Origin of the sequence: Pantoea sp. SS70 (genome assembly GCF_029866845.1) — a bacterium.
Taxonomy (GTDB): domain Bacteria; phylum Pseudomonadota; class Gammaproteobacteria; order Enterobacterales; family Enterobacteriaceae; genus Pantoea; species Pantoea leporis.
On sequence record NZ_CP117199.1, the window covers coordinates 2,474,513 to 2,705,198 of the forward strand.

Sequence of the window (230,686 nt, forward strand, 5' to 3'; positions counted from 1 at the left end):
ATGGACACACTTCAAAAACGTAACGACAGTTTAGCTTTTTTATCGTTTGACCGGAAAAGCGCAAATCCGGAAAGTGATATTTCGGTGGGTTCGCTTTATCTTTCCATTCCGGCATCATATCAGGAAGGCTATCGCATAGATGACCTATTTTTAGATAACGATATTCGTATCCTTCCACAACCGCTTTGGGTTTTACGGTTGAATCATCCTCAGCACGTCCAAAGGGACGCAATGCCCTTTTTTCCATCTCGTCTGCAAGCGACTTTGCTTCAATATGTAAAATCAGCTCTAGCGGATGTAAACCCTCGATTCGAATGATGCCACTGACGTCGCTTTTACCGATATATGAAGCGCACTGACTACGTGTAGCGGCATTTTCGGCCACATACGGCATATTAGGGATGGGTTCTTCACGTTCATCCAGAAGCTGAATCTCAACCCAGTATTTTTTTTGTTTACCTGTCCAGGCATCTGGATATTTGCATTCCAGAGACGTAGTTGCTGTGCTCATTATTTTTCTTCCTTGATATCGGTCATTTCTTCATCCGGGAACTCAATTTTCAATGCTGATGGCATAGCTGTGAATATCCGCATTGTTTTTCCATGTTCATCAGAAACGCCTTCATACACCTCACCTTCTCCGGTGGTGACCTTGTAAAATGTAAAGGGTTGGATTTCACCACTTTCTGAACCTTTTAATGTAAAACCTTCACCGTATCCTTTAGGGAAGGTATGTGGTGGAGAGTCTAGCGTGGCTGGTCCCATTTTCTGCGCATTGGCGCATTTCAAAAGAATATTTCCAGGCGCACCCATCTCAATATTGCCACCGCTGAGTTTTATATAGGCTCCGCCACAAGTGATAGTCAGTTCCTGACTAGCGCTTACAGTGACTTTCCCTTCAGCGCTGCTTATCGTGATGTCTTGTTGTGCTGCTGCGTTAAGCTCGCCTTTCTGAGCCTGGATATCCAATTTCCCTGCGCCAGCAATCAACTGCATTCCCTCTCCCTGCGCAAACACGCTGACAGTTTTGGTAGCCGCTAGCGTGATTGACTCTCCAGCACTGATGTCCGTATTTTTCCCCGACATCAGACCAACGCTTGCTCCACCTGAAGCCATACGTACTGATTTGGGGCTGACAATTCCAATGCCTTCAGGAGCATGAGCCAAAATCCCTGCTTGCTTCAAATCTTCCAGCGCATTATTAAGTTCTTCATGAGAATCTGAGTCGCCTTGGGTTGCTTCAGCTTTTTGAGCAATTTCGTTTAAGCTTTTTGCTAGCGATAGCGCGTTTTTAAGTTGCCGTATTGCCTCTTCCATATCCATCATGCGCCCTTGTGCACTTTGTTGTGCATCAGCCGAGATGAATACACCTTTGCCACCGCGAACGGCAACCCAGTCATCTGTTCGCAATTCCGCGCCTTCTCCCCGGAGCAGCCTGTCATCGTCGACGTTGTGGCCTAAATTAAGCTGCGTCTTGCCACCGTACTCCGTGCTGAGCTTGACGTGCTCTTCACCGCGCTTATCTTCCATGCGAAGCTTATTCAGCCCAGCGGTCCGAATGACGTTGCGGGTGCTGTTTTTCTCTGTGACGTGATCGACGTGTCGCGAGTCATGCAGCGCATGAGCAATATAGGGCTGGTCAGGATCACCCTCACGGAAGGCGATCGCCACCTCCGTGCCCTGTATCAGCGGGAAGTGGAAACCATACATATCACCGCCATAAGGTTTGGCGAGGCGCACCGGCATGCTTTCCTGGCCGCGATCTTTGCTCTCTTCATCTGCATCAAACACCACGCGGTACAGACCGGAGGCATCCTGCCAGGCATAGATATCATTGTCTTTTGCGCTAGTAACACGCGCTGTCATGGTGCCGCTGACTTTTGGGCGTGGTAACAACCTTGGACGCCAGCACAGCGTTTCGCTGTAAGGCACACCATTAAGGTTGATTTGTAACGCCGACTTGCGGCTGGCACTGAGGTTGATGCGGGTGACGACGACCGGACTCTGAAGCTGTTCCGGCAGCGTTGGCAAAAGACCATCTATAATGGTCAGCACCTGACCTGGAGCCAGCGATGCGTCATTGCTTATGCCAGTAATCAGCGTCTGGCCGCACAAAAAACGTTCGTGATCGAGGCGCGCGTAATAGTTCGCAGTCTCCGGCGCGGGCACATATTTATCACCGCCGTCAGGATGACGCGGACGATAGTGATAAACCTGCCCGTAGTTGATCTCATCACCATCGCCGCGCGACATATCCGCCTGAACCGAACGTAAAATACGTTGCGCTTCGCGATGGTTGTAATCTTTCGCGACTACCCCCGCTTCAACCACTTTGTGGGTGATATTCAGTCCCCAGATAGATTCCTGTCCGTTATCTTCCAGGCCGGAAGGACTGTTAAGTGGCAACGGCTTACCCTGAATAAGCGCAGACTGAGCATCACCAAACCGGACGACTTCAGTTTGGGTATCTGGCTGGAGCGTGAACATGTAAAAGATGCCAACTTCCGACAGCAAGCGGCGAATAAACTGAAGATCACTTTCCTGGTACTGGTTTATCTGCTCACGCTTGGGATATTCATGCTTCAGGCTGAATTCATATTCCCAGCCCTGAAAACCGTGTTCATCCAGTATCTGGCTCACCACCTCTGGAACTGATTTATTCACAAAGAAACGGTGCGAGCGATATTGCTTATCCAGCAATGCAAGGCGTGGCTCAATAACCACCAGATAAGTCACCTGATCGGCAGAACCCGTCAGACGGTGAAAATCAGTGATGTAACCATGCACCATCTTCTGTCCCGACAGCACCATCAACTCACCCGTGCCCATGGTCAGCGTTGCTGGTTTACGCAACATCTGTGCGGCCGTGATGTCTTTATCCGGGCTGGTGAACAGCACATCGTAGTGATAGTTCTCACTCAATGCTTCTGTGCCGTTAAAGTTCTCGACGTCAATACTGGACGAGCATGAGGGGATAGAAAGCTTGTAACGGTTCAACGTCCCGTTTATTAACGAGGGTGCACCTTGCAGTAAATCAGTTATGTTCATGTCATTCACTCCTTGATGACAGCCGGCCACAACGTCTCTATCACTGGTGGGGACGTTGACGACTTTCTCTGGGCTTTATTAATGTTCTCTGACAGCGGCTGGATAAATTGTTTTGATGCTATTACGAGACCGCATTACCACGAATAGTTACCATTAATTTAGAAATTGTTACCGAGGTAATGCGTAATTTCATTCTCCTGCAGTGGGATGTTTTTAACCTGAAGCCCATCAATTTGTATGGCATTTGAAAACACCCTTGTATTTTGACGCTTTTTAATTGGCTTCAAACTAAATCTAACCACATACTCTCCATCGCCAAACTCGTCAATTACTGATTCGGAAAGACAGATAAATCGCCCATCCTTTAAATTGGTATTGTTGGGCATTAAAGATTGTCTATCATCTTCATGCCCCCTTCTGAATATACTCATGGATTTTAGCGTGTAGTCGCTGGCTCCTTGCACTTCAAAGCATGCTGCATTTTCTCTTTGAGTAATATTCGCCGTTTCTGAAAACGTCACCTTATCGCCAAGGCAGCCAGTGAGAAAGACGGAACTCATTATTAGAGTGGAGTAAACACCTGCTTTATAAAACTGATAGCATCTCATTATGGTTTCTTTCAAATGAATACTTAAGAATAAAATAGATTTCAATCTGTAATTATAACACTAAAAATCATTTGGAATAAGGCTGGGAAGATAGTCTGCGTTATTCAATGGCAAAAATATTATCTGGCCTTTACTTATCTTAATGGATGCGACCTTTCTAAAAGATGGACGTATCTTTAAAGTAGACAGCAGAGTGTAATGAATAGTATAGGCATGATTTTCTGCAAGAAACCACTGTGATGGTGAAAGGCAACGTTTGCCGTTAACGTCTAACAATTCACTTCCCGCATACGTTTCCCTCAACCCTGAATCATCCTTATTTTTTATCGAAATGACGCTCAGATAATACGTTTTCTCTGGGGGCGTGCTGATACAAAGCATATCGTTAACCAGACTTACCCTGTTATCACGCTCAAATCCAACCTGCTCTTCTCCCAACGTACACCCGGTCACAAGTAAGCATATTAATGTGCTTATCATCGTCTTTCGAATATGCTTCAACATTTGAACCATTTATCTTGGTGGCCGTTTTAGGCGCTGACTACACACCCACTTACTTATTTATAGCCTCGCGATATTTCAGAATCCTGTAACTGATAGCTACCCAATTTTCCATTAACCACTTTAACAGCAACGACAAAGCTTCTTATTGAATCAATGCCCCCGCCGTTTTTAAGAATAAATTTAACTACATACTCTTTGCCTTCAACAGGCGTGAACTCATCCGGGGGAAGACATAGCATGCCATTTGAGATTACAACGTCACCAACAATCCTGTTTTTTTGCTCTGTTCGCGGGGTATCTCTTTGATTAATTGCCAGGTAAGTCGGGATATACCCTTGTGATTGTTTTATGGGAAAGCAAATCTCTTGCCCTTCTCGCACTGCTTCCGTTGTTTCATCATGCCACCCTCTGTCACCAACGCCCGGACAACCAGTGAGAAATGTCGAGCTTGCGAGTAAAGTGGAAATAGCTACAGTTTTTTTGAGGATAAAAAACTTCACCATGGAAATCCTCTGAGTGCATTTTTATAGCGTTGTTCTATGACAGGAAGACTTAATTCGCCATCAAGCGTCACGGATTCTCTACCATGCAACCATAAAAATGATTCATAACCCCATTCATGCAAAATAAAATTATCAGCGACGATTTGAGCTTGCTGCTCCATCGAATATTCACTCAGCAATCGCCCGTCCAGTATATAGCGATAAGATGCTATCCAGCTGACAAGACCTCGGCAGATAACACACATTCCCCTGTCTCGTTGCCAGACATGACAGAGTTCGTGAATGAATGTATGTTGTTCACCTGAAGAGGTTTTAGAATAATCATCTCTATAGAGATATGTGCGGTAATAGATTTCGCCCTGTGGTGTCATGGCCACACGCTCATGCTGGAGGCCAAATGGCAAATAACTGTCGTGATGAATCCAGACCTTACCGTAATTGATCTTTTCACCATAGACAGATTTTGCCAGCGCAATCTCACCTGAGGTTAATAAGCGCAGGCTCCCCTCTTTAATAGCCGCTTTTTTAGCTTTATCTGTCATGCTTACTCACCAAAAACCATTACAACGCCGTCATGGCGTCAACGTTCTCTCGCCACCGCGACGGCAGCGGGAGAGTTCGGGAATATCAGGCCTGAGGTTCGTGCGGGGTTTCATCAGCGCTGTCAGACACACTGTGCATGCTGTCGCGGGTGTTTTTCTGCACTGCCACCGCACCAAACAGCGCCATAAAGAACGACACGCCGTAAAAGCCTTTCTCGCTCGGCATTAATGTTGCGTTCCACAAACCGGCAAGCAACAGCACTACGGCAATGGTTAAGGCCAGCAGGCAAACCATGTGATACAGATGCGTGGTTGGGATGCCTTCAAGCCGGTCGCGTACGGTTTTCTGCAGCGAAACCGCCGCGAACAGTCCTAGGATCAGCACCGCGAAGTAGTAGCCTTTTTCATTCAGCTCCATATCTGCGCGCCACAGGCCCGCCAGATAAACCAATGTGCCACCGAGCATAGCAATCCATGAAATCGCGATAAACGCGGGTGAAACGGGGATATTTTGGGTTTTCATACACACTCCTTGTCATTAAAAAGAACGTCACGTGTTCAGAATATAAAACTCACTTCGCCTTCTTCATTGGTGTCCAGCGTCAGGATGTTGCTTAAGGTGCCGCTGGCGCGGTGCTGCAAAATCACCTGGCTCAGCACCGGCAGGATCTGCTGATTGAGCAGGCTGTCGACGTTGCGCGCGCCGGTGTCGGGAAGCAGACAGGCGTCGGTGAGCATTTCATACAAACCATCGCCGATAGTGGTGCGGATGCCGTAATGCCGTTGCAGCCGCTGGCTGACCTGGCTGAGCTTCATCTCCACGATGATCCGCATCGCCTCGCGCGCCAGCGGGCGGTAAATCACCGTCTGGAAGCGCGCCAGCAGCGCCGGCTGGAAGTGGTCGCGCAGGATCGGGCGCAGGCACTCCTGCAGGTCTGACTCGGTGGCCTCGGGCGTTTCTTCCAGCAGCTGCATCAGCGCGTCGCTGCCGAGGTTGGAGGTCATCAAAATCACCGTATTGCGAAAGTCGATTTCGCGCCCTTCGCCGTCGCGCATGAAGCCGCGATCAAACACCTGATAGAACAGGTTAATCACGTCGCGGTGCGCTTTTTCTACCTCGTCGAGCAGCACCACGCTGTACGGGCGCTTGCGCACCGCTTCGGTGAGGATGCCGCCCTGGCCGTAGCCGACGTAGCCCGGCGGCGAGCCTTTGAGCTGGGAAACGGTGTGTGCTTCCTGATATTCGCTGAGGTTGATGGTGATTAACGATTTCTCGCCGCCGTACAGCAAGTCGGCCAGCGCCAGCGCGGTTTCGGTTTTGCCGGTGCCGCTGGTGCCGACCAGCAGAAACACGCCCTGCGGGCCGTTTTCCGAGGTGAGTCCGGTTTTCGAGGCGCGCAGGCGCTGCGCGATGGCGTTCAGCGCCGCGTCCTGACCGACCACGCGGGTGGCGAGCTGGCTTTCCAGCGCCAGCAGTTCGGCCTGCTCGTTCTTCATTAATGAGGAGAGCGGCACGCCGGTCCAGTCGGCAATCACGCCCGCCACGATGCGCGCGTCAACGTCGGCGGTAAGCAACGGCTCGCCGGGCTGCAGCGCGTCAAGGTCGGTCTGGAGCTGTGCGATGTTGTGTTTCTGACTGGCGTCTTTGCGTCCTTCGAGCAACTGCTGCATGCGTTCTTGCACGTCAGCGTAGCGCTGCTCCAGCGCCTCCAGCTCTTCATCGGTTACCGCAATCAGGCCGGCGATTTCTGCCAATCGCTCCTGCGACACTGCGCCGCCCAGCGCTTCGTCGTCGAGGATGGCGCGCTGCTCAATGTTCAGCGCATCAAGCTTCGCTCTTAAGCGGGTTATCGCCTCCGGCGTGGTGTCCTGACTCATACGCACGCGCGCGGCGGCGGTGTCGAGCAGGTCAACCGCCTTGTCCGGCAGCTGGCGGCCTGTAAGGTAGCGGCGCGACAGCGTGACGGCGGCGCGCACCGCCGCGTCGGTGATGTGTACGCCGTGATGGTCGGCGTAGCGCGACTTGAGGCCGCGCAGCATCAGGCACGCGGTGTCGTCGTCCGGCTCGTCCACCTTCACCATCTGGAAGCGGCGCTCCAGCGCGGCGTCCTTCTCAAAGTACTGTTTGTATTCGCTCCACGTTGTCGCCGCGATGGTGCGCAGCTCGCCGCGCGCAAGCGCCGGTTTCAGCAGGTTAGCCGCGTCCGCGCCGCCCGCTGCGTTGCCCGCGCCGATGATGGTGTGCGCCTCGTCGATAAACAGCAACACCGGATTCGGCGCGGCCTGCACCTCGGTGATGATGTTCTTCAGGCGCTGCTCGAATTCACCCTTCACGCCCGCCCCCGCCTGCAGCATGCCGAGGTCCAGCGTATGCACGCTCACCGGCTTCAGGCTGTCCGGCACGTTGCCTTCGGCAATGCGCAGCGCCAGCCCTTCAACCAGCGCGGTTTTGCCCACGCCCGGCTCGCCTACCAGAATCGGGTTGTTCTTACGGCGGCGCGACAGGATATCCAGCATCTGGCGGATTTCGTTATCGCGGCCAAATACCGGGTCAATTTTGCCACTACGCGCGTCAGCGGTGACGTCGCGGGTGAAGCGGGCAAGCGCTTCGGTGGAGGGGGTTTTGGCTTCGCCTGCGGGAGATTGCTCGATAGTGCTGACCGGCATCTCCGGCTGTTCCGCTTCCGCACGCTCGTCGGACTGTGCTTCCAGCATCTGCTGCAGGCGCTCAAGCTGGCTCATGCGCAGGCTCAGCAACGGCCAGAGACCTTCGCACTGTGCAAGTTTTGGCTGCTCGGACAGCGCCATCAGCAGATGGATGCTGCGAATTTGCGGGGAATTATCAGATGCGGAGGCCATTAGCCACGCCTGCTTCAGCAGCGCTTCCAGCGAAGAGGAAAGCTGCGGACGTCCTCGCACCGCGCGCGGCTGGCGGTCGAGAAATGCCAGCAAATCCTGCCAGATGGCGTCCATATCCCACTCGTAGCGGCGCGCGATGACGGTGATGTCGCCCTCGCCCTGCTCCAGCAGCTTGAGCAGCCAGTGCTCCGGCTGGATTTCAGCGTGCGCGCGGGTCTGGCACAGCGACGCGGCGGATTCCAGCGCCTGCACGCAGAACGGGTTGAGGCGACGCAGTAAAGCGGCTGACTGACTGTCCATAGCAAAATTCTCCTGATTGGGGGCACGCTACCGCCCTTCGCCGTAAACCAAAGCGCATAAGGCAGCAGGAAAGATGGAAAATGACTTGTGATTTCACCCGCTTCGGATGGAATCACCAGGCATCTGGCCTGGTCGCATAGCGTCAGTTATTTTTGAAGGTCAACACCGCGCAATGAATTGCGCCGCTACAGAATGTGCGCCCTGTAATCCCTGTTGCCAGCATCCACCGGGCTGCAAAAAAACAGCCCGGTGGAGGGATTACGCTAAATAGTTCGTGTCGCAGGAAGGCGGCAAGCGAGTGCAGCCCCGGGAGCTTACATAAGTAAGTGACCGGGGTGCGCGAGCGCAGCCAACGCACCTGCGGCGCGAAATATGACGCGTAATCAGGCTGTGGCGCGTTCGTTCCACGAATCCGAGTGGATGATGTTGCCGTCTTTGTAGGTCCAAGTGATTTTTTCGTAGCGCAGCTCAATCTGCTCCAGATGGTTATGCTTCTCTTTCGACGGGTCCTTAACGTCGTGCATCACCGGATTGACCTTCACCACCTTCACGTTCTCCAGTTTGGTGTTGAAGTACTCCACTTCCTGGCCGGCGTCGCTAATGCGGTACCATTTGAACTCGGCAGACTTCAGCGTCTGGCCGGTAGTGACCGCTTTGTAGAGGTACGGGCTGGACGAGTCGATTTCCTTGGTGAACAGGAACGGCGTGTGAATGCGCGTGCCGGTCAGCTTGCCGGTGTTGTTGTCGGTCGGGATGTACAGGTTGTGTTGCTGTGCCACCACTTCGATGCTGCCTTCACGGTCCTGCACGTCCACCGAGCCCTTGATGTCCGCACCGCCGTCGTCCTTCAGCCACAGATAAACCGGAATTGCCATATTGTTACTCCTTTTCTTCATGATTGCCGTCACCATCCTGTGATGACGGAGGGATTGCGTCCGCTGCCTGGCAGGCGTCGGCCTGCGGCACCAGACTGATTTCAACGCGCCGGTTGGCCGCGCGGCCTTCGGCGGTGTCGTTGCTCGCCATCGGACGGCTCTGGCCGAAGCCCTGCACCGCAAAGCAGCTCTCATCCACGTCGCCGGTGTCGCGCATCCAGTCGCGCACGGCTTCGGCGCGCTTCAGCGACAGGCGCTGGTTCAGCGCCGGATTGCCGGTATCGTCTGTATAACCCGCCACCACAATCAGCCAGCCCGGCTTCGCCTTGATGCCGACCAGCGCGTTGACCAGCACTTTGGTTGAGCCGGTTTTCAGCTCGGATTTACCAGAGTCGAACAGCGACAGGCTGTCGAGGCGCACGGTCTTCGGCCCTTCAACAATCTGCTGGATAACCGGCGGCGGTGGCGGAGGAGGCGCCCAGCTGTTGATGGCGGCGTCGACCGGCGCGAACAGACGCATGCCCTGATACAGTCCGAGGCCGAGGCGCAGCGGTTCACCGCCGTGCTGCCAGTCATCAAGCAGTGTGCGATCGGCGATTAACTGCGCGCGCGCGTGAACCTTCGGCTCGGCCGGTTCCCCAGACAGCTGTGCCCACAGCGTCAGGTGGTCACCAATAGTGCGGATCAGCCGCTGGTTGTTGAGGAACGACGCCAGCAGCGCCAGCGCCAGAAATACCACCACAATCATGCCCGCCGCGCGCGCCAGCCTCAGGCATCGGCTGACGCCCTGCCTGCGCGGCAAGCCAGCCAGCAGCGCATCCGGCAATGGCAGCGCGACATCGGTGCCTGCGGGTGCATAAGGCAGCGTGGTCAGCCCAGTAAGATGCTGCGCCCACAGGTTGTCCGCAAGCGCCGTTACCGGCGTCAGGCAAATCCCGGCGCGGCATGGCTTCATCTGCGTCAGTGGCGTGATGTGCTTTTCCTGCCACATCAGCAGGCTGTCTAGCCACTGCATTTGCACCAGGCGTGGCGGCTGCTCCCGGAACCATTCAGCCAGCGGCATCATGTCGTTGCCGGCGATGCACGCCTGCAGCGCACTCTGGTCCGGTATGATGCTGAACCATTCAGCTTCGTGGTTCGGGTGTGATACCCAGCATGCAGTCCACAGCGGTGGCGCGCACTTCAGCACGCGGCGGCACTGCAGCAGCGCACGCTGCCAGCTGTGAAATTGGGAAGTGAAGTCTTCAGCAGACGTGTGCTGCTCCGGCACCACTGCCAGCAGCAGCGAGACCTGTGGCAGCAGTGCCGGACGCTGAGTGGTGATGTAGTCAGCCATCGCAGCGAGTTGCCCGGGTGCATCAACCGGCAGATACCAGCCCTGCGCGGTTTCACGCGGCTGATTGCCGGAGAACAGCGATGCACTGTCGCCACACACCAGCACTACCGCGCCGCGAAAATCTTCCGGCGGCAGACGATCATCGGCCACATCGATTTCCACATCACGCTGGCGTGACTGCCGCCACAGCATCAGCCCGGCGACCAGCAGCGCCAGCAGGCACAGTGCTGCTGCCGTGATACCTAACAGCGGCCAGAAGCCGAGGATCAGCCACAATGCAAGCACAAGGGCCAGCACGATCAGCGCATAATTACCGATGCCGCGTCTCACTTGCCCATCCCCGATATGCCGGACACCATCTGCGCCAGCCAGCCGTCGAGGACGAACCACAGGCCGCCAAGCAGCACGGCGGCGGCCACCCAGCTCATCCAGTAAAAACGGCGTCCGGTGCGCATGCCTGCCGGACGCACTACCAGCGGCGCATCCTGCGCCAGGGCAAACGGTGGCACGCGTGCGGCCAGTTCGCGCACCACGTCCTCGCGACGCTCGTCATCCTGCGCGCGGTAATGGCCAACAAAACCCAGTTGCAACGTGCGGTACAGGCAGGTCAGCACGGTCTCGTCCGCTGCGGGTTCGCGCAGCAGTTCGCGAATGCGCTCCCACAGTGCTTCGCCGCCGTTAAGCGAGTTAAAGAAACGCACCTGCAGCGGGTCTCGGCTCCAGCGCAGCCAGCCGTCGTCCTGCTGGCCACGGTTCAGTACCGCTTCGTCCAGCAGCACGCAAAAGGCGTAAAGCATGTGGTCGCGATTGGCTTCGCTAAAACCCGCCTCCGTCAGCGCCTGCCGGGCGTCGTTTACCCAGTCGGTAGCGCGGCGGTAGAGCGCATCGCCGTTGTCAATCTGCTGACCGCAGCGTAGCTGGCTGACCATCAGCCAGCCAGCGAAGAAAAGGCGTTCGGTCAGCGCATTATTGCTGTTCATGAGCGCAGTACCGCATAGAGTTCAAGTTTCAGTTCGCCCAGTGATTCCGGGGTGTAGAAGGTGCAGCCGCCGGAGTCGAGCATCGCGCGCGCAGCCCCCGTTGACAGGTCGAGCGCGAAATACTGGTTCTCCAGGCGCAGCGGGATGGCGGCAGGCACGTGCGGCAGCGGGCGGATGGTCATGCCACTAAGCGCGATGTTGACCACCTCCGACACGTCGTCGTGGCTGCCTGCCTTACACAGCAGCGGGAAGCGGCTCTGCAGCTCGTGATTCGGCAGCGAGGAGCGCACCGACAGATAGAAGTCTGCCCCTTCGCGCAGCCGCGCATCGTGGAATCGGCCCTTCCACAGCACGCCTTCACGACTGAGGTCGATGGCAACCACGCGTGACGGCAGGCTGGCTTCCAGCAGTGAATCCAGCAGCGCAAACAGCGGCGGGAACACCTGCTCCGGTGCGTCGTGGCGATAGGCCGGAATATCTCCGGCATCGTGTTCGAGTGAGAAGGTCAACAGACCGCCAGCAAGACGTGCCAGCTCGCGGTACAGCAGTTCAGGATGGCGGGTTGGCGACTGGAACAACTCCAGCAACACCGGCTCGGCGCTGTTCAGCGCGTTGAGCAGCCAGAACAGCGAGACGTCGGCGACAGCAAAATCGGCCATGCGCTCGTTGCTTTCGCGTCGCAGCGCCATTAGCCGCTGACGGCGCGCGCTAAGGCGATGCAGCAGATCGCCGAGTGCAGTCAGCACCGCCGGACTGGCCGACAGCGACAGCATCGGCGGAATGAATGACGCGTCGCGTGTCCACTGTCCCTGCGCGTTACGCACCAGGCGCGCCACCGGACAGGTGAGATACGCACCGTTTTCCTGATTAGAGAGACGCAGACGCAGAGCAAAACGCTGCACGGCAATGCCGGTGCGCTCCTGCCCCGCCAGCTCCTGCACCTCTTCACGACCGGCCACCCAGCGGCGCGGACGTTCGCTGTCGCTGCCGTCGTCGAGATTACCGCCATTGGCGCTCAGCAACGGCAAAGCCAGCACCACTTCAACCAGTTCCTGACCGGCTGCAACAGACAGGTCGCAGGCCGGTGGCAGGTTGTCGGAGAGCGCGGTGTCCGTCAGCGTCCCGTCGGGAAAGCGCACCGTCAAGCGGGTGGCGTTAAGACGAGACAGCGCCAGCGCGCCGTCGTCGAACTCCGCGTGTAATACGCCCCACGGATACGCCAGGCCCATGCGCGCCACGGTGTCGGCGACGTGGGCGTCCCACAGTGACTGCTGCTGAAACTGCTGCGGAGTCAGAAACGCCCCGTCTTCCCATAACGGTCGGTAGATTTTCATCGCGCCTCCTGCGCCTTACGCTTTAGCTTTCGGCATCTGAGAAACCAGCGACAGGTTCACGTCCATGCCTTCCACCTGGAAGTGCGGGATGGCGAACAGCTTAACGCGGAAGAAGCCCGGGTTGTCCTCGATATCTTCCACCAGCACTTTCGCATCGCGCAGCGGATGTGAAGACTGCAGCTCGTCGCCCGGATCGGTCATCTCGGTCACCAGCGTGCGCACCCAGGTGTTGAGCTCCAGCTCCAGCAGGCGGCGGTCTTTGGTGGTGCCGATGTTTTCGCGCTGAATAAGCTTCAGGTAGTGAGCGATGCGCGACAGCAGGAAGATGTAAGGCAGACGCGCGTTGATGCGGCTGTTGGCGGTGGCATCGGCGGTGTCATACAGCGCCGGTTTTTGCGTTGAGTTTGCCGAGAAGAAGCAGGCGTAATCGCGGTTCTTATAATAAGAGAGCGGGATAAAGCCGAGGTTAGCAAACTCGAATTCGCGGGTTTCCGGGATCATCACTTCGGACGGGATTTTCACCTGGTTGCCGGTGCCCAAATCGTACAGATGGATCGGCAGATCCTGCACCGCACCACCGGCCTGCGGGCCGCGAATTTGCACACACCAGCCGTTGCTTATAAAGCTCTGCACCATGTTGGCGGCGAAGGCGAACGAGGCATTGGTCCACAGGTATTTGTCGTGATCCGGACCTTTCACTTCTTCGATGTAGTTGAAGCTGCGCACCGGCACGGTGTCCGGGCCGTACGGCAGACGACCGAGTACGCGCGGCATGGTCAGGCCGATGTAGCGTGAGTCATCGGTGTCGCGGAATGACTTCCACTTGATGTACTCAGCGCGGTCAAAGTAGTTGCCGATGTCTTTGATCGCCGCCACTTCTTCCATCGACTCTTTGAGGAAAAACTGCGGGCCGACCGAACCGATAAACGGCATGTGTGCTGACGCCGCGACTTTCGACAGGTTGCGCAGCAGCGCCACATCCTGCGCCGAGGCATCAAACTCATAAGCAGAAATCACCGCGCCAATCGGCTCGCCGCCCGGCGTGTCGTATTCGGCGACGTAGGTTTGCAGATAGAGGCCGCTCTGGATGATTTCCGGCGCATCTTCGAAATCCTGACGCAGATCGTCTTTCGATACGTCGAGCACTTCAATTTTCACGTTCTGGCGGAAGTCAGTTTTATCCACCAGCGACTTCAGGCCGCGCCACGCCGACTCCACTTTCTGGAATTCGTCGTGGTGCATCACCGCGTCCAGCTGGCGGCTTATCTGGCGGTCCAGTTCGGCGATGTGGTGATCCAGCAGGTTTTTATCCAGCTTCTCCACTTTCGCACCACTGATTTTCAGGCGCGTCAGGAATACCTGCATCGCGGCGGTGACGCGCTCGTCGGCGGTGGCATCAGACATCGCCTGATTGTCCTGCCAGACGTTGAGATCACTCAGCTCTGACACCGGATTGAGGTTGATTTTTTCAAACAGCGACGCGTAGACGCCGCCCGCAGCCGGGCGATCCAGCACGGTGGTTGCACCATTGGCATGGGTTTCATTCTGAACTGACATCAGCATTCTCTCTCTATAGTCCGTTACGGGGATGATCAGGCTTGATCGGTGGCTAACGCAGACAGCTCGCTGCGCAGTTCGTCGCTGAGTGCCGGATCTTTCAGGATGGCTTCCAGCTCTTTGCGGAAAGTGACGTTATCCAGCAGGTTGGATTTAAGGTCGCGCAGCAGATTGCGCATCGCCAGCATGGCGCGCAGCTGAGGGATTTGGCGGGCAACCTGCTCCGGCTCGAAATCCTTCATGTCGCGGAAGTTAAGCTGAACGTTCTCTTCGCTGCCGTCACCGGCCAGGGTGTTCGGCACGGCAAATGACACCGCAGGCGCGATATCGGCCAGCACGCTGTTGAAGTTGTTTTTGTTGACGTTGATTTTTTCGCGTTCAGACAGCGGGCGGTCTTCCGCGCCGTTACTGAAATCGCCGGTCACCAGCAGCTTGAGAGGGAGCTCGGTTTTCTTCGCCGCTCCACCGGTGTGCAGGTCTAGCTTGAGGTTGATACGGGCTTTAGGGATTTCATTCTGGTAAGAGTTGCTCATGTTTACTCCTTGTAAAAATGGCGCGGAAAGCACGCGTAGGCACACTTTCCCTGTGTGTTACCGCGCGAATATATAGCTGGAATTTTAGGAAGGCAATAAAGCGAGATGATCTTTGCGGTCTGATTTATATAGGAAATTTCTTATGATTTGAGTTAAGCCCCTGATGAACCCTGATAAAGTGACTAGGATTGTTCTTAAAATTATTTTTGACCGGAAGTGCCATTTATCACCAAAAATACTTTTACAGGCATCAATAATACAATGGCGCTAATTGTTACCGCAGGGGGATGGTGTCGAGCCGAGGGGGGACACAATAAAAAAACCCGGCGCGCGCCGGGTTTTACTTAAGCTACATTCTCAATCAAACGGTTAACTGTAAGCGTGCAGCGTGCGTTGGCACAGCGCTGAACGGACGCAATCCTCTTTGCCGAAACGCACCACGCCGATCATTTCATCCTCTTCGAAGCGCGCTAACGCATCGGCAAGGCCAGACCTGGCGTGAGATGGCAGGTCGCACTGGGTAATATCGCCGTTGACGATAACCGTCACGTTTTCCCCCAGGCGAGTCAGGAACATCTTCATCTGTGCGGCGGTGACGTTTTGTGCCTCATCAAGGATCACCACCGCATTTTCAAAGGTACGTCCACGCATGTAGGCGAAGGGCGCGATCTCTACCTTGGCAATTTCGGGCCGCAGGCAGTATTGCATAAAGGAAGCGCCGAGACGTTTAACCAGAACGTCATAAACCGGTCGGAAATAAGGCGCGAATTTCTCGGAAATGTCTCCGGGGAGGAAACCGAGATCTTCATCCGCCTGCAGAACCGGGCGCGTTACGATAATCCTTTCGATATCCTTATTGATCAGGGCCTCAGCCGCTTTGGCTGCGCTAATCCAGGTTTTTCCGCAGCCGGCTTCACCAGTAGCGAAAATAAGCTGTTTCGTTTCTATGGCATGGAGATAGTGTGCCTGAGCTTCATTTCTGGCTTCAATCGGCCCGCGGTCACGTGCATCACGTGCCATACCAATCGAATCCAACCCACCCATTTGCACCAGCGAAGTGACCGATTCTTCTTCACGCTGACGGTGACTGCGAGAGTCGCTACGAATAACGCGTCTTGCTTCACGACGTGCTTTGATCACTGCTTTCTGTCTTCCCATAGTGGCACCTTACAGTTGGTTTCATTTATCGCGGCGGATCACCCGCGGCGATGACTTGAACGCTTTAGAGGTTTAGTTGGCTTCCTTGTAAGCCGTGTCGAGCCAGTGAGAATGGTGTGCATCAGCGCCGAGACGCAGGCGCGCACCGGTAAAGAAAATGAGATTGAACAAGAACGATGTTTGAAAAGTAGCGAGGTTACGTTGGAGGGAAGAAATCCCCCGCAGTGGACTGCGTGTGGTGAAACTATTTAACTGTCCCAAAGAGAGACGAATCATGCGCGAACTCCAGTGGCTTAGCCACACAACTGACAACGCTTATGAATAAAGTGCATCATATTTGCGGTGGTTTGCAACATTATTTTTACGTAGCAGTAAAGAAAAAAAGATAAGCGAAGCCTAAGGTGTTTTACCTTAAATTAAATTTCTCATATTTATCATATAGATGATTTATTAACGGGTAACATAACTTTTTAAGAACATTCGGAAGTGATTACTTCCAGCGAAAAGTTTAAGGAATACTTAACAAATGCGCCTGCGAAGAGGTGACCATCGCAGGCGCTGCACATTTATTAATCAGGCCTGCAATAAAGGTTGCCCGAGATAATGGTTTTTATCCGCCACGCCCGGCAGCGCGAAAAAGTATCCGCCGCCAATCGGGCGAATATATTCTTCCAGCGCTTCGCCATTGAGACGCTGCTGTACGGTAATAAAGCCCCTGGTTAAATCATGCTGGTAGCAAACAAACAATAAACCCATATCCAGCTGACCCGAGCCGGTAATACCGCTGGAATAGCTGTAACCGCGCCGCAGCATCAAGCTGCTGTCGGTTTCCGGCGTGCGTGGATTGGCGAGACGAATATGCGCATCCAGCGCAATCAAATCGCCATCGGGATCTTTGCTGTAATCCGGTACGTCATGCTCGTTTTTCATACCCAGCGGCGCGCCTGATAACTTCTCACGACCAAAGATGGTTTGCTGCTCGCCGAGCGGCGTACGGTCCCACATTTCTACGTGAAAACGGATGATACGCACCGCCTGATAGCTGCCGCCGTGCGTCCACGCCGGTTCCTGCTGTTCGTGCGTGACCCACAAGAGTTGATCCATCAATGCCGGATTATGCGTATCGGGATTAGCGGTACCATCTTTGAAGCCCAGCAGGTTGATCGGCGTTTCTTTGCCGTTGCTGCGCGCCGCGTGGTCGGCAATAAAACCGTCGCGACGCCAGCGCACCGCCAGCAGATCGGGTGTGCGTTTAATGATGTCGCGCAGCGCGTGAATCACCGTATCCTGGGTGTTAGCGCAAATCTGGAGCAGCAGGTCGCCATGGCACTGTTCCGCATCCAGCGAATCGTTGGGAAAACGCGTCATGGTTTGCAGCTGCGCAGGCTTGTGTTTGCTTAAGCCGAAGCGCTCATCAAACAGCGAGGTGCCAACCGATAACGTCATGGTGAGATTGTCGGGCGCGATATCGGCACCGAGAATTCCCGAATCCATCGGCGGCAGCTGCGGATTGGTGACCGCCGGCGCCGGTCCACCTTGCGTGAGAAAAGCGAAGCGATCGGTTAGCAAGCGGAACAGACGTTCAAGCTCGGCTTTGTCGCTCGCCAGCACATCAAACGCCACCAGCATCATGGATGCCTGCTGCGGCGTGACGATACCGGCCTGATGGGCGCCGTAAAAAGGTTGCGCCTGCTGGCGCGAGTTGGGTGCAACCGTGCCGGGAGAGAAGCTATCGGCGGCTGCGGTATGGAACGGACAACCGCCGCCGAGGGCGGCTGCGCCACCCAACATGCCTAATCCCTGCAATAATCGACGACGCGACGGCTGCGCCGCGTCATTTTTATCACTCATGATCAGTCGAGACCCAAGGTTCCACGCAGCAGTGAGAGATCTTCCGCCAGCGTGGTAATCGGGCCTTTCAGCGCGTTACGGTCAGCGGTAGTCAGTTTTTCGTACGATTCAAAGCCATCTTTGGTGCGATATTTGCTGAGAATGCCGTCGACTTTCCTGAAGTTAGCATCCACTTTCGCCAGCAGCTGCGGGTTGTTTCTCTGCAGCAGCGGACGTAGCAGATCAACGATTTTCTGCGCGCCATCGATGTTGGCCTGGAAGTCGGAGAGATCGGTACGGCTGTAACGATCCTCTTCACCAGAGATCTTGCTGGAGGCCACTTCTTCAATCAGACCGGCTGCGCCGCCAACCACCTTCGCCGGTGGAAACGCCAGTTCGCTGATGCGGGTTTGCAGATCGAGCACATCCTGATTTAGCTTGCTGGCGAACTCTTCGTCACCTTTGGTGGTGTTATCGGCGAACAGGCTTTTTTCCAGGCGGTGGAAACCGGTGAATTTCGGATCTTCATTTTTCTTCTCGAAGTCATCTTCACGCGCATCAATGCTGCCATCCAGATCGGAGAACAGCTCAGCAATAGGTTCAATACGCTCGTAATGCACGCGCGTAGGTGCGAATAGCGCTTTGGCTTTCTCGATGTCGCCGGCTTTCACCGCATCGGTAAACGCTTTGGTGCCCGCTACCAGCTCTTTCACTTCATTCATCACGTAGACTTTGTAGTCGGCGATCGGGCCAACCAGCTCCAGCACATCCGGTTTACCGTTTGCCGCTTTCTTCGCATCGCCGCTCACCACCAGCTTGCCTTTCGGGTTGCTGAGCAGGCCGCAGGTCATATCATATTCGCCCGCTTCCAGATTGGCGGTGAGTTTCTGGCTGAAGCCAGGCGCGATGTTTTCACGCTCTTCCACCACCATCACCCCTTTCAGGATTTCCCACTCCAGCGCTTTCTGGCTGTTGTTTTTGATGATGAACTGGGTTTTACCGGCCTGCACGTTGAGCGACATCGGCTCACATTGTTTGTCCGTCACGGTGACCGTGACTTGCGGGACGGCAGCAGTAGCCGCACCGGAAAGCGCCAGCATAGCAACCAACAGCGCCTTGCGGCGGAAGCGAATCGTCATAGTGATATCCCTGTTACATGGAAGAACAGGCGCGCAATTGCGCCTGATTAAATTTCAGCGTGTGGTACGTGCCGCGTTGACTGCAGGCCGGGCCGGGAAGAAAAACAGCAGCAGCGCCGGGATGAGATAGGCAAGCCACACCGCCACTTCGCTGACGCTTGGCGTTTCCTGGTAACCTAAAATCCCTTCCAAAAGCGTGCCGAACACCGAGTGCGTTGAGAGCGTGTTGCTCATATCAAACGCCACATCCTGGAAGTGATTCCACAAACCGGCCTCATGGAAGGCGCGAATGGCGCCGGCGGACAAACCCGCTGCGACAAACAGAATGAACAAACTGGTCCAGCGGAAAAAGTGCGCCAGGTTCAGGCGGATGCCGCCGTAATAGAGCAAAAAGCCCAGCGCCACGGCGGTTGCGAGGCCGAGCACCGCGCCGAGCGGCGGCGCATAACCCACATCTTGCGTGAACGCGGCCAGCAGGAAGAACACCGATTCCAGCCCTTCACGCGCTACCGCCAGAAACACCATCAGCACCAGCGGGAAGCCGCTGCTGCCCTGCTTCTGCAACGCCTGATCGACCGATTTTTCCAGCGTGGCTTTGATATTGCGTGAGACTTTGCGCATCCAGAACACCATCGACGTCAGGATCACCACGGCAATCACCGCGACAATGCCTTCGAACAGCTCCTGCTGTTTCTGAGGAAACTCACCGGTAGTTTCATTAATAAAGATGCCCAACGCTAAGCAGAGCGCGGCAGCGATAAATACGCCGGCCCACATGGCGGGAAACCATTGGGTGCGCTGGGTGCGTTTGAGATAGCTGGCAATCAGGCTGACGATGAGCGCTGCTTCCAGACCTTCGCGCAGCATAATGAGAAAGGGAACGAACATCACCAACCTCTTGAATTTTAAGAAGGGTAAACCTTAGGTAAAAAAACGTAAAGTGCGAACGATAGTGATTATCATTACTGAAGAGAGAAATACAAGTCACTGCAGGAAATTAATTTTGTTTTGCGGATGGGGGAGCGGGTTTTAGAGGGTGCGCACTCCTGCGCACCCGGGGGTTCATCAAACATGTCGCCATCAACGGCGATAGAGGTTACTTGCTGTGGTATTGGGCTTCGGCGGCAGCAAAGCGCTGCTGTGCCGCTTCTGATGGGCCGCGACCCAGCAAGCTAAATACCACAATCGCGATACTGGCGAACGCGAAGCCTGGGATGATTTCATACAGCTCTGCGTAGCCATAATCTTTCCACAGCAATACGGTCAGCGCGCCAATCACCATACCGGCCAACGCGCCGTTGCGCGTCATGCGTTTCCAGCACACGCCGAACAGCACCACCGGACCAAAGGCGGCACCGAAGCCAGCCCACGCATAGCTCACCAGACCTAACACGCGGTTTTCCGGGTTGGCAGCCAACGCGATAGCAATCAAGGCAATCAGCAGCACCATCAAGCGCCCTACCCACACCAGCTCTTTCTGGCTGGCGTTTTTACGCAGGAAGCCTTTATAGAGATCCTCGGTCAGGGCGCTGGAGCACACCAGCAGCTGGCAGCTTAAGGTCGACATCACCGCGGCGAGAATCGCTGAGAGCAAGATACCGGCAATCCACGGATTGAACAGAATACGCGCCAGTTCGATAAAGATACGCTCGCCGTTCTGGCTTACGCCCGCCGCCTGATCGGGATGGTTCTCGAAGTAGGCGATACCAAAGAAGCCTACCGCCACCGCGCCACCCAGGCACAGGATCATCCAAATCATACCGATACGACGCGCGCTGCGGATGGTGTGATGCGAATCGGCCGCCATAAAGCGCGCCAGAATATGCGGCTGCCCAAAGTAGCCAAGTCCCCAACCGAGCAGCGAAATCACCGCGACAAAGTTCAGCCCTTTCAGCATATCGAGGTTTTCGAGGCTCTTCGCCCTGATCACCGCCAGTGAATCATCGAGGCCGCCGACGGCAACAATCACGATAACTGGCGTGAGAATCAGCGCAAAAATCATCAGGCTGGCCTGCACGGTATCGGTCCAGCTCACCGCGAGGAAACCGCCCACCAGCGTGTAGAGAATGGTGGCAGCGGCACCGGCCCACAGCGCGGTCTGGTAATCCATACCAAAGGTACTTTCAAACAGACGCGCACCGGCAACCACGCCAGACGCACAATAGATAGTGAAGAAGATCAGAATCACCACCGCCGAGATAACGCGCAGCAGTTTGCTGTTATCTTCGAAACGGCTGGAGAAGAAGTCTGGCAGGGTTAACGCATTATCGTGATGCTCGGTCTGCACACGCAGACGGCCCGCCACAATGCGCCAGTTCAGCCAGGCACCGATGATCAGGCCGATGGCGATCCAACTTTCGGAGATCCCGGACAGGAAAATGGCGCCCGGCAGGCCCATCAATAACCAGCCGCTCATATCGGAAGCACCCGCAGAGAGCGCGGTCACGACGCTCCCTAAACTGCGCCCGCCGAGAATATAGTCATCGAAGCTTTTGGTTGATCGCCAGGCGATGAAACCTATCAGCACCATCCCAAGGATATACACTACAAAGGTCACCAACATCGGTGTACTTACACTCATGAGTCTCTCCACTTATTATTTGATCCATCAAGAGAAATCTTTTTGATCAGCGCTGTCGGAACGGGACAGCAGCCTGGTTTCACCGCATCCAGAGAAAGCGATTTCTCTTAAGGCGCGGTATCCTGCCGCAAAGGGTCGGCGCGCACAATGCATTTAACACAGCTGTTACACCGGTTTCACCTTCCTTCGCTTTTTTAATGCCAGCAGGTTGCGCCTGCTCACAGTTTGAGTTGCACCTCATCGGGTTCAGGAACCGTCTCGTTGCTAGCGGTTGCAACATTGGCGAGTTTCTTGCAGCAATTTTCATGCCGCATTTATCGATTTAACACTTTAGGCGGTTCAAAGCGTGCAACCGAGGTCACATTTAACCTGGTTGCACAAAGTTGCAACATAGGTGATATTGCTGCCACGCAAGCGTTGAATCACTACTTTTCGAGGACGAGGACATCATGGGAACGACTACCATGGGGGTGAAGCTGGATGAAGCCACCCGCGATCGCATTAAACTGGCGGCGCAGAAGCTTGACCGCACATCACACTGGCTGATCAAGCAGGCCATTTTTAACTATCTGGAGCAGCTGGAAGCCGGTGAATCCGTGCCGGAAATTCCGCAGTTGCTGATTGATGCCGCCGGTGATGAAAGCGTGCCCGACGAGGCGCTGCAGCCTTTCCTCGACTTCGCCGAACATATTTTACCGCAGTCAGTCAGCCGCTCAGCGATCACCGCTGCATGGCGTCGTCCGGAAACGGATGCGGTGCCAATGCTGCTGGAACAAGCGCGTCTCCCTGCCCCGCTGGCCGAGAAAACCCATCAGCTGGCTTACAGCCTTGCCGATAAATTGCGGCACCAGAAAGGTGCAACCGGCCGCGCCGGCATGGTGCAAAGCTTGCTGCAGGAGTTCTCGCTCTCCTCGCAGGAAGGCGTGGCGCTGATGTGTCTGGCGGAAGCGCTGCTGCGTATTCCGGATAAGCCGACGCGTGATGCGTTAATCCGCGACAAAATCAGCAATGGCAACTGGCAATCGCATCTTGGCCGCAGCCCGTCGATGTTTGTTAACGCCGCCACCTGGGGCTTGCTGTTTACCGGCCGTCTGGTCTCTACCCATAACGAGGCTAATCTGTCGCGCTCGCTCAATCGCATCATCGGTAAAAGCGGCGAACCGCTGATTCGTAAAGGCGTGGACATGGCGATGCGCCTGATGGGCGAGCAGTTTGTTACGGGTGAAACCATCGCCGAAGCGCTGGCCAATGCGCGCAAACTGGAAGAGAAAGGGTTCCGTTACTCATACGACATGCTGGGCGAAGCGGCGCTGACCGCCAGCGATGCCAAAGCCTATTTGATTTCCTATCAGCAGGCGATTCACGCCATCGGCAAGGCGTCGAACGGTCGCGGTATTTATGAAGGTCCGGGCATCTCCATCAAACTGTCAGCGCTGCATCCGCGCTACAGCCGCGCGCAGTATGAGCGCGTGATGGACGAACTCTACCCGATCCTCAAATCTCTGACGCTGCTGGCGCGCTCGTATGACATCGGTATTAACATCGATGCGGAAGAAGCCGATCGCCTTGAGCTGTCGCTCGATCTGCTGGAAAAACTTTGCTTTGAACCGGAGCTGGAAGGCTGGAACGGCATCGGCTTTGTGATTCAGGCGTATCAGAAGCGCTGTCCGTTCGTGATTGATTCGCTGATTGATTTGGCGCAGCGCAGCCGTCGCCGTCTGATGATCCGCCTGGTGAAAGGCGCGTATTGGGACAGCGAAATCAAACGCGCGCAGATTGAAGGTCTGGAAGGCTATCCGGTCTATACCCGCAAGGTGTACACCGACATCTCTTATCTGGCGTGCGCGCGCAAACTGCTCGCGGTGCCGAACCTGATCTATCCGCAGTTTGCTACCCACAACGCGCACACGCTGGCGGCGATCTACCAGCTGGCGGGCAATAACTATTATCCAGGCCAGTACGAATTCCAGTGCCTGCACGGCATGGGTGAACCGCTGTATGAGCAGGTTGTCGGTAAAGTGGCCGATGGCAAGCTGAACCGACCGTGTCGTATTTATGCGCCGGTCGGTACCCACGAAACGCTGCTGGCGTATCTGGTGCGTCGTCTGCTGGAGAACGGTGCCAATACCTCCTTCGTTAACCGCATCGCTGATAACACCTTGCCGCTGGATGAGCTGGTCGCCGATCCGGTGGCCGCCGTGGAGAAAATGGGCATTGCGGAAGGCGCGATTGGTTTACCGCATCCGAAAATCCCGCTGCCGCGCGATCTGTATGGCGCCAAGCGCGCTAACTCTGCCGGTCTGGATATGGCCAACGAACATCGTCTGGCGTCGCTCTCCAGTGCCCTGCTCAACAGCGCCAGCCAGCCGTGGATCGCCCAACCGCTGGTAGAAGGTGAATTGGGCGAAGGCGTCAGCCGCCCGGTGCTTAACCCTTCTGCACCAACAGATGTGGTGGGCAGCGTGCGTGAAGCTACCGAAGCCGAAGTCTCGGCTGCACTGGATGCGGCAGTCAATGCCGGTCCAATCTGGTTCGCGACGCCACCGCAGGAGCGTGCCGCGATTCTGGAGCGTGCCGCCGAAGCAATGGAAGGCCAGATGCAGCAGCTGATTGGCCTGCTGGTGCGTGAAGCCGGTAAAACCTACAACAACGCCATCGCCGAAGTGCGTGAAGCGGTTGATTTCCTCTACTACTACGCGGGCATGGTGCGCGACGATTTCGATAACGAAACCCATCGTCCGCTTGGTCCGGTGGTGTGCATTAGCCCGTGGAATTTCCCGCTGGCGATCTTTACCGGACAAGTTGCCGCAGCGCTGGCGGCGGGTAACAGCGTGCTGGCCAAACCGGCGGAGCAAACGCCGCTGATTGCCGCGCAGGCGGTGCACATCCTGCTGGATGCCGGCGTACCGGCTGGCGTGTTGCAACTGCTGCCGGGTCAGGGCGAAACCGTGGGTGCGCAACTGACCGGCGACGAGCGCGTGCGCGGTGTGATGTTCACCGGTTCAACCGCGGTGGCGACATTGCTGCAGCGTAATCTGGCCGGTCGTCTCGATCCTCAGGGTCGTCCGACGCCGCTGATTGCCGAAACCGGCGGCATGAACGCGATGATCGTGGATTCCTCAGCGCTCACCGAACAGGTGGTGGTGGATATCGTGGCTTCGGCCTTTGATAGTGCCGGTCAACGCTGCTCGGCGCTGCGTCTGCTGTGCGTGCAGGACGATGTGGCCGATCACACGCTGAAAATGCTGCGTGGTGCAATGGCCGAGTGCCGCATGGGCAACCCGGAACGTCTCTCGACCGACATTGGTCCGGTAATCGATGCCGAAGCGAAAGCCAACATCGAACGTCACATTCAGGCGCTGCGCAATAAGGGCTTCACCGTCTATCAGGCGGCGCAGGAGAATCCGCAGGACAGCAAAGAGTGGAACAGCGGCACCTTTATCAAGCCGACGCTGATCGAGCTGGATCAGGTGAGCGATCTGGATAAAGAGGTGTTTGGTCCGGTGCTGCACGTGGTGCGTTTCTCGCGCAATAACTTGCCGCAGCTGGTGGAGCAGATTAACGCGTCGGGTTACGGCCTGACGCTCGGTGTGCATACCCGCATCGATGAAACCATCGCGCAGGTTACGGCGAGCGCTAAAGTCGGCAACCTGTATGTAAACCGCAATATGGTGGGCGCGGTCGTTGGCGTGCAGCCGTTCGGCGGCGAAGGCTTGTCGGGCACCGGTCCAAAAGCCGGCGGTCCGCTCTATCTCTATCGCCTGCTGGCCAACCGTCCAGATGGCGCGCTGCGTATCACCTTTGATCGTCAGGATGCCGAGCGCCCGGTGGATAGCACAGTGCGTGCCGAGCTGATGCGTGCGCATCAGGCATTGCAGCAGTGGGCGCAGGATAAGCCTGAGCTGCTGGCGCTGTGTCAGCGTTACGACGAGCTGGCGCAGGCCGGTACGGTGCGTCTGCTTCCGGGCCCAACCGGCGAGCGCAATACCTTCACCCTGCTGCCGCGCGAACATGTGCTGTGCATCGCCGATAACGCGGAAGACGCGCTGACGCAACTGGCGGCGGTGACCAGCGTCGGCAGTCAGGCCATCTGGCAGGATGATGAGCTGCATCGTGCGCTGCGTACGTCTTTGCCTGCTGCAGTGCAAGCGCACGTCAAGCTGGTGAAGGATGCGCTGGCGGCGGAGTTTGATGCGGTGATTTATCACGGTGATGCCGATCAGCTGCGCAGCCTGTGTGAGCAGGTCGCGGCACGCGATGGCGCGATTGTCTCGGTGCAGGGCTTCGCGCGCGGCGAAACCAATCTGCTGCTGGAGCGTTTGCTCATTGAGCGTTCACTCAGCGTCAATACCGCCGCTGCGGGCGGTAATGCGAGTTTGATGACCATCGGTTAAGACGCGCAATAAAGTGCGCCGCTACAGTCAGTGCATGACTTCGTAGCGGCGCGATTCATCGCGTGAATTTTCAGGCCGCAGACTTATTCCGCTTCAACCCGATCAGCGTTGGAAACACAAACAGCGACTGCCCCAATCCACGATTAGTCACCTGCCACACCGCCACCGAACACAGCGAACAGATGCCAACAATCGCCAGCGGATAGAAACAGGCCCACAGAATGGAGAACCATGCTTGCTCAAACAGGTGATGGCGCTGGGCGAACAGAATCGCCGACATACCGAAGAACTCAATGAAGATGCGGTGAATCACGTAAATTTGCAGCGTGTTGCGCCCAACCCAATTCAAATAACTCATCTTGAAACGCGCGTTCAGCCAGCGACACGCCGCCACGCTACCCAGCACCGCAAGGATGCACAGGAACAGGCTCTTATCCAGACCAAAGATGATATGCAGGCCCGAGACCGCCGCCAATATCGCCCACGGCACAATGTTGTCACGACGCCATTCACTGAGACGCAGCATCATCGGGCTCCAGAACGCCCCCAGCAGGAAGAACAGGAAATACTGCGCTACGCTTTGTGGTCCCCAGTACGGAATAATCTTCTCCACCGCCAGATAGTTGAGCGCAATCGCCACCACCAGCAACGCCACTTTCTGCTGTTTAAAGATCTTGGCGCACAGGAAATAGAGCGCCAGGCCGTAGAGATACCACGAAGTGCTCATGGCGAGGAATGTCAGCTTTAAGAACTCCAGCAGCGAACCGGCATACGCCGCGTTGAGGTTCTGTGAAATACGCTGCCCGGTGATCTCGGTTGAGATGCCAACAATCGACCACCACTGAATAAAGCCCCACAAAATATAGAGATAAAACAGGTTGGTGATGCGACTGGTAAACACCTGTTTCCACGGCCGATTTAAAATACCGTTAGTGGCTAATAAGCCCGAAACAAAGAAAAACGCCGGCATACGCAGCGGCGATAATACGGTATTAAACTGCACCCATATTTCTGCCGGGATCCAACCTGCCGTCAATAATTTCACCGTGCCTTCGAATCCAGGTAATACGGTGTGATACAACACCACCAGTAATATGCAGGCTCCCTTAAGGGTATTTATCCATGCGATATCTTCTTTCCTGGCGTTATTCATATGATGACTCCCGCTGCTGTTGCTGTGTAGGTCTTAAAGAAGAAGGATGAGGAAATAAGCGTTGTAGCATTTATGATTATTAAACGATTATTCAACAGGCAGGGCGGGCATGATGTAGCGAAAGTCCTAAATGTTTTTTTGTGGTCCTGATATAACAATACTTTACACATCCAGACAAAAATAGAACCCTGAGCAGGCTAAGGAAATTTGTCTTAATTTGAGTCACTAAAAGAGGATTAAGTAAAATAAGTGTGATCGGTGTCGCGCAGGTAAATTAAGAACAATCCCCCCTTTCTTATGCCAGATTAAATTCAAATTCTAAATGTAGATTTATTTAATGTGGCAAATGGATAAGCAGCGATATTAGCGTTGTGCTAAGCGATTTATTACCGCGCATTCCGTAGCGGCGTGATTTATCGCGCAATGAATTGCGCCGCTACGGAATGTGCGGCGCGTGATCAACAAAGTTATTGCAGCGGTGCGCTTTTGCTTTCGAGCGCAGGTTTGCGCAGCAGGCGCGGATAGAGAAACAGCATGCGGCCCGGACCACGATTGAGCAGCGTCCACACCAGCAGCGAAATACTGGTACACAACGCAACGCCGATAATTGGCATCAGTAGCGCCCATGCCCAGCTAAAGACGGTATGGTCAAACCAGCCATAATGCACCGCCAGCACAATCGCACTCAGCCCCAGCAGCTCAATAAAGATACGGTGCAGCACGTAGATTTGCAGCGTGTTACGGCCAATCCAGTTAAGCCACGCCATATTGAAATGTTCATTGAGCAAGCGGCACAGCACAATGCCAAACACGATGGTCAGCAAGCTGTAGAACGGATTCTTATAGATGCCGCCGACATGGTGCAGCAGGCCAATCAGCGCAATGCCGCCCAGCATCAACCAGTGCTGACGCTTCAGTTCGCTCAACTCGATCAACGCCTGGCTGAAGAACACGCCGAGCAGGAAATAGAGATAGTTCTGCGCCACGCTGGCGGGTCCCCAGCCGGGAATCAGGCTAAACTGCGCGGCGTAAGTCGCGACGATCGCCAGCGCCATCAAGGCCATCTTCTGTTTGTGGAACAGCTTGGTGAACAGGAAGAATCCGGCCAGCGCGTAGAGATACCAGAGGCTCGTCATTGAGGTCATCAGCAGCTTAACGAACTCAAACGGCGTGTCCGCATAGGCGGCGTTTTTAGTGCTGGAGAGCCGTTCCCCGAGATGGGTGGAGATGTAGTGAATGCTCAGCCACTGAATGACGCCCCACAGCAGGTAGAGATAGACGATGTTGCTGAACTTCTTGGTGAACACCTCTTTCCAGCTCTTTTTGGTGATTGAACTGGCAGCCAGCAAACCGGAGACAAAAAAGAAGGCCGGCATGCGCAGCGGCGACAGATAGGTGTTAAACGCCACCCACCAGTGCGCTGGCAGCAGCCCAACAGTGAGATGATGCAGCGAAGGCGCGAACGTGGTGATGATGGAGTGGTGTAATACCACCATCAAAATGCAGCCCCCTTTGAGCGTGTTGATCCAGAGGACCTCTTTCCTGGCAGTTGTCATTGCTATGTCCTAATTGCGCCATGAATTTGTAAAGAATTATTTATATTTACAAAGATGTCTCAATCGGGACTTTCCTAATAAGAAATCACCCTAGTTCGCGCAGGATACTGGTGAAATTTAAACGTTAAAATTCAGAAGGTTATTAAAGCCAGGCGAATTGACTTTAGGAAAATACTGAGAAGAAAAATACCGGGAGAGATAAGAAAAGCGTCGCCCTTATCAGGCGACGCTTGGGATTATTGGTTAAGAAACTTGTCGAGAAATTGCCGGGTACGCGCCTGTTGAGGATTGCTGAACAGCGCTTTTGCTGCGCCCTGCTCCACGATGCGTCCCTGATCCATAAAGATGGCGCGATCCGCGACATCGCGCGCAAAGCTCATCTCATGGGTGACGATCACCATGGTGCGTTTCTCCTGCGCCAGCGCGCGAATGGTGTTGAGCACCTCGCCCACCAGCTCAGGATCAAGCGCCGAGGTCGGCTCATCAAACAGAATCACTTCCGGACGCATCGCCAGCGCGCGAGCAATCGCCACACGCTGCTGCTGTCCGCCGGAGAGACGACGCGGAAAACTCTCTTCCTTGCCGTGCAATCCCACTTTTTCCAGCAGACTGCGCGCACGTGCGATGGCTTCCGCCTTCGGCTCGCCCTTGACGATCACCGGTCCTTCAATGATGTTCTCCAGCACCGAGCGGTGCGGGAACAGATTGAAGTTCTGGAACACAAAGCCAACCTGCTGACGCAACTGGCGCACCAACTGCTTCTGCTTGTTGAGGCCGAGCGCCGCATCAATGGCAATATCGCCAACTTTGATACGTCCGCTTTCCGGCACTTCCAGCAAATTGATACTGCGCAGCAGCGTGGTTTTACCGGAGCCGCTTGGCCCGATAATGGCCACCACTTCGCCTGGTGCCACGTCGAGATCGATGCCGTGCAGCACCGTCTGGCCGTGAAACTGCTTCACCAGCTGACGGACTTCAATTGCACTCATTTGCCCTCCCGATCCTGTCGATTCACATGCGCTTCCAGGCGATTTTGCAACGCCGACAGCACGGTCGCCATCACCCAGTAAATCAGCGAGGCCGCCAGATACATGGTGAACACTTCCAGCGTCCGTGAGGTGATCAGCTGCGCCTGACGGAACAGCTCCGGCACCTGAATGGTGGCGGCCAGCGAGGTATCTTTCACCAGGCTGATAAAGCTGTTGCCCAGTGGCGGCAACGCGGTGCGCGCGGCCTGCGGCAGGATCACGCGACGCAGCGTTTGCCACGGCGTCATGCCGATGCTGGCAGCGGCTTCCCACTGCCCGCGCTCAATCGCGGCAATCGCACCACGCAGTGATTCAGAGGCGTAAGCAGCGGTATTCAGCGACAGACCAATCATCGCCGAGGGAATCGGATCCAGCTCGATACCAAACTGCGGCAGACCGTAATAGATCATAAACAGTTGGGCGATGAGCGGCGTGCCACGGAAAATCGACACGTAGATGCGTGCCAGCCAGTTGATCGGCCAGAAGTGTGACAGGCGCATCAGCGCCAGCACGAAGCCGAGTATCAGGCCGAAGAACATCCCGCCGATACTCAACTGCAGCGTGAAGAGCGCACCTTTCAGTAAAAATGGTGCTGAATCCAGCACCAGTTGTAAGCTTTCCTGCATTATTTAGTGACGTCCGCGCCGAACCATTTTTCAGACAGTTTGCTCAGCGAGCCATCTTTCTGCATGTCCGCGATGGCGGAGTCGATCGCTTTCAGCAGATCGTCGTTGCCTTTACGCAGCGCCACGCCCGATTCCAGACGGGAGAAGGCCGGGCCCGCTACCGCCATGGTGTCGCCGGTTTTCTTCACCAGATCCAGCGCCGCCAGGCGGTCAACCAGAATGGCGTCTAAACGGCCTGAACGCAGGTCCTGATATTTGGTTGGGTCATCATCATAGGTACGCACATCGGCTTTCGGCACATTATCCTTCAGCCACTGTTCGTAGTTGGAACCGAGACCGACGCCGACTTTCTTGCCGGCCAGATCGTCTGGCTTGGTGACGGTCGCTGCGTTTTTCTTCAGCGTCAGCGCCTGCACGCCAGAAATGGTGTACGGCGTAGAGAAGTCATACTTTTTCTTGCGCTCAGGGGAAATGGTGACCTGATTGATCACTACGTCGATGCGTTTGGAATCCAGCGACGCCAGCATGCCGTCCCATTTGGTCGGACGCAGATCGGCTTTCACGCCAAGGTGTTGAGCCAGCGCCTGCGCGAACTCCACTTCGAAGCCGGTCAACTGGCCTTTTTCATCCTGGAAGCTGAACGGCGGATAAGTGCCTTCCAGACCGACGCGCAGCTCGCCTTTACTCTTTACTTTTGCCAGCAAATCTTCAGCGGCAAAGGATTTAACGTTAACGCCCGCGACCAGCGCGACCGCCATCATGCCCATCACCATTTGGCGACGAATTGGAGAGAAAGTCATGTTTACCCCATTTATTGTGATGTGTTGTTGTGTGCTTATTTTGAGTGCGCATAGCATAAATGCGCACCTTACGACTACCTTGATACAATCCTCGCACATTGTGTAGCGGCGCGATTTATCGCGCAATAAATTGCGCCGCTACGGTGGGTGCGGATTGCAATAACCGCCGGATTATAAACCGTTTTTACGTTCTGTCTCAGACCGAAGGGTGATAAGCAAATAACGCCGGCGATCCCCCGGTATGCACGAACAGCAATGGACCTTCACGACGGAAGCGATTTTGCGCAATGCCATCAATTAATCCCGCCATCGCTTTGCCGGTGTAGACCGGATCGAGCATGATGCCTTCCAGCCGTGCCAGCAGCTTCACCGCCGCCATGCCCTCATCGTTCGGCTCGCCGTAACGCGGCGCGAAGTAATCATCCCACAAGGTGATCGGCGCTTTGGCCTGCACTTCCAGCTGCTCAGCCAGCGCGCTGCGAATGCGCTCCACCACCGGCAACTGCGCCTCAACTTTGCGCGACACGGTAACGCCGACCAATTCGGTTTCGGGCAGCAGCTGTTCCAGACCCACCGCCAGGCCCGCGTGCGTGCCGGCGCTGCCGGAAGCGACCACCACCGCGGCAAAATCCACCACGCCTTCGCTTTGATGCGCAATCTCCTGCGCGCACTCAACGTAGCCGAGCGCACCGAGCGCATTGGAACCGCCGACCGGCACAATATACGGGCGGAATCCCTGCGCTTCGAGGTGTTCGGCCTGAGCGGCCAGCTGTTCAGTGGGATTGTGCAGCGCATCAACCATGACGATTTCCACATCCATCAAATCAAGCATCAGGCGATTGCCGTTGCTGAGGTAGTTTTCTGACGTGGTGCCAATCGGGTTTTCCAGCAGCGCCACGCACTTCAGGCCGAGCTTCGCCGCCACGGCGGCGGTTTGACGCACATGGTTAGACTGAATGGCGCCCGCCGTCAGCAGCACATCCGCGCCTTCGCGCAGCGCATCCGCAGCCAGGAATTCGAGTTTACGCAGTTTGTTACCGCCGAGGGCCACCGGCGTGAAGTCATCGCGCTTAATAAAGATATCGCGACCAAGATAGTCAGAAAGCCGGGGCAAATGCTCAAGCGGCGTAGGCGCACCGAGTAATTCAAGACGGGGGAACTGGTGCAGAAGATGTAAGGACAATGCAGCCTCCATTCGGGCAATGTGCAGTTATCCATACAGTGTTGCAGAAGATGAGAAAAGTCGCACCCGGAATTCACCGCGTGCTGCCCTTGTTGCTGTCATGCTCGACAACAACAAGGGTGGGATCTCCCTCAGCCCTGCTGCCAGCCTAAAAACTGGTCATATTTGCGCAGTGCGATGCGGTAATTGTTATTGCCCGCATCAGGCAGATCGTTCTCCAGACATTCATGCCAGCTATTGCCCCGTAAACGATCGGCCGGGAAATTTTTCGCCTTCAGCATGTCATCAAGCCGACGCAAACGGACTACATACTCACGTATGGTACTGTGGCTCATCTCGGTCTGCTCAAACAGGTATTGCTTAAACGCCATAATGTCGAAGTAATTCGGATGGGTATTACAAAATATATCGCTGCAGAAACGACACAAGGCGGTCAATTCTGGCTGGAGTTTCATCCACACCTGATCGTCAATCATTTGGTCCATGCGTGCGATGGCCTCTTTATTGATGATCTGGCCGCGAAAGACTAACGCCATACGATCTAAAACTTTGCCACAGTGTGAACAATTGCTTTGGCTGTGCTTATAGTCTTTAAGATAGCGACTTAACGGTCTGGCTTTAACTTTGGCTCCCATTGCTGAGTCCCCGGTTTTATTGTTTTTTTCGATCGCCAGGAACTGAGACTGTTAGCGCGCCCCCGATAATCGGGCACGCAGGCGTTTGATCGCCTGACTGTGCAGTTGACTGACGCGGGATTCCCCCACTTCCAGCACCGCGCCAATCTCCTTCAGGTTCAGTTCTTCCTGGTAGTACAGTGTGAGCACGAGTTTTTCACGTTCAGGCAAGGCCTCAATCGCTTCAATCACGCGGTCACGTAGGTTTCCTTCCAACAACTGATGAAGCGGGTTGGCTTCCTCATGCCCCTCCGTCACCAGCTCCGCACTGTCGCCATGTTCTTCCCGATACTCGTCGTAGGAAAAGAGTTGGCTGTTGTTGGTATCGAGCAGAATCTGCCGATACTCCTCCAGCGAAACATTCAGTCGCTCAGCCACTTCCTGCTCAGTAGCCGAGCGCCCCAACGCTTGTTCTACCTGATGCATGGCACCTGCCACTTCGCGCGCATTTCTGCGTACGCTGCGTGGTGCCCAGTCGCGACTGCGCAGCTCATCCAGCATTGCTCCCCGGATACGCTGCACGGCGTAGGTAGTAAAGGCGGTGCCCTGTAGCGCATCGTAGCGCTCCACGGCATTTAATAAGCCAATGCCACCGGCCTGCAGCAGATCGTCAAGCTCAACGCTGGCTGGCAAACGAACCTGCAGGCGCAGCGCTTCATGCCGCACCAGAGGAACGTAGCGCTGCCAGAGCGAATGTTTATCCATCACGCCATCGGCGGTATAGAGATCGTTCACGTTGACTACCCTGCGTTAGTAAAGTTATCGGCATGATTATCCAATTCTGTAGGGGTTTTGATTGGCAGAATAGGCGGGCAAAAGCGAGGTTATTTCAAATTTGTTATGGATGGCGGTGGATCGCACCGCCATCCGCGCGGGCGTTAGCGCAAATTACGCAGTCTTTCCCGCGTGCCAGGCGGCACCGCGTCCCATAATGCGCAAACTTTGCCCTCAAGTGCCTGATAAAAAGGGGTAATCAACGCTTCAGTTTCCAGCGCAGGATTAAACAGCACCTGACCGGTTTCCGCGTTGATGCTTATCATTTTGTTGATAAACAGCCGCTGCAGGTCGCTACGCAGAAATAAGCCGTTATCGGCGCTGTTATCCGCCAGAAAGCCCTCTTCGTTCTCTTGCGTGTCGATGTAGCACGCTTCCACCCACGGCCAGCTGTGACGTTCGGTCAGCTGCGTGCCGGTGATAATGCAGGCGCCGTAGCGCGCTTTTACCGCCGAGGTGAACTCCGCCTGGCTGGAGCGCTGTAGCACTTTGGCTTTCACGCGGCGTCCGACTTCGGTGCCGGGCATTACGCCGCTCGGCACTTTGTATTGCGGCGTGCTCAACACCACCAGAAACTGGATTTTGCGCGACAGCGGGAAGCACGGATGCGCCTGCGCATCGAACAGCTGCCAATACTCATCCTCTTCGGTCTGCCGCATCAGCACCAGCTTAAAGCCCCGGCTGTTAAGCAGATTCTGTGCGGCTGCCGAATTGGGATCGAGCATGGCAAACACCTGGGTTTCGCCGACCACTTTCCAGCGCCCTTCTTTGCGCGCTTCGTCGTTGCGCCGAAAGTAGAGAAACGCCTGCTGGTTTTTCAGGTAATGCTCAAAGCGACGCAGATAATTTTTGCGCTCGTTGTCGTCCGAGACAAACAGCAGATCCTCGATCGGGCTGTTGATCTCCTCCTGCGCGAACAGCGCGCGGATCACCAAATTGCGAAAGCTGGTCGATGGGCTCAGCAACCCGCGTGCGGTAAGCTCTTTCTCGTCGGGATGCTGCTGCGTGTAGCGCAGGGCAATCTCTTCGAAGGTCAGTAGCTCACCCGGTAACAAGTCATAATTGAAGCGCATAGACACCCCAGAAACGGAAAAATGTGGTTCAAAAATTGGAATGATTCTGAGGGGAGTTATCGGCAATCTGGGCGAGGACTGTAACAAGGTGGTTACTTTTCTGAGGAAGTAGTGCAGCAGCTAAAATCGTCCATTCCCCTGCGTATGAATTTGTTTTAGGTCAGCAGGATTTATCGTCCGAAAAAGCCCCGGTGAAAACCGGGGCTAGACATCATGCTGCTTTCAACCGTTGCAGACGCTTTTCACGGCGAATCTTACGCTCTTCAAACACCGCCACCATCGCCATTAAGGCTATACAGCCAATCGCGGCGGCATCCAGCGCCGCAAAGGTCCCGGCCCAACCGGTTAAGCCAAAGATGGGCGTGCCATCGGCGATCATTCCCAAGCCTAACTTGGCGAAGCTGTCACCAATCAGGTAAGCAAAGGTGCCTTTGATGCCATCGGCGGCGCCAATGGCTTTTTTCGGCACAAAGCCGACAGCGGCAACGCCAATTAACAGCTGCGGACCAAACACCAGGAAGCCCAAGGCAAACAGCGACGCCAGATAAACATACTGATTGCTGGCATGTTGATAGATACCAAGCGTGGCGATAATCAACGCCAGCGCCACGCATGCCACCAGCGCACGACGACCATTCGCCAGATCCGACAACCAGCCCCACAGCAGCGTGCCGACTAACGCACCGACTTCAAACAGCGTGAAGCCCTGAATCGCCACCTCTTTTGACAGTTTCAACTCCTGGAAAGCATACACCGTTGACCACTGATCGATACCAATGCGCACCACGTACAGGAAGATGTTGGCGAAGCACAGCAGCCAAATCACTTTGTTTTTCAGCACGTACTCGACAAAGATCTGCCATTTGGTCATCGCCTGATCTTCGGTCTCTTTGTCCTCTTCGCTGATCTCTTCGCCAAACAGTTCCTCGGCTTTGCCCAGACCGTAAGATTCGGGTGAATCGCTGCCGTAGCGCAGACCGATAAAACCTACCACCAGGGCGATCAGTGACGGGAACACAAACATGCCGACCACATGCCCATCAAACAGGTAATTGGCACCAAACAGCGCCACACCCGCTGCACCCGCGCCACCCAGGTTGTGCGAAATATTCCACATCCCCAGATAGCTGCCGCGTTTCCGGCGCGGCGTCCATTTGGTGATGGTGGAGTAGCTACAGGATCCGCCGGTACTTTGGAAGAAGCCGCTCAGCGCATAAAACGTGATCATCAGGAACAAACTCACCGAGCCCGCGCCCATGCTGGCGCTGAAGCCCAGCATGCAGATGGCCGAGAGGATCAGCATAAACGGCAGGAACTGCTTGGTATTTTTCCCATCGGCGTAATAGGAGACCAGCGTTTTACCGACGCCGTACGTAATGGAGAAGCCGAGGCCAATCATCCCCAACTGGGTCATGCTGAGTCCGTAGGTGGTGATCATGTCGTTCTGCGCAATGTTGAAGTTTTTGCGGATCAGGTACATGGTCAGGTAGCCGATAAAGACCACCAGATAGGACTGCATAAAGGGTTTGAACCACATCTTGCGCCGCTCTTCGAGCGACAGATTCAGGGTCGGCTTGCGCACCTGATTTAAGAAAGCCAGCATGGAGTGCTCCTGATTAATGACCTGCGTGATGGCAGGCATTGTAAAAATCAGCAGCAGTTTCGGCCTGAGACAACCGCCCGGCGCAACCGGGAAAATTTCTTAGTTTTGTCGATGTAAGGGTAAAAAGCGGGGATGCATCACACTTCCTCGCGCTGGCGCGGCGTTTGAGCATGCAGGAATGGCAACAGCAGCAAGGCCGATATGCCCGCCGCGCAGGCGATGACCGCAAAGAAACCGTTCCAGTGCCAGACATCGATCACCCGCGCCAGCGGCCAGCCGGAGAGCGATGCGCCCAGATAGGCAAACAGGCCAACAAATCCGGTCGCCGCGCCCGCCGCGTCTTTATGCGAACATTCCGCCGCCGCCATGCCAATCAACATCTGCGGGCCGAAGACAAAAAAGCCGATGGTAAAGAAACACGCAGCCTGCATCACGTAGCTGGCAAACGGCATCAGCCACAGCGATCCCACTGACAGCAAAATGCCGGCGGCAAAGATCAGGTTCATCGGGCCACGATTGCCGTTGAACAATTTATCCGATCCCCATCCCGCCACTAACGCACCGCCGAAGCCACCGAGTTCAAACATGGTCACCGCCGAGTTGGCCGTCACCAGATTCACGCCCAGCGTCTCGGACATATAGAGATTGCCCCAGTCGTTAATAGCGGCACGCACCACGTAAACCAGCACGTAACACAACGACAGCAGCCAGATGTAAGGGTTGAGCAGCACATATTTGGCAAGGATCTGTTTGTGACTCAGCCCTGCGCCCTCTTGCTGCTGGGCGATCTCCAGCGCATCGTGGCGCCAGTCACCGACCGGCGGTAAACCCACGGTTTGCGGACGATCGCGCAGGCGCCAGCAGAGAAAAATACCAGCGACGATCGCCAGTCCGCCTGCAATCATCATGCCGGCGCGCCAGCCATAGTGCAGCGCGGCGGCACCGACGATCATCGGGATCAGCGCACCGCCAACGTTCTGTGCCGTGTTCCACAGCGCCCACCAGCCGCCGCGTTCGGTGCGGGAAAACCAGCTGGTCAGCAGACGCGCACAGACCGGCGATCCCCATCCCTGGAAAAAGGCATTTAACACCCACAACACGGCGAAAGCCCACAGCGATGTGGAGAAGCCAAACAGAATATTCACGCCGCCTGTCGCTATCAGCCCGATGCCCATGAAGTAGCGCGCGTTAGAGCGGTCGCTGACGATGCCAGAGAAAAACTTCGACAGGCCGTAAGTGATGTAAAACAGCGTCGCCAGCAGGCCGATGTCGGTGCGCGTCATCACGCCCGCCGCCAGAATTTCCGGCGATGCGGCGTTGAAGCTTTTACGGGTGAAATAGAACAGCGCATAGCCGAGCCAGATGGTGATCATGATATGGCGACGCCAGTAGCGATAGCGCGCATCAATGGTCGCTTTATCGCTGATCGGCTGCGCGCTGGCGGGCACTTTGAGAAATCTGAACATCATATTGGTTATCCCTTGCGCAGCGGTAACGTGACGCTAACGCGCGTGCCGTGGGTGCAGGAGATCCCCAGCGAGCCGCCGAGTGCCGTCACGCGTTCGCGCATGCCGGCAAGGCCAAAACCGTGCTGCGGGGAACCCAGCGGTAAGCCGCAGCCGTCGTCTTCAATCACAAGCTGCAACCGCTCGTCCTGCAATGTGCCTTGCAGCGTCACCGCACGGGCGCTGGCGTGTTTCACCACGTTATTGAGTCCTTCCTGACAAACGCGAAACAGCGTGACGCGCTGCGCTTCACTCAGTCGCGCTTCGTCGATGTGCCAGTCGAGATGGCTGATAATGCCGTGCCCTTCCAGCTCCATTTCCCGCATCAGCGAACGGATTGCCTGCTCGAGTGAAAGATCGTCCAACTGGCGCGGACGCAAGCGCCCCAGCAAACGGCGCACCGAATCGTAAATGCCCAGCGACAGCTGCTCAATCAACATGCCGCTCTGCTTCACGCCACTTTCCGGGCTGATGCGCTGCATGATCCCGGCTTGGGTACGAATCGCGGTGATGGTTTGGCCGATATCATCGTGCAGCTCGCGCGCCACTTCGCGTCTGACGCTCTCTTCGGTCTCCAGCAGGCGCTCCGTCAGACGGCGATTGCGCACCAACTCGGTTTGCAGCGACTGGTTGAGTTCACGTAAACGCTGAATCCCCGCACCGAGCAGCAGCCCGGTCAGGCTTTGCGCCAGCAGGGAGAGCAGCAGATCGACCGCGTGATCGTGCCAGGTTTGGCTGGCGATCAGCGCGATGGCGTTCATCAGTGTGGCAATCAGCGCGCCCTGCCAGCCGTAATGCCACGCCAGCGCAATAATCGGCAATGCCAGACAAAACGGTGTGAAGCGCGACAGCTCTGCGGGCAGACCCAGCTGCAACCACAGGCTGACCATAAACAGCAGCACATAACCAAACAGATGGCGCACGCGCCAGTTAACCGGCTGACCGACCAGCGACGGGCCGAGCGGCTGCCAGCGCGTGCTGGTGAGGTAATGCCAGATCACCAAACAGGTTGGTGCCACGGTCAGCGCGCCGGTGAGCGTGAGCAGCACCGCATTCAGCGCGGCGGGTTCAGCGATCCACGGCAATGCCTGCAGCAGCGCCGCGCACACCATCGCACCGCCCTGCCACAGCAAGGTGTGCCAGTCGCGTTGATGACGATAACGGGAGATCAGCGCCACCGGCAGCAGCGTCAGCACGCTGCCCAGCATCAGCAGCGGTAGATGCGCCAGCGCCACTTCGCGCGACAGCCAATAAAGTAGCAATCCCTCGGCACCGAGCAGCACCGGCCAGTAGGCGCGCGGGCATTGCAACATCAGGCCAAGGCGCAGGCCAAAGGGAAACAGCAACACCGCCAGCTCAGGGCGATCCGCCAGATGCAGGCTGATGCTCCACAGGCAAAACCACGCGGCAGAGAAGATACAAAAACTGGCGATGACGGCGATCAGCCGCGAAAAGAGTGGCTGCATTACCAGCCATCAAACATGCGGCGTGCCAGTTCAACGTCATTACTGACGTTGAGCTTTTCCAGCAAATTGGCGCGATGAACGTGAACGGTTTTCGGCGACAGACCCAGTTCGGCCGCGATCTCTTTTACCGCTAAACCTTGCGCCAGTTTCTCCGCCACCTGGCGTTCGCGTTTGGTGAGCGGATCCTGACGTCCGGAGGCGAGCTTCAGGGCGATATCGGGCGTCAGAAAGCAGCCGCCTTTGGCCACGGTATGCACCGCGGCGATCAGTTCATCGGGGCTGCAACGTTTAGAGAGGAATCCACGCGCGCCCGCATTGAGCGCCTGCTCCACCAGCGCCGGGCTGTCGTGCACTGACAGCATGATGGTCGCCATACCTTTAGGCAGTTGGCTCAATAACTCGAGCCCGGAAATATCCGGCATTGAGATATCGCAGATGCACACTTGTACGCCGCGCCCCGGCAGCATATTGAGCGCTTCCCGCCCGGAACCGCATTCGGCAACAACCTGGAAATCCGGTTCCAGCCCCAGCAATTGGGCAAAACCCGAACGGACGATCATATGGTCGTCGATGAGCGCAATGGTGGTCATGAAGTTTCCTGGCGGTGAAAAAACGCGCTTACCTTAGCGATAAGCGGGGGAAGCTTCAAGGGGAATGGGTGGGTTTGGGGCACGTAATGCGTTGCGCCTGCAAATATGCATATTATGAATATGCAGGTATAAAAAAACCCCGCCGAAGCGGGGTTTGAAAAGCAAGGAGCTTAGCGCGATTAGCCCTGCAGCAGAGACAGTACCTGCTGTGGAACCTGGTTAGCTTTCGCCAACACTGAGTTACCCGCCTGCTGGATGATCTGTGCTTTAGACATGTTTGAAACTTCAGTGGCGTAGTCAGCATCCTGAATACGAGACTGTGCTTCAGACAGGTTAGTCGTAGTGTTGTTCAGGTTAGTTACCGCTGAATCCAGACGGTTCTGAATCGCACCCAGGCTTGAACGGAACTTATCGATGCTGCTGATAGCTGAGTCCAGAGCGGCCAGTGGATCTGAAGTTACAGTACCAGCGCTAGTTGCGTCGGTAGTGATTTTGCCCGCAGCAGTTACATTAACAGCAGCGCCTACAGTTTTAGCAAACGGGTTCGAAGAAGAGTTATCTACATCTCCGTTAGCTTTGATGTTCGCGTTAACTGTTACAGCGCCAGTGTCTTTGTCAACTTTGTACTGAGTTGTGAATTCTTTCACGTCAGTGAAGTTGCCTGAAGCATCGGTATAAACGTTGTTAGACTTACCTGCAGTTGCACCATTGAAGCTCACTGAACCGGTCAGGACACCTGATGCGTAGTTAACTACTGCAGATTTAGGCGTTCCTGCCGCTGTAGCAGTGGTATCAGCAGCAGCAACTTGTGCTTGTACTTCCGATTTTGAAATGCTTGCGGTGTAAGTTACATCGCCACCAGCGTTGTCAAAGCTATAATCTGTACCGCCAATACTCACAGTTGCGTTATAAGCAGTGCCAGCAGCCGCTGCTTCGGTTGCTCCTGCAACTGAAGATGCTTTAAAGAGTGAGTTAAGTGATGCCTGAGAAGTCTGACCATCAGCATTGCTTGTAGTAAGGTTACCAGAACCATCCAAGTACGCCTTCTGCCCGCCAATAGTGATATTACCATTATTGTCAGCTTCAAAGTTGACGCTATCAGTAGTGCCAGATTTAGCTGTGTAAGTACCTGAAACTGTTCCAGTATCTGGCTTCAGTGAGTCACCAAAGGTAGCAGCGCCAGCACCAGCTGTACCGCCAGCTACGGAAGCATTGTAAGAGAAGTTACCTTTAGCTGCATCGTAAGTGTAAGTAGTTGCAGTTCCAGCACCATCAGTTACGACAACAGTATCACCCGTTGCAAGTTTAGAGAGGGCTTGATCTGCGGTCACAGCACTATTAGTTGTTTTCAGGTTATACAATCCAGAACCAGCAGTGGTTTCGGTTGCACCAGCAGCAGTCAGGTTAGAAACGGTAGCCGCTTTGTTAGCAACAGTACCTGTACCGTTTACGTTAAAGCCATTCAGACCCAGAGTTGAAGAGTCGATTTTCTTCAGATCGATGGTGATGGTCTGGCCATCGTTCGCGCCAACCTGGATTTTCATTGAACCGTCTTTCGCCAGCACGTTCACGCCGTTGAACTGGGTCTGACCGGATACGCGGTCAATTTCGTCCAGACGTGATTTGATTTCGTCCTGAATTGAGTCCAGGTCAGACTGGCTGTTGGTGCCGTTCTGAGACTGTACGGTCAGTTCACGAACACGCTGTAAGTTGTTGTTTATTTCTGACAGTGCACCTTCAGTGGTCTGCGCAGCAGAGATACCGTCGTTGGCGTTACGCGCTGCCTGAGTTAGACCGTTGATGTTAGAGGTGAAGCGGTTGGCAATTGCCTGGCCCGCTGCGTCATCTTTAGCGCTGTTAATACGAAGACCAGAAGACAGACGCTCGATTGAGGTAGACAGAGCAGACTGGTTCTTGTTGATGTTATTCTGAGTGATCAGCGAGAGGCTGTTGGTATTAATGACTTGGGCCATGATAATTTTCCTGTTAATCAAGTCTTTCGGTTAAGGTGTGGGCTTCAACCCGCCGGCTTCAGCGCCGTCAATGTTGTTATCGTCTGCCCTTAAACAACCTTTAGATTTTTTTTAGGACCAGGTGAAAATTTTTCCCTTCAACCTGTCACGTTTATCTTTATCGCCCTGCCCGCAGTGTTCTTTAGGCCAACCTGATCTTTTTTCTAGCGTCCGAAATACCCTTCTCTATATACGCTATTCGCTTTATTACCCGCCGGTAAATAATTCTAAACTTTGCCCATAAAGAGCCGATAACCCGCGGTATTGATTCTCCGTGTCGACATAGAAAGGAAACAACATGACCACCATTTCTACCCTCGGTATCGGTTCAGGCCTCGATTTAAGTACCATCCTGGATAACTTGAGTACGGCTGAGAAAGCGTCTTTAACGCCTATCTCTAATCAGCAGACGGCTTATACCGCGAAGCTGAGCGCTTACGGCACCTTGTCGAGCGCGTTAACCACCTTCCAAACCGCCAACACGGCATTAAACAGCGCTGATTTGTTCACCGCAACCAGCGCAGCCAGCAGCACCACTGCGTTCAGCGCCACCACGTCTGGCAGTACCATTGCCGGTAAATACAGCATTAGCGTGACGCAACTGGCACAGGCACAGACGCTAACTTCGGGCGTACAGACCAGCAACACCACTGCGCTGGGCAGCTCCGATGCCAGCCGCACGCTGTCGATCAAACTGGCCGACGGCACCAGTAAAGACATTACGCTGACCAGTGCACAAACCTCACTAACCGGCATGCGTGACGCGATTAACGGTGCCAATGCAGGTGTCAGCGCAAGCATTATCAAAACCGGTGATGGCGCTTATCGTCTGTCGCTAACCGCGTCGAAAACCGGAGAGGCCAATGCGGTTTCTTCCGTTACCGTAACTGGCGACGACACGCTGCAAGGCATTGTCGGCTTTGATTCAACCAAAACCGATGCCGATAATCCGCTGGATGTCAGCGTCGCCGCACAAGATGCCGAGTTAACGGTCAATAACGTCGCCATCACCAGCAGCACCAACACCATTAGCGATGCGCTGGAAGGGATTACGCTGAATCTGAATGATGTCACCAGCGGAAATCAGACGTTGACCATCACGCAAGATACCTCTAAAGCCTCCACCGCAATTTCCAACTTTGTGGATGCCTACAACAATCTGCTGGATCAGTTCACTAGCCTGACTAAATACACAGCTGTGGATGTCGGCTCAGATACACAAGATTCCAGCAACGGTGCGCTAGTTGGCGATAGCACGCTGCGCGGCATTCAAACCCAGATTAAAAGTTTGCTGACCAACACGGCTAGCTCTTCAACCTACAAAACGCTGGCGCAAATCGGTATCACCACCGACCCGACCACCGGTGAGTTGTCGCTGGATTCCGACAAGCTGAAAACCGAGCTGACCAAAGATCCGGCGGGCGTGAAAGAGATGATTGTGGGTGACGGTAAAACCACCGGTATCACCACCAAACTGGCGACTAACCTGACCAGTTGGCTGTCATCTACCGGCAGCATTCAGTCCGCGAAAGATGGCGTCAGCAAGACGCTGAATAACCTGACAGAGCAGTACAACAACATGAACACGCGTATCAACGCCCTTATTGCGCGTTATAAGACGCAGTTCACGCAACTCGACGTCACCATGAGCTCGCTGAACAGCACCAGCGATTACCTGACACAGCAGTTCGATAGCATGACTTCGAGCAGCAGTTCTAAATAGTAAGGAGTGACCATGTACAGCGCTACAGGCACACAAGCCTACGCAAAAATCGGGGTGGAGAGCTCAGTGATGAGCGCCAATCAACAGCAACTGATTACCTTGCTGTTTGACGGTGCGATTAGCGCACTGGTCCGCGCCCGCCTGTTTATGCAGGACAACAATATCCAGGGAAAAGGTAACTCGATTTCCAAGGCCATTAATATTATCGAGGGCGGACTCAAGCAGGGCCTCGATGAGCAATCAGGCGATGACCTGACCGATAACCTGTTAGGACTCTACTCCTACATGGTTCGCCGTCTGGTTCAGGCTAATCTGCGTAATGATGTCGAAGCCCTCGAAGAAGTTGAGGGTCTTCTGCGCAATATCGCTGATGCCTGGAAAGAAGTCGTACAACCTCAACACCTTCAGGACGCCGTTTAATGAATATTGCACCGCCACTGATTACCGTTTACCAACAGTTACTCGACCTCAGCCACGGAATGCTGCGTTTGGCAGCAGACGGCGAATGGGATGATTTGATCACCAAGGAAGTGGACTATGTCAGTGCGGTGCAAAGACTGGCGCAAACAACCGCAGCCGCCGCACCGTCGCGCCAGCTGCAAGAGCAGCTGCGTCCGGTGTTACGCCATATTCTCGATAATGAGAGCGAAGTGAAACGTCTGTTGCAGTTGCGTATGGACGAATTGACGCAGCTGGTGGGCCAGTCATCGATGCAGAAATCGGTGATGAGCGCGTATGGCAAGCAAGGTAGTGTGTATTTGCCGCAGGGTTAAATTTAGGACTCTGCGCGCTGATGCCCTCACCCCGGCCCTCTCCCACTGTACAGTCCGGGGACATTGTGAACACTTGTTCGGGGACATGGTAGACACTTACAACTAAGGCATAAGAACCCGTTTATGGAGTCGCTTATGTCCTGGGATGCGAGAGATACCATGTCATTACGTAAAGAGTTTGTTCTGTTCGCCTCGCAAGACGGGGCGAACATCCGCGCACTCTGCCGTCACTACGGCATTTCTTCCGCCACTGCCTACAAGTGGCTTCGCCGCTGGGCTGAAGAGGGAGAATCCGGTCTTCAGGACCGCCCCTGCATACCCCATCACTCTCCCAACCGCTCGTCTGACGACATCACTGACCTGCTTCGTATGGCGCATGAACTTCATCAGCACTGGGGCGCGCGCAAGATAAAGCGCTGGCTCGAAGACCGCGGACACCGCATGCCCGCCTTCAGCACCGTCCACAGCCTGATGGCCCGCCACGACCTGCTGCCGGGCTCAGCTCCGGGTGTCCCGGCCACGGGCCGGTTTGAACATGCGGCCCCGAACCAGCTCTGGCAGATGGATTTCAAGGGGCATTTTCCCTTTGGCGGCGGCCGCTGCCACCCGCTTACCCTCCTTGACGATCACTCCCGCTTCTCGCTTTGCCTCGTACACTGCGCTGATGAGCGGCGTGAGACGGTGCAGAAGCAGCTGGTCAGAGTCTTTGAACGTTACGGCCTGCCGGACCGGATGACGATGGATAACGGTTCACCGTGGGGCGACACTACCGGGACCTGGACGGCCGTCGAGCTGTGGCTTATGCGACAGGGTATCCGGGTGGGGCACTCCCGGCCTTATCATCCGCAGACGCAGGGCAAGCTGGAGCGCTTTCACCGCAGCCTGAAGGCTGAAGTGCTGCAGGGGAAGTGGTTCGCGGACGACGGTGAGCTGCAGCGCGCCTTCGATCACTGGCGGACGGTTTATAACCTTGAACGCCCGCATGAGGCGCTGGATATGGCGGTGCCGGCGTCGCGCTATCAGCCATCGGCTCGGCAGTACAGCGCCAGCGTAACGTCAGCGGAATACGACGAGGGCGTGATGGTCAGGAAGGTAGATATCAGTGGGAAGCTGACTATAAAAGGCCTGAGTCTGAAGGCAGGCAAGGCGTTCAGGGGAGAGCACGTTGGCCTGAAGGAGATGCAGGAAGACGGATGCTACGAGGTATGGTGGTACAGCACAAAAGTGGGGGTGATCGACCTGAAGAAAAAGTCGATCACCATGGGTAAAGGATGTTAAAAAGTGTTCACCATGTACCCGAACACCTGTCTACCATGTCCCCGGACTGTACACCCACAGGGAGAGGGAGATGCTGCAATATGTCAGATGGGCTTGATCGGTTCCCTCTCCCACTGGGAGAGGGTTAGGGTGAGGGAAAGCTACTTCTGCGTCGCCGTCGAAACCGGACGCATAATCTCTGGCTCGATATTCTGAATCACCGCCTCATTCGGACGCTTCGCCACTTCTTCCAGCGCCTGCTGGCACTCAACGGTTGGGCGATCCACTTTACGCAGTCTCAATCCATCGTAACGCAGCTCACCGTTCTCCAGCACCAGCGGCATCACGCGCACCTGACGCGTCACATTAACCCAGTCATCGCCCAGACGCGTTAATTTGCCCGGTTTGGCAATCACGCGCTGCCACTGACGGCAATCCAGCGTGTCGCCTTCGGCACCAATAATCAGGCTGCCCATCGCTTGCTTACTGATCAGCTTGCTTTGCGGCCCCACGGTTTGCCAGTTGCCCTGCAGCTCCAGCGGTGCCGGGGTTTTCACCGCCTGGTCATAATTGCTGATCTGCGCACAGCCACTCAGCGCCAGCGCGGCCACTATCATCCACTTTTTCATTCTCGGTCCCTACACTCGCATCAATGGCGGCTACGTTATAATTTTTCCCGCAGGTTGCGCAAGGTATCTGCTGCGCGCCACATGATTTTCCTCAAGCTGCTCACTTCTGCGCCGATAACTCTTCTGGAGTTAAAAGTGCCTGTAAAAACAATAATGACCGATTACACACTCACCTTCGTTACGGAGAATCCCGTTATGCGATTGACCCTTCGCGCGCGTCTGACATCGATTGTTGGCCTGCTGTGCATTTTACTGATTGTTGCCGCCATCTGGGGAATCATCGGCCTGCGCGCCGCCGACCAACGGGCGCAAAACGCCTATCAGAATGAGCTGTTACCGCTGCAATATTCATCCCGCCTGTACCGCATGGTGCAGGAACAATCCGCGACCCTGTTCGATGCCCTGCGCTACTGGACCGACAGCAGCGAAGTGGAAAAACGTCTGGCGCGCATCGCGCAGTACGGCGAGCAGATAGCCAAAGACCGCCAAACCTGGCAGCAGCTGTCGTTTGATGCGCAAACCAAACCGCTTAGCCAGCAATTCATCACCCATCTCGATGGCTGGCAAACCGCGCTGAAAGATGCCGGTGAACTGCTGAAAGGTGGCAACCCGTCCGGCGCGCTGGTGGTGATTGAAACCCGCCTGCGCAGCGGCAGTCAGCTGCTGCAACAGGACATCGACCAGCTCGATGCGTTAATGCGTCAGCATGCGGAACTCACCTATAAACAGAGCAACAGCGATTACCAGTTAGCGCGTAACAGCCTGATTATCATTTTGCTGGTCGGGCTGAGCGTGGCGCTGGTGTTCGGCTGGCTGCTGATCCGCTCGATCAACCGTTCAATTGGTCAGGCACGCGAGCTGGCCGAATCAATTGCGGCCGGTGAACTGAACCATGATATCGGCAGCGTTTCGCGCGATGAGATGGGAGAACTGATGCAGTCGCTGCTGCGCATGGATGTGCGTCTGGCGGAGATCGTGCGTGAAGTGGGCGAAAGCGCCAGCGCGCTGAGTGATGCGGCGCGGCAGATGGCCGACGGCAACGATGATCTCTCTGAACGCACCCATTCGCAGGCCAGCTCGCTGGAGCAAACCGCTGCCAGCATGGAGCAGATGACCGCCACGGTGAAACACAATGCCGATAACGCTGCACAGGCCAACGAACTGGCTACCGACGTACGTCATCAGGCCGAACGTGGCAGCAGCGTGCTGCGTGATGCGGTTAGCGCGATGGAGGAGATCGAATCTTCCAGCAAGCGCATCGCGGATATCAACCGGGTGATCGATGAGATCGCCTTCCAGACCAACCTGCTGGCGCTCAACGCGGCAGTTGAAGCAGCACGCGCGGGCGAACAGGGGCGCGGCTTTGCCGTGGTGGCGTCCGAAGTGCGTCAGCTGGCGCAGCGATCCGCCGGGGCCGCCCACGAGATCAAAGCGTTGATTGATGCCAGCGTGGGCAAAGTGGAAGCCGGCAGTGCGCTGGTGCAGCGTTCCGGCGCGATGCTCAATGACATCAATCAGGGCGTGGCGCGCGTGGTGGATATTGTCGGGGAAATTGCCGTGGCCAGCCGCCAGCAATCCAGCGGCATTGAACAGGTCAACACCGCAGTGATTCAGATGGATGGCGCGACGCAGCAAAATGCCTCGCTGGTGCAGGAAGCCAGCGCCGCCAGCCAGACCGTCAGCGAACATGCCGGATTGCTGGTGGAGAAGATGGCCTTCTTCCGCCTGCAACAGCGCTAAGGAGCGAGATGATGCGTAAACTTCTCGCGCTATTGGCGGCGTTGCCGCTACTGAGCCACGCGGCGACCACGCTGAATATCGCCACCATCGCCAACGGCGATATGACCATCATGCAGCAGCTCGCCACGCGCTATGAGCAGGAACATCCTGACGTCAAACTGCAATGGCATGTGATGGACGATGGCGCGCTGCGTCAGGCGGTGCTGTCGGCGATGAACAGCGGCCAGGCGCAGTTCGATGTCATCACCGTCGGCACCTATGAAGCGCCGCTGTGGGGTGAAAAAGGCTGGCTGACGCCGCTCAATAAGCTGCCCGCCGATTACGACAGCGATGATCTCATCGCGCCAGTGCGCAAAGCGCTGTCGTTCCAGCAAACGCTCTACGCCCTGCCGTTCTACGGCGAAAGTAGCATGACCTACTACCGCAAAGATCTATTTGCGCAGAAAGGGTTAACCATGCCCGATAATCCCGACTGGACCGATATCAAAAACTTCGCCGCCAAACTGACTGACCCACAAAAAGGCATTTACGGTCTATGCCTGCGCGGCCAGCCTGGCTGGGGCGATAACGTGGCGTTCATGACCACCATGGCGAATGCCTATGGCGCGCAGTGGTTCGATGAAAACTGGCAGCCGACGCTCAACTCGCCAGAGTGGCGCGAGGCGCTGGGTGATTATCTGCAGGTGGTGAAGCAGGATGGACCACCGGATACGGTGAAAAACAGTTTCGGCCAGATTCTGCGCCTGACCGCGCAAGGCAAATGCGCCATGTGGATCGATAGCACCGTGGCGGCCGGTTTGCTGGTGAATCCGCAGATCTCATTAGTCGCCGATAAGCTGGCCTTTGCGCCTGCGCCGGGCGGTATTACGCGCAACGGCTCCAATTGGTTGTGGTCGTGGGCGCTGGCGGTACCGGCGAATACGCCGAATCGCGAGGCGGCGATTGCCTTTATTAGCTGGGCGACGTCAAAACAGTATATTCAGCAAGTGGCCGATACCGTCGGCTGGGGCGCGGTGCCGCCGGGCAGCCGCAATTCTACCTATCAGCAGGCGAGCTATCAGCGCCTGGCGCCGTATGCCGCGCAGGTGCGTGCGGCGATTGATTCGGCTACCGTCGAGCAGCCGACGCTCAATCCGGTGCCTTATCAGGGCGTGCAGTACGTGAGTATTCCCGGATTTGATCAGATGGGAAATGCCATCGGGCAGAACCTGGCGGATATGCTGAGCGGCAAACTGACGCTGGATGAGACGCTGGCGAAAAATCAGCAGGACGTGATACGGATTTATCAGCAGTTGCATTGATAGGCTGTGATCAAAGTTGCACATACCGTAGCGGCGCGGTTTATCGCGCAATAAATTGCGCCGCTACGATGCCCGTGTTCTGTAAGAACGGAAACTGACAAGGCCACATGCGCGCGTTACACTAGCGCGCAAGTTGATACGCAGGAACACCGAATGAAAACCCCAGAAGAGTATTACGCTCAGGCGCGCACGATGTTTTTCGCCGCCCACCCCGATTTCCAATCCGCACTGGATGAACTGACCGAAAGCGATGCCCGCCAGGCGAACCTGTCATTAGCGCAGTTACGCGACTGGCATGCAGAACGTATTTATGCCGCGTTTTTGCGTCAGAAGAAGCTGGACGGCATGCTGTTTTCCATTCAACTGGCGGAACCCGACAAAGCCGTCGCTGCGGATGCCATTGAAAAGTATCTGAAATCTCACGCAGAAGCCTTAGGCATGACGTGGGAAGAGTTCTGCATCAAAAACGAGTTGTAATCGGCCGCGCACTGAAACGGCATCAAAGATACATCGCCAACCACACAAAATGTTCAGGAAAAAGTTGTACAAGTTGAGAAAACTTGTATAACTTACTCATCACGACGTCAGTCGTAGATTGTCCTTGAACGAATGGTGCTGTTGCACCGCCTCTGGAAGTGTTGCTGGATTTCCACTTCCAGAGGTAATATTTTTTCTTACCCTTCCCGCTCAATCCCTTTTACTTCGATATAACTTGCCACCGCCAGCAGACGATTAACGTGGGTCAGCAGCAGATCAACATCGGACTGTAAAAACTCCTGCGATGCGCGCGAAGCGGTAACAATCGCCTCTTGCACCGTATCGGAAATGGTCAACGAGTTATTCTCTTTCGCCTGAATCAGCAGCGCCGCAATCAATAACGACTGCGCCTCAACCTGCGCCACCAGCTCTTTTGCTTCCACATCCATTTTTGCCATTTTCAATAAGATATCGATAACCAGTTGGCGCATATTTACCCCTGTTTTTATTTACAGTACTATATCGCACCCGATCCAATGAATGGAACGACCCTGATGTTTGTGGAGTTGATTTACGATAAGCGTAACGTGGCCGGATTACCGGGTGCACGCGAGATGATTTTGCAGGAGTTGGAAAAGCGTGTACAGCGCGTCTTTCCCGATATTGAGGTGCGCGTCAAACCAATGGAGCGTAACGCAATAGATACCGATATGAGTAAGAACGATAAAGCGACGATTGCGCGGATTGTTGAAGAGATGTTCGATGAGGCAGAAATGTGGCTGGTGGCCGATTAGGCCACCAGTACGATAAACGCTTAGCTTTCCTGCTCAGCATGGTTGATGGCGATTTCCAGATCCTGAATCGCCTCATCAATGTCATCCAGCAGCTTGCCCTGTTTGTTCAGCAAGGTATCGAAGCGTCCCGCGTATTCGGTGTCTTTATACTCACCCGCATCAAACGCCAGCCAGTGGGCAGATAGCGTCTCAGTGTTGGTCTGCGCGTAGTGGCGCATCTCTTTAAGCTGGGAGGTGACATCACGCAAGTATTCAGTTTTGGTTTTTACAGTTTCTGTATCACTCATGCTATCTTCCTTTTCGCTTAATAAGACGATTTAAATAACGCTTGAATGATTAAAGGTAGTGCAAAATATCGAAGCTGCCTTAGGAATAATCGGAAGTGACTAAAACCTGTTAGTAACAGGGGACATCCCGGTCCCCAATGCTGAGTCGTCAGGCATTACAGATACTTCCTCGCCAGATCAATCAGCTCATCCTTCGCTGCATCGCCCAGTTTGATCACGCCCTGCTCGACAAAGCTAAACGCTCTGACGAAATCCTTCACGCCTTCTGAGAACGCCTGAGTTCCGTCATGGCTCTCCGCCGTTGCGGCGGCTGGCGGCGCGTCGGCTGCAGCGGGAGCAGCGACTTCCGGTTCGCTGGGCGGCGCAACCTCGGCTGGCGCAGGCGTTACCGCCTCAGGCGCGGCAGTGGCCGCCACCTGCGCGGGTGCAGCGATTATCGCCTCGGGTGCCGCAACCGGTGGAACTTCAGCCGGTGCCGCTGCCGCTGCCGCTACCACTGTGGGCGCAACTTCAGGTGCTGCTTCTGCTATTACAGCAGGCGTCGCTTCAGGTGCTACGGTCGCCGTCGGTGCAGCAACGGGCGTGGCGACTTCGTTGGCGAAATCTTCCGCCGGTGACGATGCGATGGTGCTGGTTGGATTGATGACAGTTTGATCGCTCATAATGCTCTCCTTCTTACTAAATAAAGATCGCAGTCGGGCAAGAGTGGCTGCAATCCACGGGGTAATTCGCATAATGCCCTCCTTAACGCTTGGGTTGAGGTGGCGACTTATCTCCTTCTGCCGGTTTCCCTTTGTCAGCGGGATTGCTGACCGGGTGCTTCACGGTGCCATCGAGTTTGTTCTGCAGCGCCACCAGCTGGCTGGTAAGCTCCGCCACGCGCGCTTCACGTCGTTCCGATATGGTTCGATATTGCTGTCGAATCTCTTCAACACGCTGATTGGCGCTGTTACTGACGAAAAGGAATAGCACCGTCATCGCCACGCACATCAACGACAACATCAGCAAAAAGCCGCCGAAGAACAGTTGGCGCCGATGGTTTTTCACTACGTACTCACTGTTTATCTGTATCATCACGACTCTCCTCCAGAGTGGTAATCAGTTGGTTAACCTGGCTGCGAAACTTCTCGCTGTGCTCGGCTTCCGTGGTGGCCAGCAAAATGCTCAGGGCGTTTTTTATCAGCCGCAGATCGGTTTCCAGCGAAGAGATACGCCGCAGGTTTTTGTCATGTCGGATGCGCAATTCATCGTTTTCCTGGCGCATCAAGGCGTGACCTTCTTTGAGCAGCATCACCTGTTCTTTGTAACTGGTGATGATCTCCCCACCGGCACGATTGCTGGTGACGATAGCGGCGATACCCGCCATTAACGGTTTCCAGAACACAGCTGCTGCGCCGCCGCCGAGAAGCAACGCACCTACGCTGGTGACTAAACTACTTTCCATGCTTCACCTCTCACCCCTGGCAAGGGATGTGCCCCATAAGCACGCTGACCACCCTTGCCAGCTTCGCGGTCAACGCCTGAATTTAAGTTTACTTTAACTTATGAATTTAAGTATACTTAAGTCGTTCCTTCAGGAGATGTCAAGATGATGAAAAAAGAATCTTCCGGTGAGCGCATCCGGGCACGACGTAAAGCACTACAGTTGACGCAGCAGGCGCTGGCCAAAAGCATTGGTGTATCGCATGTGGCTGTATCGCAGTGGGAAAAAGAGGAAACCGTACCCCGTGGCGAGAATTTGCTGCGGCTCGCGCAGTGGCTGCAATGCACGGCGGCATGGATTATCGACGGGGATGGCGAAGTGTTTGCCACCCACGCCAAAGCCGCACCGGTTGCGGCGGTGCCATTGATTAGCCTGGCGCAAGCGTCAGCGTGGTTGAGCGAGGAACGGTTGTTGCTCAAACAGCAGGCTGCGCACTTTCTCTACAGCGAGAGTCAGTTGGGCGATGGCGCGCTGGCGGTCACGATAGACGATCAGGCGATGCAGCCCGATTACCGGCCCGGTGACAAAGTGATTTTTGATCCTGACGTTCAGCCGCAGCCGGGCGATGTGGTGCTGGCGCTGGTGGATGGCGTGGCACGAGTGCGCATTTATCGCCTGCAAACGCAACAGCAGGATGTGCAGATCTTCACATTGCGCGCGTTGAATGATGACTTTCCGCAGCTGCATTCGGCGGAATCGGCGCTAGAAATTATCGGCACGCTGATGGAGTTGCGACGTTACCGAAGCGGCTAGCCGCTTCGCTTAAGCTGTTATAATAAAAAAAGTTTAGCCTGATCGCGGGAAGCTATGGACAGACCCCGCGGTAAGGCTGCTAATCTAGCCGCAAAATAATAAATTATCCGGACAATCTCGATGCTCACCACAATTATTTACCGCAGCCATCTGCACGATCACGTGCCAATCAAAACGCTCGAAGATATGGTTGCTAAAGCCAATAGCAAAAATAAAAACTTCGACGTTACTGGCATCCTGCTGTTCGACGGCCTGCACTTCTTCCAGCTGCTGGAAGGACCGCGTGAGTCCGTTCAGGGCATATACAAGCGTATTTGTCAGGACGCACGCCACCATAATCTGGTGGAGTTAATGCACGACTTCGCGCCTGAACGCCGTTTTGGCAAAGTCGGCATGGAGCTGTTCGATCTGCGCGAGCATGACAAGGACACTGTGCTGCAAGCTGTGCTGGATAAAGGCACCTCGCGTTATCAGCTCACCTACAACGATCGCGCGCTGCAGTTTTTGCGTACCTTCGTGGTGGCGCGCGACAAAGAGAACTACTTCGAGATCCCGCCAGCCAATACCTGGGAATTTGTTCCGGATATTGAATGGCAGAACGATCTGGAGGGTATCGATCAGAGCCTGCAGGATTGCCGCTTTGCTTTTCAACCCATCATCGATCCCTTCGCTCGCCGCGTCACTTCGTTTGAAGCGCTGATCCGCACGCCAAACGGTGGCTCACCCGATGAGTATTTCTCCGCGTTTGGCGGCGAAGCGATTTATCACGCGGATATCAAATCGAAACGTCTGGCCTTTCGCGTGGCGAGCAAACTGGGGATTGGCGAGCATCGTCTGTCGATCAATCTGCTGCCGATGTCACTGGTGACGGTGCCAAACGCGGTGGAATTCCTGCTTACCGAGATCAACGCCAGCGGGCTGGTGCCGCAGCAGGTGATTGTCGAAGTGACCGAAAATGAGATCATTTCGCGCTCGGATGAATTTGCTGCCGAAGTGAGAAAGTTGAAAGCGGCGGGTATCAGCCTGGCGCTGGACGATTTTGGTGCCGGTTTTGCTGGCTTGTCGCTGTTATCGAAATTCCAGCCGGACAAAATCAAAATCGATCGCGAGCTGATCCGCGATGTGCACAAAAGCGGCCCGAAGCAGGCGATCATGCACGCCATCATTAAGTGCTGCGCATCGCTGGAGATTGCGGTGATTGCCGAAGGTGTCGAGCAAGCTGAAGAGTGGATGTGGCTGGAAGCCGCAGGCATTAGCCAGTTCCAGGGTTTCCTGTTTGCTTATCCGCTGCTGAATGGATTCCCGGCTGTGGCGTGGCCGGAGATTAAATAGTGTTGGTCGCCATGCATGGCGACCCCACCAATCAGTAATACGTTACCTCAATATTGCCATACTGCTTATCAATCACGTCGCCTGCCGCGTCAACGCTAATAATGTCGCAATAATAGGGAACGTCGTGTTTGTATTTGCAGACATTGCTGACGGTTTTAATTTGGTCATTTCGCTTCACCGTGGTGACCACGTCAGAGATCTTTTTCTTATCTTCTGCTCGCACCGCGGTAGCACGCGACACTTCCGTTCCGGCCTGGGTAATACTCAATACCGCCATTTCACCGGCGCTGTTATAAGCGAGGTGAAACGCGGCATCGGAGGCGGGCGATGAGATCTGCTCAACCAAACCCTGTTTGTTATAGGCAATATCCACGGTCATGGTCGGCGTGACTTTCTTCACCATGGCGCAGTTCTTATCCAGCGTCACCACCACGTCCTGACCGTTTTCACTGCCTTTTAATTGGTCGCCATCGCGCGTGACATCAATCACTTCGCCCTGTTTGCGCATCGATTTCACGTGCGTCGGACAGCCGTTGCGGTCGAAATCGACATTCACTTCGAAGATCTGCTGGCCGTCGGCGGTAAACAGCGTTTGATGGGTCGTTTTGACTTTGCCGGGCAGCGCTTCGAATTGATACAGATAGGCAAAGTTTTTCATTTGCGGGTAGTAAGTCGCGTCATCCTTGTCACATCCCGTGAGCAGGACAATAGCGATTAAAAACAGCTGGGTTTTCTTCACGTGAGAATCCTCTTCTCAAAATAAGGCAGCGCGTTTGGCGGTGTACTCACTGTGATGCAGCAACCTTCCCGCCTGATATAACACCATTACCGCGCTGGACTATACCCGAAAGAAATACCCGAAAGAAACTAAACCTGCATACTCATAATATCGGTATACGCCGACACCAGTTTGTTACGCACCTGCACGCCCATCTGCATGGAAATAGAGGATTTTTGCAGATCGACCATCACATCATTTAACTGGATGCCCGGTTTACCCATCTCGAAATCCTGCGCCTGAGCGCGAGCCGTTGTCTGGGTTTCGCTGATTTTGTCGAGTGCTGCTTTCATGGTGGCACTGAAATCGACCTGATTAGTGGACTCCGCTTGCTTACCGCTGGCCTGCAGAGACGTCATCTGCAGCTGCTGCAGCACACCCTCAATCGCCTGAATTGACATTGCCTGACCCCTAATGAAGAAGTGATTAAATTTTCACGATGAGAAAGTTAACACACTGTCAATAGGACAAAGGCGCTAAATGACCGCAAAAAACCCGGCTTATCCACCCATCGATGTCGCGGCTTTCAACAAATAATGCCTGCCATTAAGTGGAATTTAATTTTTCTCCTCTCCCGATTTTAGGGGAGAAGTCTTCAGGGAGTACGTTTTGTCACCACAACACCACACCCGATCAATAATGTCAGGCAGGAATCGGTCATGAATGCGAGTGCAGCCGCTACACAGGATACAGCTAAGAAAGGCTTCAATGACCTTCTCGCCCGCCTGCGCGCCAACCCGCGTATTCCCTTAATTATCGCTGCTGCTGCGGTTATCGCGGTGGTGTTTGCGTTGGTGCTGTGGGCAAAAGCGCCAGACTATCGCGTGCTTTATAACAACCTCTCCGATGAGGATGGTGGCGCGATCGTCACGCAGCTGACGCAAATGAACATCCCTTACCAGTTCGCCGATAACGGTGGAGCACTGATGGTGCCCGCCGATAAAGTGCATGAGCTGCGTCTGCGTCTGGCCCAACAAGGCTTGCCGAAAGGCGGCAACGTTGGCTTCGAACTGATGGACAAAGAGAAGTTCGGGATCAGCCAGTTCAGCGAGCAGATCAACTATCAACGTGCGCTGGAAGGTGAACTGTCGCGCACCATCGAAACGCTCGGTCCGGTGAAGAGCGTACGCGTGCATCTGGCAATGCCGAAACCGACCTTATTCGTGCGTGAGCAGAAAGCCCCTTCCGCCTCGGTGACGCTGAACCTGCAGCCAGGCCGCGCATTAGATGAAGGCCAGATTCAGGCCATTCAGCATATGGTTTCCAGCAGCGTGGCCGGTTTACCGCCGGGCAACGTTACCGTTGTCGATCAGGCCGGTCGTCTGTTGACCCGCTCTGACAGCGAAGGTCGCGACCTGAATGACGCGCAACTGAAATATGCGTCTGAAGTGGAAGCGCGCTTCCAGCAGCGTATCGAAGCGATCCTCAATCCGATTGTCGGTCAGGGCAATGTGCATGCGCAGGTGACGGCGCAGATCAACTTCGACCGCAGCGAGCAGACCGACGAGAAATACCAGCCGAACGCCAATCCTAACAACAGCGCGGTGCGTTCACGCCAGACCAGCAACTCCGAACAGAATGGCAGCCCGTATCCAGGCGGCGTGCCGGGTGCATTGTCGAATCAGCCTGCGCCAGCCAATACCGCGCCGGTGACCAATCCGCCAACGAATAACAACAATAATGCCAACGGCCAAAACGCCAACGCGCAAACCGCCAATGCGCAGAATAACGGCAGCACCACCAGTACCGCACAGCCTTCTGGTCCGAGCAGCTCAACGCGCAACGACACGGTGAACTACGAGCTGGACCGCACCATTCGTCATACCAAGCTGAACGTCGGCGATGTGCAGCGCCTGTCGGTTGCCGTAGTGGTGAACTACCGCGACGACGGAAAAGGCAAAGCGGTGGCGCTTAACGAGCAGCAGATCAAGCAGATTGAAGATTTAACCCGTGAAGCGATGGGCTATTCACAAACCCGTGGCGACAGCGTCAACGTGGTGAACTCTCAGTTCAACATGACCGAGCCAAGCGGTGGCGACCTGCCATTCTGGCAGCAGCAATCGTTCTTCGATCAGTTGATGACTGCCGGTCGCTGGCTGCTGGTGGCGTTGGTTGGCTTCATCCTCTATCGCAAGCTGGTACGTCCACAGCTGGTGCGTAAGAAAGAGCAGGAGAAGGCAGCGGCTGAAGCGCTGGCGGCACGCTCTGCGGCCATGGAAGAAGAAGAAGCCTTTAACGTTCAGCTCAGCAAAGACGAGCTGGATCAGGAGCGTAAATCTACTAACCGCATGAGCGCCGAGGTGATGAGCCAGCGTATCCGCGACATGTCTGAAAACGATCCGCGCGTCGTCGCGCTGGTTATCCGCGAATGGATGAGTAAAGAACTATGAGTCTGACCGGTACAGAAAAAAGCGCCATTCTGATGATGACCATCGGCGAAGAGCGCGCGGCGGAGGTGTTCAAACACCTTAACCAGCGTGAAGTTCAGCACCTGAGTGGTGCCATGGCCAACATGCGCCAGGTTTCACACAAACAGCTGACCGAAGTGCTGCGCGAGTTCGAAGCCGATGCCGAACAGTTTGCGGCGCTGAGCCTCAACTCCAACGATTATCTGCGTTCGGTGCTGATCAAAGCGTTGGGCGAGGAGCGAGCGTCAAGTCTGCTGGAAGATATTCTCGAGAAAAACGAGACCACCAGCGGCATGGAAACGCTCAACTTCATGGAGCCACAGGCGGCGGCCGACCTTATTCGCGACGAGCATCCGCAGATTATCGCCACCATCCTTGTCCACCTCAAACGTGGCCAGGCGGCGGATATTCTGGCGCTGTTCGACGAGCGTCTGCGTCACGATGTGATGCTGCGTATCGCCACCTTCGGCGGTGTCCAGCCGGCGGCGCTGGCGGAGTTGACCGAAGTACTGAATGGCCTGCTCGACGGCACCAACCTCAAGCGCGCGAAGATGGGCGGCGTGAGAACCGCAGCAGAAATTATCAACCTGATGAAAACCCAGCAGGAAGAAGCGGTTATCGAAGCAGTACGCGACTTCGATGGCGAGCTGGCACAGAAGATCATCGACGAGATGTTCCTGTTCGAAAACCTGGTGGAAGTGGACGACCGCAGCATCCAGCGTCTGTTGCAGGAAGTGGAATCCGAACAGTTGCTGGTGGCATTGAAAGGTGCCGAACAGCCGCTGCGCGAGAAGTTCCTCAAAAACATGTCTGCCCGTGCGGCCGATATTCTGCGCGACGATCTGGCCAACCGTGGTCCGGTACGTATGTCGGCGGTGGAGAACGAGCAGAAGGCCATTCTTCTGGTGGTGCGCCGCTTAGCAGAATCCGGCGAGATGGTGATTGGTGGTGGCGAGGAAACCTATGTCTGATGCCTTTTCCGCCCGCGCGTGGCAGCGCTGGCAGCCTGATGATTTAGGCAGCCCGTTCGGTGCCGAACCGGAACCTCAGTTAGATGAACCGGAGATCGATGTCGAACTGAGCGCCGAAGCGGAACAGCAGCAACAGCTGGAACGCATGCAGCAGCAGATGCGCAAAGATGCGCAGACGCAAGGCTACAGCGAAGGCTATCAGAAAGGTTTCGCCGAAGCGCAACAGAACGGTTACGACGCCGGTTTCCAGCAAGGCTTAGCCGATGCGCAGCAGCAGCAAGCGCCGCTGCAGGCACGCATGCAGCAGCTGGTGACCGAGTTCCATCACACGCTCGAAGCGCTCGACAGCGTGATCGCTTCACGTCTGATGCAGCTGGCGCTGGAAGCCGCGCGCACGGTGATTGGCCAGGCCACGCAGGTGGACGGCACCGCCCTGCTGCGTCAAATCCAGCAGCTGATTCAGCAGGAACCGATGTTCAGCGGCAAACCGCAGCTGCGCGTCCATCCGGACGATCTGCAACGCATCGAGCAGACGCTGGGGCCAACGCTCGATCTGCACGGCTGGCGCTTGCTGGCCGACAGCACGCTGCATCCTGGCGGCTGTAAGCTTAGCGCCGAAGATGGCGACCTTGATGCGAGCGTGGCAACGCGCTGGCAGGAGCTGTGCCGCCTGGCCGCTCCGGGGACACTGTAATGACCTCCTCACGCCTTTCACGCTGGCTCGGCGCGCTCGACGCCTTCGAAGAACGCATTTCACAGGTACAAACCGTGCGTCGTTACGGTCGCCTGACGCGCGCCACCGGCTTAGTGCTGGAAGCCACCGGCCTGCAGCTGCCGCTCGGTGCTACCTGCATTATTGAACGTACCGATGGCAGCAAGATCACTGAAGTTGAAAGTGAAGTGGTCGGCTTCAACGGCCAGAAACTGCTGATGATGCCGCTGGAAGAAGTCGACGGTATTTTGCCGGGCGCACGCGTTTATGCGCGCGTCAGTGGCGACAGCGGCCACAGCGGCAAACAGATGCTGCTGGGCCCGGAGTTATTGGGTCGCGTACTGGACGGCAGCGGCAAACCCCTCGACGGTTTACCCGCGCCGGAAACCGGCTATCGCGCCCCGCTGATCACCGCGCCGTTCAACCCGCTGCAACGTACGCCGATTGAAGATGTGCTGGATACCGGCGTGCGTGCCATCAACGCCCTGCTCACCGTGGGTCGCGGTCAACGTATGGGCCTGTTCGCCGGTTCCGGCGTCGGTAAAAGCGTGCTGCTCGGCATGATGGCGCGTTACACCAAAGCCGACGTGATCGTGGTGGGGTTGATTGGTGAACGTGGTCGTGAAGTTAAAGAGTTCATTGAAAATATTCTCGGTGCCGAAGGCCGTGCGCGTTCGGTGGTGATCGCCGCGCCGGCGGACGTCTCGCCGCTGCTGCGTATGCAGGGTGCCGCCTATGCCACGCGTATCGCTGAAGATTTCCGCGATCGCGGCCAGCATGTGCTGCTGATTATGGATTCCCTCACCCGCTACGCCATGGCGCAACGTGAAATCGCACTGGCCATCGGTGAGCCGCCGGCGACCAAAGGTTATCCGCCTTCGGTGTTCGCCAAATTGCCCGCGCTGGTGGAACGCGCCGGTAACGGTACGCACGGCGGCGGTTCAATCACCGCCTTTTATACCGTGTTAACCGAAGGCGACGATCAGCAAGACCCGATTGCCGACTCGGCGCGTGCCATTCTCGACGGCCACATCGTGCTGTCGCGTCGTCTGGCGGAAGCTGGCCACTATCCGGCAATTGATATTGAAGCGTCAATCAGCCGCGCCATGACCTCATTAATTGATGAGACACACTACGCGCGCGTGCGTCAGTTCAAACAGTTGCTCTCCAGCTTCCAGCGTAACCGCGATCTGGTGAGTGTGGGTGCGTATGCCGCAGGCAGCGATCCGATGCTGGACCGCGCCATCAAGCTCTATCCCGAGATGGAAGCCTTCCTGCATCAGGGCATTTTCGAACGCAGCGATTACGACGATGCCTGTTTGCATCTGCAGGCGATGTTCGGTTAACGCCAAACGAGGTTAAGTGATGAAAACGGCCAGTGCGATCAACAAGCTACGCGATATGGCGGAGCAGGAACTGGAGAGTGCGGTGATTCACCTTGGCGATATGCGCCGGGGTGTGCAGCAGGCCGACGAACAACTCAGCATGCTGCTGGATTATCAGGATGAGTATCGCAACAAGCTCAATCAGGATATGTCCGGCGGCATCGCCAGCACGCGCTGGACCAATTATCACCAGTTTATTCAGACGCTGGAAAAAGCCATCGAACAGCATCGCCAACAGCTTTCCCAGTGGAATCAGCGCCTCGACAGCGCGCTGAGCAACTGGCGTGAAAAGCATAAGCGGCTCAATGCTTATCAAACGCTGATTACGCGCGCTGAGGAAAACGCATTACGACAAGAAAACCGTCTCGATCAGAAACGGATGGATGAATTTGCCCAACGGGCCGCATTGAGGAAAGGCGAATGATTACGCTGCCAACAGTTGCTACGCAAACCTCGGTTTTGGGAGACGCTGACACTTCAGTTTCATCAGATGTTTTGCAGGGCGCGGAGTCGCTGCCGCAGGGATTTATTACTGAACTCGGCAACCGCTTGCTGACGCTGGTAAAGCAACAAGCTGTTAACACGCAATCGACTGATCTGACAGCAGAAGTTGATGAAAAAGACGTCAGTAAGGCTTCGCTAAGCGCGTTATTACAGGCGCTGGAGAAACCCGATGCGTTAAACGCACTTTTACAGCCGGAAAACACTAAAGCCACGCTGAAATCAGCCGATGATAAAGACAAGAGTGAGGCAAGTTCGTTAACTGCCAGCGACTTACAGAATGTGCAGGCGTTATTCGCCATGTTGCCGGTGGCGGTAGAGAACCGCACCAGCCCAACCACCGTAAGTAGTAGCGCAGGCGAAGTGAAAACCGACACTCGCGCTTCGCTTAATACCGCACTGTTAAGGGGTTCCCTGGACGGTGCAGTAAAAGAAGAGCACGCGCAGCCGGATGGCGCACAGAAGAAATCCAGCGATGCTGTAACGCTCTTAACGCAAACGGCCAGCAGCACGCAGAGCAGCAGCGTCAGCACCACCGCCAGTAACAGCAGCGGGTTGACGCTGGATGAGAGTTTTAAGCAGGTGATGAATGCGCTGAGTAAGCCGGAAGCGCGCAGCGCCGCGCAGAGCAGTGATGACCCGGTGACGCCATTTACCAGCGCACCGCTCAGCGCCACCAGCTCGCTGGTAAGCAGCACCGCCTCGACCAGCACCACGCCGTCGACGCCCATGCTGAATGCGCAGCTCGGCAGCAGCGAGTGGCAGCAGGCGCTGAGTCAGCAGATTGTGATGTTTAGCCGCAACGGGCAGCAGAACGCCGAGTTGCGTCTACATCCGCAGGATCTGGGCGCTATCCAGATCAGCCTGACCCTTGATAAGGATCAGGCACAGTTAAATATGGTTTCCAGCCACAGCCAAGTGAGGGCCGCGCTGGAAGCGGCTCTTCCTCAGCTGCGTAGCGCGCTGGCGGAGAGCGGAATAAACCTGGGACAGAGTAACGTCAGCAGCGACGCCTTCGCACAGGGCCAGAGTTATCAGGGCCAGCAGGAAGGACGTCGTGACGGACAGCACGGCAGCTTTACCCTCTCCCAGGACAGTGACAACGAGATAACGCCTATTGCCGTCCCGGCAGCCCTTCAAGCGCGCGCGGCCGGTAACGGCGCTGTCGATATCTTTGCCTGATAGCCGCTAAACGCTGAAGGTAAGCGTAAAACCCGCGTCTTTTCTTCCCATTGTTTGACTTAAGACGCGGGATAATCTGTCCAGGTAAGCCGAGAGGCTTGCCCATAATTCACAGGAAGTAACTGCAAGATGTCTGATAACGCGAAAGCTAAAGGCCGCAAACGTTCACTACTACTACCGGTGTTACTGATTGTAACGCTGGCCGCTTGCAGCGTGGCAGGCTATGCAGTCTGGCGAATGATGAATAAACACGAAGGCAGCCAACCGGACGCGGCGAAAGTCGAGCCACCGGCTGCTCCCGTATTTTTTGCAATGGATACGTTTACAGTAAACCTGGTCAATCCTGACAACGATCCCGACCGTGTGCTGTACGTGGGTTTCACCCTGCGTCTGCCCGATGAGGATACCCGTCGTCGGTTGAACGATTACCTGCCGGAAGTGCGCAGCCGTCTGCTGTTACTGCTTTCGCGTCAAAGCGCGACGGCTCTGGCTACAGAGCAAGGCAAACAGGCCCTGGTTGAGCAGATCAAACAGGTGCTGGCGCCGCCGCTGGTAAAAGGTCAACCGGCTCAGGTTGTCAATGACGTGCTGTTTACCGCCTTCATTTTGAGGTGATTTAATGGGCGATAGCATTCTCTCCCAGGCTGAGATTGACGCGCTGCTTAATGGCGACAGTGACAGTGCGGAAGTAGAGAACAGTTCCAAAGGGACCGATGGCGATATCCGTCCCTATGATCCCAATACTCAGCGCCGCGTCGTACGTGAGCGTCTGCAGGCGCTGGAGATCATCAACGAGCGCTTTGCCCGTCATTTCCGTATGGCGCTGTTTAACCTGCTGCGCCGTAGCCCCGATATTAGTGTGGGTGCGATCAAGATTCAGCCGTACCACGAGTTCGCCCGCAACCTGCCGGTGCCAACCAACCTGAACCTGATTCACCTGAAGCCGCTGCGCGGCACGGCGCTGGTGGTGTTTTCACCGAGCCTGGTTTTTATTGCTGTCGATAACCTGTTTGGCGGCGACGGTCGTTTCCCGACCAAAGTTGAAGGACGTGAATTTACCCATACCGAACAGCGCGTGATTCGCCGCATGTTGAAATTGGCGCTGGATGGCTACAGCGACGCATGGAAAGCGATTTATCCGCTGGAAGTGGAGTATGTACGTTCCGAGATGCAGGTGAAGTTCACCAACATCACCACTTCACCGAATGACATCGTGGTGAACACGCCGTTCCAGGTAGAGATTGGAAACCTGGTCGGTGAATTCAATATCTGTATTCCGTTTTCGATGATTGAGCCGCTGCGCGAGCTGCTGGTCAATCCCCCACTGGAAAACTCACGCCGGGAAGATAATCACTGGCGCGACAATCTGGTGAAACAGGTGCAGCACTCGGAGCTGGAGCTGATTGCCCATTTCGCCGAAACATCGCTGCGCCTGTCACGTATTTTGCAGCTGAAACCCGGTGACGTCCTGCCCATTGAGAAGCCGGACCGCATCATCGCTCACGTCGATAGCGTGCCGGTGCTGACCAGCCAATACGGCACCATCAATGGCCAGTACGCGCTGCGTGTAGAACATTTGATTAACCCGATTTTGAATTCGCTGAACGAGGAACAGCCCGATGAGTGACAGCAAGAAACCGTCCGACGACGACATCTCCGCGGACGATCTGTGGGCTGCAGCTATGAACGAACAAACCACCACCAGCGCGCCAGATCCAACTGAAAATGTGTTCAAATCGCTGGAAAATCCTGGCATCAGCGGCTCGCTGCAGGATATCGATCTGATCATGGATATCCCGGTCAAACTGACCGTGGAACTGGGTCGCACCAAGATGACCATCAAAGAGCTGCTGCGCTTGACGCAGGGTTCGGTGGTGGCGCTGGATGGGCTGGCCGGGGAACCGCTGGATATTCTGATCAACGGTTATCTGATCGCGCAGGGTGAAGTGGTAGTGGTGAACGACAAATATGGCGTGCGCATCACCGACATCATTACCCCGTCTGAACGTATGCGTCGTCTGAGCCGTTAAGCATGTTAAAACACACGCAAGCCGAACAACCGGTACCCAGCCAGCCGGTGGTCTCAACCGGTTCGGTGATTGGCCAGGTCAGCAGCGTGCTGGCAGTAATTGTTCTGCTGATTCTCGGCTGCGGCTGGCTGGCCAAACGCCTTGGCTTTGCACCGAAAACGGTGACCGGCCAGGCGCTGAAAGTCAGCGCGACGGTGCAGGTTGGCCAGCGTGAGCGTGTGGTCATTGTCGATACCGCCGATGCGCGTCTGGTGTTGGGCGTGACCGCCCAGCAGATCACCCATCTGCATTCGTTACCGCCGCTGCCGCCGGAAGAACGGGCAAATCAAAGCGCTGCGCCACAGGATTTTCGTCAGCTGTTCCAGAACCTGGTTAAACGTCCCGGAAAACCACAATGATGCGTCGATTACTTCCTCTTCTGCCGCTGCTGTTGCTGGCACCGGTTGCCCATGCGCAGCTGCCAGGTTTAATCAGCCAGCCGCTGGCGAACGGTGGCCAGAGCTGGTCGCTGCCGGTACAGACGCTGGTGTTCATCACCTCGCTGACCTTTATTCCGGCGGTGCTGCTGATGATGACCAGCTTCACGCGCATCATTATTGTGTTTGGTTTGCTGCGTAACGCCCTCGGCACGCCGTCGGCGCCGCCAAACCAGGTGCTGCTCGGCCTCGCGCTGTTTCTGACCTTCTTTATCATGGCGCCGACTTTCGACAAGATTTACTCCGACGCCTATGTGCCGTTCAGTCAGGACAAAATCAGCATGGCGGACGCGATTGATAAAGGTGCCCAGCCGCTGCGTGAATTTATGCTGCGTCAAACGCGCGAAGCCGATTTAGCGCTGTTTGCCCGTCTGGCTAACACCGCACCGATTCAGGGTCCGGAAGCGGTTCCGATGCGTATTCTGCTGCCGGCGTATGTCACCAGCGAACTGAAAACCGCCTTCCAGATTGGTTTTACCGTGTTTATCCCGTTCCTAATCATCGATCTGGTGGTCGCCAGCGTACTGATGGCGCTGGGGATGATGATGGTGCCGCCGGCGACCATTTCCCTGCCGTTCAAGCTGATGCTGTTCGTGCTGGTGGATGGCTGGCAGCTGCTGGTGGGTTCACTGGCGCAAAGTTTCTATTCTTGAGTGGCGTTCGCCCTCACCTTTCTTTCTCGAGGAGTGCAGCATGACACCTGAATCAGTGATGGTTATGGGCCAGGAAGCAATGCGTGTCGCCCTGCTGATGGCCGCGCCGATGTTGCTGGTGGCGTTGATCAGCGGGTTGATCATCAGCGTGCTGCAAGCCGCGACCCAGATTAACGAACAAACGCTCTCCTTTATCCCCAAGATTCTGGCCGTCGCCGCTACGGCGGTAATCGCTGGTCCGTGGATGCTTAATCTGATGCTGGATTACATTCGCACGCTGTTTAGCAATCTGCCGTACATTATTGGCTAATGATTAACCTCGACAGCAGCCAGCTGATTCATTGGGTCGCACAATTCTTTTGGCCGATGGTGCGTATGCTGGCGCTGTTCGCCAGCGCGCCGGTGCTGAGCGAAAAATCGATTCCCAAACGCGTCAAGATTGGCCTCGCGGTATTGACCACCTGGATCATCCTGCCGGTGCTACCGCCGGTGGAGGCGACCCTGTTTACACCCGCGGGATTTTGGTTGCTACTGCAACAGCTGCTGATTGGCGTGAGCATCGGCCTGACCATGCAGTTCGCCTTTGCGGCGGTGCGCATGGCGGGGGAAGTGATTGGTTTGCAGATGGGATTGTCCTTCGCCACCTTCTTCGATCCGGGCAGCCGCCTGAACATGCCGGTGCTGGCTCGTTTTCTCGATATGCTGGCCATGCTGCTGTTTCTTACCTTCAACGGACATCTGTGGCTGATTTCACTGCTGGTGGACAGTTTTCATACGTTGCCAATCAGCGATCAGCCGCTCAACGCCAATGCTTTTATGGCGTTGGTAAAATCCGCGGGATTAATTTTCCTTAATGGCATGATGTTAGCGCTGCCCTTAATAGTTCTGCTCCTCACGCTAAACATGGCACTAGGTTTGTTAAACCGTGTTTCACCACAACTCTCTATTTTCGCGGTTGGCTTCCCGATTACCTTAACGGTGGGCATCCTCAGCGTAGGGTTGATGATGCCGCTGCTTGCTCCCTTCTGCGAACATCTGTTTAGCGAAGTCTTTGATTTACTCGCCCAGTTTGTGTCAGAACTTTCCCGCGCCCGTTGATTAACTATTCTGTAGACGCCCTTAAGTAATAGTTAAGCATTCAAAATCTGTTAGTGCATTTTCTGAACCATATTTCTCAGAAATCAACTGAGGAAATTCTGATAAGTGCGCATTTTTGGTGAAAATTATTCTTATTAAACCGCGCTTCGCGTATTTTAGTCAGACGATTCCTAAGGGGCTAAACCTGCTGAATCGGTTGATTAAATGCTCAAAGGGCTGTTTTTAAACAAAAAAAATTTCACAGCGATTTTTCTTGTCTAAATCCCTTTTTTCCGGCATTGTCAACGCTCGCTGAAGCGTCATACTTTCGCCACACAAATGTTTTTAAGATTTGTCCTATCAGATTTGTCTGTGATCTGCGCGATAGTGACAGGGCTCTCAAAACAGAGCGAATAAAACACTTAATGCAAATCCTTAGCCATTCCCACTATGGCTGAGATGAGAGTGACGTGGATGTACTATAAAAAAAACTTCGCAGCACGGTTCAGGGAAGAGTCATGATGGCGCATGGACAACTATCGCCAATCTGCTGAGCAGAATAAAAAAGTGTCTTTGGAAATTTCTCTCGTACCGCAAACGCGTATTCATCGTTGATTTAAACGGATAACAAATTGGTGAGGGTCGCTATAATGCCAACGATTATTATGGATTCATGTAATTACACACGCCTGGGTTTGTCTGACTATATGTCTGCGAAAGGAGTTAAAAAGAAAAATATTACTCCTGTCTCGGATATCGACCAATTGCAACAAAGATGTGAGCAAATTAAGCCGGGCGTTGTGTTTATCAACGAAGAGTGCTTTATTCACGAATCTGATTCCAGCGATCGTATTCGTGCTATTATCATGCAGCATCCTGATACCTTATTCTTTATTTTCATGGCGATCTCGAATATCCATTTTGAGGAATACCTCTACGTTCGTAAGAACCTGATTATTACATCAAAATCGATAAAAACTTCGACGTTGGATTCGTTATTAGGCACCTATTTGCAAAAGAAACTCAACGCTTCGCCGCGTATTTCTGCCGGGCTCGACGTGCATCCACTGACATTAAGTCAGACTGAATCAAATATGCTGAAAATGTGGATGTCAGGTCATGATACCATTCAGATATCTGAGAACATGCAAATTAAAGCCAAAACCGTATCGTCACATAAAGGTAATATTAAACGTAAAATTAAAACCCATAATAAGCAGGTTATTTATCATGTCGTCCGTTTGACTGATAATGTCACCTCAGGGATTTATGTTAACGTGCGATAATTACCCACAGTGAATAAAAGGGCTGATCATCTGATTGGCCCTTTTCACGTTTTGAGAGTTTGATCCCACTTTCCTGCCTAATCCTTTCTCCCTGCCTGCCGATGCTTATTCTCATAACACCTACCTACATGAGAGCAAGGATATGAAAACAGCATCGATTGATGAGCAATATAAGCTCAGCATCTGGCAGAACCTGCGCCTGATGCCTTTGTTCAGTATGATCTTTGGTGGCATTCTGCTGCTTTTTGCCCTGTGCATTGGACTCGCCAGCTACTTTTTGATTCAGAGTAATAATTCCCTAAACGATGCCACCGAAGAAATTCAAATTCGTATGGGCATCTCTAACAGTTCTAACCATCTGCGTACTGCGCGACTCAATGTGCTGCAATCCGGTGCCGCCGCGCGTATTGGTGAAATGGATGGTTATCGTGCCGATTTAGCGCGCACCGAGACGCGTATTAAACAAGCGCGCGAAGGTTTTAAACTCTATATGGATCGCAAGGCGAAAACGCCGGCGGATATTGCCCTCGATGAACCGCTGACCGCCAGCTTCAATGCCTATATTGATAAAGGTCTCAAACCGATGATTGAATCGGCCAAACAGGGCAGCTTCGAAGGCATTGTGGCGCAGGAAACTGACGTCACGCGCAAACTGGATGATGCCTACAACGCCGTGCTGCTGAAGGCGATTAAAATCCGTACTGACCGCGCTGAAGCGATTAATGCCGAAGCCGCGCATCAATCACGCATTGGCTTTATTGCTATGGCGGTGGCGTTTGCTGCCGCCTTGCTGCTGGTGCTGCTGACCTTCGTGTTCCTGCGTCGCGTGGTGATCACCCCGCTACGTCAGTCCGTTGATCGCATCGAGCGTATCGCGCAAGGCGATCTCACCGCGCCGGAACAAGCCTATGGCCGCAGCGAGATTGGTAGCTTGCTGCATAACCTGCAGCTAATGCAGGCCTCGCTGGTGCGTACCGTTGGTACGGTGCGAGAAGGCGCGGTGGCGATTTATCAGGGTTCCAGCGAGATTTCCGCCGGTAACACCGATCTCTCATCGCGTACTGAAGAGCAGGCCTCCGCGCTGGAACAAACCGCCGCCAGCATGGAGCAGCTCACCGCCACGGTGAAACAGAACGCCGAGAACGCCCATCACGCCAGCCAGCTGGCCGCCGATGCCTCAGGCAAAGCGCGCAGCGGTGGCGATCTGGTGAGCGGCGTGGTGCAAACCATGAACAACATCTCTGGCAGCTCGAAGAAGATTGCCGAGATCACCAACGTCATCAACAGCATCGCTTTCCAGACCAATATTCTGGCGCTGAATGCCGCGGTGGAAGCGGCGCGTGCCGGTGAGCAAGGCCGTGGCTTTGCCGTGGTGGCCAGCGAAGTGCGTAACCTGGCGCAACGCAGTGCGCAGGCGGCGAAAGAGATTGAAACGCTGATTGCTGAATCGGTGGGTTTGATCACCAACGGTTCACGCCAGGTCGGTGAAGCCGGTAATACCATGGGCGAGATTGTTGAAGCGGTGCGGCGCGTGACGGACATTATGGCGGAGATTGCCGCCGCGTCGGATGAGCAGAGCCGTGGCATCCAGCAGGTGAGCCTGGCGGTGACCGAGATGGATAACGTGACGCAGCAGAACGCCTCGCTGGTTGAGGAAGCCTCTTCGGCAGCGGCTTCGCTGGAAGATCAGGCCGGCAGATTGACGCAAGCGGTGGCGGTGTTCCGTTTGAATGACGCGCCGGTGGCGCACGTGGCTAAAGCGGCGCAGTCTGCGTTGCGTACGCCAAATCTGGCGCCACGTCCTGCATTGGCGACGTCAGGGAATGATAACTGGGAGACGTTTTGATTTGAGGTAGTGCGCGTTGTCCCTCACCCGGCCCTCTCCCACATATTGGCAAAGGAGTGGATGGTGCGCCGATCTTTCCCCTCTCCCGCTTGCGGGAGAGGGTTAAGGTGAGGGAAAAATCAATCAAGCCTCTTCATACGGCTCCACAAAAACCCCTTTAGCATGATCGCTTTCATTAAAGAACCAAATCCCCAGCGGGTAATCTTCTAACGCCACCAGATACATGATGCCTTCATTGAATGCTTCCACTGCCAGCACCGTACCCACACGGCGCGGGCCGCCGTCGGTTTTAACCGTAACGCGATCGTTCACCTTCATTGATTACTCTCCACAAATTGTCCTGCGACACAGTTTAACGGAAGATAATCAACACTGCCTGATCGCGATCAGCGTCGGGCGATAACCCACACCGCATGTATGATGCCCGGAATGTAGCCGCACAGCGTCAGCAGAATGTTGAGCCAGAAAGCCCCACCAAAACCGACTTGCAAGAATACGCCCAGTGGTGGAACCAAAATGGCGATGACAATACGTAAAAAGTCCATATTCACTCCCTGATATCACTTAACAATCAATCGCTAAGCATAGTCGCTGTTACGCACTGTGCACTTAAAGGCAGGTAAAACTCTGTCAAGATGCGCTTTTTCGCTTTCTTAACGTTTCGCAGAGAGACTTTTGACGCAGGCTGCTCGTACACTTCTCAGTACTGCACCAACCCCAAAGGCGCAGTCAACCTAAAAGTAACAAGGATTTTTGCCCGCGCAGCGCGGGCTTTTTTTTGCCTGCCATTTGCCCTCCGCGCCCTCTTTTCACCAACGACTATACTGGTATAGATCCGATTGCCTCCGGGAGGCCGCCATGACCACTGCAAAAGAGTACAGCGAGAGAGTTCAGCGCGAAGTGAATGTCGATGTTGATGCGTTGCTGGAAGCGATTCAGAAGAGAACGTCGGGCGAGGTAAAAGAGTTTATGGAAGCCGAAGACGCGCATCGCGTTACGGTAAATGGCGCAGCCTATGACTCTTACTCCGAGCTAGCGAAAGCTTTCGAACTCGACATTCGCGACTTCGCCAGCAGCGAAGTTAACCGCTGAAATCGATTTCAAAAAAATACCCGGCGGGATGGCCGGGTAAAGTAAATCAGTAAGTTCGTTACACCAGGGAATTCTTAACACCCTGTCAGATTACGCCTTAGTCTGATTAAGACAAGACTCATCCCTGCATGTAAATCGAACAATTTTGTATAAGCATTCATGTGAATCGTCCTACGCGCCGCGTCACTGCTGGTTTCAGCTGTGCACGAAATGTGCATCGCGCCTCCCGCCACGTTTGCCATTTAAGAATTATCCTGGATGTCGCTGGCCGGGTCGCGGAAAAAAGTGTGATCGCGATTCCGCTATTATACTGATTACTCTTCGCTTTACGGATGCCACTGGCGTAAGGAGTGTGATGATGCTGAGTCTTAACTCTTCCCTGATGATCATTACCGATCTCGATGGCTCATTGCTGGATCATCATGACTATAACTGGGATGCGGCCAGTGAATGGCTGGCGCGTCTGAAACAACATCAGATTCCGCTGGTGATTTGTTCCAGCAAAACGGCGGCCGAGATTATTCCGCTACAAAAGAAGTTAGGCATTGTCGGTGCACCCTTTATTGCTGAAAACGGTGCGCGCGTGGTATTGGGCGGTGAACATACACCGCCGATCGAAACCAGCGCCAGCTATCATGCGCTGTGCCAGACGCTGCAGGCGTTGCAGGCACGATTTCGCTTCAACGGCTTTCATGAATTTAGTGATGCCGAAGTCGCACGTTTTACCGGTTTAACCCTTGCCGAAGCCAGCCAAAGCCGCCTGCGCGAAGCGTCGGAAGTGGTGTTGTGGCGCGATGACGAACAGCGTCTACCGGAATTCCGCGCGGCGCTGGCCGAACACAATCTGGCATTAACTCAGGGCGGGCGTTTCTGGCATGTGATGCCCGCCGGCGCCGGCAAAGGTATCGCGCTGGCAGACATTCAGCAGCATCTCGCCGCGCAGGAAGGAGAAGCGCGCACCACACTCGGCTTGGGCGATGGTCCCAACGATGTGCCGATGCTGGAGCGCGTTGATTATGCCGTGGTGATAAAAGGCTTCAGTAAAACGCCGGTGGCGTTGCAACGCACCGATACTGAGAACGTTTACCACACCGCGCACGTCGGTCCGCAGGGCTGGCGTGAAGGTCTGGACTATTTTCTTGCGCCGAATGAGTAACGGCCTTTAACCAAAAGGATGAGACGATGAGTGATTTTTACCAGAATGGTGTCATTACTAATTTCCATAATCTCACCCACCGCAGCGTCGAATCGCTGGAAAAAGAGATGGTGCGCTTCTCACGCAAACGCAAAATGGGGCTGATATTGCCGTCGCTGTTCTCGGAACTGGAAGGCCCGGCGCTGGATAATATCGTTAACGAACTGGCGAAGGTACCTTACCTGGAGGAGATTGTGATTGGCCTCGACCGCGCCGATCGCGACCAGTTTCTGTTTGCGCGTGAGTTCTTCTCCCGCCTGCCGCAGCGCCATCGCATTTTATGGAATGACGGGCCGCGCCTGAAAGCGCTGGATGCCGAACTGGATAAAGAGGGTTTATCGCCGAGCCAACCCGGCAAAGGGCGTAATGTGTGGTTCTGTACTGGCTACACGCTGGCTTCCGACCGCACTCAGTGCGTGGCGCTGCACGACTGCGATATCGTCACCTATGAACGCGGCATGCTGGCGCGTTTGCTCTATCCGCTGGCCAATCCGTCGTTTCAGTATGAGTTCTGCAAAGGTTTCTACGCGCGCGTCGCCGACGGCAAGCTGAATGGCCGCGTTGGGCGTTTGCTGGTCGGTCCGCTGCTGCGCTCCTTGCAGAAAGTCTACGGTCACTCGGAATATCTCGATTACCTCACCAGCTTCCGCTATCCGCTCTCTGGCGAGTTTGCCATGCGCACGCATGTGCTCAACGGCATCAAGATTCCCGGCGATTGGGGATTAGAGATTGGCGTGCTGTCGGAGATTTATCGTAACTACACCACGCGTCAGACCTGCCAGGTTGAGATCGCCGATAACTACGACCACAAGCATCAGCCGCTGGCCGAAGATGATGGTACCGGCGGATTGAAACGCATGAGCAATGACATCGTTCAGTCGCTGCTGCGTAAGCTGGCCACCATGGGCGTGCCGCTCACCAGCGATTCGTTCCGGGTGTTGAAAGCCACTTACTACCGTAATGCGCTGGACATGATGGAGATCTACAACCACGAAGCCACCATGAACGGCCTCAAGTTTGATCAGCACATTGAGGAAGCGGCGGTAGAAATGTTCACTCAGGCGATTCTCGATGCCGGACAAGCCTTTATTGAGCGTCCGAATGAGAAACCCTTTATTCCCAGCTGGAGCCGCGTGCAATCTGCTTTTCCGGATATTCTGCAGCGTATTTATCAGGCGGTGGAAGAGGATAACGACGGCAAGGTGTAATGCAGGGTTGAACCACATTCGGGACGACGGGCATCGTCCCGAATGTCTTTAACTGGCCAGCTGTTGCGCGCTCGATACGTGACTGAGTTCATCACTGCGAAACGCCTCACGTCGCACGCTGTAACCATCATACCAACGACACTCTACCATTCCGCTGGCATAGCCGGTGACCACCATGGTGGGTCCGCCCTGTTTGTGCTGAACTTCGTCACTGATTGCAAAGATCATACCGCACCTCCCTCTTTCATCGTTAAATGACCGAATTTAGGTATAGCAGCTGTGACCGATTTTTTCCTATACGATTAATCTATTACTGCTACTAAATCAGAATAAGCAGTTAAAAACTCTGTAAATAAAAAAAGCCGACAAAATTTATTGTCGGCTTTGATAGCACGTCCTGGACAGGAAAATTAGATTTTGCAGCCTTCGCAATCCGCTTCGTCGCTGATATCCGCAGGCACTTCGTTGGCTTTTTCTGCCGCTTTGGCTTCAGCCTGTTCCAGCTGTGCATCGATATCAAATTCAAACATATCGTCGTTCATCATCGTTCTCCTGACCGTGATTAAAAATTTACAGCGCTTTATAACTGCTAGCCGCGCAGCTTAGCAATCAGATTTACGCCCAACAGCACGATCGACCCAATGATAAAGCCGATCACCAAATTGGCGCCGTTGCTCAGCAGTGCCGAGACCAAACCGTTAAATCCGGCGCTGTATTCTGTAATAGCGTGATGTAGCGGCGTGATGCCGTGCACCACAATGCCGCCACCAACCAAAAACATCGCCAGCGTGCCGACTAACGTTAAGGCTTTCATTAACCAGGGGGCAAAGGCCAGCAATACGCCGCCAATGGCCTGCGCGACCGTGGAAGATTTCTCTTTTAACCAAAAGCCCAAATCGTCAATTTTAACAATCATCGCCACGATGCCGTACACGCCAATGGTCACCAGAATGGCGACACCGGCGAGAATCAGCACCTGATTCAGCAGCGGCGCCTCTGAGACGATGCCCAGCGTGATGGCGACAATCTCCGCCGAGAGGATAAAGTCAGTGCGCACTGCGCCTTTTACTTTGTCCTTTTCAAACGCCCGCGGATCCTGCTGCGCCAGTTTGTCGAGACGCTGCTGACGCGCCTCCGGACTCTGCTCGGCCTTATCGTGATTGAGGCTATGCAGCACTTTCTCCACGCCTTCGTAGCAGAGATAGGCACCGCCAATCATCAGCAGCGGCGTAATCAACCAGGGCGCAAACGCCGAGATCAATAACGCCAGCGGCACCAGAATGAATTTATTAAGAAAGGAGCCTTTTGCAACGCTCCATACAACGGGCAATTCACGGTTGGCTTTGACACCGCTAACCTGCTGCGCATTCAGCGACAGATCGTCACCCAATACGCCTGCGGTCTTCTTTGCCGCAACTTTGCCCATGACCGAGATATCGTCGAGCAGTGTTGCAATATCATCCAGAAGGGTGAGTAAACTGGTTCCTGCCAAAGTGGTATTCCTTATTATTCCGGTTCGTGATCCTGACAACAGGGGCAACGCTCAATCGCCGTTACTGACATATCGGCGATGCCCGCACAGTCCCATTCGACGCGTAACGGCCCCGTCAGATCCCCGGCGTGCAAATACTTGCTCACTGGACTTTCCGTCATGCCGCTGATCTCTTCGGTGGCTACCAGCCGGTCGCCAAGATAAATGCGCGCCGTGGCTTGGGTTGTCACCATCCGCTCATCGCGGAGTTGATACAGGCGCTTAACGGTAAGTTTGATGCTGCTCATGGCTCAATTCCGCGTCCCAGAGAAAAGGGAGATCTAAACTGTTATAGCGGCTAAAAGCAACAATCTCGCACTATTCAACGCGATAGTGATGCAAGCCCTGATGGTCGATTTCGCTGCTGTCGGTTGCGGCCAGCAGCCACTCTTCTAAACGTTCAATCAGCGCACTGTCCTGCAGCTGCAGTTTGCCGCGCAGCGCGCACTCCCAAACAATCAGTACTTTCCAACCTCCTTCGCGCAGTTGTTCGACGTAACGCCGGTCGCGCTCAACGTTACTGTTAATTTTGCCACTCCAGAATTCGGTGCGCGTGGCCGGCATTTTGAATAAGTAGCAGTGATGTCGATGCCAGAAGCAGCCATGAACAAAGATAATCGCTTTCTCGGCGGGCAGGACAAAATCCGGGCGGCCCGGTAGCGCTTTATCCTGTACGCGATAGGTGAAGCCGCGATCTTTGAGAATCAACGCAATACGCTGTTCAATCGCGGTATCCTGATTGCGAATCGCGCGCATGTTTTTGCTGCGAATGGCTTGCGAGTGAACGTCTGCCATGGCGTCTCCTTGTATTAGCGCTTCTACAACTTTAGCGGTTTAAGCCAAAAGCGAAAGCACACCGCACGCCAATTTCCTCGTTGCGTGATGAGTGTTAGCATAGCCGCTTCACTGTTAAGGAAAAACGCATGCTCGCTATCGACCCCGTCTCGCCCTCCCCGTTAACCGCCGATCAGGATGATGCGACGTCGCTGTTACTGCAGGTGCTCGATATCTATGCCGCACGCGATGTGGTTATCACCTTAACTGAAGCCGGTGGCCGCGACTGGAGCGTGCCGCGTTTGAATCGCATCCGCGCCGGTAAAAGTGCCGCGCCGGCGCTCTCCAGCCGCGAAGTGGCCAGCCTGCAGGCTTTGCTGCCGCAGCGTCCGGCGCATTATGACGACGCCAAATTCCAGTTTGTCGATCTGTTTGCCGGTATCGGCGGCATTCGCCGTGGCTTCGAGCAGATTGGCGGTCAATGCGTGTTCACCAGCGAATGGAATAAAGAAGCGGTGCGCACCTATAAAGCCAATCTGTATAGCGATCCACAGTTGCATCACTTCAACAGTGATATTCGTCTGGTAACGCAGCCCGCGGGCATCAGCGATGAGCAGGCAATTTATCAGCATATCGATCGCACCATTCCCGATCATCAGGTGCTGCTGGCCGGTTTTCCTTGTCAGCCCTTCTCGCTGGCGGGCGTGAGCAAGAAGAATGCGTTGGGTCGCGCGCACGGTTTTGAGTGCGAAGCGCAAGGCACGCTGTTCTTCGATGTGGCGCGCATTCTCGCCGCCAAGAAGCCGCCGTTCTTCGTGCTGGAGAACGTGAAAAACCTCAAGAGTCACGATAAAGGCCGCACCTTCGCCATCATCATGGCCACGCTGGATGAACTCGGTTATGACGTGGCCGATGCCAATGACGGTGGTTTGCCGGATGCGAAAATTATCGATGCGCGCCATTTCCTGCCGCAGCATCGTGAGCGCATCGTGCTGGTGGGCATTCGCCGTGATAGCGGGCTCAGTAACGGTTTTTCGTTGCGCGCCCTGCCCGCGCTCTATCCGCAAAAGGTGCCGTCGTTACACAGCCTGCTGGAACCCGAGCCAGAAGCAAAATATACGCTGTCGCCAACGCTGTGGAACTATCTGTATCAATACGCGAAAAAGCATAAAGCCAAAGGTAACGGCTTCGGCTTTGGCCTTAACGATCCGCGTAATCTGAACATTTGCGTGCGTACTTTATCGGCGCGCTACTACAAAGATGGTTCGGAAATCCTCATCGATCGCGGCTGGGACCACGCGCAAGGCGAAGCGGATTTCCAGCAGGCGGAGAATATGGCGCGCCGTCCGCGTCGTTTAACCCCGCGAGAATGTGCCCGCCTGATGGGTTTTGAAGCGCCGGGCGAGGCCAAACTGCGCATTCCGGTTTCCGATACGCAGGCCTACAAGCAGTTCGGCAACTCGGTAGTGGTGCCGGTATTTGCTGCGGTGGCGCAACTGTTATTGCCGCTGATTGAACAGTATGCCGCGCAAAAGGCGTAGCGATTCAGGACCACAATTTTATTTAGGGCCGCGCTTTATGCTGTTTTCCGCCTAATCGCGCCCGCTGTCACCAAACTGTCACGCGTGCTGCCAATACTCCTGTTTTATTTTTTGGAGGCGTGTGATGTCACTCCTGTCTGTTATCACTCTGCCGCTGCGGTTACGCGCGCGGTTCTCCCCGCGTATTCCGCTGTGGCTCACCAGTTTACGTAGCCAGTTTTTGCTGTTCATTGCGCTGTTCTGCTTGCTGCAGTTTGCCGGCGTGCTGCTACTGAACACCCACGTTAACCAGACGCAGATCTCGTTGCAGCAGGCGAATCAACTGCGCGAACGTCTGGCCCTGCTGGATAAAGCGCGCATCGAACTGCTCACCGCCAGTGATAACAGCCATCGCGCCGGTATTTATCTGATGCAGGATCAACAAAGTGGCTCGGTGAATAGCTGGAAAAGTCTGGCGGCGGCAGCCGATGACTCGTTGAAGCATGCGCAACAACAGTTCACCGCCTACCACGCCCATGCGGATAGTCCGCTGGCGCAAGGCTTCGCCATGCTGGCAGCAGGATTGCAGGAGCAGCTGAAAGGATTAGCGGCCAACGACATCAACGCCTTTTTTATGGTGCCGATGCAGGCATTTCAACAGCAGTTTAATGATGCCTGGTTCAGTGAAATCGAGCAGGCCAATCAGCAGCTCAGCAGCGTGAATCAAAACACCCTCAGCACCTTGAAGCAGAGCCGCAATCTGTCGCTGATGGTCAGCGCGGTGCTGATGGCGCTGTTAGTGCTGGCGTCCAGCCTGCTGATGCGCGGCGTATTGTTGCCGCTGCGTCGCGCGAATGCGCAGCTGGAACAGATCGCCACCGGTGATCTGGTCGATGCGCAAAACCTTCCGCGTCGTCAGTCGCTGGAAACGCGCCAGCTGTTCCAGTCAATTGAGACCATGCGACGCGGCTTGCAGCAGATTGTGCGCGACATCAACACGGTGGCGGTCAGCGTGGCCGCCGGCGCAGAAGATATGCAACAGCATAATGAGAAAGTGATGCAGCAACACCAGCAGCAAAATGCCAGCTTCCATCATCTGTCGCAGCGCTTAGATCGCGTTTCTGAAGAGGTGGAGATTGGTGCCCAGTTCTCGCAGCAGGCGACGCAGGAAGCGCAATCTGCCGATGCGTTGATGCGTAACTGCGCACTGGAAGTCGATAAGATGGAAACCCAGATGCAGCAGATCGTCACCGCGTCGGATGACATCGCCGGGATTGTTGGCATGCTGGATGACTTGTCGATGCAGACGCGTTTGTTGTCGCTAAATGCCGCGATCGAGTCGGCACATGCCGGCGCTTACGGCCGCAGCTTCTCGGTGGTCGCCAAAGAGATGGGTTTGCTCTCGCAGCAAAGCGGTGCCTCGACGCGCCAGATTGACGGATTGATTCAGCATACGCAGCAACATGTGCATGCTGGCTTCGATAAGGTGAAAGCGCTGGAGGTGCTGTTCGCGCAGATCAGCAGCGCGGTGTCTGGCGTGGTGACGCAGCTGAACGAGCTGCAGCACAACAGTGCTGCGCAGAGTCATCGGGTAAAAAAGATTGCGCTGGAAGTGGTGGAGATGAGCGGACAGCTGCAGCAGAACGAAGCGCTGAACGCCCATCAGGTGCAATCGGCAGTGCAATTGCGCGCCTTATCGGACCGCCTGGCCCAGCGCGCGCAGCAGTTCCGTATTTAATCTGCAGGCATAAAAAAACCCGTCAGTGACGGGTTTTCTGCTTATTTCTTCTTCTTACTTTTCTTCAGCAGCGCACGTATCTGCTTCAGTTCCGCAGCGGAGAGCTGATCTTCCACCGCTTCCTGAGTATCCAGACTATCAATGGCCGGTTGCGCACCCGCATCTAAACTGGCCTGCAGGCGATTAACGATCTCCTGACTCATGGAGATTTGGTTATCGGCGGCTAACTGTTTGATGTGCTCTTTCAGTGCCGGGTCAATTTTGATGGTTAAGTTAACGGTCTCGGTCATTTTCATACTCCCTTTTGATTTACAACAACGTAGCGGAAGCAGATGAAAGTTAACAGACTGTCATAAAAATTTAATATTACGAGTGTATAGGGCTGAAATCTCTTAACACCGACTCATCGATGGAGGTCAAATTGCCCTGCAGCTCGGCGCAAAGTTTGCCCATGTAGTGGACGAGAAAATCGGCGTTATGTTCCGCCAACAGGCGTCCAGCTTCGGTTTGCATGGTTTGCGGTAAACCCAATAGCTTTTTCTGGAAGTGATCCAAGGTCCACTTCACATCATCCAGTTCGCGATCCTTTCCTAACGGATCTTCGCTATCAAACAGCGGACGACCTAACGCGCCCGCCGTATAGAAAACGCGCGCCAGGCCGATAGCACCTAATGATTCGAGACGATCGGCATCCTGCACGATTTTCGCTTCCAGCGTTTGCGGCGCGATACACGCACTAAAGCTGTGAGCCTGCACCGCGTGCGCAACGGCATCCAGCCGTTCGAATGGGAAGTCGGGGAAATCTTGCTGCAGTATGCGGCGCGTCTCTTCGGCGGCATAAGTTGACGCTAAATGACGTTCGGGATGGTTTTTCGGCAGGTTGACCACATCGTGAAAATAGCAGGCGGTCATCACGACCATAGGATCGGCGTCGCTGTGCTGCATGATGCGCTTAGCACTCATCCAGACGCGGCGCAGGTGCGCGATATCGTGGGCTTTGTCGTCGTGCAGCCAGTTGAGCTGCAGCCAATTCTCGTAGCGTTGTTGCCAGTGAGTAAGTGACATCGTGCTTCTCCTGTTATTGCTGTTATCTACGTTCCTGCGGACATCATAGCGGCCTGGTCATGACACTTTTTTTACATCCGTCCAGCCGGTGCCAGCCGTAAAAAATGAGATCCCGATCTTGTTATAACGCTGTTAACGCCGCTTGCACAGCAGCCATTGCGATTTCGGTATTTCCTTAGTGCGTTTTAGTTAAATAACTCTGTTCAATAGGTTTAATATATTCGCGTCATCAACAAATTTCGCTTTAGGGATAAATTCCAGTTATCTATGCTGATAAATGGGGCTTCTTAGAGGCAGATCAACACGGCATAATCTGAAAAGGTTCCCATAATGGCCTTTATAACGTACTGTATCTGGAAAATTTATGGCTTCTGATCCCTTGCAAAATCCTTTTCAGCACACATTTTGCTTATGAACCATTTTTTACATCTAAAATTGCCAGAATAGCCTGATACTAAGTCGACAAATTATTAAGCAAACTGATTCAAACCCATTATGCTAGCTCTCACATCTACGGATGTTAGGGGATTCTTCGCAGTTTCCGGGTTTGTGACACATTAAGAGGTATGCAATGAAAGAACGGCCGATTCTTTTTTCCGAACAGCGGGTACGCGCCCTGCTGGTTGGCCAGCAAACGCAGACCCGGCGCATTATGAAAACTCAAGCCTTTGGTCCGGGTCAGGATCATCATGAAGGCGTACACGCATTTGATGTCAGTGCCAATCATCTGCACGGCTATAAATTGATGTCGATGACCGATGTCAGTTCGCACTGCCCATTTGGTCAGGCGGGCGATGGTTTGTGGGTACGTGAAACCTGGCGCGGCCCGATCGTGCCGGAGGCGATGCTGGCGGATTACGAACGCGATCCTCTGCCGTTCCGCAATGCGGCTTACTGCCAATATCGCGCTGACAGCAATGAATTAGGACAGCTGGATGAGAATATGCAGAATGCCGAGCAGTTTGGCTGGCAAACCGCGATTCATATGCCGCGCTGGGCCAGCCGCATCGACCTGCAAATCACCTCGGTGCGAGCCGAGAAGATTCAGGACATTAGTGAAGATGACATCATGGCGGAAGGCGTGCAGACCGATTCGCACTTCCTGAATAACTTCTTCACCATGAATATGAATTCAGAATCGCCAAAAGAAGCGTACCGCAAAGCGTGGCAGAAACAGTACGGCGCCACCAGCTGGGAAGTGAACCCGTGGGTTTGGGTGATCGCGTTCCAGCGGGTTGAACGATAAGACGTCCCCTCCCCCTAACCCTCTCCCGCAAGCGGGCGAGGGAACCGTTCTTAGCGATGTAGAAGTTTGGGGGATCACGTGAAGATTTGCACAGTAAGCTCCCTCTCCCGCCTGCGGGTGAGGGCAAACTTACTTTCCCGCTTTGCCACGCCAATCACAGACAAATCCCCCATTAACTGGTTGAATCTCCGGCTTTGATTCCGCGCTGGTAATTTCCCCTTTGCCGCGCCAGGATACTGTTTTCGTCTGAAGAGTGAGTGACGCAATGTTCAAATGGCCGTGGCATGCGCAAATAGAGACTTCAGTACTGGCGCTGCCCTGGCAACAGGCGCTGGCGCAGCCGATCTTTTCACTGCTCGATCCTGATGAAAAAACCGCGCTGGTTACGCTGGCGCAACGCTTCCTGCAGCAGAAAAAAATCTCGCCGCTGCAAGGCCTGCAACTTGATGAACTGTTACTAACGCGTCTGGCGCTGCTGTTCTGTTTGCCAGTGTTGAAGCTCGGTCTCGAATGGCTTGATGGCTTTCATGAAGTGCTGATCTATCCTGAACCTTTCAATGTCGACGATCGCTGGGAAGATGATAACGGCCTGGTGCATCACGCGCCGGCGGTGCACGCTGGACAAAGCTGGACGCAAGGTCCGGTGGTGCTGAATGCGCTGGATATTCAGGATTCGCTCGATCTCTCCGGCTTTAACCTGGTGATCCACGAAGTGGCGCATAAACTTGATGCGCGCGGCAGCGGCTATACCAGCGGCATTCCGGTGATGGCGCTGCGCGATGTCGCCAGCTGGGAGAAAGATCTGCTGCAGGCAATGGCGGAGATTGAAGCGGAAGTTGAATTAGTCGGTGAACAAGCGGCGACCATCGATCCTTACGCCGCCAGCGATGCGGCTGAATGTTTTGCGGTGTTATCGGAGTATTTCTTTAGCGCACCGGATTTACTGGCTAACCGTTTCCCGGCGATGTATCGCCATCTGCAGCAGTTCTATCGTCAGGATCCCCTGGCGCGACTGGCGATGCTAACAGCAGAACCTGCTTAAATCGCGATCGCTTTGTACTAATGCTAGCCAGTTGAATACAAATGTGTTTTAAGCTGTTGACACCTGCAAGGGGCGCCATTAATATTCGCCTCGTTCACACGATTCCTCTGTAGTTCAGTCGGTAGAACGGCGGACTGTTAATCCGTATGTCACTGGTTCGAGTCCAGTCAGAGGAGCCATATTTAGAGAAGCCCGCTTAGGAAACTAAGCGGGCTTTTTGCTTTTACACTTCCGTCCAGCCGCGTAGCAGGTTGTGATACATGTTCAGCAGCGACAACAGCTCTGGGCTATCACCGTGACGCGCTTTGAGGCTTTGAATATTGCGATCCAGCTCGAACAGCATGGCGCGCTGTTTATCGTCGCGCACCATCGACTGAATCCACAGGAAAGAAGCGACGCGCGCACCCTGGGTAACCGGCGTGACGCAATGCAGGCTGCTCGACGGATACAGCACCAGATGGCCCGCTGGCAGTTTCACCTTGTGCTGACCATACGTGTCTTCAATCACCAACTCACCACCTTGGTAGCTTTCAGGTTCGCTGAGGAACAGCGTGGCGGAGAGATCGGTTCGCATCCAGCCCGCCGCGCCGTTATGGCGTACCGCGCCATCGACATGAAAACCGTAGGTTTCGCCCTGCTCATAACGGTTAAACAGCGGTGTGGAAATCGATCGTGGTAATGCAGCGGAAAAGAACAGCGGGTTGTTGTTCAGGGCCTGCATCACCGCGGTTTGCAGCTGATCGTACAGTGGCGTGCGGGTATCGATCTGCTGATTGTTTTTCACCGTCGCGCCCTGGCTGCCGACCGTCGCCCTTCCGTCGATCCATTCGGCCTGTTGCAGCAGCGTGCTAAAACTCGCTACCTCTTCCGGCGTCAGTACAGCAGGAATGTGATACATCATCGCGTTGTTCTCTCAAAAATTGTGGGGCGCGCACGCCCCACGACGTTAACTTAGAAATGCACGTTTGCCGTCAGCAGGAAAGTCCGTGGCTCGCCTGGATGGTAGCGATAACCGCTCTTATTGATTGACGCAACATAGTTGGTATCAAACAGGTTGTACACGTTGAGCTGCAGATCGAGGTTGTTGTTCACCTTGTAGCCCAATTTGGCATCGGCGACCCAATAACCTTCGGTGTGATCCGGCGTACCGACCGCACCATCGCTGCCGCGACGCAGACTGCCCACATAACGCGCACCGGCACCGACTGAAATCGCATCGGTTGCCTGATAGTTGGTCCACAGCGTAAAGGCGTGCTTCGGCGTGTAAGCCAGCGCAGAAGATCCATCCTGCGATACGCTATCTCCTTCGGTCACTGACGCATGCTGCAGGGTATAGCCGGCGATCACTTCCCAATCTGGCGTGATGTTGCCAGTAGCTGAGAGCTCATAGCCTTCCACACGTTTTTTACCGGCTTGCGAATAGGTGCCGTCGTCATTAGCGGTGACTTCATTTTCAATATCGGTACGGAACAGCGCCGCATTCAGCAACAGACGTTTATCCAGCACCTGCCATTTGGTGCCCACTTCGCTGGACTTGGCTTTCTGCGGTTTGAAGTCGGTGCGGTTGGCGCTGTTGCCGGTGCCACCTGCGGCCAGTGCAAAACTGCTGCCACCTGGCGGTTGCTGAGAAATGGCATAGTTAACATAGACGTTGCCCTGCTCGGTCAGACGATAAAGCGCACCGGCTTTCCAGTTCACCAGATTGCCCGATTTCGCGGTATCCACGGTAGTAACCGGCGTATTGCGCGGCACGCCAGCTGGGCACGTCAACGCACCGCGTCCGGTGCCGCCACAGGCGGTCGCGCTGTCATACTCGGTGTGATAGTTATCGAGACGAATGCCGCCGTTCAGCTCAAAACTTTTGGTTATCGCGAGCGTATCAAAGGCGTAAATGCCTGCGGTATCGGTTTGCCCGTTAGCATTGGCACCATTCCTGTCCAATCCACCCACCGAAATGCTGCTGATAGGATGGTAGATATTAACCGATGGCGGCGTAATCGCATTGACGCCGTAGTTGGTTTGATTTTCACGCGTAAACTCCACGCCCGCGCTGACATCGTGCCCAACCGAACCGGTGTAAAACTTCGAGGTGATGTTGGTTTGGTTGGAGAGAATGCGGTTGCTGGTGTCTTTGGTGTTCGCCAGGCGCGACCAGCTCCAGCTATTCACATCGTTCGGGTTTGGCGCAGTGATATTGGTGGCGCCGCCCATCACCGCCGTCAGCAGATATTCCTGCTTCACGCGCGACCAACGTGTGGTATTGCGGATGGTGGTGCTGTCGTTGATATCGTGCTCAAAGCGTATGGTGGCGCTGTCGGTGGTCGATTTATCAAAGTCAGAATCGGTGCCGTAATAGTTACTGGTCGCGACTTTGCCAGAATTGTTCAGTGCCGATGTCGCCGCATTTGGCGCCGAATAGCCCGGCAGGCCAATGGTTGGAATGCCGCCATCGGGCGTATTGTTTTGATGCACATGCAGATAGTTGAGGTACAAGCGCGTTGCAGTATCCAGACCCAACGCCAGCGATGGCGCCACGCCATAACGCTCGTTCTGCACGTTATCACGCGCCGCATCGTGAGTTTTCTCACCCATCAGATTGAGGCGGAACGCGGCGTTGTCATTGATCGCCTGGTTGTAATCCAGCGTGCCGCGACGCATCCACGCGCTGCCAACGCTGACTGAGGCGTCGAGCCCGGTATCGAGGCGCGGCTGTTTGCTGATCATATTAATCGAACCTGACGGCGCGCTGCGTCCGTAATCGGTGCCCGATGGCCCTTTAATCACTTCAACCTGCTGAGTGTTGAAGGTATCGCGCGTCACGCTACCAATATCGCGAATACCATCAACGTAAATGCTGTTGGAGGTATCAATGCCACGCATATACACCGCATCACCGGTAGTAGAACTGCCGTTTTCCCCCGCATAGAACGCGCCCACGCCCGGCACGTTTTTCAGCGCGTCGGTAAGATTGGTTACGCCCTGATCTTTAATCACCTGATCCGGAATCACCGTCATGGTGCGGGTGGTATCCACCAGCGGACGATTGAATTTCGGATCGGCAGATGCGTTGGGGGCATACAGCGATGGCGTATGCGCTTCAACCACTAAGGTATCGTCAGATTTTTTGTTGGCATTTTCTGCCGCTAATGCGGCAGCAGGAGAAATACCAATGCAAAGCCCGGTGAACAAGGTCAGGGAATTGAAGCTGCCAAACGGCAGGTTGCGATTTTTATCCATTTTTAAGGGAGTGAGTTTCTTGTAATGATTGACGCGCACATCACATCAGCGGAGGGCCTGGCGCAGAAGCATTCCGGCGGCAAGGCGTTGAGCTGGCGTGACACCTAAATGATAACGCCAATGGTTATCATTTACTTTTCTATCTTACACGCACGCCGCGAGTTAGGAATACATTTCTTTACGAGAAAATTACGGAATCAAGACAATTGATAGAGAGTGTGAAAATCTGATGAATTTTTTTGAACGAAGGGTCAAATTTCAGGCATAAAAAACCCGCTGGCTAGAGCGGGTTCTTTATTCAACAGCGCACAGCTCATTCCAGTAGCTGTAGCGGATGACATGGTGCAGGCGCTCATCTCTCATAGTAACGATACACCGAAGGATGGAACTCAACACCGTACAGCTGGCTGATGGGAATCAGAAGGTCGATATGATTACTGAGATCGAATTCGCGCTCTTCTGCGGGTCCAGTCTCGCCATTGATCAGTTGGTTGAACCACTGCTGCAAGAGGTGTTTCATTGTCAGCTTCTCCACAAATGATTGACGCTGACAGTAAACCGTATTCTCTCCTATAACCAAACCGATTAGTTGTGCGCTTCTTTGCCAATTAATGCATATGTAAAGCCCACAATGGGGACCAGCCAATACCCTATCCCCTGCTCTTCGCCATCATCTTGCGGTAATTGTTCAGCCATTTGCCGCTGTTGAGTCGCCACCAGAAAAATACGCCGCGCACCGTCCAGTCGAGGAACATGCCGAGCCACACGCCTATCACGCCCATTCCCAATACAATCCCAAGGAAATAACCGGCTACGACGCGGGCGCCCCACATGCTAAACATGGACACATACATGGTGTAACGCGCATCGCGCGCGCCTTTCAGGCTGGCGGGCAGCACCCATGAAGCGGTCCAGATCGGCATAAAGGCGGCATTCAGCCAAATCAAATGCTTGGTAACTGAAATGACTTCCGGATCGCGGCTGTAAAACTGCGCGAGTGTTCCGGCGAGCGGCACGGTGATCAGCGCCAGCGAACACAATCCAATCATCGCCAGCCAGAAAACGTGTTTGATTTGCCGTTCAGCCTGCATCACCTGATTCAGTCCCAACCTGCGGCCGGTAATAATGGTCGACGCCGATCCCAGCGCGTTACCCGGCAGGTTAATCAGCGAAGCAATCGAGAAGGCGATAAAGTTACCGGCGATCTCATTGGTACCCATGCCAGCGACAAAAATCTGCGTGAGCAGCTTACCGCCGTTAAACAGTACCGATTCAATACTGGCGGGCACGCCAATGCCCAACACTTCCATCAGAATATTGCGATCCCAGCGCCGGAAATAGCTGGTGATGGAGATTTTCAGGGCTGGCGTAATGCCGCGATACAGCACGTAAATCGCCGCCGCCGCACCAATATAGCGCGAAATGGTTAAGCCCAATCCGGCACCAACAAAGCCCAGCCCTTCCCAACCGAGGCAGCCGTAAATCAGCACGCTACTGATCACGATGTTGAGAATGTTCATGCCGCCGTTGATCAGCATCGGGATTTTAGTATTGCCCGCGCCACGCAGCGCGCCGCTGCCAATCAGCGCAATTGCCGCTGCGGGATAGCTCCACGCCGAGGTTTGCAGATAGCTCAGCGCCAGCTCTTTCACTTTGGGATCGGCGCTGCCGGCAATCACATCAATGATCAGATGCCCCCAAAACTCGATGGCGATCACCAGCACAAACGCCAGCGCGGTCATCAATCCCAGCGACTGTCTGGTGGCGGCTCGCGCACGTTTGCCGTTGCGTTTCGCCAGGCTGAACGCCACCACCACAGTGGTGCCGAGATCGATGGCGGCAAAGAAGGAGATGATCACCATGTTGAAGCTGTCGGCCAAACCGACGCCCGCCATCGCTTCTTTACCCAGCCAGCTCACCAAAAAGGTACTGAGGACGCCCATCAGCATCACGCAGAGGTTTTCGATAAAGATGGGCACGGCTAATGGGGTGATTTCTCGCCAGAACAACGTACGGTAAGCGCGGCGCTTGGGATACCACGCCGTGTTTCTGACCGCCCGCATCACTGCTACGCCAGGATTTTGCAAGGGATTACCAAATCACTTTGGAGAGGAAGAAGAGTAATAATGATGATAGGCCACTAAGAATTATGCAAAGTGTTTCCCCTCACCATTTAATCATTATTACAAACTTTTTGTCGCCACCACCGCAGGATCGGCTGCGCCGCCCAAATAGGCGCTGCGCACGTCGTCATTATTGAGCAGCTCTGCGCCGCTGCCGCTCAGGCGAATCTCACCGTTCACCATCACATAGCCGCGATCGGCTAGCTGCAATGCATGGCGGGCATTCTGCTCCACCAGAAACAGCGTCATGCCTTGCTGGGTCAACTCGCGCAGAATGCCAAAGATCTGCTTCACCACGATCGGCGCGAGGCCAAGACTGGGTTCGTCGAGCAGCAACAGTTTAGGTCGACTCATCAGCGCGCGGGCAATCGCCAGCATCTGCTGCTCGCCGCCGGAGAGCGTCATGGCGCGCTGCTTACGCCGCTCCAGCAGGCGCGGAAACAGCTGATACATGCGATCTTTGTCCTGTTTAACAAAACGTTCGCCGATAGCGATGGTGCCCATCAGCAGGTTCTCTTCCACCGTCATATCAGGAAAGATGCGTCGTCCTTCCGGAGCCTGCGCAATGCCGCTGGCGGCGATGAAGTGCGTCGAACGCTGGCTGATCGCTTCGCCGCGCAAACGTATCTCGCCGCTGGCAATGCGCGGCTGACCAAAGATCGACATCAGCAGCGTGGATTTTCCCGCGCCGTTAGCACCAATCAGCGCCACGGTTTCGCCCTGATTCACCGTCAACGACACCTGTTTCAACGCCTGCAAAGGACCGTAAAACACATCGACTTGCTCAAAAGCCAGCATCGGTTCAGCCATGATCGCTCTCCTCTTCTGCGCCGAGATAGGCGGCAATCACTTTGGGATCGTGTCGAATTTGCTGCGGCGTGCCCTGGGCAATCACATCGCCATGATCGAGCACTACGATGTGATCGGAAATGCGCATCACCATTGGCATGTCGTGTTCAATCAGCAACACGCTGATGCGATGGTCGGCGCGCAGACGATGTAAAATCGCGCTCAACGCCTCGGTTTCCACCGGATTCAGCCCAGCCGCCGGTTCATCCAGACAAATCAGTTCCGGTCGCGTACACATGGCGCGCGCGATCTCCAGCCGCCGTTGCTGACCGTAAGAGAGCGTGCCCGCCAGGCGGTTGGCGCTGGCGACCAAATCGACGTTTTCCAGCCAGTAAAAAGCGCGATCCAGCGCGCGATTTTCTGCTTCGCGGTAGCCGCGTGTGTTCAGCACGCCCGCCAGCAGCTGACGATTGACCTGCATATGCTGTGCCACCAGCAGATTCTCAATCACCGACATTTCGCGGAACAGCCGGATATTTTGAAAGGTACGCGCCAGCCCGGCGCGGTTCACCAGATGCGCGCCGCCAAACATCTTATACCAGAGCCGCGAGCCGAGCCGTGTAGGATTGATCCAGTCACCTGCGTGAATTTTTTGCCCCAACACCTGAATCACATCGGTGCTGCGCTGATTGGCGTTGAGCACAATGCGTCCGCCGCTGGCGCGATAAAAACCGGTCAGGCAGTTGAACACCGTGGTTTTACCGGCGCCGTTAGGACCAATTAATGAGGTCACCGAACCGCGCTCCACCGCCAGGCTGACGTCATTCAGCGCCTTGATGCCGCCAAAGCGCATCATCAGGTTGTCCACTTGCAGGATGGCATCACTCATGGCGCACTCCTTTTCGCAGTGGCACGCCAACGCGTGCGGTGCGCACCAGCCCACGTGGCCGCCAGATCATCATCAGCACCATTAGCATGCCGAACAGCAGCACGCGGTATTCGGCAAAGCTGCGCAGCAGTTCCGGTGCCACCGTCAGCACAAACGCTGCCAGCACCACGCCGAGCGTCGATCCCATCCCACCAAGCACCACAATGGCGAGAATCAGCGCCGACTCAAAAAAGGTAAACGAGGTGGGATTAACGAAGCCCTGATAGCTGGCAAAAAACACCCCGGCGATGCCCGCCGTTGACGCGCCCAACATAAAGGCTGAAAGCTTAACCAACACATGGTTAAGCCCCATCGCGCGGCAGGCAATCTCATCTTCACGCAGCGCTTCCCAGGCGCGGCCAATCGGCATACGCGTCAGGCGATGCTTGATCCACAGCACCAGCAACACCACCAGAACCAGCACAACATAGATAAAGATAAATTTCATATTCGGGTTGTAAGTGACGTGCAGAAACTCGTGATACGGCACGCCGCCATCGCGCGCGCGGCGGGCAAACTCGAGGCCAAAGAAGGTCGGCGACGGCACGGAAACCCCGTTCGGGCCGCCGGTAAAGGCGACCCAATTGGTCAGCACCAGACGAATGATTTCACCGAAGCCGAGCGTGACAATCGCCAGATAATCGCCGTGCATGCGCAGCACCGGGAACCCAAGCAGCGCGCCAGCAAAAGCGGCCAGCAGCGCCGCCAGCGGCAGCATGCTCCAGAACCCCAATCCGAGATATTGATAGCCAAGCGCCAGGCCGTACGCACCGATGGCATAAAAAGCCACGTAGCCGAGATCGAGTAATCCGGCGAGCCCGACCACAATGTTCAAGCCTAGCCCGAGCAGCACATAAATCAGGCCGAGAATCGCCACCGTCAGCAGATATTTACTGGAGAGAAACGGAAAGGCCAGCGCCACGATCAGCAGCAGCGGCAATATCCAGCGCAAACGCGACCGATAGCCAGGCTCGCGCACGTAAACCCCGTCATCGCTGCTGGCAAACTTGCGCATGATGCGCTGACCAACAGGCGCGTGCAGAAACAAACTGAACAGCAAACGCCCCGCCATCACCACCGCCACCAGCAGCGCCACGCGCTGTGGCGACAGTTTGAAGCTGTAACCATCGAGCACCACGCCAACAATCGGACCAAATACCACCAGCGCCACTAACCCCGCCAGCAGCGTATCGAGCAGCGCCTGGCGCACAGGATTTTGCGTCATTGCATTCATCGGGGCTTCCTCACACTTTAGCGACCAGCGGTCGTCCCAGCAGTCCTTGCGGGCGGAAGATCAAAATCACCACCAGCAGCGAAAACGAGAACACATCTTTGTAGTCAGAATTCACCATCCCGGCGAACTGCGCTTCCGCGACGCCCAGCAGTAATCCGCCAAGCATCGCGCCCGGCAGCGAACCGATGCCGCCGAGCACCGCAGCGGTGAACGCTTTGATGCCAATAATAAATCCGGCGTAAAAATCAAAGGTGCCGTAATTCATCGTCACCAGCACGCCGGCCAATCCCGCCATCGCCGCACCAATCACAAAAACCAGCGAGATAACGCGATCGGTATTGATGCCGAGAATGGAAGCCATGCGCCGATCCTGCTGCACTGCGCGGCAGATACGCCCGAGTTTGGTGTACTGGATAATCCAGGTCAGCAGCGCCATGCCGCAAAACGCCGCGATCAGGATGAAGATTTTGGTCCAGGTGATTTGCACCACGCCGCCATCAAATTCCATGCGCAACACGCCGGTCAGCAACGTCGGAATGCCCTGCTGATTTGGCCCCTGACTGAGTTGCACATAGTTTTGCAAAATCAGTGACATGCCGATCGCTGAAATCAGCGGCGCAAGGCGCGTCGAATTGCGCAGCGGTCGATAGGCGATGCGCTCAATCGCCCAGCCGTAAGCCGAGGTAACGATAATGGTGAAGATTAAGGTGCCGAATATCAGTAGCGGGAAGGAGTGAATGCCAAAAAAGCTGAGTAGCGATAAGCCAATGGCACACAGATAGGCGGAGATCATATACACCTCGCCGTGGGCGAAGTTGATCATGCCGATAATGCCGTAAACCATGGTGTAGCCGATGGCGATCAGGCCATACACGGCACCGAGCGTTAAACCGTTGATCAGCTGCTGTAAGAAAAAGGCGTCCATAATGTCGTCTCGTACTCAATAGGAGCGCACACCTCGCGCGCAATCGCGAATGGCCCCGCACTGCGCGGGGCCGCGTGGCACATTACAGCTGGTGATACTTGCCTTTGTCGTCCCATTGATACACGACGTAATCCGACACCTTGAGATCGCCTTTACTGTCCCAGCCTTTTTTGCCCATGACGGTATCGACGCTGTTGGCTTTCAGCCAGTCGCTGGCCTTGGCGTTGTCTTTACCGGCTGCTTTGTAAGCGGCGGCCAGCGTCTGCACGGAGGCGTAGGCATACAGGGTGTAACCTTCTGGCTCAAATCCGCCGGCGCGGAATTTGTCGATAACCGCTTTGCCATCGGCGATGGTGCGCGGATCGTTGCCGAAGGTCATGTAGACGCCTTTGGTGTATTGCGGGCCGCCTGCTGCCGTCACCATCTCTTCCGTCACAATGCAGTCACCGGAGAAGAAAGCTGCATTAACGCCCTGCTCACGCATCTGACGCACCAGCGGACCGGCTTCAGGATGACAGCCGCCGAAATAGACCACGTCCGGTTTCAGCGCGCCGATCTTGGTTACCAGCGCATTGAAATCTTTCTCACCGCGAGACAATCCTTCATACAGCACTTCTTTCACGCCGCGCTTTTCAAGTGAGGCTTTGGTGGCATCCGCCAAACCCTGGCCGTAAGTGTCTTTGTCATGAATGATGACCACTTTCTTCGCTTTCAGCTTGTCGATGATGTAATCCGCGGCGATGGCGCCTTGCTGGTCATCACGACCACACATGCGGAATAGGGTTTTCATGCCGCGTTCGGTAATTTTTGGGTTGGTGGATCCGGGCGTGATCGCTAAAACGCCGGCCTCATCATAGACTTCCGAAGCGGGCATGGTGGATGAGGAGCAGAAGTGGCCAACCACCGCCATCACTTTATCCTGATCGACCAGTCGGTTAGCGACGGATACCGCCTGCTTCGGTTCACACGCGTCGTCGCCCTGCACCAGCACGATTTTCTCGCCGTTGATGCCGCCTGCCGCATTGATATCCTCCGCGGCCTGGCTTGCGCCTTTCCAGTATTGCGCGCCGTACGTCGCATTAGGCCCAGAGAACGGACCCGCCACACCAATTTTAATATCTGCCTGAGCGTAAAAGGCCACGCTTAAACAACCTGCAATCGCCACCTTCATTGGGTGTTTTATGAATTTCAAAGACATGCTTTCAATCCTCAACGGGTCAGGAACGGAGCCATACCACGGCCTGGGAGAAATCAATTTCTGAAACTTCGGCAGAACAGAGTGCGGCCTCCAACACCCGAAGAGTCGCCATTTATGGCAACCTGCTTTGAGAACCGGATGGATTCATTAAGGCCACGGTTGAAAACTAAGCAATAAGCTCGCCAATACCGCGAAGGTGGACGATTTATTACTCGGGCATCGCTCCAGAACAGGAGACACGCGATGTAACATCCCTGCTGATCATAAACATAGCCGCGGTTACGCCACGCACCAGCACCGTGATGGTGCAGAATGCGGTTGATCACAGATTCTTCATCGTAGCGAAGGGTTTATCCGCTATGCTCTGGTGAAAACGGTCCATGTTTCTGAAGGAGAACCCATGAATACACAACGGAACGGATTGAGCAGCCAGCAAGCGCTGGACGAACTAGAACGCCTTTACGATGCAGCCGTTGACGCGCTGCGCAACGCCATTCGCGATTTCACTGCCACCGGACAGTTGCCGGATGAGGCCGCGCGTCAGCAAGGGCTGTTTGTTTATCCGCAGCTGCGCATCACCTGGCTGGGTGAAGGTCCGCAGCAAAATCGCACCCGCGCGTGGGGACGTTTTACCCATACCGGCAGCTACAGCACCACCATTACGCGCCCGGCGCTGCTGCGCCACTATCTCAGCGAGCAGCTGCAGATGCTGGAGAAGGAGTACGACGTGCTGATTGAGGTCGCGCCTTCGCAGCAGGAAATTCCTTATCCTTATGTGATTGACGGCTTGTCACTGGACCGCTCAATGAGCGCCAGCATCGCACGCCATTTCCCCACCACCGAACTGTCGCAAATCGGTGATGAAACCGCCGACGGCCTGTTCCACGCCAATGCGATTTTCCCGCTGTCGCACTTTGACGCCCTGCGCACCGATTTCTCACTGGCACGCCTGCGCCACTACACCGGCACGAGCGTAGAACACTTTCAGCCGTTCGTGCTGTTCACCAACTACACGCGCTACGTCGATGAGTTCGTGCGCTGGGCGATTGAGCAGGTGCAGGATCCCACCACGCCTTACGACAGCCTGGCCTGCGCCGGTGAAGTGGTGATCACCGCCGATACGCAAGACCCGACGGCGATGATGTCCGATCTGGCGTGGAAGAAGCACCAAATGCCGGCATGGCACCTGACATCACCGAATCGTCGCGGCATTACGCTGGTGAACATCGGCGTGGGGCCATCCAATGCCAAAACCATCTGTGACCACCTGGCGGTGATTCGTCCGCACGCCTGGCTGATGATTGGCCACTGCGGCGGACTGCGCGAAAGCCAGACCATCGGCGACTATGTGCTGGCGCATGCCTACCTGCGCGATGATCACGTACTGGATAGCGTACTGCCGCCAGATATCCCAATCCCCAGCATCGCCGAAGTGCAGCGCGCACTGTATGACGCCACCAAAGCGGTCAGCGGTATGCCCGGCGAAGAAGTCAAACAGCGCCTGCGCACCGGCACCGTGGTCACCACCGATGACCGCAACTGGGAGCTGCGCTACTCCGCTTCGGCGCTGCGCTTCAACCTGAGCCGCGCCGTTGCGGTTGATATGGAGAGCGCCACCATCGCCGCGCAGGGTTACCGCTTCCGCGTGCCTTACGGCACCTTGCTGTGCGTATCCGATAAACCGCTGCATGGCGAGATCAAGCTACCGGGCCAGGCAAACCGCTTCTATGAAGGCGCAATCTCCGAGCACCTGCAGATTGGCATCTGCGCGGTAGAACTGCTACGAGCTGAAGGCGACAAGCTGCATTCGAGGAAGCTGAGAACCTTTAACGAGCCGCCGTTTAGGTAATCATGATGAGTTCCGGCCCATGAAGGGCCGGAACCGTGCAGTAAAGCGCGTCATGACATTTTCAAAACGATATTCTGCACAAACCACGCCAGCACCAGAAGGCCGGTCGGGATCATGATTTTCCAGGTGATGCTGTTATTGAAGGCAGATATTTTATCCTCCAGCTGGTTAAATCTTTGGTCAATTCTTTCAAATCTTTGGTCAATTCTTTCAAATATTAGATCAATTTTGTCGAACTTCGGGTTGAGTTGATCCTCCATCCGCTCTAACTTTTTATCGATACGTTGTTCAAGCGCCCCCAGCTCACCCAAAATCTCTACCCGCATGACACCCTGCTCAGCCCTGACCTTTTCGATATCCGCTTTAGTAGCAAAATGTTCTGAACGCGCCGTTAGCACAGCAACATCCGTCTGAATCTGCTGCGTGGTTTTTTCCAGCTGTTCAACCCGTTTGGTGAGTTGTTCCATTTGATGATCTCCTTTGTTACCAACGTCAAAAATACGCGGTGGGAACACACGAGTTGCCGTACCAATGGGGTAATCCATCACCGAATCCTCTTCCATCGCGCTGCTCAATCTTTCCACCACACCGTTAGTGAAACAGATTTGCGCAGCGTTAACATTCCACGATCCCGCCATTCGCAGCACATTTTTTGCGGGCAGGTTTAAACAACACGCACAGCCTGGGCCGTTTTGAGATGGAAGGAAAGTGAGCATCAAAAAGGATTGCGAGGTGTCTCGCAGAAAATAAGCGAAGGAATGCAACAGCAGACACGGAAGCCCGAGCGGGCTTCCGTTAAGTGAGATTTACGCGCTCAGCCAGCCCAGTTTGATGACAAACAGAATCGACAAAATGATCAGCGCCGGGTTGACCTCTTTGGTGCGGCCGCTCAGCAGTTTCACCACCGTCCAGGTGATGAAGCCGAACGCAATACCGTTAGCGATCGAGTAGGTCAGCGGCATGGTCAGCGCAGTCACGGTTACCGGCGCGGCGGTGGTGATGTCTTTCCAGTCAATATCCGCCAGGCCAGATGCCATCAGCACCGCAACAAACAGCAGTGCTGGCGCGGTGGCATAAATCGGTACGCTGCCCGCGAGCGGCGAGAAGAACAGGCTCAGCAGGAACAGAATCGCCACCACAATCGCCGTCAGGCCGGTGCGGCCACCGGCGCTGACGCCGGCAGCAGATTCCACATAGCTGGTGGTGGTCGAAGTACCAAGCAGCGAGCCGAACAGCGCGGCGGCGCTATCTGCAATCAACGCACGGCCCATTTTCGGCACGTTGCCCTGCTCATCTGCCAGACCGGCGCGCTTGGTCACACCCAGCAAGGTGCCGGTGTTATCGAACACGTCCACGAACAGGAAGGCGAAGATTACGCTCACCAAACCGACGTTAAAGGCACCGGCGATATCCAGCTGCATAAAGGTTGGCGCGATAGAGGGCGGAGCGGAGAACACGCCACCAAACGGCGTCAGGCCAATGCCCATAGAAATGAAGGTCACCACCAGAATGCCGATCAGCACCGCACCGGTAACGCGACGCGCTTCCAGCACCACAATGATGAAGAAGCCGAGCAGCGCCAGCAGCGGACCCGGTTTGGTCAGATCGCCCAGGCCAACCAGCGTTGCTGGGTTATCCACCACGATACCCGCGCCTTCCAACGCGATAATCGCCAGGAACAGACCGATACCGGCACCAATACCGGCACGCAGCGGCAGCGGAATGCTGTTAATAATCCACTCACGAATTTTGAAAAGCGACATGGCAAAGAAGATCACCGCCGACAAGAACACCGCGCCCAGCGCAACTTGCCAGGTGTAACCCATATGCAGCACCACGGTATAGGTGAAGAAGGCGTTGAGGCCCATGCCCGGTGCGAGTGCAATCGGATAGTTAGCGATCAGGCCCATTAACACACAGCCAATCGCCGCCGCCAGACAGGTCGCCACGAAGACCGCACCTTTATCCATGCCGGTTGCGCCGAGAATGCTCGGGTTAACAAACAGGATGTAAGCCATTGCCAGGAAGGTGGTGATACCCGCAATGATTTCGGTGCGAACCGTGGTGTTGTGCGCTTTTAGTTTGAAGAGTTTTTCTAACATCATCATCTCTCATGAGCGGAGTCGGCACGAATGCGCGCGCTCCTTGCCAATGTGGTTTATATGCTTATTGTTGTTTTGAAAGCGAAGCAAACTGGACAACAGGTTGTGAAACCTTGCGCTTTCCCCTGTCCATATAGCAATAGCTATGCCACTCCCCTACGCAATCGATTACGTTTTCATTTGCGGCTGCGGCTAAGATTATTCTGAACCAGAATGAGGCGCGATTATGGTGCATTGCACCAGCGCCGCGCAATCGTTTTCCTACCTGACGATGGTTTGGCAAAAAGAGTGCGGCACTGCACGCTTCCGCACTCTGCCAGGCGATGGCGCTCACGTTTCTGTTGCCTTAATCAGCAGGTAAAAAACATCGGGTTACACTGCTTTTAACCCTTTCGTAACAAAAGAGGCGCATCCATGAAGCCCGCGATTCTGGTGGTCGATGATGATCGTGCAGTGTGCGAATTGCTGCACGATGTGTTGAATGAACATGTATTTACCGTTTATTGCTGCCATCAGGGTAAAGATGCGCTAGCCCTGCTCACGCTACACCCGGAAATTTCACTGGTGATGCTGGATATGATGCTGCCAGACACCAACGGCTTGCTGGTGCTGCAACAGATGCAGCGGCAGCGTCCCGATCTGCTAGTGATCATGTTGACCGGCATGGGTTCGGAAGCGGATATGGTGGTGGGGCTGGAGATGGGCGCGGATGATTACATCGCCAAGCCGTTCAACCCGCGCGTGGTAGTGGCTCGGGCACGCGCGGCGCTGCGACGCTGCGGACGGCTGGCGCAGCCGGAAGCGTTAGCAGATGAAGGTTGGCAATTTAACGGCTGGCGCCTCGACGATGCGCGCTGCCAACTGTTCAATCCGCAGCGTGAAAGCGTGCCGCTAACGCAAGGTGAATACACGCTGCTGCGCGCGCTGGTGGCGCATGCGCGCAAAGTATTAACCCGCGATCAACTGCTCGAACTGACGCACAGCGAAAGCCTTGAGGTGTTTGATCGCACTATTGATGTACTGATTATGCGGCTTCGACGCAAGATAGAAATCAATCCGCATCAACCGAGCCTGATCCGCACCATTCGCGGTCTCGGCTATGTTTTCTCCGCCGACGTGATGCGTCCTGCCTCTTCGGCACGCGAAACGCAAATCGCCTGATCCATCCAGCGCTGCATCTCGGCTAATGGCCGCGTGCCGTCCAGCGCGTTGGCGGCATGCAGATTAAAACAGGCGCAGGTGTGCGCCAGCTTCAGCGTTTCCGTCAGCGACCAGCCTTCATGGCTGGCATAGAGCACACCGGCGCAAAACGCATCGCCTGCCCCCACGCTGCCAACGATCTCTTCTGGCGCTAAGCACCACGCCGGTTGCCAGCGCCCTTCGCCGTCCGCTTGCTGGCCCCACGCGCCTTCGGGTGCGTGGATCACCACCCGCTGACGTACGCCTTGCTGCATTAGCCAGGTCGCCGCCTCGGCAAACGCAGTCGGTGCGGCAAGCCCGTGCGGCGTGCGCAAACTGATGCCGGTGAGTGATTGCGCCTCCAGTTCGTTGATCACCAGATAATCGAGCCAGCGCAGCGCAGGCATCACCAGCGGTCGATATTCGCCCACGCGCGACACCAAATCGAGGGAGGTAAGATAGCCGCGCTGCTGCATCTGCGCCAGCAGCCGTGCGCTGCGCGTGCCGTATTCATCGTCCGGCACATCAAGGCTATCCAGCAGCAGCAAATACCCGAGATGGAAGATGCGGTGTGCAGTGAAGACGTCGGCGAAGTGCGCCAGATCGAGCTTGCCATTGGCGCCGCGCGCATGGAAGAAGGTGCGCTGGCCATCCGGCGTGGTCATCACCTGCGTCATCGCCGTATTGATGCTTGCGATGCGCTGCACAAACTGGCGGTCAATGTGATGATCATCCAGCAGTTGCAGGATGTAATCGCCGTCGCTGTCCTCGCCTACTATGCCGACGCCCGCCAGCGGCAGATTCAGCTGCATGCGCGCCAGCGTAAACAGCACGTTGAGCGCCGCGCCGCCGCTGCACTTCTCGCTGTGCTGAATCTCGGTTAGCCAGCCTTGTTCCGGCCAATGGCTGATGCGCTGCACGTGATCCACCAGCATGCTGCCGGCACCGATGATTCCGTTACGCACCATGCGATTATGCCCTCCCGGCGCTGCCGAATACCTGCATCTGCTGCGCCACCACGTTGGCGATGTCGCGCTCTACCGCCATCAACAACTCAGCAAAGGCGTCGTAGCGCGCATCGCGTTGGGCGATCTGCGCTTCAATCGCCCCGAGCGCCGCCTGCGACATGCCGGTATAGAAATTGATTTTGTTGATGCCAAGGCTGACGGCGCGGCGGAAATCCGCGTCGCTAATGCCGGAACCGCCATGCAGCACCAGCGGAATGCCGGCCGTCGCGCGAATCGCTGCCAGCCGGTCAAAGTCGAGTTTGGGTTCGCCTTTGTATTTGCCGTGCGCATTGCCAATCGCCACCGCCAGGCAATCAATGCCGGTGGAGTGCACAAAATCAGCGGCCTGCGCCGGATCGGTAAATTTATCGCTGTCGGCCTCGCCAAACAGCGCACCGCCTTCATCGCCGCCCACCGCACCGAGTTCAGCCTCCACCGACACGCCGAGCGCGTGACACATCTTCACCACCTCGCGCGTCTGGCGCACGTTCTCCTCATAGCTGAGCGTCGAGCCATCGAACATGACCGAGGTAAAGCCAAGGCGAATCGCCTGCATCACCGCCTCAAAATGCAGGCCATGATCGAGATGCAGCACCACCGGAATAGCGTGCAGCGCCGCTTCGGTACGCACCGCGGCGACCAAATGCTCGAGGCTGACATACTTAAAATGCACTTCAGCGATGCTGATAATAAACGGCGAGCGCTGCCGCTCAGCGGCCTGATAGAGCGCGCGCAGGAAATGGGTGTCGAGGACGTTAAACGCGCCAAGCGCGTAGCCGTTCTGTTGCGCATGGGCCAAACCCTGCGCCAGTGAAATCAGTGCCATATCAGGCTCCTTTAGGCCAGCCAGCGGTGATATTCGTTACACAGCAGCCAGCGCGGTGCTTCATCTTCATCCAGCGGATTGAAGCGCGCCAGCGGCGTGAGAAACACATTGTCATGTTCGTCGTCATTGGGCATCGAGACTTCACCCACCAGCACATCGCCGTAGCCCTCTTCGCCCCAAAAGCTGTGCCAGATGCCCGGCAACAAGGTAACGCTTTCGCCCGGCGATAAACGCAGCTGCGAACCGGCGGCGTGGGTTTGGCGGATGCCATCGAGTGTGACGTTAACCGCAGTATCAGCCAGCTGATTGCCCGCACGGTTATGCAGCGTGACGATCAGATTGCCGCCGCCGCGATTGATAATGTCTTCCATCTTTTGCGGGTGATAATGCAGCGGCGTGACCTGCCCTTCGCGCACATGCATGATTTTTTCGGCATAAGGTTTGGCCCACGGCTGGCCACCCCGCGAACCGTTGCGCAGTGTGAACAGGGTTAAACCGGTTTGATTGAAATCGTCAGCGCCGAAGCTGGTGACATCCCAGCCAAGATGCAGCGCCAGCAGTTCATCGGCGTCATGTTTATCGAGCGCGCGCCACTGGCTGAGGCCGTAATCGGCCCACGGCGGCAGATGCACATCCTGACGCATAAAGAATTCGCGGGTGCGTTGTAGGATCGCATTCACTTCTGAGCGTTGCATCTTCACCTCCTTTCCACGCTGGCCCTCACCCCAGCCTTCTCCCGCAAGCAGGAGAGGGCGCTATTTGTCCCCTCTCCCATTTATGGGAGAGGGTTAGGGTGAGGGACAGCGGCTGCTTACTTCACCGTCCAGCCCTTGTAGCTGCTGACGCTGTTACGATCGATCATCGTCACCGGAATCAGCACCGGCTTATCTGGCGCGGGCTTGCCCTGCAGGATGTCATAGCCGATCTCCACCGCTTTCGCCGCCATCACCTGCGGGTCCTGCGCTGGCGTGGCCACGAACAGCGAGCCTTTGCGTTTCAGCGCCTCTTCACCGTCTGGCGATCCATCGACGCCGACAATAAAGAACTCATTGCGCTGAGCCTGTTTCGCCGCCAGATCGGCACCAATTGCCGTTGGGTCGTTAATCGCGAACACTGCATCGATCTTCGGATTGGCCGACAGCAGGCCGGTCATCACTTCGAGGCCACCTTCGCGGCTGCCTTTGGCGTTCTGGTTGTAGGAGAGCAGCTTGATGTCCGGATGGGTTTTCAGCTCGGTCATGCAGCCTTCCACACGGTTCTGCACCGCAGAAACCGGCGGTCCATTGATGATCACCACGTTGCCTTTGGCCTTCAGGCGGTCGGAGATGTATTTACACGCCATGGCGCCAGCAGCGGTGTTATCGGAGGTGATAGTGGCGTTAGCGCCGTCTGCCGCCACGTCGACCGCCACCACTACAATCCCGGCATCACGCGCACGTTTTACCGCGGGCGCGATACCTTTGGAATCGGCGGCATTAAGGATGATCATGTCCACTTTGGCGGCGATGAAGTTGTCAATCTGCCCTACCTGCTGGCCGAGATCGTAGCCGCTGGAGACCAGCGTCACGTTGACCTTGTCGCCCGCCAGTTCACGCGCCTTCAGCTCCGCACCTTTGGTGATCTGCACGAAGAACGGGTTGGCGAGATCGCCGACGGTCACACCAATGGATTTCAGCTCTTTGGCCTGCACCAATGGCGCGCTCAGAAGCGTAGCCGCCAGCAGTCCGGTTAGAATCGGATTAAAACGCATAGTCGATGTTCTCCTGCTTTTTGGTTTTTATGATTAGTGCTCGCTGTCCCCCTCCTCGGTCCTCCCCCACAAGTGGGGGAGGAAGATGCTGCAAAATGTGAGTGTGGAAGCTGCATGTGGCAGCATCTCCTTCCCCCATTTATGGGGGAAGGCCGGGATGGGGGACAGCAAGCACGATGTAACTCAACCCACGTGATGCCGCGTCCGGTACTTATCGATCAACACCGCGATAATGATCACCGCGCCCTTAATCACTAACTGCCAGAAATAGGAGACGCCCATTAGCGTCATCCCGTTATTCAGCGTGGCGATAATCAGCGCACCAATCAGCGTGCCGGTGATGGTGCCGATGCCGCCGACAAAGCTGGTACCACCGAGGATCACCGCCGCTATCGCATCCAGCTCGTAACCCACGCCAAGGTTGCCGTTGGCGCTGTAGAGCCGCGAGGCGCTCATCAATCCAGCCAGCCCCGACAGCAAGCCGCTCATGGCGTAGACAAACAGCAGCACCACGCTGACTTTGATGCCGGTCAGGCGCGCCGCCTGCACGTTGCCGCCGACAGCATAAATGTGCACACCTAAGGTAGTGCGGCGCAGAATGAACCAGCACAGCGCGATCACCGCAAAAGCGATGATGATCAGCCACGGCACCGGCCCGAGATAGCCGTTGCCTATCCATTCAAAGTTGATGTCGGAGTTGATCACCGTGGTGCCGTTGGCCAGCAGATAAGCCGCGCCGCGCATCGCGGTGTAGGTACCAAGCGTGACAATAAAGGGCGGCAGCCCCGCCCACGCCACCAGAACGCCGTTGAACAACCCCATAATCAGCCCGGCACCTAACGCCGCCGGGATCGTCAGTGACGCAAATGCCGGATCGAGCGACACCGCCATCGCTACCACCGCCGTGGTGCCGAGCATCGATCCCACCGACAAATCAATGCCGCCAGTGAGAATGACAAAGGTCATGCCCGCCGCCAGCACGATGTTGATCGAGGCCTGACGCGTAATGTTGAGCAGATTGCCCTCGGTGAAGAAGTTCGGCGTGACAAAGCCAAATACCGCCACGATCAGGATCAAAATCGGTAGGATGCCGACGGTTTGCAGCAGGTCACTCATTAACGCGCGCTTGAGGGTGGGACTTTTTACGCGTGCGGATTCACTGGTCATTGCGCTCTCCTCAGGCCTGAACCGGCTGCGCGCCGGTGGCCAGTGTCATAATGTTTTCCTGGCTAATCTCTGCCCCACTCAACTCACCGGCGATGGCGCCTTCACGCATCACATAAACGCGGTCGCTCATGCCCACCACTTCCGGTAACTCGCTGGAGATCATCAAAATCGCCACGCCCTGCTGCGCCATCTGCTGCATCATGCGGTAGATTTCGCTCTTGGCGCCGACATCAACGCCGCGCGTCGGCTCATCGAGAATCAGGATGCGCGGCGCAATTGCCACCCAGCGTGAAATCAGCAGCTTTTGCTGATTACCGCCGGACAAGCCGCCCGCGCGCACCTGGGCATGCGGCACGCGGATGTTCAGCGCATCAATCGCCTCGCTGGCGATCTTCTGCCCTTTGCGCCGATTAAGCAGGCCGTAGCTGGCATCGCGCTCCAGCGTCGCCATCACAATGTTGTCCTGCGCCGCCAGTTCAAGGAACAAGCCCTGCTCTTTGCGGTTCTCGGTGAGAAAACCGATGCCGCGTGCGATGGCGTCGCGCGGCGAGTGAATCTGCACTTTCACGCCGTCGATCCAGATCTCACCGCCGCTCGGTTGATGCACGCCAAAAATCAGCTGCGCCAGTTCGCTGCGCCCGGCGCCGACCAGCCCCGCCAGCCCGACAATCTCGCCAGCACGCACCGACAGGCTGCTGGGACGCACTTTGTGTTTGTCGCACAGGTGATTGACGGCGAGACGGATGTCGCCGAGCGGAATATCGCGGTCTTTGTTAAACAGATCGCTGAGCGGCCGCCCGACCATCATGCGCACCAGCTCGCTGGCGTTGAGCTGCTCGCGCGTCAGGCTGCCGACGTACTGCCCGTCGCGCAGCACGCTCACGCGATCCGACAGCTCATACACTTCCGCCATGCGATGGCTGATGTAGATAATCGCCATGCCTTCGCTGCGCAGCCGTTTAATCAGCGCAAACAGCTGCTCGGTTTCACGGTTGGAGAGCGCGGCAGTCGGCTCATCCATCACCAGAATGCGGCTGTTGCGGTGCAGCGCGCGGGCGATTTCCACCTGCTGCTGCTCGGCAATACTCAGGCGGCTCACCAGATCGGTGGCGCTGAACTGCGCACCCAGGCGATCAATCACCCGCTGCGCCTCTTCCGCCATCTGGCGACGCTTCACCAGGCCTCCACGCGTGATTTCACTGCCGAGAAAGATGTTCTCCGCCACCGTCAAATTGGGTGCCAGATTGATCTCCTGATAAATCAGGGTAATGCCCGCCGCCAACGCCTCTTTTGGGCCTTTTATGACATACGGCTGGCCGTCGATAAGAATTTCCCCGCTGCTGGCGGTATAGGCGCCGGCCAGAATTTTCATCAAAGTACTTTTGCCCGCGCCGTTTTCGCCCATCAGCGCATGCACTTCACCGGGCCAGACCGTGAGATCCACGCCCTTGAGCGCATAGAAGTTGCCGAAGCGTCGGGTGATTCCCCGCATGGAGAGTATCGGTGTGGCATCCATTTACAGACTCCTGCTGGCAAAGGTTGCAGCGAGTAAAACCTGCTTAGATAAATGGAAAATGTCAGCGGCCATTCATATTTGTCATATTTCGCCCCGATCGCGCTTCTATACTCGCCAGCAGTTGAGCGGTAAGGAGTGGCAGCTATGAGTCACAGTCTGCACTGGCACGCGGGCGCGCGTAGCCGTCTGCTGCTGTTTAATCTGCTGGTGATGTCGGTGACGCTGGCGGTGAGCCTGGTCGCGATTTTTGGATTTCGCCACGCAGGTCACATTCAGGAACAGGCGCAGGCACAAACGCTGGCCGATATGAACGGCAGCCTGGCGCTGGCGCGCGACACCGCCAATGTGGCCATTGCGGCGGTGCGGTTATCGCAGGTGGTCGGTGCGCTGGAGTATCAGAGCGAATCGGCGCGCCTGCAGCAAACGCAGCGGGAGCTGCAACAGTCGCTGAGCTTGCTGGCAAATGCGCCGCTGGCGGCACAGCAGCCGCAGCTGCTAGCGCGTATTCGTGAGCGCAGCCAGACGCTGGAACAAACCATCAATCAGTTGCTGCGCGCCGGGCATCAGCGCCATCTGCAGCGCAACGTGATGCTGAGCGGCTTGTGGCAATCGCAGCTGTTACTCAATCGCATTGACCTGCTAACGCGCACCGATTCCCCTTCTGCCGCGCTGCGCCAGCAAACTCACAGCTTATTCAGCGTGGCGATTCAATCCAGCGCGCCGCAGGCCGCAGTGCAGCAATTGCCTTCGGTGCTGCGCCAGTGGCAAGCGTTAAGGCTTAACGGCGCGCTGAATACCCAGGTGCAGCGGCTGATCGCCACCAGCACGGATTTGCAGCCGGTGGCGCAGCAGCTGGAGCAGAGTGATATCGCCATCGCCTACGCCACCTATCGCATCAAAGCGCTGGTGGCGATGCTCAACGACGACATCACCCATTACGTGCAGCTGGTGGCGCAGCAGAGTGACGCACGCAGCGCGGTGACGCATGCAGAGCTGGATTCGATCATCGGCTTTATCGGCCTGTTTATGCTGCTGGCGCTGCTGATCACCGGGTACGCCGGTTACTACATCTACCGCAATCTCGGTTCGAGTCTGACCGCCATCGCCCACGCCATGACGCGGCTGGCGCAGGGTGAAAAGAGCGTCAACGTGCCGGGCCTGGCGCGGCGCGATGAGCTGGGCGATCTGGCGCGCGCCTTTAACGTGTTTGCCCGCAATACGGCGTCGCTGGCGCACACTTCGCGCCTGCTAAAAGAGAAAAGCAACCAGCTGGAATCGACCTTTCTCGCCATGCGCGACGGCTTTGCGCTGTTCGATAACAGCGGTCAGCTGGTGGTATGGAATGCGCAATATGCCGAGCTGCTCGGCATCGCGCCGCGCGAACTGCATCGCGGTTTGCACTATCAGCAGCTATTAAAACGCGTTGATGTCGAGCTCAACGGATTAGCCGATGCGCAGGAAGTGCGGCTGGCGGATGGACGCACGCTGGAGTTGCGCTTCAGTCCGGTGCCACGGCGCGGCATGGTGAATACCGTGCTGGAACGCACCACGCGCAAGGCGCTGGAGGAAGCGCTGCTGCACAGCCAGAAGATGAAAGCGGTGGGACAGCTGACCGGCGGACTGGCGCACGACTTCAATAATCTGCTGGCGGTGATCATCGGCAGCCTGGCGTTAACCGTCGATCAGCTGCCGCCCGGCACGCTCGCCAGCCGCGTCGAACGCGCGCGTCAGGCCGCCGACCGTGCGGCGCAGCTGACGCAGCGCTTGCTGGCCTTCTCACGTAAGCAGGCGCTCTACCCGCGCGCGGTGTCGGTGGTGGAGTTGGTGGATAATCTGCATTCGCTGCTGCAGCACGCGCTTTTACCCGGCCAGCAACTGGTGATCGATGCGCAGCGACCCGGCTGGCCAGCGTGGATCGATGCCGGACAACTGGAGAACGCGCTGATCAATCTGGTGGTCAACGCGCGCGATGCCATGGCGCAGCAGAGCGGCGAAATCCGCCTGCGTATCTGGAATCAGCGTAAACAGGAAGCCGACGGCAAGCGCGATCGCGTCACCATTGAAGTGATCGATCACGGCTGCGGCATGTCGGCCGAGGTGCGTGAACAGGTGTTTGAGCCGTTCTTCACCACCAAAGCCATCGGCAGCGGCAGCGGTTTGGGCTTATCAATGGTATATGGCTTTGTGCGGCAATCCGGCGGCCAGATTGAGCTGGAAACCGCGCCGGGACAAGGCACCACCGTGCGGCTATTATTACCGCGCGCGCCCGAAGCGGCGCAACCGCTCAGCGTGCCGCCGCCGCTGGTGCCGCAGGCCAGCAACGATCGGCTGGTGTTGGTGCTGGATGATGAACCGACGGTGCGACAAACGCTGTGCGAACATCTGCATCAACTGGGTTATCTGACGCTGGAGTGTGGCGACGGCGAAAGCGCGCTGAGGCTGCTGCGCCAGACGCCGGATATCGATCTGTTAATCAGTGATTTGATGCTGCCGGGCAGCATTAACGGCGCGGATGTGATTCGCCAGGCGCAGGCGCAGTGGCCGCATCTGGCAACGGTGTTGATCAGCGGCCAGGATCTGCGCCAGACGCAGGTCACGCTGCCGCTGTGTGAGCGGCTGGCGAAACCCTGGCATCACGCGCAGCTGGTGCAGGCGCTGGAGCGCGCCTGGCAGCGCAGTGAACGGCTTAGTCGCGCGCGGCAGGCTGCCACAACGGCACCCCTTTCCCCGTGATGTAACGTTTACGCAGCTTGCTGGAGACAACATCCATGATCATCACCACCGCCACCAGAATCAGGGTCAGGAACATCACCACATCCCAGTTCCATAAACGCATGTTCTCGGCATACACCAGGCCGACGCCGCCCGCGCCAACAAAGCCCAGCACCGCTGCGGAGCGGGTGTTGGACTCAATCTGATACAGGCTGAGCGCGAGGAAGGTCGGGAAAGATTGGGTCAAAATGCCGTAGCGATGTTTTTGCAGGCTGTTCGCGCCCACCGCGCTGAGACCGCGACTCGGCGAACGCTCCACCGCTTCGTGCCCTTCGGCGTAGAGTTTGCCGAGCAGGCCGACATCCTGCATCACGATCGCCAGCACGCCAGCCAGCGGCCCCATGCCGACGGCACGCACGAAGATCAGCCCCCAAATCGCCATGTCGATGCCGCGCAGCACATCCAGTACGCGACGCACCACCAGCGCAATCGGACGCGTCAGCGGATCGTGCATTACGTTACGTGCCGCCAGGAACGAGACCGGCAAGGCGATCAGTGACGCGGTCAACGTGCCGGAAAACACAATCGCCAGCGTAATCCCGACCTGCGTGAAGTAGTAAGCAAACGGCCAGTTGAGGAAATCCTGCCAGACAAACATACGCAGGAAATAGCGGCTGAGCTGCTGGCAGCCAATGAGAAAACGGCTCCACTCAATGCCAAAAAACTCGAAAAAGAACAGGTAATAGAGCGCGATGGCCAGCGCCATCAGCGCAACGCGGCGCAGATAGCGGTGTTGCGCAGCAAACAGGGCGGCATGCTCCTGCTTGAGTTTGGCGACATCCGGCGCTAAGGCGATCATGATACGTCTCCTTCCACTACGCGGCGACGCAGCCAGCCGGACAGCGTATCCAGCAGCGACACCACCACAATGATCAGCAACAGCGTAATGCTGACCTGATCGTATCGATCGAGTTTGATATTGGTCATCAGCTCTTGCCCGATACCGCCCGCACCGACCAACCCGAGGATGGTGGAGGAACGGAAGTTGATCTCCAGTCGCATAAAGCTGTAGGAGAGAAACGTCGGTTTGACCTGCGGCCAGAAGGCAAAGCGCATGCGCTGCAGTTTGCTGGCACCGCACGCCGCGAGGCCGCGCACCGGTTTATCCGAGGCGCTCTCAATCGCTTCGTAGAACAGTTTGGTCAGGCTGCCGACGGTGTGCAGCGCCAGCGCGAGGAAGCCAGGAATGGCGCCAATGCCAAACGCCATCACGAACATCACCGCCCACGCCAGTTCGGGCATGGTGCGCAGGAAGGCGACAAACGCGCGGATCGCCATGCGCAGGCTGCGTGGCGTTTGGGTGTTGTCGGCGGCGAAGAACGCCAGCACGCCAGCCACCGCCACAGCTATGATGGTGGACGACAGCGCCAGTTGTAAGGTTTCCCAGATCAGCGGCAGCTGGTAGTGCAGGCGATAGCCCCAGTAAGCCAGCGATCCCTCGGTTTTCACATCGGAGAAGAGTTCCGACCAATGCAGCACCGGCAGGGTTTCGCCAATGTAATCGAAAAAGTGTGGCATCGACTGCCAGACGGTGAGCAGGTTAAATTCCGCCATCTTGCCCGCGGCCAGATAGAGCGCCAGTAACAGCAGCGACCACAGCAGCGAGTCGCGCTTTTGCTGGCGGCGGATGCGTTGGTAGTAGTGTTCGAAATCGGTCAAGGGGGGATTCCTGTTGGTTGGGGACTTGCTGGATGGTGCTGGCTGGATTGTGCTCGCTGGATGGTGCTCGCTGTCCCCCATCCCGGCCTTCCCCCACAAGTGGGGGAAGGAGATGCTGCCACATGCGACTTCAGAGCTGCATTTTGCACCCTCTTCCTCCCCCACTTGTGGGGGAGGACCGAGGAGGGGGACAGCGAGCACCGACCGAGGAAGGTGACAGCAAGCACCCCAACTAAATTAACCGCGCGTACCCTTCATCAAATCACGCTTCATATCGATGATATTCTGGTAATCCGCCACGGTAGCCGGGCCGATGTGCTGGGCACCGCCAACCGCTTTAACAAAACATCCGTGATCTTCTTTATCCAGTTTCTTGATGGTGGCCACCACTTTCGCTTTGAAGTCAGCGGGCAGATTGTTGCTCACCAGAATCGGACCGTTCGGGATCAGCGGCGACTGCCAGATAATGCGGATCTGCTTCATCAGATCCGGATGATCCATACGAATCAAACGACCAAAGGCACCCGAGGTATAACCGGTTTCGCGGTCACCAATCAGCGACGTCCAGGTTACTGCGCCTTCGAACTGGCCGTTCAGCACGCCGAGGATGTCCTGCTCGTGACCGCCGGAGAAGGTGACGCTGGAGAAGGTGTTGTTGTACTTATCGTCCACCGTGCCGCCAAACTCTTTCTTGAACGCCTGGTTCGGCATCAGGAAGCCGGAAGTGGAATCCGGATCGGCCATGCCGAACGATTTGCCTTTCAGGTCTTCCAGCTTTTGGTACGGGCTGTCGGCTTTCACGATCACCACTGAGTGATAACCCTGCGAACCGTCTTTGTCGTCCACCACGATGCCCACCACATCCACCGCTTTCGGGTTCTGCAGATAAACCGAGGCAAACGAGGCGGGCGACATGCTCAGCACCAGGTCGATTTTGTTACCCAGCAAGCCCTGAATCACGCCTGAATAGTCAGACGAGTTGCGCAGTTTGGTATCCACCTGCAGCTCTTTATCGAAGAAATCTTTCACGCATTGGTTATCACCAATCTGCTGCGTGGCGTTCTGGCCGCCAAGAATCCCGAGGTTCAACTCTTTTGGTGCATCCGCTGCGTTTGCGCCAAATGCCATCGCAATAGTCAGTAAAGCTAAAGAAGTCAGTTTCATTCTTAGGTTTTCTCTTGCTGTGGGAGTTAGTGGAGCTGGTTAATTTCGTCGCCGTACAGCTCATGCATCAGGCCGTCGGTCAACCGGGAAGGATGTCCATCAAACAGCACTTTGCCGCGCTGAATACCGATGACGCGGGTGCAGTAGCTTTTTACCAATTCAATTGAGTGCAGGTTCACCATTACGCTGATGCCCTGCTCGCTCACCTGACGCAGCACGTCCATGATGCGCTTGGTGTTTTTCGGATCGAGTGACGCCACCGGTTCGTCCGCCAGCAAAATGCGCGGGTTCTGCATCAGCGCCCGGCAAATCGCTACGCGCTGCATCTGGCCGCCAGAGAGATTTTCCGCACGCTGCAGCGCCTGCGGCAGCATGTTCATCCACTGCAGCAGTTCGATTGCGCGGGCGCGGTCGGTTTCGGAGAAGACTTTGAAGAACGATTTCAGCGTCGAGGTCTGGCTTAAACGACCGAGCAGCACGTTGGTCAGCACGTCGAGGCGCGGCACCAGACAGAAGTCCTGGAAGATCATGCCGCATTCGCTGCGCCATTCACGCATCTGGCGGCTGTTCAGCGTCACCACATCGCGATCCACTTCGCCGTGGCGATTGCTGAGGATCGCGCCCTGTGAAGCGCTGATGGTGCCGTTGAGCATGTGTAACAGTGTCGATTTGCCTGCGCCCGAGCGGCCAATCACCGCCACCAGCTCGCCCGCATGCAGATCGAAGCTGACGTTATCCAGCACCTGGTTGGCGCCGTACGCTTTGCACAATCCCTGCACCGAAAGCACCTTGTTGCCCTGCCCGGTAACGTGCGGGAAGGGATTGTCGACAACGGTTTTCAGTAATGCCTGTGCCATGTTGCACTCCATCTCTTCTGAGCTGTTGATTGCACGCTATTACGGGCAAAACGGATGAAAGCTTGATGACAGTAAAATGATTAAACGGTGACAGCGGCTGGATCGGTCAGCAACTGGCGCAGCGTTAGCAGTGTTTCGCTCAACGCACCATCATTATTCAACGCATAACAGTGCGCGGGCAGCGGTTCGGCGGCACGCGCCAGCCGTTGCGCGATCTCCGCTTCTGACTCGCGCCCACGCTGCCGCAAACGCGCTTCCAGCACCGCTGGCGAAACCTGTAACACCAGCGGCAGCAGCTGCGTGCCGTAATGCTGCTGCACCATCGGCAGATGCAGGCGCGAACCGTTCACCAGCACGTTCATTCCGCGCGCCAGCCACAGATCGATCTCCTCACCCAGCCCGTAATACATGCCGTGCGCCTGCCAGCTGACGGCGAACAACCCCAGCGCCTCGCGCCGTCGAAACTCGGCTTCGCTTAGCGCCACATGGTTCTCGCCGCCCGCATCGGCGGCGCGCGTAATGTAGCGATGGGCGATCAGCAAATTCTCCGGCGGCGCTTCGCGCAGCGCGTTCAGCAGGCTGTCTTTGCCCGCGCCCGAAGGCCCGGTAAGCCAGATCAGGCGCGCCATCAGAACACCCGCTTGCCTTGCGACCAGACGTGACGAATGTGCGAATGACCATGATCGGTATGCACCAGCACTAAATCGGCACGCAGTCCTTCGGCGATGCGCCCGCGATCGTGCAGGCCAATCGCCCGCGCCGGATTGCGGGTCACCAGCGCGGCCGCCTGCGGCAGCGTCAGCGTGTTGCGCTCATCGGCCACCAGCCGGAACACCGCATCGAGCAAGCTGGCGGGATAGTAGTCGGAGGAGAGAATATCCAGCAGGCCGTGACTCGCCAGTTCCGCTGCCGCCACGTTGCCGGAGTGCGAACCGCCGCGCACGATGTTGGGCGCGCCCATCAGCACCTGCATGCCGCAGTCACGTGATGCGCGTGCCGCCTCCAGCGTGGTGGGAAATTCGGCGATGGCGCTGCCGACCGCATGTGATTCGGCAACGTGCGCCGCCGTGGCATCATCGTGGCTGGCCAGCGGAATGCCGCGTGAACGGCACAAGCTGGCGATGGCGTTGCGGTTAGGCGTGGAGAACTCGGCGGCCAGCGCCAACTGCTCACGCTCAAACTGATCCATCTGCTCGTCGTTGAGCTGATATTTGCCCTGATAATAGGTGCGATACATCTCCAGCGAGGCGTACTGGCGCTGGCCCGGCGAGTGATCCATCAGCGACACCAGCGACAGCTCCGGCGTGTTGATCAGCGCTTCAAACAGCGGCAGCGTGGTGTTGTGCGGCAGCTCGCAGCGCAGATGCAAATGGTGATCGGCGCGGTTAATGCCTTTGCGATTGCTGTCCTGAATCGCATCGATCATGTTGGTGAGATTATCCAGACGATGGCCGCCATCGCGGACGTCGCCGACGCCAATCGCATCCAGCACCGTGGTGATGCCGCTGGCGGCCATCAGCGCATCGTGGCTGCTCATCGCCGAATAGGCGGGCCAATCCACCTTCGGACGTGGCGCAAAGAACTTGTCGAGGTTATCGGTGTGCAGCTCCACCAAACCCGGCAGCAGGAAGGCGTTTTCGCCATCCAGCGCGCCCGGCTGTTGGCTGACGCTGTCGCTAAAGCTGGCGATGCACCCGTCACGGATTTCCAGCGATCCCGTTACCACTTCGTTTTCCAGCACCAGCTGGACGTTGTTGACGATCATGCTTCTGCTCCTGCTTGCATTGGCTGCATGACGTGCAGGCGATCGGCCACGCGTGCGCGCACCGCTTCGTCATGGAAAATTCCGACAATGGCGGCACCGCGGGCGCGCGCCTGTTCAATCAGTTCCACCACCGCAGCGCTGTTGGCGCTGTCGAGCGAGGCGGTTGGCTCATCCAGCAGCAGCACCGGATAGTCGGCGATAAAGCCGCGTGCGATGTTAACGCGCTGCTGTTCGCCGCCGGAGAAGGTGGACGGCGCCAGTGACCATAAACGCTCCGGCACGTTGAGGCGCGTCAGCAGCTCTTTGGCGCGCTTTTCGCAGAAGGCGCGCTCGGTGCCGCGCTCCAGCAGCGGCTGCATCACGATCTCCAGCGTGGGCACGCGTGGGATGACACGCAAAAACTGGCTGACCCAGCCGACGGTGTGGCGGCGAATCGCCAGAATCTGGCGGGCGGGCGCGTTGGCCATGTCGATCCATTCGCCCTGATGTTGCAGCCAGATGTGACCGCTGTTGGCCTGATAGTTGCCGTACAGCGCGCGCAGCAGCGTGGATTTGCCGCTGCCGGAGCGGCCATGTAGCACCACGCATTCGCCGCCGCTAACGTCAAGATTGGCGTCCTGCAATACCGGCAGCGCGGCGCCGCTTTGGTTGTGCAGCACAAAGGTTTTGCTCAGATGCTCTACGCGCAGTAAAGGTTGCATAGTGATGTCCGCCATTAGTTAAGCACCGATGAAACCAGCAGCTGCGTATACGGATGATGCGGATCGTCCAGCACCCGGTCGGTCAACCCGCTCTCCACCACGCGCCCCTGCTTCATCACCAGCAGGCGATGCGCCAGCAACCGCGCCACGCCGAGATCGTGCGTCACAATCACCACCGCCAGATTCAGCTCACGTACCAGCGTGCGCAGCAGATCCAGCAGGCGCGCCTGCACGGATACATCGAGCCCGCCGGTTGGCTCATCCATAAACACCAGCGTCGGCTGCGTCACCAGGTTGCGCGCAATCTGTAAACGCTGCTGCATGCCGCCGGAAAAGGTGGTGGGCAGATCGTCGATGCGATTAGCGGGGATCTCCACATCCTGCAGCCAGCGCATCGCCTCTTGACGGATATCACCGTAATGCCGCTGGCCCACCGCCATCAGCCGCTCGCCGATGTTGCCGCCGGCCGTGACCTGCGGACGCAAACCATCCAGTGGATGCTGATGCACCACGCCCCATTCGGTGCGCAGCAAGCGGCGGCGATCGCTCTCGCTCAGTTGATAGAGATCCTGTGCGCGATAAAGAATGTTGCCCTGCTGCGGCGCTAAGCGTGCTGACAGGCTGCGCAGCAAGGTGGTTTTGCCCGATCCGGATTCCCCAACAATGCCTAACACTTCGCCAGGATAGAGTTCAAAACTCACCTCTTCAAACCCTTTGCCGGGCGCGTAAAGGTGCGTGAGATGGTTGACCGCAAGCAGCGGCTGTTCACTGTGCATGCTGTTGTTCCTGCTGCTGGTGGCAAAAATCGGTATCGGAGCAGACAAACATGCGCGTACCGGCGTCATCCATCACCACCTCGTCGAGGTAGCTGTGGCGCGAACCGCACAGCGCGCAGGGTTCTTCCCACTGCTGCACGCTGAACGGGTGATCGTCGAAGTCGAGGCTTTCCACTTTGGTATACGGCGGCAGCGCATAGATGCGTTTCTCACGTCCGGCACCAAACAGCTGCAGCGCCGGCATCATGTGCATTTTGGGGTTGTCGAATTTGGGGATCGGCGACGGATCCATCACGTAGCGATCGTTGACCTTCACCGGATAGGCATAGGTGGTGGCGATATGGCCGTAGCGGGCGATATCTTCATACAGCTTCACCTGCATGATGCCGTACTCCTCCAGCGCGTGCATGGTGCGGGTTTCGGTCTCACGCGGCTCGATAAAGCGCAGCGGCTCAGGGATCGGCACCTGGAAAATCAGGATTTGATCTTCTTCCAGCGGCGTTTCCGGAATGCGGTGACGCGTCTGGATCAGCGTGGCATCACGGGTCGCTTCGGTGGTGGCCGCGCCGCTGACGCGCTGGAAGAAGCGACGAATGGATACCGCGTTGGTGGTGTCATCCGCGCCCTGATCGATCACTTTCAGCACATCGGCATCGCCAATAATACTGGCGGTGATCTGAATGCCGCCGGTGCCCCAACCATAAGGCATCGGCATTTCGCGTCCGGCGAACGGCACCTGATAACCGGGAATCGCCACTGCCTTCAGAATGGCGCGGCGGATGGTGCGTTTGGTCTGCTCATCCAGATAACCGTTGTTGTAGCCGGTTAACTCACTCATGGTTCTGCTCCTGATGCGGTTGGCGCAGTTGCTTCAGCAGCTCAAGCTCCGCCTGGAAATCGACGTAGTGCGGCAGTTTGAGATGCGAGACAAAGCCCGCCGCTTCGACGTTGTCGGCATGCGACAGCACAAACTCTTCGTCCTGCGCCGGGCCGGCAATGCGTTCGTGGTACTCCGGCGCCTGCAGCGCGCGATCCACCAGCGCCATCGCCATCGCTTTACGCTCGGAACGGCCAAACACCAGGCCGTAACCGCGCGTAAAGTGCGGCGCGCTGTCAGTTTCGGTGGTGAAGCCGTTCACCATCTCGCATTCGGTCAGCAGGATTTCGCCAATCTCAATCTCAAAGCCCAACTCTTCCGGGCAGATTGACACGCTGAGATAACCGGTACGAATTTCACCGGCGAACGGATGGTTGCGGCCGTAGCCGCGCTGCGTCGAGTAGCCGAGCGCCAGCAGAAAACCTTCGTCGCCGCGCACCAGCTGTTGCAGCCGTGCGGCGCGCGTAGCCGGATAGCCTGGCGGTTCACGCGTGATGTCGCACGGCTCGCAGCCGTCATCCTCTTCGCGTGCCGCCAATCCTTCCGCCGTCATCATGCTGAACACGTGCGGACAACGTTGTGGCAGCGCCTGATCGTCGCGCGGCGCGGCAGGCGTTTCGCCATTCGCCAGCAGGGTGAAATCGAGCAGGCGATGGCTGTAATCGTAGGTTGGGCCGAGCACCTGGCCGCCCGGCAAATCTTTGTAAACTGCTGAGATACGGCGTTCGAGGCGCATATCAGCGGTTGCCAGCGCCAGGCTATCGGCGAGGCGCGGCAGCGTGGTGCGATAGGCGCGTAGCAGGAAAATCGCTTCCACCAGATCGCCGCTCGCCTGTTTAATTGCCAAAGCCGCCAGCTGCGGATCGTAGATGCCGCCTTCGGTCATCACGCGATCGACCGCTAAACCCAACTGTTGCGCCACCTGATCGCAGCCCAATTCGGCGACCTCGCGATCGCCACGACGCAGATCGGCCTGCAGCTGATGGGCGCTGGCTATCGCCTTTTCGCCCCCTTTGACCGCAACGTACATCAGCACACCTCCACGTCGGTGGTGCGTGGCAGCGCCATCATCGCTTCACCGCAGGTGAAAATCAGATCCACACCTTGCGGGAACGGATGTGGGCGCTCACGCAGATAGTGCAGAATCGCCTCCGGCAGCTGCGGCGCAACGGCGCGCGGCTCACGTAAGCCGGGACCGGAAAGACGCAGCGTTAAGCCACCGCTCAGTGACGGCACTTCCACAATCAGCGTGGTGCTTTTTTCCGGGGACATGTTGTCGCCAGAAGCAAACAGCGCCGGATCCGGATTGGCCGCCGCGTGCGTCAGCGCAAAGGGGGCATCGCGCTCATCGACAATCGGCACGCCGGTGTGGAAACGCAGGTTGCTGCGTACCACGTCATTATCGATGCGGCCATCCAGCCACAGCGCGCTCTCCTGATCGACTAGCGTCAGCAGCACCGCCGTGGCCGCCGGCGAGAGATCGCCCCAGCCCTGTTGCAGCGGCAGCGATACCATCACGCCCGGCTCGCTCATCGCTTTGAGGATGCGGCGGAACGCACGTTGGGCATCGGCCACCGGATGGGTAAAACTTGCCAGTAAAGTCATCAGTTATCTCCGCGAACCAGCGTAAAGAAATCCACTTTGGAGCTGGCGATTTCACGCGCGCGCAGCTGTCGCTGCTCTTCACGCAGAGCCGCCAGCGGGGCAATCAATTTTTCCTGCAACAGCGCCTGGGTTTCCGGCTGTTGCAGCAGCGCATCAATTAGCGCGCAGCGTTCGGCGTGCGCTTTGTCGCGCCCCAGCACGTAGCTAAAGCCGAGCGTACCGTCGTGCAGCTTCACCACCGCACGCGTCACCGTGGCATCGCCCATCACAAAGCGCTTGCCGCTGCCGCCCATGCGCGCCTGCAGGCGGGTTAAGCCGGTTTCTGCCGGACGGATGCGTTCAAAATCAGTATTGATACGTAACGGCTGCCAGTGCGCCTCAAGCTGGCGGGCTTCACTGTGCGCCAGCACCGAGAGCCAATGCTGGCGGGCGGTTTGCTGTGTCATTCGTGCTCCAGAGTCAGTTCAATCATGTCGCCACGCGTCAGGCTGACGGAGTATTCCGCTACCTGACCGTCGCTGTGTTTATTCAGGGTGCGCACACACAGCAGCGGCGACTGCAGCGCAATCTCCAGCTGCTTGCACTCTTTGGCTTGTGCACGACGCGTGCTGATGCGGGTTTGGCTGCGCGTCAGGCTCAGGCCAAGCTGCTGCTGCATAAAGTCGTGCAGTGAACCGCTGTGGAACTGTTGCAGCGCCGGCCACCAGCTGAGTTGCGCCAGGAAGTGGTTAATGACGCACACCGCCACGCCATTGACGCGGCGCAGCGTGCGCAAGTGGATAACGTTGTCACCTTCGTTGACGCCCAGCGCGCTCGCCACATCACTGCTCGCCGGACGCAGCACCGCCAGCAGACGCTCGCTGGTGGGATGGCTGCCCTGCTCCATCAGGTTCTGGCTGAAGCGCGCCTGCGCATGCAGCGGATAATCGTACGGCCGCATTAGCACCAAAATGCCCACGCCGTGACGCCGTTGCAGCAGGCCTTTATTGACCAGCTCATCCACCGCGCGCCGCAAGGTGTGACGATTCACTGCGTAGTGATCGGCCAGCTGCTGTTCAGAAGGCAGATAATCGCCACAGCGATAGTGCTCCTGCAGCGCCTGCTCAAGCTGGGCGGCAACGGCTTGATAAACAGTGGTCGGATGTCTGGATATCTCCATCACGCTCAATACCTCATTCGCATTGGTTGAGGAACGCAGCGGTCTTGCTGCGGGATGGCGATTACATTGCGCATGTCAGATGACAGCGCCGTGACGGCTCAATGACGGGCGGATGAATTTGTTTTAGGGCAGCAGAATCACCGCGAAACGGACGGCGTTTTTAATAAATTATTTTTAACTGTTCTGTTTGTGACAGCATTCAAAAAATTAACGCTAATTTACATCACGCTTTCATCTCCCCTACAGAATACAGCCTGCGGATGTTCTGCTAGGTTAAAGGATGAACCCTTCTTGTCAGGCCAACTTTTAAAATGATTAACGCAATAAAACTATCGGATGGTTTTCGCCGCAACTTTGTGCGTGAAGTTATTTTGCCGCTGCTGGCAATTTTGCTTCTGACCTTCATCGGCGCGGGCGTGGGTCTGTTCTGGGGCACAGCGTTAAGCAATAACGAAGCGCGCGATCAGCAACAGCGCATGATACAGGCTTCGTTTACCCAGAGCCTGACGGAACATCTGCGCCAGCTGCGCAGCCTGACGCGCTGGTCACCGCTGGCCGATCAGCTGGCGTCGTCGCATCCCGACCAACGCTGGCTGACGCAAAATGTCGGCGGCTGGCTCTATGACATGTTTGATCACCAGTTGGTGGTGCTGCTGGACCGCGACAACCAGCTGATTAACGTGTGGCGCAATGGCCAGCCGGTGCCGGACAAGCGCATCGGCCCTTATCTGCAGGACATGCTGAACAGTCCGCTGGTGCAAAACAGCGATGTGGTAGCCGGCCCCACCGATCACGCCGATTTCGTGCGCATCGGTCAACGCGCCGCCGCGCTGGCGGTGGGCGATATCAGCAGTACCAAACAGGCCGGGCGCTATCGTCTGGTAAGCATTAAGTTTCTCGACGATGGCTATCTGCGCAACCTCGCCGATCGCAGCCAGCTACGTCAGTTGCATTTCAGCGACAGCGAGCCAGCGGGAAAAACCAAAGCGCGCTATCTGCTGAATTCACAACAGGGCGAACCGGTCGGTTATCTCAGCTGGAATCCCGATAAGCCCGGCGCGCAGATGTTACGCACCCTCGGCCCGTCTACCTTGCTGTCGGTGATCCTGATTACCGTGCTGTGTTTGGTGATGGTGCGCCGCATCTGGACCTCGTCACTCAAGCTGTCGCAGTCGCTGCTGAAACTCGGTGCCAGTGAAGCGCAGGCGCAACATCTGGCCTTTCATGATGTGTTAACCGGTTTGCCCAATCGTTCCCTGGTGGAAGATCGCTTAACCCAGGCGCTGGCGCTGGCCGGACGCCACGATCAGCGCGTGGCGCTGCTGCTGCTGGATCTTGATCGCTTCAAAAATATCAATGATACCTACGGCCATCACGCCGGCGATGAGTTGATTATTGAGGTGGCGCGCCGACTCCATGAGATTGTGCGCACCAGCGACACCGTGGGCCGCATCGGCGGCGACGAGTTCATCATCGTGATGCCGGATGTGGAGAATATTGGTCAGGTGCAATCGCTGGCGAAACGCATCATCAGCCGCCTTAGCGAACCGTATCAGCTGGTGGGCAGCGAGCTGTGGGTGGGTGTCAGCATCGGTCTGGTGCTGGCGCCAAAAGACGGCATTGATCGGCTGGAGCTGATGCGCAAAGCGGATATCGCGCTTTATGACGCCAAAAACCACGGACGCGGCCAGTATCGCCAGTTCGAAAAAGTGATGGATGAATCGCTGCGCACCCGTCAGCAGATGGCGGCGGATTTGCGTCAGGCGCTGGTGAAGTTTGACGGATTAGCGGTGTGGTATCAGCCGCTAATGGATATCAGCGGCCAGCAGGTGGTGGGCCTGGAGGCGCTGCTGCGTTGGCATCACGCCATGCGCGGCGACGTTGCACCGGGTGATTTCATCGCCATCGCCGAAGAGACCGGCATGATCATCCCGCTCGGCGAATGGGTGCTGCGCGAAGCCTGTAAAACGTCGCTCAAGCTGCCGGATATTGTGGTGGCGGTGAACGTCTCGCCGGTGCAGTTCCGCGCGGTGAATTTTGTTGAGCGCATCATCCATATCGTGCAGGAAGAAGGTGCCGATCCGCAGCGCATGGAGCTGGAGATCACCGAAGGCGTGCTGATCGAAGATGAACACGAGGCGCGCAACAGCATCATTGCGCTGCGCGAAGCCGGCTTCCGGATTGCGCTGGATGATTTCGGTACCGGCTATTCAAGCCTTAATTACCTCAGCAGCTTCCCGGTGGACAAAATCAAGATTGATCGTTCGTTTACTCAGTCGCTGGGCGTGGCGCAGAACTCTACCGCGATTGTGGAATCGGTGGTGCGGCTGGGTCACGCGATGGGCTTAACGGTGACCGCCGAAGGCGTGGAAACCGAAGGCCAGAAAAACGCGCTGGCCGATGCAGGCTGTAATCAGCTGCAAGGCTATTTGTTTAGCCACGCGGTGCCGCTGGATGACATTTTAACCATGTTGCCGCCCGCTTCGCGCCCTTAACGCCGCCGCGCGGCGGCCGCAGACTGCCGCGCTTTTCTCGCTAACGCATTGAAAAGCCACATGCGCATCGGGACCATTCTCGTACCCTGATTAACGCGTTTAACCCACTCTCTCGTCTGTGCGCCTGCTAAGCAGGCGTCGATCCCTTCTTTTACTCTGTTAAGGAACCACAGATGAAACCACGCTATCCGGATTACACCCTCGACACCGACCGCGCGTCGCGTGAAAACGGTTCAACCGCCTATATCGCGCTCGATAATTCAACTTATGTGATTGAGCAAACCGCTACCAAATCCCTGAGCAGTTTCCCCGAAAGCCTCGTCAGTGACACACCGGTAAGCTACGCGCACCAGCCTTCGTCCTACGCTTACGGCGTAAAAGCCGTCACCCCGGTTATTCGCTATGCCTGGGATGACGTTGGACAAGAGCAAGGCATGCGCGCCAGCGGCAACCGCACCGACGATGCCGCCCCGACTCTGCGCGGCACCGGCCCAGCGAACACTTACATGGACATTATGTTCACCAACGGCAGCGTAACCCGCTACAACGGCATCACCACCGACGCTGACGGTAACTGGAGCTGGACGCCACGCGCCGATTTGGCCGACGGTACCTGGACGTTTACCGTCCAGGCCGACGGCCAGGAGACGTGGAGCAATGCGTTCACGCTGGTCATCGACACCCCGGCGGCACCGGACGCGCTGATCACCCACATCTACGATAACGTGGGCAGCGAGCAAGGCGAACGTTTCAGCGGCAGCATTACCGATGATGCGATGCCGACCCTGCACGGCACCGGACCGGCTAACACGCTGATTGATATCCTGTATACCGATGGCGGCAGGGTGCGCACTAACAGCACCTTCACCGACAACGAGGGCAACTGGAGCTGGACGCCCTGGCAGAATCTAAATGACGGCTACTGGACGTTCCAGGTGCAGGTTGAAGGCGCACCGAGCTGGAGCCAGAGCTTCGCGATCACCATTGATACGCCGGAAGGCCGTATCGCGCTGCGCGATGCCGAGATCACCCATATCACCGATAACGTCGGCAGCGATCAGGGCGACCGCTTCAGCGGCAGCATCACCGACGACGCGCTGCCAACCCTGCACGGCACCGGTCCGGCGAATACGCTGATCGATATTCTGTATACCGATGGCGGCAAGGTGCGCACCAACAGCACCTTCACCGACAACGAGGGCAACTGGAGCTGGACGCCCTGGCAGAATCTGAAAGACGGCTATTGGACATTCCAGGTGCAGGTGGAGGACGCACCGAGCTGGAGCCAGAGCTTCGCGATCACCATTGATACCTCGGCTGATACGGCAAGCAGTGATGACGCGTTCAGCAACGGGTTTACGTCACTGAGTTTTGGCGACCTGTTATCGGTTGTTGATAGTGACGTTTTGATTGATAACGGTAAAACGCAGTACATGCTGGACAACGACGCCAGTAACGTGGTGAAGCTGGAGGATATTTTATCCGGCAACGATATTGACGGCTGGCAACAGCAGCAAGGCACCCTCACCGTGGCGGGTGTTCAATATGATGTTTACCACTACACAGATGAGACAGAATTACTGGTGCAACACGCCGTTTAATCGGCATTAAGTGAGAGCCGTATTAACCAAGCCATGCCGCCTTTGCTGCATGGCTTTTTTGTTTTTGGGCAGCGTTAAATGAAGTGCGCGTGAGTCCGGTTTAATGCCGATCAATTAAGCGCCGTAGCAAATCACCGCACCTTCCGTAGCGGCGCGATTCATCGCGCAATGCTGACGGCCGCACCCCACCCGGCACTGCGCCACTCCAGGAATTTTCCTCCTTTGCAGACGGTTCTTGATACGGGCCCGTTACGCGCTGCTCTACCATTCCCGCCGCCGTGCGATGTCGCGCAGTCCGCGCCGCACCTCCTTTGACAACACAATTATGGACGATACCTATGAATGACTTATTAGCCCGCAGCCCGGTGTTCTATCGCGAAAGCGCCGACGGCAGACTGGTGTTCGGTAACAAAACCGCGCTGGAGCCCGGCGGCTTTATCGAGCTGGTGATTGGCACCGACACGTTCCGCGTCCCGGTAGACGACAAGGGCTTTTACCGCTGGGAGGCGCCGACGCCCTACGCCGACGGCGAGTACAGCTTCTCCATCCGCCACTTTGACGCCGCCGGCAACCGCAGCACGCCGACCCTCGGCACCGTGATTGTCGACACCACCGCGCCGGCCGCGCCCAAACTGATTAACCTCTACGACGACCAGGGCGCAGTGACCGGCAGCTTCGACGCCGGCAAAGCCACCGACGACAAACGCCCGACGCTGACCGGCATCGCGCAGAAAGGCAGCACCGTTTACCTGCTCAACGATAAAAATGAAAAAATCGGCAGCGCGGTAGCGGACAAGGTCACCGGCCAATGGGTGATAGAGCCATCGCAGGACCTGAACGACGGCGTTAACAGCCTGCGCCTGATGGCCGAAGAGACCTTCGGCGGCAAGCTGCGCGCCGGCGCGCCTTCACCGGCCTTTGACATTGTGATTGCCGGCGACGACGTCAGGGTCACCATCACCGACGCGCTTGACGACGCGGGCAGCTTCACCGGCTCGCTCGGCCACGGCGCGCTCACCGACGACGCCACCCCGACCCTGCGCGGCGAAGTCTCCGCCGGCAGCACCGTCATCGTCTATTACCGCCTCGCCGGCAGCCCGACCTGGGCCGGCAGCGCCACCGCCACCGTCAGCGGCGACAGCTGGAGCTGGACGCCGGGCAGCAACCTGCCCGACGGCCGCTATGAGTTCCAGGCCAGCACCGGCGAGGTCGCCTCGGTGCTGTTCGAACTGGAAATCGCCGGCACGTCCGGCATCGCCCAGCGCACCCGCATTGAGTCCGTGACGGACGACTTTGGCCCCGTTACCGGCCCGCTGGCAAACGGCGCCATGACCGATGACGCCACGCCGACCTTCCAGGGCCGCGCGGAGGCCAACAGCCAGGTGGTGATTCGCTACACGCTGGCGGGCGGCGCGGCCGCCTCCGTCACGGTTAACGCCGACAGCACCGGCCACTGGCGCTGGACGCCGGGCGTCAACCTGGCCACCGGTCAGTGGACGTTTGACGTGAAGTCGCAGGGCCAGTCCGGCTGGAACGACAGCTTCACGCTGACCATCAACCCGGACGCCGACCGCAACGCCACCATCGACAGCGCACTGGACGACTTCGGCCCGGTCACCGGCAGCCTGAGCAGCGGCAGCAGCACCGACGACACCACGCCAACCCTGCGCGGCAGCGGCCCGGCCAACAGCACCATCACGCTGCGCTACAAGCTGGGTTCGGGCGAGTACGCCTCTACCACGGTGAACGTGGACAGCAGCGGCCACTGGACGTGGACGCCGTCCGCGCTGGCGAAAGGCAGCTGGACCTTCGAGGTGCAGAAGGCCGGCCAGAGCGGCTGGAGCAGCTTCACGCTGACCATCGACCCGGACCTGGACCGTAACGCCACCATCGACAGCGCCTGGGACGATTTCAGCGTGGTCACCGGCAGCCTGGCGAGCGGCGGCAGCACCGACGACACCACGCCAACCCTGCGCGGAAGCGGCCCGGCAAACAGCACCATCACGCTGCGCTATAAAATGGGGTCGGGCGAGTACGCCTCCACCACATTGAACGTGGACAGCAGCGGGCACTGGACGTGGACGCCGTCCGCGCTCGCCAAAGGCAGCTGGACCTTCGAGGTGCAGAGGGCCGGCCAGAGCGGCTGGAGCAGCTTTACGCTGACCGTCGATCCGGCGCTGGACCTGAAGCCGAGCATCGACAGCGCCTGGGACGATTTTGGCGCGGTAACTGGCAGCCTGAAGAGCGGTGACATCACCGACGACAGCACGCCGACCCTGCGCGGGCGCGGCGTGGCCGGCAGCGTGATTTATTTCCAGAGCGGTACGTGGGACGGCTCGTGGTACGACGTGGGCAGCACCGTGGTGAAAGCCGACGGCAGCTGGGAGTGGGCCTCGCCGGCGCTGAGCCACAGCACCACCTGGGAGTTCCGGGCGATGGCCAGACTGGGCGGCGCTGACAGCGAATGGAGCGGGAAGTTTGTGCTGGAGTACAACAACCCGGCGCCGACCATTACCGACGCCTTCGATGATTTTGGTGCCGAAACCGGCAGCCTCGCCAGCGGCGATACCACCGATGACCAGACGCCAACCCTGCGCGGCACCGCGCCGGCGGACAGCGTGGTGATGATCCGGGCACAGCATGCATCGGGTGAGACAACTTACAGCGTGCAGGCGGATGCGGATGGGAAATGGAGCTGGACACCGGACAAAGCCCTGCCGAAAGGGGACTGGGATTTCCAGGTGAAACAATCCGGAGCGGAGAATTGGGGTGAATCGTTTGAGCTGAATATTATTAAAGAATACTCAGGAAAATGGGGGGAGCTGGATTTTGAAAATGTGTCAAAACGAACATTCGTAACTGGGTCGGCATTAACTTTCAATGACAACTCCGAAGTATGGATCGGAGGTCATTCCAACAATGTTACAATCGCACATTTAGTCAAAACACCTAAAGATGCACCTGATAGCTGGGGTGAGCAATGTCTATATTTTTCACAAATAGGAGGTATGTTCCTTTGGAACAATAAGAATATAACAAAGAAAGATTGTAAATTTTCTGAGTTAGGATGTGATATTTGGAATAATAGCGGTCTCGATACAACGTTTAGGCTTTATTATACAGACCGTCCTAACAACACGAAAATACTAAGATTTACTGTCAAGGCTGGTGAGATCTTTTCATTCAATAGCGCAGATTATATAGGAAATGATATTCACTGGTTTGATTTAGGCTTGCTTATCGATAATAATGATTATTATGGTGGTATTTATTTTGATAATGTTTATTCGGTAGAAGAATATACCGTCTCTTCAATGGATTATGACGGACCCGAAAACATCATCCACTTCCTCGACGCCGTCGACGAATTTACCGATCACCCCATCACCGGCAGTGAAACCCAGGTGGATACCCTGCAGTTAACCGGCAAAGATCAGCTGCTCGATTTATCTCAGCATAAAGCAGAGATTCAATCGGTGGAGATCTTTGATATTCGCGGCAGCGGGGATAATACGTTGAAGATCGATCTGGATGCGCTGCTGCATTACGGCGAAAAAGATCTGTTTATCGAAGACGGTAAAACCCAGCTGATGGTGAATGGCGATGCCGGCGATGTGGTGCAGCTGAAAGATATTCTGCCGGAAGGCAGCGATATCAGCGAATGGCAGCATCAGCAAGGCACGGTGACGGTCGCGGGCGTGGAGTACGAGGTTTACAGCCACGGCGACGACGCGGAACTGCTGGTGCAGCAGGGGGTGAAAACCGAGCTGATTTAACGGTTAGATCCTTTATCATCTGTCTGGAAAGCCACCGAAATTCGGTGGCTTTTTTTTGCTGTTTATCAGCACGTTCAGGGGTTTTGGCATTGTGCCCCGCCCGGCACTGCGCCGCTCCAGGAATTTTCCTCCTTTGCAGACGGTTCTTGATACGGGCCCGTTACGCGCTGCTCTACCATTCCCGCCGCCGTGCGATGTCGCGCATTCCGCGCCGCACCACCTTTGACAACACAATTATGGACGATACCTATGAATGACTTATTAGCCCGCAGCCCGGTGTTCTATCGCGAAAGCGCCGACGGCAGACTGGTGTTCGGCAACAAAACCGCGCTCGAGCCCGGCGGCTTTATCGAGCTGGTGATTGGCACCGACACCTTCCGCGTCCCGGTGGACGACAAAGGCTTTTACCGCTGGGAGGCGGCGACGCCCTACGCCGACGGCGAGTACAGCTTCTCCATCCGCCACTTTGACGCCGCCGGTAACCGCAGCACGCCGACCCTCGGCACCGTGATTGTCGACACCACCCCGCCATCCGCGCCGGACCTGATTAACCTCTACGACGACCAGGGCGCCGTGACCGGCAGCTTCGACGCCGGCAAAGCCACCGACGACAAACGCCCGACGCTGACCGGCATCGCGCAGAAAGGCAGCACCGTTTACCTGCTCAACGACAAAAATGAAAAAATCGGCAGCGCGGTGGCGGACAAGGTCACCGGCAAGTGGGTGATGGAGCCGTCTCAGGACCTTAACGACGGCGTTAACAGCCTGCGCCTGATGGCCGAAGAGACCTTCGGCGGCAAGCTGCGCGCCGGCGCGCCTTCCGAGGCGTTTGACATCGTGATTGCCGGCGAGGACGTCAAAGTCACCATCACCGACGCGCTTGACGACGCGGGCAGCTTCACCGGCTCGCTCGGTCACGGCGCGCTCACCGACGACGCCACCCCGACCCTGCGCGGCGAGGTCTCCGCCGGCAGCACCGTTATCGTCTATTACCGCCTTGCCGGCAGCCCGACCTGGGCCGGCAGCGCCACCGCCACCGTCAGCGGCGACAGCTGGAGCTGGACGCCGGGCAGCAACCTGCCCGACGGCCGCTATGAGTTCCAGGCCAGCACCGGCGAGGTCGCCTCGGTGCTGTTCGAGCTGGAAATCGCCGGCACCGCCGGCATCGCCCAGCGCACCCGCATTGAGTCCGTGACGGACGACTTCGGCCCCGTCACCGGCCCGCTGGCAAACGGCGCGATGACCGATGACGCCACGCCGACCTTCCAGGGCCGCGCGGAGGCCAACAGCCAGGTGGTGATCCGCTACACGCTGGCGGGCGGCGCGGCCGCTTCCGTCACGGTTAACGCCGACAGCACCGGCCACTGGAACTGGACGCCGGGCGTCAGCCTGGCCACCGGTCAGTGGACGTTTGACGTGAAGTCGCAGGGCCAGTCCGGCTGGAACGACAGCTTCACGCTGACCATCAACCCGGACGCCGACCGCAACGCCACCATCGACGGCGCGCTGGACGACTTCGGCCCGGTGACCGGCAGCCTGAGCAGCGGCAGCAGCACCGACGACACCACGCCGACCCTGCGCGGCAGCGGCCCGGCGAACGGCAGCATCACGCTGCGCTATAAGCTGGGTTCGGGCGAGTACGCCTCTACCACGGTGAACGTGGACAGTGCAGGCAAGTGGACGTGGACCCCGTCCGCGCTGGCGAAAGGCAGCTGGACCTTCGAGGTGCAGAAGGCCGGCCAGAGCGACTGGAGCAGCTTTACGCTCACCGTCGATCCCACGCTGGACCGTAACGCGACCATTAACGGCGCCTACGATGATTTTGGAACCGTTAAGGGCATTATCGCTAACGGCGGCATCACCGACGACGCCACCCCAACCCTGAACGGCAGCGGACCGGCAAACAGCGTGATTTCGCTGCGCTACAAGCTCGGCAGCGGCGGCTACGCCTCCACCACCGTGAACGTGGATGCGGCCGGCAACTGGACCTGGACGCCGTCCGCGCTGGCCAGCGGCAAGTGGACCTTTGAGGTGCAGAAGCCCGGCCAGAGCGGCTGGAGCAGCTTCACGCTGACCATCGATCCGACCGTGGACCGTAAACCGACCATCGACAGCGCCTGGGATGACGTGGGCCCCACCACCGGCCTCATCAGCAACGGCGGCACCACCGACGACAGCACGCCAACCCTGCGCGGCACCGGCCCGGCGAACAGCACCCTCATGCTGCGCTACTTCCGCCTGGCCACTATGTTTGATGGCACCATCAAAGTGGACGCCAGCGGCAACTGGACGTGGACCGCGCCGGAGCTTACCGACGGCAACTGGACCTTTGAGGTGAAAAAAGAGGGGCAGCACGAGTGGAGCAGCTATGAGCTGAACATTGACTCCAGCGCCGACCGCTACCCGACCATCGACGGCGCCTGGGATGACGCGGGCCCGGTGACGGGAAGCCTGAGCAGCGGCAATAGCACCGACGACACCACGCCGACCCTGCGCGGCAGCGGCCCGGCCAACGGCAGCATTACGCTGCGCTATAAGCTGGACGGCGGCAGCTACGCCTCCACCACGGTGAACGTGGACAGTGCAGGCAAGTGGACGTGGACGCCGTCCGCACTGGCGAAAGGCAGCTGGACCTTTGAAGTACAGAAGGCCGGCCAGAGCGGCTGGAGCAGCTTCACGCTGACCATCGACCCGGCGCTGGACCTGAAGCCGACCATTGACAGCGCCTGGGACGATTTCGGCGCGGTGACCGGCAGCCTGGCGAGCGGCGACGCCACCGACGACAGCACGCCGACCCTGCGCGGGCGCGGCGTGGCCGGCAGCGTGATTTACTTCCAGAGCGGCACGTGGGACGGCGCGTGGGAAAACGCCGGCAGCACCGTGGTGAAAGCCGACGGCAGCTGGGAGTGGACCTCGCCGGCGCTGAGCCATAACACCACCTGGGAGTTCCGGGCGATGGCCAGACACGACGGCGCTGAGAGCGAATGGAGCGGCAAGTTTGTGCTGGAGTACAACAACCCGGCGCCGACCATTACCGATGCCTTCGATGATTTTGGTGCCGAAACCGGCAGCCTCGCCAGCGGCGACACCACCGATGACAACACGCCAACCCTGCGCGGCACCGCGCCGGCCGACAGCGTGGTGATGATCCGTGCGCAGTATGCGTCGGGGGAGACAACTTACAGCGTTAAGGCGGATGTGGATGGAAAGTGGAGCTGGACGCCAGATAAAGGCCTGGCAAAAGGGGACTGGAATTTCCAGGTTAAGCAATCCGAAGCGGAGAACTGGGGAGAAACTTTTGAGCTGAATATCACTAAGGAATATTCAGGAAACTGGGGGATATTAGATTTTGAAAATTTGGCCGGTCAAAGTTTTGAAACTGAGAGTAAAGCCCGCTTTAGTGTTAATTCCAAATTATATTTCATAGGTAATTCCACCGGGACATTTTTTGCCAAGGTAGCTGAAACACCGGATAACGCACCTGCTAATTGGGGTAATCAGTGCCTTTCTTTTCTTAAACCTGGGGGCTTCGATGTATTACCGAATGAGTTAAACTGGGGGAAATCATCTACGTTTTCGGAGTTTGGATGTAATATTTGGAATAGTGGAAGTCGAGACGCCACTGTTACATTTAGATATCAAGTTTCTGATGAAATTACATACAAAGAAATTAAATTTATAGTTAAAGCTGGAGAACTATTTACATTTGATAGCACAGATTATACAGGAATAGGTATATCTCATTACAAAGCGTTTAGTTTATATTTTGAAGATAATTTCGCCGGAATTTATCTTGATAATTTATATACGGTTGAACAAGATATCCTTATCCCACCGGTAGACTTTGACGGACCCGAAAACATCGTCCACTTCCTCGACGGCGTCGACGAATTAACCGATCACCCCATCACAGGCAGTGAATCCCTAGTCGATACCCTGCAATTAACCGGTAAAGATCAGCTGCTCGATTTATCTCAGCATCAGGCAGAGATTCAATCGGTGGAGATTTTTGATATTCGCGGCAGCGGGGATAATACGCTGAAAATTGATCTGGATGCGCTGCTGCATTACGGCGAAAAAGATCTGTTTATCGAAGACGGTAAAACCCAGCTGATGGTCAACGGCGATGCCGGCGACGTGGTGCAGCTGAAAGATATTCTGCCGGAAGGCAGCGATATCAGCGAGTGGCAGCATCAGCAGGGCACGGTGACGGTCGCGGGCGTGGAGTACGAGGTGTACAGCCACGGCGATGACGCGGAACTGCTGGTGCAGCAGGGGGTGAAAACCGAGCTGATTTAACGGTTAGTTCGTTGCAGGTTTGTCTGGAAAGCCACCGAAATTCGGTGGCTTTTTTTGTTGTTTGTCAGCACGTTCAGGGGTTTTGGCATTGCGCCCCGCCCGGCACTGCGCCGCTCCAGGAATTTTCCTCCTTTGCAGACGGTTCTTGATACGGGCCCGTTACGCGCTGCTCTACCATTCCCGCCGCCGTGCGATGGCGCGTTGACCGCGCCGCACCACCTTTGACAACACAATTATGGACGATACCTATGAATGACTTATTAGCCCGCAGCCCGGTGTTCTATCGCGAAAGCGCCGACGGCAGACTGGTGTTCGGTAACAAAACCGCGCTCGAGCCCGGCGGCTTTATCGAGCTGGTGATTGGCACCGACACCTTCCGCGTCCCGGTGGACGACAAGGGCTTTTATCGCTGGGAGGCGCCGACGCCCTACGCCGACGGCGAGTACAGCTTCTCCATCCGCCACTTTGACGCCGCCGGCAACCGCAGCACGCCAACGCTCGGCACCGTGATTGTCGACACCACCCCGCCATCCGCGCCCGACCTGATTAACCTCTACGACGACCAGGGCGCCGTGACCGGCAGTTTCGACGCCGGCAAAGCCACCGACGACAAACGCCCGACGCTGACCGGCATCGCGCAGAAAGGCAGCACCGTTTACCTGCTCAACGACAAAAATGAAAAAATCGGCAGCGCGGTGGCGGACAAGGTCTCCGGCAAGTGGGTGATAGAGCCATCGCAGGACCTGAAAGACGGCGTTAACAGCCTGCGCCTGATGGCCGAAGAGACCTTCGGCGGAAAGCTGCGCGCCGGCACGCCTTCTCAGGCGTTTGACATCGTGATTGCCGGCGACGACGTCAAGGTTACCATCACCGACGCGCTTGACGACGCGGGCAGCTTCACCGGCTCGCTCGGCCACGGCGCGCTCACCGACGACGCCACCCCGACCCTGCGCGGCGAAGTCTCCGCCGGCAGCACCGTTATCGTCTATTACCGCCTCGCCGGCAGCCCGACCTGGGCCGGCAGCGCCACCGCCACCGTCAGCGGCGAGACCTGGAGCTGGACGCCGGGCAGCAACCTGCCGGACGGCCGCTACGAGTTCCAGGCCAGCACCGGCGAGGTCGCCTCGGTGCTGTTCGAACTGGAAATTGCCGGCACCGCCGGCATCGCCCAGCGCACCCGCATTGAGTCCGTGACGGACGACTTTGGCCCCGTTACCGGCCCGCTGGCAAACGGCGCCATGACCGATGACGCCACGCCGACCTTCCAGGGCCGCGCGGAGGCCAACAGCCAGGTGGTGATTCGCTACACGCTGGCGGGCGGCGCGGCCGCCTCCGTCACGGTTAACGCCGACAGCACCGGCCACTGGCGCTGGACGCCGGGCGTCAACCTGGCCACCGGTCAGTGGACGTTTGACGTGAAGTCGCAGGGCCAGTCCGGCTGGAACGACAGCTTCACGCTGACCATCAACCCGGACGCCGACCGCAACGCCACCATCGACAGCGCACTGGACGACTTCGGCCCGGTCACCGGCAGCCTGAGCAGCGGCAGCAGCACCGACGACACCACGCCGACCCTGCGCGGCAGCGGCCCGGCGAACAGCGAGATTACGCTGCGCTATAAGCTCGGCAACGGTGGCTACACCTCCATCACGGTGAACGTGGACAGCAGCGGCCACTGGACGTGGACCCCGTCCGCGCTGGCCAAAGGCAGCTGGACCTTTGAGGTGCAGAAGGCCGGCCAGAGCGACTGGAGCAGCTTTACGCTCACCGTCGATCCCACGCTGGACCGTAACGCGACCATTAACGGCGCCTACGATGATTTTGGGACCGTTAAGGGCATTATCGCTAACGGCGGCATCACCGACGACGCCACCCCAACCCTGAACGGCAGCGGACCGGCGAACAGCGTGATTTCGCTGCGCTACAAGCTCGGCAGCGGCGGCTACGCCTCCACCACCGTGAACGTGGATGCGGCCGGCAACTGGACCTGGACGCCGTCCGCGCTGGCCAGCGGCAAGTGGACCTTTGAGGTGCAGAAGCCCGGCCAGAGCGGCTGGAGCAGCTTCACGCTGACCATCGACCCGACCGTGGACCGTAAACCGACCATCGACAGCGCCTGGGATGACGTCGGCCCCACCACCGGCCTCATCAGCAACGGCGGCACCACCGACGACAGTACGCCAACCCTGCGCGGCACCGGCCCGGCGAACAGCACCATACTGCTGCGCTACTTCCGCCTGGCCACCCTGGTTGAAGGCACCATCAAAGTGGACGCCAGCGGCAACTGGACGTGGACCGCGCCGGAGCTTACCGACGGCAACTGGACCTTTGAGGTGAAAAAAGAGGGGCAGCACGAGTGGAGCAGCTATGAGCTGAACATTGACGTCAGCGCCGACCGCTACCCGACCATCGACAGCGCGCTGGACAACGCCGGCCCGGTGACCGGCAGCCTGAGCAGCGGCAGCAGCACCGACGACACCACGCCGACCCTGCGCGGCAGCGGCCCGGCCAACGGCAGCATTACGCTGCGCTATAAGCTGGACGGCGGCAGCTACGCCTCCACCACGGTGAACGTGGACAGTGCAGGCAAGTGGACGTGGACCCCGTCCGCACTGGCGAAAGGCAGCTGGACCTTTGAGGTACAGAAGGCCGGCCAGAGCGGCTGGAGCAGCTTCCAGCTCACCGTCGATCCGGCGCTGGACCTGAAGCCAACCATCGACGGCGCCTGGGACGATTTCGGCGCGGTGACCGGCAGCCTGGCGAGCGGTGACACCACCGACGACAGCACGCCGACCCTGCGCGGGCGCGGCGTGGCCGGCAGCGTGATTTACTTCCAGAGCGGCACGGCGGGCGGCTCGTGGTACGACGCGGGCAGCACCGTGGTAAAAGCCGACGGCAGCTGGGAGTGGACCTCGCCGGCGCTGAGCAGAAACGGCACCTGGGAGTTCCGCGCCAAAGCCAGCCACGGCGGCGTCGACAGCACCTGGACCGGAAAATTTGTGCTGGAGTACGTGGCGTCCGCGCCAGCGGTGCCGACGATTACCGATGCGTTCGATGATTACGGCGCATCAACCGGCAGCATTGCTAACGGCGGCACCACTGACGATGAAACCCCGATGCTGCGCGGAACGGGCGTGCCCGGTAGCGTGATCATTATTGAGTATGGTCTGACAACCGGCAGCTGGATATCAGCCGGCTCAGCACTTGTGCAGGCCGACGGAAAGTGGGAGTTTACCTCACCGAAACTGTCTGAGAATGGCGACTGGGAATACCGCGCAAAATCCGTGATGGGTTCCAGTGAAAGCGACTGGAGCGATAAATTTGGCGTGCATTTTGAAAGTCCGGGGGCTTCGGGTGGGGATGAAGGGGTGGAGGATTTCGAGAGTTATGAGGAGGGTTACAAACAGGATAATGGGCCACTTTATTTAAATAATGGATTAAAGTATGAATCATTTTGGACATTTATTAGCTATGGAAAGGATGTTAAGGTTTATCCCGACGCTGGCGTACAATGGACATCGAAGAGTCAAGGTTTAGTTATTGTTCGAAGGATTGACATTTCTACTTATCAGCAAAAAATGAACCGATTATCATTTGGCGAAGAAACCAGTGCGGTCAGCTTCGATTATCATGGTAGCTTCTTTAGCACTAACAAAGCTAAGCTTTATGACAAAGATAATATTTTAATTGGAGAAATTCTTTTCGAAAAAACCCCTAACGACATTATCAAAGAGACATACTTTCGTGCACCTCATGGTAAAATGATTTCATACATCGAATTCGAACTTGAAAACAGCCTTCACACTCCTCCACCTAATATCTACAATAGACTTAATATTGATAATCTACGCTGGGGTGATAAAGCTATTGAGCATCATGATAACATTATTAGCAATCAGGATATTACGCCCCCCGAAGATGGAGTCCAAATTATTGCTGATGTAAATAATATTTACGCAAAAAAAATTATTATTGAGGCAGATGAACCACATTTCGATTTGCATAATCTTGAGCGCGAAGCTAATTCACTCACTACCATCCAGTTAAGTGAAAACGGCGACGTAGAACTGAAGGTTTCGATTGAAGACATTCTGCATCTGGGCCAAAAAGATCTGTTTATCGAAGACGGTAAAACCCAGCTGATGGTGAACGGCGATGCCGGCGATGTGGTGCAGCTGAAAGATATTCTGCCCGAAGGCAGCGATATCAGCGAATGGCAGCATCAGCAGGGCACGGTGACGGTCGCGGGCGTGGAGTACGAGGTTTACAGCCACGGCGATGACGCGGAACTGCTGGTGCAGCTGGGGGTGAAAACCGAGCTGATTTAAAGGGTAGATCGTTGCAGGTTTGTCTGGAAAGCCACCGAAATTCGGTGGCTTTTTTTGTTGTTTACCCACTCAGAAACTTCAGGCATCGCGCCCCGGCTGGCATTGCGCGATAAATCGCGCCGCTACGTTGTGCGGCGATCACGACACACAGCATCCGCCGCGACGGCACCGGCATCGCGCCCCTTGCCATTCGGCATCATCCCATCGCCTGCGTCATCAACCCATAAGCCTGCATCGCGCCGGCCTGTGGCATCCACGGCGTGCCGCGCACCATGATGGTGGGCGCATCCACCTGCTCCAGACCCAGGGTTTTAAGCCATTGCGCCAGCGGTAACGCGGCATCGGTATCGATGCGCACAAACTCGCCGCGCAGCGTCTGCATCAGGGCGGCAATCAAGGTTTGCGCGCTCGACAGATTCAGCGCAATCACCGGGCCAATCGACCAGCCGTGACCAAACCGGCGCAGGCTGGCAAAGCCCTGCACGCGCTGCTGCGCATCCCGCAATATGCGGGTTTGTGTATTGGCAATCAGGTGAGTGATTAACGCGGGGCGCCACAGGCCGTGCGCCTGGTGATCGAGGGCGGTCAACGGTTGTGCCTCTGCGGGCAGCGCGGGACGCAGCGTGAAACCGGCTGGCACCGTCAACGCTGACACCGCCGCCAGCGCGCGCGTTTGATGCTGCAGAATCTGGCCCGTCACCGCAAAACCGAGTTTCTGATACAGCGGTTTGCCGCTCTCAGTGGCGTGCAGCCGCAGCCGGTAATCAGGGAATTGTTCCAGCAGCGCCAGCATCAACTGTTTGCCGATGCCCTGCCCTTGCCAGCGTGGGCTGACGATGACGAGTCCGATGGTGGCCGCCTGCTCGCCCCAGCGAAACCCCAGCGCGCTGCCGGCGTAGTCGCCCTGATGTTCAGCCACCGTGCCTGCGCTGAACGTCAGCGCCTGCTGCCAGTCTTCGCGGCGATGCGGCCAGTGCAGTTGCTGCGTGAGGGCAACGCCGGAATCGATGTCGCGTGGCGTCATAGCGCGTAGCATGATCATGTTTGCTCCTGATGTGCGGGAAATGCCCTTGTCTTTAGCACATTTCAGGGCGGGGATGAAAGCGGGAACGCGGTTGCGTGGCGGTGCGGCTGGGTTGCGCCGCACCGTGCTGGCTTAGATCTGGAAGTCGATGGCCGGTTCGTTTTCGGTTTCGTAGGATAGCGCCTGACGCTTGATCTCCTCCAGCGACAGGTTGGCATTACAGAGTTCGAGGAACTGCCAAACGTAATTGCGTTGCAGCTGGCCGCGCTTCAGGCCGAGCCACACGGTATTGGCATCGAACAGATGATGGGTGTCGATTTTTACCAGATCTTCGCCTTCGTAAATATCGCACGCCTGATCGGCGAGAATCCCCACGCCAAGACCGAGTTCCACGTAGGTTTTCACCACGTCAGAATCCTGCGCGCTGAGCACGATATCCGGGCGCAGACCGGCGGCCTGGAATGCCCGATCCACCCGCGAACGGCCGGTAATGCCCTGACGATAGGTGATTAACGGATAGCGGCTCAGGCTGGCGAGCGTAATGGGCTGCTGCTGTAACAGTTCATGATCGTGCGGCACCAGTAGCGAGTGATGCCAGCTGAACCACGGGAATGCCGCAAGACTGCTGTTATTCACTAACTGCTCAGAGGCGATACCGATATCGGCTTCACCGGCCAGCAGCATGGCGACGATCTCCTGCGGCGATCCCTGATTGAGCTCAAGGCGCACGTTGGGATAGAGCTGGCGAAACGCTTTGATCACGCGCGGCAGGCTGTAGCGCGCCTGGGTGTGCGTGGTGGCGATGGTCAGCACGCCGCTGGTTTCATTGGTAAACACATCCGCTAAGCGGCGCACTTTGCCCGCTTCATCAAGGATGCGCTCAGCAATGGTCAACAGCGCCTTGCCCGGTTCGGTCATGCCTAACAGTCGCTTGCCACGACGAATAAAGATTTCCACGCCCAGTTCATCTTCCAGATCGCGAATATGGCGGCTGACTCCGGATTGGGAGGTAAACAGCGTATTCGCCACTTCGGTGAGGTTGAACTCGCAACGGGCCGCTTCACGTATAATTTTAAGTTGCTGGAAATTCACACCCTTTTCTCCTGGTTCCTGCCCCTGTTTCGTCCATGTTATGAAGTTGATGTCATCGCAACAAATAATAAAAAACCGTGTGTTATGCGGAATAGTAATAAGGGGTAGTTTGAAGGACGCCCTCACCCCCGCCCTCTCCCGCAAGCGGGCGAGGGAGCTGATCGAGCGGTTGGTTGGTAAGGTGATTTATTTGGCTAATATCGGCGGGATCGGTCCCCTCTCCCATTAATGGGAGAGGGTTAGGGTGAGGGAAAAAGTGCGCTTAACTCATCCCACCAGCATCAATTCACGGTCCTCTACCGCTGGCTTATTCAGCAGCGACAGCAAAATATTCTTCACGGCCTGCGCCGATGGCGACAGCGGCAGACGTGCCGAGATGTTCAGCGACAGCGGCAGATTGAGTGACGGACTGTTAATGCGCGCCATCCACGCATGGGTTGAACTCACCAGCGCCCGCGCCGCAGATTCTGGCAGCACCGTCACGCCCATACCGCTGGACACCGCCGCCGTCAGCGTCGAAATGGATTCGATTTCGCCAATAATGCGCGCGCTCAGACGGCGCAGCGAGAACGCTTCATCGACACGTTTACGCACCGCGCTGTAATCGCGCGGCAGGAACAGGCTCATCTGCGCCACATCGGCCAGATCGACCGTGGCACCCGGGCACGCTGTTGCGCCCACCAGATAGAGCTCTTCTTTCATTAAAGGAATGCTGTTGATGCCCGCCGTTGGCGCACGGTCGTACAGCACTGCCATATCCAGCTGGCCGTTCATCACTTTTTCATTGAGCGAGGTGCCGCTGTTTTCATGCAGATACACCAGCACATCCGGGAACTGCTCACGCACCGTGTGCAGCAGCGGCATGGTGAGCGAGGATGCGGCGGTGCCCGGCGCTAAACCAATCGAAACCTGGCCGTTCAGTGCCTGGCCGGCGTTGATCACCGCCGTTTGCGCCTGTTCGCACTGGCGCAGAATGGTGCGAGCGTGGGCATACAGAATTTTTCCGGCTTCAGTGGGCGTTACGCCGCGCTTGGTGCGGATCAGCAATTGCTGATCGAGTTCATTTTCCAGCGTCGCTACCTGCTGGCTAAGCGCAGGCTGCGCGATGTGCAGCACTTCTGCTGCCTGAGTCAGGCTGCCGATATCGACGATTTTTACAAAATATTTGAGTCGTCTTAAATTCATGTTGCCTCCGTCAATCCCCGAATACCCAGTTGGGTGTTTCAGCCTGCTGGCTTGTGGGAATGAAGTTGCAATATGCAGGCCAGGTTTGTTCGCGATGCAAAATTGCGTTGCCAGATTTTTCCTAACGGCACGGAAAATAAGCGTTTGTGATTACCTCGAAGGAGTTAATAAGCGTGGGCGATGACGTGATTCGCGTGAGCGTTGAACAATATGCACCGCGATGAGGCAGAAAATGCGAGTCAGGCGTGCAAAAAAGTGATGACCGGATGAGCTGGTTTGGTGCAGAAAACACAGAAAGTGAACAGAAACGGCGGGAATGGAACAAAAACGAGCGGGAAGTATGGAGCTAGCCAGTTGGAAAACTTATGTGGGCGGCGGTGCGCGTTGTCCCTCACCCTAACCCTCTCCCGCGCGCGAAAGAGGGAACCGACCGTGCACAATGTCACTACGCAAAATAATTCGCGCTGTAGCAAGGCGGCAAGAAAATTCAGCCCCGGGAGCATAGTTAACTATGTGACCGGGGGGAATTTTCGCAGCCAACGCCGCTACAGCGTTAAGTATGAAGCGTATTAGCGTTTTTTACGGTTTCTGTGCATATCAATAGAAACCGCTGCGACGATGATGATGCCTTTGATGATGTCCTGCACGTAGGCATCGACACCGACAAAGGTGAAGCCGCTCTTGATCAGGCCAAGAATCACCGCACCAATCAGCGTACCGGTAATGCGGCCCACGCCGCCCATCAGGCTGCTGCCGCCGATAACCGCAGCGGCGATGGCATCCAGTTCGTATGCCATCCCCATGCTGGACTGGCCGCTACTGACGCGCGCCGCCAGCACCACACCCGCCAGGCCAGAGAGCGCACCGGCAATGGTATAGACGATGATCAGGTACTTATTAACGTTGATACCGGACACTTTGGCGGAGGTCATGTTGCCGCCAATCGCGTAGACATATTTGCCGTAGCGGGTGTGTTTCAGTGCGATGTGGAACAGGAACGCCACCACCAGGAAGATAATGACCGGCATCGCGCCCTGGCCGATGGAGGTGAAGCCATCTGACAGGAAGCTAATCGGGTTACCCTGCGTGTAGTACTGCGCCAGACCGCGTGCCGACACCATCATGCCGAGCGTGGCGATGAACGGCGGAATACCGGTTTTGGTAATCAGCACGCCGTTCATCACACCGCACAGCAGCCCTACGCCAATCCCGGCGACGATGGGAATCACCGCAGGCAGGTTCACCAGCGAGGGATACATCGGCGACAGGCTATCTGAAGTTTGCGCCAGACTGGCCGCCACCACCGCGGTGAGGGCGATAACCGAACCGGATGACAGGTCAATACCGGTGGTGATGATGACCTGGGTCACGCCCACCGCGATGATGCCGATGATCGCCACCTGTAAAATAATCAGCACCAGGCGGTTGGTGTTCATCAGGAAAGATTGGTCACGTACGTACCAACCGGCAATTTCAAAAATCAGGGCAATGCCCACCATCACGACAAAAATCCCGGTGTCTTTTGGCAGCTTGTGACGCAAATTGCCAAAGAAAGAACTCTGTTCTGCGGCCTGCGGGGCCGTAATTTTAACGTTACTCATAGGTGTCTCACGCCTCACTCGGATGCCAACGACAAAATGGATTCCTGATTGGCCTCTTCTTTATCGAGGATGCCGGTTATACGTCCGCCGTGCATAACCATCACGCGGTCGCTCATGCCGAGAATTTCTGGCAGTTCGGACGACACCATGATGATGGCCACGCCGCGATTCGCCAGTTCACTGATTAAGCGATAAATCTCTGCTTTTGCCCCCACGTCGATACCGCGCGTGGGTTCGTCGAGAATCAGGATCTTCGGTTGCGCCAGCAGCCAGCGGGCAATCAGCACCTTCTGCTGGTTACCGCCGCTGAGGTTATTGATGATCTGATCCATGGTGGGAGTTTTAATGTTCAGCTTGCGAATCTGATCCATGCAGTCCTGCGCCATTTTGATGTGGCTGACAAAACCGCTTTTATGGGTGTAATCGGGCATGTTGACGATGCTCATGTTCTCCATCACCGACAATACCAGGAACAGCCCCGACTTTTTACGGTCTTCGGTCAGGAACGCCATGCCCTTCTCAATCGCCGTTGACGGCGAATCGATCTTGACCGGCACGCCATCAATCAGGATTTCACCGCTGTCGAAACTCTCCATGCCGAACAGGCTTTCCATCACTTCGCTACGTCCGGCACCCACCAATCCCGCTACGCCGAGGATTTCGCCCTTGCGCACCGTGAAGTTGATGTCGGTGAAGCGATCTTTGCAGGTGAGATTGCGCACCGTCAGCACATCCCCACCGATTTCACCGTTGAATTTCGGGAACAGCTGAGTTAATTCACGGCCCACCATTTGCGTAATCAGTGACTGACGCGTGTATTCGCTGGTGCTGTTGCTGCCGACCCAGGATCCGTCACGGAAAATACTGATCTCATCGGTAATGGTGAAAATCTCATCCATCTTATGGCTGATATAGATGATGGCTTTGCCCTGCTCACGCAGGTCGCGGATGATCGTGAACAGGTGCGCCACTTCGGTTTCCGTCAGTGCCGAGGTCGGTTCATCCATAATCACGATGTCCGAATTCCATGACACCGCTTTCGCGATTTCCACCATCTGCTGCGACGCAATACTCAACTCGCCAACCAGACGATCGGCTTTTAAACGGATATTGAGCTTGTTCAGCAGTTCCTGCGTCTGTTTGTTCAGCTTGCCATGGTCAACAAAGCCGTACTTCATCGGTTCGCGGCCGAGCCAGATATTCTCGGCCACAGTCATGTAAGGCACCAGATTGAGTTCCTGGTGAATCATGGAGATGCCGGAACGCAGCGCATCCATGGTGTCCTGAAACTGCACCGGCTCCCCTTTAATGCGAATGGTACCCTTATCGGGACGATACATCCCGATAAGGCATTTCATTAAAGTGGATTTGCCCGCGCCATTTTCACCCATCAGGGCATGTACCGACCCCGGTTTAATACGCAGTGAGACATTGTCGAGTGCCTTCACTCCGGGGAAGAACTTGCTGATGCCTTCGGCTTCAAGCGCAAAAGCGGTCATACATCACCTCCGTACGGCTGAGTCGGTTACGGTTTATTTCTGATTCTGACTGGCGAATTTTTCGTAGTTATCTTTGGTAATCAGCTGGAACGGGATATCGACCACTTTCTGCACTTTCTCGCCGTTAATCAGCTTGACCGCCGTTTGTACCGCGCCTTCGCCCTGACCTTTCGCATCCTGGAAGACCGTGGCGACCATTTTGTCGTTCTTGATCATCTGCAGTGCGTCCGGCGTACCATCCACACCCGCGACGAGGATGTGATTCGGGTTTTTACCCAGCGCCTGCAGCGCACCGATTGCCATTTCATCGTTGTTAGAGGCAATCGCCTGAATGTCATCGCCCGCGGTCAGCCAGTTACTCACCACGTCCACCGCATCATTACGGGTGAATTTAGCCGTCTGTTTCTGCACGACTTTAATGCCCGGATATTTGGCGACCACCGCTTCCACACCTTTGGTGCGTTCACGGGTGGATTCGTTAGCCAGGTCACCCAGCAGAATCGCCACGTTGCCTTTACCGTTCATCTTTTTAGCCAGCGCTTCCATCTGCAGACGCCCCGCCAGTTCAGAATCCGAACCGACAAACGCCATTTTGTCTTTCAACTCGCCTGCCGGTTTACGGTTGACGAACACCAGCGGCACGCCGGCTTTCGCTGCGGCATCCACCAGCGGTTTCACCGCGTTGGTATCCACGGGGTTAACGATGATGGCGTCAACGCCCTGACCAATGAAGTTCTGCACCTGCTGCAGCTGCTGTGCCACGTCGCCTTTGGCGTCTTCAACCTGGCCTTTGATGTTGTCTTTTTGCATCTCTTTCTGCATTGCGGTGCGCAGAATGGTGAGGAAGTTGTCGTCGAACAGCGCCATAGAAACGCCTACCTGAAGGTCTTTTGCCATCACGGCGGCAGGTAACATGCAAACTAACAGGGAAGTTAATAACGCTTTTTTGAATTTCATAGGTAACCCTTCTTATTCGTTAACATGCTCAGGTTGGCTGAGACCGCGAATGAAAAATATCTTTTACATTCACCCAACGTCGCTGGCGTTTTTTTTGTGGTTGTAGAGGTAAGGCTTCTGGTCTAACGCTATCGGTTTACTGCATCTTTTCTGTGTAACTTGCTACTAATCAGCCAGTTATTTTCGAAATGCCGTTTTAGATGTCACAACTCATTTCGCCAGTGATGATTAGCAGTTCATTTATTTCATCTAACTTGCATTTGAAACTTTCATCATAAAAGCACTGAAATGATTGTTTTAAAATCGGCAAATAACAAAACTTTGACATGCATCTAACATCTCAAAGGAATTGCGTTTAAAGTGAGATCTTGCTGGCAGTTTAGAATCTGATCATTCAAGGCAGAAAAGCAGCATTCCGCTGCTTTTACGCGCACTTAAACCAAAAGTGTGCAGTCGGGCTTTGACAACGGGGATCGGCATCGCTAATATGCGCCTCGTTCACACGATTCCTCTGTAGTTCAGTCGGTAGAACGGCGGACTGTTAATCCGTATGTCACTGGTTCGAGTCCAGTCAGAGGAGCCAAATTTAGAGAAGCCCGCTTAGGAAACTAAGCGGGCTTTTTGCTTTTTATGCGCCGGGGCGGTCGCTGTTGAGGTGTGGTGGGGCTTCGGTTGTGCTCTCTGAGCAGCGGCCCGCCTTAGCGGGTCATCCCCCGGATCGTCCTGATTCCCCTCTGGTATCGGTTCATGTTCTCCTTTTTGGTTAAATGGCCTGAAAAGGCGGTGTCAGGATCCAGCCGTGAGCTGGCGCAGTTGAGTTTTCTGGTGCAGGTCGAAAAGGCTGCGTGCGTCACTTCCCGCTCTGCGCGGTTAAAGTGGCGCACTGGACTGGTGCAGTGTCTGAAAATTTATTGTTGGTGCAGTTTTACGACCACGCAGCAGGAAAGCCTTGCGGCAATGCAGGCCGCAGTCCGTAAGGTAAAAGGCGCTGAGGGTACAGGTTAGCCAGGAGAATTCCGGCACGGTGCAAATTCAGACCAGCAGGCTGGCGCAGTAAAGGACGTATCGTGTTAAAACTCGGGCCTTCGTCGCGATGTTCTGCGACCCGGTGTTTGCAGAGGTCTGCACCGGTAAACGGATCAAGCGTCCTGATAACAGGCGGTTCTTTCAGGTTGTGAAGCGTTGGGCGCTGTCTACGACAGCATAGAGCAAGGGGGAGACTACGCCAGTGCCGCTGGCGGGGGAAAGGAGAAACTGTTTTTACCTGCAAAAAATTTTTTAATCACTTGTTGTTATAAAAAATGAGGGCGCTGTATGTGACAGCGCCCTCGTTCAGGTTACATAAAAAATATCAGCTTAGAATGGCTTCCAGTCGAGCCAGCACCTCATTCACGACAGCGTCGGGTATACGCTCCAGTCGCTTACCATTTCGGGCTCCCATATCAATGGTTCTGGGCTGGTCGCAGCGGATCACGCCCGTTGTTTTTGTTCCCGCCCCGTCCAGTGAAACGGTGAAACCGGCTTCGCGAGCAAAGTTTCCGCCGCTGGTCACAGGGACAACAACGGGCAACCGGGTGAGCGTGTTAAATGATGCCTTCGATACGATAAGCACCGGACGTTTTCCGCTTTGCTCGTGGCCGGCAATCGGATCCAGTGAAACAAGCCAGATTTCCCCTCTGTCCATTTACAGGATCTCCTTGCCCACCGCAGGCGCATCAATCCATTCCCGATCCTCTTCACTCATTTCGGCGTGCGGATCGCACTGCGCCAGCAGTTCCTCAAGCGAATAACGGGGCCGTTTCTGGGGTTCAATAATCAGGCAGCCATTATCAATAGTCATACCCACTTCGCTGCCCATCGACAGCTCCAGCGTTTTCAGTACGGCGGGGGGAACCGCCAGCATGATGGATCCGCCGACCTTTTTCAGGCGAGTTGTATACATAGAGCACCTCCTGATATTATATTTTAATATAACATCTACAGCAGGCGATGCACAATTATTCATCTGATTCATTGTGATTTCCTTAGCGTAATAAAGCGTGAAGAAAGCCTTAATCCATCGAAGGACAGATCCAGCCGTTTTCAAAGGCGGCGTTGCCGATAAAACGGCGACCATCCTGATACACAAGGCGCTTCTTTCAGGTCATGAAGCATTTTGTACAGGCGGGAGCTTAGTGCGTAACAAAGAAGGCCGATAATAGAAAACTGTTTTTGCAGTTCAAAGGATTATCACGGATCGGATAAACAAAATGCGGCGCAGCTTCCGTAACCTTGCTTGCAGTGACTGAGCTTTAACTTGAAATGGCGCTTCGTATGGCGACCGCCAACCAGATGCGCATAAGCGCGCACCTGGTTTGGGTTAATCGATAGCGTTTGGCAGCGGAGCCAGCTCCAGACTGCTGCGGAAATCGTTGCCGACATAATCGGTATCGATCAGCTGGCGGCGACGCAGTTCTGGCAGCAGGCCGTTGAGCAGCAAATCCTGCTGATCGGGCTGGCCGAGTCCATGCAACGAAATCACATCCAGCACGCCGGCGCGGTAGCGCTGTTCGATGGCATCGGCCAGAGTTTCTGGCGTACCGGCTACAAACCAGTGGCCGGTCTCTTCGGCTTTAATGATCAGCTCGCGCAGGGTTAATCCTTCCAGCGCATAGCCACGGAATATGGCGGCGCGCCCCTGACGACGATGCACCTGCGCCAGTTCGGGAATCAACGCGGCGGGCAGCGGTTGGTCGAGCGGCACATCGCGCAGATCCACCTCGCCGCCCAGCATATCGGCCACGCGTAATCTGCCCTGTTCATAGTTGATGCGTTCATGCTTATCGCGCAGACGGCGCGCCACATCGGCGTCGCTGTCGCCAATGATGGCGTGGAACGAGTTCATGATCAGCGGGGGATTATGTTCGCGGCCAAAACGTCGCGCCCGCTGCTGCACATCAGCCACGAAGGTTTGCGCGGCATCAAACGTGGGCTGCGAGGTGTAAATCACTTCGGCATAACGTGCGCCGAGCGTGACGCCCGCGTCGGATTGGCCCGCCTGGAACTGCACCGGACGGCGCTGTGGCGGCGGCGGCACGTTAAGCGGTCCCGCCACCTGGAAATAGTCGCCGCGATAGTGAATCGGATGCAGTTTGCTGTGGTCGAGACGAATACCGCCGCTGGCGGTGCGCTGCGCTGCCGCGCGTTCGTTGGCGTCATACAGCGCGTTCATCACTTCAATAAATTCTGTGGCGCGCGCGTAGCGCTCCTGCGGTGGCGGCAGCTGGCTTTCACCGAAGTTCTCCTCGCCGACCGATGACGTTACCGCGTTCCAGCCCGCGCGACCGCCGCTGATGTGATCGAGCGTGCCGACCTGACGCGCCAGATTATACGGATGCAGCCAGCTGGTGCTGACGGTAGCGATTAAACCGATGTGCGAAGTGACCTGGCTCAATGCCGCCAGCGCAATCAGCGGATCTTGCGTGCCGGTGGTGCCCGCTAATCCGGCCGCATCGGCCTGCAGCAAATCGGCGGTGAACAGGCCGGTGATTTTTTCGCGCTCGGCAATTTTCGCCAGTTCGATGGCGCGCGTGATGCCCAAGCCAGGCTGGCTGTCATTGGCGGCGGAAATCACACTGCTGGCGCCGACCAGCGTTTTCAGTTTTCTGCGATAGGTTTGCGACACAACACTCTCCTTTATGGTTGTCGCGCGAAATCCGCTTTGACATGGTTTAAGGCGTCCGCATCGGTCAGCAGACGTAAGCCGGTGCGAGCCAGCACGCGCGCGCCAATCAGCAACGCCTGATAGCCGCGCGCTGAGTTGGCCGCTTCACGGAAGGGCACGGTGTGGAAAATCAGATCGTCGGGGCCGATTTTCAGCCACGGATGCGCCGTCGGCACCGCGTGGCTGATGTCGCCAGCATCGGTGGAGACTCTGTTTTTCTGCGGCGAGAGATCAACCTGCTCGCCTGCCGCGGTGAACTCTTCCAGCAGCAAGGCATCCAGCGCTGAGTTGAGTTTGAAATCGCGCGGGCCAATCTGATGGTCAATCTCGACGCGCGCGCCGGTCGCCAGCGCCACGCCTTCAGCAATGGCACGCAGACGCGGCTCAAGGGATTCCACCACTTCGCGGCTGTCCGCGCGGATGTAGTAATGCGCCGAGGCGTATTCCGGGATCACGTTCGGGGCCTGGCCGCCGTTGGTGATAATGCCGTGCACGCGCACGCCATCCGGCAGTTGCTGACGCAACACGCTGATGCCGTTGTAGAGCAGTACCAGCGCATCCAGCGCGTTGATCCCTTCATGGGGCGCGCTGGCGGCGTGCGACGGCTTGCCGTAGAAGTGGAAATAGAGATGGTTATTGGCGAGCGTGGATTCAGTCAGGCGGGTTTTGCCCGAAGGATGCACCATCAGCGCCACGTCGACATCTTTGAGGTAGCCGGCTTCGACAAAGCGCTTTTTCACGTTGCCTTTGGGTCCGCCCGGTCCGCCCAATCCGCCCTCTTCCGCTGGCGTGCCTAATACCACTACGCGCCCGCCGGTTTGATCCAGCACCTGCGCGAGCGTGATGGCCGCCGCCACGCTGGTGGTGCCAATCAGGTTATGACCGCAGGCGTGACCGATGCCGATCAGCGCGTCATATTCCGCGAGAAAAGCGATGGTGGGGCCCGGTTTGTCGCTGGCCTTCACCGCGTAGAACGCGGTTTCATGTCCGGCGACGTTGCGCGTGACCGCAAAGCCCTCAGCGCTAAGTAGTTGCGTGAGTCGCTCACTGGCAAAATATTCGTTGTTGCCGGTTTCGGGATTTTGGAATATCGCCTGCGATACCTTGAGATAAGCGGCGCTGTGTTGTTCGAGGCTGTTTTCGAGCGTGAGCTGAAGTGGATTCAGCGACATGAGCATTCTCCTTTGGCAAAACAATGCGCAATAGATTGCGCCGCTACCTTAGATGCAGGTATTCGTAGCGGCGCGATTTATCGCGCATCAGTGATAATCAATGGCGCTTATCAATACGCTGCACTAACCGGTCGCCGAGCCACTGAATGCCGCACACCAGCACAATCAGCACCGCGATCACCGCGATCATCACTGAGGTTTCAAAACGCTGATAGCCATAACGGATCGCCAAATCGCCCAGTCCGCCTGCGCCAATCGCGCCGGCCATGGCCGAAGCACCAATTAGCGCCACCAGCGTAACCACAAACCCCGACAAGATGCCGGGCAGCGCTTCCGGGATCAGCACGTCCCAGACAATGCGCAGCTTGCTGGCGCCCATGGCGCGCACCGCATCAATCAGGCCGCGATCGACATCACGCAGCGACACTTCCGCCACGCGCGCGAAGTACGGCGTGGCAGTGATCGACAGCGGTACAATCGCGGCCCAGGTGCCGAGCGAGGTGCCGACCAGAAAACGGGTAAAGGGAATCAGCGCCACCAGCAGAATGATGAACGGCAGCGAGCGGAAGCTGTTGATGATCAGGCCCAGCACGCGATTAACGCCGCGATGTTCGGCGATGCCGCCGGGGCTGGTCATCACCAGAATCAGGCCGAGCGGCAAGCCCGCCACCAGCGAAAACAGGCCGGAAATCACCGTCATTAATACCGTTTCGCCTAACGCATTGAGTAAAAGATCAATCATGACTGGCGACATAACCCACTAACTCCACTTGCGCCTGCTGCGCGTGCAGCCAGCTGAGAATATATTGCTCGTCGGCCGCGTTGGCTGCCGGGAGCGCAATAAAGAAACGCACCACCGCGTAGTGCTGGATGTGATCGATGCCGCCCTGCAGCAGGCGGAACTTGCCCGGCAGCGCGCTGGCAAAGCGGGTGAGCAGATCGCCCTGCGCATCGTCACCGGCAAAGTGCACGCTGTAGATGGCATCGCCTTGCTTGTCATCGCTAAGGCGCGCAGCAATATTTTCCGGCAGCTGCGGCAGCAAACCGCGCAGCAGCGTGCGCGTCAGGGCCGATTGCGGATGCGCAAACACCTGCCAAACCGGACCTTGTTCAATGATTTCACCGGCATCAATCACCGCCACGCGATGCGCCACGGATTTGATCACTTCCATCTCATGGGTAATCAGCAGAATGGTGATGCCGAGTTTTTGATTCAGGGATTTGAGCAGCGCCAGAATCGAGCGCGTGGTTTCCGGATCGAGCGCCGAGGTGGCTTCATCGCACAGCAGCAGCGCCGGACTGGCCGCCAGCGCGCGGGCAATGCCAACCCGCTGTTTTTGGCCGCCGGATAACGCCGCCGGATAGCTTTGCGCTTTGTCCGCCAATCCCACCAGCGCCAGCAGTTCCGCCACGCGCTGCTGGCGTTGTGCTTTTTCCATGCCGGCGATTTTCAGCGGCAGCGCGACGTTCTGCGCCACCGTTTTTGCTGATAACAGATTGAAGTGCTGGAACACCATGCCAACGCGGCTGCGCACCGTTTGCAGCTGTTTTTCTGACAGGCCGGTGATGTTACGGCCTTCGATTTCAATGACGCCTTCATCAGGTTGTTCCAGCCCGTTGAGACAGCGGATCAGCGTGGATTTCCCCGCGCCGCTGCGTCCGATCAGGCCAAGGATTTCGCCTTTCTGCACCGTCAACGAGATGTCGCGCAGCGCCTGGGTTTGTCCAAAACGACGTGACACACCTTGCAGGCGCACCACGCTGCCGCTGTCGCGAAACTTCACCTGCGCCTCGTCATGGGCACTTTCCACCACGCCGCGTTTCACGGCGGTAAAGGGCGTTTCGGCTGCTGAGAATAACGTCATCTTTATCGTTCCTTACCAGGCCGTTTCGCCCGTGCCTTTGTAGACCTTGTCAAACACGGTCTTCACGGCGTCGTTCTGATAAGAAGCCACCAGCGTTTTCACCCACGGCGCGCTGACGTTCTCTTTCTTCACCGCAATAAAGTTGTTGTACGGGTTATCTTTTACCGGCTCCTGCGCAATGCGATCTTCGGCGGTCAGGCCACTTTTCAGCGCCCAATCGGTGTTGACGACGGCGGCATCCAGATCAGGAACGGAGCGGCCGATGATGCCGGAATCCAGCTCTTTGATTTTCAGATGATGCGGATTGGCGGTGATATCGGCGGTGGTGGCCGCGATGCCGACGCCCGGCTTCAGTTTGATCAGGCCTTGTTGCTCAAGCAGCACCAGACCGCGCGCTTCGTTAGAGGGATCGTTTGGCACGCCAATCACCGCGCCCTCTTTCAGCGCTTTGGCGCTTTTCACTTTCTTCGAGTAGAGACCAATCGGCCACACGGCGGTATCGCCGACGCGTACGATGTCGTAGTGATTGACCTTGATTTGGTTATTGAGGAACGGCTGATGCTGGAAGGCGTTGGCATCCACTTCGCCGTTTTGCAGCGCTTCGTTCGGCTGGTTGTAATCGTTGAAGATCACGGTTTTCACCGTTAAGCCTTTCGCCGCCGCCTGTTTGATCACTTCGCGCCAGACGTCTTCATCTTCGCCGCTCATAATGCCGACTTTTACCGAGGTTTTGTCCGCCGCGTGCGCGATGGACAGCGGCGACAGCGCCGCGCTGGCCAGCAGCAAGGCGCCAGCCGTTAACAGGAATTTATTTTTTACTGATGACAGACGTGTGTGCATAAAGTGCTTCCTAATCGTTATAATTGCGCGAGTCAAAATTAGCTGTCGTAACGACAGTTGACCGCAGTATACGCAGATGCTTATTCCTGCATTATGATTTATTCAGGAATGCTATTCCTGAAAAGCATAAAGCCGCCGCGCCGCTCGCATCGCCACACGCGAGAAAGGGCTGTGCTATCCTCCCCCTTTTGATGGACTTGTTACTATAAGCGCTATGTCGAACACCACACCTAAACGAAAAAATGACCCTGAAGGGCTTAAGAAGCGCATTCTTGCTGGTGCGCTGAAAATGTTCGCCGAGTTCGGTATGCAGGGCGCGCGGCTGGAGCAGATCGCTGAGCACGCGCAAACCACTAAACGCATGGTGGTGTATCACTTCGGCAATAAAGAGCAGCTCTATATTGAGGTGCTGGAGCAGGTGTATCAGGCGATTCGGCAGCATGAAACCGGCCTTAATCTCGCCGAGATGGCACCGGAACTGGCGATGACCAAACTGGTGGAAGCCAGCTTTGATTACCACGTTTCGCACCCGGATTTTATGCGGCTGGTGTGTACCGAAAACCTGCTGCGCGGGCGCTATATCATGCAATCCGAACGCATTAAGGCGCTGAACAAAAGTGCACTCGATGTGCTGGATGACATTCTGACGCGCGGCCAGCAGCAAGGGCTGTTTATGGATGGGCTGGATACCGTGGATGTGCACCGCTTGCTGAGCAGCATTTGTGTGCATCACGTCTCCAATCGCTACACCTTTCACACGCTGTTCACGCCGAACGATAGCGAGGAAGACAGCATCCGTCGCAACCGCCAATTAGCCGTCACCGCCACGCTGCGTTATGTGCGCAAAGCCCCGTAGGCTGCGGCTGCGCGCTGATGGTCTACGCTTTTAAATTTGGGACCGTCACAGACCACAGACTAAGGAACGCCGTAGTGAACAAAGATCCCCACCTTTATCCCTTACGCCATACGCAGAATACCGATCGGGACAGCGCACTGTGGAACTGGGCGCAAAACACGGTGGTTGGTCAGCGTAGTCAGTTACAACAGCCGCAAACTGAAGCGGAGTTGCAACAACTGCTGCGCACCGCCAGCGGCAAAGTGCGCGTGCTGGGCAACCGCTTGTCGCCGGGCCGCATGCTGGGCGTTGATGAGCAGGATTTGCTGCTGGATCTCAGCGCGTTCAACGGCGTGATCGCCCATGACGAAGAGAGCGTCACCTTTGCCGCCGGTACGCCGCTGGAGCAGGTTTACAGCACCCTAACCGAGATGGATCGCATGCTGGCCTCGTCGCCGGGGGTGATCGCGGTGCAGACGCTGGCGGGCGCGATGGCCACCGGCACACACGGCCAGGGTTTAGCGCAAAGCTCCATCGCCGATGAAGCGCTGCGCATCCGCATGGTGTTGGCTGACGGCAGCGTGCGTGAATTTGTGCGCGGTGAGCCCGATTTCGCTGCCGCACAGGTTTCGCTCGGCAGCCTGGGCATTGTGACGGCCGTGACGCTGCGCACCCGCCCTTTCCGCCTGTTTACCTGCCACAAATTCGCCGTCTCCGCCGATACGCTGGAGAACGATCTGATCGAATGGAACCAGCAGTATGAGATGAGCAAAGCCTGGTGGTTTGTCGATGACAACCTGATGCACGTGTGGAACGCGCACGAAGCCAGCGCTGAAGATTCGCAGGCATGGCACGCCAATCAGCGCGAGGTGATTGAGCATGGCGATGACACCGACAGCAGCCTGAATGACACCATCGACCAGACGCTGGCGCAGATGCATCGCGATACGCAGATTCACGGCAAAGGCGGCAAACAGTTCCGCACCGTGACGCGCTTCCGCGATTTCACCGACATCAGCGGCGATATCTATCAGCTATTTTGTCGCGGCATTGCCGTGCCGCAGATCAACGTCGAGATCGGCGTGCCGCTGGAGAAAACGCCGCAGATTATCAGCAAGATCAAAGCGTGGTATGCCGAGAATCATCCGCACATGCACTATCCGATCATTCTGCGCTGTACCGGCGCGTCTGAAGGCTGGCTCAGCCCGGCGTATCAGCACGCCACCTGCTTCTTTGGCTTTGTGGTTTATTACGCTGATGACGGTTCGCTGTCGCAGGATGGCCTGCATTTTCTCACTGAAGTCGAGAAGCTGCTGGCGGCCGAAGGCGGACGTCCGCACTGGGGCAAATATTACGATCCGCAGCGCTATCAGTGGCGCGATATCTATCCGCAGTGGGACGCTTTCCGCGCGGTGCGCGACCAGCTCGATCCACAACGCCGTTTTAGCAATGACTATGTCACTGCTTTGTTTGATTAAGTTTGAAGGGGAGAAACCATGTTTGCATGGGTAACGCTGTTAACGCAGCCGGACTATTTCATTGGCGTGAAGGCGCTGCACCGCTCGCTGAAGCGCAGCGAAACCCGCTGGCCGCTGATTGTCATGGTCACCGACGCCATCGATCTGGAGACGCGTGAAGCGTTGCAGGCGCTGGGCTGCGTGATCCATCCGGTGGATCCGCTGATGCCAAACGCCGAACTGGAGCAGCATTACGCCTCGGCGCAGTTCGGAGAAGTGTGGAGCAAGCTGCGCGCGTGGGAGCTGGTTGATTGTGAGCGCGTAGTATTTCTCGATGCCGACATGCTGGTGCTGCGCAACATGGATGAGCTGTTTACGCTCGATCTGGGCAAGCATGCGCTGGCAGCGTGCCACGCCTGTCGCTGCAATCCCAACAAGATCGCCAGTTATCCCGCCAGCTGGCAGCCAGAGAATTGTCACTATACCTGGCAGGATCGCGGCGAACCGGCACCGTCCACGCTCGATCGCTATCTGAACGGCGGTTTTTTGGTGCTGAAGCCGGATCTGGCGGTGTTTGAGTGGCTGCAGGAGAAAGTGGCGGGGATTACCGATCTGCGTCGCTACCCGTTCTCGGAGCAGGATTTGCTTAATGAAGTGTTCGAGGATCGCTGGCTGCCGCTTTCGTACAAATACAATGCGCTGAAAACCTTACCGTTCCAGCACAGTAAGATGTGGCGCGAAGATGAAGTGAAGAACCTGCACTTTATTCTGGCGAAGCCGTGGAAACGCGACCTGAATCAGCCTGAATCGGAACGCGACCGCTACTACGCGCTGGATAAGCTGTGGTGGGAGTTAGCGGCGGAATAAAAAAAACAGCGCGATTCGTCGCGCTGTTTCATATGAATTGCCCATTACTGCGGGCCAGTTCGCCGCGAATGGGTTTCCTACGAAGCTTATGAACGGGTCTTCGCAATGCGCTCAAGCGCCACCTGCGCCAAAAAACCTGAACGGGTTTTGAATTCGGGATGCGTTGCTACGCAGCGGTCAATGCGATCAATCAGCAGTTTTGGCAAGGTTACGTTGATTTTCTCGGACCCGCCCAAAATGCGAGTGACATCCACATCAATAAGTACCCAAACATAACCTGCATATTGCGGATCTTTCATCAACGATTTCAATTCAGAAACCGCCGGGATGTCCTGCTCTAATTCTACCAGCAGCTCCAGATGGCCGATAATCGCCTCTTTGGCATTTGTTACCGCCGCTTCCAGCGTATCTCCAGCAGAAAAACAGCCCGGCAAATCCGGCACCGTGACGCCAAATGCCGTGCTTTGGTCGCCCGCCTCAATCGCGATGGGATAGAACATACGTCACCTCTTTCGAATTAATGGACAGTCAGTCCGGCTTGTTTCCTGTTACTTTTCACCGTTTTGATCGGCAAATCCTTTTTGGGGTGCGGTATCGTCACCAGCCCTTTTTTTACCGGATGGACAAAATGGTGATGGCTACCGTTTACACGTATCAGTTCCCAGCCATCGGCCTTGATCTCGGCCATTAATGATCTGCTATCCATGCCATTGCCTTACCGCGTCCTGAAAGCATAAAAAATAACCCCAATAACTCTAAATCGCAAGAAGAGTTATTGGGGTTATCTTTTTCCCAAATAAAAAGGTCGTCATAAATGACGACCTCAAGATGAGTGGTGAATGGAAATTTATTGCGCTTTTGGCTCGCCCATCGCTTTCAACTTCTTCGACAGCTCGCGACGCTCTTTGGAGAGGTCAGCGTTTTTGATGATGTACTCATCAACGCGGTCTTCATAGTCCACACGCATGCTGGCGATAATTTCCTGCACCGCCTCAATGCTCATGCCGGGTTTGATGTATTCACTCAGGTTGTCCAGCAGCAGCACACGTTTCTGGTTATCACGGACTTTCTTCTCGTTATCCACGATTTCGCGCTGCAGTTTGTTTTTACGACGGAACATACGCACAAACTCCAGTACGTCCTGAAATGATTGCTTGGCATTTTCCATGTTGGCACCTTTCTTGAGGCCTGCGTCGGCAGGCGGAATAGTCATAACGTTTAGCTTAGCGGCTTGGCCGCCAGGGTTGCAATTCTCACCGCTAAATTCGGACTGGCGCTTATCTTAGCGCAAAGAAAGGGTGATTCACATTAAGTCCTTGCCTGAGAAAACTATTTACGCAGCGCCAGACGCACTAAATCAGTCATACGCTCCAGCTGACGCGCCTGTTCAAGGCTCAGCCAGACGTAGCCGTAAATCGCCGTGGTTTCGGAACGTCCGCTGCGATTAGCAATCAGCTGCTCCAGTTCCTGGGTGATCTCCTCCAGCGCATGGCTGTTGGCGGTGATCTGCTCGGTTTCGCCTTTCACCATCAGCGTGGCCAGCGCATTCAGCGTGTCTTCCGTCATCTGCTGGGTGCGGCGCAGCGTAGGTGCGTTGAGCATAATCAAGTGGCTTTCACGCGACGACCACCATGCATCAATTTGCATCTGCATGGTGTTGACCAGATTGCGATTGATGGTTTGGATCGCCTCAAACACCGATTTCGGAATGCGCGTCTCTTTACTCGCCGGCTCCAGCAGCGCGCGCATTTTGATTACGCTGCTCAGCAATTTCTGAAAAGGTTTATTCAGCCGCGGCTTCTCCAGCAAATTGGCGGAGAAGCCGGTGTGATGCAGTTTGGCCATGGCGATAAACGCATCCGATAACTGGATGCGCCAATGCGTATAGGCGCGCTGCGCCCAGATGGCGCTGAACAGCAGCGCCATCAGTGAACCGAGAATCACATCGCCTCCGCGCCACATGGCGATGGTGAAATCCCCGGCCGGTGCGCCAACCACCACGCCGAGCGTGATGCCGATCAGCAGCGCCATGTAGGGATGTTTTCCCAGCGTCAGATAGCCACAGACCACCATCACAACGGCGCACCACACCAGCATCACCGGCAGTGAAAACAGCTCAAGCTTGAGCGCGATCAGGCCAGAAATCAGACCGGCAAAAGTGCCGCTAATGCGCTGCACCACGCGCGGCAGCACGTTGCCCCAGGTGGAAATCGGCCCCATCACGACCACCAGCGTAATCAGCGGCCAGGTGCCTTCGGGAATGTCGGTGAGCCGCACAAACAGGAAACACAGCACAAAGGCGATAGCGATACGCACGCCGTGTACGGTGCGATAGTGGCGGTAGAACCAGAACTCAATCTGCGAGATGGGCTTGTCAGCGCGTAACATGGTTGTCCGGGAACGCTAAAAATTTGCGCGCTATGTTACCCTGGGCACGGCTGCATCATCAGGGTCGAACGCAATTATTTTTCAGGTTTTGCTGAAATACAACATGGACGTTACACCAGGTTTTCTCAATAGAAACATTGATGTAACGCAGTGGGTTTGGTGCGCGCATTAAAACGGTTGCCATGAATGGCGATCGGAAAATCATGTCATCGTACACCAGCACACCTTTCTGGTCTGCAACGCCAACAGCGATTGTGTCATCATCGCCGCATCACGGCGACGATGATGACGCGGAAAGACGCGACAGATTACAGTTTCTGTTTCACGTAATCGCTGATACGCGTAATGATGCCCGCCTCTTCCACCGCTTGCAGCGCGTAAAGCGGATAGCTGGCCAACTGCTTATCTTTGTCCATCACCTGAATTTCGCCAATCTGCTCGCCCGCTTTCAGCGGCGCTTCCAGATCTTTGCGATCGATAACGTATTTCGCCATCACGTTGGCCACTTCGGTGCGCGGCAGCGACAGATAGATATCCTGCGTGGTGCCGACATCGACCTTATGCGGATTGCCGTACCAGACGTTTTCGCTACCGATTTTTTTGCCTGCGTGGAACAGTTGCACGGTATCAAAGCTGTTTTGGCCCCATACCAGCAGCTTGCGCGCCTGATCTTCACGCCCTTTCGGGCTCTTGCCGCCCATGATCACCGCAATCAGGCGATGACGTCCGACGACGTTGGAAGCGATGATGTTAAAACCGGCGCTTTCAGTGTGGCCGGTTTTCAGCCCATCGACGTGCAGATTTTGATCCCACAGCAAGCCGTTGCGATTGTTTTGGGTAATGCCGTTCCACGTCAGGGTTTTCTCCCCGTACATGGCGTAGAAATCGGGCTCGCCGCTGATGATGGCGCGCGACAGCACCGCCAGATCGCGTGCGGTGGTGTGCTGGCCCGGCGCATCGAGGCCGTGCACGGTTTCGAAATGGGTATGCGACAGGCCGAGTTTCTGCACGTAGCTGTTCATCATGGTGACGAAGCTGCTTTCACTGCCGGCCACGTGATCCGCCAGCGCTACGCAGGCATCGTTACCGGAATCGATGATCACGCCGCGCATCAGGTCGCGCACCGTGACCTGATCGCCAGGCTTGAGGAACATCAGCGAGGAGCCTTTGAACACCGGATTGCCTGCGCCCCACGCATCTTTGCCGATAGTGACTTTGTCATCGCGGCTGATTTTATTCTGATCGATAGCGCGATCCACGACATAGCCGGTCATCAGTTTGGTCAGGCTGGCCGGGTTACGCTCTTCATCCGGATTGCCAGCGGTGAGAATTTGTCCGGTGGTGGCGTCCATCAACACCCATGAAGCCGCATCAATCGGCGGTGGTGTCAGGGGAAACGGCATGCTGTCGTCAGCCTGCGCCCACGATGCCCAAATAATTATTCCAGATACAGTTACCAGCAGACGCCTTTTCAACACTTCTTCCTCAAAATCAAAAAAATGAATTTACCGCCGCACGTTTTACGGCAAATAGCGCTTACAGATCTGAATAAATTGAAAAAAAGTATGAACTGAGCATAAATGCTGCGCGCCCGCTCGCAGCGAGGATGATCGAGGTTGTACTGCTACCCAGGGACGACTATCCTGTGCGTTGATTCTCCATTGCCAGGATAACGCCGTGCCCGCCTCTGAGTTCACCTTCTTATTCCACGATTATGAAACCTTCGGTAAAAGCCCGTCGCTGGACCGTCCGGCGCAGTTCGCGGGCCTGCGTACCGATAAAGAATTCAATGCAGTAGGTGAACCGCAGGTGTTTTATTGCCAGCCAGCCGACGATTATCTGCCGCAGCCGGAAGCGGTGATGATCACCGGCATTACGCCGCAAACCGCCAAAGCGCGTGGCGTGACCGAGGCAGCGTTTGCCGAACGCATTCACGGCCTGTTTAGCGAGCCGCAAACCTGTGTGATTGGTTACAACAATGTGCGTTTTGATGATGAAGTGACGCGCAATATCTTCTATCGCAACTTCTTTGATCCCTATGGCTGGAGCTGGCAGAACGGCAATTCGCGCTGGGATCTGCTGGATGTGATGCGCGCCTGCTATGCGCTGCGTCCGGAAGGCATTGAGTGGCCGGAGAATGACGATGGCTTCCCCAGCTTCAAGCTGGAGCATCTGACTAAGGCCAACGGCGTGGCGCACGAACAGGCGCACGATGCGATGTCCGACGTTTATGCCACGCTGGCGATGGCAAAACTGGTGCAAGAGAAGCAGCCGAAGCTGTTTGAGTTTCTGTTTACCCATCGCAACAAACAGAAACTGATGACGCTGATTGATATCCCGCAGATGAAACCGCTGGTGCACGTCTCCGGCATGTTCGGTGCGGCGCGCGGTAACACCAGCTGGATTGTGCCGCTGGCGTGGCATCCGGATAACCGTAACGCGCTGATTGTCGCCGATTTGGCCGGTGATATGTCGCCGCTGCTGACGCTGGAATCTGACGAACTGCGCGAGCGTTTATATACCCGCCACAGCGATTTGGGCGATCTGCCTGCGGTGCCGATCAAGCTGGTGCACATTAATAAGTGTCCCGTGCTGGCGCCCGCCAGCACGCTGCGTCCGGAAGATGCCGCGCGCCTCAACATCGATCGTCAGCAGTGCCTTGCAAACCTCAAGCTGCTGCGTGACCACGCGGAAGTGCGTGAGAAAGTGGTGGCGCTGTTTGCCGACGCCGAGCCGTTTACCCCGTCGGATGATGTTGACGCGCAGTTGTATGACGGTTTCTTTAGCGATGCCGATCGCGCTGGCATGAATATCATCCGCCAGACGCCGCCGCAGAACCTACCGGCGCTGGATTTGACCTTCGACGACAAGCGCATTGCTAAATTGTTGTTCCGTTACCGTGCGCGCAACTTCCCCGGCACCCTGGATGACGCCGAACAGCAGCGCTGGTTGCAGCATCGCCGCGAAGCGCTGAATGCTGAGCGCGTGCAGGCGTTCCTGTTGGAGCTGGAGTCGCTGGCGAGTTTGCATGAGGGGAATACGGAGAAGATGGCGCAGCTGAAGGCGCTGTATTTGTATGCGCAGGAGCTGGTGTCTTAGTCCTCTGCGATTTGATGCCCTCACCCCGGCCCTCTCCCACAGGGAGAGGGAGACGCTGCCAAATGCTGGCGTGAGCGCTCGATCGGTTCCCCCTTCCACAGGAGAAGGAGACGCTGCCAAATGCTGGCGTAAGCGCTCGATCGGTTCCCTCTCCCTGTGGGAGAGGGTTAGGGTGAGGGAAAACCCTTAAATCATCCCCCACACCAGCCACGTCAATGCAAAACCGCTCAGCCCCATCACCGTCGTCAATACCGTCCAGGTCTTCAGACCATCGGCCACTGACAAGCCCAGATAACGCGTCACCACCCAAAAACCCGCATCATTGACGTGCGACAAACCTAACCCACCGAAACAGGCCGCCAGCGTCACCAACACGCGCTGCATATCCGTTACATCGCCCACCGCCTGGCTTAACAAGCCGCTGGTGGTCAGAATCGCCACCGTTGCCGACCCCTGCGAAGCACGCAGCGCCAGCGACAGAATAAAGGCCGCCGGAACTAATGGCAGATGCAAGGTTTCCAGCGTCAACGCCAGCGCTTTGCCCACGCCCGATTCCACCAGCACCTTACCAAACGCACCGCCCGCGCCCGCCACCAGAATCACGCTGGCGGAGCTGGGAATCGCACGTCCGGTGAGATCTTCCAGTTTCTCTTTGCTCCAGCCGCGACGCACGCCGAGCAGCCACGCCGCCAGTCCCAGCGCAATCAGCAACGCAATGGCTGGCGTACCGATCACCGTCATCACCGCACGCAGCGTGCTGCCTTCAGCCAGTGTGGTATGCGCGACGGTACCCATGACGATCAACAGAATCGGCACAACAATCAGACCGGTAATGGTCAGTGCACCCGGCGCTGGCGCGTCGTTCTTCGGCTTACCTTCCGGCTTCGCCAGCTGCAGCTGTTCTAATACATCAACGGAAAGATGATATTGGCGCAGGTTCATCGCTTTCGCGACGTAATAACCGACGATACCGACCGGAATCGAGATCAGGATACCGAGCATCATCAGCCAGCCCATATCAGTGTGCAGAATGCCCGCCGCCGCCGCCGCGCCGGGATGGGTTGGCAGCGCCACATGCACCGTCAGCATCACGCCCGCCATCGGCAAGCCAAACTTCAGCGGTGACACGCGCGCCACTTTGGTGAAGCCATAAATCAGCGGAATCACGATGATGAAGCCGACTTCGAAGAACACCGGAATGCCGAGGATAAACGCCGCCATGGTCAGCGCCGCCACGGTACGCTTGATACCCAGCGATTTACTGAAGCGTTGTGCCAGCGACTCGGCACCGCCCGAGGCTTCAATCACTGCGCCGAGCATCGCCCCCAGCACGATGATAATGGTGATATGCCCCAGCAAGTTACCCATCCCGCTAAAGATGGTTTCCATAATTTTGTCGGCTGGAATGCCGGTCGCAATCGCCACCAGCAAGCTGACAATCAGCAGCGCCACAAAGGGGTGAACTTTGGTTTTAATCACCAGCAGCAGCAAGATCACAATGCTGGCGGTAGCAATGGCTAACAACAACGCGGTAGACATGATAATCCTCTGATTTAATTAGTATAGTTTGGGTACAGCTCTATCTGGTATTGTCGAATTCAGGTAATACTTACCCAGCACAGTGCTGAAAATCCCTGTGCTGGGTGGTTAAACAAAAATTATTTAGCGTAAGGCGCGAACCAGCCGAGGCCAGCTTCAGTGCGGCCGCGCGGGATGTATTCACATCCCACCCAACCGTCGTAACCCACTTCATCCAGCAGGTCGAACAGATAGGAATAGTTGATCTCGCCTTCATCCGGCTCGTGACGATGCGGCGCAGAGGCGATCTGGATATGGCGATAACGACCAGCGTATTCACGAATCAGATGCGTCAGATTGCCGTCCACCAGCTGTGCATGGAACAGATCGAGCTGGGTAAAGACGTTGGGCCGATCGATACGCGTCATCATCGCCAGCGTCTGATACTGGCTGGCGTAGAGATAATTCGGCTTAGTGACTGGATTAAGCGCTTCCAGCAGCAGGCGAATGCCGTGCGGCGCAAAACGCTCGGCGGCATAACGCATGTTACGCACGAAAGTCTCTTCATAGGCTGCACGATCGACACCGTTTGGCACCGTTGCCGCCATCACATGCACCTGCTGGCAGTTGAGCGCCAGCGCATACTCGAGTGCCCGATCGATATCGGCACGCGCTTCCTGTTCACGGCCCGGAATGGCGGAAACGCCCCACTCGCCCGCCTGCACGTTGCCTGCGGCGGTGTTGAACAGCACCAGTTCCAGCTGATGTTTTTCCAGCTCGGCTTTAATCACCTCGGCCGGAAAGTCATACGGGAACAGGAATTCAACGGCGCGAAAACCGGCATTGGCCGCGGCGGCAAAGCGTTCGATAAACGGCAACTCACCGAACTGCGTAGATAGATTGGCTGCAAACTTAGGCATTAAAAGTTCCTCAATTCCGCGACTTCGCTATCGGTCAGATAACGAATCGAGCGGTCACCGAGCGTAAACATCAGGCGCGCGGTCTCTTCCAGTTCTTCAGTGTTATTGGCAGCTTCGCGCAGGGATTTGCCCACCACCACCGGACCGTGATTGGCCAGCAGGAAGGCGTTATAGCGCGAGGCCAGATTGGCCAGATCGTCTGCCAGGCGCTGATCGCCCGGCTTGTAATACGGCACCACCGGCACATCGCCGACGCGCATCACCACATACGGCGTGAACGGACGGATGCAGTTTGCTGTGTCGAGATCGTTGAGGCAGGAGAGCGCCGTCAAATAGTGGCTGTGCAGATGCACCACCGCTTTGCACGCGGGATTGTTCAGGTAGAGCGCGCGGTGAAAAGCCACCTCTTTCGACGGCTTGTCGCCGGAGATCCATTCGCCCTGAATCGTCACTTTCGACAGGCGATCGGCCTGCAGTTCGCCGAGGCAGGAGCCGGTTGGCGTCGCCAGCAAGTTGCCATCCTCCAGCAGCAGCGACAAATTGCCCGCTGAACCGGTGGCGTAACCGCGCTGAAAGAAGGACGCGCCGAGCTGTACCATTTCTTCGCGTGCTTGTTGTTCCGTCATGCTGAAAACTCCTGTTGTGCGCGGGCAAAGAACTGTTCGTCGCCAAAGTTGCCTGATTTCAGCGCCAGCGACAGCGGCTGATGGATATCGCGTACCCACGGCACGCCCGGTGAAATCATCGGGCCAATGTGGAATGCGGTAACGCCAAGGCTTTGTGCCACCACGCCCGAGGTTTCACCGCCAGCAACGATGAAGCGCTGCCAGCCACGGCTTTTCAGTTCACGGGTTACTGCGGCAAACAGCTGCTCAACCGCTTCACTGCTGCGCGCTGCGCCGTACTGCTGCTGAATGGCCTGCAGCTGCTGGGCATCGGCGGTAGCAAACAGCAAAGGTGCCAGATCGGACTGATGATGCGCTGCCACCCAATCACAGAGTTCCTGCGCATAGCTTTCGGTGTTATCGAGGCAGCGCTCCACCAGCACTTCATGCGAGGGCGCTTGCTGACGATACGCCTGCACCTGACGGTTGGTCATTTGCGAGCAGGAGCCTGAGATCACCACCGCGCGATCGCCTTGTGGACGCCCCGCTTGTTCAGCATCGCTGTTCTGCTGCTGCGTTGCCCAGGCGCGGGCGATACCGATCGCCAGGCCTGAACCGCCGGTTACCAGGCGCGTCTCTTTCAGCGCTTCGCCCTGCGTCAGCAGATGCTGCTCGTGCAGCGCGTCCAGCACCACATAGTTGATGCCCTGCGTTTTCAGGGTATCCAGCTGCGCACGCACCGCATCGGCACCTTGATCCAGCTGCGCGGCATTGATCACTGCGGCCTGGCCTTTTGCCTGACGCGTCATCAAACGCATCAGATTGCTGTCGGTCATTGGCGTCACCGGATGATGGCGCATGCCCGATTCCGACAGCAGCTGATCGGCGACAAAAAGATAGCCTTGATACACCGTACGACCGTTAACCGGCAGCGACGGCGAGATCACCGTTTGCGTTTCGCCCAACGCTGCCAGCAGCGCATCGGTTACCGGGCCGATATTGCCCTGCTCGGTGCTATCGAAGGTGGAACAATATTTGAAGTAAAAACGATCGCAGCCCTGCTGTTGCAGCCACTGCAGCGCGGCCAGAGACTGATCGATCGCCTGCTGCGCCGGGCATGAGCGTGACTTCAGGCTGATAACAATCGCCTGCGCGCTCAGTTCGTCGTGACTTTCCGGCACGCCGTTGAACTGGATGGTCGGCAAACCGTTCTGCACCAGAAAACTGGCGATGTCGGTTGCGCCGGTAAAATCGTCTGCAATAACGCCTAAACGCATGATTATTGCTCCTTCGCCTGCGGCAGCGTGATGCCGCTGAAGATCTTGATCACTGCGCTGTCATCTTCACGACCGTGGCCGGCGTTGCTGGCTTCGGTAAACATATTGAGCGCAGTTGAAGCCAGCGGCAGCGGGAAGTGCAGCGACTTGGCGGTATCCGCCACCAGATTGAGATCTTTAACGAAGATATCGACCGCTGATTTCGGCGAGTAATCGCCATCCACCACGTGACGCATGCGGTTCTCGAACATCCATGAGTTACCGGCGGCGTTGGTCACCACGTCATACATGGTGTCGAGCGGGATTCCAGCGCGCGCGGCCAGCGCCATCGCTTCAGCGCCCACAGCAATGTGCACGCCCGCCAGCAGCTGGTGAATGATTTTAACGGTTGAGCCGAGACCGATTTCGCTGCCCACGCGATAGACTTTCGCCGCCACCGCATCCAGCACCGGCTTGAGCAGGGCAAAAGCTTCATCGCTGCCGGACGCCATTACCGTCATTTCGCCAACTGCAGCTTTGGCTGCGCCGCCGGAAACCGGTGCATCCAGCATCAGCAACTGATGCTGCGCCAGCTGTTGTTCAATCGCCTGCGCATCCTGTGAAGAGATGGTAGAAGAGACCATGACCACGGTGCCGGGCTTGAGCTGCGCCGCCACGCCGTTTTCACCGAACAGGATTGCTTTAACCTGCGCGGCGTTCACCACCAGCAACAGCACCGCATCGAGTTCAGCGGCAAAGCGGGCAGCGGAGGTTTGCGCATCACGTGCACCGGCCTGACGCAGGGTTTCCAGCGCCTGCGGATTGAGATCAACACCCCAGGTATTTAATCCTGCACGGATGCAAGACTGCGCTGCACCCATGCCCATGGAACCTAAACCAATCACGCCGATGTTATTCACGGTTGCTGACATAGCAAACCTCCATTGTTAATTTAAGTGATAATTTGTTCATTGATGTTAAGTCTGCCGCAGTCAGTGGCGAATAAACGTGCGTGATATCACAAAAATTAACTTAGCTGCTCAATGATTAACATGGATTCACAGCCGGAGGTGAGCGCTTCGAAGTCAGTCCAGATGGGATTTCTGCTTAGATTACGGCAAGATAAATTGTGCTGCGGGCTGTGAATCGATGATCTACAATGTGAAAAAATGATAATTCAGGGAGACCAAGGTGATTCCGGTTGAACGTCATCAACAAATTTTAGCGCTGGTTGGCGAACGCGGCGTGGTTAGTATTGCCGAGCTCACTGAGCGCTTGGGTGTGTCGCATATGACGATACGTCGCGATGTGCAGAAGCTGGAAGAGCAAGGTGCGGTCTTGTCTGTTTCGGGCGGCGTGCGCTCAGCAGATCGCCTGGCGGCGGAGCCGTCGCATCTGGCGAAGACCAATATGTACAGCGGCGAGAAGATGGCGATTGGGCAGTATGCCGCGCGTCATATTCCGCGTAATAGCTGCATCTATCTCGATGCCGGCACTACCACACTGGCGCTGGCGCGCGAGTTGCTTGAGCGTGATGACTTGCTGGTGGTGACCAACGATTTCGTGATTGCGCGCCTGCTGATGGAGAGCAGCGGCTGCAAGTTGATTCACACCGGCGGCACGGTATGTCGTGAGAACCGTTCCAGCGTCGGTGAAGCGGCCGCCAGAAGTTTGCGCCAGCTGGCGATCGATATCGCGTTTATCTCCGCGTCCTGCTGGGGCCCGCGCGGGCTGTTTACGCCGGATGAGGATAAGGTGCCGGTGAAGCTGGCGGCGAGCGATGTGAGTAGTAAGCGCGTGTTGTTAAGCGACAGTTCGAAGTACAACAAGATTGCGACGCACCTGGCGTTGCCGCTGGAGCGGTTTGATACCTTGATTACCGATGCGGGGTTGAGTAAAGCGGGACGCGAGGCGTTAGGTGCGGGGAGTTGGGAGCTGGTGTTGGCGGGATAGTGCGTGCTGTCCCCTACTCGATCCGTGCTCGCTGTCCCCCTCCTCGGTCCTCCCCCATAAATGGGGGAGGAAGATGGTGCTCTATGCGAGTGAGGAGGTGCATGTGGCAGCGTCTCCTTCCCCCGCTTGCGGGGGAAGGCCGGGATGGGGGACAGCGACGTCGATCAAATCACACTTCTTCGCTGAACTGCGGAACCGGGTTGCGGAAGGTGCGGGTCACAAAGGCGAGGTAAATAATACCAATCGCTGCCCACACCAGCCCGAGCACCATGGAGGTCTCTTCCAGGTTAATCCACAACGCCCCCACCGTCAGGGCACCCATTACCGGCAGCACCAGATAGTTGATGTGATCTTTCAGCGTCTTGTTACGCTTCTCACGGATCCAGAACTGCGCAATCACCGACAGGTTTACAAAGGTGAACGCCACCAGCGCACCGAAGTTAATCAGCGCAGTTGCGGTTACCAGGTCGAAGTTGATCGCCATCAGCGCGACCGCACCCACCAGCAGCACGTTCAGTGACGGCGTGCGGTATTTCGGGTGCACGAAGCCAAAGAAACGCTGCGGGAACACGCCATCGCGGCCCATCACGTACATCAGACGTGAAACGCCTGCGTGCGCGGCCATACCGGATGCCAGCACCGTCACCACCGAGAAGATCAGGATACCAATTTGCAGCGCTTTACCCGCCACGAACAGCATGATCTCTGGCTGTGAAGAGTCCGGATTCTGGAAACGCGAGATGTCCGGGAAGTACAGCTGCAGGAAGTAAGAAACACCGATAAAGATCACACCACCAATCAGCGCGGTGAGGAAAATCGCGCGCGGGATCGTGCGTTCAGCATCTTTGGTCTCTTCTGACAGCGAACTGATACCGTCAAAGCCAAGGAACGAGAAGCAGAGAATGGTCGCACCGGTAATCATCGGTACTACGTGCGCATTCTCAGACCAGAACGGTCTGCTGCTGGTCAATGTCCCCTCGCCAACACCGTGTGCCACACCGTAAACCACCATACCGGTAATCACTACCATCACTACCACTTGCAGCACCACGATCACGCTGTTGAAGTTGGCAACGGTTTTGATTCCACGCAGGTTGGAGATGGTCATAAAGGCCACCAGCAGCACCACGAAAATCCACGACGGAATGCCCGGCACCAGCGTCTCAAAGTAGCTTTTCGCCAGCAGGATGTTGATCATCGGCATGAACAAGTAGTCCAGCAGTGATGACCAGCCAACCATAAAGCCGACGTGCGGACTGATTGCCTTCTGAGCATAGGTGTAAGCGGAGCCCGCAGATGGGAAGCGGCGTACCAGCTTGCCGTAGCTCACGGCAGTAAACAGAATCGCGATCAGGGCGAAAGCATAAGCGGTGGCGACGTGGCCGTCGGTCAATCCAGACACGATACCAAAAGTATCAAACAGGGTCATTGGCTGCATATACGCCAGGCCCATCATGACAACCGGGATCAGGGTCAGAGATTTTTTCAGGTGTGCACGCTGAGGTGCGGCAGAGGTGTTAAGCGACATTGTTCAGGCCCCCGCAGACGACAACCGCGATCGGTTGGGCTACAGGGCTACTGCGCAATTTGCTGCAGTGAGAAGTGATATTAGTGTTTACGATTGTCGCGGCGCCGTAGTCATCACGGAAGCGAGAACCAGCCTGCGCTGGTGCAATGTTAAACAGTCCCATCTTTGTTTTCCTCAAATCTCACGCACAAGCGTGTTTGTCAGTATCTATCTATCCGGATGCGTGTCCGGCCTCGTGTGAATGTCAGTGAGTACATCATGCAAAAAAATAACCGACGCGGTTAACGTCGGTTAGTTCTCATTTTGCAGGGCGCGTATTTTGCCCCAACTTATGCCATCGGCACAAGACGTTAGATCAATTCTTCCGGCACTCAGGCATTCTTGAGCATCCAGTCGATTTCCGTCGAGGTGATTAAGCGCTCAAACTGCATCAGTTCGTACTGTTTGCAGCTGTGCCACACCCCGCTGAAACGCTCGCCCAGCAGCTTTTGCAGCGGATAGCTATTCTCAAATTCATACAGTGCATCACTCTGCCGAATCGGTAATGCCAGCCCTTCTGCTTCATGTCCATTGCCCTGCACCGCATGCGGTAAAGGTAGCTGATTATCCAGACCGTGCAAAATACCGGCAAGAATTGTTGACACCACCAGATAGGGATTTGCATCCGCACCGGCCACGCGATACTCGATGCGATGGTTATCCGCATCGCCACAAGGCACACGCAGCGCAACCGTGCGGTTGTTGTGTCCCCATGACGCCTGTAGCGGTACATAGGCTTCCGGCAGGAAGCGGCGATAAGCGTTCACATTCGGCGCCAGCAACGCCATTGAAGCCGGCATTAAATCGATCATGCCCGCCAGCGCCCGTTTCATCAGCGGTGAATCGCTGCCGTCATCAAGCGCAAAGGCGTTGTGATCGGCGGCATCCAGCATGCTGATGTGCACATGCATGCCGCTGCCTGCGTACTCTTCATAAGGCTTGGCCATGAAAGTGGCGGTCATGCCGTGATTTTCCGCCACCTGACGCACCAGCCGTTTCAGCTGAATAGCGTGATCGCAGGCTTTTAACACGTCACGTGTGTGATGCAGGTTGATTTCGAACTGGCCGGGCGAGGCTTCCGCCAGCGCGCCATCGGCGGGAATGCCTTGCAGCTTGGCCAGATGGTCGATGTCCCGCAGTACGTCGGCGAAGTGATCAAGGTTATCCACCGAATACACCTGGCTCTGCATATTGCGTTCGTCACTGCCCGGCGAGCACGGCGGCTGAATGAAGCCCTCCGCATCACGCTTTTTATCCACCAGATAGAACTCCAGCTCTACCGCTACCACCGGGAACAATCCTCGATTACGCAGCTGTTGCCACAGTCGATTGAGGACATTACGGGGTTCAACGTCAAAGGGAGTGCCATCTTGGTTACACATGGTCAGCAACAGCTGAGCGATGTGCGTGGGATCGGCGGCAGAAGGAATTAAGGTGCCGGGCACCGGCATGCAGAGGTGGTCGGGTTCGCCCAGTGACTGACCCAGTCCGGCGTCTTCGACGGTGTTACCGAGAATATCCATAGCGAAAACCGAGGCCGGGAAGTAACACCCTTTTTCCAGTTTTGCCAATGCGGAGATGGGAATGCGTTTACCGCGAAATACCCCATTTAAATCATTAAGAAGAATATCGACATACTGCGTTTCAGGATGGCGTTCCAGCCAGGTTTTGACCTCCAGCTGGAACGCGCTTGTTCGCTTCTCTTCACTGTGTCGCGTGAAGTCTTCTACTTCTACGAGGTTCGTCATGATCCCACCCGCCCTTTACCGTTTAATATTGGTGCGCGCAATGCTCAAAATAACAGCCACTCCATTAACATAGCGCTAACGCAAAAAGTGTGCAAATGTAACAATTCTGTTTGAGGAATGAACGATCGGTTGCTAGATTGACAAAATATTGCACACTTTTAAGGCCAGCCGCGCATTTTCGGCGAAAATATTGAACAGCAACGCGGAGACGTTATGGGCATTATTTTTGACAAGCCCTTGATTGGCGTAGTGATGTGCCAGAATTTTATTGGCAGCCACGCAGGGCAAACCGTTCACAACAAATATCTCGACGCTATCGTGCTTGCCGGTGGCGTGCCGCTGCCCTTGCCGCATCAACTGATGCAGGCACCTCATCTATTAGAAAACAGTATGACCGTGCTGGATGGCATTTTGCTGACCGGCAGCCCCAGCAACATCGAGCCCTGGCATTATGGCGCAGACGGTATAGAGGCGCATGCCGATCCGGCGCGCGATCGCCTCGCCTTTGGGCTCATCACCCATGCGATGGGTAAAAAGATGCCGATGTTCGGTATCTGTCGCGGTTTGCAGGAGCTGGTGGTCGCTAATGGCGGTGCGCTGCATCGCCAGCTGCATATGACACATCTGTTTCAGGAGCACCGTGAAAATGACGCGCTGCCGCTGGATGAGCAATACGCGCCGGCACATACTGTGCAGCCAGAAGTGGATGGCATGCTGAGCCAACTGCTCGGCAGCGCCGAACCTTTTGCGGTCAACTCGCTGCACGGGCAAGGCATCCGCGAAACCGGTCCACAGCTGCGTATCGAAGCACGCGCGCCTGACGGGCTGGTTGAAGCCGTAAGCCTGCCAAAGCACCCTTTCGCCCTTGCGGTGCAATGGCATCCGGAATGGCACTCCGAACGTGATCCGGTCTCGCGCCGTCTGTTTGAGGCCTTTATCCACGCCGCGGTCTGTTATCACAAGGAAAAACAGCCATGAATGATGCCACTCTGGCACCCGGACGTCGCTTATCGCAGATCCGGCAGGAGTTGGGATTGTCTCAGCGTCGCGTCGCTGAGTTATCAGGTTTAACGCACAGCGCCATTAGCACCATTGAACAGGACAAAGTGAGCCCGGCCGTCAGCACCTTACAGAAGCTGCTGAAAGTTTACGGGCTTTCGCTCTCAGAGTTTTTCTCCGAACCCAAAATCAATGCCACGCCGCGGGTGATTGTGCGCCCGGAAGAGTGCGTGGAGATCGGCAGCCTTGGCGTATCGCTGATGCTGATCGATAACGGTGCCGCACGACGCGCGCTGGCGATGCTACTGGAGCGTTATGAACCCGGCGCCAGCACCGGCGAGAAGTTACGCCATCCCGGCGAGGAAACCGGCACCGTGCTGGAAGGGGAAATCATGCTGGTGGTCAACGGCCAGAGTTACCATCTCTATCGCGGTGAAAGCTATGTGATTGATACCGGCTTGCCGCACAGTTTTACCAATACCTCAGATCAGCCGTGTCGCATTGTTAGCGCGCATACGCCCGCCAATTTCTAAGGTTTCGCGCTTAAGGAGGATGTCATGCAACATGTGGGAAGTTATTACGCCGCTACCGCCAACGCCCATGAGCCGTGGCCGGAGCTGCAAGAGTCAGTGCAGTGCGATGTCTGCATCATTGGCGGCGGCTTTACCGGGCTCTCGTCCGCGCTGTTTCTCACCGAAGCCGGTTACGACGTGGTGCTGCTTGAAGCGGCGAAAATCGGCTTTGGCGCCAGCGGCCGCAATGGCGGCCAGGTCGTCAACTCCTACAGCCGCGACGTGGATGTGATTGAGCAGCGCTACGGCAAACAGACCGCACAAATGCTTGGCAGCATGATGTTTGAAGGCGCGGAGATCATTCGCGACCGCATCGACCGTTACGCTATCGCCTGCGACTATCGCCCCGGCGGCATTTTCGCCGCACTGAATCAGCGGCAAATGGGCCATCTGCGCAGCCAAAAAGCCCTTTGGGCACGCTACGGCAATCACGATTTAGAGCTGCTCGACGAACGCGGTATTCGGCGCGAAGTGGCGACCGATCGCTACGTCGGCGGCTTACTCGATAAGCGCGGTGGGCATCTGCATCCGCTTAATCTCGCATTGGGCGAAGCCGAAGCGATTCGTCGTCACGGCGGGCGCATTTATGAGCAGTCGGCGGCGATTGAAGTGAAATACGGCGCACCGCATCGCATAAAAACTGCTAAGGGCGAAGTCAGCGCCACTTTCGTGATTTTTGCCGGTAACGCTTATTTGCCGTCACAGCTTGAACCGCGCCTGACAGGCAAAAGCATGCCGTGCGGTTCGCAGATCGTCACCACCGAACCTTTAACGCGCGATCAGGCGCTGGGTTTGCTGCCGAACAATTACTGCGTTGAAGATTGTAACTATCTGCTCGACTACTTCCGCCTCACCGCCGATAACCGCCTGCTCTACGGCGGCGGCGTAGTGTATGGCGCACGCGAGCCGGATGATATCGAAGCGCTGATTCGCCCTAAGCTGCTGCGCACCTTTCCGCAGCTGCGTGACATCAAAATCAGCCACCGCTGGAGCGGCAATTTCCTGCTCACGCTATCGCGCATGCCGCAGTTTGGGCAGGTGGAGAAGAATGCGTTCTTTATGCAGGGCGACAGCGGACACGGCGTGACCTGTACCCATCTTTCAGGGAAGTTGATTGCTGAAGTGCTGCGTGGGCATGCCGAGAGATTTGATGCGTTCGCAAAATTGCCGCATCTGCCGTTTCCAGGTGGGAGACGGTTTAAGGTGCCGCTTACCGCGATGGGAGCGGCGTGGTATGCGTTAAGGGATCGGTTTGGGGTTTAATCTGCTGCGCGCTGATGCCCTCACCCCGGCCCTCTGCTACGGGAGAGGGAGCAAAAGATTCCCTCGCCCGCCTGCGGGAGAGGGTTAGGGTGAGGGGAAATCACTCCAGCGGCATTTTCATCGGGTCATCATACGTATACTCAAACCCCAGCTCACTCGCGATCTTCGAGCCATCAATCACCTTGCCGTTAGAACGCTCCGGCTCAGCGACAAACGTCGGTGGCTCAAGCCCCAGCTGCTTCGAAACGCTGGGATAGAAACTGTCGCGCGACGGATGTTTCGAGGCACACAAATTGTAAACATGCCCGCCTTTCGGGGTTTGCAACAGCAGCACAATCGCATCCACCACATCATCGAGATGCACCAGATTGACCGCATGACCGCCGTTTTCCAGCCCGGTTTTGCCCGCAAGAAAACGCCCCGGATGACGATTCGGCCCCACTAATCCCGCGAGACGCACAATGTCTACGCTGGTACCGGGCAGATCGTGCAGCCAGTTCTCCAGCTCCACTAACGTCTTGCCGGCGACGGTTTCCGGCTGCAGCGGACTGCTCTCTTTCATTACGCCCTCACCGCTGCCGTACACTGAGGTTGAGCTGGTGAAAATAATGCGCGGCACTTTCTTCGCCAGCGCGGTATCCACCACGTTCTGCACCGCCTGCATGTAATCTTCACCGCCTTTCACCGTGCGGCTGGCAGGTAACGTCACCACCAGCGCATCGACTGCCATCAGCGTATCTAACTCTTCGGCTTCACACTCCAGTTCGGGGGTCAGCACCAGCTGGAAGGCTTCAATGCCACAGCGGCGTGCGGCGTCCACGCCATCCGGCGAGGTTTTACTGCCGGTGACCTGCCAGCCGCGTGCCGTTAGCGCCATCGCCAGCGGCATACCCAGCCATCCCAGACCTACAATCGCGACCTTTTTCATATCGACTCCTGCTATGGGCTCACACTTCATCTTAGTGCGGGTAGATGTGCCAAACCAGCGCAAACTGTTTCGGGAGATTCCGGAAATTGACGGTTAAAAAAGGGTTGCCAATTGTCACCATCTTCGTTAGGTTATTCAGCACGCAAATGAATACTCATTCAGCAACGGAATTTACTATGACACGCGTTCAGTTCAACCACCATCATCACCATCACCCTGACTAGTCTTTCAGGCGATGTGTGCTGGGAGACGATTAGGATCTTCCAGTGGTGCGAACGCAAAGAGAGCCCCCGGAAGATCATCTTCCGGGGGTTTTTTTATGGGCGAACGCCAACCAACACGTTCAGACAGGATTGAATAAGAGGACAGGAACCATGTTAGATAACACCCGTATTCGCATAGCTATGCAGAAATCTGGCCGTTTAAGTGATGAATCACGCGAACTGCTGGCACGCTGCGGTATCAAAATTAACCTTCAGCAGCAGCGTCTGATTGCGTTTGCGGAGAACATGCCGATCGACATCCTGCGTGTGCGCGATGACGATATCCCTGGCCTGGTAATGGATGGCGTGGTCGATCTCGGTATCGTCGGTGAAAACGTGCTGGAAGAGGAGCTGCTGAATCGCCGTGCTCAGGGCGAAGATCCGCGTTACTTCACGCTGCGTCGTCTGGATTTCGGCGGTTGTCGCCTGTCGCTGGCGATGCCGGTTGATGAAGAGTACACCGGCCCGCAATGCCTGAATAACGCACGCATCGCCACCTCTTATCCACACCTGCTGAAGAAATACCTCGATAAACAAGGCGTCGCCTTTAAATCCTGCCTGCTGAACGGATCGGTTGAAGTCGCACCACGCGCGGGTCTGGCCGATGCGATTTGTGACCTGGTTTCAACCGGTGCCACGCTGGAAGCCAACGGCCTGCGCGAAGTGGAAGTGATCTACCGCTCTAAAGCGGTGCTGATTCAGCGCGATGGCGAACTGCCGGCCGCCAAGCAAGAGCTGGTCGACAAAATGATGACGCGTATTCAGGGCGTAATTAAAGCGCGTGAATCCAAATACATCATGCTGCACGCGCCAAGCGAGCGCCTGGATGAAGTGATTGCGCTGCTGCCGGGCGCTGAGCGTCCAACCGTGCTGCCGCTGGCCGGCGATGTGAGCCGCGTGGCGATGCACATGGTGAGCAGCGAAACGCTGTTCTGGGAAACCATGGAAAAGTTGAAGTCGCTGGGTGCCAGCTCGATCCTCGTGCTGCCAATTGAAAAAATGTTGGAGTAATACGATGAGCACGCTGATGACACCCATTGATTGGCAGCAATGCAGCGCAGAGCAGCAGCAAGCGCTGCTGATGCGTCCGGCGATTTCGGCTTCAGAAACTATCAGCCAGATCGTGCGCGACGTGTTAGTTAATGTGAAAGAGAGCGGCGATACGGCGCTGCGTGAATTTAGCGCGCGCTTCGATAAAGCGCAGGTGGATAACCTGCGCGTCAGCGCTGAAGAGATGCAAGCGGCCAGCGATCGTTTGAGTGACACACTGAAGCAGGCGATGGCCGTGGCCGTGAGTAATATCGAGACTTTCCACAACGCGCAGGTTCTGGCGGAAGTGGATGTGGAAACCCAGCCTGGTGTGCGCTGCCAGCAGATTACCCGTCCGGTGAAATCGGTGGGTTTGTACATTCCTGGCGGTTCCGCCCCGCTGTTCTCAACCGTATTGATGCTGGCGACACCGGCACGCATCGCCGGTTGCGGTCGCGTGGTGCTGTGCTCGCCGCCGCCAATTGCCGATGAAATTCTTTACGCGGCACAGCTGTGTGGCGTGAAAGAGGTGTTTCAGGTGGGCGGTTCACAAGCCATCGCCGCCCTCGCCTTCGGCACCGAAACCGTGCCGAAAGTGGACAAAATTTTTGGCCCTGGCAACGCCTACGTCACCGAAGCCAAACGTCAGGTTAGCCAGCGTTTAGATGGCGCGGCAATTGATATGCCAGCCGGTCCATCGGAAGTGCTGGTGATCGCCGATGAAGGCGCCACGCCCGCATTCGTGGCATCTGATTTGCTGTCGCAGGCGGAACACGGCCCGGATTCGCAGGTAATTCTGCTGACGCCATCGCTGCAACTGGCCGAAGGCGTGGCGCAAGCGGTTGAAGAGCAACTGGCGCAGCTGCCGCGTGCGGCTACCGCGCGTCAGGCGTTAGCGAGCAGCCGCCTGATTGTGCTGCGCGATTTGGAGCAGTGCATCGAGATCTCCAACCTGTACGGCCCGGAGCACCTGATCATTCAGACGCGTCAGCCGCGCGATCTGGTCGAAAGCATCACCAGCGCCGGTTCGGTATTCCTTGGCGACTGGTCCCCGGAATCGGCGGGCGATTACGCGTCCGGCACTAACCACGTGCTGCCGACCTACGGCTACACCGCGACCTGTTCCAGCCTTGGCCTGGCCGATTTCCAGAAACGTATGACGGTGCAAGAGCTGACGCCGCAAGGCTTCCTCAATCTTGCCGCGACGATTGAAACGCTGGCCGCCGCCGAGCAGCTGGAAGCCCACAAAAATGCCGTTACCCTGCGTGTTGCCGCGCTAAAGGAGCAAGCATGAGCCTGAATATTGAAGAGTTAGCGCGCGCCAACGTGCGAGCGTTGACGCCGTATCAATCGGCGCGTCGTCTGGGTGGTAACGGTGATGTGTGGCTGAATGCCAACGAATTCCCGCTGCCGGTGCCGTTTGAGCTGTCGCAGCAGACGCTGAACCGCTATCCGGAATGCCAGCCAAAGATTGTCATTGAGCGCTACGCCGCTTACGCCGGTTTAACGCCGGAGCAGGTTCTGGTGAGCCGCGGTGCGGATGAAGGTATCGAACTGCTGATGCGCGCGTTTTGCGAGCCGGGCAAAGATGCGATTCTGTTCTGCCCGCCAACCTACGGCATGTACAGCGTCAGCGCCGAAACCATCGGCATCGAATACCGCACCGTGGCGGCACTCGATGACTGGCAGCTGAACTTGCCGGCAATTGCTGACCAGCTCGACGGCGTGAAAGTCGTCTATATGTGCAGCCCGAACAATCCGACCGGCAACCTGATCAATCAGGATGACATCCGCGAATTGCTGGCGATGACCGCCGGTAAAGCGCTGGTGGTGGCCGATGAAGCCTATATCGAGTTCTGCCCGGACGCGACGCTGGCGGGCTGGCTGCAGGAATATCCGCACTTAGTGATTCTGCGCACGCTGTCTAAAGCCTTTGCGCTGGCCGGTTTGCGCTGCGGCTTCACCCTCGCGAACAAGCCGGTGATCGATCTGCTGATGAAGGTGATTGCGCCCTATCCGCTGGCGACGCCGGTAGCGGATGTGGCTGGACAAGCGCTGAGCGAGCAAGGCATTGCGCTCATGCGTCAACACGTTGCCGAGTTGAACGCCAATCGTGCCTGGCTGTTTGAGCAGTTGCCGCAGATAAGCGTGGTGCAGCAGGTGTTCCCGAGTGAAACCAACTATATTCTGGCGCGCTTCACTGATTCGCCAAAAGTGTTTAAAACGCTGTGGGATCAAGGCATTATTCTGCGCGACCAAAACAAAAACCCCGGCCTTGCGGGATGCTTGCGCATCTCCATCGGCACCCGTGAAGAGTGCGAGCGCCTGATCGCCGCGCTGCAAGCCTTATCAGTGGAGCAAGCATGAGTCAGAAGATCCTTTTTATCGACCGCGACGGCACCATCATTTCTGAGCCACCCACTGATTATCAGGTGGATCGCATGGAGAAGCTGGCGTTTGAGAAGAACGCCATTCCGGCGCTGCTGGCGTTGCAGGCAGCGGGCTATCAGCTGGTGATGATCACCAATCAGGATGGCCTCGGCACCGACAGCTTCCCGCAGGCCGATTTTGACGGCCCGCACAACCTGATGATGCAGATTCTCCACTCACAAGGCGTGAATTTCAGCGACATCCTGATCTGCCCGCATATGCCGGAAGATAACTGCGATTGCCGCAAGCCGAAGACCAAAATGGTGGAAGCCTGGCTGGCCGCCGGTGCGCTCGATACCGCCAACAGCTACGTGATTGGCGATCGTCTCACTGATATTCAGCTGGCGCAGAACATGGGCATTCAGGGCCTGCGTTACGGCGCGGAAGGCGAAGATTGGGATGCGATTCAGGCGCGCCTGACCCAGCGCGATCGTTACGCGCTGGTGCAACGCAACACCAAAGAGACGCAGATCAAAGTCGAAGTGTGGCTGGATCGTGAAGGCGGCAGCAAAATTAACACCGGCGTCGGCTTCTTCGATCACATGCTGGACCAGATTGCGGTGCACGGCGGCTTCCGCATGAACATCGATGTGAAAGGCGATCTCTACATCGACGATCACCACACCGTGGAAGATACCGGCCTGGCGCTCGGCGAAGCGCTGCTGAAAGCGCTGGGCGACAAACGTGGCATCGGCCGTTTCGGCTTTGTGCTGCCCATGGATGAGTGCCTGGCACGCTGCGCGCTGGATATCTCCGGCCGTCCGCACATCGAATTCAAAGCCGAGTTCAGCTACCAGCGCGTGGGCGATCTCAGCACCGAGATGGTCGAGCACTTCTTCAGCTCCCTCTCTTACGCGATGATGAGCACGCTGCACCTAAAAACCAAAGGCCGCAACGATCACCATCGTGTGGAAAGCCTGTTCAAAGCCTTTGGCCGCACGCTGCGCCAGGCGATCCGCGTGGAAGGCAACACCTTGCCGAGCTCGAAAGGAGTGCTGTGATGAACGTGGTGATCCTCGATACCGGCTGCGCCAACCTGTCTTCAGTGAAGTGGGCGATTGAACGCCTCGGCTATACGCCGCAGGTGAGCCGCGACCCGGATGTGGTGCTGCATGCCGACAAGCTGCTGCTGCCCGGCGTGGGCACCGCGCAGGCGGCGATGAATCAGCTGCAGGAGCGCGATCTCATCGACTTAATCAAAGCCTGTACTCAGCCGGTGCTCGGTATTTGCCTCGGCATGCAGCTGCTCGGTCGCGGTAGCGATGAGAATGGCGGCGTCACCACGCTCGGCCTGGTTGATGAGCCCGTCACGCTGATGGACACGCAGGATTTACCGCTGCCGCACATGGGCTGGAACCAGATCACCGCTAAAGCCGGCCATCATCTGTTCCGCGACATTCCCGATGGCAGCTACTTCTACTTCGTGCACAGCTACGCCATGCCGGTGAATACCGCCACTATCGCCCAGTGCGATTACGGCTATCCGTTCACCGCTGCCCTGCAGAAAGATAACTTCTTCGGCGTGCAGTTCCACCCGGAGCGTTCGGGCAAAGCCGGCGCGCAGCTGCTGAAAAATTTCCTGGAGATGTGATGATTATCCCCGCATTAGATTTAATCGACGGCAAAGTGGTGCGCCTGCATCAGGGCGATTACGGCCAGCAGCGCGATTACGGTAGCGATCCGCTGCCGCGTTTACAGGATTACCAACGCCAGGGTGCAGAAGTGCTGCATCTGGTGGATTTGACCGGCGCGAAAGATCCGGCCAAACGTCAGATTCCCCTGCTCACCACCTTACTGCGCGGCGTGACCGTGCCGGTGCAGGTCGGCGGCGGCATCCGCCATCGCGATGATGTGGCGGCGCTGCTGGCAGCGGGTGCCACGCGCGTGGTGGTCGGTTCCACCGCGGTGAAGCAACCGGAAGAAGTCAAAAGCTGGTTTAACGAGTTTGGCGCCGACGCCATTGTGCTGGCATTAGATGTGCGCATTGATGCCAACAACCGCAAAGAGGTGGCGATCAGCGGCTGGCAGGAAGCGGCGGGCGTGACGCTGGAAGAGGTGATTGGCTGGTATCAGCCGGTTGGCCTCAGGCATGTGTTGTGCACTGACATTTCGCGCGACGGTACGCTGAGCGGATCCAACGTCGCGCTGTATAAAGAAGTGTCTGCGGCCTTCCCTGACATCGCCTTCCAGTCTTCAGGCGGCATCGGTTCGCTGGATGACATCGCGGCGTTACGCGGCAGCGGCGCACAGGGCGTGATCGTTGGTCGCGCGTTACTGGAAGATAAATTCACGGTGGCGGAGGCAATCGCATGCTGGCAAAACGGATAATTCCTTGTCTCGATGTGCGTGACGGGCAAGTGGTGAAAGGCGTTCAGTTCCGCAACCACGAAATCATCGGCGACATCGTGCCGCTGGCGCAGCGTTATGCGCAGGAAGGTGCGGACGAGCTGGTGTTCTACGATATCACCGCCTCATCGGATGGCCGCGTCGTGGACAAAAGCTGGGTGTCGCGCGTGGCGGAAGTGATCGATATTCCATTCTGCGTGGCAGGCGGCATTAAGAGCGAAGAAGACGCGGCGCGCATTCTGCAGTTTGGTGCCGACAAGATTTCCATCAACTCGCCGGCCTTAGCCGACCCGACGCTTATTACGCGCCTGGCCGATCGCTTTGGCGTGCAGTGCATCGTGGTGGGCATCGATACCTGGTTTGACGAAGTGAGCGGCAAATATCACGTCAATCAATATACCGGCGACGAAGCGCGCACCAAAGTGACCACGTGGGAAACCCTGGATTGGGTGCAGGAAGTGCAGAAGCTGGGCGCGGGTGAAATCGTCCTCAACATGATGAACCAGGATGGCGTGCGTAACGGCTACGATCTGGTGCAGCTGAAGAAAGTGCGCGATGTCTGCAAAGTGCCGCTGATCGCCTCCGGCGGCGCAGGCACCATGCCGCACTTCCTTGACGCCTTTGAGCAGGCGAACGTCGATGGCGCGCTGGCGGCTTCGGTGTTTCACAAACAAATTATCAATATCGGCGAGTTGAAAAACTTCCTGATCGACAACGGTGTGGAGATTCGCGCGTGTTAACTGCAGAACAACTGGCCAGGCTGGATTGGGTCAAAACCGCGGGCATGATGCCCGTTATCGTCCAGCACAACGTTTCCGGCGAAGTGCTGATGCACGGTTATATGAACGAAGAAGCGCTGCAAAAAACCCTCAGTGAGGGCAACGTCACCTTCTTCTCACGCACCAAAAACCGTTTATGGACCAAAGGCGAAACCTCTGGCCACTTCCTGCAAGTGGCGAGCATTACGCCGGACTGCGACAACGACACGCTGTTGGTGCTGGCCAATCCGATTGGCCCAACCTGCCATCTCGGCACTTCCAGCTGCTTCTCACCGGCTGCGCCAGACTGGACGTTCCTCTATCAGCTCGAGCAGCTGCTGGCTTCGCGCAAAAGCGCCGATCCAGAGAGTTCGTACACCGCGAAGCTTTATGCCAGCGGCACCAAGCGCATCGCGCAGAAAGTGGGTGAAGAAGGCGTGGAAACGGCGTTGGCGGCAACGGTTAACGATCGTCACGAGCTGACCAATGAAGCGTCGGATTTGCTGTATCACCTGATGGTGCTGCTGCAGGATCAGGAGCTGGATTTGAGCACCATCATCAATAATCTGCGCGCGCGTCATAAATAGCAGATTGTGCAACATGCTGCTCAAAATTGGCTTTTCTGGCTAGTTTTGAGCAGCTTACTGCTCAAAACCCACGTTTAGATAATGGAGAACGCCATGACCACCCATGAAAAACTGATCGCCCTGCTCGACCAACATCAGGCGCGCTATCGCGTGATGGAGCATGAAGCGACCGGCAAGTGCGAAGCGGTGGCGGCGATTCGCGGAACTGAAGTTGGGCAAGGCGCGAAAGCGCTGGTGTGTCATGTAAAAGGCAACGGCATCAAGCAACATGTGCTGGCAGTGTTGCCTGCCGATCAGCAAGCGGATCTCAGTAAGGTTGCGGCAGCGGTTGGCGGTCGCCGTGCTTCGCTGGCCTCGCCTGCGGAAGTGGATACGCTGACCGGCTGCGTGTTCGGGGCTATTCCGCCGTTTAGCTTCCATCCTGATTTACAGCTGGTGGTCGATCCACTGCTGTTTGAACGCTATGACGAAATCGCCTTCAATGCCGGATTGCTGGAGCAATCGGTAGTGCTGAATGTAACGGATTATCAGGCGCTGCATAATGGTAACGTGATGAAAATAATCCTCTAATTGCCTTGCCAGGCCCTGAGCGGTACTCTTTCTGACTCAACATCACATCAAAAGAAGACCGATATTATGGCAAGTTCTCGTTTAACCGCCCGCCTGCGTCACACGCTGGCGCTGGCTGTGCTGGCAGGTTGCGCGTTTGGCGCACAGGCAAAAATTGATCAGGTGCGTTTCGCAGTGGATCCCACCTATCCTCCTTTCGAATCCAAGACGCCACAGGGCAAACTGGTTGGTTTTGATATCGACCTCGGTAATGCGCTGTGCCAGCAGATGCAGGCCAAATGCGTGTGGGTCGAGAGCCAGTTCGATGGCATGATCCCGGCGCTGAAAGCGCGCAAGTTTGACGCCATCCTGTCGGATATGGGCATCACCGAAGAACGTTTGAAGCAGATTGATTTCACCGTGCCGCTCTACGACACCCATACGCAGCTGATTGCGCGTAAAGGTTCTGGCTTGCTGCCAACTGCTGAATCGCTAAAAGGCAAAACCGTGGGCGTTGAGCAAGGCACCGTGCAGGAGCGTTATGCGCTGGCCAAATGGCAGCCGCATGGCGTGCAGGTTGTACCTTATGGCGATCAGGCACAAGTTGAGAGCGATTTGATTTCGGGTCGTCTTGATGTGGTGTTTACCGATGCTGCTCAAGCCGCCAATGGTTTCCTGAAACATCCGCAGGGCAAAGATTTCGAATTGGCCGGCCCGATTGTGCAGGACCCAATTATCGGTCCGGGCACCGCGATTGGTCTGCGTAAAGGCGACACCGAACTGAAAACCGCACTGGATAACGCGTTTGCCGAACTGAAGAAGAACGGCACTTTCGATAAAATTCAGAAACAGTACTTCGCGACGGACATCTCCATTCAGCAGTAATCTTTTGGGCGGCTTTTTTACCGCCCTTTTTGCACTCAGCACTATAATTCCATCAGAAAATGCATCTGGCGTCGCTGAAAGCGTGCCATGAATAAAGGACATCGATAGCGTTATGCAACAACAACATCATCCTCTATTAAGCGCCTCGCTGGGCACGCAACGCGAAATTGTCAGCTTCCACTTCGGCACCGATTCGCAGCAACGCGTCTATATTCAGGCTGCGCTGCACGGTGATGAACTGCCGGGTATGGCGGTGGCGTGGTACTTGAAACAGAAACTGCTGGCGCTGGAATCTGCTGGACAACTCAAAGCCAAAATCACATTGGTGCCGGTGGCCAATCCTTTAGCCATGGGACAGCATTGGCATGGTAGCCATTTGGGGCGTTTCCATACGTTATCAGGACAAGACTTTAACCGCCGCTTTCCGGCATTGGGTGAAGCCTTGGTTGAAGAACTCGCCGGCTCACTTACGCAGAGTGAATACGAAAATAAGCGCCTGATTAGGGAAGCGATTGATCGCCATTATCGTGACCGCATTGCCCGCACCGAACTGGATGCCCAGCGCTTTACGTTGATGCGTATGGCGAGCCAGGCCGATTTGATGATTGATTTGCATTGTGACTGGGATGCGCTGCCGCACCTCTACACCACGCCGCATGCCTGGCCGGACATTGAACCGCTGGCGCGTTGGTTAGGCAGTGAAGTGCAGTTGCTGGCGCAGATATCTGGAGGTGAACCGTTTGATGAAGCTTGCTGTGAACCGTGGCTGACGCTGGCAGAACGCTTTGGTGATGAGTATCCGATGCCGCGCGGCTTGCTGCCGGTGACGCTGGAACTACGCGGTGTCGCGGATGTATCGCCAGAGCTGGCGGAGAAAGATGCCGACGCGATTATCAATGCGCTGATTGAGGGCGGCTATATTGCCGGTGAAGTGGGTGAATCCCCTGCCCTGATTCATCCGGCGACGGCGCTAGCGGGATGTGAGTATATTCATGCGGCGCAATCTGGATTGGTGTTTTACCGACGTAATTTGGGCGAGTGGATTAAGGCTGGGGAAGTGGTGGCTGAGGTTGTTGATCCGATTACTGACCAGGTGATGCCGCTGGTTGCGGAGTTTGGTGGCGTGTTGTATGCGAGGAATTTGACCAAGTTTGTGACGGCGGGGATGTTGGTGGTGAGGCTGGCTGGTGAGAATGCTGGGAGACGTGGGGAATTATTGGTGGGATAAAAATAAGGCTTCCCGAAGGAAGCCTTAATGCTGTTAGTCCAGCCATTCGGTATGGAACACACCGTCTTTATCGATACGCTTGTAAGTATGCGCACCAAAGTAGTCACGCTGAGCCTGAATCAGATTCGCCGGCAGAACTTCTGAACGATAGCTATCGTAGTATGCAATAGCAGCAGAGAAGGTCGGCGTCGGAATACCGTTCTGAATAGCGTAAGACACTACATCACGCAGCGCCTGCTGGTACTCATCAGCGATATTCTTGAAGTATGGATCCAGCAGCAGGTTTGCGATGTCTGCATCATTAGCATAAGCATCAGTAATTTTCTGCAGGAACTGAGCACGGATGATGCAACCAGCGCGGAAAATCTTAGCAATCTCGCCGTAATGCAGATCCCAGTTGTTTTCTTCGGAAGCAGCACGCAGTTGAGAGAAGCCCTGAGCATATGAGACGATTTTGCCCAGGTACAATGCACGACGCACTTTTTCTACGAACTCAGCTTTATCTCCGGTAAAGGCTTTCGCCTGCGGGCCGCTGAGTACTTTGGAAGCTGCAACACGCTGGGTTTTCAGAGAAGACAAATAGCGGGCAAATACAGATTCGGTGATCAATGACAGTGGCTCACCCAGATCCAATGAGCTCTGGCTGGTCCATTTACCGGTGCCTTTATTAGCTGCTTCATCCAGAATGACATCAACCAGATATTTACCGTCTTCATCTTTCTTAGTGAAGATATCTTTGGTGATGTCGATCAGGTAGCTGCTCAGCTCACCATTGTTCCACTCTGTAAAGGTTTCGGCCAGCTCTTCGTTATTCAGGCCCAATGCACCTTTCAACAATGCATAAGCTTCTGCAATCAACTGCATGTCGCCGTATTCGATGCCATTGTGAACCATCTTCACATAGTGGCCTGCACCATTCGGACCGATGTAAGCCACACAGGCTTCGCCATCTTCCGCACGTGCTGCAATCTTATCCAGGATCGGTGCAACCAGCTCGTAAGCTTCTTTCTGGCCTCCAGGCATGATGGATGGGCCTTTCAGTGCGCCCTCTTCACCGCCGGAAACGCCGGTACCGATGAAATTGAAGCCTTGATCGGACAGCTCTTTGTTACGACGGATGGTGTCTTTATAGAAGGTGTTACCGCCATCGATCAGGATATCGCCCTTATCCAGATGAGGAGTAAGGGAAGCGATAGTTTTATCAGTTGCCTCACCTGCTTGTACCATCAGAAGAATGCGACGTGGTTTTTCCAGCGATTCAACAAACTTTTCAACAGTATAAAAAGGAGCGAGTTTCTTACTTTGGTTCTCAGCAATGACTTCATCAGTCTTTTCGCGCGAACGGTTGAAGATAGAAACAGTATAACCGCGGCTCTCAATGTTAAGAGCCAAGTTGCGGCCCATCACCGCCATACCTACAACACCGATTTGTTGCTTTGACATTATCTACTCCTGTCTGATGGTCAGATCACCATGCGCGGTTCGCTGGTGAACAATAGTGGCAATTATGTTAACTCAGTATTGCTATTAGCAGGTAGTGATTGATGCTATGAACGAGCAAACACCAAAAAACAAAAAATCAAATTATAACAATGACTTATAAAGTTCAACGTAGGAAGAAACCATTTTTTCACCCGTAAAATGTTCACGGTATCGTTGGTAAGCACGTTGACCAAATGACATTGCCATTTCGGTATTATTCCAAATTTTTTCAATTGCCATCGATAATTCGTGAGGATCTGAGGGAGGAACAACAAGGCCTGTTTGATTATGTATGTTGATCCATGATGTTCCTGTTCCTATTTCACTTGAAATAAGGGGTTTTCTAAACATAGCTCCTTCAAGCAGGGAGATACCAAATGCTTCTGAGCGTAGATGGGATGGGAAAACTATCGCATAGCAGAGGTGAAGCAAAGCAATTTTGTCAGCATCATTAAGAGCCCCCAAAAAGAAAATATTCTTTAAGCCCATTTGCTTAACTTGTGCTTCAAGTTGCTTTTGAATTGTGCCAGAACCCACGATAACAATGGGATAATCATGTTTCGCGTTGGCTTCGAGTAAGATATGCAATCCTTTATAATAACGTAGAGTACCAACAAATAAGAAGAAACGTTCGGGTAGCTTGGCTCTCCAGGAATCGATAACTAATGGATTAGGTAAAGAATAACCATCTTGATTAATTCCAATAGGAATAACATCAACTTTATTGAGGTATTTTTTTAAAACGGGGCTTGTTGCAACATAATTCGGAGAAGTTGCGATAATTTTGTCCACAGATGACATGAACTTGTGCATTAGTGGACTATATAGTTTAAGTAAGTTTTTTTGTCTTACGATATCTGAATGATAACTTACAACAGTAGGTTTTTGAACCTTGCAAAGAAAATGTACCATATCCATAAAAGGCCAAGGGAAATGATAATGGATGATATCCGCTTTTTCTGCTAATTGTTTAAAATGATTTAAAGCTTGAAGTGAAAATGGACTTGAGGCTATAGAAAAATTCGCATGAACCTTATAAGATTTATGCGAAGCAACACTAGTATCAAGATTAGTCGCCCCGTGAGTTAAAGAAAGCACGACTGAATCGATTTTATGTTCAAGAGCTCCTTCCGCTATTTGAAAAATGACTTGCTCGATACCACCAAAAGAATCAGGGTAGTAGGTTTTATAAAAATGCAGGACTTTTATCATAAAATATTTATTTCTGAGTAAATATCTACAGTTTCACGGGCACACTTTTCCCAGCTGAAACGTTTGGAATGAATAATTCCTCGGTCGATAGCAATTTTACGTTGTTCATCGGAGCTGATTGCAATTTCTAATTGTTTAGCAATACCCGACACATCGTTTGAGTCATGATAAAACGAGGATTCACCCGCGACCTCCGGTAATGATGAATTGTTTGAACACACTACAGGAACCCCAGATTGTAAGGCTTCAAGTACAGGTAAGCCAAATCCTTCATATTTGCTTGGGAAACAAAATACCCGACAAGCACTATAAAGCGGCGCAATATCATCATTAGGAACATAGCCTAAATAAACTAACCATCCTTCTCGCTGTGCCTTTTCAATTCTTGAAAGAATATCTTCATTTTTCCATCCCTTAAAACCACTTATGACTAGTGGGTATGTATGACGGATGTATATAGGTAAACTCTCATAAGCATCGATAAGTGATACAATGTTTTTTCTAGGTTCAATAGTTCCCACAAATAGCGAAAATCTTTGGTATTCTAACCCGTATTTTTTCATTATGTGCATCGTTTGCAACGCATCTCTTGGATGGAAACTCGAAGATGCAGCTAAATGCGTCGTTTTAATTTTTTCGTATGGAAAGTTGAAATGCTCAGCGAGTTCATTTTTTATATAATCAGACACGGTGATAATGTAATCACTCCGTTTAAGACCCTTTAATATCTCCTGCTGAGTATACTTGCATCTTTTAGGCTCGAAAAAAATAGGGTATTTGAAAGGACTAAGATCGTGAAAAGTAGTTATTTTTTTTCCTGCATGAGGAGGCAAAAAGAAGTTCGGACCATGATATATGTAGTCACTATAATGGGAAAGCACTCTTTTTTTTATAGCAGGAGATAGAGTTTGATATATTTTTATTGCAGCTGAGCTATTTTTCAGTAAGTTCTTGATGCCATGTGAAACGGTAACCTTTGCATTTTGATCTGGAATAGTGCCAACAATTTTTTTGCCGTCAAAGTAACAAAGACTATCAATTAGATTTAGTTTTTCTATACCTTTAGCTAATTCATACGTATAGCGTCCAATACCTGTCAGTGGATATTTAATTGGCTCAACAGAAATAATAACCTTCATAAATTCCTTAGAGGTAGGTTCAATCTACCTCATTTAATTATTAATACCAGTCTTTAATTTTTTTATTCCTGACTAACGCAGTACACATATTTTCAAGTCGTTGACCAACTAAGCTGTAATCATGCTGGTTACACCAAGCGTTTGCTGCAGAGCTTACTGCTTGTGAAACCGAGCTCTTATTGCTGATTTCGCTAAGTGTTGCCACGATATCCTCAGCAATGATTTCTGGACTAAATCCATTAAATTTAAATACTGCATCACCAAGGTCATCAAAAATAGGGATCGGTGTTACCATGACAGGTTTAGACGTTGCCATACCGTAACGCACAGCACCGCTTGCCGACTCTCCAGTGTCTTGATACGCAAATAATAAGAGATCAGCATCAGACAATAACTTAAGACTTTCACTGTCAGGTAAAAATTCGTTATGAAATTCAACTAGAGAATAAAGATCATGTTCTTTTACATAATTTTTTAAAAAACGAACTAAGTTATTCGACTCGATTACCGGAAACTCAGCATTAACTAATTTAAGTTTAACCAGTTTATTACGATCACGTAGAATTCTGATAGCTTGTAATATTTCAATTAACCCCTTGTGAGGCAAGCAGAATCCATAAGTTGCGATTACTGGTACCTCTTCATTGAATTTATTACGTTTCGAAATAGATCTATTACTCAGCACTCCATGGGGGAATAGAGTAACATTGCTTTCAAGACCAAGTGATTTTAACCGATTGAGGTCAGGAAATGAATGTACCAGTAATCTATCACAAGATTGCAAAGCTGCTTTAATATGAATCAATTTGAAATTCTGTTCAGGCAACTTTTCTGGATCAACCGTTGAATGTAACGTCATGATTACCACAATGTCACGTTCTTTCAATGTTTGGATAAATTTGGATAATTCGGAATGATTAAAGAAACCGTAATTAAATTGAATAATAATAGTATTCAGTCGTGCTTTTACAATATGCTCTAAAACCATATCGAAATTATTAATTTCCTTACCAATATTCCAACTTCTTATACTTATATCATCTTTCGTATTTATCAGCTCTTGTCCGTTAGGCGAGAATATTGTTGAATTAACTCCTGGCATATTTCCTATCAAGTGCTGTGAATAGGTAGCAATACCACACTTGGTATTCCAAGTGGTAATCCAACCTATATCAGAGGGCTGATTAATCTCCCACTGCTTTGCTTTCAATGTGTGAAGTGCTGAAACAGATCTTTGCGCCACTGAAGACCAATTAAAAACCGAAAGAATCTTACTGCGGCCTTTTTGCGCCATTTCTTTTAACTTCTCAGGAGAAGTTTGTGAAGCAAATTTCATCTTATTAGCTAAATCATTAACATCTGAATCAACCCAAGCTGAGGAATATAATGCGAAATGAGTTTTAGCATGTGAATAACTGTAATCGATTAACCAGCTATTTTCCTCATCGCAAAAGTCCTTCTGTCCGCTCCAATTCGTCACTATTGCAGGCATGCCAGTCAGCATAGCTTCAGCAATTGGCAGTCCAAAACCTTCGGCACAACTCGGCGCAACCAAAACATGACATTGTTGATAGATGCTCTTCAGGTCAGCTTCATCAAGGTCGTCTTTAATAATTAATACATTAGGGAAATTAGGATTACTTTTTTGCCGTATAGCGAGGCTATCAGTAATATTATTATGCGGATTGTCAAAGGTCTTGATGATTAACGTTACATCATCTTCATAATTAAATGCTCGCTCATACGCATCCAACATCGCTTCTGCTCCCTTACGTGGGAAACAAGAAGATACATGTAAAAATCGGAATGAGTTAGTTTGTCCTAATGAATAATTTTTTGCAGTTATTTTTTCCCAGTGATCACACCCATTACCTGTAACAAATGCTGGAATTCGTAACCCATTATCGATTAGAATTTTTTTAACGTGAACTGAAGTACACAGTACAGCATCGAGTTCACGGTTAAAGTTGTGAATCCACTCAAGTGGAAATCCTGTCTCCTCCCAAGCATAGCAGTGTAATAATTTTATCTTTGCACTTAACTCTGTTACACGTGGCGGATATATATTTCGCGACTGCACTGATGGTGCTTTAATTTGCGGATTGATATCTCTTTTATTCCATTCACGTAAGTCTGCATTAGTTGATTTATTCATGAATGCAGAATCAGGTTTATAATCTCCGGGCCCCTCAGTAGAATGCAGAATCACTTCGGCCCCCTGAGAAGCAAGCCCTCGTGCAAACTCACGGTTGACAATTGCCAAGCTGTAAGATGAGTCAAATGGTCCATCAACCTGCCACTCGAGCGGGCTATCGAAAACTTGTATAAGCTCGATTAATTTCATGTTGCGATCCAGGGCATCTGCAACGCGCATTAAATCTTGCTTTGATGGTCTAACACGAGTACTGATTTTTTTTATTTGCTCAACAATAGATTCTTTTTCGCTAAAACCACAAATTTCAGTCTCTTTATTAAGAAGGTCAAAAGCATCTAAAGCGCGTTGAGCTGAAATTTCCCAAGAAAATTTTGCAGCCTGATTTATGGCATGTGCTTTTAGTGTACTTAAAAAATCCTCATCAACAATTGCTTGCCGCATTTTATCCGTAATTGACTGCTCCGAGAAAGGATCGAACAGAGCATCCTCCAGTCCAATTACTTCAGGTATACTGGTAACATTAGATCCAATAGTAGGCGCACCACACTTCATCGCTTCCAATATCGGAAGGCCAAAACCTTCATGTTCGGAAGCAAAAATAAATAAGAAGCAATTACGATAAAGTAGAATTAACTCATCATCAGTTACATAGCCAGTGAGAATTACATCCTTCTTGTTTAGACCTGCATTTTTTATGATATTTTGCAGAAGAATTCGGTCACTATCGTTAATCTTACTAATTATAACCAATTGTTTATTGAATCTTAATTCCGGTTCAATTGCAGAATAAGAGTTTATTAGTCGTTCGAAATTTTTTCGTTTATCAAACCCACCAGGAGCATAAAGAATTGCATCCTTCGTAATTGAAAATTTATTTTTTATATCTTCATAATTAATATCCAAAATTTCTTTATCATACCATTCATCATCAGTAGCAGACGAAATTGAAACGATCCGTGCTGACGTGTCGCATAGATGCTCTTTGGCTTCTTTCGCGGTATAGTCTGAATTTGTTAAAATAAGGTCGGCTTTTTGCAGATGCTCAATTTTTGCCATGTAATATTGACGAAAGCGAGTATCTTGTAAGTACACTTTTTCATTTACTAAAGGTATTAGGTCATGGTGAAGTACTGCCACCTTAAACCTGCTTTTTAACGACTTGATGGTGACGATAGCATCATCAATATGTCCTTCAAATAAGCTAGTAATAAAAACTAAATCAACCTGTAAAGAGCAAAGCATTTCCTCTCGTAACAGAGTTGCTGCTCTTTGACGCCATTCGTTGCCTTCATCACAGGCTCTTAAAGGAGATGGTAATTGACATATAATAAAGTTGCTTTCGGGCAATAAGCCGTTAAATGCAAGTTTAATCGCATCAATAGTGTGGCTAAAGTTTCCATTTAATAAAATATAAAATTCATGATTTTTATTATTGCGAAGTATGGCCTTGGTTATAGATAAAGAATAGCGACCAATACCTCTATATCTACTTTCGGTTTGCGCGCCTTGCAAATCAATAACTATCTTCATCACCTATCACCTTTATTAACTTGATCTTCATGGCTCTTTAACTCTTCAAATATTTCAACGGCACGACCAGTCATATTATTATGATTTTTTTCAGCTATGGAATGATCGTAAATTTTCGATTTTTTTTCACTGGAAATAGTATTAAGATAGATTTTACGGATGGCACTATATATACCAACTTTACGCATCATCAATAATATTTTAGTTCTATATCCAGGGTTTTTGCCCATTAAAATTATTAAACGATTTAAAACTTTTTTCATCAAGGCGCTTGCAAGGTATTTAAATCCTTTTTTGCGCGCGGCATTAATACGTTTTAATATATCCACCACCCTACGTATAGGTGATGTTACTCGCCATGAGCTACTCAAATAGACTGCACTTAATTGTTGGTTTAGTTCACTATTATTGATTGCAAGTTCTGCATTAGTTTCTGCCAACTTCTTATTGACCTGACTAAAGGAGTTTATTTTTTCATGAATAAGTTCAAGTTCAGCCGAATAATTAGAAGATATTCTTTCAAATTTAAGATTTAAAGAGGCATCATAACGATCAGCGAGTTCATCTAATGTCACTCCAATTTTTTTTACAAAAAACTTATTTAGTTGGCTATGTAAATTATTGTGTCCGGCTTTTTGAGCTACTATGCTATAGTCGGGACTTACGCCTTTCAAAACTTCTGTTAACGCAACTTCAGTTTCTTCAGATCTTATCCGAGGGCTCTCTTGTAGCCTAACAATGCGGGTTCTTTTAAACCCATAGTAGTCAGGTAAAAATTTAAGTAACTCAGGAGGTAAGGGGTTATGGTGTGTTGGGTCCATGTAAAATGAACAACTACCAACACTTACGTTTTCAGGATTGGGTGTTTCCAAGATAAGTAACCCCCCCGGTTTTAAAACTCTGAGAGCTTCACTGACAAGCGTATGTACGATATTAAAAGGAAGATGCTCAACAATATGGAAACCAGTGATTGCCATTAGACTATCGTCAGTCTGCCTTTTCAGAAAGTTTATACAATCATCTTGTTCTATATTTAAGCCATCTTTGCGTGCTACAGCAAGCATCCCCTCATCTAGATCTACACCTATTCCCTGAATTTCATTATCGCGCAATAGCTTTAGCCACTCACCACGACCGCAGCCAATATCAGCGACTACTGAATCTGGATAAAATTCGTGCAAGCTGGTCATTAAAGGTAAATATACAAGTAATCTTTGACGAATTTCATCGGTACTTCCACGATGTTTATCTTCAAACTTTCGATAAAAATTATTGCTCACCTTTGATCTCCAATTGCGGCGGAATCCAAGCTACTCCTATGAATGACTGTTTACCACTGTTGACTACGGTAAATACCAGAGCAAGATCACGCCATTCATAATTTCTAGCAACATGCGTATCGGAAGAATGAAGTGCTACTGCCAAAGAATATGACCCAATTCCTAAATTAACGTCAAAAGTAAATTCGTATTCAACTTTTCTGCCTGCGAGAACGTTATTCAGTACTTTCTTCATATGATAAGTATTTGTACCAAAGACGGGCTGACCCAGTCTGTCTTTAATAGCATAGCCGACTACAAGCTCATCAATAGTTTCATTAACCATAACAGAGATTTTTAAAGTAATAGACTGCCCGACATGCAAAGTTTCAATAGATGCACCCTCTGCATTGAGTAGTTTAATGTCGGAGATAGATGCCTCTCCGGTGCCAGAGAGTGTTGCAAGTTTGCCATCATTGCTACTGAGCTTTATTGATTTCTTTTCTTTATCAGCTAATAAGGCGTTATAATAATCCATCACTGACTCTGGCTCACCTTCCATCGCAATTTCACCTTTATTCAAAAGAATTGCGCGGTCGCAAATACTTTGGATTGCCTGTTTGTCATGTGAAACCAGCAATAACGTTGTCCCATTGCGTCTGAATTCCCGAATTCGCTCAAAGCTTTTGTGCTGAAAATAGGCATCGCCTACAGATAGCGCTTCATCTATAATTAATATATCTGGACGTATGGCAGTGGCAACACTGAAAGCCAGCCGAACTTGCATCCCACTAGAATATACACGTACTGGCTGATCAATATAATCTCCAATTTCCGCAAATGACTCAATTTCAGGCATTAGAGTATTTATTTGCTCAACTGAAAGACCCAAAAGCTGTCCGGACATAAATACGTTTTGTCGACCAGTAAAATCGGCGTGAAAACCCATACCTAACTCAAGCATTGCTGCCACTCTGCCTGCAATATCTATACTACCCGATGTTGGTTTTGCAGTGCCAGTTATCAACTTTAATAAGGTACTCTTCCCTGCTCCGTTGATACCAATAATGCCAACCGCTTCACCTTCATTGATTTCAAAGCTGATATCTTTCAATATCCATTTAAGCGTATGTTGCGCCTTAATACCAGGCACCATCCACTCAATTAGACGATGCACTTTCCTCTGATAAATTTTGTATGCCTTACCCACGCCTGAAACAAATATATGTGTCATTAAAGTTCATCCACCATTTCAGCCGCATGCCTTCTAAATAAAATCAAACCATAAGCACAAAATATAATGGCTAATACTAGTACCGGAACGAGAGAACCCCAATCAGGCATTTTATGATAGGCAAAAATACCTTGATAAGATTGCATCAGTCGTGCAACCGGATTGTACATAAGTATTTTATGTGCCCATTGGGGCAGTGAATTTAGTACGTAAACTATTGGAGTGAACCAAAACCAGAACTGGAGTAATACACTAACAAACTGCCCTACATCACGGAAGAAGACATTCATCACTCCAAAAATCATGCCTAATCCAGCTGCAAATGCAATTTGGAGTAGAATTACAGGAAGCATTGAAAGAATTAGCCAACCTGGAAAGTTACCCGTAAATATAAGGAATATCAAAAAGAGTGAAAATATTATCAAAAAGTTTAGCACCGCAGATGCAACAACTATAAAAGGTAAACATATTTTAGGGAAGCTAAGTTTTTTGATTAAGTTGGCGTTGTTAATAAATACTCCTTGGCTCTTATCCAAGATTTCAGTAAATAACCCCCAAGTTAATACTCCTGAGCAAAGATATATGCTATAAGCGAATGACCCGGAATTATCCGGCATTCTGGCTTTCATTACCTGAGAAAATACAAGTGTATAAACTAATATCATCGCAAGAGGTTGTAACACCAGCCATATAGCACCAAGCATGCTTGATTGATAGCGGGATTGAAAATCCCGCTTGATGCTACTAACAATAAAGCCTCGATATTGATATAGAGATTTAAACATGTCAAGCATGATCAACTTCATCCAAGAAAGCGAGTATATCCTTAGTTCTTTCTTCCATAAGTTTTTGGTTTTCACGGCTCTCTACATTAAGTCTCATCAATGGTTCTGTATTGGAAGTCCTCAGATTAAAACGCCATGAATCGAACGACATGCTTAAGCCATCTATTTTATCGATCTGCAACACATCGGAAAAATATTTGTCTTCAATGGCTGCAATTAGGGTATGAGCACGATTAACTTTACGGTTAATTTCACCTGAGGCTGGAAAATGAGCCATACGATCCATAACTAGCGACTGTAAACTCTTATTCTTAGTTTGCAGCAACTCTGCAACTAATAGCCATGGAATCATTCCGCTATCACAATAAGCAAAATCACGGAAATAGTGATGCGCGCTCATTTCGCCGCCATAAATTGCATCTTCTTCACGCATACGTTCTTTAATAAATGCATGTCCAGTTTTAGACATCACTGGAATCCCACCTGCTTTCGTCACGACATCAATCGTGTTCCAGGTCAGCCGCGGATCATGGATAATTTTGGCACCCTGCTCTTTCTTAAGGAAAGCCTCTGCCAACAATCCTACGATGTAGTAGCCTTCAATAAACTCTGCATTTTCATCAAACAGGAAACAGCGGTCAAAATCACCGTCAAAAGCGATACCCATATCTGCATTATGCTCACGCACTGCATCTGCGGTATCTTTACGGCACTCTGGCAACAGAGGATTAGGGATTCCGTTCGGGAAGTTACCATCGGCCTGATGATGAACTTTAATAAAGCTGACTGGTACGTTTGCCTGCTTAAAGCGCTTTTCGATCTCATCAATCACGTGGCCAGCGGCACCGTTACCTGAGTTAATCACCAGCTTCATTGGCTGTTTAAAATTAGCCAGATTGATATAGCCCATCAAATGGTCGACATAAGCATCTAAAATTGAGATTTGCTTATAGCTGCCACGCTTGGTGCTATCGACATTAGCAAACTCATTGGCTTCTGCCAGACGTTGAACATCACGCAAACCAGTGTCGCCGCTGATTGGGCGCGCGCCTTCGCGCACCAATTTCATTCCGTTGTAGTTCATGGGATTGTGGCTGGCCGTCACTTCAATACCGCCATCAATACCCAAATGGAAAGTGGCGAAATAAATCTCTTCAGTGCCACTCATGCCAATATCAAGTACATCCGTACCGGCATCCATTAAACCATTGGCCAGCGCCATTTTAAGTGCTTCGCTAGTCAGGCGGACATCGCCACCAACAACAATAGTTTTTGGTTTAAGAAATTCGCCATAAGCGCGACCAATACGATAAGCAATATCTTCGTTTAGCTCTTTGCCCAGCTCACCACGAATGTCATAAGCTTTAAAACACGTCAGTGCATCCATTTTTATTATTGTCCTTATTTAGGGGCAAATTGTTCTTTAATCAAAATCAGGTCGTCATCACCCAAATATGAGCCAGACTGAATCTCAAGCAGTTCCAGAGGAATTTTCCCTGGGTTCTCCAGCGTGTGCTGGTGACCAATTGGAATAAAGGTCGATTGGTTTTCAGTCAACAATAAAGTCTTATCCTGAATGGTGACTTTCGCAGTGCCGGAGAGAATGACCCAGTGCTCGGTGCGGTGGTAATGCATCTGCAACTCGAACGCTTCACCCGGTTTTACGGTAATTCGGTTCACATTAAAGCGCCCCGTATTGACCACCAGATCGCAGCGACCCCAAGGCCAATAGGTTTCACGATGGCGACGGTATTCGCTACGGCATTCGCTTTTCAAAAATTCAACCACGCGCTTAACGTCTTGCACCTGATCTTTACGCGCGACGAGTACTGCATCTTTAGTGTTAACGATGACAAGATTTTCCACGCCAATAGCTGCTACCAACTGGTCTTCACTGTTGATGTAGCAGTTTTTGGTGTTATGCAGGAAGGTATCGCCTTTGAGTGAGTTGCCCGCGGCGTCTTTTTCATTCACTTCCCAAAGCGCTGACCACGAGCCGACATCGCTCCAACCGGCATCAAGTGGCACAACCACTGCAGCATCGGTTTGCTCCATTACGGCGTAATCGACAGATTCATCCGGGCAGGCAATAAAATCTTCTTTATCAATATTGATAAAATCTTGCCCTTCCTGCACGCCAGCCATGGCACGACGACAGGCATCAAGAATGTCAGGGCGGAATTTTTCCAGCTCTTGCAGGTAACGTTTAGCGCGGAACATGAACATACCGCTGTTCCAGTAATATTCACCTGACGCTAAATAATCTTCCGCTGTTTTAAGATTCGGCTTCTCTACAAAGCGCTGTACGCCAAATGGGGCGTCTTCAGCATCTGCAATCTGCGCGCCACGGTGGATATAGCCATAGCCCGTTTCTGGGCCTGTCGGCACAATACCAAAAGTGACTAAATGCCCCTGCTTGGCATATTGAGTGGCTGTCGCAATTGCCTGATGAAACGCAGCACGGTTTTCAATCACATGATCGGCAGCCAGAACCAATAGGACGGGATCGTCACCCTGCTCAATCGCGTTAATGGCAGCGAGCGCAATCGCCGGTGCGGTATTACGACCAACAGGTTCAAGGATAATGTTGTGGGAGAGTTTGTTAATTTGCCGAAGCTGCTCTGCAACCAGAAAGCGGTGTTCTTCATTACAGATGACCAACGGGGCACGAGCTTCCACACCTGTCAGGCGATTTACTGTTTCCTGCAGCATTGAGTACTGCCCGTGCAGACTAATGAACTGCTTAGGATAGAGTTCACGTGAAAGGGGCCACAAACGACTGCCGGTTCCTCCGGCCATGATTACGGGAAGTAACATTCCACAACCTCTAATGTGTCTTTTTAGACTGCTATATCATTTATCAGCGGGTTATTTTTTCATCAAAAATTAAAATAGCCACGCTACCGCCCTTGGCTTGCAGCAACCACTATGCTGTGTAACAAGTCATTCCTCTGTTTTCGAGCTCAGAAAGTTAAATGGTCAAAATTGCAGCAAGAATCGACCTATTCCGAGACCACCGCAAATAATACATTTTGTGCTGCAGAATTAACATGGTTATTGTCTGATGACCTGGCTAGAAATCTTAACAACCTCTTAATGGTCGACATATGTACAACCTGTTGACTCACAAGAATATAGTCGATTTTCCAAACAATTAAAGTCACCACTTTTTTAACGCTAAAACAGTAAGATGGGGTGTGATGGAGTAGATTTGCGTTTAGGAGTATTCCTGCCATTAATATGCACACCCTGAATAAAAAACAACCTAAGCAATCAGAGCTTAAAATATTCAGGCATAAAAAAACCCGGCATTTACCGGGTTTTAAGTTTTTTAATTATCTGTTATTCAAATCCATTCGGATTCTTCGACTGCCAGTTCCACGTATCACGCATCATGGCATCAATCCCGCGCGTCACGCGCCAGTCCAGTTCGTTGTTCGCTAGTGTCGCATCTGCCCAGAACGCTGGCAGATCGCCGTCACGGCGTGGCTTAAACTCAAACGGAATCGGCTTACCGGACGCTTTCTCAAACGCCTTGATCATCTCCAGCACGGAGAAGCCCACGCCGCCACCGAGGTTGTAAGCTTTGTAGCCTTCAACTTTGGCTAAGTGGTCCAGCGCTTTCAGGTGCCCTTCTGCCAGGTCGACAACGTGAATGTAGTCGCGCTGTGCGGTGCCATCTGGCGTGTCGTAATCATCGCCAAACACGCCCAGCTTCTCCAGACGGCCAATCGCCACCTGCGCGATGTACGGCAGCAGGTTGTTAGGAATGCCGGTTGGATCTTCACCGATTTCACCAGACTCATGCGCGCCAACCGGGTTGAAGTAGCGCAGCGCGATGGCCTTGAAGTTCGGTTCGGCTTTAGCGAAGTCGCGCATCACGAATTCGATCATCAGCTTCGAGGTACCGTACGGGCTGGTGGTGCCGCCAATTGGCGTGGTTTCCACGTAAGGAACCGGTGCATCGGCGCCATAAACGGTCGCAGATGAGCTGAAGATGAAGTTCCACACGCCAGCAGCGCGCATCTCTTCCAGCAGCACCACAGTGCCAGCCACGTTGTTTTCGTAGTATTCCAGCGGCATGCGCGTGGACTCACCAACGGCTTTCAGTGCGGCGAAGTGAATCACAGCGCTGATATCGTTAGTGGCAAACAGGTCACGCAGGCAGGCGCGATCGCGGATATCGCCTTCAACGAACACCGCTTTTTTGCCTGAGAGCTTTTCCACGCGGTTAATGGCTTCGCGGGAAGCATTGCAAAGGTTATCCAGGACCACAACGTCGTCGCCGCGCTCTAACAGCGCCAGCACCGTATGGGAGCCGATGTATCCCGCTCCGCCCGTTACCAAAATAGCCATGTGTACTCCTTTAAACCGCGCTAAGGGCGCGGTAGAGAATGAGAAAGCTTATTTCGCCAGGATTTTCTGAATAGATTCGCGGAAATCGCGGCCCTGATCGTTGTTACGCAAGCCGTAAGAGACGAATGCCTGCATATAACCGAGTTTACGACCGCAGTCGTAGCTGGTACCGGTCAGCAGCTGCACATCAACTGGCTTCTTCTTGCTCAGAGAGGCGATAGCATCGGTCAGCTGAATACGGCCCCATGCGCCCGGCTCAGTGCGCTCCAGCTCTTCCCAGATATCTGCTGAGAGCACATAACGGCCAACTGCCGTCAGGTCAGAATCGGTAGAACCCGCTTCTGGCTTCTCAACAAAGCTGGTGATGGTGCTGATATCGCCTGGGTTATCAATCGGCTCTTCGGTGGTCAGCACGCCATATTCAGTAAGATCTTCGCCCGGCATGTGTTTCGCCAGCACCTGGCTGTGGCCGGTATCTTCGAAGCGAGCAACCATCGATGCGAGGTTATAACGCAGGTGGTCAGCGGTGGAGTCATCCAGCAGCACGTCTGGCAGCACCACCACAAATGGGTTGTCGCCAATCATTGGACGCGCGCACAGCACAGAGTGGCCCAGGCCTAACGGGTTGGCCTGACGCACGTTCATGATGGTCACGCCCGGCGGACAGATTGACTGCACTTCGCTCAGCAGCTGACGTTTAACGCGCGCTTCTAGCAGCGCTTCCAGCTCGTAAGTGGTATCGAAGTGGTTTTCCACTGCATTTTTGGAAGCATGGGTGACCAGCACAATCTCCTTGATGCCAGCCGCGACGCATTCGTCAACAATGTATTGAATCATTGGTTTGTCGACAATTGGCAGCATCTCTTTCGGAATGGCTTTCGTCGCAGGAAGCATATGCATACCGAGACCCGCAACGGGGATTACTGCTTTAAGCTTGGTCATATTTATTCCATTTCATGAAGTGAATACGTGGGGTCGATTATGCAGGATCGGCCGGTCGAGCAAGTATAATCTTTATCTGAAAAACCGGCACTAACTCTCTGTCACACCATCAAAAATCGCCAATTTGGCCGGTAAAAACGCCGAAATGCCAATGAGGAACCGATGCGCTAAACCGCTGAAAAATCGTGAAAGGATTTGTGATGACGAGACCAGAGATTGACTGAAAGCTGTGTTGATAATGCGCCATAAATGGCGCCGCTACGGACCGTGTAAACATTGAGTCATCTGTAGCGGCGCGATTCATCACGCGGGTTGGATGTTGATGTCTACAGCCAGCCCTCAAACCATTCTGGCATCACGAACAGGTTGAAGTGGTTAACTAGCATCATCAGCGCAACAAACACCACCGACACCGAAACCCACTGACGTGCATACGGCATAAAGCGGATGCCAATCACCGGCTTGATGAAGAACGGATGGGCAAAGGCCGAAATCAGCACCTGCGAGATCGACAGCGTCAGCGCCACATACAGCACGTTCGGCCAGATGTAGGTTGTCGCCAGCACCGCAACCACCACTAAGCTCGCCACAATGTTCCAGTAGAACTCAACATTGGTGCGGCCGTTGGCTTGGGAAATCGCGCCGGTTAAGCCGCCCATCGGACGCAGCATGCCAAACAGCAGCATCAGCGGAATCAGATGGTAAACCTGCTCATGTGAAGCGCCGTACAGCACGCGCACAATGACCGGGGAAAGAATGCCAATCGCCAGATACATCGCGCTACTGAACAGCATGATGACGAAAGTGCCTTTCAGGAACAGCTTTTTCAGCTGCTCTGGATCGTGCTGCTTCTCAGCGAAGCGCGGCAATGCCAGGCGGTTAATCACCGGCGAAACCAGCTTCAGCGGTTGCAGAATGAGCTCTTTTGCCAGCGAGTAAATCCCCAGCATCTCCGCACCCATCACTTTACCGACGATCAGCGCATCGGCCTGGGTACGCAGCTGATTGATGGTCTGCGAACCAAGCTGATATACGCCATAACGCACGGCGCTGACGAAGGTTTTGCCGTCGAACTCCCAGGTCGGACGCCAGGATTTCTCGCCGAAGTAGATCATGCAAAGAATGCGCGTGAAGGCGTTGATGAACAGACCAAGAATCGCCGCGGCCACGGTAAGCGAGGTGTAATACAGCATCGCCACGGTACACAGGAACGCAAACAGCTTGGTGGCCATCTCAATCTTCGCCAGCGTTACCATGCGTTTGGTTTTCACATAGTGCGCCTGATACTGCGACAGATGTCCCAGCACCAGGAAGTTGAGGCTGGTGAGCATGATCAGGCCCACCAGCTCCGGCAAGTGATAGAACCACGCCACCGGATAGGCAATCGCCAGCATAATCAAGCCGGTGCAGAAACTGAGCGACACGTTCACCCAGTAAATGGTGCTCTGCTCGCGGCGATTAATATCCTGGCGATGCACGATGTAGCTGCTCATGCCCATGTCCTGCAGCACGGTCGCCACCGCCAGAATCGCATTGATGATCGCCAGTAAACCCAGCTCGTGCGTTTCCAGTTTGCGCGCCAGCACGGCGAGCTGTAACACCTGAAGCAATGCGGCAAAACAGGTACTACCAAACAGCCAAACGGCCTGTTTTTTTAATCCGCTCACACCATGCGCTCCAGAATTTTCGCCAGCTCACCGTAAGCGATGTGCTGATTGAACTCAGTTTCGACTTTCTGCCGCGCAGCGGCGACCACCGGTGCCACATCCACGTCGCCACGCGAAAGGCGCAGCAACGTCGCTGCCAGCTCGTCAGGATCGTTTTCGGCCACCAGCCATCCGCTGACGTCATTCTCAATCAGTTCAGGAATGCCGCTGTGATAGGTCGACACCACCGGCAAGCCAACTGCCATCGCTTCCATCAGCGCCACCGGAATGCCTTCCATATCGCCATCTGCGGCGGTTTTAGACGGCAGCAGGAAGATGTCCGCCTCGTTCAGCGCCTGACGAATCTCATCCTGCGGCTTGAAGCCCGGCATGGTGACGTAATCCTGCAATCCAGCGCGCGCGATGTGCTCGCGCATCATGCCATCCTGCTCGCCGTTACCGATGATGGTGAACTGGAACTGGCCGCCATTATTGCGCAGGATTTCGCTGGCTTTCACCGCCACATCCAACCCTTTCTTCTCGGTCAGACGCGCCACTGAGACGATGCGCAACGGTTGATGGAACGCCTCGCGCGGACGGAAGTTAAACTTCTCCGGCTCGATGCCCATACGCGTGACGTGCACCTTGGCGCGCGGACAACCCATCTCAATCAGCTTGTTCTCCCACAAGTGGCTGATAGGCAGCATCAGTTCGCTCTGTTTGAACAGGTTGACGTAGTCGAGCTTATGCTCTTCGAGGATGTGACGACGCGAAATATCCGCGCCGTGGAACACCGTCGCCTGCTTGCCTTTCAGCACGCCGAGTTCGCGCAGCTTGTTAGCCAGTGCGCCGGCATAGCCGAAGTGCACCAGAAACACATCGGCGGTGTAAGGCTGTTTAGTGTTGGCGACAATCGCCGGCAGCAGCAGTTTGCTGGCCTGTGCGCCGTAGCGACGCACATTCAGCGACTTGAGCAACGCGCCTTTGGTGATTTTCGGCAGTATCAACCCGATACGCTGCGTCAGCTTATCAAGGTTGGATACTTTCTCTTCCGGCAGTAAATAGTGGGTTTTCGCTGCCAAATTGTAGTCATCAAACGCGGCGTGGCGATTAATCATATCGCCCGGAAACACGGAGATAATCTCCACGTCGTAGCCTGCGTCGATGAAATGCGTCACCTGATTGAGCACGAAGGTCTCAGAGGCAACAGGAAAACGCATGGTGAAAAAGGTCAGCTTCATCACTTCACCCCAGGACGTTGAGAATTTCTGCTGTAATGCGGTTACCAATCTCACGCTCCTGCGCCACCGCGGTATCAACTTTGTGTTTCACGTTGTCGTAGTCGGCCAGCACCGTCTGCACTTTATCAATGAGCGAACCGTCCATCAGGCTCTGCACATCGGTGGCCATCTGCGGCAGGCCAAGCTGTTTCATCACGCCGAGCGACTTGTGCTCGTAGTTGATGGCCACGGCTGGCGTACCAAAGTTCATGGAGATGATGGCGGAGTGCAGGCGGGTACCAATGGTCAGATGACAATGGCTGAGGAGGATGCCGAGTTCGAGGTCGTTGAACTCGTCCATGATGACATGGTAATGCTCGGGATGCTCGACATGATCGCGCAACGTCAGCGCCACCATGCGGTCATCTTTGGCGTAGCTATCAATACCGGTACAGGTAGAGAAGGCAACCACCTGATAACCTTCGGCAATCATCGCGTTAATCACGCGGCCAAAGGCAGCTTCATACTCTTTCTGCGTGACGCCGAGACGTTTGTCGAACGGCGCCAGTTCACGCACGGTAATCGCAATGGTTTTGCGTGCGCTGATAATCGCCTGCCAGTGCAGCAGGTTATGGCTTGGATTGGCCACTTCACGCGCTTCAACCAGGAACGCGGTATCAACGCCCTTCTTCACTTTGCTGGTGGTCACGCCATCCTGCTTCAGGCGGTCGTAGCTCACCTCTTCGCGCAGCACCAGGCTGTCAACGCGGTCGAAGACAAAGTTCGCCAGCGCATTAACGCGCGGGTTCTCGAACGGACCGACCGAGTGACCGACCATATGCAGCGGCTTTTTCGCCATCAGCGCACAAAGCGCGTGGTCGAATTGGGTCACGCCGTAGAGATCGACGAAGAACGAGCCGCCAACCTGAATAATCGCGTCATATTGTGCAAGGCTTTGGGTGAACGCCGCCAGATGCGGTGGCACCGAGAAGGATTTGTACACGCCGCCTTTGCCAAGGTGCGCCATCATGATGTCCGGCATCAGGCGGTTCGCCACCTTGCGTTTCAGGCTGCCCACTAACCCTTTGCCCGACTTGCTGTTGTGCAGGAACAGGGAATCCTGCTGGATATCCTGCTGCAGTAAATAGCCAGAGCTTGTTGGATAACGGCTGATCACATCGATATCCAAATCCGCACGCGCGGATTTCAGTGAATCAATCAGCCCACGTAAAATCGCGCCATCCCCACGATTTCCACAGGTATGGTTTCCTACCAATAAAATCTTCATAAAAAAACTCCGGAAAAATTTTTGTAATTTTTACAAGCCGCCAATAGCTGCACTGGCAAAGTGAACTCTGATTCAAAGGACTGCAATGGGAGTAAACCCCAAAAAAGTGGTGCTAATTGCATTTCTATTCAGTACTGCTTACAAACTATGCACATTCCGTGGCGGCGCGATTTATCGCGCAATAAATTGCGCCGCTACGATTAGTGTGCGTTATGACTTCACGGCGAAATAAGGCATAGCCACCTGCTCGCCATTGATCACCACCGAGATGAAACCTTTAGGTTCGCGCGTATCCACCTGTTCCGGCTTCAGCGCGCGCGAGGCCAGCAGCAGATCGCCCTGCTCATTACCGCCGACGCCGGCTTTGCCGTTGTGCAGGCTAAAACGCTGCGGGGCTTGTTGCGCTGCGCTGCCCGGCGCGCCTTTGTCCATCACGGCGTCAACGCGCGCGCAGCGACCGGTCAAGAAGCGATCCTTGGCGGTGCTTTTGATCAGCACAGCGGTGGTCGGCGTCCAGCCCGCTAACTTCACGAACACTTTGGTGTCGGTATCGGTGCGCGGTTCGAAACGTACCTCCACCACCGGCGAGCTACCTTCCGCTGACCAGCTGGCTTCCGCTTTGTTTTTCTTGCGCTGCAGATGAATCACCGCGCGTCCGCCGGTGCCTTTGCCGTCAATGACATCCATCAGCGGCTGATTGGCGGTGCCGTTATTGAACTGCGACTGACCAAATACCTCGATCTCCCAGCTATCGCCCACCGTTGGCGAGTAGAAGTTGCCGAGTTCAAACCAGGTTTGCTGATCGCTGTTGTTGGTCAGGCGGAAGCGCGAGGTGATGTAGTTGTATTTCAGACTGCCATCAATGGCGACGCCGTAGGATTCAACGCGCGTTGAGCCCATTTCCCAGATGTTCAGCCAGCGCTCGCCTTCCAGCGAGTTATCAATCCAGCTGCCCGACTGCAGATTGGTCTGGCGCATATTAAGGCGCGAGTTACGCGCGTTAAGCGGGTTCTTACAATCCTCAATGCTTAGCGCATCGACAATCCACTGGCCGTTCGAGATGTCGCCAGGGAAATCGCTGTGCTCAATCCAGCCGTTATGAATGATGGATTGGCTGCAGCGCGGCAGATTCAACACCATGCCGCCTTTACAGTGCTGGGCGTTGAAGTTGGAGAGCTCAATCGCGGTGCTGTGATCCCAGGCACCGGCCTTTTGCCCCGACCAGCTGGCTTTAATCACATCGCCGGTACAGTCGTTGGCGTACCACTGGTCGATTTTGCAATCCAGCGTATCCAGCAGGCTGAGCGAAACGCCGCCCACCTGATTGAAGCGCAAGCAGGCACCACGGAAGAACTGGCCGCCCGGACAGGTATTGCGGAACAAACCCTGTTTGTTCGGACGCTTGTCGGTATTGCCGTTGAAATTCAGGTTGGAGATTTCCGTCCAGCGCGCATTTACCTGGAACAGGAATTCGGAGCGACCGTCGGAAACCAGCGTAGTCGCCGGGAAGTAACCGAAGTTGACCATCGCGCCGGAAATGCGGAAGAAGCGACGTCCTTCGTCACCGAAATCACATTCAGAGACAAAGAAGGTGCCAGCCGGGAATTGCACGCAAATCTGCTGGCTGGCATCAATCGACCATTGATACATGGCTTTGATCGCCGGTGCCGTGTCGGTTTTGCCGTCGGCGATCGCGCCGAAATCAAACAGTGTCAGGCGGTTGAAATCTTCCACCACGCGACGCCAGGTAAAACCGTTACCGCTGAAGTTCACGCCGCCGTCATCTTTGCCATCACCGAAGGTGCCGACGAACTCGCCGCCGCCCACTTCCAGCCCTTCGTGCCAGCTTTTCAGCTTGATTTTGGCACCAGCAAACAGCGGACGGGTTTTGCGCAGCTCTTCAACCGATGGGATTTCACCAATCAGTTGGTAACCATTCGGCTGCGCCAGACGCTGGCTGAAGTTGCTTTGATTGGGGCGCGAGACATCGCTAATGGAGAACAGCGTATGGCCCTGATCGTCCTCCACCACCATTGAGTGCGCGGGATTGGCGATCAACGCCGCATTGTCGTGAATGAACTGGGCGAAGTTGCCTTTGTTCAGCGCAATCGGCTGGCTGATTTGTGACACTTTGCCATTGGCATCGCGCAGAAACACCGGGATCTGATTGCCGGCCTGGCTGGCATCGCTGCCCGCTTTACCGATCCACAGTTTGCCCTCGAAGTTCTGCCAGAACTGCGGCGGCATGGTATAGACGTTTTCTGGCGTCAGAATCGGCACATCGCCTGCCGGTACGCTGGCGGGATCGACAGATTTTAACGTTGGCTGACCACTTTTTGCGGCGTAGCTGGAAAACGCACTCACTGAGAGCGCAGTAACAATCGAGGAGGCTGCGGCCTGCAAGACTTCTCTTCTTTTCATGCTTCAATTCCCGTGGTTGTGCGGCCAAAAAGGATTCCCGAGGCACGATAATTGTCGCTAAACAAGGGCGAGCCAGCTCTGCTTGATCTGATTACCGTCAAACTTGAGCGCGGTTTCTTTGGTTTTTTCACTCATGGCGTAGAACAGGCCATCATCACTGGCGAGCTGCTCCATCCGCTTGATAAAGGTGGTTTTGTCATTCATCGGCACCAGGAAGCCATCTTCACCGTGGTTGATGATCTCCTGCGGCCCGGTTGGGCAATCGTACGCCACCACCGGCAGCGACCAGGATTTGGCTTCCAGCAGCACCAGCGGCAAGCCTTCATAGCGCGAAGTCATCAGCGCCATGTCGCTTTCGCGGTAGTAATCGTTGATGTTGCTGACTTTGCCGACAAAGTTAACGCTATTGGTGATACCTAACGCCGCAGCCTGATCGTGCAGCTGCTGACGCAGTTCGCCGTCACCGGCAATCACCAGTTTCCACTCGGGATGTTTCTTGCTGAAGTCGGCCCAGATATCCAGCAGCAGGTCGAAGCCTTTCTGGTTATCAAGACGTCCCACCGCCAGCGCCTGACGGCTACGCGTTTGACGTTGAAACGCTTTGTACACCACCGGATTGGGGATTTGCTGGCTGGCAATATTCCAGCGGTTAAACACCTGATGATCTTTGTCGGTCAGGACGATCACCTGGTCGTAATAGCGCAGCATCAGCCACTTCAGCAGCTTAATCGGCTTGCTGAACGAGTTAATCGCGATGTGTTCGCAGGCATACGCCTTGAAGCGCTTCTTCTTCAGCGCCATCAGGTTCCAGAAGGCAAACATCACGCTCAGGCGACCCATGCTGATCAGGAATACGCTGTCGAAGCCTTCCTGATGAATGCTGCTAACGGCGCTTTTAATTGGGTTGCTGTGGCCTTCAAAGCTGACAATTTTTTTCACCCGTTCGAACGGATAAAAGGTTTTGCCATGGCCTTCCAGCGAGTAAATGGTGACTTCATGCTGCTCGCCGAGGCACTCAGACATAAAGTTGCAGATGTTTTCCGTGCCCGCATACGAGTAGGCATCTTTAATCACCAAAACGATCTTTTTCATACAATCCTTTCCACCTCAAAAATATATAAGCAGCTAAATCACCGTTGCGCTTAGCGGTGTTTTAAGGCAAAAAGAACCCCGTTCACCATGTACCATGTATAATAGTAATATACTTTTAACGGATTGTTTTTATAGATAATTCTTAATAATTCGAGGTGCCACTTCGCCGCTTTATTCTTGTTGCGCGACAGTGAATCGCCCAACTCGTAATAGTTGACCAGGGTTTTCTGGATCACGCGGGCTTGTTTGTAGCGGAGGAACAACTCATAGAGGAACAGGAAGTCTTCGTGGCCTTTACGCTGGAAGAAGATGCCCTGTGGAGGACGGCGGAAACACACCGAGGAGAAGCAAACGCGATATTGCTTCTTCACGAAGTTTTCCTGCTGCAGGTAGGGTTTGCTGTAGTTGATATCGTGGTCAGCGGTTTTGGTTTTGTAGTGATAATGCGTGATCACGAAATCGTCGCCGGCGGCGATCGCGGCCGTCTGTTCGGCCAGTTTTTCGCGGTGCCATTCGTCGTCGCTGTCAAGAAACGCGATGATCGCTTCTTTCGCCGCGCGCAGCCCCACGTTACGGGTTTCGGCTGCGCCCTGATTGACCTCGTTGTCGAGAATGGTGATACGCGCGTCCTGACAATGTTCACGCACCAAGGCGAGTGAATCATCGGTGGATTTGTCGTTGATCAGGTAAAGATGCCAGTCGCTGTAGGTCTGGTTGATGATCGACTCAACCGCGCGCAGAACGGTATTTCGCGCGTTATACATCGGCATCACAATACCGACGGTGCCAACATGATTTGTCATTTGTCTACCCGGAGTTTCAGGAACCAAAAAATTGCCCCCGTGTAGGGAGCAAGTGAAAGTGTTTAAAAGTGAATCAGGAGACGGCTCTTCTGCCCGAGAAGCGCGACTTCACCTTATCGAGCAGGCGATTCATGAAGTAGGCGCGATTGTCACGGTTGGTGAGGAAGAAGTAGCGTGCAAAGCTAAGGCTGGCCTGCAGCGATTTACCATCCATCTTGTAGCGCAGCGGCAGCTTGAACGCCTTGTAAGTATGGATGTCACGCGTGGTCAGATGCGGCTTCATGGTATCGAGCCAGAAGAACGAGTATTTGACCGATTCGCCTTTGTGCTTGGAACCAAATTTGGTCACCAGATGGTAGGTTGCCAGCGGCTTGTCGATCATCACGAAGGCGTAACCCATGCGGTCAGCGCGGATGCAGAAGTCATAATCCTGATGGCGAATATAGCGCGCATCAAACTGGATCTGCGCCGCATCTTCGCGCTTCAGCACAATGGTGCTGGTTTGAATAAAGCCGTAACAGCCAAACAGATACTCGGCGACGGTTTCGTTTTTGCCGGGCGGTTGCATCGGCATCACCTTGAGGAAGCTGCCATCCTGATGGATGTTCACCTGACTAAAGATGACGTAGCGCGATTTGCCCTGCGCTTCCAGTTTGGCGATGGTTTCACTCGCCACCAATAACTTGTCCGGATGCCACTCATCGTCGGCATCGAGGAAGCTGATAAAGTCGCCGGTTGCCAGCTCAATACCTTTGTTACGGGCGCCAGCGCCGTTGAGTTTGACCTCAGACAGCTCCAGTTTGATAGCCAAATCCTGATAACGTTCGCTGCGCACTACCTGCGCCAGTTCGGCCGCATCAGCCGATTTGTCATCAACAATAATGACTTCAAAATTGCGATAGGTTTGCGCTTTGACGCAATCTAGCGTCGTGACAATCGATTTCGACGCGTTATACGCGGGAATAACAATTGAGAAGCGAATCTCCTGCATTGCCAGCACCTCATTAAAAAAGTTACAAAATCAATGATATAACTTGTGGGCTCAAAAGAATAATGGGTGATGTCCTAATTTGTCGGCGAGGTCTTCATCGCCACTTTCTTCTTGTTGCTACTGCCGATAAACGGTTTCTCGACAAACAGATACGTCAATTTCGCCACATAGAAGGAGGCGACAAAGAACAATGTTGAAAGCAAGGTGTAGAACAGGAACGAATGCGGATAGAGCGTTTCCGGGATCTGCTTGATGAAATAGAGCACCACACCGTGAATCAGATACAGGCTGTAACTCACCTCACCAATCGACATCAGGGTTTTGTTTTCCAGAATGCCAAACACGGCGTTGCCGCTGCTGACAATAAAGAAGATTACCGTCAGGCAGCAGAGGAAAATCAGATACCAGAAGGTATTGCTGGTGAACGACAGCGAGAACAGCGACAGCACAATCACCGCAAAGCCGGCCAGGCTGGAGGTTTTGTAGTGCGCAAACATGTCGCGATACTTATACGCCAGATAACCCATGGCGAAGCCCAGCACCGGACGCGGATCGGTATAGGTTTTGCCCCACAGACGCAGGCCAACCGCCACGCAGAAAATCACGCCGATCGAGCCGAGAATCAGCAACGTTTTGTATTTACCTTTGGTGGCGCGGTTGAGCACGTAAATCAGCGGAATCGACAGGTACAGCAACCATTCGAGGCGCAGCGTCCATTCCACACCGGCGTTGACATCCGCCGTCAGGAAATCACCCATGCGATAGCTGCCAATAAACAGCAACCACAGCACGGCATCTTTCACTGCCGTGAGGCTATAAGTGAGATCGCCCTGCACCACGCCTACCGCGATGATGACAAAACCGGAGAACCAGAACATCGGGACGATACGGCGGATACGCGACTTCAGCAGCTTGTGCGTCAGCTGCCCTGGCGTCAGGGTTTCATTATCCAGCCAGCGATAGAACAGGAAGGCGGAGATCATGAAGAACAGCAGTACACCGAATTTACCGGAGTTAACGAAGAAGTTGCCTTCGGAGAACCAGGCAAAATAGTCTTTATCGAACACCCACTGACCATCCAGCGAATAGATGTAGTGCGCGAAGTGTGAGAACGCCACGATGCTGGCCAGCAGCGCGCGCATACCAGAGATACTTTTAATACCGCTACTGTTGTACACGCCTTTGTGGAAGGAGAATACTCGCAGAATGATTAGCGCCAGACAAAATGACAGCACCATGATTAATACATACATGTCAGCTCCTGAATCTGAGTTGGGTTAGCTGCTGTGCCGCGACAAAACGCTATCGAAAGTGCTGCTTAAGACGTTGAAGGTTCTTTCTGCTTTCTGCTTATAAAGCATCTCGTTCGGGTGAATGCAATCAGGCGACATCTCAGATTGCCAGTCACGGTTCTGCTTGATGACGCTGTACTGCTTCACGATTGGCACCTGCTGCTCTTTAGCCACTTCATTTAACTGATAAACATACGGCCAGACGTTCCAGCGCTCGGCTTTGCCACAAATGGGATTCGGTTCCTGTAACACCACCAGCTTGTTATTCGCCTTCGCGCCTTTGACCAGCTCGGTGATAATGCGCTTATACTCTTGCGGCGTTTCAATGCGCTCGCCTTTGTCTTTGAAGAAGTTGATGCGCGCATCGTTGATGGCATAGTTAATCAGAATCATGTTGGCATCGGATTTCGCCATGCGTTCTGACCAATCCATCGGCGTATTGTCTTTGTTGTACACCAGCACCGAAACCTGTGCGCCCGGCATGCCGTGGTTCTTCACCTCAATGTTGTTGCCGTATTTCTCACGCAACATCTGCTGCAAAAAACTCACTTCATTATTTTTACTGAGGATATTGCGATTGCCCGACGCGGTAACGCCAGCGGTGGTGGAGTCACCGTAGGCGGCGATGATGAAGGTGCCGGGATGATCCTCTGCCTGCGCCAGTAGCGGCGCAGAGGTGATCAGAATTGCCAGTAAAGTCTTCCGCATATTTCCTCTCATCGGTTAATGAAACAATTTGAATTCACGAGCAACTTCATAGCCCACAACGGCCTGCTTCAGTGAGATCGTGTTGTAGTAGAGGTAATAAACAAGGAAGAAAGCGAACATCGCAAACATCGCGGGTTTCAGTACGCGTTTTGACTGGAAGATTAGCGATGTCAAAATAATCGGTTCGACCTGCAGCAGGTAGTTCGACAGGCGCGCACCCGATGAGTAGTTGTAGAAGAAGATCCTGATACCGCCGCCGATGGCAAAAGTGAGAATCAACAGATAGTTCAGCTTCCACACGTCGTACTGTTCACGCTTGAGCTGGTTGCTCAGCATGAAGTAGACAAAGATAAACACCAGCATGATGTTTTTCAGGTTGGAGACTGACACCACGCTGCCATCACCCGCATTCGAGGCTTCGTTACTGTAGCCTGCGGCCCTCTCGCCCATCGATCCCAGATGTCCGGCGATCAAGGCAATAAAGCCGGTCCCGCCCACCACCGAAAGTGGCACACTGAATATAATGATGGCCACGGGCCACCAGCGCGATTCCCGAATAAACAGGAACGGAATGATGGTCACCACCATTACTGCGGTGTTGTGGCTGAGGAAGGACAGAATAAAGAAGGCAAACGCCCACCAGTATTGCTTGAGGTAAATAGTCCAGATCACGCCAAGGAACAGCGCCGAGCTCAGGCCAAAACGAATCTGGTTTACGTCTTTGTTGATAAAGATATGCGCCGAGTAAAGCGCCAATGCCAACACCGGATACGGTGACATCTTTTTGAAGAAGATGGCATTGGTTGAAACTGCCAGAATACTGAACACAAACAGGAACACGCTGGCATTGTGTGAAAACAGGCTGGTGATCCACGCGATAGCAAAAATTAGCGGTTCATAACGGAAGAAGGCGACGGTGTTGGCAAAACCGTTGACCTCAATACGGCGGACGAAGTCGGCAAAGAAGCTGCGATATTGATAGTCGTCCATCCCGGTACCGAGACCGCGAATACCGGCGAAAATAATCAGCGTGACCGTGGCGATGCACAGCAGGTAAGTCAGAATATGGGTGGTGCGTTCGTCTTTCTTCAACAGGATTTCGACCAGCGCAAGCAACAGCAAAAACCCTGATAAATACCAATATGGAGCCATGGTGTGATTCCTTAATTCCACAAGTTCTCGTGCCAGCGGTGGCTTTTAATGGCGTTATAGAGAGAATCACCTGTGTAAATCGTTGCGTGTCGTCATTCAAACGGTGCGATCAAAAGGGGCGGTCAACCCGCCCCTTTCTTCACCGGATTACCCTCATCATTAACTGTGAATGACGGGCAAATTAACTTTTGGTCGGTTTGCCATACTCGTAGTCGTAATAGTCGTAACCGTAACCATAAGAGTTGGCGGCTTTACGCACCACGGCGTTAAGGATCACACCTTTAATCTCAATACCGTTCTGGGCAAAGCGCTTGAAGCTGACATCCAGTTCTTTCGGCGTGTTGGTTTCGAAACGCGCCACCATCAGCGACGTACCGGCCAGCTTACCGATGATAGACGCATCGGTGACCGCCAGAATCGGAGGCGTATCAATCAACACCAGGTCGTAGTTCTTGCTCGCCCAATCCAGCAGCTCACCCATGCGACGATGCATCAGCAGCTCAGATGGGTTGGGTGGCACCTGACCGCGAGGCAGGAAGTCAAAACCGTACGGGCCTTTCTGAATCAGCGCCGGGCTGAACTCGGTTTTGCCTGACAACACGTTAGACAGACCGGATTTGTTATCGGCTGACAGCAGTTCGTGGGTGTAACCGCGACGCATATCACCATCGATGAACAGCACACGTTGGCCCGCTTTGGCGACCAGCGTTGCCAGGTTGGCACAGATAAAGGTTTTACCAATACCTGGGCTGGCGCCGGTGATCATCAGGATGTTATTTTTCGCTTCCATCATCGCGAAGTGCAGGCTGGTACGCAGGCTACGAATCGCTTCAATTGACAGATCAGTTGGATTGCCCAGCGCCAGCAGCGTTTCGTGGGGATCGGTTTTCACCTTGTTGCCACGACGCGCCAGTGCTTCGGTATCTTTCTTACGTTGCCATTCTGACAGCGGTACGCTGGCATAGACGTTCATGCCCAGCTCTTCCAGCTGCTCAGGATTTTCGATGCCGTGATGCAGCAGCGCTTTCAGCAGCACCAGACCAACAGAAACCATCAGACCCAGAATCACGCTCGCCGCGATGATCAGCAGTTTCTTCGGTGCCACCGGGCTGTTGCCGGTTGCTGCGCCATCGATGATGCGTACATCACCCACGGTGCTGGCTTTACTGATACCCAGCTCTTGCTGACGGTTCAGCAACTGCATGTAGATTTCCTGACCAGACTGCACATCACGCGTCAAACGCAAGATCTCTTGCTGCGTTTGTGGCATCTGAGAAATCTTTTTATTCAGCTGCGCCTGCTCACCTTCCAGCGTTTTGCGTTTTTCCAGCAACGCGCGGTAGGTTGGGTGATCTTTAGTAAACAGCTGAGACACTTCGGCTTCACGGAAGGTCAGTTCGTTCAACTGGCTCTGCACGCTGACAGAAGAATCCAGCGCCGATTTCGCTTCCAGCGACAGGTCAACCGACTCGTTCTGGCGACGGAAGGTATTCAGCTTGTCTTCGGCATCATCCAGTTTGCCACGCACTTGCGGCAGCTGGTTGCGCAGGAATTCCAGGCTCTTTTCCGCTTGCTCAGATTTACGTTCAACGTTCTGCAGCAGGTAGTTATTGACGATTTGGTTCAGCACTTTACTGATCTGCTCTGGATCTTCACCCAGATACTCCAGACCCAGCACGCCCGTGTCTTTACCTTTATCCGCAACGGTCAGGTTGGCCAGCACGGAGTTAATCGCCTGCAGCTCGTTCAGTTTGGTAACGCTGAAGTTGGTGCCTTCATCGGCATTGATGCCGCTTACCAGCATGGTCACATCACCGTGCGTTTCCAGCTGACCAACTTTACCTTTGAACAGCTCATCACCGTCCGCTGACACGGTATACGAGTCAGGACCGGTCACTTCCAGTTCAACGGTACGCTTATCGATGGTGCGTGGAATTTCCAGGCGGGAGATGGCGACGGTTGATGGCTTGTTACCCATCAAACGCGACAGACCTTTACCAATCACCGGGAAATAGTTCTGGGTGACAACGGTGTCCAGACCCAGATCGTCAACGGTTTTACCGATAACCATGCGCGATTCAAGAATCTGAATCTCGGTATCGGACGCCGGCGTTGGCGGCAGAATGCTGTCTAACTCATTCAGTACTGAGCTGGCATTCTTCTGTTCAACCTGGACTAACGCATCCGCGCTGTAGATTGGTGTAGCAAACAGTGTGTAGAGCGTGGCTACCAGCATGAAGAAGGCGGTAACGGCAACAATGATCCAGCGATGATCAATCAGCTGTCCCACAAGATGCGCCAGATCCCATCCATTCGAATCTTCCTTTGGCGCGGTCATAACCTTGTTTTTGATATTCATGGATATTCCCAACTATCGGCTTAATACGTTGACCCATTTCTGGGTAGCGTTTTCCAGTAACCCGTAGACCTCTTCAAAGGCCTCGCGACTTTTTTTGTACGGATCCGCAATTTCCTGCTGATTGAGCCAGTGGCCAAGCAGCATGGTCTTTCCGCGTGCGGCTGGATCGATGCGATTCACCTGTTCAATATGGCGCTTTTCCATTACCAGAATCAGGTCATAGTCACGGCACATGCTGGCCGTTAACTGCTGAGCCTGATGCCCTTCCAGCGACACGCCGTGTTCGGCGGCCACAGCCAGGGCTTTCTGGTCCGCCGGATAGCCTTGCAGCGCGCTGAGCCCTGCGGAGGCAATCCGGATGTTTGGTAGCGCGCGTTTGAACAGACGCTCCCCGGTGGGGGAGCGGCAGATATTGCCGACGCAGACGACTAACACGGACTTAATCATGGCGAACCCTTAGTTCGACCAGTTGCGGAAACGAAGGGCCGAGGAGCTGGCATCGTCAATACCTACGATGGTCGGCAGCAGGCCCGAAATCACACGGTTCCAACGGGTGATTGGTGTCGCGGTGACATAGACGATGTCGTACGGCTCCAGTTGGAATTCGGTGCCCATCACCATCGATGCCGCATCTTTGGTATTCAACTGGTAGATGTTGGCGATCTTGGTGCGGTTGGCGCCGCGAATCGGACGAATCACGAACACGCCGGTAGCATCAGAGGTGGTCTGATCCATACCCTGCGAATTGCCCAGTGCTTCGGCCAGCGTCATGCCGCTGCGGTCCATCTTCAGCGTTGACTGCTGCTTCACTTCACCCATCACGAAGACTTTGAGATCGTCGTTACGTGGCACGTAAAGGATGTCGCCCGGATAGAGCAGATGGTTTTGGCTCAGGTCGCCGTTTTGCATCAGCGCCTGCAACGAGAGACGTTGTTCTTTGCCGTTGTGCGTCAGCACCACGTTGCGCCAGTCAGCGTCAGCCGCTAAACCGCCGGCGGCGTTGACGGCATCCAGCACGGTCAGCGGCACGTTAGTGATCGCCTGTTGTCCGGAGGTGGTGACCGAACCGGTCACGTACGCTTTCTGCGAACGGAACGAGGCGACGTTAACGTCAACCTGCGGACTTTCGATGTATTGCGCCAGACGACGCGCCACTTCGCTGCGGATCTCGGTAACCGTTCGGCCTGCTACGCGCACTTTACCGATGTACGGGTAGAAAATGGTGCCATCTGCCTGTACCCAGTTACCGGTGTCGCTGGCGCTACGGTACTGACCGGCAGGTGTGGTCAACTCTGGGTGATCCCAGACGGTGACGTTAAGCACGTCGCCGACACCGATACGGTATTCGTAGCTCTGAATTTCATTTTGCAGCATCGGGTTAGCCTGCGCGACTAACGGCTTCGGACGCATCTGTTCAACCAGACGCGGCGTCAGCGGGAAGACGTTGACATATTTGTCGATGTCATAGTTGCTATCCTGTTGCTCTATGACATCTTTTCCACTGGTGGAAAGGTGAGAACCCGGCTCAATGGTGCATCCGGAGAGAAAAGTCGCGGATACCAGTAAAGGTATCAATTTAATTTTCATTATCATCTGATTCTTCGCTATCAGTTATTGATTGATAGAGGCGAAATCGCCCGCTGTGTAGCGTCTTACAAAAATGGAATGTGACGGGTTAAACACTGAAACTGTGGGTCATTATTATGCGCTCCCTTGGTTTTATGTTGTCACCGAGTCTAAAGACGACATCAATTAAAATGGTTATACAGACTCAATCAGTGCAGCTGTCTAATAACGACACACCCAGCACCCGCAGTTTTCAACCGGGAAGCTTCATGCCCTCCCCGGCTTCGCTGTCTATCAATAGGCGCCGTCGCGTTTCAGCACTACGCCAACCGTCTTAAACAGAATCGCGATGTCATTCCACAGCGACCAGTTCTTGACATACCACGAGTCGAAATAGACGCGTGTTTCATAGTCAACGTCGTTACGACCGCTAACCTGCCACAATCCCGTCATGCCTGGTTTCGCCATCAGGTAATAATCGACATCACCGGCATAACGGCAGAGCTCATCTTCAATCACCGGGCGCGGCCCCACCAGGCTCATATCGCCACGTACCACGTTCCACAGCTGCGGCAGCTCATCCAGACTGGTTTTACGGATGAAATGGCCGACTTTGGTAATGCGCGGATCGTTCTTCAGTTTGAAATCTTTATCCCACTCGGCGCGGGCAACAGGATCGGTACGCAGTACCTCTTCCAGCACCTCTTTCGAGTTGATCACCATTGAGCGGAATTTCAGGCATTTGAACTTACGGCCGCCTAAGCCCACACGTTCATGACCGTAAATCGGTGGTCCGCCATCGCGGCCAACCATAAATCCAAGGACCAGCAACGCCGGGGACAGCGCGAGGATAATGCTCAGCGCGCCGACGATATCGAATGCACGCTTAAGGAAACGTGATGTGCGCTTGGCCAGATTGTTATTCACACGCAGAATCATCACTTCATGGCTAAAGATGTAAGCCATGTCGGTGCCGTACAGCGGTACACCGCGCAGTGTTGGAATAACAGAAACCGAGCGGCAATTGTGCATCGCCAGGGTTTTCAGCCAGTGGTCGCGGTGTTGGCTCTGTTCGAACTCCACCGCCACGATGAATTGGGTTTCGCTGTTGGTCAGCTGCCATAACTCTTGTTCATTGTGCAGCACAGGCACGCCTGAGATGCTGGCCTGTGGGCTGCTCTTATCGACATCGAAGAAGGCGATAACATCGAAGCCCATTACTTCTTCGCTCTGCAGCGCCTGCCAGGCTTCCTGGGCATTGCGGCTGCTGCCGATGATGATGGTTTGCTTCTTCCACATGCCGTAATGATTCAGCACACGCTTAGAGATGGCGCGCGCTAAAGGAATCATAATCAACGCCAGAACCCAGGTCGCTACCCAGACAAAGCGCGACATTTGCCACTGTGAAAGGGCTGAAATTGACAAATCGATGACAGAGAAAATAAGAATGGTACGAAAGATCTCTTTGAGCTCGAACCAGAATGGCTTGCGATAGGTATAATGACGCAGGCGAACCCAGAACCAGCCCACGCAAATAACGGAAAGCGCAATGTGCGTAGCAATTTTTAAATGCAGGTATTTTTCAGATATATCTGCCAGTGGAGAATGGGTAAACGAATTAATCAATGCCATCGCAATAAATAATGCTGCGTTGAAACAAATTAAATCCGAGCACGCCAGTAAAATTTTTGTCAGAAGACTTTTATATGTAATTTCGTTATCGCGCATAGTTAACTCTTTTATATTATTTCTTTAATCCCTAATGCCTCAACGCTGTTTGATAAATGAGCGAAATATTCACTGCATTTGTTGAGGCAATCTGCGGTAAATTCTCTGAGGCCAAATCAATTCTCACAATAGTAAGCAAGAGAATTGTGATTAATACCAACAGATTAGTCCGACTTCCCTTACCACAGTGGCAGACCATTAAACCAAGAGAAAGGCGCTTCAGACACGCTACCGCCCTTGGCTGTCGCTGCCAATACCGCTTTCATCCTAATTACAACTTGTTTTATGCGGCATTTTTGCGCTAATTACTGGCCGTGGTCCGCGTGCGATCACAGTTCGCAACATTAAGAGGCTAAGGAGCACGCTATAAACAACTTTGGCGCAGACATTTACTAACACGTTGCTATACTAGTTATTACTGGCTTGTTTACAAGTAGGCCCCGTGTTCCCTGCACTATTTTAGGAAAAAGACTACCAGCGATAAGTATTGATGCCAGCCCTTTCAGGCCATTCCCCTGCAAAATTCAGATTAATTCGATACTCAACCACGCAATAGACTGCATTAAAAATGCACGTGGTTATCTGCTGAAAAAAAATAATTGTCTCTTTCATTCAGGTGCAATCTTTATCCATACTTTCATCTTATCGGTGCAAATCGGCAATCAGCGATATTCTTCTCTCGTAGCTGACCCGCCAATTGACCGAGTCAGCGGCTATTTACAGGCTTAACGCCGTTTCACTATCATCAGATTAAGCGCATAACACAGACATTAAGGTGATTAACACATGTTGGAGTGGATCATTGATCCGTCGCTCTGGGCAGGATTAGTAACGCTAATCGTTCTGGAGCTGGTGTTGGGCATTGATAACCTCGTTTTCATTGCCATCCTCGTCGAAAAGCTGCCGCCGAAGGAACGCGACCGTGCGCGCATTATCGGCCTGCTTCTCGCGCTGGTGTCGCGTTTAGTGCTGCTCGCCTCACTTTCCTGGCTGGTAACCCTGACACAACCGCTGTTTACTCTGTTGCACCACGACTTCAGCGCCCGCGATCTGCTGCTGCTGTGCGGTGGTTTCTTTCTTCTTTATAAGGCCACCACCGAGTTAAACAGTCGCCTGGAAGGCGCTGACGAGGAAACTGGTCAAAATAAGAACGGTGCTAAATTCTGGCCGGTGGTGGCGCAAATAGTGGTGCTGGACGCCATCTTCTCGCTGGACTCGGTGATTACCGCCGTTGGCATGGTCAACGAGCTGCCGGTGATGATGGCTGCAGTAACGATAGCGATTCTGCTGATGCTGCTGGCGAGTAAGCCGCTGACGCGTTTCGTTAACGGCCATCCAACCATCGTGATTCTCTGTCTGAGCTTTCTGCTCATGATCGGCTTCAGCCTGGTGGCCGAGGGGTTAGGCTTCATTATTCCAAAAGGGTATCTCTACGCGGCGATTGGTTTCTCTATCGTCATTGAGATACTCAATCAGTTGGCGATGTTCAATCGCCGCCGCTTTCTCACTGCCGGCCGTCCACTGCGTCAGCGCACGTCAGAAGCCGTTTTGCGCATTCTGCGCGGCGAGGCGCAGCGTGCGGAACTGGACGCCGATACCGCGTCACTGGTAAGCGATAGCGAAGAAGGCGCACTATTTAACCGTCAGGAACGGCGCATGATTGCGCGCGTACTGGGGCTGGGTCAGCGCCAGATTAATAGCATCATGACGTCGCGCCACGACGTCGAGCATATCGACCTCACCGAAGATCCGGCGGAGATTATGGCGAAGCTCGATCGCAATCAACACACGCGTATTCTGGTGACCGAACAGGGCCGCGACCCGCTCGGTGTGGTGCATGTGATTGATCTCCTGCATCAATCGTTGCACAGCAAATCACTGGATTTACGCTCGCTGATTCGCCAGCCGTTAATCTTTCCTGAGCGCGTCACCTTATTACAGGCGCTGGAACAGTTCCGCAACGCGCGCACCCACTTCGCCTTTGTAGTGGATGAGTTTGGTTCGGTGGAAGGCGTGGTCACGCTGAGCGACCTGATGGAAACCATCGCCGGCAATCTGCCGAATGAAGGGGAAAAAATCGATGCGCGCTATGATATTCAAGTGCTGCCCGACGGCGGTTGGGTGGCGAATGGTCATATGCCGTTAGAGGATTTAGCCGTCTACGTGCAGCTGCCACTTGATGAAAAGCGCAATTACCACACGCTGGCAGGATTACTGATGGACAGCCTGCAACATGTGCCGCAGGAAGGCGAAGAGTTACAGATCGGTGATTATCTGCTGCGAACGTTGCAGGTAGAAAATCACCGTGTGCAGAAAGTGGAGATAGTGCCGATAGCACCGTAATTAACCAGGTCGCCATAAATGGCGACCTGGTTTCAGTCACGGCTGCTTCGCCGGTTGTTGGCGATCCAGCCACTGATTGAGCCGCGACTTCGCTTCGCTTTGCAGTTGCTGACGCACCACGTCATCCACCGGCAACGAGTACTGCAGATTATTCCAGCCGCCGTACATGCGCAGCGGAATAGTTTGCTGGTTCAGCAGCGAGGCTAATTTATCGTCGCCCTGCCAGCCGCGCAGCATCATATTAATGGTGACGTCGAGCTGCTGTTTAACCATATCGACATTGCCTTTGGTTTGCACCGCCAGACGACTATTGCCGCCCTGCAGATCCGGCAAGCTGAAGATGCCTTGCTTGAGACTCACGCGCCCACTCAACTGCTGAATGCCCTGGTCGTCGGGTTGATCGTTGGTGACACGATTACTGACGCGCGCCACCGCACGGCGCACCATCTGCTGCAGATTCAGCTGCGAAAGCTGCAAATTAGTGGCTTCCAGATCCGCACTGCCCTGCCAGTTACGTTTTGCCTCTTCAATGCTCAATCCAGCGCCGCTCACATCGCCTTGCAGTGAAACCGTGCCTTGCAGCGTTTCTGGTAGTTCTAATGCTTTCAGCAGCGGCGCAATGGCGATGTTATCAAGCTCAGGCTGGAATGCCACTTGCGTCACCGGTTTGCGGATATCCACCGAACCGGGAACGGAGAAATGGCCTTCGCCAAATTTGCCTTGTAGCTTACTCAGCGTCATCAAACCTTGCTGATTGCTGGCATCGATCTGCAAGTTGGTCAGCGTCAGGCCGCGCCACACGCTGCTATCGGCGGTGAGATTGAGCGTCAAATCCAGCTGATTCAGCGGCGAGTTGCTGTTATCACGCATTCGCGGTTCAGCAATCACTGGCGTGCTCACCACATTGGCTCGCTGCGGCGCGCTGCTATCCGTCACCGGAGCATTCGCCATCAACGCGTCGATGTCTAAACGGGTGGCGTGTAGCGCCAGATTAAGCTGCTGCGGCAGCGCCAGACGCCCCTCGGCGCTGCCATCCAAGGCGCTGTCATTGGCGGTGAGCTGCATCTTCTGTAGGGAGAAACGCTGATTGTCACCGTTCCATTCGCCCTGCCCGCTCAAGGTGCCTTTGATGCCCTGCGTCGGCAGATTGGCGCCGTCGATGGCGTAATTCAACTCATCCAGCTGTCCGACCAGACGATGTGGGTATTGCGCCACATTCATCTGACCTTTGAGATTGACGCTAACATTGCGCTGATTACGCGAAATCCGGGTAGCCAGATTGATGCTGGCCTGCTTGCTGGCATCCTGATCGAGGTTGAGATTGAGGTCGCGGAAATTATATTCGTCGCCGCCGGGCTGCTGCCAAATCAGCAGGCTGTCGGCAAGACGCAGTTTGCCAATCGTGAATGACCAGCCGTTATCGCTGCTGCTCACTGGCTCGGCATCACCCGGCCCCACTGGCGCGCCGCTCGGCTTTTGTGCGGCGCTGTCTGGCGTAACGCGGATGATGGCGTTTTTCAGCATCACCTGGCTGACGCTAAGCTGATGCGACAACAGCGGCCAGAGATGGACATCCAGGCGCATATTATCGGCGGTGACCATCGGCTGCGTCGCACCCGGCGCGGTCAGACTCATGCGTCCGGCGAGAATGCTAAGCTGCGGCCAGACGTGCCAGCGCAGATCGCCGCCTACCTGAAGCTGATAACCACTGCGCTGTTCTACCTGCTTTACCATGTAGGTGCGAAAGTCGTTGGGATTGACCAGCAACACCAATGCCGTCATGCCCGCTACCACCACCACTAACAGGATGGCCAGCGTAGTTATCACTCTTCTCATCACATCCTCATTGCCGTCATAATTCAAGGTGCAGCTGCGTTGGCTGCGCTCGCTCACCCCGGTCACTTACTGATGTAAGCTCCCGGGGATTTACTCGCTTGCCGCCTTGCTGCACCTCGAATTATTTTGGCAAGCATAAGTTGGCATTAGTCTTTGTCTATGCGGCTGGCATCCGCGCCCTGCTGACCACGATATTTGGCATCTTCGCGACGGTTATACGGTCGCGCAGCCGGGCCCGACAGCGGCTCAAAGCTCAATGCACCAATCAACATGCCTGGACGCAGCGCAAGCGGCAGTTTGCCTGAATTATAGAACTCCAGCACGATACGGCCTTGCCAGCCCGGATCGATACGGTGCGCCGTGACGTGCACCATTAAACCCAGGCGTGCCAGCGAAGAGCGGCCATCCAGCCAGCCGACCAGATCGTCAGGAATGGTGACCGATTCCAGCGTTACCGCCAGCGCCAGCTCGCCAGGATGCAGGAAAAAGGCTTCGCCTTCCGGCAGCACAATCTCGTCGCTCATCACACGGTCCAGCGCGGCACTGACTTCATGCTTTGGACCACTCAAATCAATAAACGCCGCCGTATGACCGCTAAAAGTGCGGAACTGATTGCCGAGGCGCACATCCACCGTGGCGCCGTTGATGCGTTCCACTGGCGGGCGCGGCTCAATCGCCAACTTTCCGTTGTCCAGCCAGGCTTCAATATCGCGATCGCATAATCTCATCGCAGGTACTCCATGAATTAAGTGTAGCGAATGGCTACGACAGCGCGTCACGCCGGGGCGGACGCCATGTCGTCAAAGATACTGATTAATCTTGGCCTTGAGGATATCAATGGCGATACGGTTTTTTCCGCCGCGCGGCACAATGATGTCAGCGTACTGCTTGGAAGGTTCAATAAATTGCAGGAACATCGGACGCACGGTCTTCTGATACTGGCTCATCACCGAATCCATGGAGCGACCGCGCTCATTCACATCGCGCTTCATGCGGCGCATCAAACAGATATCCAGCGGTGTATCGACGAAGATGGAGAAATTCATCTCCTGACGCAAGCGCGCATCGGTTAACAGCAGGATGCCTTCGAGAATGATGACTTTCTTCGATTTGAGATGAATACAGTCGCTGGTGCGGGTGTGCTCAACATAGCTGTAAACCGGCAACTCAATTTCCTGACCAGCTTTAAGCGCGCGCAGGTGCTGCAACAACAGATCATGATCCATCGCACTCGGATGGTCATAGTTGGTTTTGACCCTCTCTTCCATGGTGAGGTGGCTCTGATCTTTATAGTAGGCATCTTCGGGGATCACACCGATATGCTCGTCACCGACCTGGTCACGGATTTCACGATAGAGCGTGCTGGCGATAAGACTTTTTCCGGATGCGGATGCACCTGCGATGCCAACGATCACGCACTGATGAGACTTGTCAGTCATACTTTTTTAAGACCTGATAACTGGAGCCTGCCTAAGCCGAAGCTGCAACGGGCCGAATGAGAGGGTTAGTTGGCGGCAATTATAGGTATTTCACCGGGTTGATGCCAGAGAAATGGGCCAACGGCTTTTCAGAATATCCCCTTTTGCAGCCAGACGCTTAATCGATACACTGTTGATCTGCCAACACTGCAGCCGGCGTTGGCACTCCGAATATAGCCGCAAGGAAAAGTATGAGCTGGAAAACCCTGACCTATTTTGGCGACAGCATGTTGCTGATCCCCACCGCGGTGATCATCGCGCTGGTCTTGCCATGGAAAAGCGACAACCGCCAAACCGTCTGGTATTGGGTGCTGGCGTTTGGTCTGGCTGGCCTGGTGGTGAGCGTCTCGAAAATCCTGTTTCTCGGCTTTGGCATTGGTAGCGCCCGATTCAACTTTACCGGCTTCAGCGGCCACAGCGCGATGTCGGCCACGCTCTGGCCGGTGATGATGTGGCTGATCTCCGGCCGCTGGTCGCCGCGCTGGCGCCTGTTTACCATTGGCATCGGCTATCTGATCCCGTTGATGGTTGGCCTGTCGCGCCTGGTCATCCACGCGCACTCCAAAAGCGAAGTGCTGGCGGGCCTGATGCTTGGCTTTACGCTTAGCACCGCATTCCTGCTGACGCAGCGCCGCACTTCACTAAAGGGCTTTAGCCTGCCGCAGATTGGCGTCGCGCTGCTGGTGCCGCTGTTGCTGCTGAGCCACGGCCGCGTCGCCACCACGCAACAGTTCCTCGAACGCTTCTCTGCCAATCTTGCCGGCTTAGAAAAGCCGTTTACCCGCGCCGATCTTTTTCGCTAATCCCGTTTGGCCCTTTGCGCGCAAAGGGCCAATCAATTCAGTGAATAACGACTAAAGTCGAATTCCCCGCAGACATCTCAAACAGATGTGCTAGCATGCAAAATAGTGATTGATTGGCGCATTTTCCATCGTGAATCAGGTGCGCGCTGCTGGATTCTTGCATGACCCTCGAGATACTAACTTCACAGGAAAGGCCACAGCGAACCTGGCTCAATGCCTTGCTCATTGGCGGGCTCACTTTTCTACTGACGCTATTTTGCCTGGAACTGATTGTTGTCAGTGGCCGTATTTCGCCGCTTTGGTACTCCACCGCGCTGATGACGGTGATCGTGTTTCGCGCCCACTCCAAACACGTTCCCTTGCTGCTGCTTGCCTGCGTACTGGGTACCGCGTTAGCCAATCTGATCATTATTGGCCCCGCGCTCAGCAACATTAAGTTCGCCATCTTAAATATGGTGCAGGCGATTCTGGGCGGCGTGATGCTGCGCGCGCTGCTCGATCGCCGCGCCCCGCTCAATTCGTTACTCGACTGGGTGCGCTTTGCCCTGTGCGCCGGCCTGATTGCGCCGCTGTTAGGTGGCGTCGTGGCATTGTGGATGCTGCATGTGGGCAGCAATGCGTCACTGCCCTTCTTCTCGACGTGGGTGATTTCTGAGGTGATCGGCGTGCTGGCGTTTGGCCCGGTGTTATTGCTGTGGCCAAATAAACCGCTGCGCCAGATTTTGACGCCAGGCCGTCAGTTGGAAACCGGCCTGACGCTGCTTGTCACGCTGCTCGCCAGCTATTTGTCGCTGCGTTTTCTGCCGTGGCCCTTCACTTTTATTGTGGTGATTCTTTTTTGGTGCTCGGTGCGGCTACCCAAGTTCGAAGCGTTTCTGCTGTTCTTCCTCAACGCCAGTTTCATCTCGATTCTGCTGGCCTTTAACTGGGTCAACCTGGCGCAAAACGGCATGCTGCTCGGCCAGGTCAGCACATGGCTGCCATTTCTGTTGGTGCTGCTGCCGAGCCACGTGATGGCGCTGGTGATGGATGCCTTCCAGCGCGAGAAGCATCATATCAGCGAGAGTGAAACCCGCTTCCGTAACGCTATGGAATACTCCGCGATTGGCATGGCGCTGGTTTCGCCGAATGGCGGTTGGCAGCAGGTCAATCATTCGCTGTGCCAGACGCTGGGTTTCCCGGCCGATGAGCTGAAAAAGCTCACCTTCCAGCAAATCACCCATCCCGACGATCTCAACAACGATTTACAGCAGCTGGAGCGATTGGTGGCGGGTGAAATCATGACCTACACCATGGAGAAGCGATATTTCCGCAAGGATGGCGAAATCGTCTGGGCGCGCCTGACGGTATCGATGGTGCGCGACGCCGCGCAACAGCCGCACTACTTCATCGCGCAGATTATCGATATCTCCGAATTGAAGCAGAGTGAGCAGATTAATCGACGCTTGATGGAGCGCATCACGCTGGCCAATGAAGCTGGCGGCATTGGCGTCTGGGAGTGGAATCTGCTGACCGGCGAGATGTTGTGGGACAAGCGCATGTATGAGCTATTTGGCTTAAGTCCGCACCAGACGCCCACCTACGATCTGTGGGTGCATCTGCTTGATCCGGCCGAGCGGGAAACCGCCACGCTTGCGGTGCAGCAGGCCATCGAACGCCGCAGCGCTTTCCAGCTGGAATACCGGATTAATCTACCGGAAGGCCCGCGCTACGTGCGCTCTGAGGCCAACCGCATTCTGAGTCAGGATGGGCAGATTGAACGTATGCTCGGCATCTGTCAGGACATCACGCCGCTGCGCGCGCTGAATGAAGCGCTGTTCCAGGAAAAAGAGCGCATGGCGATCACCCTCGATTCCATCGGTGAAGCGGTGATCAGTACCGATGATGAAATGCGCGTCACCTTTATGAATCCGGTGGCCGAAACGCTGAGCGGCTGGCCACAGGAAAAAGCCGCAGGCGTACCCATTACCGAACTGCTTAACATCACGCGCGGCGCGAGCGGCCCGCGCGTCGATAATTTGCTGTTGTGCCAGCTGCCGGACGAAAAAATCTCTCCCGAACTCGATGAAGAGCTGGTGCTGCATACACCAGACGGCACGCGCGTGGAGATCCACTACAGCATCACGCCGCTGAAAACCCTGACCGGCGCCAGCATCGGCGCGGTGATGGTTATTCAGGACGTCAGTGAATCGCGCAAGGTGATGAAGCGCCTGAGCTACAGCGCTTCACACGATATGCTGACGCGCCTGCCAAATCGCCACAGCTTCGAGCAGCGTTTGAAGCAGTTGGTGAACGATGCGGCGGCCAACCACACCCATCACGTCTTGGTATTTATCGATCTGGATAAATTCAAGGCGGTGAACGATACCGCCGGGCATGCCGCCGGTGATGCGCTGCTGCGCGAACTGGCAGAGCTGATGCCGCATCATCTGCGCAGCAGCGATATGCTGGCGCGTTTGGGCGGCGACGAATTTGGCGTGCTAATGCCGAATTGCGAAGTGGATCAGGTGCGCGACGTGGTGCAGCGTATCGTCACCGCCGTGAGCGAATATCGCTTTATGTGGCAGGAGCAGACTTATCATGTCGGCGCAAGTGCCGGCATCACGCAAATTGATCAACGCAACTGCATCAGCAATGTGGTGATGTCACAGGCCGATGTCGCCTGTTACAGCGCAAAACACGCGGGCCGTGGTCAGTATCACGTTTATCAGGAAGTGCAGATGTAATCTGCCACGTCTGCCCATTGCCAGCCCGCGCTGGCTGCGCTAAAGTCGCCCCCTTTTTTCCGGCATGGGGGATAAATATGTTTATCGGATTCGATTTCGGCACAGCAAACTGCTCAATTGCGGTCAGCGATAATGGCACGCCGCGCCTGCTGACACTGGAGAATGGTCAGCGCCTGCTTCCCTCCATGATTTGCGCGCCAACGCGTGAAGCGATCAGCGAATGGCTGCATCGCCATCATCAGGTGCCAACGCCCGACAGCGAAGGCACCGCTTTATTGCAGCGTGCGCTGCGCTATAACCGCGAAGAAGATATCGACGTCACGCCGGGCAGCGTGCAGTTCGGTTTGACCGCGCTGCAGCAATATATGGTCGATCCCGAAGAAGTATGGTTCGTGAAGTCACCGAAATCCTTCCTCGGCGCTAACGGCCTGAAGCCACAGCAGATCGCCTTCTTTGAAGATTTGGTGTGCGCGATGATGCTGCACATTCGTCAGCAAGGCGAAACCCAGCTCGATCGCCCGATTGAGCAAGCGGTGATTGGCCGCCCGATTAACTTCCAGGGTTTAGGCGGCGAAGAGGCTAACCAGCAGGCGCAGGGCATTCTGCTGCGTGCGGCACAGCGCGCCGGTTTTCGTGATGTGGAGTTCCAGTTTGAGCCGGTGGCGGCGGGCCTCGATTTCGAAGCCACGCTGCAGAAAGAGACGCGCGTATTAGTCGTCGATATCGGCGGCGGCACCACCGACTGCTCGATGCTGCTGATGGGGCCGGAATGGCGTCATAAAACCGATCGCCGTGAAAGTTTACTTGGCCACAGCGGATGCCGCGTGGGCGGAAACGATCTCGACATTATGCTGGCGTTTAAAACCCTGATGCCGCTGCTGGGGCTCGGTGGCAATACGCAAAAAGGCACCGCGCTGCCCGCGCTGCCGTGGTGGAATGCGGTGGCGATCAACGACGTTCCGGCACAAAGCGACTTCTATTCCGCGGCCAGCGGCAAACTGCTGCGCGATTTGATTCGCGATGCTGAACACAGCGACAAAGTGGCGCACCTGCTGAAAGTGTGGCAGCAGAAGCTGAGCTATCGTCTGGTGCGTGCGGCGGAAGAGAGCAAGATTGCGCTGTCGGAGGTGAAAGAGACCGATGCCTCGCTGGCGTTTATCGCCGCGAAATTGCAGGCGCAAATTAGTGCTGCGCAGCTGGAAGAAGCGATTAATCAACCGCTGGAACGCATTCTGGAGCAAGTGCATCTGGCGCTCGCCACCTGCGAAACCAAGCCGGAAGTGATTTATCTCACCGGCGGTAGCGCACGTTCTCCGGTGTTGCGTGCGGCGTTACAGCAGGCGCTGCCCGATACGCCTATCGCCAGCGGCGATGACTTCGCCTCGGTGACCGCCGGCCTCGCCCGCTGGGCCGAAGTGATGTTCAGATAATTCCCTCACCCTGCCCTCTCCCTGTACAGTCCGGGGACATTGTGAACACTTGTTCGGGGACATGGTAGACACTTACAACTAAGGCATAAGAACCCGTTTATGGAGTCGCTTATGTCCTGGGATGCGAGAGATACCATGTCATTACGTAAAGAGTTTGTTCTGTTCGCCTCGCAAGACGGGGCGAACATCCGCGCACTCTGCCGTCACTACGGCATTTCTTCCGCCACTGCCTACAAGTGGCTTCGCCGCTGGGCTGAAGAGGGAGAATCCGGTCTTGAGGACCGCCCCTGCATACCCCATCACTCTCCCAACCGCTCGTCTGACGACATCACTGACCTGCTTCGTATGGCGCATGAACTTCATCAGCACTGGGGCGCGCGCAAGATAAAGCGCTGGCTCGAAGACCGCGGACACCGCATGCCCGCCTTCAGCACCGTCCACAGCCTGATGGCCCGCCACGACCTGCTGCCGGGCTCAGCTCCGGGTGTCCCGGCCACGGGCCGGTTTGAACATGCGGCCCCGAACCAGCTCTGGCAGATGGATTTCAAGGGGCATTTTCCCTTTGGCGGCGGCCGCTGCCACCCGCTTACCCTCCTTGACGATCACTCCCGCTTCTCGCTTTGCCTCGTACACTGCGCTGATGAGCGGCGTGAGACGGTGCAGAAGCAGCTGGTCAGAGTCTTTGAACGTTACGGCCTGCCGGACCGGATGACGATGGATAACGGTTCACCGTGGGGCGACACTACCGGGACCTGGACGGCCGTCGAGCTGTGGCTTATGCGACAGGGTATCCGGGTGGGGCACTCCCGGCCTTATCATCCGCAGACGCAGGGCAAGCTGGAGCGCTTTCACCGCAGCCTGAAGGCTGAAGTGCTGCAGGGGAAGTGGTTCGCGGACGACGGTGAGCTGCAGCGCGCCTTCGATCACTGGCGGACGGTTTATAACCTTGAACGCCCGCATGAGGCGCTGGATATGGCGGTGCCGGCGTCGCGCTATCAGCCATCGGCTCGGCAGTACAGCGCCAGCGTAACGTCAGCGGAATACGACGAGGGCGTGATGGTCAGGAAGGTAGATATCAGTGGGAAGCTGACTATAAAAGGCCTGAGTCTGAAGGCAGGCAAGGCGTTCAGGGGAGAGCACGTTGGCCTGAAGGAGATGCAGGAAGACGGGTGCTACGAGGTATGGTGGTACAGCACAAAAGTGGGGGTGATCGACCTGAAGAAAAAGTCGATCACCATGGGTAAAGGATGTTAAAAAGTGTTCACCATGTCCCCGAACACCTGTCTACCATGTCCCCGGACTGTACATCCCAAAGGGAGAGGGCAAAGTCACACATTCTGCCAGATTAGAAATTCACGTTCGCACTGATCCCACCCACAAACGCATCTTTCACTTCACTTACCGCCCCCGGCGCCACCACATATTGCAGGTTCGGACGCAATTGCAGCCATTTGGTCAGCTGCGCGTTGTAGTAGATCTCATAGTTGTACTCTGAGCCATCCTGAATCGGCAGGTAGGTTGGGCTATTGAAGTCGGTCTCACCGTTCGCGTTGTTCTGCTCTCGCTGCGAACGCGTGTAGGCGCTGTTAACGTGAATACGTGCCGCACCCACACCAATCTCATCCTGCGGACGCGCATCAAACGGCCCTTTCCAGGTGAAGCTCACCGACTGATAATTATCCGTTTTCGAGGTTTTGTGGTCGTTCATCACCGCTTGAACGGTGACGCCCAAACCACGGCTGGCATCGCCGCCCTGCGCGGTCAGTTGCTGTTGCAACAGCACGTAGCCACCGTATGCGTGATCCTGGCTTTGATAAGCCCCATCGCGCCAGCTGCCGTAGTTGTCGCCGTTAGCCGAAGAGTAGTAATAGCCGATACGGTAATTACCCGGCAGCTTGTCGGCACCTAACGTTGGTTTCCAACCCAACTCTACCGGCACCAGATTGCCTTCGGAGTTGCTGGTATCAAGACGGAATCCGTCGCCGCGATCGTAGTTGGCGCGGTTCTGGTTATAGAAGCCCACCTGGAAGAACACTTCAGGTGTGATATTCACCTTCACGCGGCCGCCCCATTGGGACACCGGCCAGTTGAACCAGCGATCGCCACGCCAGTTACCGGCCTGGCCGCTACCGAACGCCAGGTTCTGGAACTTACTGTCAAAGTTATCGAAATCTTCACCGACGGTAACGCGACCGGCTTTCAGGTTCACGGTGTTATCGAACAGACCTTTGCTTAACCAGAACTGGGTTAAACGCCAGGTTTGGCCGCGTCCGTATACTTCCTGAGTGGAGGACAACATGCCGGTGCGACGATCGGCGACCTGATCGGAAATGTTCTGACCATTACGATCGGTAATCGTCATCTGGAATTGCGCATCCTGCCAGTTGAGCAGTTTTTCCAGGTCGAAGTTAGCGCCAAACGCCCACTGATCGCTGTAGCGCATTGAGGTGTTGGTATCGGCGCCGCCCGCCAGATTGGAGCCGCTTTCCATGGTGTAGTTAACGTCGAATTTTATGCCGTCATTTTCCAGCTGCGTTCGGTAACCGCCCCAATCACCAAACATATAGGGAGAGTCGTAACTGAAAGCATCAGCGGCCAGCGCAGATGCACTCAGCATCGCAAACATCAGAGTTCCCGCTGCCAGGCGGGGTAAATGCTGCACTGCTTCTTTTCTGTTCATGATGGTTATTCTTATATGAAGTTACTGGAATGGATCGAACAGAGGATAGTGCTGAGGATTTGTCAGTTTTTGCAAATATGTGCGCAGTTTACCGCAGGATGATAGTGCGTTAGCGCAATTGTGACGTCTGTCGATGATTGAAAATCTTTTGTGGGAAATGGCATTTTTTGTGAGGCAGAGCTAGAAAATAGCGGGACGCCGCAGCGTCCCTGAAAACCTTACAGTTTGCTGGCGCTCGCCAGCTCTTCGATCTCTTGCTTGCTGAGTTCGAGCTGGGTGGCTTTCACCAACTCATCCAACTGCTCCAGCGACGTGGCGCTGACAATCGGGGCGGTAATGCTCGGACGGGCAATCTGCCACGCCAGCGCCACCTGCGTTGCCGACACATCGTGCGAGGCGGCGACATCTTCCAGCGCTTCAACAATGCGCTTACCGCGTTCATTCAGGTACTTGTCGACGATGCCCTGCCCGCGCTGACTTTTGCTGGCATCCTCTGGCTTTTTGTACTTACCGCTGAGGAAGCCGCTGGCCAGCGAATAGTAGTTAATCACGCCGAGGCCATTTTTCACCGCAACCTGCTCCAGACCGCTTTCATACTCCTGGCGATCGTAGAGATTGTATTCCGGCTGCAGGGTTTCATAGCGCGCCAGGCCATGTTGCTTGCTCACGTCCAGCGCTTCCTGCAGACGTTTAGCGTTATAGTTAGACGCGCCAATGGCACGCACTTTGCCCTCTTTGATCAGCGAATCGAAGGCTTTCAGCGTGTCCAGCAGCGGCGTCGCGTCATCATCGCGGTGCGCCTGATAAAGATCGATGACGTCGGTTTGCAGGCGGCGCAGCGAATCTTCTACCGCCTGACGAATGTAAGCCGGCTTGAGGCCGGTTTTCTCCGGCGACAGCTCCATGCCGACTTTGGTGGCCAGCACGATGCTGTCGCGCTTGCCGCTTTTCTTCAGCCATTTACCGATGATGGTTTCCGATTCGCCACCTTCATTACCCGGCGCCCAGCGCGAATAAACGTCGGCGGTATCGATGAAGAACAAGCCCTTCTCCACCAGCGCATCAAGCAGGGAAAATGAGGTTTTCTCATCCACCGTCCAGCCAAACACATTGCCGCCAAAAGTGAGACGGGGAACTTCAATACCGCTGTCGCCGAGCTGGCGGAGTTTCTGTTGACTCATTTTGTTCTCCTTATTCAAACGAGACAGGTCTGTATTGAGCTTAGCAAAGGAAATTGCCGCGCTTATGCCTATTGCTGGCAGAATATTTACAGAATATGAATACTTACCTTCAATGGGGCGATATTCTTATTTCCTTCAATTTTTGCCCGGTCCGGGCGACTACAATCATTCGTTTGCGAAATGGCTATTTTTATATTTCGCATTGGGGAAAACGAAAAATGCTGGAGAGCACACGCCTTGATGAACCGTCGAATTAAAACAAGCTTACTGGCCGTAGCCGTGATTGCCGTACTGGCGGGCGGATATTATTGGTGGCAGCATCCAGCGGAACCGAATAAACAGCCGCAGGCCGAAGGTCAGCAGCAGCGTGGTCGCGGCGCAGGTGGCAAACGCCCCTTAGCGCCAGTGCAAGCCGCCGCTGCCACCACCCAAAGCGTGCCGTATTTCCTCAGTGGCCTTGGTACCGTGACCGCCGCCAACACCGTTACGGTGCGCAGCCGCGTTGACGGCCAATTGATGGCGCTGCACTTCCAGGAAGGAGAGCAAGTGGCCGCTGGCGCGCTGCTGGCGGAAATCGACCCACGCCCTTATCAGGTGGCATTAACTCAGGCGCAGGGCCAACTGGCAAAAGACCAGGCTACGCTTGCCAACGCGCGCCGCGATCTCAGTCGCTATGAAAAACTGGCGAAAACCTCGCTGGTATCGCAGCAGGAACTCGATACGCAACGTTCGCTGGTGAGCGAAACGCTCGGCACCCTTAAAGCTGATGAAGGCAACGTCGCCAGCGCCCAGCTCAATCTCACCTACA

At 55.1% G+C, this 230,686-nt stretch carries 204 protein-coding genes, 2 tRNA genes and 1 other annotated feature (2 of these 207 cut by a window edge); of the genes, 69 read left to right on the top strand and 137 right to left on the bottom strand.

All coding sequences use genetic code 11. The features are described 5' to 3' along the window. From PO881_RS11505 to putP, 19 genes are all read right to left on the bottom strand, one after another. A protein-coding gene (locus tag PO881_RS11505; RefSeq protein ID WP_280171798.1) for a lipase family protein crosses the window boundary here: on the bottom strand, positions 1–511 show its 5' end (the start). Its footprint begins 1,364 nt before the window's first position; the window shows 511 of its 1,875 coding nt (coding positions 1–511); its start codon is at positions 509–511; its stop codon lies off the left edge, out of view. Next, positions 511–3,048, bottom strand: a complete 2,538-nt coding sequence (vgrG, locus tag PO881_RS11510) for a type VI secretion system tip protein VgrG (protein WP_280171799.1) — start codon at positions 3,046–3,048, stop codon at positions 511–513. The genes PO881_RS11505 and vgrG overlap by 1 nt, the downstream gene beginning before the upstream one ends. 158 nt (positions 3,049–3,206) lie before the next feature. Next, positions 3,207–3,656: a putative T6SS immunity periplasmic lipoprotein gene (locus tag PO881_RS11515; RefSeq protein WP_280171800.1), complete on the bottom strand. Its 450-nt coding sequence runs from the start codon at positions 3,654–3,656 to the stop codon at positions 3,207–3,209. A gap of 557 nt (positions 3,657–4,213) precedes the next feature. Continuing rightward, positions 4,214–4,663: a putative T6SS immunity periplasmic lipoprotein gene (locus tag PO881_RS11520; protein ID WP_280171801.1), complete on the bottom strand. Its 450-nt coding sequence runs from the start codon at positions 4,661–4,663 to the stop codon at positions 4,214–4,216. Next, positions 4,657–5,205 (bottom strand): type IV secretion protein Rhs, encoded by a 549-nt coding sequence (locus tag PO881_RS11525; RefSeq protein WP_192411621.1) that lies wholly within the window; start codon positions 5,203–5,205, stop codon positions 4,657–4,659. The genes PO881_RS11520 and PO881_RS11525 overlap by 7 nt, the downstream gene beginning before the upstream one ends. A gap of 85 nt (positions 5,206–5,290) precedes the next feature. Beyond that, positions 5,291–5,728, bottom strand: coding sequence for an inner membrane protein YiaA (yiaA, locus tag PO881_RS11530; protein ID WP_192411620.1), 438 nt, complete (start codon positions 5,726–5,728; stop codon positions 5,291–5,293). Between the two features lie 35 nt (positions 5,729–5,763). Next, the gene (tssH, locus tag PO881_RS11535) at positions 5,764–8,364 is read right to left on the bottom strand and encodes a type VI secretion system ATPase TssH (protein ID WP_280171802.1); all 2,601 of its coding nucleotides are present in this window, start codon (positions 8,362–8,364) and stop codon (positions 5,764–5,766) included. A 383-nt stretch (positions 8,365–8,747) separates the two neighbouring features. Continuing rightward, positions 8,748–9,239, bottom strand: coding sequence for a type VI secretion system effector Hcp (hcp, locus tag PO881_RS11540; protein ID WP_064741351.1), 492 nt, complete (start codon positions 9,237–9,239; stop codon positions 8,748–8,750). A 4-nt stretch (positions 9,240–9,243) separates the two neighbouring features. Next, a complete protein-coding gene (locus PO881_RS11545; RefSeq protein ID WP_280171803.1) occupies positions 9,244–10,905 on the bottom strand; it encodes an OmpA family protein in 1,662 nt (553 codons plus the stop codon). Next, positions 10,902–11,555: a type VI secretion system protein TssL, short form gene (gene tssL, locus PO881_RS11550; RefSeq protein ID WP_280171804.1), complete on the bottom strand. Its 654-nt coding sequence runs from the start codon at positions 11,553–11,555 to the stop codon at positions 10,902–10,904. The genes PO881_RS11545 and tssL overlap by 4 nt, the downstream gene beginning before the upstream one ends. Beyond that, positions 11,552–12,889 (bottom strand): type VI secretion system baseplate subunit TssK, encoded by a 1,338-nt coding sequence (tssK, locus tag PO881_RS11555; protein WP_280171805.1) that lies wholly within the window; start codon positions 12,887–12,889, stop codon positions 11,552–11,554. Before tssK ends, tssL begins: the two co-directional genes overlap by 4 nt. Before the next feature lie 15 nt (positions 12,890–12,904). After that, positions 12,905–14,452 (bottom strand): type VI secretion system contractile sheath large subunit, encoded by a 1,548-nt coding sequence (gene tssC, locus PO881_RS11560; protein ID WP_154157405.1) that lies wholly within the window; start codon positions 14,450–14,452, stop codon positions 12,905–12,907. Positions 14,453–14,481: 29 nt separating this feature from the next. Beyond that, positions 14,482–14,979 carry a type VI secretion system contractile sheath small subunit gene (tssB, locus tag PO881_RS11565; RefSeq protein ID WP_101764057.1) on the bottom strand — a complete coding sequence of 166 codons (498 nt, stop codon included), beginning with the start codon at positions 14,977–14,979 and terminating at the stop codon, positions 14,482–14,484. 369 nt (positions 14,980–15,348) lie between these two features. Beyond that, the gene (gene phoH, locus PO881_RS11570) at positions 15,349–16,137 is read right to left on the bottom strand and encodes a phosphate starvation-inducible protein PhoH (protein WP_101764056.1); all 789 of its coding nucleotides are present in this window, start codon (positions 16,135–16,137) and stop codon (positions 15,349–15,351) included. A 72-nt stretch (positions 16,138–16,209) separates the two neighbouring features. After that, a complete protein-coding gene (locus PO881_RS11575) occupies positions 16,210–16,413 on the bottom strand; it encodes a hypothetical protein (protein ID WP_110866394.1) in 204 nt (67 codons plus the stop codon). 297 nt (positions 16,414–16,710) lie between these two features. After that, a complete protein-coding gene (efeB, locus tag PO881_RS11580) occupies positions 16,711–17,988 on the bottom strand; it encodes an iron uptake transporter deferrochelatase/peroxidase subunit (protein ID WP_280171806.1) in 1,278 nt (425 codons plus the stop codon). A 2-nt stretch (positions 17,989–17,990) separates the two neighbouring features. Further along, the gene (gene efeO, locus PO881_RS11585) at positions 17,991–19,106 is read right to left on the bottom strand and encodes an iron uptake system protein EfeO (RefSeq protein WP_280171807.1); all 1,116 of its coding nucleotides are present in this window, start codon (positions 19,104–19,106) and stop codon (positions 17,991–17,993) included. Positions 19,107–19,160: 54 nt separating this feature from the next. Then, positions 19,161–19,994 (bottom strand): iron uptake transporter permease EfeU, encoded by an 834-nt coding sequence (efeU, locus tag PO881_RS11590; RefSeq protein WP_101764052.1) that lies wholly within the window; start codon positions 19,992–19,994, stop codon positions 19,161–19,163. A 208-nt stretch (positions 19,995–20,202) separates the two neighbouring features. Continuing rightward, positions 20,203–21,687 (bottom strand): sodium/proline symporter PutP, encoded by a 1,485-nt coding sequence (gene putP / locus PO881_RS11595; RefSeq protein ID WP_192233556.1) that lies wholly within the window; start codon positions 21,685–21,687, stop codon positions 20,203–20,205. A gap of 449 nt (positions 21,688–22,136) precedes the next feature. Between putP and putA the strand changes: the two genes are divergently transcribed. Beyond that, positions 22,137–26,081 (top strand): trifunctional transcriptional regulator/proline dehydrogenase/L-glutamate gamma-semialdehyde dehydrogenase, encoded by a 3,945-nt coding sequence (gene putA, locus PO881_RS11600; RefSeq protein WP_280171808.1) that lies wholly within the window; start codon positions 22,137–22,139, stop codon positions 26,079–26,081. A 70-nt stretch (positions 26,082–26,151) separates the two neighbouring features. Here putA and PO881_RS11605 read toward each other — a convergent pair whose 3' ends face one another. The 14 genes from PO881_RS11605 to PO881_RS11670 all read right to left on the bottom strand — a co-directional run bounded on the left by PO881_RS11605 (position 26,152) and on the right by PO881_RS11670 (position 42,085). Beyond that, a complete protein-coding gene (locus PO881_RS11605; RefSeq protein WP_101764049.1) occupies positions 26,152–27,234 on the bottom strand; it encodes an acyltransferase family protein in 1,083 nt (360 codons plus the stop codon). Between the two features lie 467 nt (positions 27,235–27,701). Then, positions 27,702–28,790, bottom strand: a complete 1,089-nt coding sequence (locus PO881_RS11610; protein WP_280171809.1) for an acyltransferase family protein — start codon at positions 28,788–28,790, stop codon at positions 27,702–27,704. 236 nt (positions 28,791–29,026) lie between these two features. After that, complete coding sequence (gene tcyN / locus PO881_RS11615; RefSeq protein WP_064739083.1) at positions 29,027–29,779, bottom strand: L-cystine ABC transporter ATP-binding protein TcyN; 753 nt, start codon at positions 29,777–29,779, stop codon at positions 29,027–29,029. Beyond that, on the bottom strand, positions 29,776–30,444 hold the full coding sequence (gene tcyL, locus PO881_RS11620) for a cystine ABC transporter permease (RefSeq protein WP_064739084.1): 669 nt from the start codon (positions 30,442–30,444) through the stop codon (positions 29,776–29,778). Before tcyL ends, tcyN begins: the two co-directional genes overlap by 4 nt. Then, positions 30,444–31,244 carry a cystine ABC transporter substrate-binding protein gene (tcyJ, locus tag PO881_RS11625; protein WP_101764047.1) on the bottom strand — a complete coding sequence of 267 codons (801 nt, stop codon included), beginning with the start codon at positions 31,242–31,244 and terminating at the stop codon, positions 30,444–30,446. Before tcyJ ends, tcyL begins: the two co-directional genes overlap by 1 nt. A 196-nt stretch (positions 31,245–31,440) precedes the next feature. Then, a complete protein-coding gene (locus PO881_RS11630) occupies positions 31,441–32,427 on the bottom strand; it encodes a D-cysteine desulfhydrase (protein ID WP_137386027.1) in 987 nt (328 codons plus the stop codon). A 131-nt stretch (positions 32,428–32,558) separates the two neighbouring features. Then, positions 32,559–33,062: a flagella biosynthesis regulatory protein FliZ gene (fliZ, locus tag PO881_RS11635; RefSeq protein WP_007891377.1), complete on the bottom strand. Its 504-nt coding sequence runs from the start codon at positions 33,060–33,062 to the stop codon at positions 32,559–32,561. A 51-nt stretch (positions 33,063–33,113) separates the two neighbouring features. Next, the gene (locus tag PO881_RS11640; protein WP_007891379.1) at positions 33,114–33,836 is read right to left on the bottom strand and encodes an RNA polymerase sigma factor FliA; all 723 of its coding nucleotides are present in this window, start codon (positions 33,834–33,836) and stop codon (positions 33,114–33,116) included. A gap of 143 nt (positions 33,837–33,979) precedes the next feature. Further along, entirely contained in the window at positions 33,980–34,948 is a 969-nt protein-coding gene (locus PO881_RS11645) for an HNH endonuclease signature motif containing protein (protein WP_101764045.1), read from the bottom strand. Between the two features lie 211 nt (positions 34,949–35,159). Then, entirely contained in the window at positions 35,160–36,551 is a 1,392-nt protein-coding gene (gene uhpT / locus PO881_RS11650) for a hexose-6-phosphate:phosphate antiporter (RefSeq protein WP_256696734.1), read from the bottom strand. 137 nt (positions 36,552–36,688) lie between these two features. Next, on the bottom strand, positions 36,689–38,017 hold the full coding sequence (locus PO881_RS11655; RefSeq protein ID WP_280172897.1) for an MFS transporter: 1,329 nt from the start codon (positions 38,015–38,017) through the stop codon (positions 36,689–36,691). An 8-nt stretch (positions 38,018–38,025) separates the two neighbouring features. Further along, on the bottom strand, positions 38,026–39,522 hold the full coding sequence (uhpB, locus tag PO881_RS11660; protein ID WP_280171810.1) for a signal transduction histidine-protein kinase/phosphatase UhpB: 1,497 nt from the start codon (positions 39,520–39,522) through the stop codon (positions 38,026–38,028). Beyond that, on the bottom strand, positions 39,522–40,112 hold the full coding sequence (uhpA, locus tag PO881_RS11665) for a transcriptional regulator UhpA (RefSeq protein ID WP_280171811.1): 591 nt from the start codon (positions 40,110–40,112) through the stop codon (positions 39,522–39,524). Before uhpA ends, uhpB begins: the two co-directional genes overlap by 1 nt. A gap of 179 nt (positions 40,113–40,291) precedes the next feature. Further along, positions 40,292–42,085 carry a FliC/FljB family flagellin gene (locus PO881_RS11670; protein ID WP_110866407.1) on the bottom strand — a complete coding sequence of 598 codons (1,794 nt, stop codon included), beginning with the start codon at positions 42,083–42,085 and terminating at the stop codon, positions 40,292–40,294. Positions 42,086–42,422: 337 nt separating this feature from the next. On the opposite strand from PO881_RS11670, the gene fliD reads away from it, so the two are divergent. From fliD to PO881_RS11690, 4 genes are all read left to right on the top strand, one after another. Then, positions 42,423–43,847: a flagellar filament capping protein FliD gene (gene fliD / locus PO881_RS11675; protein ID WP_192411602.1), complete on the top strand. Its 1,425-nt coding sequence runs from the start codon at positions 42,423–42,425 to the stop codon at positions 43,845–43,847. A 12-nt stretch (positions 43,848–43,859) separates the two neighbouring features. Continuing rightward, on the top strand, positions 43,860–44,267 hold the full coding sequence (gene fliS, locus PO881_RS11680; protein ID WP_008105355.1) for a flagellar export chaperone FliS: 408 nt from the start codon (positions 43,860–43,862) through the stop codon (positions 44,265–44,267). Next, positions 44,267–44,620, top strand: a complete 354-nt coding sequence (gene fliT, locus PO881_RS11685) for a flagella biosynthesis regulatory protein FliT (protein ID WP_110866410.1) — start codon at positions 44,267–44,269, stop codon at positions 44,618–44,620. The genes fliS and fliT overlap by 1 nt, the downstream gene beginning before the upstream one ends. A 123-nt stretch (positions 44,621–44,743) precedes the next feature. Further along, positions 44,744–45,898 carry an IS481 family transposase gene (locus PO881_RS11690; protein ID WP_280171812.1) on the top strand — a complete coding sequence of 385 codons (1,155 nt, stop codon included), beginning with the start codon at positions 44,744–44,746 and terminating at the stop codon, positions 45,896–45,898. Between the two features lie 140 nt (positions 45,899–46,038). On the opposite strand, the gene yedD is transcribed toward PO881_RS11690, so the two are convergent. Further along, the gene (gene yedD / locus PO881_RS11695; RefSeq protein ID WP_137386035.1) at positions 46,039–46,506 is read right to left on the bottom strand and encodes a lipoprotein YedD; all 468 of its coding nucleotides are present in this window, start codon (positions 46,504–46,506) and stop codon (positions 46,039–46,041) included. 195 nt (positions 46,507–46,701) lie between these two features. Between yedD and PO881_RS11700 the strand changes: the two genes are divergently transcribed. From PO881_RS11700 to PO881_RS11710, 3 genes are all read left to right on the top strand, one after another. Then, positions 46,702–48,246 (top strand): methyl-accepting chemotaxis protein, encoded by a 1,545-nt coding sequence (locus PO881_RS11700; RefSeq protein ID WP_280171813.1) that lies wholly within the window; start codon positions 46,702–46,704, stop codon positions 48,244–48,246. Positions 48,247–48,254: 8 nt separating this feature from the next. Beyond that, positions 48,255–49,547 carry a sugar ABC transporter substrate-binding protein gene (locus tag PO881_RS11705; RefSeq protein WP_280171814.1) on the top strand — a complete coding sequence of 431 codons (1,293 nt, stop codon included), beginning with the start codon at positions 48,255–48,257 and terminating at the stop codon, positions 49,545–49,547. Positions 49,548–49,700: 153 nt separating this feature from the next. Beyond that, positions 49,701–50,024, top strand: coding sequence for a DUF6388 family protein (locus PO881_RS11710; RefSeq protein WP_101764036.1), 324 nt, complete (start codon positions 49,701–49,703; stop codon positions 50,022–50,024). Between the two features lie 197 nt (positions 50,025–50,221). Here PO881_RS11710 and iraP read toward each other — a convergent pair whose 3' ends face one another. Further along, the gene (iraP, locus tag PO881_RS11715) at positions 50,222–50,515 is read right to left on the bottom strand and encodes an anti-adapter protein IraP (RefSeq protein WP_061717593.1); all 294 of its coding nucleotides are present in this window, start codon (positions 50,513–50,515) and stop codon (positions 50,222–50,224) included. 63 nt (positions 50,516–50,578) lie between these two features. Between iraP and PO881_RS11720 the strand changes: the two genes are divergently transcribed. After that, complete coding sequence (locus PO881_RS11720) at positions 50,579–50,818, top strand: DinI-like family protein (RefSeq protein ID WP_007891408.1); 240 nt, start codon at positions 50,579–50,581, stop codon at positions 50,816–50,818. 20 nt (positions 50,819–50,838) lie between these two features. On the opposite strand, the gene PO881_RS11725 is transcribed toward PO881_RS11720, so the two are convergent. From PO881_RS11725 to PO881_RS11740, 4 genes are all read right to left on the bottom strand, one after another. Next, complete coding sequence (locus tag PO881_RS11725; RefSeq protein ID WP_101764034.1) at positions 50,839–51,105, bottom strand: hypothetical protein; 267 nt, start codon at positions 51,103–51,105, stop codon at positions 50,839–50,841. A gap of 155 nt (positions 51,106–51,260) precedes the next feature. Further along, positions 51,261–51,767 carry a hypothetical protein gene (locus tag PO881_RS11730; RefSeq protein ID WP_280171815.1) on the bottom strand — a complete coding sequence of 169 codons (507 nt, stop codon included), beginning with the start codon at positions 51,765–51,767 and terminating at the stop codon, positions 51,261–51,263. A gap of 82 nt (positions 51,768–51,849) precedes the next feature. Further along, a complete protein-coding gene (locus tag PO881_RS11735; protein WP_280171816.1) occupies positions 51,850–52,179 on the bottom strand; it encodes a hypothetical protein in 330 nt (109 codons plus the stop codon). Continuing rightward, positions 52,160–52,549 carry a hypothetical protein gene (locus PO881_RS11740; RefSeq protein ID WP_280171817.1) on the bottom strand — a complete coding sequence of 130 codons (390 nt, stop codon included), beginning with the start codon at positions 52,547–52,549 and terminating at the stop codon, positions 52,160–52,162. Before PO881_RS11740 ends, PO881_RS11735 begins: the two co-directional genes overlap by 20 nt. 144 nt (positions 52,550–52,693) lie before the next feature. On the opposite strand from PO881_RS11740, the gene PO881_RS11745 reads away from it, so the two are divergent. Further along, on the top strand, positions 52,694–53,341 hold the full coding sequence (locus tag PO881_RS11745) for a helix-turn-helix domain-containing protein (protein ID WP_280171818.1): 648 nt from the start codon (positions 52,694–52,696) through the stop codon (positions 53,339–53,341). Positions 53,342–53,461: 120 nt separating this feature from the next. Continuing rightward, on the top strand, positions 53,462–54,673 hold the full coding sequence (locus PO881_RS11750) for a diguanylate phosphodiesterase (RefSeq protein WP_110866417.1): 1,212 nt from the start codon (positions 53,462–53,464) through the stop codon (positions 54,671–54,673). Positions 54,674–54,704: 31 nt separating this feature from the next. On the opposite strand, the gene PO881_RS11755 is transcribed toward PO881_RS11750, so the two are convergent. Both PO881_RS11755 and fliE read right to left on the bottom strand, forming a co-directional pair. Next, complete coding sequence (locus PO881_RS11755) at positions 54,705–55,412, bottom strand: YnfC family lipoprotein (RefSeq protein ID WP_280171819.1); 708 nt, start codon at positions 55,410–55,412, stop codon at positions 54,705–54,707. Between the two features lie 128 nt (positions 55,413–55,540). Beyond that, positions 55,541–55,852 carry a flagellar hook-basal body complex protein FliE gene (fliE, locus tag PO881_RS11760; RefSeq protein ID WP_008105389.1) on the bottom strand — a complete coding sequence of 104 codons (312 nt, stop codon included), beginning with the start codon at positions 55,850–55,852 and terminating at the stop codon, positions 55,541–55,543. A 258-nt stretch (positions 55,853–56,110) separates the two neighbouring features. Here fliE and fliF point away from each other — a divergent pair, with 258 nt between their 5' ends. The 15 genes from fliF to PO881_RS11835 all read left to right on the top strand — a co-directional run bounded on the left by fliF (position 56,111) and on the right by PO881_RS11835 (position 69,978). Beyond that, on the top strand, positions 56,111–57,841 hold the full coding sequence (gene fliF, locus PO881_RS11765; RefSeq protein WP_101763956.1) for a flagellar basal-body MS-ring/collar protein FliF: 1,731 nt from the start codon (positions 56,111–56,113) through the stop codon (positions 57,839–57,841). Continuing rightward, entirely contained in the window at positions 57,838–58,830 is a 993-nt protein-coding gene (fliG, locus tag PO881_RS11770) for a flagellar motor switch protein FliG (protein ID WP_101763955.1), read from the top strand. The genes fliF and fliG overlap by 4 nt, the downstream gene beginning before the upstream one ends. After that, entirely contained in the window at positions 58,823–59,524 is a 702-nt protein-coding gene (fliH, locus tag PO881_RS11775; RefSeq protein WP_101763954.1) for a flagellar assembly protein FliH, read from the top strand. The genes fliG and fliH overlap by 8 nt, the downstream gene beginning before the upstream one ends. Continuing rightward, complete coding sequence (gene fliI / locus PO881_RS11780) at positions 59,524–60,888, top strand: flagellar protein export ATPase FliI (RefSeq protein ID WP_008105395.1); 1,365 nt, start codon at positions 59,524–59,526, stop codon at positions 60,886–60,888. Before fliH ends, fliI begins: the two co-directional genes overlap by 1 nt. A gap of 19 nt (positions 60,889–60,907) precedes the next feature. After that, positions 60,908–61,351, top strand: a complete 444-nt coding sequence (gene fliJ, locus PO881_RS11785) for a flagellar export protein FliJ (RefSeq protein ID WP_064739112.1) — start codon at positions 60,908–60,910, stop codon at positions 61,349–61,351. Next, a complete protein-coding gene (locus PO881_RS11790) occupies positions 61,348–62,610 on the top strand; it encodes a flagellar hook-length control protein FliK (RefSeq protein WP_280171820.1) in 1,263 nt (420 codons plus the stop codon). Before fliJ ends, PO881_RS11790 begins: the two co-directional genes overlap by 4 nt. Positions 62,611–62,739: 129 nt before the next feature. Continuing rightward, a complete protein-coding gene (gene fliL, locus PO881_RS11795) occupies positions 62,740–63,225 on the top strand; it encodes a flagellar basal body-associated protein FliL (RefSeq protein WP_101763951.1) in 486 nt (161 codons plus the stop codon). 4 nt (positions 63,226–63,229) lie between these two features. Then, the gene (fliM, locus tag PO881_RS11800; protein WP_064739115.1) at positions 63,230–64,237 is read left to right on the top strand and encodes a flagellar motor switch protein FliM; all 1,008 of its coding nucleotides are present in this window, start codon (positions 63,230–63,232) and stop codon (positions 64,235–64,237) included. After that, positions 64,230–64,640, top strand: coding sequence for a flagellar motor switch protein FliN (gene fliN, locus PO881_RS11805; RefSeq protein ID WP_008105402.1), 411 nt, complete (start codon positions 64,230–64,232; stop codon positions 64,638–64,640). Before fliM ends, fliN begins: the two co-directional genes overlap by 8 nt. 2 nt (positions 64,641–64,642) lie before the next feature. Beyond that, entirely contained in the window at positions 64,643–65,038 is a 396-nt protein-coding gene (gene fliO / locus PO881_RS11810) for a flagellar biosynthetic protein FliO (protein WP_192411593.1), read from the top strand. Continuing rightward, entirely contained in the window at positions 65,038–65,769 is a 732-nt protein-coding gene (gene fliP / locus PO881_RS11815; RefSeq protein ID WP_097097688.1) for a flagellar type III secretion system pore protein FliP, read from the top strand. Before fliO ends, fliP begins: the two co-directional genes overlap by 1 nt. Before the next feature lie 40 nt (positions 65,770–65,809). Then, positions 65,810–66,079 carry a flagellar biosynthesis protein FliQ gene (fliQ, locus tag PO881_RS11820; protein WP_008105408.1) on the top strand — a complete coding sequence of 90 codons (270 nt, stop codon included), beginning with the start codon at positions 65,810–65,812 and terminating at the stop codon, positions 66,077–66,079. Beyond that, entirely contained in the window at positions 66,079–66,867 is a 789-nt protein-coding gene (fliR, locus tag PO881_RS11825) for a flagellar biosynthetic protein FliR (protein ID WP_280171821.1), read from the top strand. Before fliQ ends, fliR begins: the two co-directional genes overlap by 1 nt. A gap of 629 nt (positions 66,868–67,496) precedes the next feature. Continuing rightward, positions 67,497–68,132: a transcriptional regulator RcsA gene (rcsA, locus tag PO881_RS11830; RefSeq protein ID WP_008105413.1), complete on the top strand. Its 636-nt coding sequence runs from the start codon at positions 67,497–67,499 to the stop codon at positions 68,130–68,132. A 142-nt stretch (positions 68,133–68,274) separates the two neighbouring features. After that, positions 68,275–69,978 carry a methyl-accepting chemotaxis protein gene (locus tag PO881_RS11835; protein ID WP_137386044.1) on the top strand — a complete coding sequence of 568 codons (1,704 nt, stop codon included), beginning with the start codon at positions 68,275–68,277 and terminating at the stop codon, positions 69,976–69,978. Between the two features lie 123 nt (positions 69,979–70,101). Here PO881_RS11835 and dsrB read toward each other — a convergent pair whose 3' ends face one another. After that, positions 70,102–70,296 (bottom strand): protein DsrB, encoded by a 195-nt coding sequence (dsrB, locus tag PO881_RS11840; protein WP_280171822.1) that lies wholly within the window; start codon positions 70,294–70,296, stop codon positions 70,102–70,104. 68 nt (positions 70,297–70,364) lie between these two features. Continuing rightward, the gene (locus PO881_RS11845; protein ID WP_192411592.1) at positions 70,365–70,523 is read right to left on the bottom strand and encodes a YqaE/Pmp3 family membrane protein; all 159 of its coding nucleotides are present in this window, start codon (positions 70,521–70,523) and stop codon (positions 70,365–70,367) included. A 313-nt stretch (positions 70,524–70,836) separates the two neighbouring features. On the opposite strand from PO881_RS11845, the gene yodD reads away from it, so the two are divergent. From yodD to PO881_RS11860, 3 genes are all read left to right on the top strand, one after another. After that, positions 70,837–71,070 (top strand): YodD family peroxide/acid resistance protein, encoded by a 234-nt coding sequence (yodD, locus tag PO881_RS11850; RefSeq protein ID WP_280171823.1) that lies wholly within the window; start codon positions 70,837–70,839, stop codon positions 71,068–71,070. Positions 71,071–71,428: 358 nt separating this feature from the next. Then, positions 71,429–72,226: a mannosyl-3-phosphoglycerate phosphatase-related protein gene (locus PO881_RS11855; protein WP_280172898.1), complete on the top strand. Its 798-nt coding sequence runs from the start codon at positions 71,429–71,431 to the stop codon at positions 72,224–72,226. 26 nt (positions 72,227–72,252) lie between these two features. Next, positions 72,253–73,473, top strand: coding sequence for a glycosyl transferase (locus PO881_RS11860; RefSeq protein ID WP_101763945.1), 1,221 nt, complete (start codon positions 72,253–72,255; stop codon positions 73,471–73,473). A 48-nt stretch (positions 73,474–73,521) separates the two neighbouring features. Here PO881_RS11860 and PO881_RS11865 read toward each other — a convergent pair whose 3' ends face one another. From PO881_RS11865 to vsr, 5 genes are all read right to left on the bottom strand, one after another. Continuing rightward, positions 73,522–73,701: a DUF2158 domain-containing protein gene (locus tag PO881_RS11865; protein ID WP_101763944.1), complete on the bottom strand. Its 180-nt coding sequence runs from the start codon at positions 73,699–73,701 to the stop codon at positions 73,522–73,524. Positions 73,702–73,883: 182 nt separating this feature from the next. Continuing rightward, positions 73,884–74,018, bottom strand: coding sequence for a hypothetical protein (locus tag PO881_RS11870; RefSeq protein WP_255253243.1), 135 nt, complete (start codon positions 74,016–74,018; stop codon positions 73,884–73,886). A gap of 44 nt (positions 74,019–74,062) precedes the next feature. Continuing rightward, positions 74,063–74,965 carry a DUF808 domain-containing protein gene (locus PO881_RS11875; RefSeq protein WP_101763943.1) on the bottom strand — a complete coding sequence of 301 codons (903 nt, stop codon included), beginning with the start codon at positions 74,963–74,965 and terminating at the stop codon, positions 74,063–74,065. A gap of 14 nt (positions 74,966–74,979) precedes the next feature. Next, positions 74,980–75,252: a hypothetical protein gene (locus tag PO881_RS11880; protein WP_008105433.1), complete on the bottom strand. Its 273-nt coding sequence runs from the start codon at positions 75,250–75,252 to the stop codon at positions 74,980–74,982. Positions 75,253–75,322: 70 nt separating this feature from the next. Beyond that, complete coding sequence (gene vsr / locus PO881_RS11885; protein WP_101763942.1) at positions 75,323–75,799, bottom strand: DNA mismatch endonuclease Vsr; 477 nt, start codon at positions 75,797–75,799, stop codon at positions 75,323–75,325. A gap of 128 nt (positions 75,800–75,927) precedes the next feature. Here vsr and dcm point away from each other — a divergent pair, with 128 nt between their 5' ends. Together dcm and PO881_RS11895 are read left to right on the top strand one after the other, a co-directional pair. Beyond that, positions 75,928–77,319 (top strand): DNA (cytosine-5-)-methyltransferase, encoded by a 1,392-nt coding sequence (gene dcm / locus PO881_RS11890; RefSeq protein ID WP_222233626.1) that lies wholly within the window; start codon positions 75,928–75,930, stop codon positions 77,317–77,319. Between the two features lie 124 nt (positions 77,320–77,443). Continuing rightward, positions 77,444–79,036, top strand: coding sequence for a methyl-accepting chemotaxis protein (locus tag PO881_RS11895; protein WP_280171824.1), 1,593 nt, complete (start codon positions 77,444–77,446; stop codon positions 79,034–79,036). A 41-nt stretch (positions 79,037–79,077) separates the two neighbouring features. Here PO881_RS11895 and PO881_RS11900 read toward each other — a convergent pair whose 3' ends face one another. Together PO881_RS11900 and PO881_RS11905 are read right to left on the bottom strand one after the other, a co-directional pair. Further along, on the bottom strand, positions 79,078–79,326 hold the full coding sequence (locus tag PO881_RS11900; RefSeq protein WP_008105442.1) for a hypothetical protein: 249 nt from the start codon (positions 79,324–79,326) through the stop codon (positions 79,078–79,080). 76 nt (positions 79,327–79,402) lie between these two features. Continuing rightward, complete coding sequence (locus tag PO881_RS11905) at positions 79,403–80,101, bottom strand: phosphohydrolase (RefSeq protein ID WP_280171825.1); 699 nt, start codon at positions 80,099–80,101, stop codon at positions 79,403–79,405. Positions 80,102–80,672: 571 nt separating this feature from the next. Here PO881_RS11905 and PO881_RS11910 point away from each other — a divergent pair. From PO881_RS11910 to PO881_RS11920, 3 genes are all read left to right on the top strand, one after another. Beyond that, positions 80,673–81,347: a hypothetical protein gene (locus tag PO881_RS11910; RefSeq protein WP_101763938.1), complete on the top strand. Its 675-nt coding sequence runs from the start codon at positions 80,673–80,675 to the stop codon at positions 81,345–81,347. 265 nt (positions 81,348–81,612) lie between these two features. After that, complete coding sequence (gene mtfA / locus PO881_RS11915; protein WP_101762794.1) at positions 81,613–82,389, top strand: DgsA anti-repressor MtfA; 777 nt, start codon at positions 81,613–81,615, stop codon at positions 82,387–82,389. Positions 82,390–82,492: 103 nt separating this feature from the next. Further along, a tRNA-Asn gene (locus PO881_RS11920) sits at positions 82,493–82,568 on the top strand. A gap of 44 nt (positions 82,569–82,612) precedes the next feature. On the opposite strand, the gene ybiX is transcribed toward PO881_RS11920, so the two are convergent. The 9 genes from ybiX to PO881_RS11965 form a co-directional block, all read right to left on the bottom strand. Beyond that, complete coding sequence (gene ybiX / locus PO881_RS11925; protein ID WP_222182793.1) at positions 82,613–83,290, bottom strand: PKHD-type hydroxylase YbiX; 678 nt, start codon at positions 83,288–83,290, stop codon at positions 82,613–82,615. A 50-nt stretch (positions 83,291–83,340) separates the two neighbouring features. Then, positions 83,341–85,626 carry a catecholate siderophore receptor Fiu gene (locus tag PO881_RS11930; protein ID WP_280171826.1) on the bottom strand — a complete coding sequence of 762 codons (2,286 nt, stop codon included), beginning with the start codon at positions 85,624–85,626 and terminating at the stop codon, positions 83,341–83,343. Positions 85,627–85,978: 352 nt separating this feature from the next. Next, positions 85,979–86,146 (bottom strand): hypothetical protein, encoded by a 168-nt coding sequence (locus PO881_RS11935; RefSeq protein ID WP_167391193.1) that lies wholly within the window; start codon positions 86,144–86,146, stop codon positions 85,979–85,981. A 130-nt stretch (positions 86,147–86,276) separates the two neighbouring features. Further along, positions 86,277–87,689 (bottom strand): EmmdR/YeeO family multidrug/toxin efflux MATE transporter, encoded by a 1,413-nt coding sequence (locus PO881_RS11940; RefSeq protein WP_280171827.1) that lies wholly within the window; start codon positions 87,687–87,689, stop codon positions 86,277–86,279. Between the two features lie 120 nt (positions 87,690–87,809). Continuing rightward, entirely contained in the window at positions 87,810–88,559 is a 750-nt protein-coding gene (locus PO881_RS11945) for an ABC transporter ATP-binding protein (RefSeq protein WP_101762798.1), read from the bottom strand. Beyond that, positions 88,552–89,427 carry an ATP-binding cassette domain-containing protein gene (locus PO881_RS11950; protein WP_137386054.1) on the bottom strand — a complete coding sequence of 292 codons (876 nt, stop codon included), beginning with the start codon at positions 89,425–89,427 and terminating at the stop codon, positions 88,552–88,554. The genes PO881_RS11945 and PO881_RS11950 overlap by 8 nt, the downstream gene beginning before the upstream one ends. After that, complete coding sequence (gene livM, locus PO881_RS11955) at positions 89,420–90,700, bottom strand: high-affinity branched-chain amino acid ABC transporter permease LivM (protein ID WP_101762800.1); 1,281 nt, start codon at positions 90,698–90,700, stop codon at positions 89,420–89,422. The genes PO881_RS11950 and livM overlap by 8 nt, the downstream gene beginning before the upstream one ends. 10 nt (positions 90,701–90,710) lie before the next feature. After that, positions 90,711–91,625: a branched-chain amino acid ABC transporter permease gene (locus tag PO881_RS11960; protein WP_008105462.1), complete on the bottom strand. Its 915-nt coding sequence runs from the start codon at positions 91,623–91,625 to the stop codon at positions 90,711–90,713. A gap of 82 nt (positions 91,626–91,707) precedes the next feature. Next, positions 91,708–92,823, bottom strand: a complete 1,116-nt coding sequence (locus PO881_RS11965) for a branched-chain amino acid ABC transporter substrate-binding protein (RefSeq protein WP_210081934.1) — start codon at positions 92,821–92,823, stop codon at positions 91,708–91,710. Between the two features lie 400 nt (positions 92,824–93,223). Between PO881_RS11965 and PO881_RS11970 the strand changes: the two genes are divergently transcribed. Further along, entirely contained in the window at positions 93,224–94,672 is a 1,449-nt protein-coding gene (locus PO881_RS11970) for an AMP nucleosidase (protein WP_110868358.1), read from the top strand. Between the two features lie 50 nt (positions 94,673–94,722). Here PO881_RS11970 and PO881_RS11975 read toward each other — a convergent pair whose 3' ends face one another. The 3 genes from PO881_RS11975 to PO881_RS11985 all read right to left on the bottom strand — a co-directional run bounded on the left by PO881_RS11975 (position 94,723) and on the right by PO881_RS11985 (position 97,108). Next, the gene (locus PO881_RS11975; protein WP_277973758.1) at positions 94,723–95,310 is read right to left on the bottom strand and encodes a hypothetical protein; all 588 of its coding nucleotides are present in this window, start codon (positions 95,308–95,310) and stop codon (positions 94,723–94,725) included. Between the two features lie 168 nt (positions 95,311–95,478). Continuing rightward, positions 95,479–96,777 (bottom strand): NCS2 family permease, encoded by a 1,299-nt coding sequence (locus PO881_RS11980; RefSeq protein ID WP_218168305.1) that lies wholly within the window; start codon positions 96,775–96,777, stop codon positions 95,479–95,481. A 61-nt stretch (positions 96,778–96,838) separates the two neighbouring features. After that, positions 96,839–97,108, bottom strand: coding sequence for a hypothetical protein (locus PO881_RS11985; RefSeq protein WP_137386057.1), 270 nt, complete (start codon positions 97,106–97,108; stop codon positions 96,839–96,841). Positions 97,109–97,188: 80 nt separating this feature from the next. Between PO881_RS11985 and PO881_RS11990 the strand changes: the two genes are divergently transcribed. Next, positions 97,189–97,935: a response regulator transcription factor gene (locus PO881_RS11990; RefSeq protein WP_101762804.1), complete on the top strand. Its 747-nt coding sequence runs from the start codon at positions 97,189–97,191 to the stop codon at positions 97,933–97,935. Here PO881_RS11990 and PO881_RS11995 read toward each other — a convergent pair. From PO881_RS11995 to PO881_RS12020, 6 genes are all read right to left on the bottom strand, one after another. After that, positions 97,872–98,921, bottom strand: coding sequence for a carbohydrate kinase family protein (locus tag PO881_RS11995; protein ID WP_280171828.1), 1,050 nt, complete (start codon positions 98,919–98,921; stop codon positions 97,872–97,874). The two genes, PO881_RS11990 and PO881_RS11995, sit on opposite strands and share 64 nt — an antisense overlap. Before the next feature lie 4 nt (positions 98,922–98,925). Next, complete coding sequence (locus tag PO881_RS12000; protein WP_101762806.1) at positions 98,926–99,786, bottom strand: ketose 1,6-bisphosphate aldolase; 861 nt, start codon at positions 99,784–99,786, stop codon at positions 98,926–98,928. 11 nt (positions 99,787–99,797) lie between these two features. Next, a complete protein-coding gene (locus PO881_RS12005; RefSeq protein WP_110868355.1) occupies positions 99,798–100,481 on the bottom strand; it encodes a D-lyxose/D-mannose family sugar isomerase in 684 nt (227 codons plus the stop codon). 116 nt (positions 100,482–100,597) lie between these two features. Next, the gene (locus PO881_RS12010) at positions 100,598–101,536 is read right to left on the bottom strand and encodes an ABC transporter substrate-binding protein (protein ID WP_101762808.1); all 939 of its coding nucleotides are present in this window, start codon (positions 101,534–101,536) and stop codon (positions 100,598–100,600) included. 183 nt (positions 101,537–101,719) lie between these two features. Continuing rightward, a complete protein-coding gene (locus PO881_RS12015) occupies positions 101,720–102,703 on the bottom strand; it encodes a ribose ABC transporter permease (protein ID WP_192411581.1) in 984 nt (327 codons plus the stop codon). A 10-nt stretch (positions 102,704–102,713) separates the two neighbouring features. Then, positions 102,714–104,219 (bottom strand): sugar ABC transporter ATP-binding protein, encoded by a 1,506-nt coding sequence (locus tag PO881_RS12020; RefSeq protein WP_101762810.1) that lies wholly within the window; start codon positions 104,217–104,219, stop codon positions 102,714–102,716. 144 nt (positions 104,220–104,363) lie between these two features. On the opposite strand from PO881_RS12020, the gene PO881_RS12025 reads away from it, so the two are divergent. Next, positions 104,364–106,952, top strand: a complete 2,589-nt coding sequence (locus PO881_RS12025; RefSeq protein ID WP_280171829.1) for an ATP-binding protein — start codon at positions 104,364–104,366, stop codon at positions 106,950–106,952. Here the strand turns inward: PO881_RS12025 and phnE (PO881_RS12030) are convergent. From phnE (PO881_RS12030) to phnF, 13 genes are all read right to left on the bottom strand, one after another. Then, the gene (gene phnE / locus PO881_RS12030; RefSeq protein WP_280171830.1) at positions 106,906–107,790 is read right to left on the bottom strand and encodes a phosphonate ABC transporter, permease protein PhnE; all 885 of its coding nucleotides are present in this window, start codon (positions 107,788–107,790) and stop codon (positions 106,906–106,908) included. The two genes, PO881_RS12025 and phnE (PO881_RS12030), sit on opposite strands and share 47 nt — an antisense overlap. Continuing rightward, positions 107,787–108,650 (bottom strand): phosphonate ABC transporter, permease protein PhnE, encoded by an 864-nt coding sequence (phnE, locus tag PO881_RS12035; protein ID WP_280171831.1) that lies wholly within the window; start codon positions 108,648–108,650, stop codon positions 107,787–107,789. Before phnE (PO881_RS12035) ends, phnE (PO881_RS12030) begins: the two co-directional genes overlap by 4 nt. Before the next feature lie 237 nt (positions 108,651–108,887). Next, entirely contained in the window at positions 108,888–109,814 is a 927-nt protein-coding gene (phnD, locus tag PO881_RS12040) for a phosphonate ABC transporter substrate-binding protein (RefSeq protein WP_110868351.1), read from the bottom strand. A gap of 26 nt (positions 109,815–109,840) precedes the next feature. Further along, entirely contained in the window at positions 109,841–110,671 is an 831-nt protein-coding gene (phnC, locus tag PO881_RS12045) for a phosphonate ABC transporter ATP-binding protein (protein WP_110868350.1), read from the bottom strand. Between the two features lie 80 nt (positions 110,672–110,751). Further along, positions 110,752–111,300 (bottom strand): ribose 1,5-bisphosphokinase, encoded by a 549-nt coding sequence (gene phnN / locus PO881_RS12050; RefSeq protein ID WP_101762816.1) that lies wholly within the window; start codon positions 111,298–111,300, stop codon positions 110,752–110,754. Beyond that, entirely contained in the window at positions 111,300–112,436 is a 1,137-nt protein-coding gene (gene phnM, locus PO881_RS12055) for an alpha-D-ribose 1-methylphosphonate 5-triphosphate diphosphatase (protein ID WP_280171832.1), read from the bottom strand. Before phnM ends, phnN begins: the two co-directional genes overlap by 1 nt. Next, on the bottom strand, positions 112,433–113,137 hold the full coding sequence (phnL, locus tag PO881_RS12060) for a phosphonate C-P lyase system protein PhnL (protein ID WP_222233639.1): 705 nt from the start codon (positions 113,135–113,137) through the stop codon (positions 112,433–112,435). The genes phnM and phnL overlap by 4 nt, the downstream gene beginning before the upstream one ends. A gap of 14 nt (positions 113,138–113,151) precedes the next feature. Next, entirely contained in the window at positions 113,152–113,913 is a 762-nt protein-coding gene (phnK, locus tag PO881_RS12065; RefSeq protein ID WP_101762819.1) for a phosphonate C-P lyase system protein PhnK, read from the bottom strand. Continuing rightward, a complete protein-coding gene (locus tag PO881_RS12070; RefSeq protein WP_008105508.1) occupies positions 113,903–114,751 on the bottom strand; it encodes an alpha-D-ribose 1-methylphosphonate 5-phosphate C-P-lyase PhnJ in 849 nt (282 codons plus the stop codon). The genes phnK and PO881_RS12070 overlap by 11 nt, the downstream gene beginning before the upstream one ends. Then, positions 114,744–115,820, bottom strand: a complete 1,077-nt coding sequence (locus tag PO881_RS12075; protein WP_280171833.1) for a carbon-phosphorus lyase complex subunit PhnI — start codon at positions 115,818–115,820, stop codon at positions 114,744–114,746. The genes PO881_RS12070 and PO881_RS12075 overlap by 8 nt, the downstream gene beginning before the upstream one ends. After that, positions 115,820–116,395, bottom strand: coding sequence for a phosphonate C-P lyase system protein PhnH (gene phnH / locus PO881_RS12080; protein WP_110868344.1), 576 nt, complete (start codon positions 116,393–116,395; stop codon positions 115,820–115,822). Before phnH ends, PO881_RS12075 begins: the two co-directional genes overlap by 1 nt. Then, complete coding sequence (gene phnG, locus PO881_RS12085) at positions 116,395–116,841, bottom strand: phosphonate C-P lyase system protein PhnG (protein WP_101762822.1); 447 nt, start codon at positions 116,839–116,841, stop codon at positions 116,395–116,397. Before phnG ends, phnH begins: the two co-directional genes overlap by 1 nt. Then, positions 116,838–117,554, bottom strand: a complete 717-nt coding sequence (gene phnF, locus PO881_RS12090) for a phosphonate metabolism transcriptional regulator PhnF (protein ID WP_280171834.1) — start codon at positions 117,552–117,554, stop codon at positions 116,838–116,840. Before phnF ends, phnG begins: the two co-directional genes overlap by 4 nt. Positions 117,555–117,865: 311 nt before the next feature. Between phnF and PO881_RS12095 the strand changes: the two genes are divergently transcribed. From PO881_RS12095 to PO881_RS12115, 5 genes are all read left to right on the top strand, one after another. Continuing rightward, complete coding sequence (locus PO881_RS12095; RefSeq protein WP_280171835.1) at positions 117,866–120,049, top strand: EAL domain-containing protein; 2,184 nt, start codon at positions 117,866–117,868, stop codon at positions 120,047–120,049. A gap of 173 nt (positions 120,050–120,222) precedes the next feature. Further along, a complete protein-coding gene (locus tag PO881_RS12100) occupies positions 120,223–121,650 on the top strand; it encodes an Ig-like domain-containing protein (protein WP_280171836.1) in 1,428 nt (475 codons plus the stop codon). Between the two features lie 338 nt (positions 121,651–121,988). Continuing rightward, complete coding sequence (locus PO881_RS12105) at positions 121,989–125,426, top strand: Ig-like domain-containing protein (RefSeq protein ID WP_280171837.1); 3,438 nt, start codon at positions 121,989–121,991, stop codon at positions 125,424–125,426. 249 nt (positions 125,427–125,675) lie between these two features. Continuing rightward, entirely contained in the window at positions 125,676–129,725 is a 4,050-nt protein-coding gene (locus PO881_RS12110; protein ID WP_280171838.1) for an Ig-like domain-containing protein, read from the top strand. A 248-nt stretch (positions 129,726–129,973) separates the two neighbouring features. Continuing rightward, positions 129,974–134,053, top strand: coding sequence for an Ig-like domain-containing protein (locus tag PO881_RS12115; RefSeq protein WP_280171839.1), 4,080 nt, complete (start codon positions 129,974–129,976; stop codon positions 134,051–134,053). 196 nt (positions 134,054–134,249) lie between these two features. On the opposite strand, the gene PO881_RS12120 is transcribed toward PO881_RS12115, so the two are convergent. The 6 genes from PO881_RS12120 to PO881_RS12145 form a co-directional block, all read right to left on the bottom strand. Further along, positions 134,250–135,095 carry a GNAT family N-acetyltransferase gene (locus PO881_RS12120; protein WP_280171840.1) on the bottom strand — a complete coding sequence of 282 codons (846 nt, stop codon included), beginning with the start codon at positions 135,093–135,095 and terminating at the stop codon, positions 134,250–134,252. Positions 135,096–135,209: 114 nt separating this feature from the next. Further along, positions 135,210–136,169 carry an HTH-type transcriptional regulator Cbl gene (cbl, locus tag PO881_RS12125; RefSeq protein WP_101762578.1) on the bottom strand — a complete coding sequence of 320 codons (960 nt, stop codon included), beginning with the start codon at positions 136,167–136,169 and terminating at the stop codon, positions 135,210–135,212. 267 nt (positions 136,170–136,436) lie between these two features. Beyond that, positions 136,437–137,354 carry a nitrogen assimilation transcriptional regulator NAC gene (nac, locus tag PO881_RS12130; protein WP_101763422.1) on the bottom strand — a complete coding sequence of 306 codons (918 nt, stop codon included), beginning with the start codon at positions 137,352–137,354 and terminating at the stop codon, positions 136,437–136,439. A gap of 569 nt (positions 137,355–137,923) precedes the next feature. Continuing rightward, the gene (locus PO881_RS12135) at positions 137,924–138,955 is read right to left on the bottom strand and encodes an ABC transporter permease (RefSeq protein ID WP_101763421.1); all 1,032 of its coding nucleotides are present in this window, start codon (positions 138,953–138,955) and stop codon (positions 137,924–137,926) included. A 14-nt stretch (positions 138,956–138,969) separates the two neighbouring features. Beyond that, a complete protein-coding gene (locus PO881_RS12140; protein ID WP_101763420.1) occupies positions 138,970–140,454 on the bottom strand; it encodes a sugar ABC transporter ATP-binding protein in 1,485 nt (494 codons plus the stop codon). Positions 140,455–140,487: 33 nt separating this feature from the next. Next, positions 140,488–141,411: a sugar ABC transporter substrate-binding protein gene (locus PO881_RS12145; protein ID WP_101763419.1), complete on the bottom strand. Its 924-nt coding sequence runs from the start codon at positions 141,409–141,411 to the stop codon at positions 140,488–140,490. 507 nt (positions 141,412–141,918) lie between these two features. Between PO881_RS12145 and PO881_RS12150 the strand changes: the two genes are divergently transcribed. After that, positions 141,919–141,994, top strand: a tRNA-Asn gene (locus tag PO881_RS12150). 768 nt (positions 141,995–142,762) lie between these two features. On the opposite strand, the gene PO881_RS12155 is transcribed toward PO881_RS12150, so the two are convergent. From PO881_RS12155 to PO881_RS12185, 7 genes are all read right to left on the bottom strand, one after another. Next, positions 142,763–143,095, bottom strand: a complete 333-nt coding sequence (locus tag PO881_RS12155) for a type II toxin-antitoxin system PemK/MazF family toxin (protein ID WP_277973770.1) — start codon at positions 143,093–143,095, stop codon at positions 142,763–142,765. Next, a complete protein-coding gene (locus tag PO881_RS12160) occupies positions 143,096–143,353 on the bottom strand; it encodes an antitoxin (protein WP_075808466.1) in 258 nt (85 codons plus the stop codon). Positions 143,354–143,770: 417 nt separating this feature from the next. Continuing rightward, positions 143,771–145,075: an NtaA/DmoA family FMN-dependent monooxygenase gene (locus PO881_RS12165; RefSeq protein ID WP_280171841.1), complete on the bottom strand. Its 1,305-nt coding sequence runs from the start codon at positions 145,073–145,075 to the stop codon at positions 143,771–143,773. A gap of 11 nt (positions 145,076–145,086) precedes the next feature. Continuing rightward, complete coding sequence (locus PO881_RS12170) at positions 145,087–146,286, bottom strand: M20 family metallopeptidase (RefSeq protein ID WP_280171842.1); 1,200 nt, start codon at positions 146,284–146,286, stop codon at positions 145,087–145,089. 97 nt (positions 146,287–146,383) lie between these two features. Next, positions 146,384–147,040 carry a methionine ABC transporter permease gene (locus PO881_RS12175; protein ID WP_192233454.1) on the bottom strand — a complete coding sequence of 219 codons (657 nt, stop codon included), beginning with the start codon at positions 147,038–147,040 and terminating at the stop codon, positions 146,384–146,386. Continuing rightward, on the bottom strand, positions 147,021–148,151 hold the full coding sequence (locus PO881_RS12180; RefSeq protein WP_280171843.1) for an ATP-binding cassette domain-containing protein: 1,131 nt from the start codon (positions 148,149–148,151) through the stop codon (positions 147,021–147,023). Before PO881_RS12180 ends, PO881_RS12175 begins: the two co-directional genes overlap by 20 nt. A 12-nt stretch (positions 148,152–148,163) precedes the next feature. After that, a complete protein-coding gene (locus PO881_RS12185) occupies positions 148,164–148,991 on the bottom strand; it encodes a MetQ/NlpA family lipoprotein (protein ID WP_192233450.1) in 828 nt (275 codons plus the stop codon). A gap of 214 nt (positions 148,992–149,205) precedes the next feature. On the opposite strand from PO881_RS12185, the gene PO881_RS12190 reads away from it, so the two are divergent. From PO881_RS12190 to PO881_RS12200, 3 genes are all read left to right on the top strand, one after another. After that, complete coding sequence (locus PO881_RS12190) at positions 149,206–149,847, top strand: TetR family transcriptional regulator (RefSeq protein ID WP_271460770.1); 642 nt, start codon at positions 149,206–149,208, stop codon at positions 149,845–149,847. A gap of 74 nt (positions 149,848–149,921) precedes the next feature. Further along, positions 149,922–151,304 (top strand): D-arabinono-1,4-lactone oxidase, encoded by a 1,383-nt coding sequence (locus PO881_RS12195; protein WP_137386084.1) that lies wholly within the window; start codon positions 149,922–149,924, stop codon positions 151,302–151,304. Positions 151,305–151,322: 18 nt separating this feature from the next. Beyond that, positions 151,323–152,150 carry a glycosyltransferase family 8 protein gene (locus PO881_RS12200; protein ID WP_061717669.1) on the top strand — a complete coding sequence of 276 codons (828 nt, stop codon included), beginning with the start codon at positions 151,323–151,325 and terminating at the stop codon, positions 152,148–152,150. Between the two features lie 86 nt (positions 152,151–152,236). On the opposite strand, the gene PO881_RS12205 is transcribed toward PO881_RS12200, so the two are convergent. The 5 genes from PO881_RS12205 to dacD all read right to left on the bottom strand — a co-directional run bounded on the left by PO881_RS12205 (position 152,237) and on the right by dacD (position 156,013). Then, positions 152,237–152,650 carry a type II toxin-antitoxin system HicB family antitoxin gene (locus tag PO881_RS12205; RefSeq protein WP_101763410.1) on the bottom strand — a complete coding sequence of 138 codons (414 nt, stop codon included), beginning with the start codon at positions 152,648–152,650 and terminating at the stop codon, positions 152,237–152,239. Between the two features lie 17 nt (positions 152,651–152,667). Next, a complete protein-coding gene (locus PO881_RS12210) occupies positions 152,668–152,856 on the bottom strand; it encodes a type II toxin-antitoxin system HicA family toxin (protein ID WP_280171844.1) in 189 nt (62 codons plus the stop codon). A 141-nt stretch (positions 152,857–152,997) separates the two neighbouring features. After that, complete coding sequence (gene tmaR, locus PO881_RS12215) at positions 152,998–153,318, bottom strand: PTS system regulator TmaR (protein ID WP_008110563.1); 321 nt, start codon at positions 153,316–153,318, stop codon at positions 152,998–153,000. Between the two features lie 161 nt (positions 153,319–153,479). Then, complete coding sequence (locus PO881_RS12220) at positions 153,480–154,538, bottom strand: FUSC family protein (RefSeq protein ID WP_101763409.1); 1,059 nt, start codon at positions 154,536–154,538, stop codon at positions 153,480–153,482. A 308-nt stretch (positions 154,539–154,846) separates the two neighbouring features. Continuing rightward, positions 154,847–156,013: a serine-type D-Ala-D-Ala carboxypeptidase DacD gene (gene dacD, locus PO881_RS12225; RefSeq protein WP_192233442.1), complete on the bottom strand. Its 1,167-nt coding sequence runs from the start codon at positions 156,011–156,013 to the stop codon at positions 154,847–154,849. Positions 156,014–156,215: 202 nt separating this feature from the next. Here dacD and sbcB point away from each other — a divergent pair, with 202 nt between their 5' ends. Further along, a complete protein-coding gene (sbcB, locus tag PO881_RS12230; protein ID WP_110866679.1) occupies positions 156,216–157,637 on the top strand; it encodes an exodeoxyribonuclease I in 1,422 nt (473 codons plus the stop codon). 186 nt (positions 157,638–157,823) lie between these two features. Here sbcB and PO881_RS12235 read toward each other — a convergent pair whose 3' ends face one another. The 5 genes from PO881_RS12235 to ltnD form a co-directional block, all read right to left on the bottom strand. Further along, the gene (locus tag PO881_RS12235) at positions 157,824–159,176 is read right to left on the bottom strand and encodes a GntP family transporter (protein ID WP_137386087.1); all 1,353 of its coding nucleotides are present in this window, start codon (positions 159,174–159,176) and stop codon (positions 157,824–157,826) included. A 119-nt stretch (positions 159,177–159,295) separates the two neighbouring features. Further along, entirely contained in the window at positions 159,296–160,075 is a 780-nt protein-coding gene (locus tag PO881_RS12240; RefSeq protein WP_280171845.1) for an HPr family phosphocarrier protein, read from the bottom strand. Next, positions 160,075–160,701, bottom strand: coding sequence for an aldolase (locus PO881_RS12245; RefSeq protein WP_280171846.1), 627 nt, complete (start codon positions 160,699–160,701; stop codon positions 160,075–160,077). The genes PO881_RS12240 and PO881_RS12245 overlap by 1 nt, the downstream gene beginning before the upstream one ends. After that, entirely contained in the window at positions 160,698–161,957 is a 1,260-nt protein-coding gene (gene otnK, locus PO881_RS12250; RefSeq protein WP_280171847.1) for a 3-oxo-tetronate kinase, read from the bottom strand. The genes PO881_RS12245 and otnK overlap by 4 nt, the downstream gene beginning before the upstream one ends. 2 nt (positions 161,958–161,959) lie before the next feature. Further along, on the bottom strand, positions 161,960–162,868 hold the full coding sequence (ltnD, locus tag PO881_RS12255) for an L-threonate dehydrogenase (RefSeq protein ID WP_101763402.1): 909 nt from the start codon (positions 162,866–162,868) through the stop codon (positions 161,960–161,962). 259 nt (positions 162,869–163,127) lie between these two features. Between ltnD and ygbI the strand changes: the two genes are divergently transcribed. After that, entirely contained in the window at positions 163,128–163,889 is a 762-nt protein-coding gene (ygbI, locus tag PO881_RS12260; RefSeq protein ID WP_137386091.1) for a DNA-binding transcriptional repressor YgbI, read from the top strand. A 169-nt stretch (positions 163,890–164,058) separates the two neighbouring features. Here ygbI and PO881_RS12265 read toward each other — a convergent pair whose 3' ends face one another. Together PO881_RS12265 and PO881_RS12270 are read right to left on the bottom strand one after the other, a co-directional pair. Next, positions 164,059–165,417 carry an APC family permease gene (locus PO881_RS12265; RefSeq protein WP_101763400.1) on the bottom strand — a complete coding sequence of 453 codons (1,359 nt, stop codon included), beginning with the start codon at positions 165,415–165,417 and terminating at the stop codon, positions 164,059–164,061. A 371-nt stretch (positions 165,418–165,788) separates the two neighbouring features. Beyond that, positions 165,789–167,207 carry a glutamine synthetase family protein gene (locus PO881_RS12270; RefSeq protein ID WP_192234497.1) on the bottom strand — a complete coding sequence of 473 codons (1,419 nt, stop codon included), beginning with the start codon at positions 167,205–167,207 and terminating at the stop codon, positions 165,789–165,791. Positions 167,208–167,417: 210 nt separating this feature from the next. On the opposite strand from PO881_RS12270, the gene puuD reads away from it, so the two are divergent. The 3 genes from puuD to PO881_RS12285 are packed head-to-tail and all read left to right on the top strand — an operon-like array spanning position 167,418 to position 170,038. Next, positions 167,418–168,182 (top strand): gamma-glutamyl-gamma-aminobutyrate hydrolase, encoded by a 765-nt coding sequence (gene puuD / locus PO881_RS12275; protein ID WP_277973778.1) that lies wholly within the window; start codon positions 167,418–167,420, stop codon positions 168,180–168,182. After that, a complete protein-coding gene (gene puuR, locus PO881_RS12280; RefSeq protein ID WP_277973779.1) occupies positions 168,179–168,736 on the top strand; it encodes an HTH-type transcriptional regulator PuuR in 558 nt (185 codons plus the stop codon). The genes puuD and puuR overlap by 4 nt, the downstream gene beginning before the upstream one ends. Before the next feature lie 24 nt (positions 168,737–168,760). Beyond that, entirely contained in the window at positions 168,761–170,038 is a 1,278-nt protein-coding gene (locus PO881_RS12285; protein WP_137386093.1) for an FAD-binding oxidoreductase, read from the top strand. Between the two features lie 100 nt (positions 170,039–170,138). Here the strand turns inward: PO881_RS12285 and PO881_RS12290 are convergent, their stop codons facing one another. Next, positions 170,139–170,966 carry an SDR family oxidoreductase gene (locus tag PO881_RS12290; RefSeq protein ID WP_277973780.1) on the bottom strand — a complete coding sequence of 276 codons (828 nt, stop codon included), beginning with the start codon at positions 170,964–170,966 and terminating at the stop codon, positions 170,139–170,141. 176 nt (positions 170,967–171,142) lie between these two features. On the opposite strand from PO881_RS12290, the gene hisL reads away from it, so the two are divergent. From hisL to PO881_RS12350, 12 genes are all read left to right on the top strand, one after another. Continuing rightward, a complete protein-coding gene (hisL, locus tag PO881_RS12295; RefSeq protein WP_100396937.1) occupies positions 171,143–171,190 on the top strand; it encodes a his operon leader peptide in 48 nt (15 codons plus the stop codon). Beyond that, positions 171,166–171,287: a sequence feature (His leader region), on the top strand. (Overlaps the previous gene by 25 nt.) 53 nt (positions 171,288–171,340) lie before the next feature. Next, the gene (gene hisG / locus PO881_RS12300; protein WP_008104821.1) at positions 171,341–172,240 is read left to right on the top strand and encodes an ATP phosphoribosyltransferase; all 900 of its coding nucleotides are present in this window, start codon (positions 171,341–171,343) and stop codon (positions 172,238–172,240) included. A 4-nt stretch (positions 172,241–172,244) separates the two neighbouring features. Continuing rightward, entirely contained in the window at positions 172,245–173,552 is a 1,308-nt protein-coding gene (hisD, locus tag PO881_RS12305) for a histidinol dehydrogenase (protein ID WP_277973781.1), read from the top strand. Continuing rightward, the gene (gene hisC, locus PO881_RS12310; protein WP_192411543.1) at positions 173,549–174,625 is read left to right on the top strand and encodes a histidinol-phosphate transaminase; all 1,077 of its coding nucleotides are present in this window, start codon (positions 173,549–173,551) and stop codon (positions 174,623–174,625) included. Before hisD ends, hisC begins: the two co-directional genes overlap by 4 nt. Then, positions 174,622–175,689, top strand: coding sequence for a bifunctional histidinol-phosphatase/imidazoleglycerol-phosphate dehydratase HisB (hisB, locus tag PO881_RS12315; RefSeq protein WP_280171848.1), 1,068 nt, complete (start codon positions 174,622–174,624; stop codon positions 175,687–175,689). The genes hisC and hisB overlap by 4 nt, the downstream gene beginning before the upstream one ends. Then, positions 175,689–176,279, top strand: coding sequence for an imidazole glycerol phosphate synthase subunit HisH (gene hisH / locus PO881_RS12320; protein WP_280171849.1), 591 nt, complete (start codon positions 175,689–175,691; stop codon positions 176,277–176,279). Before hisB ends, hisH begins: the two co-directional genes overlap by 1 nt. Beyond that, positions 176,279–177,016: a 1-(5-phosphoribosyl)-5-[(5-phosphoribosylamino)methylideneamino]imidazole-4-carboxamide isomerase gene (gene hisA, locus PO881_RS12325; protein WP_101763388.1), complete on the top strand. Its 738-nt coding sequence runs from the start codon at positions 176,279–176,281 to the stop codon at positions 177,014–177,016. The genes hisH and hisA overlap by 1 nt, the downstream gene beginning before the upstream one ends. Continuing rightward, positions 176,998–177,774 carry an imidazole glycerol phosphate synthase subunit HisF gene (gene hisF, locus PO881_RS12330; RefSeq protein ID WP_110866662.1) on the top strand — a complete coding sequence of 259 codons (777 nt, stop codon included), beginning with the start codon at positions 176,998–177,000 and terminating at the stop codon, positions 177,772–177,774. Before hisA ends, hisF begins: the two co-directional genes overlap by 19 nt. Beyond that, the gene (gene hisIE / locus PO881_RS12335) at positions 177,768–178,379 is read left to right on the top strand and encodes a bifunctional phosphoribosyl-AMP cyclohydrolase/phosphoribosyl-ATP diphosphatase HisIE (RefSeq protein WP_101763386.1); all 612 of its coding nucleotides are present in this window, start codon (positions 177,768–177,770) and stop codon (positions 178,377–178,379) included. The genes hisF and hisIE overlap by 7 nt, the downstream gene beginning before the upstream one ends. A 93-nt stretch (positions 178,380–178,472) precedes the next feature. Continuing rightward, complete coding sequence (locus PO881_RS12340; RefSeq protein ID WP_280171850.1) at positions 178,473–178,949, top strand: YbaK/prolyl-tRNA synthetase associated domain-containing protein; 477 nt, start codon at positions 178,473–178,475, stop codon at positions 178,947–178,949. Positions 178,950–179,015: 66 nt separating this feature from the next. Further along, a complete protein-coding gene (locus PO881_RS12345; protein WP_192411539.1) occupies positions 179,016–179,813 on the top strand; it encodes an ABC transporter substrate-binding protein in 798 nt (265 codons plus the stop codon). Positions 179,814–179,925: 112 nt separating this feature from the next. Beyond that, positions 179,926–181,041, top strand: a complete 1,116-nt coding sequence (locus tag PO881_RS12350) for a M14 family metallopeptidase (protein ID WP_280171851.1) — start codon at positions 179,926–179,928, stop codon at positions 181,039–181,041. A 33-nt stretch (positions 181,042–181,074) separates the two neighbouring features. On the opposite strand, the gene gndA is transcribed toward PO881_RS12350, so the two are convergent. From gndA to wbaP, 25 genes are all read right to left on the bottom strand, one after another. Next, a complete protein-coding gene (gene gndA, locus PO881_RS12355; RefSeq protein WP_280171852.1) occupies positions 181,075–182,484 on the bottom strand; it encodes an NADP-dependent phosphogluconate dehydrogenase in 1,410 nt (469 codons plus the stop codon). A 141-nt stretch (positions 182,485–182,625) separates the two neighbouring features. Then, on the bottom strand, positions 182,626–183,735 hold the full coding sequence (locus PO881_RS12360; RefSeq protein ID WP_280171853.1) for a glycosyltransferase family 4 protein: 1,110 nt from the start codon (positions 183,733–183,735) through the stop codon (positions 182,626–182,628). Continuing rightward, positions 183,732–184,874 (bottom strand): glycosyltransferase family 1 protein, encoded by a 1,143-nt coding sequence (locus PO881_RS12365; protein WP_280171854.1) that lies wholly within the window; start codon positions 184,872–184,874, stop codon positions 183,732–183,734. The genes PO881_RS12360 and PO881_RS12365 overlap by 4 nt, the downstream gene beginning before the upstream one ends. 40 nt (positions 184,875–184,914) lie before the next feature. Then, on the bottom strand, positions 184,915–188,559 hold the full coding sequence (locus PO881_RS12370; RefSeq protein WP_280171855.1) for a glycosyltransferase: 3,645 nt from the start codon (positions 188,557–188,559) through the stop codon (positions 184,915–184,917). Further along, positions 188,559–189,839 carry a class I SAM-dependent methyltransferase gene (locus PO881_RS12375; RefSeq protein ID WP_280171856.1) on the bottom strand — a complete coding sequence of 427 codons (1,281 nt, stop codon included), beginning with the start codon at positions 189,837–189,839 and terminating at the stop codon, positions 188,559–188,561. The genes PO881_RS12370 and PO881_RS12375 overlap by 1 nt, the downstream gene beginning before the upstream one ends. Then, a complete protein-coding gene (locus tag PO881_RS12380; RefSeq protein ID WP_280171857.1) occupies positions 189,829–191,052 on the bottom strand; it encodes an ABC transporter ATP-binding protein in 1,224 nt (407 codons plus the stop codon). The genes PO881_RS12375 and PO881_RS12380 overlap by 11 nt, the downstream gene beginning before the upstream one ends. Beyond that, positions 191,052–191,846: an ABC transporter permease gene (locus PO881_RS12385; protein WP_280171858.1), complete on the bottom strand. Its 795-nt coding sequence runs from the start codon at positions 191,844–191,846 to the stop codon at positions 191,052–191,054. The genes PO881_RS12380 and PO881_RS12385 overlap by 1 nt, the downstream gene beginning before the upstream one ends. Beyond that, positions 191,839–193,224: a phosphomannomutase CpsG gene (gene cpsG / locus PO881_RS12390; RefSeq protein ID WP_280171859.1), complete on the bottom strand. Its 1,386-nt coding sequence runs from the start codon at positions 193,222–193,224 to the stop codon at positions 191,839–191,841. The genes PO881_RS12385 and cpsG overlap by 8 nt, the downstream gene beginning before the upstream one ends. A gap of 14 nt (positions 193,225–193,238) precedes the next feature. Continuing rightward, on the bottom strand, positions 193,239–194,654 hold the full coding sequence (locus PO881_RS12395; RefSeq protein WP_280171860.1) for a mannose-1-phosphate guanylyltransferase/mannose-6-phosphate isomerase: 1,416 nt from the start codon (positions 194,652–194,654) through the stop codon (positions 193,239–193,241). A gap of 525 nt (positions 194,655–195,179) precedes the next feature. Next, positions 195,180–196,193 (bottom strand): UDP-glucose 4-epimerase GalE, encoded by a 1,014-nt coding sequence (galE, locus tag PO881_RS12400; RefSeq protein WP_280171861.1) that lies wholly within the window; start codon positions 196,191–196,193, stop codon positions 195,180–195,182. Between the two features lie 48 nt (positions 196,194–196,241). Further along, positions 196,242–197,135 carry a UTP--glucose-1-phosphate uridylyltransferase GalF gene (gene galF, locus PO881_RS12405; RefSeq protein ID WP_101763372.1) on the bottom strand — a complete coding sequence of 298 codons (894 nt, stop codon included), beginning with the start codon at positions 197,133–197,135 and terminating at the stop codon, positions 196,242–196,244. A gap of 326 nt (positions 197,136–197,461) precedes the next feature. Continuing rightward, a complete protein-coding gene (locus tag PO881_RS12410) occupies positions 197,462–198,802 on the bottom strand; it encodes an MOP flippase family protein (RefSeq protein WP_008104858.1) in 1,341 nt (446 codons plus the stop codon). After that, positions 198,799–200,022, bottom strand: a complete 1,224-nt coding sequence (locus PO881_RS12415; RefSeq protein WP_192411955.1) for a glycosyltransferase — start codon at positions 200,020–200,022, stop codon at positions 198,799–198,801. Before PO881_RS12415 ends, PO881_RS12410 begins: the two co-directional genes overlap by 4 nt. A gap of 4 nt (positions 200,023–200,026) precedes the next feature. Continuing rightward, on the bottom strand, positions 200,027–201,289 hold the full coding sequence (gene wcaK, locus PO881_RS12420) for a colanic acid biosynthesis pyruvyl transferase WcaK (protein ID WP_101763371.1): 1,263 nt from the start codon (positions 201,287–201,289) through the stop codon (positions 200,027–200,029). A 210-nt stretch (positions 201,290–201,499) separates the two neighbouring features. Continuing rightward, complete coding sequence (locus PO881_RS12425; RefSeq protein WP_280171862.1) at positions 201,500–203,710, bottom strand: phage tailspike protein; 2,211 nt, start codon at positions 203,708–203,710, stop codon at positions 201,500–201,502. Between the two features lie 57 nt (positions 203,711–203,767). Then, positions 203,768–204,802 (bottom strand): glycosyltransferase, encoded by a 1,035-nt coding sequence (locus PO881_RS12430; protein WP_101763369.1) that lies wholly within the window; start codon positions 204,800–204,802, stop codon positions 203,768–203,770. Positions 204,803–204,852: 50 nt separating this feature from the next. Next, positions 204,853–205,605 (bottom strand): glycosyltransferase family 2 protein, encoded by a 753-nt coding sequence (locus PO881_RS12435; RefSeq protein ID WP_210081884.1) that lies wholly within the window; start codon positions 205,603–205,605, stop codon positions 204,853–204,855. A gap of 73 nt (positions 205,606–205,678) precedes the next feature. Next, a complete protein-coding gene (locus tag PO881_RS12440; protein WP_101763367.1) occupies positions 205,679–206,596 on the bottom strand; it encodes a glycosyltransferase family 2 protein in 918 nt (305 codons plus the stop codon). A gap of 74 nt (positions 206,597–206,670) precedes the next feature. Beyond that, positions 206,671–207,849, bottom strand: coding sequence for an acyltransferase (locus PO881_RS12445; protein WP_110866650.1), 1,179 nt, complete (start codon positions 207,847–207,849; stop codon positions 206,671–206,673). Between the two features lie 24 nt (positions 207,850–207,873). Then, a complete protein-coding gene (locus tag PO881_RS12450) occupies positions 207,874–208,596 on the bottom strand; it encodes an SGNH/GDSL hydrolase family protein (RefSeq protein WP_280171863.1) in 723 nt (240 codons plus the stop codon). A 15-nt stretch (positions 208,597–208,611) separates the two neighbouring features. After that, positions 208,612–209,748, bottom strand: a complete 1,137-nt coding sequence (locus PO881_RS12455; RefSeq protein WP_137386120.1) for an EpsG family protein — start codon at positions 209,746–209,748, stop codon at positions 208,612–208,614. 181 nt (positions 209,749–209,929) lie between these two features. Beyond that, positions 209,930–212,107: a tyrosine-protein kinase Wzc gene (gene wzc, locus PO881_RS12460; protein WP_280171864.1), complete on the bottom strand. Its 2,178-nt coding sequence runs from the start codon at positions 212,105–212,107 to the stop codon at positions 209,930–209,932. A 12-nt stretch (positions 212,108–212,119) separates the two neighbouring features. Beyond that, entirely contained in the window at positions 212,120–212,554 is a 435-nt protein-coding gene (locus PO881_RS12465; RefSeq protein WP_101763362.1) for a protein tyrosine phosphatase, read from the bottom strand. 9 nt (positions 212,555–212,563) lie between these two features. Then, the gene (locus PO881_RS12470) at positions 212,564–213,694 is read right to left on the bottom strand and encodes a polysaccharide export protein (protein WP_101763361.1); all 1,131 of its coding nucleotides are present in this window, start codon (positions 213,692–213,694) and stop codon (positions 212,564–212,566) included. 273 nt (positions 213,695–213,967) lie between these two features. Next, complete coding sequence (gene wbaP, locus PO881_RS12475; RefSeq protein WP_101763360.1) at positions 213,968–215,401, bottom strand: undecaprenyl-phosphate galactose phosphotransferase WbaP; 1,434 nt, start codon at positions 215,399–215,401, stop codon at positions 213,968–213,970. A 786-nt stretch (positions 215,402–216,187) separates the two neighbouring features. Here wbaP and PO881_RS12480 point away from each other — a divergent pair. Beyond that, positions 216,188–217,744 (top strand): TerC family protein, encoded by a 1,557-nt coding sequence (locus PO881_RS12480; RefSeq protein WP_280171865.1) that lies wholly within the window; start codon positions 216,188–216,190, stop codon positions 217,742–217,744. A gap of 36 nt (positions 217,745–217,780) precedes the next feature. On the opposite strand, the gene asmA is transcribed toward PO881_RS12480, so the two are convergent. The 3 genes from asmA to udk form a co-directional block, all read right to left on the bottom strand. Then, positions 217,781–219,580, bottom strand: coding sequence for an outer membrane assembly protein AsmA (gene asmA / locus PO881_RS12485; protein ID WP_280171866.1), 1,800 nt, complete (start codon positions 219,578–219,580; stop codon positions 217,781–217,783). Positions 219,581–219,726: 146 nt separating this feature from the next. Further along, complete coding sequence (gene dcd / locus PO881_RS12490; protein ID WP_007888946.1) at positions 219,727–220,308, bottom strand: dCTP deaminase; 582 nt, start codon at positions 220,306–220,308, stop codon at positions 219,727–219,729. Between the two features lie 72 nt (positions 220,309–220,380). After that, positions 220,381–221,019: a uridine kinase gene (gene udk / locus PO881_RS12495; protein WP_008104883.1), complete on the bottom strand. Its 639-nt coding sequence runs from the start codon at positions 221,017–221,019 to the stop codon at positions 220,381–220,383. A 230-nt stretch (positions 221,020–221,249) separates the two neighbouring features. Here udk and PO881_RS12500 point away from each other — a divergent pair, with 230 nt between their 5' ends. The 4 genes from PO881_RS12500 (at position 221,250) to PO881_RS12515 (ending at position 227,271) form a co-directional block, all read left to right on the top strand. Further along, the gene (locus PO881_RS12500) at positions 221,250–221,861 is read left to right on the top strand and encodes a phosphatase PAP2 family protein (protein WP_101763357.1); all 612 of its coding nucleotides are present in this window, start codon (positions 221,250–221,252) and stop codon (positions 221,859–221,861) included. A gap of 161 nt (positions 221,862–222,022) precedes the next feature. Next, entirely contained in the window at positions 222,023–224,587 is a 2,565-nt protein-coding gene (locus tag PO881_RS12505) for a diguanylate cyclase (protein WP_280171867.1), read from the top strand. Positions 224,588–224,664: 77 nt separating this feature from the next. Continuing rightward, positions 224,665–226,017 (top strand): molecular chaperone, encoded by a 1,353-nt coding sequence (gene yegD / locus PO881_RS12510; protein WP_280171868.1) that lies wholly within the window; start codon positions 224,665–224,667, stop codon positions 226,015–226,017. Positions 226,018–226,116: 99 nt separating this feature from the next. Next, a complete protein-coding gene (locus tag PO881_RS12515) occupies positions 226,117–227,271 on the top strand; it encodes an IS481 family transposase (protein WP_222233525.1) in 1,155 nt (384 codons plus the stop codon). Between the two features lie 91 nt (positions 227,272–227,362). Here PO881_RS12515 and PO881_RS12520 read toward each other — a convergent pair whose 3' ends face one another. Both PO881_RS12520 and PO881_RS12525 read right to left on the bottom strand, forming a co-directional pair. After that, on the bottom strand, positions 227,363–228,697 hold the full coding sequence (locus PO881_RS12520; protein WP_167391199.1) for a carbohydrate porin: 1,335 nt from the start codon (positions 228,695–228,697) through the stop codon (positions 227,363–227,365). A 218-nt stretch (positions 228,698–228,915) separates the two neighbouring features. After that, positions 228,916–229,878: an aldo/keto reductase gene (locus PO881_RS12525; RefSeq protein WP_110866641.1), complete on the bottom strand. Its 963-nt coding sequence runs from the start codon at positions 229,876–229,878 to the stop codon at positions 228,916–228,918. A gap of 240 nt (positions 229,879–230,118) precedes the next feature. Here PO881_RS12525 and PO881_RS12530 point away from each other — a divergent pair, with 240 nt between their 5' ends. Then, positions 230,119–230,686: the 5' portion of an MdtA/MuxA family multidrug efflux RND transporter periplasmic adaptor subunit gene (locus PO881_RS12530; protein ID WP_110866640.1), read on the top strand. It continues 653 nt past the right edge of the window; 568 of the gene's 1,221 nt are visible here — the first part of the coding sequence; it begins with the start codon at positions 230,119–230,121; the stop codon falls past the right edge of the window.

Coding starts and splice junctions, on each gene's coding strand:
- vgrG (WP_280171799.1), bottom strand. CDS start 3,048: ATGAACATAACTGATTTACTGCAAGGTGCACCCTCGTTAATAAACGGG.
- PO881_RS11515 (WP_280171800.1), bottom strand. CDS start 3,656: ATGAGATGCTATCAGTTTTATAAAGCAGGTGTTTACTCCACTCTAATA.
- PO881_RS11520 (WP_280171801.1), bottom strand. CDS start 4,663: ATGGTGAAGTTTTTTATCCTCAAAAAAACTGTAGCTATTTCCACTTTA.
- PO881_RS11525 (WP_192411621.1), bottom strand. CDS start 5,205: ATGACAGATAAAGCTAAAAAAGCGGCTATTAAAGAGGGGAGCCTGCGC.
- yiaA (WP_192411620.1), bottom strand. CDS start 5,728: ATGAAAACCCAAAATATCCCCGTTTCACCCGCGTTTATCGCGATTTCA.
- tssH (WP_280171802.1), bottom strand. CDS start 8,364: ATGGACAGTCAGTCAGCCGCTTTACTGCGTCGCCTCAACCCGTTCTGC.
- hcp (WP_064741351.1), bottom strand. CDS start 9,239: ATGGCAATTCCGGTTTATCTGTGGCTGAAGGACGACGGCGGTGCGGAC.
- tssL (WP_280171804.1), bottom strand. CDS start 11,555: ATGAACAGCAATAATGCGCTGACCGAACGCCTTTTCTTCGCTGGCTGG.
- tssK (WP_280171805.1), bottom strand. CDS start 12,889: ATGAAAATCTACCGACCGTTATGGGAAGACGGGGCGTTTCTGACTCCG.
- tssC (WP_154157405.1), bottom strand. CDS start 14,452: ATGCTGATGTCAGTTCAGAATGAAACCCATGCCAATGGTGCAACCACC.
- tssB (WP_101764057.1), bottom strand. CDS start 14,979: ATGAGCAACTCTTACCAGAATGAAATCCCTAAAGCCCGTATCAACCTC.
- phoH (WP_101764056.1), bottom strand. CDS start 16,137: ATGGGAAGACAGAAAGCAGTGATCAAAGCACGTCGTGAAGCAAGACGC.
- PO881_RS11575 (WP_110866394.1), bottom strand. CDS start 16,413: ATGATTCGTCTCTCTTTGGGACAGTTAAATAGTTTCACCACACGCAGT.
- efeB (WP_280171806.1), bottom strand. CDS start 17,988: ATGAGTGATAAAAATGACGCGGCGCAGCCGTCGCGTCGTCGATTATTG.
- efeO (WP_280171807.1), bottom strand. CDS start 19,106: ATGACGATTCGCTTCCGCCGCAAGGCGCTGTTGGTTGCTATGCTGGCG.
- efeU (WP_101764052.1), bottom strand. CDS start 19,994: ATGTTCGTTCCCTTTCTCATTATGCTGCGCGAAGGTCTGGAAGCAGCG.
- putP (WP_192233556.1), bottom strand. CDS start 21,687: ATGAGTGTAAGTACACCGATGTTGGTGACCTTTGTAGTGTATATCCTT.
- putA (WP_280171808.1), top strand. CDS start 22,137: ATGGGAACGACTACCATGGGGGTGAAGCTGGATGAAGCCACCCGCGAT.
- PO881_RS11605 (WP_101764049.1), bottom strand. CDS start 27,234: ATGAATAACGCCAGGAAAGAAGATATCGCATGGATAAATACCCTTAAG.
- PO881_RS11610 (WP_280171809.1), bottom strand. CDS start 28,790: ATGACAACTGCCAGGAAAGAGGTCCTCTGGATCAACACGCTCAAAGGG.
- tcyN (WP_064739083.1), bottom strand. CDS start 29,779: ATGAGTGCAATTGAAGTCCGTCAGCTGGTGAAGCAGTTTCACGGCCAG.
- tcyL (WP_064739084.1), bottom strand. CDS start 30,444: ATGCAGGAAAGCTTACAACTGGTGCTGGATTCAGCACCATTTTTACTG.
- tcyJ (WP_101764047.1), bottom strand. CDS start 31,244: ATGACTTTCTCTCCAATTCGTCGCCAAATGGTGATGGGCATGATGGCG.
- fliZ (WP_007891377.1), bottom strand. CDS start 33,062: ATGGGAGCCAAAGTTAAAGCCAGACCGTTAAGTCGCTATCTTAAAGAC.
- PO881_RS11645 (WP_101764045.1), bottom strand. CDS start 34,948: ATGCGCTTCAATTATGACTTGTTACCGGGTGAGCTACTGACCTTCGAA.
- uhpT (WP_256696734.1), bottom strand. CDS start 36,551: ATGCTGGCTTTCTTAAATCAGGTGCGCAAGCCGACCCTGAATCTGTCG.
- PO881_RS11655 (WP_280172897.1), bottom strand. CDS start 38,017: ATGTTCAGATTTCTCAAAGTGCCCGCCAGCGCGCAGCCGATCAGCGAT.
- uhpB (WP_280171810.1), bottom strand. CDS start 39,522: ATGCAGCCACTCTTTTCGCGGCTGATCGCCGTCATCGCCAGTTTTTGT.
- uhpA (WP_280171811.1), bottom strand. CDS start 40,112: ATGACCACCATTGCGCTCATCGACGACCATATGATCGTCCGTTCGGGT.
- PO881_RS11670 (WP_110866407.1), bottom strand. CDS start 42,085: ATGGCCCAAGTCATTAATACCAACAGCCTCTCGCTGATCACTCAGAAT.
- fliD (WP_192411602.1), top strand. CDS start 42,423: ATGACCACCATTTCTACCCTCGGTATCGGTTCAGGCCTCGATTTAAGT.
- fliS (WP_008105355.1), top strand. CDS start 43,860: ATGTACAGCGCTACAGGCACACAAGCCTACGCAAAAATCGGGGTGGAG.
- fliT (WP_110866410.1), top strand. CDS start 44,267: ATGAATATTGCACCGCCACTGATTACCGTTTACCAACAGTTACTCGAC.
- PO881_RS11690 (WP_280171812.1), top strand. CDS start 44,744: ATGGAGTCGCTTATGTCCTGGGATGCGAGAGATACCATGTCATTACGT.
- yedD (WP_137386035.1), bottom strand. CDS start 46,506: ATGAAAAAGTGGATGATAGTGGCCGCGCTGGCGCTGAGTGGCTGTGCG.
- PO881_RS11700 (WP_280171813.1), top strand. CDS start 46,702: ATGCGATTGACCCTTCGCGCGCGTCTGACATCGATTGTTGGCCTGCTG.
- PO881_RS11705 (WP_280171814.1), top strand. CDS start 48,255: ATGATGCGTAAACTTCTCGCGCTATTGGCGGCGTTGCCGCTACTGAGC.
- PO881_RS11710 (WP_101764036.1), top strand. CDS start 49,701: ATGAAAACCCCAGAAGAGTATTACGCTCAGGCGCGCACGATGTTTTTC.
- iraP (WP_061717593.1), bottom strand. CDS start 50,515: ATGCGCCAACTGGTTATCGATATCTTATTGAAAATGGCAAAAATGGAT.
- PO881_RS11720 (WP_007891408.1), top strand. CDS start 50,579: ATGTTTGTGGAGTTGATTTACGATAAGCGTAACGTGGCCGGATTACCG.
- PO881_RS11725 (WP_101764034.1), bottom strand. CDS start 51,105: ATGAGTGATACAGAAACTGTAAAAACCAAAACTGAATACTTGCGTGAT.
- PO881_RS11730 (WP_280171815.1), bottom strand. CDS start 51,767: ATGAGCGATCAAACTGTCATCAATCCAACCAGCACCATCGCATCGTCA.
- PO881_RS11735 (WP_280171816.1), bottom strand. CDS start 52,179: ATGATACAGATAAACAGTGAGTACGTAGTGAAAAACCATCGGCGCCAA.
- PO881_RS11740 (WP_280171817.1), bottom strand. CDS start 52,549: ATGGAAAGTAGTTTAGTCACCAGCGTAGGTGCGTTGCTTCTCGGCGGC.
- PO881_RS11745 (WP_280171818.1), top strand. CDS start 52,694: ATGATGAAAAAAGAATCTTCCGGTGAGCGCATCCGGGCACGACGTAAA.
- PO881_RS11750 (WP_110866417.1), top strand. CDS start 53,462: ATGCTCACCACAATTATTTACCGCAGCCATCTGCACGATCACGTGCCA.
- fliE (WP_008105389.1), bottom strand. CDS start 55,852: ATGTCAATTCAGGCGATTGAGGGTGTGCTGCAGCAGCTGCAGATGACG.
- fliF (WP_101763956.1), top strand. CDS start 56,111: ATGAATGCGAGTGCAGCCGCTACACAGGATACAGCTAAGAAAGGCTTC.
- fliG (WP_101763955.1), top strand. CDS start 57,838: ATGAGTCTGACCGGTACAGAAAAAAGCGCCATTCTGATGATGACCATC.
- fliH (WP_101763954.1), top strand. CDS start 58,823: ATGTCTGATGCCTTTTCCGCCCGCGCGTGGCAGCGCTGGCAGCCTGAT.
- fliI (WP_008105395.1), top strand. CDS start 59,524: ATGACCTCCTCACGCCTTTCACGCTGGCTCGGCGCGCTCGACGCCTTC.
- fliJ (WP_064739112.1), top strand. CDS start 60,908: ATGAAAACGGCCAGTGCGATCAACAAGCTACGCGATATGGCGGAGCAG.
- PO881_RS11790 (WP_280171820.1), top strand. CDS start 61,348: ATGATTACGCTGCCAACAGTTGCTACGCAAACCTCGGTTTTGGGAGAC.
- fliL (WP_101763951.1), top strand. CDS start 62,740: ATGTCTGATAACGCGAAAGCTAAAGGCCGCAAACGTTCACTACTACTA.
- fliM (WP_064739115.1), top strand. CDS start 63,230: ATGGGCGATAGCATTCTCTCCCAGGCTGAGATTGACGCGCTGCTTAAT.
- fliN (WP_008105402.1), top strand. CDS start 64,230: ATGAGTGACAGCAAGAAACCGTCCGACGACGACATCTCCGCGGACGAT.
- fliO (WP_192411593.1), top strand. CDS start 64,643: ATGTTAAAACACACGCAAGCCGAACAACCGGTACCCAGCCAGCCGGTG.
- fliP (WP_097097688.1), top strand. CDS start 65,038: ATGCGTCGATTACTTCCTCTTCTGCCGCTGCTGTTGCTGGCACCGGTT.
- fliQ (WP_008105408.1), top strand. CDS start 65,810: ATGACACCTGAATCAGTGATGGTTATGGGCCAGGAAGCAATGCGTGTC.
- fliR (WP_280171821.1), top strand. CDS start 66,079: ATGATTAACCTCGACAGCAGCCAGCTGATTCATTGGGTCGCACAATTC.
- rcsA (WP_008105413.1), top strand. CDS start 67,497: ATGCCAACGATTATTATGGATTCATGTAATTACACACGCCTGGGTTTG.
- PO881_RS11835 (WP_137386044.1), top strand. CDS start 68,275: ATGAAAACAGCATCGATTGATGAGCAATATAAGCTCAGCATCTGGCAG.
- dsrB (WP_280171822.1), bottom strand. CDS start 70,296: ATGAAGGTGAACGATCGCGTTACGGTTAAAACCGACGGCGGCCCGCGC.
- PO881_RS11845 (WP_192411592.1), bottom strand. CDS start 70,523: ATGGACTTTTTACGTATTGTCATCGCCATTTTGGTTCCACCACTGGGC.
- yodD (WP_280171823.1), top strand. CDS start 70,837: ATGACCACTGCAAAAGAGTACAGCGAGAGAGTTCAGCGCGAAGTGAAT.
- PO881_RS11855 (WP_280172898.1), top strand. CDS start 71,429: ATGCTGAGTCTTAACTCTTCCCTGATGATCATTACCGATCTCGATGGC.
- PO881_RS11860 (WP_101763945.1), top strand. CDS start 72,253: ATGAGTGATTTTTACCAGAATGGTGTCATTACTAATTTCCATAATCTC.
- PO881_RS11865 (WP_101763944.1), bottom strand. CDS start 73,701: ATGATCTTTGCAATCAGTGACGAAGTTCAGCACAAACAGGGCGGACCC.
- PO881_RS11870 (WP_255253243.1), bottom strand. CDS start 74,018: ATGATGAACGACGATATGTTTGAATTTGATATCGATGCACAGCTGGAA.
- PO881_RS11880 (WP_008105433.1), bottom strand. CDS start 75,252: ATGAGCAGCATCAAACTTACCGTTAAGCGCCTGTATCAACTCCGCGAT.
- vsr (WP_101763942.1), bottom strand. CDS start 75,799: ATGGCAGACGTTCACTCGCAAGCCATTCGCAGCAAAAACATGCGCGCG.
- dcm (WP_222233626.1), top strand. CDS start 75,928: ATGCTCGCTATCGACCCCGTCTCGCCCTCCCCGTTAACCGCCGATCAG.
- PO881_RS11895 (WP_280171824.1), top strand. CDS start 77,444: ATGTCACTCCTGTCTGTTATCACTCTGCCGCTGCGGTTACGCGCGCGG.
- PO881_RS11900 (WP_008105442.1), bottom strand. CDS start 79,326: ATGACCGAGACCGTTAACTTAACCATCAAAATTGACCCGGCACTGAAA.
- PO881_RS11905 (WP_280171825.1), bottom strand. CDS start 80,101: ATGTCACTTACTCACTGGCAACAACGCTACGAGAATTGGCTGCAGCTC.
- PO881_RS11910 (WP_101763938.1), top strand. CDS start 80,673: ATGAAAGAACGGCCGATTCTTTTTTCCGAACAGCGGGTACGCGCCCTG.
- mtfA (WP_101762794.1), top strand. CDS start 81,613: ATGTTCAAATGGCCGTGGCATGCGCAAATAGAGACTTCAGTACTGGCG.
- ybiX (WP_222182793.1), bottom strand. CDS start 83,290: ATGATGTATCACATTCCTGCTGTACTGACGCCGGAAGAGGTAGCGAGT.
- PO881_RS11930 (WP_280171826.1), bottom strand. CDS start 85,626: ATGGATAAAAATCGCAACCTGCCGTTTGGCAGCTTCAATTCCCTGACC.
- PO881_RS11935 (WP_167391193.1), bottom strand. CDS start 86,146: ATGAAACACCTCTTGCAGCAGTGGTTCAACCAACTGATCAATGGCGAG.
- PO881_RS11940 (WP_280171827.1), bottom strand. CDS start 87,689: ATGCGGGCGGTCAGAAACACGGCGTGGTATCCCAAGCGCCGCGCTTAC.
- PO881_RS11945 (WP_101762798.1), bottom strand. CDS start 88,559: ATGGCTGAACCGATGCTGGCTTTTGAGCAAGTCGATGTGTTTTACGGT.
- PO881_RS11950 (WP_137386054.1), bottom strand. CDS start 89,427: ATGAGTGATGCCATCCTGCAAGTGGACAACCTGATGATGCGCTTTGGC.
- livM (WP_101762800.1), bottom strand. CDS start 90,700: ATGAATGCAATGACGCAAAATCCTGTGCGCCAGGCGCTGCTCGATACG.
- PO881_RS11960 (WP_008105462.1), bottom strand. CDS start 91,625: ATGGACGCCTTTTTCTTACAGCAGCTGATCAACGGTTTAACGCTCGGT.
- PO881_RS11965 (WP_210081934.1), bottom strand. CDS start 92,823: ATGTCTTTGAAATTCATAAAACACCCAATGAAGGTGGCGATTGCAGGT.
- PO881_RS11970 (WP_110868358.1), top strand. CDS start 93,224: ATGAATACACAACGGAACGGATTGAGCAGCCAGCAAGCGCTGGACGAA.
- PO881_RS11975 (WP_277973758.1), bottom strand. CDS start 95,310: ATGGCGGGATCGTGGAATGTTAACGCTGCGCAAATCTGTTTCACTAAC.
- PO881_RS11980 (WP_218168305.1), bottom strand. CDS start 96,777: ATGATGTTAGAAAAACTCTTCAAACTAAAAGCGCACAACACCACGGTT.
- PO881_RS11990 (WP_101762804.1), top strand. CDS start 97,189: ATGAAGCCCGCGATTCTGGTGGTCGATGATGATCGTGCAGTGTGCGAA.
- PO881_RS11995 (WP_280171828.1), bottom strand. CDS start 98,921: ATGGTGCGTAACGGAATCATCGGTGCCGGCAGCATGCTGGTGGATCAC.
- PO881_RS12000 (WP_101762806.1), bottom strand. CDS start 99,786: ATGGCACTGATTTCACTGGCGCAGGGTTTGGCCCATGCGCAACAGAAC.
- PO881_RS12005 (WP_110868355.1), bottom strand. CDS start 100,481: ATGCAACGCTCAGAAGTGAATGCGATCCTACAACGCACCCGCGAATTC.
- PO881_RS12010 (WP_101762808.1), bottom strand. CDS start 101,536: ATGCGTTTTAATCCGATTCTAACCGGACTGCTGGCGGCTACGCTTCTG.
- PO881_RS12015 (WP_192411581.1), bottom strand. CDS start 102,703: ATGACCAGTGAATCCGCACGCGTAAAAAGTCCCACCCTCAAGCGCGCG.
- PO881_RS12020 (WP_101762810.1), bottom strand. CDS start 104,219: ATGGATGCCACACCGATACTCTCCATGCGGGGAATCACCCGACGCTTC.
- PO881_RS12025 (WP_280171829.1), top strand. CDS start 104,364: ATGAGTCACAGTCTGCACTGGCACGCGGGCGCGCGTAGCCGTCTGCTG.
- phnE (WP_280171830.1), bottom strand. CDS start 107,790: ATGATCGCCTTAGCGCCGGATGTCGCCAAACTCAAGCAGGAGCATGCC.
- phnD (WP_110868351.1), bottom strand. CDS start 109,814: ATGAAACTGACTTCTTTAGCTTTACTGACTATTGCGATGGCATTTGGC.
- phnC (WP_110868350.1), bottom strand. CDS start 110,671: ATGGCACAGGCATTACTGAAAACCGTTGTCGACAATCCCTTCCCGCAC.
- phnN (WP_101762816.1), bottom strand. CDS start 111,300: ATGGCGCGCCTGATCTGGCTTACCGGGCCTTCGGGCGCGGGCAAAGAC.
- phnM (WP_280171832.1), bottom strand. CDS start 112,436: ATGATCGTCAACAACGTCCAGCTGGTGCTGGAAAACGAAGTGGTAACG.
- phnL (WP_222233639.1), bottom strand. CDS start 113,137: ATGCAACCTTTACTGCGCGTAGAGCATCTGAGCAAAACCTTTGTGCTG.
- phnK (WP_101762819.1), bottom strand. CDS start 113,913: ATGCACAGTGAACAGCCGCTGCTTGCGGTCAACCATCTCACGCACCTT.
- PO881_RS12070 (WP_008105508.1), bottom strand. CDS start 114,751: ATGAGTGAGTTAACCGGCTACAACAACGGTTATCTGGATGAGCAGACC.
- PO881_RS12075 (WP_280171833.1), bottom strand. CDS start 115,820: ATGTACGTTGCGGTCAAAGGGGGCGAAAAGGCGATAGCCAGCGCCCAT.
- phnH (WP_110868344.1), bottom strand. CDS start 116,395: ATGACTTTACTGGCAAGTTTTACCCATCCGGTGGCCGATGCCCAACGT.
- phnG (WP_101762822.1), bottom strand. CDS start 116,841: ATGACACAGCAAACCGCCCGCCAGCATTGGCTCTCGGTGCTGGCGCAC.
- phnF (WP_280171834.1), bottom strand. CDS start 117,554: ATGGAGATATCCAGACATCCGACCACTGTTTATCAAGCCGTTGCCGCC.
- PO881_RS12095 (WP_280171835.1), top strand. CDS start 117,866: ATGATTAACGCAATAAAACTATCGGATGGTTTTCGCCGCAACTTTGTG.
- PO881_RS12100 (WP_280171836.1), top strand. CDS start 120,223: ATGAAACCACGCTATCCGGATTACACCCTCGACACCGACCGCGCGTCG.
- PO881_RS12105 (WP_280171837.1), top strand. CDS start 121,989: ATGAATGACTTATTAGCCCGCAGCCCGGTGTTCTATCGCGAAAGCGCC.
- PO881_RS12110 (WP_280171838.1), top strand. CDS start 125,676: ATGAATGACTTATTAGCCCGCAGCCCGGTGTTCTATCGCGAAAGCGCC.
- PO881_RS12115 (WP_280171839.1), top strand. CDS start 129,974: ATGAATGACTTATTAGCCCGCAGCCCGGTGTTCTATCGCGAAAGCGCC.
- PO881_RS12120 (WP_280171840.1), bottom strand. CDS start 135,095: ATGATCATGCTACGCGCTATGACGCCACGCGACATCGATTCCGGCGTT.
- nac (WP_101763422.1), bottom strand. CDS start 137,354: ATGAATTTAAGACGACTCAAATATTTTGTAAAAATCGTCGATATCGGC.
- PO881_RS12135 (WP_101763421.1), bottom strand. CDS start 138,955: ATGAGTAACGTTAAAATTACGGCCCCGCAGGCCGCAGAACAGAGTTCT.
- PO881_RS12140 (WP_101763420.1), bottom strand. CDS start 140,454: ATGACCGCTTTTGCGCTTGAAGCCGAAGGCATCAGCAAGTTCTTCCCC.
- PO881_RS12145 (WP_101763419.1), bottom strand. CDS start 141,411: ATGAAATTCAAAAAAGCGTTATTAACTTCCCTGTTAGTTTGCATGTTA.
- PO881_RS12155 (WP_277973770.1), bottom strand. CDS start 143,095: ATGGACAGAGGGGAAATCTGGCTTGTTTCACTGGATCCGATTGCCGGC.
- PO881_RS12160 (WP_075808466.1), bottom strand. CDS start 143,353: ATGTATACAACTCGCCTGAAAAAGGTCGGCGGATCCATCATGCTGGCG.
- PO881_RS12170 (WP_280171842.1), bottom strand. CDS start 146,286: ATGTCGCTGAATCCACTTCAGCTCACGCTCGAAAACAGCCTCGAACAA.
- PO881_RS12175 (WP_192233454.1), bottom strand. CDS start 147,040: ATGTCGCCAGTCATGATTGATCTTTTACTCAATGCGTTAGGCGAAACG.
- PO881_RS12180 (WP_280171843.1), bottom strand. CDS start 148,151: ATGACGTTATTCTCAGCAGCCGAAACGCCCTTTACCGCCGTGAAACGC.
- PO881_RS12185 (WP_192233450.1), bottom strand. CDS start 148,991: ATGCACACACGTCTGTCATCAGTAAAAAATAAATTCCTGTTAACGGCT.
- PO881_RS12190 (WP_271460770.1), top strand. CDS start 149,206: ATGTCGAACACCACACCTAAACGAAAAAATGACCCTGAAGGGCTTAAG.
- PO881_RS12200 (WP_061717669.1), top strand. CDS start 151,323: ATGTTTGCATGGGTAACGCTGTTAACGCAGCCGGACTATTTCATTGGC.
- PO881_RS12205 (WP_101763410.1), bottom strand. CDS start 152,650: ATGTTCTATCCCATCGCGATTGAGGCGGGCGACCAAAGCACGGCATTT.
- PO881_RS12210 (WP_280171844.1), bottom strand. CDS start 152,856: ATGGATAGCAGATCATTAATGGCCGAGATCAAGGCCGATGGCTGGGAA.
- tmaR (WP_008110563.1), bottom strand. CDS start 153,318: ATGGAAAATGCCAAGCAATCATTTCAGGACGTACTGGAGTTTGTGCGT.
- PO881_RS12220 (WP_101763409.1), bottom strand. CDS start 154,538: ATGTTACGCGCTGACAAGCCCATCTCGCAGATTGAGTTCTGGTTCTAC.
- PO881_RS12235 (WP_137386087.1), bottom strand. CDS start 159,176: ATGTCTACCGCGTTGTTGTTAGCCATTGCTACCGCCAGCATTGTGATC.
- PO881_RS12240 (WP_280171845.1), bottom strand. CDS start 160,075: ATGCCTAAGTTTGCAGCCAATCTATCTACGCAGTTCGGTGAGTTGCCG.
- PO881_RS12245 (WP_280171846.1), bottom strand. CDS start 160,701: ATGACGGAACAACAAGCACGCGAAGAAATGGTACAGCTCGGCGCGTCC.
- otnK (WP_280171847.1), bottom strand. CDS start 161,957: ATGCGTTTAGGCGTTATTGCAGACGATTTTACCGGCGCAACCGACATC.
- ltnD (WP_101763402.1), bottom strand. CDS start 162,868: ATGTCAGCAACCGTGAATAACATCGGCGTGATTGGTTTAGGTTCCATG.
- PO881_RS12265 (WP_101763400.1), bottom strand. CDS start 165,417: ATGTCGCTTAACACCTCTGCCGCACCTCAGCGTGCACACCTGAAAAAA.
- puuD (WP_277973778.1), top strand. CDS start 167,418: ATGGGCATTATTTTTGACAAGCCCTTGATTGGCGTAGTGATGTGCCAG.
- puuR (WP_277973779.1), top strand. CDS start 168,179: ATGAATGATGCCACTCTGGCACCCGGACGTCGCTTATCGCAGATCCGG.
- PO881_RS12285 (WP_137386093.1), top strand. CDS start 168,761: ATGCAACATGTGGGAAGTTATTACGCCGCTACCGCCAACGCCCATGAG.
- PO881_RS12290 (WP_277973780.1), bottom strand. CDS start 170,966: ATGAAAAAGGTCGCGATTGTAGGTCTGGGATGGCTGGGTATGCCGCTG.
- hisG (WP_008104821.1), top strand. CDS start 171,341: ATGTTAGATAACACCCGTATTCGCATAGCTATGCAGAAATCTGGCCGT.
- hisD (WP_277973781.1), top strand. CDS start 172,245: ATGAGCACGCTGATGACACCCATTGATTGGCAGCAATGCAGCGCAGAG.
- hisC (WP_192411543.1), top strand. CDS start 173,549: ATGAGCCTGAATATTGAAGAGTTAGCGCGCGCCAACGTGCGAGCGTTG.
- hisB (WP_280171848.1), top strand. CDS start 174,622: ATGAGTCAGAAGATCCTTTTTATCGACCGCGACGGCACCATCATTTCT.
- hisH (WP_280171849.1), top strand. CDS start 175,689: ATGAACGTGGTGATCCTCGATACCGGCTGCGCCAACCTGTCTTCAGTG.
- hisA (WP_101763388.1), top strand. CDS start 176,279: ATGATTATCCCCGCATTAGATTTAATCGACGGCAAAGTGGTGCGCCTG.
- hisF (WP_110866662.1), top strand. CDS start 176,998: ATGCTGGCAAAACGGATAATTCCTTGTCTCGATGTGCGTGACGGGCAA.
- PO881_RS12340 (WP_280171850.1), top strand. CDS start 178,473: ATGACCACCCATGAAAAACTGATCGCCCTGCTCGACCAACATCAGGCG.
- PO881_RS12345 (WP_192411539.1), top strand. CDS start 179,016: ATGGCAAGTTCTCGTTTAACCGCCCGCCTGCGTCACACGCTGGCGCTG.
- PO881_RS12350 (WP_280171851.1), top strand. CDS start 179,926: ATGCAACAACAACATCATCCTCTATTAAGCGCCTCGCTGGGCACGCAA.
- gndA (WP_280171852.1), bottom strand. CDS start 182,484: ATGTCAAAGCAACAAATCGGTGTTGTAGGTATGGCGGTGATGGGCCGC.
- PO881_RS12360 (WP_280171853.1), bottom strand. CDS start 183,735: ATGATAAAAGTCCTGCATTTTTATAAAACCTACTACCCTGATTCTTTT.
- PO881_RS12365 (WP_280171854.1), bottom strand. CDS start 184,874: ATGAAGGTTATTATTTCTGTTGAGCCAATTAAATATCCACTGACAGGT.
- PO881_RS12370 (WP_280171855.1), bottom strand. CDS start 188,559: ATGAAGATAGTTATTGATTTGCAAGGCGCGCAAACCGAAAGTAGATAT.
- PO881_RS12380 (WP_280171857.1), bottom strand. CDS start 191,052: ATGACACATATATTTGTTTCAGGCGTGGGTAAGGCATACAAAATTTAT.
- PO881_RS12385 (WP_280171858.1), bottom strand. CDS start 191,846: ATGCTTGACATGTTTAAATCTCTATATCAATATCGAGGCTTTATTGTT.
- cpsG (WP_280171859.1), bottom strand. CDS start 193,224: ATGGATGCACTGACGTGTTTTAAAGCTTATGACATTCGTGGTGAGCTG.
- PO881_RS12395 (WP_280171860.1), bottom strand. CDS start 194,654: ATGTTACTTCCCGTAATCATGGCCGGAGGAACCGGCAGTCGTTTGTGG.
- galE (WP_280171861.1), bottom strand. CDS start 196,193: ATGGCTATTTTGGTAACGGGCGGAGCGGGATACATCGGCTCCCATACG.
- galF (WP_101763372.1), bottom strand. CDS start 197,135: ATGACCAAGCTTAAAGCAGTAATCCCCGTTGCGGGTCTCGGTATGCAT.
- PO881_RS12415 (WP_192411955.1), bottom strand. CDS start 200,022: ATGAAGCTGACCTTTTTCACCATGCGTTTTCCTGTTGCCTCTGAGACC.
- wcaK (WP_101763371.1), bottom strand. CDS start 201,289: ATGAAGATTTTATTGGTAGGAAACCATACCTGTGGAAATCGTGGGGAT.
- PO881_RS12425 (WP_280171862.1), bottom strand. CDS start 203,710: ATGAAAAGAAGAGAAGTCTTGCAGGCCGCAGCCTCCTCGATTGTTACT.
- PO881_RS12430 (WP_101763369.1), bottom strand. CDS start 204,802: ATGAAAAAGATCGTTTTGGTGATTAAAGATGCCTACTCGTATGCGGGC.
- PO881_RS12435 (WP_210081884.1), bottom strand. CDS start 205,605: ATGACAAATCATGTTGGCACCGTCGGTATTGTGATGCCGATGTATAAC.
- PO881_RS12440 (WP_101763367.1), bottom strand. CDS start 206,596: ATGCAGGAGATTCGCTTCTCAATTGTTATTCCCGCGTATAACGCGTCG.
- PO881_RS12445 (WP_110866650.1), bottom strand. CDS start 207,849: ATGTATGTATTAATCATGGTGCTGTCATTTTGTCTGGCGCTAATCATT.
- PO881_RS12450 (WP_280171863.1), bottom strand. CDS start 208,596: ATGCGGAAGACTTTACTGGCAATTCTGATCACCTCTGCGCCGCTACTG.
- PO881_RS12455 (WP_137386120.1), bottom strand. CDS start 209,748: ATGGCTCCATATTGGTATTTATCAGGGTTTTTGCTGTTGCTTGCGCTG.
- wzc (WP_280171864.1), bottom strand. CDS start 212,107: ATGAATATCAAAAACAAGGTTATGACCGCGCCAAAGGAAGATTCGAAT.
- PO881_RS12465 (WP_101763362.1), bottom strand. CDS start 212,554: ATGATTAAGTCCGTGTTAGTCGTCTGCGTCGGCAATATCTGCCGCTCC.
- PO881_RS12470 (WP_101763361.1), bottom strand. CDS start 213,694: ATGAAAATTAAATTGATACCTTTACTGGTATCCGCGACTTTTCTCTCC.
- wbaP (WP_101763360.1), bottom strand. CDS start 215,401: ATGCGCGATAACGAAATTACATATAAAAGTCTTCTGACAAAAATTTTA.
- PO881_RS12480 (WP_280171865.1), top strand. CDS start 216,188: ATGTTGGAGTGGATCATTGATCCGTCGCTCTGGGCAGGATTAGTAACG.
- asmA (WP_280171866.1), bottom strand. CDS start 219,580: ATGAGAAGAGTGATAACTACGCTGGCCATCCTGTTAGTGGTGGTGGTA.
- dcd (WP_007888946.1), bottom strand. CDS start 220,308: ATGAGATTATGCGATCGCGATATTGAAGCCTGGCTGGACAACGGAAAG.
- udk (WP_008104883.1), bottom strand. CDS start 221,019: ATGACTGACAAGTCTCATCAGTGCGTGATCGTTGGCATCGCAGGTGCA.
- PO881_RS12500 (WP_101763357.1), top strand. CDS start 221,250: ATGAGCTGGAAAACCCTGACCTATTTTGGCGACAGCATGTTGCTGATC.
- PO881_RS12505 (WP_280171867.1), top strand. CDS start 222,023: ATGACCCTCGAGATACTAACTTCACAGGAAAGGCCACAGCGAACCTGG.
- yegD (WP_280171868.1), top strand. CDS start 224,665: ATGTTTATCGGATTCGATTTCGGCACAGCAAACTGCTCAATTGCGGTC.
- PO881_RS12515 (WP_222233525.1), top strand. CDS start 226,117: ATGGAGTCGCTTATGTCCTGGGATGCGAGAGATACCATGTCATTACGT.
- PO881_RS12520 (WP_167391199.1), bottom strand. CDS start 228,697: ATGAACAGAAAAGAAGCAGTGCAGCATTTACCCCGCCTGGCAGCGGGA.
- PO881_RS12525 (WP_110866641.1), bottom strand. CDS start 229,878: ATGAGTCAACAGAAACTCCGCCAGCTCGGCGACAGCGGTATTGAAGTT.